The 230,686-nt window shown below is 47.9% G+C and carries 208 protein-coding genes and 1 pseudogene (2 of these 209 running past the window's edge); 148 read left to right on the top strand and 61 right to left on the bottom strand.

Annotation, left to right across the window (positions count from 1 at the left end; translation table 11 throughout):
- The 3 genes from MKY87_RS14915 to MKY87_RS14905 all read left to right on the top strand — a co-directional run.
- Positions 1 to 115, top strand: partial view of a class I SAM-dependent methyltransferase gene (locus MKY87_RS14915; RefSeq protein WP_339787789.1) — the end only. The gene continues 698 nt to the left of window position 1, outside the view; 115 of the gene's 813 nt are visible here — the last part of the coding sequence; its start codon lies off the left edge, out of view; its stop codon occupies positions 113 to 115.
- Between the two features lie 109 nt (positions 116 to 224).
- Complete coding sequence (locus tag MKY87_RS14910; RefSeq protein WP_047840923.1) at positions 225 to 482, top strand: hypothetical protein; 258 nt, start codon at positions 225 to 227, stop codon at positions 480 to 482.
- A gap of 192 nt (positions 483 to 674) precedes the next feature.
- Complete coding sequence (locus MKY87_RS14905) at positions 675 to 1,736, top strand: LLM class flavin-dependent oxidoreductase (RefSeq protein ID WP_036612299.1); 1,062 nt, start codon at positions 675 to 677, stop codon at positions 1,734 to 1,736.
- Between the two features lie 132 nt (positions 1,737 to 1,868).
- Here the strand turns inward: MKY87_RS14905 and MKY87_RS14900 are convergent, their stop codons facing one another.
- Positions 1,869 to 2,528: a TetR/AcrR family transcriptional regulator gene (locus MKY87_RS14900; protein WP_340965246.1), complete on the bottom strand. Its 660-nt coding sequence runs from the start codon at positions 2,526 to 2,528 to the stop codon at positions 1,869 to 1,871.
- 249 nt (positions 2,529 to 2,777) lie between these two features.
- On the opposite strand from MKY87_RS14900, the gene MKY87_RS14895 reads away from it, so the two are divergent.
- Positions 2,778 to 3,593 carry an SDR family NAD(P)-dependent oxidoreductase gene (locus MKY87_RS14895; protein WP_340911776.1) on the top strand — a complete coding sequence of 272 codons (816 nt, stop codon included), beginning with the start codon at positions 2,778 to 2,780 and terminating at the stop codon, positions 3,591 to 3,593.
- Positions 3,594 to 3,615: 22 nt separating this feature from the next.
- Here MKY87_RS14895 and MKY87_RS14890 read toward each other — a convergent pair whose 3' ends face one another.
- Positions 3,616 to 4,923: a VWA domain-containing protein gene (locus MKY87_RS14890; protein ID WP_340965245.1), complete on the bottom strand. Its 1,308-nt coding sequence runs from the start codon at positions 4,921 to 4,923 to the stop codon at positions 3,616 to 3,618.
- 104 nt (positions 4,924 to 5,027) lie between these two features.
- Positions 5,028 to 5,492, bottom strand: a complete 465-nt coding sequence (locus MKY87_RS14885; protein ID WP_047840920.1) for a DUF4385 domain-containing protein — start codon at positions 5,490 to 5,492, stop codon at positions 5,028 to 5,030.
- A gap of 96 nt (positions 5,493 to 5,588) precedes the next feature.
- Between MKY87_RS14885 and MKY87_RS14880 the strand changes: the two genes are divergently transcribed.
- From MKY87_RS14880 to MKY87_RS14860, 5 genes are all read left to right on the top strand, one after another.
- Complete coding sequence (locus MKY87_RS14880) at positions 5,589 to 6,056, top strand: YfbM family protein (RefSeq protein WP_340965244.1); 468 nt, start codon at positions 5,589 to 5,591, stop codon at positions 6,054 to 6,056.
- A gap of 136 nt (positions 6,057 to 6,192) precedes the next feature.
- A complete protein-coding gene (locus MKY87_RS14875) occupies positions 6,193 to 6,321 on the top strand; it encodes a hypothetical protein (protein ID WP_017691584.1) in 129 nt (42 codons plus the stop codon).
- Positions 6,322 to 6,528: 207 nt separating this feature from the next.
- Complete coding sequence (locus MKY87_RS14870) at positions 6,529 to 8,037, top strand: copper amine oxidase N-terminal domain-containing protein (RefSeq protein WP_339787804.1); 1,509 nt, start codon at positions 6,529 to 6,531, stop codon at positions 8,035 to 8,037.
- Between the two features lie 243 nt (positions 8,038 to 8,280).
- A complete protein-coding gene (locus tag MKY87_RS14865) occupies positions 8,281 to 9,744 on the top strand; it encodes a GNAT family N-acetyltransferase (protein ID WP_340965242.1) in 1,464 nt (487 codons plus the stop codon).
- A 144-nt stretch (positions 9,745 to 9,888) separates the two neighbouring features.
- Positions 9,889 to 10,674 carry a glucose 1-dehydrogenase gene (locus MKY87_RS14860; protein ID WP_340967454.1) on the top strand — a complete coding sequence of 262 codons (786 nt, stop codon included), beginning with the start codon at positions 9,889 to 9,891 and terminating at the stop codon, positions 10,672 to 10,674.
- A 132-nt stretch (positions 10,675 to 10,806) separates the two neighbouring features.
- Here the strand turns inward: MKY87_RS14860 and MKY87_RS14855 are convergent, their stop codons facing one another.
- The 3 genes from MKY87_RS14855 to pdxR are packed head-to-tail and all read right to left on the bottom strand — an operon-like array spanning position 10,807 to position 13,646.
- Positions 10,807 to 11,265, bottom strand: coding sequence for a GNAT family N-acetyltransferase (locus tag MKY87_RS14855; protein WP_340965241.1), 459 nt, complete (start codon positions 11,263 to 11,265; stop codon positions 10,807 to 10,809).
- Positions 11,262 to 12,182, bottom strand: coding sequence for a D-alanine--D-alanine ligase (locus MKY87_RS14850; protein ID WP_340965240.1), 921 nt, complete (start codon positions 12,180 to 12,182; stop codon positions 11,262 to 11,264). Before MKY87_RS14850 ends, MKY87_RS14855 begins: the two co-directional genes overlap by 4 nt.
- A 12-nt stretch (positions 12,183 to 12,194) precedes the next feature.
- The gene (gene pdxR / locus MKY87_RS14845) at positions 12,195 to 13,646 is read right to left on the bottom strand and encodes a MocR-like pyridoxine biosynthesis transcription factor PdxR (RefSeq protein ID WP_340965239.1); all 1,452 of its coding nucleotides are present in this window, start codon (positions 13,644 to 13,646) and stop codon (positions 12,195 to 12,197) included.
- Positions 13,647 to 14,319: 673 nt separating this feature from the next.
- Between pdxR and MKY87_RS14840 the strand changes: the two genes are divergently transcribed.
- Positions 14,320 to 14,676, top strand: coding sequence for a nucleotide excision repair endonuclease (locus MKY87_RS14840; RefSeq protein WP_036612270.1), 357 nt, complete (start codon positions 14,320 to 14,322; stop codon positions 14,674 to 14,676).
- A 207-nt stretch (positions 14,677 to 14,883) separates the two neighbouring features.
- Positions 14,884 to 15,630 (top strand): Bax inhibitor-1/YccA family protein, encoded by a 747-nt coding sequence (locus MKY87_RS14835; protein WP_036612268.1) that lies wholly within the window; start codon positions 14,884 to 14,886, stop codon positions 15,628 to 15,630.
- 175 nt (positions 15,631 to 15,805) lie between these two features.
- Here the strand turns inward: MKY87_RS14835 and MKY87_RS14830 are convergent, their stop codons facing one another.
- Positions 15,806 to 16,492: a 4'-phosphopantetheinyl transferase family protein gene (locus MKY87_RS14830; RefSeq protein WP_340965237.1), complete on the bottom strand. Its 687-nt coding sequence runs from the start codon at positions 16,490 to 16,492 to the stop codon at positions 15,806 to 15,808.
- 159 nt (positions 16,493 to 16,651) lie between these two features.
- Entirely contained in the window at positions 16,652 to 17,521 is an 870-nt protein-coding gene (locus tag MKY87_RS14825) for an arylamine N-acetyltransferase family protein (protein ID WP_445669459.1), read from the bottom strand.
- A gap of 294 nt (positions 17,522 to 17,815) precedes the next feature.
- Between MKY87_RS14825 and greA the strand changes: the two genes are divergently transcribed.
- The 3 genes from greA (at position 17,816) to rlmN (ending at position 21,203) form a co-directional block, all read left to right on the top strand.
- A complete protein-coding gene (gene greA, locus MKY87_RS14820; RefSeq protein ID WP_062836673.1) occupies positions 17,816 to 18,292 on the top strand; it encodes a transcription elongation factor GreA in 477 nt (158 codons plus the stop codon).
- Positions 18,293 to 18,573: 281 nt separating this feature from the next.
- The gene (locus MKY87_RS14815) at positions 18,574 to 19,929 is read left to right on the top strand and encodes a sodium-dependent transporter (RefSeq protein ID WP_091035609.1); all 1,356 of its coding nucleotides are present in this window, start codon (positions 18,574 to 18,576) and stop codon (positions 19,927 to 19,929) included.
- A 179-nt stretch (positions 19,930 to 20,108) separates the two neighbouring features.
- Positions 20,109 to 21,203, top strand: coding sequence for a 23S rRNA (adenine(2503)-C(2))-methyltransferase RlmN (gene rlmN / locus MKY87_RS14810; protein ID WP_339238704.1), 1,095 nt, complete (start codon positions 20,109 to 20,111; stop codon positions 21,201 to 21,203).
- Between the two features lie 167 nt (positions 21,204 to 21,370).
- Here the strand turns inward: rlmN and MKY87_RS14805 are convergent, their stop codons facing one another.
- Entirely contained in the window at positions 21,371 to 21,811 is a 441-nt protein-coding gene (locus tag MKY87_RS14805) for a GNAT family N-acetyltransferase (protein ID WP_340965234.1), read from the bottom strand.
- A gap of 212 nt (positions 21,812 to 22,023) precedes the next feature.
- Here MKY87_RS14805 and MKY87_RS14800 point away from each other — a divergent pair, with 212 nt between their 5' ends.
- The 5 genes from MKY87_RS14800 to MKY87_RS14780 all read left to right on the top strand — a co-directional run bounded on the left by MKY87_RS14800 (position 22,024) and on the right by MKY87_RS14780 (position 26,994).
- Positions 22,024 to 22,464, top strand: a complete 441-nt coding sequence (locus MKY87_RS14800) for a MarR family winged helix-turn-helix transcriptional regulator (protein ID WP_340967452.1) — start codon at positions 22,024 to 22,026, stop codon at positions 22,462 to 22,464.
- A gap of 101 nt (positions 22,465 to 22,565) precedes the next feature.
- On the top strand, positions 22,566 to 23,675 hold the full coding sequence (locus MKY87_RS14795; RefSeq protein WP_340965232.1) for a glycosyl hydrolase family 8: 1,110 nt from the start codon (positions 22,566 to 22,568) through the stop codon (positions 23,673 to 23,675).
- A gap of 112 nt (positions 23,676 to 23,787) precedes the next feature.
- Positions 23,788 to 24,663, top strand: coding sequence for a diguanylate cyclase domain-containing protein (locus MKY87_RS14790; protein ID WP_338589329.1), 876 nt, complete (start codon positions 23,788 to 23,790; stop codon positions 24,661 to 24,663).
- 160 nt (positions 24,664 to 24,823) lie between these two features.
- Positions 24,824 to 26,119: a glycosyltransferase family 2 protein gene (locus MKY87_RS14785; protein WP_339787837.1), complete on the top strand. Its 1,296-nt coding sequence runs from the start codon at positions 24,824 to 24,826 to the stop codon at positions 26,117 to 26,119.
- 146 nt (positions 26,120 to 26,265) lie between these two features.
- Positions 26,266 to 26,994, top strand: coding sequence for a class I SAM-dependent DNA methyltransferase (locus tag MKY87_RS14780; RefSeq protein ID WP_340965230.1), 729 nt, complete (start codon positions 26,266 to 26,268; stop codon positions 26,992 to 26,994).
- A gap of 199 nt (positions 26,995 to 27,193) precedes the next feature.
- Here the strand turns inward: MKY87_RS14780 and MKY87_RS14775 are convergent, their stop codons facing one another.
- Together MKY87_RS14775 and MKY87_RS14770 are read right to left on the bottom strand one after the other, a co-directional pair.
- Complete coding sequence (locus MKY87_RS14775) at positions 27,194 to 27,976, bottom strand: ABC transporter ATP-binding protein (protein WP_340911813.1); 783 nt, start codon at positions 27,974 to 27,976, stop codon at positions 27,194 to 27,196.
- 78 nt (positions 27,977 to 28,054) lie between these two features.
- Positions 28,055 to 29,278: an MFS transporter gene (locus tag MKY87_RS14770; protein ID WP_340965228.1), complete on the bottom strand. Its 1,224-nt coding sequence runs from the start codon at positions 29,276 to 29,278 to the stop codon at positions 28,055 to 28,057.
- Between the two features lie 117 nt (positions 29,279 to 29,395).
- Here MKY87_RS14770 and MKY87_RS14765 point away from each other — a divergent pair, with 117 nt between their 5' ends.
- From MKY87_RS14765 to MKY87_RS14725, 9 genes are all read left to right on the top strand, one after another.
- Entirely contained in the window at positions 29,396 to 30,199 is an 804-nt protein-coding gene (locus tag MKY87_RS14765) for an AraC family transcriptional regulator (RefSeq protein ID WP_340965225.1), read from the top strand.
- 356 nt (positions 30,200 to 30,555) lie between these two features.
- Positions 30,556 to 31,473, top strand: coding sequence for an ABC transporter permease (locus MKY87_RS14760; RefSeq protein ID WP_240768206.1), 918 nt, complete (start codon positions 30,556 to 30,558; stop codon positions 31,471 to 31,473).
- A gap of 29 nt (positions 31,474 to 31,502) precedes the next feature.
- Complete coding sequence (locus tag MKY87_RS14755) at positions 31,503 to 32,384, top strand: carbohydrate ABC transporter permease (protein ID WP_091035631.1); 882 nt, start codon at positions 31,503 to 31,505, stop codon at positions 32,382 to 32,384.
- Positions 32,385 to 32,453: 69 nt separating this feature from the next.
- Entirely contained in the window at positions 32,454 to 34,049 is a 1,596-nt protein-coding gene (locus MKY87_RS14750; protein WP_340965223.1) for an extracellular solute-binding protein, read from the top strand.
- A 39-nt stretch (positions 34,050 to 34,088) separates the two neighbouring features.
- Positions 34,089 to 35,066, top strand: coding sequence for a LacI family DNA-binding transcriptional regulator (locus MKY87_RS14745; protein ID WP_340965221.1), 978 nt, complete (start codon positions 34,089 to 34,091; stop codon positions 35,064 to 35,066).
- Between the two features lie 26 nt (positions 35,067 to 35,092).
- A complete protein-coding gene (locus tag MKY87_RS14740; RefSeq protein ID WP_340965218.1) occupies positions 35,093 to 36,205 on the top strand; it encodes a glycoside hydrolase family 88/105 protein in 1,113 nt (370 codons plus the stop codon).
- Entirely contained in the window at positions 36,202 to 37,257 is a 1,056-nt protein-coding gene (locus MKY87_RS14735) for a pectinesterase family protein (RefSeq protein ID WP_340965216.1), read from the top strand. The genes MKY87_RS14740 and MKY87_RS14735 overlap by 4 nt, the downstream gene beginning before the upstream one ends.
- Positions 37,258 to 37,640: 383 nt before the next feature.
- A complete protein-coding gene (locus tag MKY87_RS14730) occupies positions 37,641 to 39,212 on the top strand; it encodes a chitinase (protein ID WP_445669421.1) in 1,572 nt (523 codons plus the stop codon).
- Positions 39,213 to 41,312 carry a glycosyl hydrolase family 18 protein gene (locus MKY87_RS14725; RefSeq protein WP_340965214.1) on the top strand — a complete coding sequence of 700 codons (2,100 nt, stop codon included), beginning with the start codon at positions 39,213 to 39,215 and terminating at the stop codon, positions 41,310 to 41,312.
- A 160-nt stretch (positions 41,313 to 41,472) separates the two neighbouring features.
- On the opposite strand, the gene MKY87_RS14720 is transcribed toward MKY87_RS14725, so the two are convergent.
- Both MKY87_RS14720 and MKY87_RS14715 read right to left on the bottom strand, forming a co-directional pair.
- A complete protein-coding gene (locus MKY87_RS14720) occupies positions 41,473 to 42,330 on the bottom strand; it encodes an aldo/keto reductase (protein WP_340965212.1) in 858 nt (285 codons plus the stop codon).
- A gap of 196 nt (positions 42,331 to 42,526) precedes the next feature.
- Complete coding sequence (locus MKY87_RS14715) at positions 42,527 to 43,741, bottom strand: MFS transporter (RefSeq protein ID WP_340965210.1); 1,215 nt, start codon at positions 43,739 to 43,741, stop codon at positions 42,527 to 42,529.
- 164 nt (positions 43,742 to 43,905) lie between these two features.
- Here MKY87_RS14715 and MKY87_RS14710 point away from each other — a divergent pair, with 164 nt between their 5' ends.
- From MKY87_RS14710 to MKY87_RS14700, 3 genes are all read left to right on the top strand, one after another.
- Positions 43,906 to 44,301, top strand: a complete 396-nt coding sequence (locus MKY87_RS14710) for a winged helix-turn-helix transcriptional regulator (protein ID WP_017691613.1) — start codon at positions 43,906 to 43,908, stop codon at positions 44,299 to 44,301.
- Positions 44,298 to 44,975: a TIGR00266 family protein gene (locus MKY87_RS14705; RefSeq protein ID WP_017691614.1), complete on the top strand. Its 678-nt coding sequence runs from the start codon at positions 44,298 to 44,300 to the stop codon at positions 44,973 to 44,975. Before MKY87_RS14710 ends, MKY87_RS14705 begins: the two co-directional genes overlap by 4 nt.
- A gap of 133 nt (positions 44,976 to 45,108) precedes the next feature.
- Positions 45,109 to 45,570, top strand: a complete 462-nt coding sequence (locus MKY87_RS14700) for a MarR family winged helix-turn-helix transcriptional regulator (RefSeq protein WP_338589296.1) — start codon at positions 45,109 to 45,111, stop codon at positions 45,568 to 45,570.
- 144 nt (positions 45,571 to 45,714) lie between these two features.
- On the opposite strand, the gene MKY87_RS14695 is transcribed toward MKY87_RS14700, so the two are convergent.
- Positions 45,715 to 46,689 (bottom strand): aldo/keto reductase, encoded by a 975-nt coding sequence (locus tag MKY87_RS14695; protein ID WP_339787886.1) that lies wholly within the window; start codon positions 46,687 to 46,689, stop codon positions 45,715 to 45,717.
- A 112-nt stretch (positions 46,690 to 46,801) separates the two neighbouring features.
- Here MKY87_RS14695 and MKY87_RS14690 point away from each other — a divergent pair, with 112 nt between their 5' ends.
- Both MKY87_RS14690 and MKY87_RS14685 read left to right on the top strand, forming a co-directional pair.
- Positions 46,802 to 47,845 (top strand): LCP family protein, encoded by a 1,044-nt coding sequence (locus tag MKY87_RS14690; RefSeq protein WP_340965208.1) that lies wholly within the window; start codon positions 46,802 to 46,804, stop codon positions 47,843 to 47,845.
- A 188-nt stretch (positions 47,846 to 48,033) separates the two neighbouring features.
- On the top strand, positions 48,034 to 50,622 hold the full coding sequence (locus tag MKY87_RS14685) for a DUF2339 domain-containing protein (protein ID WP_340965206.1): 2,589 nt from the start codon (positions 48,034 to 48,036) through the stop codon (positions 50,620 to 50,622).
- Between the two features lie 410 nt (positions 50,623 to 51,032).
- Here the strand turns inward: MKY87_RS14685 and MKY87_RS14680 are convergent, their stop codons facing one another.
- A complete protein-coding gene (locus MKY87_RS14680) occupies positions 51,033 to 51,188 on the bottom strand; it encodes a hypothetical protein (protein WP_340965204.1) in 156 nt (51 codons plus the stop codon).
- Between the two features lie 233 nt (positions 51,189 to 51,421).
- Between MKY87_RS14680 and MKY87_RS14675 the strand changes: the two genes are divergently transcribed.
- The 4 genes from MKY87_RS14675 (at position 51,422) to MKY87_RS14660 (ending at position 54,831) form a co-directional block, all read left to right on the top strand.
- Entirely contained in the window at positions 51,422 to 52,093 is a 672-nt protein-coding gene (locus MKY87_RS14675; RefSeq protein WP_340911835.1) for an FHA domain-containing protein, read from the top strand.
- 26 nt (positions 52,094 to 52,119) lie between these two features.
- Positions 52,120 to 52,698 (top strand): class I SAM-dependent methyltransferase, encoded by a 579-nt coding sequence (locus MKY87_RS14670; RefSeq protein WP_340965201.1) that lies wholly within the window; start codon positions 52,120 to 52,122, stop codon positions 52,696 to 52,698.
- 104 nt (positions 52,699 to 52,802) lie between these two features.
- The gene (locus MKY87_RS14665) at positions 52,803 to 53,267 is read left to right on the top strand and encodes a MarR family transcriptional regulator (RefSeq protein ID WP_133386280.1); all 465 of its coding nucleotides are present in this window, start codon (positions 52,803 to 52,805) and stop codon (positions 53,265 to 53,267) included.
- Between the two features lie 154 nt (positions 53,268 to 53,421).
- The gene (locus MKY87_RS14660) at positions 53,422 to 54,831 is read left to right on the top strand and encodes an MDR family MFS transporter (protein WP_340965200.1); all 1,410 of its coding nucleotides are present in this window, start codon (positions 53,422 to 53,424) and stop codon (positions 54,829 to 54,831) included.
- Between the two features lie 110 nt (positions 54,832 to 54,941).
- On the opposite strand, the gene MKY87_RS14655 is transcribed toward MKY87_RS14660, so the two are convergent.
- From MKY87_RS14655 to MKY87_RS14645, 3 genes are read right to left on the bottom strand one after another with little or no spacing between them, the layout of a single operon-like run.
- A complete protein-coding gene (locus MKY87_RS14655; RefSeq protein ID WP_340965198.1) occupies positions 54,942 to 57,254 on the bottom strand; it encodes a carbohydrate-binding domain-containing protein in 2,313 nt (770 codons plus the stop codon).
- A 27-nt stretch (positions 57,255 to 57,281) separates the two neighbouring features.
- A complete protein-coding gene (locus MKY87_RS14650; protein ID WP_076332062.1) occupies positions 57,282 to 57,962 on the bottom strand; it encodes a DUF4956 domain-containing protein in 681 nt (226 codons plus the stop codon).
- Complete coding sequence (locus tag MKY87_RS14645) at positions 57,955 to 58,773, bottom strand: polyphosphate polymerase domain-containing protein (RefSeq protein ID WP_340965196.1); 819 nt, start codon at positions 58,771 to 58,773, stop codon at positions 57,955 to 57,957. The genes MKY87_RS14650 and MKY87_RS14645 overlap by 8 nt, the downstream gene beginning before the upstream one ends.
- A gap of 253 nt (positions 58,774 to 59,026) precedes the next feature.
- Here MKY87_RS14645 and MKY87_RS14640 point away from each other — a divergent pair, with 253 nt between their 5' ends.
- The 3 genes from MKY87_RS14640 to MKY87_RS14630 all read left to right on the top strand — a co-directional run bounded on the left by MKY87_RS14640 (position 59,027) and on the right by MKY87_RS14630 (position 61,508).
- Entirely contained in the window at positions 59,027 to 59,704 is a 678-nt protein-coding gene (locus MKY87_RS14640; RefSeq protein ID WP_036612327.1) for a response regulator transcription factor, read from the top strand.
- Positions 59,704 to 61,053: a sensor histidine kinase gene (locus MKY87_RS14635; protein ID WP_340965193.1), complete on the top strand. Its 1,350-nt coding sequence runs from the start codon at positions 59,704 to 59,706 to the stop codon at positions 61,051 to 61,053. The genes MKY87_RS14640 and MKY87_RS14635 overlap by 1 nt, the downstream gene beginning before the upstream one ends.
- A gap of 167 nt (positions 61,054 to 61,220) precedes the next feature.
- Positions 61,221 to 61,508, top strand: a complete 288-nt coding sequence (locus tag MKY87_RS14630; RefSeq protein WP_390925617.1) for a hypothetical protein — start codon at positions 61,221 to 61,223, stop codon at positions 61,506 to 61,508.
- Positions 61,509 to 62,095: 587 nt separating this feature from the next.
- Here MKY87_RS14630 and MKY87_RS14625 read toward each other — a convergent pair.
- The gene (locus MKY87_RS14625; RefSeq protein ID WP_340965191.1) at positions 62,096 to 62,863 is read right to left on the bottom strand and encodes an SDR family NAD(P)-dependent oxidoreductase; all 768 of its coding nucleotides are present in this window, start codon (positions 62,861 to 62,863) and stop codon (positions 62,096 to 62,098) included.
- 195 nt (positions 62,864 to 63,058) lie between these two features.
- Here MKY87_RS14625 and MKY87_RS14620 point away from each other — a divergent pair, with 195 nt between their 5' ends.
- Positions 63,059 to 63,697: a TetR/AcrR family transcriptional regulator gene (locus MKY87_RS14620; RefSeq protein ID WP_340965188.1), complete on the top strand. Its 639-nt coding sequence runs from the start codon at positions 63,059 to 63,061 to the stop codon at positions 63,695 to 63,697.
- Between the two features lie 233 nt (positions 63,698 to 63,930).
- Here MKY87_RS14620 and cobA read toward each other — a convergent pair whose 3' ends face one another.
- Genes cobA through nirB form a run of 4 tightly spaced genes read right to left on the bottom strand, consistent with a single transcriptional unit; the run spans position 63,931 to position 68,392 of the window.
- The gene (gene cobA, locus MKY87_RS14615; RefSeq protein ID WP_340965186.1) at positions 63,931 to 64,701 is read right to left on the bottom strand and encodes a uroporphyrinogen-III C-methyltransferase; all 771 of its coding nucleotides are present in this window, start codon (positions 64,699 to 64,701) and stop codon (positions 63,931 to 63,933) included.
- The gene (locus tag MKY87_RS14610; RefSeq protein WP_340965184.1) at positions 64,698 to 65,579 is read right to left on the bottom strand and encodes a formate/nitrite transporter family protein; all 882 of its coding nucleotides are present in this window, start codon (positions 65,577 to 65,579) and stop codon (positions 64,698 to 64,700) included. The genes cobA and MKY87_RS14610 overlap by 4 nt, the downstream gene beginning before the upstream one ends.
- A gap of 37 nt (positions 65,580 to 65,616) precedes the next feature.
- The gene (gene nirD / locus MKY87_RS14605) at positions 65,617 to 65,934 is read right to left on the bottom strand and encodes a nitrite reductase small subunit NirD (protein ID WP_315938666.1); all 318 of its coding nucleotides are present in this window, start codon (positions 65,932 to 65,934) and stop codon (positions 65,617 to 65,619) included.
- Between the two features lie 16 nt (positions 65,935 to 65,950).
- Complete coding sequence (gene nirB / locus MKY87_RS14600; RefSeq protein WP_340965178.1) at positions 65,951 to 68,392, bottom strand: nitrite reductase large subunit NirB; 2,442 nt, start codon at positions 68,390 to 68,392, stop codon at positions 65,951 to 65,953.
- Between the two features lie 610 nt (positions 68,393 to 69,002).
- Here nirB and MKY87_RS14595 point away from each other — a divergent pair.
- Both MKY87_RS14595 and MKY87_RS14590 read left to right on the top strand, forming a co-directional pair.
- Positions 69,003 to 69,596, top strand: coding sequence for an ANTAR domain-containing response regulator (locus tag MKY87_RS14595; RefSeq protein WP_338589262.1), 594 nt, complete (start codon positions 69,003 to 69,005; stop codon positions 69,594 to 69,596).
- An 18-nt stretch (positions 69,597 to 69,614) separates the two neighbouring features.
- Positions 69,615 to 70,691, top strand: a complete 1,077-nt coding sequence (locus MKY87_RS14590) for an anthranilate phosphoribosyltransferase (RefSeq protein ID WP_340965176.1) — start codon at positions 69,615 to 69,617, stop codon at positions 70,689 to 70,691.
- 41 nt (positions 70,692 to 70,732) lie between these two features.
- On the opposite strand, the gene MKY87_RS14585 is transcribed toward MKY87_RS14590, so the two are convergent.
- A complete protein-coding gene (locus MKY87_RS14585; protein ID WP_026081401.1) occupies positions 70,733 to 71,245 on the bottom strand; it encodes an acyl-CoA thioesterase in 513 nt (170 codons plus the stop codon).
- A gap of 205 nt (positions 71,246 to 71,450) precedes the next feature.
- Positions 71,451 to 72,074: an acetate uptake transporter gene (locus MKY87_RS14580; protein ID WP_091012490.1), complete on the bottom strand. Its 624-nt coding sequence runs from the start codon at positions 72,072 to 72,074 to the stop codon at positions 71,451 to 71,453.
- A gap of 434 nt (positions 72,075 to 72,508) precedes the next feature.
- Between MKY87_RS14580 and MKY87_RS14575 the strand changes: the two genes are divergently transcribed.
- Positions 72,509 to 72,685 (top strand): aspartyl-phosphate phosphatase Spo0E family protein, encoded by a 177-nt coding sequence (locus MKY87_RS14575; RefSeq protein WP_338589257.1) that lies wholly within the window; start codon positions 72,509 to 72,511, stop codon positions 72,683 to 72,685.
- Between the two features lie 173 nt (positions 72,686 to 72,858).
- On the opposite strand, the gene MKY87_RS14570 is transcribed toward MKY87_RS14575, so the two are convergent.
- The gene (locus tag MKY87_RS14570; protein WP_340967448.1) at positions 72,859 to 73,788 is read right to left on the bottom strand and encodes a response regulator; all 930 of its coding nucleotides are present in this window, start codon (positions 73,786 to 73,788) and stop codon (positions 72,859 to 72,861) included.
- A gap of 329 nt (positions 73,789 to 74,117) precedes the next feature.
- Here MKY87_RS14570 and MKY87_RS14565 point away from each other — a divergent pair, with 329 nt between their 5' ends.
- Entirely contained in the window at positions 74,118 to 75,554 is a 1,437-nt protein-coding gene (locus MKY87_RS14565; protein WP_340911865.1) for an alanine/glycine:cation symporter family protein, read from the top strand.
- Between the two features lie 104 nt (positions 75,555 to 75,658).
- Here MKY87_RS14565 and MKY87_RS14560 read toward each other — a convergent pair whose 3' ends face one another.
- Positions 75,659 to 76,498: a methyl-accepting chemotaxis protein gene (locus MKY87_RS14560; protein WP_340965173.1), complete on the bottom strand. Its 840-nt coding sequence runs from the start codon at positions 76,496 to 76,498 to the stop codon at positions 75,659 to 75,661.
- Positions 76,499 to 76,781: 283 nt separating this feature from the next.
- Between MKY87_RS14560 and MKY87_RS14555 the strand changes: the two genes are divergently transcribed.
- Complete coding sequence (locus MKY87_RS14555) at positions 76,782 to 77,474, top strand: Crp/Fnr family transcriptional regulator (RefSeq protein ID WP_339787927.1); 693 nt, start codon at positions 76,782 to 76,784, stop codon at positions 77,472 to 77,474.
- A 136-nt stretch (positions 77,475 to 77,610) separates the two neighbouring features.
- Here the strand turns inward: MKY87_RS14555 and pepT are convergent, their stop codons facing one another.
- Complete coding sequence (gene pepT, locus MKY87_RS14550) at positions 77,611 to 78,849, bottom strand: peptidase T (protein ID WP_036671635.1); 1,239 nt, start codon at positions 78,847 to 78,849, stop codon at positions 77,611 to 77,613.
- A gap of 488 nt (positions 78,850 to 79,337) precedes the next feature.
- Between pepT and MKY87_RS14545 the strand changes: the two genes are divergently transcribed.
- Positions 79,338 to 79,529: a tautomerase family protein gene (locus MKY87_RS14545; RefSeq protein WP_017691642.1), complete on the top strand. Its 192-nt coding sequence runs from the start codon at positions 79,338 to 79,340 to the stop codon at positions 79,527 to 79,529.
- Between the two features lie 48 nt (positions 79,530 to 79,577).
- Positions 79,578 to 80,612 carry an NADH:flavin oxidoreductase/NADH oxidase gene (locus MKY87_RS14540; RefSeq protein ID WP_340965170.1) on the top strand — a complete coding sequence of 345 codons (1,035 nt, stop codon included), beginning with the start codon at positions 79,578 to 79,580 and terminating at the stop codon, positions 80,610 to 80,612.
- Positions 80,613 to 80,882: 270 nt separating this feature from the next.
- Here the strand turns inward: MKY87_RS14540 and MKY87_RS14535 are convergent, their stop codons facing one another.
- Positions 80,883 to 81,650, bottom strand: a complete 768-nt coding sequence (locus tag MKY87_RS14535) for a class I SAM-dependent methyltransferase (protein ID WP_340965167.1) — start codon at positions 81,648 to 81,650, stop codon at positions 80,883 to 80,885.
- 226 nt (positions 81,651 to 81,876) lie between these two features.
- Here MKY87_RS14535 and MKY87_RS14530 point away from each other — a divergent pair, with 226 nt between their 5' ends.
- The 13 genes and pseudogenes from MKY87_RS14530 to MKY87_RS14470 all read left to right on the top strand — a co-directional run bounded on the left by MKY87_RS14530 (position 81,877) and on the right by MKY87_RS14470 (position 97,507).
- A complete protein-coding gene (locus MKY87_RS14530) occupies positions 81,877 to 82,305 on the top strand; it encodes an SRPBCC family protein (protein WP_340965164.1) in 429 nt (142 codons plus the stop codon).
- Positions 82,306 to 82,545: 240 nt separating this feature from the next.
- A complete protein-coding gene (locus tag MKY87_RS14525) occupies positions 82,546 to 85,641 on the top strand; it encodes an ATP-binding protein (protein ID WP_340965162.1) in 3,096 nt (1,031 codons plus the stop codon).
- A 99-nt stretch (positions 85,642 to 85,740) separates the two neighbouring features.
- A complete protein-coding gene (locus MKY87_RS14520; RefSeq protein WP_339787942.1) occupies positions 85,741 to 86,904 on the top strand; it encodes a response regulator in 1,164 nt (387 codons plus the stop codon).
- Between the two features lie 27 nt (positions 86,905 to 86,931).
- On the top strand, positions 86,932 to 88,278 hold the full coding sequence (locus tag MKY87_RS14515; protein WP_338589239.1) for a cryptochrome/photolyase family protein: 1,347 nt from the start codon (positions 86,932 to 86,934) through the stop codon (positions 88,276 to 88,278).
- Positions 88,279 to 88,559: 281 nt separating this feature from the next.
- Positions 88,560 to 89,735: an acyltransferase gene (locus MKY87_RS14510; protein ID WP_221819908.1), complete on the top strand. Its 1,176-nt coding sequence runs from the start codon at positions 88,560 to 88,562 to the stop codon at positions 89,733 to 89,735.
- 186 nt (positions 89,736 to 89,921) lie between these two features.
- Entirely contained in the window at positions 89,922 to 90,071 is a 150-nt protein-coding gene (locus MKY87_RS14505) for a hypothetical protein (RefSeq protein ID WP_340965159.1), read from the top strand.
- A gap of 189 nt (positions 90,072 to 90,260) precedes the next feature.
- A complete protein-coding gene (locus MKY87_RS14500; RefSeq protein WP_340965156.1) occupies positions 90,261 to 90,503 on the top strand; it encodes a hypothetical protein in 243 nt (80 codons plus the stop codon).
- 815 nt (positions 90,504 to 91,318) lie between these two features.
- A pseudogene (locus MKY87_RS14495) lies at positions 91,319 to 91,762 on the top strand (HNH endonuclease); the annotation flags it as partial.
- A gap of 293 nt (positions 91,763 to 92,055) precedes the next feature.
- Positions 92,056 to 92,691, top strand: coding sequence for a TVP38/TMEM64 family protein (locus tag MKY87_RS14490; RefSeq protein WP_340965154.1), 636 nt, complete (start codon positions 92,056 to 92,058; stop codon positions 92,689 to 92,691).
- 41 nt (positions 92,692 to 92,732) lie between these two features.
- On the top strand, positions 92,733 to 94,181 hold the full coding sequence (locus MKY87_RS14485) for a sensor histidine kinase (RefSeq protein ID WP_340965152.1): 1,449 nt from the start codon (positions 92,733 to 92,735) through the stop codon (positions 94,179 to 94,181).
- Positions 94,174 to 94,857 (top strand): response regulator transcription factor, encoded by a 684-nt coding sequence (locus MKY87_RS14480; protein ID WP_340965150.1) that lies wholly within the window; start codon positions 94,174 to 94,176, stop codon positions 94,855 to 94,857. The genes MKY87_RS14485 and MKY87_RS14480 overlap by 8 nt, the downstream gene beginning before the upstream one ends.
- A gap of 197 nt (positions 94,858 to 95,054) precedes the next feature.
- Positions 95,055 to 96,401, top strand: a complete 1,347-nt coding sequence (locus tag MKY87_RS14475) for a DJ-1/PfpI family protein (RefSeq protein WP_340965147.1) — start codon at positions 95,055 to 95,057, stop codon at positions 96,399 to 96,401.
- Between the two features lie 26 nt (positions 96,402 to 96,427).
- A complete protein-coding gene (locus MKY87_RS14470) occupies positions 96,428 to 97,507 on the top strand; it encodes a DUF1835 domain-containing protein (RefSeq protein ID WP_340965144.1) in 1,080 nt (359 codons plus the stop codon).
- A gap of 273 nt (positions 97,508 to 97,780) precedes the next feature.
- Here MKY87_RS14470 and MKY87_RS14465 read toward each other — a convergent pair whose 3' ends face one another.
- The gene (locus tag MKY87_RS14465) at positions 97,781 to 98,299 is read right to left on the bottom strand and encodes a cupin domain-containing protein (protein WP_340965142.1); all 519 of its coding nucleotides are present in this window, start codon (positions 98,297 to 98,299) and stop codon (positions 97,781 to 97,783) included.
- A 152-nt stretch (positions 98,300 to 98,451) separates the two neighbouring features.
- Here MKY87_RS14465 and MKY87_RS14460 point away from each other — a divergent pair, with 152 nt between their 5' ends.
- Positions 98,452 to 99,453, top strand: coding sequence for an NAD-dependent epimerase/dehydratase family protein (locus MKY87_RS14460; RefSeq protein WP_206105799.1), 1,002 nt, complete (start codon positions 98,452 to 98,454; stop codon positions 99,451 to 99,453).
- Between the two features lie 166 nt (positions 99,454 to 99,619).
- Here the strand turns inward: MKY87_RS14460 and MKY87_RS14455 are convergent, their stop codons facing one another.
- Positions 99,620 to 99,796, bottom strand: coding sequence for a CsbD family protein (locus MKY87_RS14455; protein ID WP_074092719.1), 177 nt, complete (start codon positions 99,794 to 99,796; stop codon positions 99,620 to 99,622).
- 190 nt (positions 99,797 to 99,986) lie between these two features.
- Between MKY87_RS14455 and MKY87_RS14450 the strand changes: the two genes are divergently transcribed.
- The 13 genes from MKY87_RS14450 to MKY87_RS14390 all read left to right on the top strand — a co-directional run bounded on the left by MKY87_RS14450 (position 99,987) and on the right by MKY87_RS14390 (position 114,432).
- Positions 99,987 to 100,919 (top strand): hypothetical protein, encoded by a 933-nt coding sequence (locus MKY87_RS14450; RefSeq protein ID WP_051447001.1) that lies wholly within the window; start codon positions 99,987 to 99,989, stop codon positions 100,917 to 100,919.
- 37 nt (positions 100,920 to 100,956) lie between these two features.
- Positions 100,957 to 102,654 carry an RNA polymerase sigma factor gene (locus tag MKY87_RS14445; protein ID WP_340965138.1) on the top strand — a complete coding sequence of 566 codons (1,698 nt, stop codon included), beginning with the start codon at positions 100,957 to 100,959 and terminating at the stop codon, positions 102,652 to 102,654.
- 682 nt (positions 102,655 to 103,336) lie between these two features.
- A complete protein-coding gene (locus MKY87_RS14440; RefSeq protein ID WP_017691658.1) occupies positions 103,337 to 103,783 on the top strand; it encodes a DUF1641 domain-containing protein in 447 nt (148 codons plus the stop codon).
- A 24-nt stretch (positions 103,784 to 103,807) separates the two neighbouring features.
- The gene (locus tag MKY87_RS14435; protein WP_036606574.1) at positions 103,808 to 104,989 is read left to right on the top strand and encodes an NAD(P)/FAD-dependent oxidoreductase; all 1,182 of its coding nucleotides are present in this window, start codon (positions 103,808 to 103,810) and stop codon (positions 104,987 to 104,989) included.
- A gap of 317 nt (positions 104,990 to 105,306) precedes the next feature.
- Positions 105,307 to 105,951 carry an SDR family oxidoreductase gene (locus MKY87_RS14430; protein ID WP_340965136.1) on the top strand — a complete coding sequence of 215 codons (645 nt, stop codon included), beginning with the start codon at positions 105,307 to 105,309 and terminating at the stop codon, positions 105,949 to 105,951.
- 55 nt (positions 105,952 to 106,006) lie between these two features.
- On the top strand, positions 106,007 to 106,759 hold the full coding sequence (locus tag MKY87_RS14425) for a response regulator transcription factor (RefSeq protein ID WP_340965134.1): 753 nt from the start codon (positions 106,007 to 106,009) through the stop codon (positions 106,757 to 106,759).
- Complete coding sequence (locus MKY87_RS14420) at positions 106,756 to 108,132, top strand: sensor histidine kinase (RefSeq protein WP_340965132.1); 1,377 nt, start codon at positions 106,756 to 106,758, stop codon at positions 108,130 to 108,132. Before MKY87_RS14425 ends, MKY87_RS14420 begins: the two co-directional genes overlap by 4 nt.
- Before the next feature lie 78 nt (positions 108,133 to 108,210).
- Positions 108,211 to 109,011 carry a PepSY domain-containing protein gene (locus MKY87_RS14415; protein ID WP_340965130.1) on the top strand — a complete coding sequence of 267 codons (801 nt, stop codon included), beginning with the start codon at positions 108,211 to 108,213 and terminating at the stop codon, positions 109,009 to 109,011.
- 232 nt (positions 109,012 to 109,243) lie between these two features.
- Complete coding sequence (locus MKY87_RS14410; RefSeq protein WP_340965128.1) at positions 109,244 to 109,873, top strand: PepSY domain-containing protein; 630 nt, start codon at positions 109,244 to 109,246, stop codon at positions 109,871 to 109,873.
- 99 nt (positions 109,874 to 109,972) lie between these two features.
- Positions 109,973 to 110,200: a hypothetical protein gene (locus MKY87_RS14405; RefSeq protein WP_340965125.1), complete on the top strand. Its 228-nt coding sequence runs from the start codon at positions 109,973 to 109,975 to the stop codon at positions 110,198 to 110,200.
- Positions 110,201 to 110,234: 34 nt separating this feature from the next.
- Positions 110,235 to 111,743, top strand: coding sequence for an RICIN domain-containing protein (locus MKY87_RS14400; protein ID WP_340965124.1), 1,509 nt, complete (start codon positions 110,235 to 110,237; stop codon positions 111,741 to 111,743).
- Between the two features lie 234 nt (positions 111,744 to 111,977).
- Positions 111,978 to 112,763, top strand: a complete 786-nt coding sequence (locus MKY87_RS14395) for an ABC transporter ATP-binding protein (protein WP_047840868.1) — start codon at positions 111,978 to 111,980, stop codon at positions 112,761 to 112,763.
- A 1-nt stretch (position 112,764) separates the two neighbouring features.
- Positions 112,765 to 114,432 (top strand): hypothetical protein, encoded by a 1,668-nt coding sequence (locus tag MKY87_RS14390; RefSeq protein ID WP_340965122.1) that lies wholly within the window; start codon positions 112,765 to 112,767, stop codon positions 114,430 to 114,432.
- Positions 114,433 to 115,205: 773 nt separating this feature from the next.
- Here the strand turns inward: MKY87_RS14390 and MKY87_RS14385 are convergent.
- Entirely contained in the window at positions 115,206 to 116,420 is a 1,215-nt protein-coding gene (locus MKY87_RS14385; RefSeq protein WP_340965120.1) for a Leu/Phe/Val dehydrogenase, read from the bottom strand.
- A gap of 346 nt (positions 116,421 to 116,766) precedes the next feature.
- Here MKY87_RS14385 and MKY87_RS14380 point away from each other — a divergent pair, with 346 nt between their 5' ends.
- The 3 genes from MKY87_RS14380 (at position 116,767) to MKY87_RS14370 (ending at position 119,996) form a co-directional block, all read left to right on the top strand.
- Positions 116,767 to 117,282: a DUF2179 domain-containing protein gene (locus MKY87_RS14380; protein WP_036671622.1), complete on the top strand. Its 516-nt coding sequence runs from the start codon at positions 116,767 to 116,769 to the stop codon at positions 117,280 to 117,282.
- Between the two features lie 289 nt (positions 117,283 to 117,571).
- Positions 117,572 to 118,999, top strand: a complete 1,428-nt coding sequence (locus MKY87_RS14375) for a pectate lyase family protein (protein WP_340965118.1) — start codon at positions 117,572 to 117,574, stop codon at positions 118,997 to 118,999.
- Positions 119,000 to 119,507: 508 nt separating this feature from the next.
- The gene (locus MKY87_RS14370) at positions 119,508 to 119,996 is read left to right on the top strand and encodes a hypothetical protein (protein ID WP_340965116.1); all 489 of its coding nucleotides are present in this window, start codon (positions 119,508 to 119,510) and stop codon (positions 119,994 to 119,996) included.
- A 75-nt stretch (positions 119,997 to 120,071) separates the two neighbouring features.
- Here the strand turns inward: MKY87_RS14370 and MKY87_RS14365 are convergent, their stop codons facing one another.
- From MKY87_RS14365 to MKY87_RS14355, 3 genes are all read right to left on the bottom strand, one after another.
- A complete protein-coding gene (locus tag MKY87_RS14365; RefSeq protein WP_339787984.1) occupies positions 120,072 to 121,148 on the bottom strand; it encodes a substrate-binding domain-containing protein in 1,077 nt (358 codons plus the stop codon).
- Positions 121,149 to 121,288: 140 nt separating this feature from the next.
- Positions 121,289 to 122,473, bottom strand: a complete 1,185-nt coding sequence (locus tag MKY87_RS14360; RefSeq protein ID WP_340965114.1) for a glycoside hydrolase family 130 protein — start codon at positions 122,471 to 122,473, stop codon at positions 121,289 to 121,291.
- Positions 122,470 to 123,660 (bottom strand): AGE family epimerase/isomerase, encoded by a 1,191-nt coding sequence (locus tag MKY87_RS14355; RefSeq protein ID WP_340965112.1) that lies wholly within the window; start codon positions 123,658 to 123,660, stop codon positions 122,470 to 122,472. Before MKY87_RS14355 ends, MKY87_RS14360 begins: the two co-directional genes overlap by 4 nt.
- A 450-nt stretch (positions 123,661 to 124,110) precedes the next feature.
- Here MKY87_RS14355 and MKY87_RS14350 point away from each other — a divergent pair, with 450 nt between their 5' ends.
- From MKY87_RS14350 to nikE, 10 genes are all read left to right on the top strand, one after another.
- Positions 124,111 to 125,424: an ABC transporter substrate-binding protein gene (locus MKY87_RS14350; RefSeq protein WP_340965108.1), complete on the top strand. Its 1,314-nt coding sequence runs from the start codon at positions 124,111 to 124,113 to the stop codon at positions 125,422 to 125,424.
- Positions 125,425 to 125,620: 196 nt separating this feature from the next.
- Positions 125,621 to 126,508, top strand: a complete 888-nt coding sequence (locus MKY87_RS14345; protein ID WP_340965105.1) for a carbohydrate ABC transporter permease — start codon at positions 125,621 to 125,623, stop codon at positions 126,506 to 126,508.
- A gap of 2 nt (positions 126,509 to 126,510) precedes the next feature.
- Positions 126,511 to 127,344, top strand: coding sequence for a carbohydrate ABC transporter permease (locus tag MKY87_RS14340; RefSeq protein ID WP_340965103.1), 834 nt, complete (start codon positions 126,511 to 126,513; stop codon positions 127,342 to 127,344).
- Positions 127,345 to 127,572: 228 nt separating this feature from the next.
- Complete coding sequence (locus MKY87_RS14335) at positions 127,573 to 128,610, top strand: glycoside hydrolase family 130 protein (protein WP_340965100.1); 1,038 nt, start codon at positions 127,573 to 127,575, stop codon at positions 128,608 to 128,610.
- 72 nt (positions 128,611 to 128,682) lie between these two features.
- Positions 128,683 to 129,624, top strand: a complete 942-nt coding sequence (locus MKY87_RS14330; RefSeq protein ID WP_340965097.1) for a glycoside hydrolase family 113 — start codon at positions 128,683 to 128,685, stop codon at positions 129,622 to 129,624.
- Positions 129,625 to 129,918: 294 nt separating this feature from the next.
- A complete protein-coding gene (gene nikA, locus MKY87_RS14325) occupies positions 129,919 to 131,553 on the top strand; it encodes a nickel ABC transporter substrate-binding protein (protein ID WP_340965094.1) in 1,635 nt (544 codons plus the stop codon).
- 248 nt (positions 131,554 to 131,801) lie between these two features.
- The gene (nikB, locus tag MKY87_RS14320; RefSeq protein ID WP_091035776.1) at positions 131,802 to 132,746 is read left to right on the top strand and encodes a nickel ABC transporter permease subunit NikB; all 945 of its coding nucleotides are present in this window, start codon (positions 131,802 to 131,804) and stop codon (positions 132,744 to 132,746) included.
- The gene (gene nikC, locus MKY87_RS14315) at positions 132,743 to 133,573 is read left to right on the top strand and encodes a nickel ABC transporter permease subunit NikC (RefSeq protein ID WP_036606611.1); all 831 of its coding nucleotides are present in this window, start codon (positions 132,743 to 132,745) and stop codon (positions 133,571 to 133,573) included. The genes nikB and nikC overlap by 4 nt, the downstream gene beginning before the upstream one ends.
- Before the next feature lie 38 nt (positions 133,574 to 133,611).
- Positions 133,612 to 134,418: an ABC transporter ATP-binding protein gene (locus tag MKY87_RS14310; RefSeq protein WP_339790417.1), complete on the top strand. Its 807-nt coding sequence runs from the start codon at positions 133,612 to 133,614 to the stop codon at positions 134,416 to 134,418.
- A gap of 138 nt (positions 134,419 to 134,556) precedes the next feature.
- Positions 134,557 to 135,357, top strand: a complete 801-nt coding sequence (nikE, locus tag MKY87_RS14305; RefSeq protein ID WP_340965089.1) for a nickel import ATP-binding protein NikE — start codon at positions 134,557 to 134,559, stop codon at positions 135,355 to 135,357.
- 464 nt (positions 135,358 to 135,821) lie between these two features.
- Here the strand turns inward: nikE and MKY87_RS14300 are convergent, their stop codons facing one another.
- Both MKY87_RS14300 and MKY87_RS14295 read right to left on the bottom strand, forming a co-directional pair.
- Positions 135,822 to 136,400, bottom strand: coding sequence for an NAD(P)H-dependent oxidoreductase (locus MKY87_RS14300; RefSeq protein ID WP_339788006.1), 579 nt, complete (start codon positions 136,398 to 136,400; stop codon positions 135,822 to 135,824).
- A 371-nt stretch (positions 136,401 to 136,771) separates the two neighbouring features.
- A complete protein-coding gene (locus MKY87_RS14295; protein ID WP_340965086.1) occupies positions 136,772 to 137,362 on the bottom strand; it encodes a TetR/AcrR family transcriptional regulator in 591 nt (196 codons plus the stop codon).
- A gap of 161 nt (positions 137,363 to 137,523) precedes the next feature.
- Here MKY87_RS14295 and MKY87_RS14290 point away from each other — a divergent pair, with 161 nt between their 5' ends.
- From MKY87_RS14290 to MKY87_RS14235, 12 genes are all read left to right on the top strand, one after another.
- Entirely contained in the window at positions 137,524 to 138,507 is a 984-nt protein-coding gene (locus tag MKY87_RS14290) for a phosphotransferase family protein (protein WP_340965084.1), read from the top strand.
- Positions 138,508 to 138,525: 18 nt separating this feature from the next.
- Complete coding sequence (locus MKY87_RS14285) at positions 138,526 to 139,524, top strand: glycosyltransferase (RefSeq protein WP_340965081.1); 999 nt, start codon at positions 138,526 to 138,528, stop codon at positions 139,522 to 139,524.
- A gap of 53 nt (positions 139,525 to 139,577) precedes the next feature.
- Positions 139,578 to 139,862, top strand: coding sequence for a hypothetical protein (locus tag MKY87_RS14280; protein ID WP_340965078.1), 285 nt, complete (start codon positions 139,578 to 139,580; stop codon positions 139,860 to 139,862).
- 114 nt (positions 139,863 to 139,976) lie between these two features.
- On the top strand, positions 139,977 to 140,138 hold the full coding sequence (locus MKY87_RS14275; RefSeq protein WP_017691697.1) for a hypothetical protein: 162 nt from the start codon (positions 139,977 to 139,979) through the stop codon (positions 140,136 to 140,138).
- A 98-nt stretch (positions 140,139 to 140,236) separates the two neighbouring features.
- Entirely contained in the window at positions 140,237 to 142,318 is a 2,082-nt protein-coding gene (gene abc-f / locus MKY87_RS14270) for a ribosomal protection-like ABC-F family protein (protein ID WP_340965075.1), read from the top strand.
- Between the two features lie 267 nt (positions 142,319 to 142,585).
- Positions 142,586 to 143,053: a hypothetical protein gene (locus tag MKY87_RS14265; RefSeq protein WP_340965072.1), complete on the top strand. Its 468-nt coding sequence runs from the start codon at positions 142,586 to 142,588 to the stop codon at positions 143,051 to 143,053.
- The gene (locus tag MKY87_RS14260) at positions 143,053 to 143,337 is read left to right on the top strand and encodes a hypothetical protein (protein ID WP_036671603.1); all 285 of its coding nucleotides are present in this window, start codon (positions 143,053 to 143,055) and stop codon (positions 143,335 to 143,337) included. The genes MKY87_RS14265 and MKY87_RS14260 overlap by 1 nt, the downstream gene beginning before the upstream one ends.
- 4 nt (positions 143,338 to 143,341) lie before the next feature.
- The gene (locus tag MKY87_RS14255; protein ID WP_340965069.1) at positions 143,342 to 144,742 is read left to right on the top strand and encodes a glutathionylspermidine synthase family protein; all 1,401 of its coding nucleotides are present in this window, start codon (positions 143,342 to 143,344) and stop codon (positions 144,740 to 144,742) included.
- Positions 144,724 to 145,128 carry a DUF350 domain-containing protein gene (locus MKY87_RS14250; RefSeq protein WP_017691702.1) on the top strand — a complete coding sequence of 135 codons (405 nt, stop codon included), beginning with the start codon at positions 144,724 to 144,726 and terminating at the stop codon, positions 145,126 to 145,128. The genes MKY87_RS14255 and MKY87_RS14250 overlap by 19 nt, the downstream gene beginning before the upstream one ends.
- A gap of 56 nt (positions 145,129 to 145,184) precedes the next feature.
- Positions 145,185 to 146,132, top strand: a complete 948-nt coding sequence (locus MKY87_RS14245) for a nucleoside hydrolase (RefSeq protein WP_289390622.1) — start codon at positions 145,185 to 145,187, stop codon at positions 146,130 to 146,132.
- Positions 146,133 to 146,359: 227 nt separating this feature from the next.
- Positions 146,360 to 146,689 carry a PadR family transcriptional regulator gene (locus tag MKY87_RS14240; protein ID WP_133386233.1) on the top strand — a complete coding sequence of 110 codons (330 nt, stop codon included), beginning with the start codon at positions 146,360 to 146,362 and terminating at the stop codon, positions 146,687 to 146,689.
- Between the two features lie 6 nt (positions 146,690 to 146,695).
- A complete protein-coding gene (locus MKY87_RS14235; RefSeq protein ID WP_340965066.1) occupies positions 146,696 to 147,673 on the top strand; it encodes a permease prefix domain 1-containing protein in 978 nt (325 codons plus the stop codon).
- A gap of 71 nt (positions 147,674 to 147,744) precedes the next feature.
- Here MKY87_RS14235 and MKY87_RS14230 read toward each other — a convergent pair whose 3' ends face one another.
- Positions 147,745 to 148,212, bottom strand: coding sequence for a heme-degrading domain-containing protein (locus MKY87_RS14230; RefSeq protein WP_340965063.1), 468 nt, complete (start codon positions 148,210 to 148,212; stop codon positions 147,745 to 147,747).
- Between the two features lie 239 nt (positions 148,213 to 148,451).
- On the opposite strand from MKY87_RS14230, the gene lspA reads away from it, so the two are divergent.
- From lspA to MKY87_RS14120, 22 genes are all read left to right on the top strand, one after another.
- On the top strand, positions 148,452 to 148,943 hold the full coding sequence (lspA, locus tag MKY87_RS14225) for a signal peptidase II (protein WP_307541401.1): 492 nt from the start codon (positions 148,452 to 148,454) through the stop codon (positions 148,941 to 148,943).
- A 310-nt stretch (positions 148,944 to 149,253) separates the two neighbouring features.
- A complete protein-coding gene (locus MKY87_RS14220) occupies positions 149,254 to 150,444 on the top strand; it encodes an ABC transporter substrate-binding protein (RefSeq protein WP_445669458.1) in 1,191 nt (396 codons plus the stop codon).
- Positions 150,445 to 150,468: 24 nt separating this feature from the next.
- Complete coding sequence (locus tag MKY87_RS14215) at positions 150,469 to 151,335, top strand: carbohydrate ABC transporter permease (protein WP_036606633.1); 867 nt, start codon at positions 150,469 to 150,471, stop codon at positions 151,333 to 151,335.
- A complete protein-coding gene (locus MKY87_RS14210) occupies positions 151,335 to 152,162 on the top strand; it encodes a carbohydrate ABC transporter permease (protein ID WP_249913754.1) in 828 nt (275 codons plus the stop codon). The genes MKY87_RS14215 and MKY87_RS14210 overlap by 1 nt, the downstream gene beginning before the upstream one ends.
- A gap of 550 nt (positions 152,163 to 152,712) precedes the next feature.
- A complete protein-coding gene (locus tag MKY87_RS14205; RefSeq protein WP_340965055.1) occupies positions 152,713 to 154,476 on the top strand; it encodes a cache domain-containing sensor histidine kinase in 1,764 nt (587 codons plus the stop codon).
- Positions 154,466 to 155,260 carry a response regulator transcription factor gene (locus MKY87_RS14200; RefSeq protein WP_339788041.1) on the top strand — a complete coding sequence of 265 codons (795 nt, stop codon included), beginning with the start codon at positions 154,466 to 154,468 and terminating at the stop codon, positions 155,258 to 155,260. Before MKY87_RS14205 ends, MKY87_RS14200 begins: the two co-directional genes overlap by 11 nt.
- 114 nt (positions 155,261 to 155,374) lie before the next feature.
- Positions 155,375 to 156,694 (top strand): extracellular solute-binding protein, encoded by a 1,320-nt coding sequence (locus MKY87_RS14195; RefSeq protein ID WP_340965053.1) that lies wholly within the window; start codon positions 155,375 to 155,377, stop codon positions 156,692 to 156,694.
- 38 nt (positions 156,695 to 156,732) lie between these two features.
- A complete protein-coding gene (locus tag MKY87_RS14190) occupies positions 156,733 to 157,614 on the top strand; it encodes a carbohydrate ABC transporter permease (RefSeq protein ID WP_340965050.1) in 882 nt (293 codons plus the stop codon).
- Between the two features lie 192 nt (positions 157,615 to 157,806).
- A complete protein-coding gene (locus MKY87_RS14185; RefSeq protein WP_340965048.1) occupies positions 157,807 to 158,694 on the top strand; it encodes a carbohydrate ABC transporter permease in 888 nt (295 codons plus the stop codon).
- Between the two features lie 236 nt (positions 158,695 to 158,930).
- Positions 158,931 to 160,340 carry an MATE family efflux transporter gene (locus tag MKY87_RS14180; protein ID WP_340965044.1) on the top strand — a complete coding sequence of 470 codons (1,410 nt, stop codon included), beginning with the start codon at positions 158,931 to 158,933 and terminating at the stop codon, positions 160,338 to 160,340.
- 249 nt (positions 160,341 to 160,589) lie between these two features.
- The gene (locus tag MKY87_RS14175; protein ID WP_084650287.1) at positions 160,590 to 161,486 is read left to right on the top strand and encodes a helix-turn-helix transcriptional regulator; all 897 of its coding nucleotides are present in this window, start codon (positions 160,590 to 160,592) and stop codon (positions 161,484 to 161,486) included.
- 251 nt (positions 161,487 to 161,737) lie between these two features.
- A complete protein-coding gene (locus MKY87_RS14170) occupies positions 161,738 to 162,448 on the top strand; it encodes a response regulator transcription factor (protein WP_338589125.1) in 711 nt (236 codons plus the stop codon).
- Positions 162,445 to 163,950, top strand: a complete 1,506-nt coding sequence (locus MKY87_RS14165) for a sensor histidine kinase (protein ID WP_338589123.1) — start codon at positions 162,445 to 162,447, stop codon at positions 163,948 to 163,950. The genes MKY87_RS14170 and MKY87_RS14165 overlap by 4 nt, the downstream gene beginning before the upstream one ends.
- A 57-nt stretch (positions 163,951 to 164,007) precedes the next feature.
- Positions 164,008 to 165,117 (top strand): hypothetical protein, encoded by a 1,110-nt coding sequence (locus MKY87_RS14160; protein WP_339788050.1) that lies wholly within the window; start codon positions 164,008 to 164,010, stop codon positions 165,115 to 165,117.
- A 239-nt stretch (positions 165,118 to 165,356) separates the two neighbouring features.
- Complete coding sequence (gene trhO / locus MKY87_RS14155) at positions 165,357 to 166,244, top strand: oxygen-dependent tRNA uridine(34) hydroxylase TrhO (protein WP_062836769.1); 888 nt, start codon at positions 165,357 to 165,359, stop codon at positions 166,242 to 166,244.
- 12 nt (positions 166,245 to 166,256) lie between these two features.
- Positions 166,257 to 166,904, top strand: a complete 648-nt coding sequence (locus MKY87_RS14150; RefSeq protein ID WP_338589118.1) for a helix-turn-helix transcriptional regulator — start codon at positions 166,257 to 166,259, stop codon at positions 166,902 to 166,904.
- 162 nt (positions 166,905 to 167,066) lie between these two features.
- Positions 167,067 to 167,408 carry a hypothetical protein gene (locus tag MKY87_RS14145; RefSeq protein ID WP_340965040.1) on the top strand — a complete coding sequence of 114 codons (342 nt, stop codon included), beginning with the start codon at positions 167,067 to 167,069 and terminating at the stop codon, positions 167,406 to 167,408.
- A gap of 326 nt (positions 167,409 to 167,734) precedes the next feature.
- The gene (locus tag MKY87_RS14140) at positions 167,735 to 168,784 is read left to right on the top strand and encodes an ABC transporter substrate-binding protein (RefSeq protein ID WP_340965037.1); all 1,050 of its coding nucleotides are present in this window, start codon (positions 167,735 to 167,737) and stop codon (positions 168,782 to 168,784) included.
- A gap of 171 nt (positions 168,785 to 168,955) precedes the next feature.
- Positions 168,956 to 169,816, top strand: coding sequence for an ABC transporter permease (locus MKY87_RS14135; RefSeq protein WP_445669457.1), 861 nt, complete (start codon positions 168,956 to 168,958; stop codon positions 169,814 to 169,816).
- 2 nt (positions 169,817 to 169,818) lie between these two features.
- The gene (locus MKY87_RS14130) at positions 169,819 to 170,613 is read left to right on the top strand and encodes an ABC transporter ATP-binding protein (RefSeq protein WP_100528246.1); all 795 of its coding nucleotides are present in this window, start codon (positions 169,819 to 169,821) and stop codon (positions 170,611 to 170,613) included.
- Positions 170,614 to 170,805: 192 nt separating this feature from the next.
- Positions 170,806 to 171,984 carry a winged helix-turn-helix domain-containing protein gene (locus MKY87_RS14125; protein ID WP_340965031.1) on the top strand — a complete coding sequence of 393 codons (1,179 nt, stop codon included), beginning with the start codon at positions 170,806 to 170,808 and terminating at the stop codon, positions 171,982 to 171,984.
- Between the two features lie 69 nt (positions 171,985 to 172,053).
- Positions 172,054 to 173,400 (top strand): MFS transporter, encoded by a 1,347-nt coding sequence (locus tag MKY87_RS14120; RefSeq protein ID WP_340965028.1) that lies wholly within the window; start codon positions 172,054 to 172,056, stop codon positions 173,398 to 173,400.
- Positions 173,401 to 173,517: 117 nt separating this feature from the next.
- Here the strand turns inward: MKY87_RS14120 and MKY87_RS14115 are convergent, their stop codons facing one another.
- Entirely contained in the window at positions 173,518 to 174,099 is a 582-nt protein-coding gene (locus MKY87_RS14115; protein ID WP_133386209.1) for a hypothetical protein, read from the bottom strand.
- Positions 174,100 to 174,129: 30 nt separating this feature from the next.
- Complete coding sequence (locus MKY87_RS14110; protein ID WP_340912019.1) at positions 174,130 to 174,663, bottom strand: hypothetical protein; 534 nt, start codon at positions 174,661 to 174,663, stop codon at positions 174,130 to 174,132.
- A 198-nt stretch (positions 174,664 to 174,861) separates the two neighbouring features.
- Here MKY87_RS14110 and MKY87_RS14105 point away from each other — a divergent pair, with 198 nt between their 5' ends.
- The 5 genes from MKY87_RS14105 (at position 174,862) to MKY87_RS14085 (ending at position 183,276) form a co-directional block, all read left to right on the top strand.
- Entirely contained in the window at positions 174,862 to 175,359 is a 498-nt protein-coding gene (locus tag MKY87_RS14105; RefSeq protein ID WP_133386207.1) for a DUF6385 domain-containing protein, read from the top strand.
- 46 nt (positions 175,360 to 175,405) lie between these two features.
- Positions 175,406 to 176,875, top strand: a complete 1,470-nt coding sequence (locus tag MKY87_RS14100) for a DUF6385 domain-containing protein (RefSeq protein ID WP_340912022.1) — start codon at positions 175,406 to 175,408, stop codon at positions 176,873 to 176,875.
- Between the two features lie 78 nt (positions 176,876 to 176,953).
- A complete protein-coding gene (locus MKY87_RS14095) occupies positions 176,954 to 179,236 on the top strand; it encodes a glycosyltransferase (protein WP_340965025.1) in 2,283 nt (760 codons plus the stop codon).
- Positions 179,220 to 181,145: a glycosyltransferase gene (locus MKY87_RS14090; RefSeq protein WP_340965022.1), complete on the top strand. Its 1,926-nt coding sequence runs from the start codon at positions 179,220 to 179,222 to the stop codon at positions 181,143 to 181,145. The genes MKY87_RS14095 and MKY87_RS14090 overlap by 17 nt, the downstream gene beginning before the upstream one ends.
- 109 nt (positions 181,146 to 181,254) lie before the next feature.
- The gene (locus MKY87_RS14085; protein WP_340965019.1) at positions 181,255 to 183,276 is read left to right on the top strand and encodes a glycosyltransferase family 2 protein; all 2,022 of its coding nucleotides are present in this window, start codon (positions 181,255 to 181,257) and stop codon (positions 183,274 to 183,276) included.
- A 240-nt stretch (positions 183,277 to 183,516) separates the two neighbouring features.
- Here the strand turns inward: MKY87_RS14085 and MKY87_RS14080 are convergent, their stop codons facing one another.
- The 4 genes from MKY87_RS14080 to MKY87_RS14065 are packed head-to-tail and all read right to left on the bottom strand — an operon-like array spanning position 183,517 to position 188,012.
- Positions 183,517 to 184,188: a class I SAM-dependent methyltransferase gene (locus tag MKY87_RS14080; RefSeq protein WP_340965016.1), complete on the bottom strand. Its 672-nt coding sequence runs from the start codon at positions 184,186 to 184,188 to the stop codon at positions 183,517 to 183,519.
- Positions 184,185 to 185,726 (bottom strand): glycosyltransferase family 4 protein, encoded by a 1,542-nt coding sequence (locus MKY87_RS14075; RefSeq protein WP_340965014.1) that lies wholly within the window; start codon positions 185,724 to 185,726, stop codon positions 184,185 to 184,187. The genes MKY87_RS14080 and MKY87_RS14075 overlap by 4 nt, the downstream gene beginning before the upstream one ends.
- A gap of 1 nt (position 185,727) precedes the next feature.
- A complete protein-coding gene (locus MKY87_RS14070; RefSeq protein ID WP_340965011.1) occupies positions 185,728 to 186,723 on the bottom strand; it encodes a glycosyltransferase in 996 nt (331 codons plus the stop codon).
- Positions 186,720 to 188,012: a tetratricopeptide repeat protein gene (locus MKY87_RS14065; protein ID WP_340965008.1), complete on the bottom strand. Its 1,293-nt coding sequence runs from the start codon at positions 188,010 to 188,012 to the stop codon at positions 186,720 to 186,722. Before MKY87_RS14065 ends, MKY87_RS14070 begins: the two co-directional genes overlap by 4 nt.
- 383 nt (positions 188,013 to 188,395) lie before the next feature.
- Between MKY87_RS14065 and MKY87_RS14060 the strand changes: the two genes are divergently transcribed.
- From MKY87_RS14060 to cydC, 4 genes are read left to right on the top strand one after another with little or no spacing between them, the layout of a single operon-like run.
- Positions 188,396 to 189,811 carry a cytochrome ubiquinol oxidase subunit I gene (locus MKY87_RS14060; protein WP_340965005.1) on the top strand — a complete coding sequence of 472 codons (1,416 nt, stop codon included), beginning with the start codon at positions 188,396 to 188,398 and terminating at the stop codon, positions 189,809 to 189,811.
- Positions 189,756 to 190,811: a cytochrome d ubiquinol oxidase subunit II gene (cydB, locus tag MKY87_RS14055; RefSeq protein WP_340965002.1), complete on the top strand. Its 1,056-nt coding sequence runs from the start codon at positions 189,756 to 189,758 to the stop codon at positions 190,809 to 190,811. The genes MKY87_RS14060 and cydB overlap by 56 nt, the downstream gene beginning before the upstream one ends.
- Before the next feature lies 1 nt (position 190,812).
- Entirely contained in the window at positions 190,813 to 192,741 is a 1,929-nt protein-coding gene (gene cydD / locus MKY87_RS14050; RefSeq protein WP_340964999.1) for a thiol reductant ABC exporter subunit CydD, read from the top strand.
- 1 nt (position 192,742) lies between these two features.
- Positions 192,743 to 194,680 (top strand): thiol reductant ABC exporter subunit CydC, encoded by a 1,938-nt coding sequence (gene cydC / locus MKY87_RS14045; protein ID WP_340964996.1) that lies wholly within the window; start codon positions 192,743 to 192,745, stop codon positions 194,678 to 194,680.
- Positions 194,681 to 194,890: 210 nt separating this feature from the next.
- On the opposite strand, the gene MKY87_RS14040 is transcribed toward cydC, so the two are convergent.
- From MKY87_RS14040 to MKY87_RS14030, 3 genes are all read right to left on the bottom strand, one after another.
- A complete protein-coding gene (locus MKY87_RS14040; protein ID WP_340964993.1) occupies positions 194,891 to 195,850 on the bottom strand; it encodes an MraY family glycosyltransferase in 960 nt (319 codons plus the stop codon).
- A gap of 121 nt (positions 195,851 to 195,971) precedes the next feature.
- Positions 195,972 to 196,784 carry a hypothetical protein gene (locus MKY87_RS14035; protein ID WP_340964991.1) on the bottom strand — a complete coding sequence of 271 codons (813 nt, stop codon included), beginning with the start codon at positions 196,782 to 196,784 and terminating at the stop codon, positions 195,972 to 195,974.
- A gap of 72 nt (positions 196,785 to 196,856) precedes the next feature.
- The gene (locus tag MKY87_RS14030; protein WP_340964989.1) at positions 196,857 to 197,174 is read right to left on the bottom strand and encodes an ArsR/SmtB family transcription factor; all 318 of its coding nucleotides are present in this window, start codon (positions 197,172 to 197,174) and stop codon (positions 196,857 to 196,859) included.
- A gap of 163 nt (positions 197,175 to 197,337) precedes the next feature.
- On the opposite strand from MKY87_RS14030, the gene MKY87_RS14025 reads away from it, so the two are divergent.
- Positions 197,338 to 197,727: a nuclear transport factor 2 family protein gene (locus MKY87_RS14025; RefSeq protein ID WP_340964986.1), complete on the top strand. Its 390-nt coding sequence runs from the start codon at positions 197,338 to 197,340 to the stop codon at positions 197,725 to 197,727.
- Between the two features lie 578 nt (positions 197,728 to 198,305).
- Here the strand turns inward: MKY87_RS14025 and gntK are convergent.
- From gntK to MKY87_RS14005, 4 genes are all read right to left on the bottom strand, one after another.
- A complete protein-coding gene (gntK, locus tag MKY87_RS14020) occupies positions 198,306 to 199,856 on the bottom strand; it encodes a gluconokinase (protein ID WP_340964983.1) in 1,551 nt (516 codons plus the stop codon).
- 266 nt (positions 199,857 to 200,122) lie between these two features.
- Positions 200,123 to 200,950, bottom strand: a complete 828-nt coding sequence (locus tag MKY87_RS14015; protein ID WP_036612996.1) for a carbohydrate ABC transporter permease — start codon at positions 200,948 to 200,950, stop codon at positions 200,123 to 200,125.
- Between the two features lie 20 nt (positions 200,951 to 200,970).
- Entirely contained in the window at positions 200,971 to 201,837 is an 867-nt protein-coding gene (locus MKY87_RS14010; RefSeq protein WP_036613110.1) for a carbohydrate ABC transporter permease, read from the bottom strand.
- Positions 201,838 to 201,965: 128 nt separating this feature from the next.
- Positions 201,966 to 203,240: an ABC transporter substrate-binding protein gene (locus tag MKY87_RS14005; protein WP_445669420.1), complete on the bottom strand. Its 1,275-nt coding sequence runs from the start codon at positions 203,238 to 203,240 to the stop codon at positions 201,966 to 201,968.
- 323 nt (positions 203,241 to 203,563) lie between these two features.
- On the opposite strand from MKY87_RS14005, the gene MKY87_RS14000 reads away from it, so the two are divergent.
- The 5 genes from MKY87_RS14000 (at position 203,564) to MKY87_RS13980 (ending at position 209,742) form a co-directional block, all read left to right on the top strand.
- Complete coding sequence (locus MKY87_RS14000) at positions 203,564 to 204,331, top strand: GTP cyclohydrolase II (RefSeq protein WP_339788129.1); 768 nt, start codon at positions 203,564 to 203,566, stop codon at positions 204,329 to 204,331.
- A 193-nt stretch (positions 204,332 to 204,524) separates the two neighbouring features.
- Complete coding sequence (locus MKY87_RS13995) at positions 204,525 to 205,094, top strand: glycerol-3-phosphate responsive antiterminator (protein WP_339788132.1); 570 nt, start codon at positions 204,525 to 204,527, stop codon at positions 205,092 to 205,094.
- 28 nt (positions 205,095 to 205,122) lie between these two features.
- A complete protein-coding gene (glpK, locus tag MKY87_RS13990) occupies positions 205,123 to 206,610 on the top strand; it encodes a glycerol kinase GlpK (RefSeq protein WP_338589055.1) in 1,488 nt (495 codons plus the stop codon).
- 400 nt (positions 206,611 to 207,010) lie between these two features.
- Positions 207,011 to 208,669 carry a glycerol-3-phosphate dehydrogenase/oxidase gene (locus MKY87_RS13985; protein ID WP_339788135.1) on the top strand — a complete coding sequence of 553 codons (1,659 nt, stop codon included), beginning with the start codon at positions 207,011 to 207,013 and terminating at the stop codon, positions 208,667 to 208,669.
- A 68-nt stretch (positions 208,670 to 208,737) separates the two neighbouring features.
- Complete coding sequence (locus MKY87_RS13980; RefSeq protein ID WP_339788137.1) at positions 208,738 to 209,742, top strand: Gfo/Idh/MocA family protein; 1,005 nt, start codon at positions 208,738 to 208,740, stop codon at positions 209,740 to 209,742.
- A gap of 104 nt (positions 209,743 to 209,846) precedes the next feature.
- Here the strand turns inward: MKY87_RS13980 and MKY87_RS13975 are convergent, their stop codons facing one another.
- Positions 209,847 to 210,146, bottom strand: coding sequence for a winged helix-turn-helix transcriptional regulator (locus MKY87_RS13975; RefSeq protein ID WP_026081419.1), 300 nt, complete (start codon positions 210,144 to 210,146; stop codon positions 209,847 to 209,849).
- A gap of 424 nt (positions 210,147 to 210,570) precedes the next feature.
- On the opposite strand from MKY87_RS13975, the gene MKY87_RS13970 reads away from it, so the two are divergent.
- Positions 210,571 to 210,951: a DoxX family protein gene (locus MKY87_RS13970; protein WP_340964978.1), complete on the top strand. Its 381-nt coding sequence runs from the start codon at positions 210,571 to 210,573 to the stop codon at positions 210,949 to 210,951.
- Between the two features lie 124 nt (positions 210,952 to 211,075).
- On the opposite strand, the gene MKY87_RS13965 is transcribed toward MKY87_RS13970, so the two are convergent.
- From MKY87_RS13965 to MKY87_RS13945, 5 genes are all read right to left on the bottom strand, one after another.
- Positions 211,076 to 211,915: a DNA alkylation repair protein gene (locus MKY87_RS13965; RefSeq protein WP_340964975.1), complete on the bottom strand. Its 840-nt coding sequence runs from the start codon at positions 211,913 to 211,915 to the stop codon at positions 211,076 to 211,078.
- A 77-nt stretch (positions 211,916 to 211,992) separates the two neighbouring features.
- A complete protein-coding gene (locus MKY87_RS13960; RefSeq protein WP_340964972.1) occupies positions 211,993 to 212,688 on the bottom strand; it encodes a Crp/Fnr family transcriptional regulator in 696 nt (231 codons plus the stop codon).
- A 126-nt stretch (positions 212,689 to 212,814) separates the two neighbouring features.
- The gene (locus MKY87_RS13955; RefSeq protein ID WP_076209663.1) at positions 212,815 to 213,333 is read right to left on the bottom strand and encodes an AbrB/MazE/SpoVT family DNA-binding domain-containing protein; all 519 of its coding nucleotides are present in this window, start codon (positions 213,331 to 213,333) and stop codon (positions 212,815 to 212,817) included.
- Between the two features lie 105 nt (positions 213,334 to 213,438).
- Positions 213,439 to 214,119 carry an LrgB family protein gene (locus tag MKY87_RS13950; protein WP_339788148.1) on the bottom strand — a complete coding sequence of 227 codons (681 nt, stop codon included), beginning with the start codon at positions 214,117 to 214,119 and terminating at the stop codon, positions 213,439 to 213,441.
- Positions 214,116 to 214,487: a CidA/LrgA family protein gene (locus MKY87_RS13945; RefSeq protein ID WP_017691758.1), complete on the bottom strand. Its 372-nt coding sequence runs from the start codon at positions 214,485 to 214,487 to the stop codon at positions 214,116 to 214,118. The genes MKY87_RS13950 and MKY87_RS13945 overlap by 4 nt, the downstream gene beginning before the upstream one ends.
- 155 nt (positions 214,488 to 214,642) lie before the next feature.
- Between MKY87_RS13945 and cidR the strand changes: the two genes are divergently transcribed.
- The 4 genes from cidR (at position 214,643) to MKY87_RS13925 (ending at position 217,960) form a co-directional block, all read left to right on the top strand.
- Positions 214,643 to 215,527, top strand: coding sequence for a cidABC operon transcriptional activator CidR (gene cidR, locus MKY87_RS13940; protein WP_074092657.1), 885 nt, complete (start codon positions 214,643 to 214,645; stop codon positions 215,525 to 215,527).
- Positions 215,528 to 215,638: 111 nt separating this feature from the next.
- Positions 215,639 to 216,496, top strand: coding sequence for a carbon-nitrogen hydrolase family protein (locus tag MKY87_RS13935; protein WP_340964964.1), 858 nt, complete (start codon positions 215,639 to 215,641; stop codon positions 216,494 to 216,496).
- Between the two features lie 72 nt (positions 216,497 to 216,568).
- Positions 216,569 to 217,243: a GNAT family N-acetyltransferase gene (locus MKY87_RS13930; RefSeq protein WP_340964961.1), complete on the top strand. Its 675-nt coding sequence runs from the start codon at positions 216,569 to 216,571 to the stop codon at positions 217,241 to 217,243.
- Positions 217,244 to 217,288: 45 nt separating this feature from the next.
- Positions 217,289 to 217,960 carry a hypothetical protein gene (locus tag MKY87_RS13925; protein ID WP_047840815.1) on the top strand — a complete coding sequence of 224 codons (672 nt, stop codon included), beginning with the start codon at positions 217,289 to 217,291 and terminating at the stop codon, positions 217,958 to 217,960.
- A gap of 566 nt (positions 217,961 to 218,526) precedes the next feature.
- On the opposite strand, the gene MKY87_RS13920 is transcribed toward MKY87_RS13925, so the two are convergent.
- Positions 218,527 to 220,449, bottom strand: a complete 1,923-nt coding sequence (locus MKY87_RS13920; RefSeq protein WP_445669456.1) for an LTA synthase family protein — start codon at positions 220,447 to 220,449, stop codon at positions 218,527 to 218,529.
- A gap of 231 nt (positions 220,450 to 220,680) precedes the next feature.
- On the bottom strand, positions 220,681 to 221,178 hold the full coding sequence (locus MKY87_RS13915; protein ID WP_036612926.1) for an antibiotic biosynthesis monooxygenase family protein: 498 nt from the start codon (positions 221,176 to 221,178) through the stop codon (positions 220,681 to 220,683).
- Between the two features lie 136 nt (positions 221,179 to 221,314).
- On the opposite strand from MKY87_RS13915, the gene MKY87_RS13910 reads away from it, so the two are divergent.
- The 3 genes from MKY87_RS13910 (at position 221,315) to MKY87_RS13900 (ending at position 226,647) form a co-directional block, all read left to right on the top strand.
- Complete coding sequence (locus MKY87_RS13910; protein ID WP_340964956.1) at positions 221,315 to 223,627, top strand: ATP-dependent DNA helicase; 2,313 nt, start codon at positions 221,315 to 221,317, stop codon at positions 223,625 to 223,627.
- A gap of 365 nt (positions 223,628 to 223,992) precedes the next feature.
- A complete protein-coding gene (locus MKY87_RS13905) occupies positions 223,993 to 225,474 on the top strand; it encodes an alpha-amylase (RefSeq protein WP_340964954.1) in 1,482 nt (493 codons plus the stop codon).
- A 540-nt stretch (positions 225,475 to 226,014) separates the two neighbouring features.
- Positions 226,015 to 226,647 (top strand): hypothetical protein, encoded by a 633-nt coding sequence (locus MKY87_RS13900; protein WP_340912103.1) that lies wholly within the window; start codon positions 226,015 to 226,017, stop codon positions 226,645 to 226,647.
- A gap of 79 nt (positions 226,648 to 226,726) precedes the next feature.
- On the opposite strand, the gene MKY87_RS13895 is transcribed toward MKY87_RS13900, so the two are convergent.
- Both MKY87_RS13895 and MKY87_RS13890 read right to left on the bottom strand, forming a co-directional pair.
- Positions 226,727 to 227,005, bottom strand: a complete 279-nt coding sequence (locus MKY87_RS13895) for a hypothetical protein (RefSeq protein WP_340964951.1) — start codon at positions 227,003 to 227,005, stop codon at positions 226,727 to 226,729.
- A 72-nt stretch (positions 227,006 to 227,077) separates the two neighbouring features.
- The gene (locus MKY87_RS13890; protein ID WP_340964949.1) at positions 227,078 to 227,821 is read right to left on the bottom strand and encodes an MBL fold metallo-hydrolase; all 744 of its coding nucleotides are present in this window, start codon (positions 227,819 to 227,821) and stop codon (positions 227,078 to 227,080) included.
- A gap of 203 nt (positions 227,822 to 228,024) precedes the next feature.
- On the opposite strand from MKY87_RS13890, the gene uxaC reads away from it, so the two are divergent.
- From uxaC to MKY87_RS13875, 3 genes are all read left to right on the top strand, one after another.
- On the top strand, positions 228,025 to 229,467 hold the full coding sequence (gene uxaC, locus MKY87_RS13885) for a glucuronate isomerase (protein WP_340964948.1): 1,443 nt from the start codon (positions 228,025 to 228,027) through the stop codon (positions 229,465 to 229,467).
- Between the two features lie 401 nt (positions 229,468 to 229,868).
- Entirely contained in the window at positions 229,869 to 230,411 is a 543-nt protein-coding gene (locus MKY87_RS13880) for a MarR family winged helix-turn-helix transcriptional regulator (protein ID WP_017691772.1), read from the top strand.
- A protein-coding gene (locus tag MKY87_RS13875; RefSeq protein ID WP_340912110.1) for an ABC transporter ATP-binding protein crosses the window boundary here: on the top strand, positions 230,408 to 230,686 show its 5' portion. It continues 1,449 nt past the right edge of the window; only the first 279 of its 1,728 coding nucleotides appear in the window; it begins with the start codon at positions 230,408 to 230,410; its stop codon lies beyond the right edge, outside the window. Before MKY87_RS13880 ends, MKY87_RS13875 begins: the two co-directional genes overlap by 4 nt.

Below are 230,686 nucleotides of genomic sequence, written 5' to 3'. Positions count from 1 at the left end.
TTGGAAAGAGCGTGGCGAGTACGATGAACTCATGCAATATATGATCGAAGCCGCCAAAGACCCTTCCATATTGGGAATCTCGTCGCATCTGCTGTACATTGGGAGAAAGAAATAATAGACTTACAGGCAATGTTCTAAAAATCTATGTATTTTAGAATGTCAGCCCGTGGAATACTGTTTCCACATGATATAATATCTCTATCTAATGGTCTGGAGGTGTCACTATGCAATGGAAGGAAGTTCAGGAGCGATTCCCTAATGAGTGGGTCGTTTTTGAGGCAACCAAGGCGCATTCTAGAGAAGGCCAGCGTTATATTGAAGAGATGGCAGTGATTGATTCATTTGATGATTCTACAAAGGCACTAAAACGTTATGGTGAATTGCATCAGGAAGATCCCAGACGGGAATACTGCTTTTTTCACACTTCACGTCCAGAAGTTGTGGCAAGAGAACGATATGTTGGCATGAGAGGTCCTCGATGAAAATTTCAGAGGTTTATGGAATTTGATCAAGCCATAATCGATAGAAAATAAACATAAATGTGCCCTCTGGAAACAGAGGGTACTTGTGTTTTTTATCAAAATAGTTCAATATTAAGATACATAACAAAAGGTGATCTACTTACAATAGGTTAGATGAACAACGGATCGCTTCATACCAGGGAGGAACAGACAATGGAAATCGGAATTAGTACATTTGTGGAGACAAATCCGGATGTAAAAACAGGAGAACTTATCAGTCATGCGCAGCGTATTCGGGATGTTGTTGAAGAGATTGTTTTGGCAGATCAGGTGGGTCTGGATGTATATGGCGTGGGAGAACATCATCGTGCTGACTACGCCGCTTCATCACCAGCTGTCATTCTTGCAGCCGCAGCTTCACAGACCAAGAATATTCGCTTGACGAGTGCGGTAACCGTGCTGTCATCGCATGATCCGGTACGTGTATATCAAGATTTTGCGACACTGGACGGCATTTCGAACGGACGTGCAGAGATTATGGCAGGGCGTGGATCATTTATCGAATCGTTCCCACTGTTCGGCTATGATCTGAACGACTACGATGAGTTATTCGACGAGAAACTCGATTTGCTGCTCAAACTGCGTGATTCGGAAAAAGTAACCTGGGAAGGCAAACACCGTCCTTCCTTTAACAATCTGGGCATCTACCCACGCCCGGTACAGGAAAAACTTCCGGTATGGATTGGCAGTGGTGGTAATCAGGAATCCGTTGTTCGTGCAGGATTGCTCGGTTTGCCATTGGTGCTTGCCATTATCGGTGGCCGTCCGGTGCAATTCGCACCGCTGGTGGAACTGTACAAGAAAGCAGCTGCACATGCAGGACATGATGCTTCCAAGCTGACCGTTGCTTCTCACTCTCACGGCTTCATTGCCGATACAACAGACGAAGCCGTGGAGAAATTCTTCCCGCCAGCGCAAGCGGTCATGAACATACTGGGCCGTGAACGTGGATGGGGACACTACAGCCGTGCAACATTTGATGCAGCGCGTAGCCTAGAGGGTGCTTTGTACGTAGGTGATGTGGAGACGGTAGCTCAGAAAATTATTTACCTGCGCAAAGAAGTCGGGATTACCCGCTTCATGTTGCACACCCCCCTCGGCACAATGCCGCACAACGAGGTTATGAGAGCAATCGAGCTGCTTGGTAAAGAAGTTGCTCCAATCGTGCGCAAAGAAATTGCACGTTGGGAAGCTGAGAACGAAGAGGCACGTTAATCGACTGAAACCGTTACGGAACTAGATAGAGTCAACCAAATAAAGGAGCAAACCCTAGGCGTATTACGCCAATGGGTCTGCTCCTTTTTCGTTTATCTTCTAAAAGTATCTAAAACAGCACAGATTTAATGCTTATCCATTCGCAGATGTACTCACAAGGGAGTGTATAACCATGGATAACGTATGATCATAGAGGGTTTTGGCAGCTTCTTCGCTCTCAATATGGCCTCCCAAATACAGATGAATAACACCGTGTAAGGGAGCCCAGATCATCCGAACTGCAAGCATGGGATCTTGTACCTGAAGCATTCCCTGTTCAATGGCTAACTCCACTAAGACAGACACTTGCTTCAGTGCAGTCGCTGTTCCCTGTAAGGTTTCTCCATCTGGTTTGAATTCGGAAAAAGATCCTCCAAACATCAGCTGATAGAAGCTGGATTGAGAAATGCCGAAGTCCCAGTAGACGTAGGCCAGATCACGGAAATACTGTTCGAACGATGCCTGCCGGGGTATAGTTTCAAATCGCTGGGCCATGAGGGAGCAGCCCTCTAAATACAGATGTTTGGCTAACCCTTCTTTTTTGCCAAAAAGGTTATATATGATTTTGGTGGAGCACTCCATGCGTTCAGCTACACGGCGTACCGTGACAGCTTCTGGTCCATGCTCTTGCAGTAAAGCAGCAGCAGCATGCACAATATTTTGCCGCAGATTATCTGAGTGCTGGAGTCTGGCTTCCTGAAAGGTTGTTACCGTATGTGCAGATTCCGTGGAACCCGAATTATGATCCTTCATTGATTTCATCCTCGTAACCGTATTGTTGTTGAACAGAAACTACGTTTCCTTCGCTTATCGTCATTCTACTGTTTTACGCCGGATAACGTCAATTTAATCCGAGTTTAATAAGCAAGCACCACGTTCTAGGTCCAAATTTAACAAATGCATTTGACAGCGTCATGCAATTTGGTTACGATGGTTCTATAAAGAAACAGTGTTTCCAAATGAAAACAAGTGTTTAAATTATGCATAGAGGATGGATGAGAGATGATAAAGGAACAGCATCAATGGGTACTTATTACAGGTGCTTCTTCAGGTATTGGGGAAATTTTTGCACTCGAAATGGCTTCTAAGGGTAAAAATATTGTGCTGGTGGCCAGAACAGAATCCAAACTGAATCAATTGGCAGAGCGAATAGAACGTACATATCAAGTAAGGGCTGAGGTAATCGTATCGGATCTTTCCGAAGTAGAGGCACCTCAGAATGTATATGAGGAATGTCAAAATCGGGGAATACACATCGATATGCTGATCAACAATGCTGGATTTGCTACCCATGGATGTTTTGAACAGGTGGATGGTTCAAGGCAACAGGACGAGATTATGTTGAACGTGCTCGCCTTAACGAACATGACACATCTTTTCTTGCCAGGCATGTTACAGAAGAAAAATGGTGCTGTCATTAATGTGTCTTCGACGGCTGCCTTTCAACCTGATCCGTATATGGCTGTGTATGGAGCAACGAAGGCATTTGTACTTTCTTTTACAGAGGCGTTATACGAAGAAAACAGGAAGCGTGGCGTACAGTTTTTGGCACTATGCCCAGGCTCAACCGAGACCTCGTTCTTTGATGTAGTAGGTGCTGATGAAGCCTCGGTGGGTAAACGTGATACCCCTGAGCATGTCGTGGCGGTGGCCATGAGAGCACTCGAGTCAGGCAAACCTTATGCTGTGCCGGGGGCTGGTAATTACTGGACAGCGCAGTTCACCCGCCTCGTGCCACGCAAGTTGATGTTGCGAATCGTAGGAAGTATGCTCCGTCCACGTTCCAAGGATGGTAAACCAGAAAAAGTACAAGCCTGATTAGTGGTATAGGGTAAAAGCTTTAGGCCAAAATGCCTTTGGCCCGAGCTTCCTTTATCCAGTCTGGAAATTCAGTAAGGAGACGATCGTACAATTCTTCATCGCTGATCTTGGAGATGTCGTCGAGAGCAAAAAAGTCAGCATTATCGATGAAACGTCCAGTCATGTCATCGAGTTTCTCGAGAATACCGTAATTGGCTTGGCCTAGGCCAACGAATTGCCAGAACAGGTTTTTGGTTGAGCTTTCGGTAATAAGCCGCATGATTTTCCCTTTTTGACTGACTCCACCATCGCTAAAAAAGATAATATACGTTGGAATCTTCACTTCGGGTTCCTCGATCGTATATTTGCGAATGACATCCTGCATCACAGGAGGTTCGTTATTGGTACCGCCTTTGCTTCCCAGCGTATATGTGCGTTCAATATAATTCTCGAAATCCCTGGCGGTGACGCTAGGTGCACGCAAGAAGTCTTTGGCGAAGAACCAGACGTCCAACTCTCCGTTATCATCAAACGCTGATGCAATCGCCAGGATACGCTCGAAGGCCTCTTGCACGATGCCTTTGCGATACAGATGGTACATGGAGCCTGATGCGTCAAATACAACGGCAACACGTGCCTGTATAGGTTCAATCTTTTTCTTTTGCAGAGACAGGGTTACTTTACGCTTGAGGAGATCGATTTTGGTCAGGTTAAGCGGCGGATGATTCGTGTTTGGTGCAGCAACAGGTGCCAAGGCTTCTGGAGAGGCGGCTGCTACTTCAGCTTGTGCCGTGAGAAGAACCTGTTCGGCTTCCGAGGTGTCGTTACTCTCAATTTCAACACCGAATGACTCTGCCAGCGGCTGCAATCCACCAAAGAAACCTCGTCCAATCGCACGAACTTTGAACCCGTCACGATACTTGTAGATTTCAATGAGAATAAGCGCTGTTTCCGCAGTGACCTGTGTGATCTCGTAGGTGATCTGCTGGGAACCCGCTTGTACAATCGCCTGACATGCCTGAACATTGGCGAATGTGCCTTCCGCATCCAGAGTAGCCGTAAACACACATTTTTCTACAGAAGCTTGCCGTAATTGATTCGTATCCAGTACAAAAGAGGATTGCAGTTCATCTGCCTGTTGCAGAAGTACACTGTGGTGGGGATCAGCCTTCTGATTATAAAATACAAAATAGTCGTCAGATGGGACCTTTCCCTCTTCGTTTACCATAAAGCAGCTAACATCCAAGGGAGAGGGAGATGATGTACATTGAATGGTTACCTGAAGTTGAGCGCATTCGTTGATGCTAATATTCTGGCCTGTGTTTAAGTGAACGAGCGAATCTGTCATAATCGGATGCGCCTCTTTTCTCCAATATAATGGTTGAAAATGTACAGTAACAAGATCGATTCTGAGACAAATGTTTCCATAAGTCAATCTTTTCACCGTTGATCCTACGCTTCATCAGACTCGTACTTTTCTCGATGCTCCTTCTTCATCTTTACATAGTCTGGATCGGTCTTCGCAATCTCCCATTGTGCTTTGAATATAGCGGCGGCTTCTGCCTTCACCTTATCATTCTGATAGGGCAGGATCGAGCCATCCTCCTTCGAGTATTTGCGTCCTCCTTTGTGATTCGTATAACGTCTGGCCCGTGTATAGCCCATCTGGAGAAATTTACGAGCCATATCCATACCCACGAAATCTCCCTTTTTCTTATACTCCAAAAATAGCTCATAGATCTTCTCTGATGACTCTGTCGCAATCTCGGGTGTTTTGAATCGCCAGTGTGGCAGAATCTCGCCCTTGTACGGCTCAACCATCAGCACACCCTGCTCTCCCCGGCCTACGGTGTACAGCTCAGGATGTTTGCGCAGATCCAACTCATCATAATTGAGACTGTAATCAAATTTTTTCATGTATACGCCCTCCTTGATAGGGATTACCCCGATTCTGAACCAACAAGCACGGTTAATGGGGAACAATAGAAGGAATTACACAGGAGGGGTAGCGGTATGGGAATGTCCGGCAGATATCTTGTAGTAACTAAGGAGTTAGTTGAATCCATCAAGTCAGGTGAAATCAGTGTGCATGATTGTGCAGTTGATCTGGATATTGATAAAACGTGGCAGATGCTTCAATTCACGCTGAACGGTAACTTGTTAGAAGGGGAGCCGCCCCTGGGCTATGTGGTGCCTCTAGCAGGTGAGCAATACTTGGGAAACTATTCGGACATGGATCTCTTCTTGCTCAGTAATGAGCAGGTGCTGGAAGCCTACATGGCATTGGAGCAGCTCACACCGGAAGAATTAAAGCAGCGGTATAGTCTGGACCAGATGATCGCTGAGGGCGTCTATCCTGTCATGGAAGATTGGGATGCGGAAGAGACATTTCAGGAGATCGTTCAGACTGTGGATGGTGTCCAGGCCTTGTTTCAGGCCACGGCTGCAAGTGGGAACGGCATCATCTTTTATGTTTTCTAAATGAGCACTAAAATTATGATGGGAATTCTATGGCCGACACTGAGGCAGGTTTGAACTGTGCCTATTCGGGTTATTGATAGACACAAGGCTCAGGCCTTGATGACATGACAATCCGGTAGAAGAGAGGGAATGCGATATGACACAGGATCAGAACGAAGAGAACAAAGCGATTCAAGAGGACGAGCCGGATCAATTCGAGACTCCCGCAACTGCGGAAGATGAAGAAACGGATGAGAAACTCGCAGAAGATCAGGAGCAAGAATAACTCCCAGCATTGCATAATGAAGCAGGATGTTTTATCGAAACATACGATATGCTGAAATATAGATAGACCAGAGGTCGGACATGTTCCGGCCTTTTGGTTTATTTTTTGCGTATCCGTTTACAAGAATTACCTATACCTTCATAATGGAAATGAACCATATTTTTCTAAGGAGGAGTTCATATTACGAATCGGAAGTTAGTCCAATGGATGGCAGTGCCACTAGTACTTTTAATGGTTGTTCTTACAGGATGTCAGGCTGTGGGTGGAGTAGACGTTGGCAAAGCAATGGCCAATGGCGCGAGTATCAAGTCCGGTGAATCCAGACAATCCATGAATATAAACATAGAACCGGCTAAGGAATTTGCTACAGAGAAAGACCTTGAAATGATCGAACTTATTAACTCCATATCCCTGGATATTGATCAAGCCAAAATGAAAGATGCGAAGACAGCATCGATCAAAGGTACACTGAGCATGGAGGGAACAAAGTTACCTTTCCACGTGTCCATGAATGAGTCCCAATTGGTCATTGATCTGGACGGAGCCCAGAAACCGCTGTACATGTCTCTGGATACGTTCCAGGATGCACAGGCGCTTCCGATGGTAGATACGAAGGCTCTGGAGAAACAACTCGAGGAAATTTCCCCGAAACTGTTCTCTTTTGTCCTGAAGCATCTGTCCAATCCGAAGAACATCTCCGTAACACCGGTACAGGAATCCGTGAATGGCGAAGCACTTAGCCTCTCCAAGCTGCATCTGGAAGTTAGTGGTGAAGAGATGCTTGCCATGGTTAAACCATTCCTGACGAGTATTTCGAAGGATGAGCAAGGACTGAAAGACCTGATTGGCGATCTGTACGATGTGTTCTACCCTGTACTGGAAGCAGTGAATGAGGTAGAAGGTGGGGGAGACGATACGCTGAATTCGATCGTTCCTGAATCGAAAGATGAAGCCGTTGCGTCACTATATGCCATTATCAAAGTAGGACTGGACAGCATGCTGGTCAATTATGATCAGGAGCTGAACAACCTGTTGAATGAGACACCTGAATTCAAAACGGTATTTGGCACAGGTACCACACTGAAATTGGATTTCTATCTCGACAGCAAGCTGGATATTCGCAAGCAAAACTTTGAACTGAAAGTAGCGTTGCCGGCTTCCGAAGATCTGCCGGTGAACTCCGTAACCGTAAGTGGAGACAGTGAACAGTGGAATATCGGTGGAACGGTTGCAGTGGATGAAGTGGATGTATCAGGCGGCGTTATGGATCTGATGAAGGATGATATTACGCCTGGACAGATGCTGCGCAATTTTGATTCCAATTCACTGGCATACCAATTGCTGAAAGATGAAGCTGGAATCACGAGTAAAAGTGTAGTGCTCTTCCCGGATGATGAATACGCTGGGGCGATCACCGTTAAGAATACAACATTTGTTCCGCTTCGCTACGTGTCTGAGGAATTGGATGCTGAAGTGAAATGGACCAAAGGTTCAAACCAAATCGTTGTCATTGACGACATCACTGGTGACGAGATTGTCCTGACCGTAGGTTCCAAGAAGGCAACCGTTGCTGGTAAAGAAGTAACCATGGTGGAATCCGCCTATGTGGGCAAGGACGGCAAGACTTATGTGCCGCTGCGCTTTATGGCTGAATCCCTTGGAGCTACTGTAGATAAGGAACAAGAAACAGGCTGGATTTATATTGACCGTCCTTAAGTGAGACGTTGAAGTAGTCCTTAGCATGAGAGGGGATTTCAGAGTATGCCAGATTTCTCGTAATGATCGTGAAAAGAACACCGCAAAAATTCCGTTAGACCATGAACGGGATACGTGTGTCCTTTTAACCCATTACGAGGAGCTTCGGCGTTTCTGAAATGATGAAACGGATCGGGGAGTGCCTCTATTGGAGGTGCTCCTCTTTGTTGTGTCATCCTAAATAAATCCCCAGAGGTGTTGTATATGAAAAGTCAATTGTTCATCCATTCAAACTCCGTTACGTTGCGTCCATTTACGCTTGAAGATCAGGCTACCGTGTATGCATTAACCCAACAACCTGAAATCACCAATATGCTACCCGATTGGAAGATGACCGAGGAGCAGTTGCGTGAATTCTTACAGTTTGTCGTTGGCAGTTACCAACAGTTCAGCCCGGAAGATGTACGCATCCTGCTTGCCGTTGTACACAATAAAGATCAGCGTATCATTGGTTGGTGTGGTGTGTTTCCCAATGACATGCTGGATCGGGCTGACCGTGAAGTGGCTTACGCCATCTCACGGGATTACCGGAATAAAGGATACATCACAGAGGCTGTGCAGGCGCTAACAGCATATGTATTTGAGCATACCTTGCTGGATCGAATCGTGGGCATTGTGAAGCCGCACAACCAGCCGTCACGCAAAGTTCTGGAGCATACAGGTTTTCATTATATCTCTCGCAGAATGCTTATGGACCAGGAGTGCTATGATTATTTTGAACTGCTCAAAGTAAAGTCCGAACCAGCGCAATTGAAGCAGATGCATTGCACAGTTCGCTTAAGACGAGCACAGCAGGAAGATGCTGTTGTGCTTACAGAGATTTGCACTCGTGCTTTTGATCATGTCATAAAAGTCTGGGCGGATAATGAGAAGGATATCGATAGCAATCTATGCCCGCCTGATTATTCGTCAGTTCGCATGCATCGTTACGTGATCCGTGAATGGGATTATTATGTTGTAGAATCAGATGGATGCGCTATTGGCGGAGTGAGTGTTAACGTGCTTGGACGAAAACATGCCAGGATCGATAAGATCTATATTGACCCTGTATGCCAGGGCCGTGGCGTGGGAACTCAAGTCATGAGGCTTATTAAGGCTGAATTTCCACAGTTTGAAACCTGGAAGCTGGAGACCTCAGGTCGGCAGCTGGATAATCATCATTTTTACGAAAAAATGGGATATGTTTGTATCTATGCATCTGAGGATGAGTTTGTATATGAGAAGAACATGTCCGTTGATTCTTTTGATCCAACATGTGATGAGACATTAGCCAAGGACTCGGGTGAGTCGGTGGTTGAATATGTTAAAGCTAATCTGGACTCGGTTCGTTACAGTACCAGTAATCTGACCAATAGTCGGATCACTGACTGCAACCTGAGTGGAAGCAAATTTACCAATTTAAATATGACGAATATATTGCTAGCTGATTTGCGCCTAACCGACAGCAAGATTGAATTCTGTGCTTTGGATGGCGTTCAATTCCAGGACACACACCTTGGATCTGACCGTGTACCTATGCAGTGGGCGCATTGTGATCTTGGGGGAAGTCGTTTTATCGATTGCGATCTATCTGGAGTTCAGTTGGAACAATGTCAAGTGACCGGGATGAAGATCAACGGAGTAGAAGTAGAGGAATTACTTGCAGCCTATGAGGCTATGAAGTCCTGAGGACGAATGCCAGGGCGAATACGGAAGCATACTAATCCGGTTGAGATGCTGGCTGTAACAGATTCTCGTTTGATTAGAATAATTGAGGAAACGGGTATTTATCTATGGAAGATGTCCAAAACAGCAAAGGGAGGTCTATGAATGATGACTGAACGATTTGCGGGTAAAGTGGTCCTGATTACAGGCGGCGGTTCCGGCCTCGGGCGATCAGCTGCTGTGGAAGTAGCACGTGAAGGGGCGAAGCTTGCCTTGGTGGATGTGAACATGAAGGCGCTGGAAGAGACCAAACGTGTAATCTCCGAAGAGATACAGCATGCCGAGTTTCTGTTAATTGAAGGTGACGTAGCCAACGAAGAAGCTGTGAAGAAGTATGTTAGTGATACGGTCAATGAATTTGGGCGTATCGATGCATTTTTCAACAATGCAGGCATTGAAGGCAAGCAAAACCTGATCGAGAACTACGAGACAGAAATGTTTGATAAAGTTATCGATATCAATCTGAAGGGTGTATTTTTCGGGTTGAAGCACGTCCTGCCTGTGATGAAAAAACAGGGCGAAGGATATATTGTGAACTCGTCGTCTGTCGGTGGCATCCGCGCCGTGCCAAACCAGATTGCCTACGGAGCGAGCAAACATGCCGTAGCCGGCATGACCAAAGATGCAGCGATTGAATACGCCGAGCATGGGATCAGCGTTAATGCAATTGCACCCGGAGCCATTCTGACAGATATGGTTATCGGCTCGTTCAAACAGATCAATCCGAATGACTGGGAGTCAGCATCCAAAGAGTTCGTGAAGGACAACCCGGCGAAACGCTTGGGTGAACCGAAGGAAGTAGGGCGCCTCGTTGCCTTCCTGCTGTCCGGCGAAGCACCATTTATCAATGGAGCCATTATTCCGATTGATGGTGCGCAGTCAGCCAAATATTGATCCCATAATCATCAACAGCACATCAATGCGACATAGATATATACTGAAGAACGCCCTTTTTCGCCAAGTTGCGGATTGGGGCGTTCTTTTTTGGGTTTGATATTCAAGGGGGCGTATCCCGTATCCGGCAGGTTAAGTGTGCTGTAGAATCTGCGGCTTTTTGCTAAACCCGGTACTCCCGGCTATAAAGCCCATCTGGCGATAGAATTCATGTGCGGCTTCACGTTCTGGGCGATTGCCACTGTTCAGAGACAAGGAATCCACGTTATGCGTGACTGCCCATTGCTCAGCTTCAAGAATGAGCTGACGGCCGATGCCTGAGCCTCTGAATTGGTCGTGCACAACCAATGCCAAGATGCGGCAGTGTCTTCCGTTCTTTTCATACAGATAAGACGTCTGTAATCCGATCAGTCCAACTACGCGTCCGCGTGCTTCAGCAACCAGTGTAGTAAAGTTTGCGTCCGCAGAGATATGGGTATAGCGCTCTTCCATCTCGGCGTACGTGGTGGGATAACCAAGTTGGTCCATCAGAATGACCATATCCTGCAGATCTGTAGTGGAGCTATGTCTAATCGTCACATCCAGGCTCATAATGTTGTATCCTCCTTGGGTCTTTCCTTCAATGAAAGTTCAATAATGGTATCCAGCAGCTCTGCAAAAGAAATGCCTGCCGCGGCTGCACTTTTGGGCAGCAGACTGTTACGGGTAAGACCCGGCAGCGTGTTCACTTCAAGCACATACGGCAAGCCTTCCCGAATCATCATATCCACGCGAGCGTAGACACTGCATTTGAGCACCTGATAACAGGCCAAGGCCGCGGCTTCAACGCGATGGTGAAGGTCCAAAGGCAATTGCACAACCTGCTCATCGGCTCCGTGGTCATCGTATTTGGACGAATAATCGAAAAACTCCGCGTTCGAACGAATGGAGATCACCGGCAGCATCTTACCATCCAGAATGGCACAGGTAATCTCTTCACCTTCGATATACTGTTCAATCATGACCGTGTCATCCCAGGCAAGGGCAGCCTCTACAGCAGCGGACAGGGCGGAAGCTTCCTTCACCACTTGGGTACCGATGCTGGAACCGCCTGAATTGGGTTTGACCACCACGGGGTACGTTAATTGTTGAACAGCAATAGAGGACAGTTCCTCGATATGACTCACTCGCAGCCATTCTCCGGTAAGCACACCTGCATGCTGCATGAGTTGTTTGGACATGTCTTTATCCATGCATACACTGCTCGCAAGCACGCCACAACCTGTGTAGGGAATACCCAGGGATTCCAGTGTGCCTTGAACCGTACCGTCTTCGCCGTATTTGCCATGCAGGGCAAGCAGTGCCACATCGATCCCCGCTGACTTGTCGATTAGATCGCGCTTGGTATTCAGCTCAATGGGTACAACCTCGTATTTGTCTCTATTCAGGTTTGCAATCATCTCCTGTCCGGTGAGCAGGGAAATATCCCGCTCTGAAGATGTACCGCCCATAATCACGCCAACTTTCATGTGAAATCCTCCTTATCTCATTTGAGCTGCTGTCTCGCCAATGATGCGAATGCCTTTACGTATATTTTCATCGCTGACTCTGGAGAAACCCAGACGCATCGTGTTTACACCCTGACCGGTTTCCAGATAAAAGGTATCCCCAGGTGTGAACGTTACACCTTTCACTTTACAGGCGGCCAGCAGTTCACGGGTTCTGTATTCGGACGGGAACTGCACGAACAGATGCAGACCACCCGCACCGGAAATCCGGCACATTGGCAGATGCTGCTTCAGGCAACGCACAACCAATTCATATTTTCGCTTATACTCCGTACGAGCTCGCTTCAAATATTTCTCGAAATTACCGTTGCTCAGATATTGATACAATAACGATTGGTCCAGCGTGGAGGTATGGATGCTGCGTGCCCGTTTCATACTCTCCAGATAATCAATCAGCGCCGCATCCGCAATAATCCAACCTACCCGCAGACCTGGGAACAGTACTTTGGAGAAGCTGCCCAGATACACCAGTCCATTGCCTTTCCCCATGCTGGCGATCAGGGGAGATACGTGGGAACCGGAATAGCGCAATTCTTCGTTGAATCCATCTTCAATGATGGGAACCTGATACTTGTTCATCAACCGGATGATCTCTACCCGTTTCGCAGGGGACGTCACAATCCCGGTTGGATTGTGATAGGAGGGCACGAGATATGCCAGATCATATGGACTTGCCTCAAGTTCATTTTCCAGTTGCTTCAAGTCCAAGCCATCCGGCTCCATATTCACACCGGTCAGGTGGAACTGGTGTAATTTTAGATTTTTGATCGCCGTGTGGTGCGTTGGATTCTCACAGAGCGCTTTTCCGCTTTTTTTACGCAACGCTCCAAGCACCAGATCGAAACCTTCCGTGAATCCGTTGGTGATCAGAATGTCCTTGCCACGGAGGTCGACCCCTTTGTTCTCCATATAACGTAGTAAATAGTTCATCAGCGGTCTGTATCCTTGCGCATATCCGTAATTCAGCAGTACTTCGCCTTCAAGTGACATGCGATCCAGAAAAGCCCGTTTCACGTTGTGCAGATCAAACAGCTTTTCATCCGGTGCTATGCTGGTAAACGATATTTCACCGCGCTCTGCTCCGGAGCCATGCTTCATCAGATCGTACTGCTCTGCCTGAATGGCATACTCGCTTACCTCTGTCGTCCAGTCCAGTTTCCAGCTTGCTGCTGCCTCAGGTGTTTCGATGGAGGCACTGACGTAATTGCCCTTGCCTTTGACTGCATAGATCAGTCCCTCATCTTCAAGCTCGGCATAAGCGAGCAGGACCGTGCTGCGACTAACCTTCATGAGTGTGCTGAGTTCACGGGTCGAGGGCAGTTTTTGTTTGGCTTGCAGGCCGCCTTTGAGCATCAATCGCTTCATATAATCTTTGACTTGTATATATACAGGGCGGTCCTCCGTCAGTTGCAGATCGGAATACATCCCATCACTCCCTCTATTGGTATCTTGCCATATTATAAACCCAGCAGAAAGAACCACGATACCTCTGTTTCCCTGAGCGTGTGGTTGGTTGTTCGCACAAACGCAAAAAAGCCCTGGCAGTATGCCGGGGCCTGGTGGTGAAACTTGATCCATTTTCTATAGTACTGCTGCTATAATTTCTACAGTTGCATTGCATGACTAGTCTCTCTAGGATCGATAGCTATCTGACCTTCTACGTGTGTCTATTAACTTCAGTACGACTATAATTGCAGGCTTTCTAGGTGATACTTAAAATCTACAGTGAATCATGAATCTAGGTCTTTCTAAGTTTGCTTGCTGCAAGGGTCGAGTAGATGATGAATCCACAATCTATAAGCTAGGGTTCTTGCTAACTGTACTCTTGTCGTGATCACGTAACAGAATTCAGCATGAAAAAGATATTCAATCATAGGGTACAATAGACGGAGGTAGATATAAAGACGTATGTCTCAGTGCCCAATTTCTTCCTCATACCCCTATAGTACCACTTTGAATCAGGGAAGTTAACCTTTTTTTTGAAATATTTGTCGTAATAGCGAAAATTGCGTGAATTGTACTTCATATAGATTGAAATGGTGTCCCTTTATAATATGTGATAGGATGTAAACCTATAGATAATGAGGAAGTGAGCCTATTGATTAATATTACCGTGCCAACACCGGATGTAACCATCACAAAGCAGGCTGATCCACAGCTTAGCCACATTTATGGATTTACTGATTTTCACCTGATTACCCGGGAACTAGGCGGGATTTTCATGTTTTACAATGCCGCTGGAGAGTTGTTATTTGTCGGGAAAGCACGTAAATTAAGACCACGTATCAAAAAGCATTTTGAAGACACGGTATCACCAATTAAGAATCACCGGGAAGAAGTAACGAAGATTGAAGTATGCCTGGTTGAAGATCCGGTAGATCGTGAAATTTACGAGACGTATATCATCAACACGATGCGTGCGAAATACAATGTAGATAAAGTCTTGTACAAATAAGACACTTAAAAAGCACATGAACATGCAATGTCTGGGACATATGTCCTAATTGTTTCGCCAGTGGTTACGGATGTAATCGAAGGATTGCATCCGATTCCTGCTGGTGCCATCCCGATCTTTTCGAGGGAGTAGCTTGTAGAATTGAACCGTAGTACGCCCAAACTTAGTATCACAGATATATCAAATACATATGAAGAGGTGATTGTGTTGATCGGTCGTAGCGGTAACCCTACACTTAAAGACAGCACGTTTGAAAACAGAGGATATGGAGAAGATCGGTATCAGAATTACATGACGATCAACGGTACGGTTAACAAAGCGTTTATTACGCTTGTGATCCTGCTGGGCAGTGCGTTTGCAACATGGATGATGTTTTTTAACGGACAACAAGTGATGCCGCTCGCTTATGGCGGATTGATCGTTGGTTTCATTCTGGCACTTGTGATTTCGTTTAAACCCGTAGCGGCACCATATCTGGTACCCGTCTATGCTGTGGCAGAAGGCCTTTTCCTTGGAGCACTCTCTGCAACCTATGAGTCCCTGTATAACGGAATTACCTTACAGGCGGCTCTGTTGACCATGGCTGTATTCATCGCTCTGCTGGTGGCATACAAAACCAGATTGATCAAAGCTACGGAGAATTTCAAGCTTGGGGTTGTGGCTGCAACCGGCGGTATCATGATCATGTATCTGCTGAGCTTTGTACTTGGTTTCTTCGGAATTTCGATTCCTTACCTGCATGATAACAGCTTAATCGGCATTGGTATTTCGGTCGTTATTGTCATTGTTGCTGCCCTCAATCTAGTCCTTGATTTCGACTTCATCGAGGGTGGTGCTGAACGTGGTGCGCCCAAGTACATGGAGTGGTACGGTGCGTTTGGATTGATGGTTACCCTGGTATGGCTGTACATTGAGATCATCCGTCTGCTTGGCAAATTGCGGAGCCGGGATTAGTTCTATTCAATTCGTACGAGACGTAAACGTAGTGTGAATGTAAAGTTAAAAAGCCAAAAAGCTAACGCGTGATACTCACGTCGTTAGCTTTTTTTAATTAACCTTAGCCAGGGCTTCTTGATGCCAGCCTCTTACAAAACTCAACTGATCCCAACTAGTTCAGCCCAGCACCGCTCTATACCAACTCTGTATATAGATCCTCCAAGGTAATGATCTCGGGCTGGCTTGGCAGCTCTCCACCAGCCGAACATGCCGCAAGCATATGTCCTTCATCCAGTCGCTGACTGAGAAAGAGATAAGTCTCGGCCTGTTTGCAATGCCAATCTTCCCGCTCATCAGGTAGGATGGCGAAGGAGTCCAGTGGTATGGACAAGCCCATACCGACTGCCTTGATATAACTTTCCTTCAGCGTCCATAGACGGTAGAAGGTTTCCAGCCACCGATCGTCAGGCTCGGCAGCCAAGAACTGGCTCTCCTTAGGAGAGAAGAAACGCTCTGCAATCTGCATGTCAATTGGAGCTATTTTTTCCACATCTACGCCCAGTTCATCTGTACTGCCAGAGATCAGAGCAATCCAATCACCAGAATGGGAGACGTTGAATTGTACATCCGAATGGTGATTGAGCGAAGGTTTGCCGTAGGAATTACGGGAAAAAGAAAGCTCAGCAGGTCTCAGTCCAGTTAATTTGCTCAAAGATACGCGAGTCAATATCTCGCCCAGCACGGAGCGATACGCGTCAGCCTGACGCACAAAACGCGAAGCCTGAGCACGTCGATTGGCAGAAACTTGCGACAAAAAGTGGTTCCAGTACGCCTCGGGCAATACTTCTGGAACTTGGAGCACACGAATAGTTATCATCATTTATCACCTGAATACGTATTCGGCGCAGTTCAGTAACTTCCCTTTATATGGAACGTCCCCTCAACTCTTCCTCCCAAATCATCACTATACGGATGCCCTAACAAGCAAGCCGGTTGTCTCGCTTTTCATGTTAAGGCCTCAGGTTCTGCATCTTCCTCTTCATGCTTCCTGTACTTGTTTCCATTCTGTATGCGCAGACTGCACTCGCTCCCACATCTCTTGGCATTCCAGTTCGCTGTAATTCACCAAGGATTCATGGAATATTTCAGTTAATACGTTGCGCCACTCGGTATAATTCCTGATCTCCGTTTTCCGGATTCCTTCGATATCATGAGTTCGGAGCATACATCCACGTAATTCATGACTGCGATTCTTATCCCGCTGACGAAGCAAAAATGCGTTATGCCAAGGTGATTCGGCCGCCCGACTGTAGAATTCATGTTTGGGGATGAACTCCTCCAGATCGTGGACTACCTCGGGAGCATAGTCGACGCCTTCACTTGGCCCATTCGGTTCGTACTCAAGCCGCCATCCCCTAGGAGCAACAGATGAAGGCATCAATTGGTATGTGAACGGATCTGAACCATAGGTTCCATAACGAAGTGGCAGAGGTTCAAAGGGCATTCCGCCCAGACCTACATCTACAATCCAGCGTTCAACTGTTGGGTCAGCATCCGGCAGAAGGACAGACAGACCGAGATGGAATGAGTTCACACGGGGTTGTTCCCCATGAGGCTGTACTCCCCCGCGATGCCAATCAACCGAATAACCCAGCGAGCGGAGAAGAACACTAAATGCACCATTTAGATGAAAGCAGTAGCCGCTGCGTCCCTGTAATATAAGTTGAATTGAATCTTGAAGACGGATTCCCGCAGGATGACCTGCAAAAATATCGACCGTTTGCCAAGAAAGATATTGTACATGTGCTCGCTGGAGTTCAAATAAGAATTCCAGTGTAGGTTGCTTTATATCTTCAATGCCGATCCGTTTCAGATAGGTCTGTATTTCAGCTGTATTCAATAGTTCAATCATTCAGAGTCACCTCACGTCATATGGTGGGCTACAGCCCAAATTTTTGTAAAACTTCTGCTGCCCTGAGTTCATTGTAAAATTCAACGGGTGAAAACAACATCATCAATTGAGTTGATTGTAACGGTACAATTCATAGGATAGACTTTAAAATCATCTCAATAGATGGACATGGTTTTGATGTCATTGAAATACAATATATGGATGAGCAATTTCTTTTTCTGGGGTATGCTAACCCTTTGGAGTGGATATAGGTTAGAATATAGATAGATAGCAGGATTAGGAGATGGAAAAATGGCTAATGATGAAGTGATTTTGACACAGGAAGGCTTGGAAAAGCTGGAGGACGAACTGAGGGATTTGAAGACGGTGAAGCGTAAGGAACTGGCTGAGCGTCTGAAACTCGCCATCAGTTACGGTGACCTGAAGGAAAATAGTGAGTATCATTCAGCCAAAGATGATCAGGCCTTTATGGAGACCCGGATTTTAATCTTGGAGAAGATGTTAACGAAAGCAAGAGTCATCTCTTCAGACAATATAGACTCCAACAAAGTGAGCATTGGATCGACGGTGTTGCTTAATGACATTGAGTTCGCCGAGAAGATTGAATATAAAGTGGTTGGTCCTGCCGAGGCCGATGTTGCGGATAATAAAATTTCGTACGAGAGCCCGCTGGGCAAGGAATTGATGGGCAAAGAAGTGGGCAGCGTCATTCATGTCAATGCTCCGATGGGCGTTATCAAGTACGAGTTACTTCAAATCAAAGTGTAATCAAAATAAGAGGTGTTCCGCAGTCATCCAAGTGGCTGAGGGGACACCTCTTTTGATTTTACTGGGCTTTGAACGTTTGGAAATATGGATTTGTTGAAACTTCATACGGTTGGACTAACGGACTTTATCACATACTGTGTTTAAGGAACTTATGAGATGAAGATTTCCGTGTGTTTTATATGTAAAAAAATAACATTTCGACAAATTTCGAATTTCGAATGACCTGACAAGGTGAGTAGTATATAATTACGGGAAAACTTTAAAGTGATGGAGTAGATACGATGAATTTTAGTAAGCCTAATCTAGATCAAGACAACGCTGGCAAAGGAGAACGTTTCTCCCAAGCTGGATTTATCCTGGCGGCCATTGGTAGTTCGGTTGGTCTGGGCAACATGTGGAAATTCCCGTACATTACGGGTGAGAACGGAGGGGCTGCGTTTTTCCTGCTCTTCATCGTCTGTTTGCTGCTCATCGGTCTGCCAGTGCTCTTGGCTGAACTTGCGATTGGTCGCAGTGGCAGAGGTAGTGCAGCTACTGCTTTTATCAAAGCAGGTGGACATAAGGGCTGGCTCGCAGCCGGATTGCTGCAAGTACTGACGCCGTTTATCATCCTGTCTTTTTATGTCATTATTGCAGGCTGGACCTTGCAATATGCAATTACGTCATTCAGTGGAACATTGTTCAACAATCCGGATTATGCCGGACAGTTCAATTCCTTCATAGGCGGTTATATGCCGATTGTATGGCAACTGGTTTCGGTTCTGATCACAGGCTGGATTGTTGCCAAAGGGGTATCTAACGGAATCGAGAAGTTTAACAAGGTGCTGATTCCAGCGATGTTGGTACTGCTCATTATCCTGATGATTCGTGCAGTTACATTGCCGGGTGCAGGAGCTGGGGTTTCCTTCTTCCTGAATCCGGACTTCTCACAACTTACAACGGAATCCGCACTGGTGGCGCTTGGACATGCCTTCTTCTCCCTGTCACTGGGGATGGGTATTCTTGTAACCTACGGTTCGTATGTGGATAAAAATCAATCCCTCGGTGCGGCAACCGTCGCCGTTGGTGCAGGTGACCTGATCTATGCATTCATTGCGGGTCTGATCATCTTCCCAACAACATTCTCGTTTGGTATTGCACCGGACCAAGGACCGTCATTGATCTTTGTGGCACTTCCGGCGGCCTTCTCGGCGATGCCACTTGGTTTCTTGTTTGGCGGACTGTTCTTCATCCTGTTGGCTATTGCGGCATTGACGTCAGCAGTATCCTTGCTGGAAGTTCCGGTGAAATATTTCATGGAACGTTTGTCCTGGAGCCGCAGTCGTGCCGTATGGGTGATATCGCTAGCGGTCTTCATCGTGGGACTTCCTTCGGTATTGTCGCTCGGCTTGCAGCCTGAATGGACGATTGGATCGAAGAGTGTGTTCGACTGGATGGACTTTGTAGCATCCAACATCCTGCTGCCTGTCGGTGGATTGCTTGTGACGATTTTTGCCGGATACTTCTGGAAAACGGCTGCGGAAGCTTCCGGCCTGCGTTCCGGATGGTTCCGGGTGTGGCTGTTCATGCTGCGTTACGTAGCTCCGATCCTGGTTCTGCTGGTTCTACTGCACACATCCGGTATCATTCACTTCTAATGGTGAAGGCCCGATAGGGTGAAATATGGTCTGTTGTGCAGATTTACCATGGATAAAACCTCTTGGAAGAAATGCAAAAGCCCTTGTTTTCCCTCGTCAATTTTGGGACAATACGGAGTAGAGGTTTTTTGGGTAGGACCGATAAGCCATATGCTTTTTTGCGAAAAGAGGATTATACAATGAACAAATCATCCATATATGGATTAACATTAGAGCAATTACGTTCCTGGCTGCCGGAGCATGGGCAGAAAAAATCCCGTGCATCCCGGATCTGGGAATGGTTATATCAAGAGCGTGTACACGATTTCCCGGCGATGTCCGATGTCCGTCAAGAATGTCTGGATGTACTTTCCGAGCATTTCACAATGAACTCGTTGAGCGAGCATGTGAAGCAGGAATCGGCAGATGGTACCGTGAAGTTTCTGCTTCGGATGCAGGACGGCAACCTGATTGAGACAGTATTGATGCGGCAAAAATACGGACTTACCGTCTGTGTGACCACACAAGTGGGCTGTAACATTGGTTGCAGCTTCTGTGCGAGCGGTCTGATCAAGAAGAGCCGAGACCTGACCGCTGGAGAGATTGTGGAACAGATTATGCATGTGCAGCGACATCTGGATGCAGCGGGTCAAGACGAGCGGGTAACCAACGTCGTTGTGATGGGGATTGGCGAACCATTCGACAACTTCCAACACATGAGTGATTTCATCGAAGTCATCAAGGATCGCAAAGGATTGGCGCTGGCGGCGAAACGGATAACTGTATCCACGAGCGGCCTTCCGGACAAAATCAAGGAATTTGCAGACAGCAGTCTGCAGGTTAACCTGGCAATCTCTCTGCATGCACCTAATAATGAACTGCGTACGCACATCATGAAGATCAACCGGGCTTTCCCGATTGAGCAATTGATGGATGCGGTGGATTATTATCTGGCTACAACGAACAAACGCATCATGTTTGAGTACATCCTGTTACGTGATGTTAACGATCAACGTGAGCATGCCGCGGAGCTCGCTGAACTGTTGTCCAGTCGCAGAAGTATGGTCAGTGTGAATCTGATCCCATACAACCCGGTGGATGAGCACAGTCAGTATCAACGGAGTACAGAAGAATCGATTCTGGGTTTCTATGATACGCTCAAAAAGAACAACATTAACTCCACTGTACGTATGGAACATGGTACGGATATCGATGCTGCTTGCGGACAGCTGCGCAGTAAACAAATGAAGAACAACACTGCCGAATCTGAGCCAGACCGTCTGGCATTGGGATAAGACACAACGCGGAGCTGGCAAGTAAAGTTAGGATACTTGGTTGCTCTAATGGGTGCCTCTACGTGCCATTTACCGTTGTTGGGTTGCGAATGCGTTGCCTGGTCTTAATGCAAAACGCCTCTGTATATCACTGAGAAGTGATAACGGAGGCGTTTTTTGGAGTTTCATTATTTCAGTTTTTTGGTCATCAGCAGATGAGGAATGCCGTCTTCCATAAATACTTCCGACGCGGATGCATATCCGAGACGTTCGTAGAACCCGGAAGCTTGTACCTGTGAATGCAGCTTGGCTTTCTCAAGACCATCAGCAATAGCCATTTGCTCCAGCTTGTCGATCAGCACACGGCCCAGACCGTGTTTGCGGTAATCGAGCATGACACAGATTCGTTCCAATTTGGCGACCTGTTCCACATTGCGCAGTCTGGAGGAAGCAGCAGGCACACCGTCTACGTAGAGCAGAATGTGGCGTGCCTCCGCGTCTAATGTATCATAAGCATCGAATTCATCCGCTGCGGGTACGCCTTGTTCTTCGACAAAAATAGCAGTTCGAATGGCGAAGCAGGCATCGAGCAATTCCTGATTATTAACTTCAACAATCGTTGTATTCATGAATGTTTCTCCTTTGGACGATAGTAATCATATCCGGGCATGATAAACTGGTATATAGCATAATCATTGCAGCCGTTCCATGTGAGTATCTTGGTTAAAATTTAATCCAATTTAACTGTAGTTATATCACTATTTATGTTGTGAATGCAACAATTTTATAAAAGGGCGTGAGCGCATTGACTGATAAAAAAGAAGTGTTGCGTGAAATTGGCATGATTGCCCGCTGTCTGGATTCGATCAGCAATGTCGAATTTCAACATCTGAACTTGTCCCGAGGCCAATATCTGTATCTTTATCGCATATGTGAGAATCCGGGCATTATTCCCAACCAGCTGGCTGAACTAATCAAAGTAGATCGAACGACAGCGGCCAGAGCGATTAGCAAACTCGAATCCGATGGATTTATTGTCAAACAGTCGGCAATAGACAATAAGAAGAACAAGTTGTTATATCCGACAGAAGCTGGCCTGAAAGCATGGGAATTCATTCGTAAAGAGGGCGAGCATTCCGACCAGGTGACGCTGGACGGCTTTACGGATGAAGATATAGAGACCGCGGTTAAGCTTCTCCGCCGAATGCGCCACAACATCGAGGTAGACTGGAAATTTGTCAAAAAGGGCGGACGGCGGTCCTACATGGATATCTCAGAATGAACAATGCCTCTATCCTTGACCCCTACATCCCAGACCCTAGCCGAACCGATCTCAAGGAGCAGAGTCATTATCTCACAATAGCAAAAGTACAGGAGGGAATCATGAAGAGAGTGAACCGGAAAACAGTAACGTGGTTGGTCATATTGGTGGTCAGTATTGCAGCAGCGTTCATTATTTTCATGAAGGAGCGGTTCGTGATGAATGAATTATCCCCTACAGTATCCTTTGTCCAAGATCATATGACCAATCCCAATGGTTTACTTGCGTCCTATTTGCAGGATGCCACATCCGAAAAAGCGGATATCGTAGCAGGCAGAGAGGTTTTATCTGAATCACTTGGTCTTTGGATGCAATATGCTGTAGCCAAGAACGATCAGGCGTTATTTGAGCAAAGCTATGAGCTGCTGACGACCTATTTCCTCATGCCGCAAAAATATATTGCCTGGAAGCTGGATGCTGAGGGAAAATCTCACGTGACCACCAACGCGCTCGGTGATGATTTCCGAATTGTAGGTGCCTTATTAAAGGCAGCAGATCAATGGCAACAGGGAAGAGAAGCCAAACTGGCAACGGCCTCGGATATTTCCCGTACACTGACGCAGTCGGTTCAGAATAAAGGATATTATGTTGATTTTCACGATTTTGGCAACGGTTACTCCGCGGATATGTTAAGCCTGGTTTATGTGGATCTACCGTCTCTCCAATTAATGGAGAAGCATGAAATGCTGGAGCCGGGCACATATGCCAAGTACGAATCCATGTTGAAGAGTATGCCGGATGACGGGATATTTTATCCGAAAACATTCAATGTGGGGACGAAAGAGTATACATATGATGACACAGTGAATCTGATTGATCAGCTGATCGTAGCGAACCATCTAACTGCGACCAGCCGCAAACCGGACAAGCTCATTGCTTTTTTGAAAAAAGAATTCAATACCCGTCATCAGCTGCCGGGACAATATAAGCGTAGTACTCGCACACCTGCGGTATCTTACCAATCTCCATCCGTATATGGACTCGCGATACTGCTTGCGGTTCAATCAGGTGATCCAAAATGGGCGAAACAGCTGTATAAGCATATGATCAGCATGCGTAGTCTGGATGCCAGTTATCCAGGCGGATATGTATTTAGTGGAAACACACATATGTTTGATAACCTGTTTCCTTTGCTTGGGGAGACTGAATTACAAAAGTTACTTAAAAAGTAATAAAAATGTCGTTTAATATATTCAACTATGTGTTAACATAATGTTTGTCTATTCATGTCATATATTGTTTACTCGAAATATCACTAACCAATCTACTGGAGAGAAGAAACCTATGAGGAATAAAGCACCCATCCTTCGTATTGCATGGGGATATGCGAGTTTGATTGGATTAGCCGTAATCCAGCAGCTCGTTGTCTATCTTAAGATTTATATGAATCAGAGTTATACTACACTGGATGTGGTGTTTAGCATTGTGTCGCTTGCAGCGCTGATCCTGGGTTTTGTGATACCTGTCGGGGTATCTGTCGTCGCCGGATTTATCTATCTGGTCTCTTATTTTGTATGGCTTGTTACCTACGCGGATGTAAGTGTACTTACGTTCTCTTGGTGGCTGCTCATTCCAGCCAACGTTGCCGTGGCTGCGTTCATCAAGGCAAGTCTTGTGCGCAATGCGCGTGTCATGGAGCGTCTGCAGGAGCTTCAGGAGCGTAATCCGGAGATTGATCTGGATACCTCTCTGGGCAATAAGGATGCACTTGCGGATACGCTTGTTAAGCAAAGTAATCTAGCCAGACGTTATTCGGAGCAATATGGATTCAGCATGGCGATGTTCAAGATCGAGTTTTTGCCGTTGGTACTGGAATCACTCGGTTCCGTACGTTATGCACAGTTCCTTCTTGAACTATCCACTACCATACAGAAGCAGATTCGGTTTGAGGATTATAAATTTTTTGTGGATCGAGGACGTTTTGTGATTATCTGTCCAATGACCAATGTGGAGTACTTGCCCATCCTGACACAACGGATCAAAAAAGCCATGATGGATCTGCAAATCATCGATAAAAAGGGAAATGAGTTGCAGACGGTTATTCGATCGGGTGCACTGGTATTCCAGAAGGAACAATTCAGTAAGTATGAGGATATCGATGCTGTTATTGCGGCACTGGAACGGAACACAGAGACAGATCTCATTGGTGAATACATCTAGATGCTATGGGGGAGGAGTATTTCTTTGAATTATTTAACATGGTTTGTTCCATTATGTATTGTAGTTAGCAGTTTCTTTGCCATTACGATTCTTATATTAACCTTTGCGACTCTTCGTTTTCGAGGGAAAATTAACAGGAAATATGATCGGAGGAAATTGAATGGCTGATTTCCTGCTGTTGATGTCCATCCTCAGTATTTGGATATCCGTCACCGAGTCGATTGTCATTATGGCTGGAGCTATTCGTTTCATTAACAAACAAGAAAAAAAGGGAATTCAAATTCCTGAAAGTATGGATGATTACCCCACTGTGACTGTCATGGTGCCTGCGCATAATGAAGGGGTAGTTATCGTGTCTACCGTTGAGCATATATTGCGTCTGAACTACCCTGAGCATAAAGTTCAAGTTATTGTTATTGCAGATAATTGTACAGATAATACAGCAGAGCGCCTGAAGGAACTCAAGGCCAAGACGAGTTATGCAGATCGTGACTTTACCATTCTGGAGCGTACCGGTACAGGTGGGAAGTCGGGAGCATTGAATGATGGCCTTGAACTGGCGTGGGGAGAATGGATATGTATCTATGACGCAGATGCGGCGCCTGAGCGGAATGCATTGATGTTTTTGACACAAAAAGCATTGGAAAACCCGGAGAAGTATGGTGCTGTATTTGGTCGAAACAAAGCTCGTAATCGGGGTCAGAATTTTCTCTCCCGTTGCATTAATCTGGAACTTATAACGGTCCAACGTGTTCATCATACGGGGCTATGGGAGTTATTCAAACTGGGCACGATTCCTGGTACGAACTATATTATCAAGGCAGCACTGATCCGTGAGATTGGTGGATGGGACCCTGATGCGATCACGGAAGATACGGCCGTGTCGTTTGATATTCTTACTCGGGGTCAGCTTATTGCATTAGCGCCACAAGCAGAGGCTTACCAGCAGGAACCTGAGCAATTATCGGTATATATGAAACAGCGCCAGCGCTGGTCCAAGGGAAATTACCAGGTTGTTATCGACAATGTGAAGCATTTATTTGACCGTACTAGCTGGAGAATTAAACTGCATGTTCTGTACTATGCTGCAAGTTATTTCTGGTTTATGATCGCTATTATTGTATCGGATATTATTTTTGTCTCGAATCTAGTGTATCAGGTTATTGCATTATTTAATCCGAATGTCATTTCTCCCTTCCAGTTCTCAGGGGATGTTTACGTGTATCTCGTAATAGCATGGGCATTAATGTACTACATTTATGTACTACAAATTAATCTCGCACTCTCAGCAGATATTGGGCAAAGCAATACGCAGAATTTTATTGTGGCCTGCCTCTCCTATTTCACATATGCCCAGTTATTTCTGGTCATATCCGTCAAAGCATTTATCTCGCTTATTGGAGATAAGCTATTCCGGAGAGAAACCAAATGGTACAAAACGCAGCGTTTTGGCTGAGAAACATCAACTTATAAATGAAGGGCTGTTTTCTGGATTCGTTCAGAAGGCAGTCTTTTTTACTATGGAAAGATTGGTTGGCATTATGTATACTCTTTCAGGCTGTACATATTGAACGTTGCATAAAGGAAACGGAGGCGTGTGGAATGGGCTACAGGGGACCTGAGTTTTACGATAATGAGGAGAACTTTGAGAAGTATATGGAACGCCGCCAGTGGCAGGAGAATGCCAATGATACGTTAGAGAAACCCGTTATGCTAGAGCTGATCGGAGACGTTGCGGGCAAGAGCATACTGGATCTTGGCTGCGGGGATGCGAGGTTTGGCGTAGAATTGCTCCGTTCTGGTCAAGAGGGTACAACTTACACGGGAGTTGAAGGTTCACTGAATATGGTGCGGGCAGCTAACGAATCGGTTAAAGACACGAATGCACAGATTGAACAGGCATTCATGGAAGACTGGATCTATCCGGCAGGTACATACGATCTGGTTATATCCCGACTGGCTGTTCACTACATCGAGGATGTGGAGAGCCTATTCCACAAGATATATAACACGTTAAATGAAAATGGCACATTCATATTTTCGGTAGAACATCCTGTGATCACGTCCACACTGCAACCTTCCGGGACGCGAACGGATTGGGTGGTTGATCAGTATTTTGAGGAAGGATTCCGTGAGCAGCAGTGGCTGGGCGGTTCTGTGAAAAAGATGCATCGTTCCATTGAATCATACTTTATGGCATTGCAGCGGGCAGGATTCCGTGTAGAACATTTGCGCGAGTCAGCACCACAACGTGCTTATTTTGTAAACGAGGAAACCTATCTGCGCAGGCAGCGTATTCCATTGTTTCTGTTCCTGGCAGCCCGGAAATAGATCGTGGAGAAGAATATAGATAAATAGAAGGACATAACTAAGTTATACTCATAAATTAGAAAGTTCTACACAGAAAACGGTGGATAACACTAGATATAGCAGTTAAAAGCCCGAAATCTATCCACATGTGGATAAGATATTGGGCTTTTACTGTTAAGTTTCTTCACCTATGTTACGTTTGCTGTGTATAACCATGCGATTATGAATCCGCCGCTGCTCTGACATAGACACGATCCCCGTGCCGATCCACTTCCACAGGTGCCTCGAAGAAGTTGCTCAGCACTTCGGTGTTCATCAGCTCGCTAGTTAATCCGCTATTCACGATTTCACCCCTGCGTAGCAAGAGACTGTGACTAAACACGGGCAATATTTCCTCGGTATGATGGGTGACGTAGATGAGCGAAGGGGTATCTGGACGCTGTGATAGTTCACGGATGCTGTCCAGCAGTCGCTCCCTTGAGAACAGATCCAGTCCATTGCAAGGCTCGTCCAGAATGAGTACGCGTGGATTGGCCATGAGTGCTCGGGCAATAAGGAGTTTCTGTTTCTCGCCTTGAGAACAGGTACGATATTCCCGATCCCACAGGTGCTGACAGCCCAGCGTTTGCATTAATTGTTTTGCTTGATCCAGATCATCATCTGACAGCTTGTCATACAGGCCAATGGTGGCATGTTTGCCGCTGATCACGACATACTGTGTGCGATCCGTGCCGTACAATTTCTCTTGAAGAGATGAACTGACCCAGCCGATGGATTTGCGAAGCTGCCTCAGATCCACATCTCCATATTCATGGCCTAACACGGATATCTTGCCTTCGGTCGGCCACAGATACCCGGTGATCATGTTCAGGAGTGTTGTTTTGCCGGAGCCATTCAGGCCAAGCAACGCCCAGTGTTCACCGTCTTTAACCTGCCAGCTTACATCATTCAGCAGGGTAAGAGGTCCCCTTTTCCAAGTGACATGCTGTACATCAATTATCATGGGTTATTCCTTCCTCCTGTTATCCTCGAGTGTCCTAGGTGTATTGTAGTCACAAAATCAGTGAGGTTTCAACGGTTATCACGCTGTTCTTGGTTGGTCCTTGCGTAGAAATACGGCACACACACCAAGCAGTGGCAAAAACGAACATAACTTGATAACAAACGAAATGCTGGTCACGTCAATTAAGGAACCTAAAACAACCGAACCAAGTCCAGCCATTCCGAACGACAGGCCAAAAAATAACCCGGATACCGTACCAATATGACGAGGAAGCAGTTCCTGCGCATAAACAATGATGACGCTGAAACCGGACATCAGGATGAGTCCAATCATTCCACACAACACCATGGACAAGACGGGCCCTGCATAAGGTAGCAACAGGGAAAACGGTGCAGTACCTGCAATGGAGAACCAGATCATCGGCTTGCGTCCGTATCGGTCAGCGAGTGGTCCACCAAGCAAGGTTCCGACCATGCCTGCAAATTGCAAAATAAACAGACAGATCTGTGCCTGGGAGAGAGGCAAGTCATATGCATCGGCATAATAGAAGGCGTAGTACCCGGTCATGCCTGCAATATATACGAATTTGGAGAACAGCAGCAGGATGAGGATACCCATGGTAAAAGCGATGAATCCCCTGCTCACAGGCCGAGGTGCTGGCTCTGCGCCGCTTGATTTTAGAGGCTGTTGCTGACGAATGCGAGTCTCGGCAAGTTTGTCTCTGTACCAGCGACTGACCATAGACTGAATGAAGATGCCGATCAGGGCAAAGCCCATCAGCCATAGAAAACTACGCTGCCCATGTGGCAGCAGGATGAAGGCGACCAGTAATGGAGCAATAGCCTGTCCTGTGTTGCCTCCCACCTGAAAGATCGACTGCGCCATTCCGCGTCCACGGCCGGCTGCCATATGAGCCACGCGTGATGACTCGGGGTGCAGGATGGATGAGCCTATGCCAATCAATGCTGCCGAAACAAGCAGCATCCATAACTCGGAAGACAAGGCTAAGCCGAGAACACCGATCAGGGAGAATAACATGCCTCCGGGAAGCAGGATCGGCATGGGCTTGCGGTCTGACATATAACCGACCAGTGGCTGAAGGACGGATGCGGTAATATTCAGGGTGAAGGCAATCCAGCCCATCTGGGCGAAACTGAGCTGCATGGTCTGCTGGAATAGCGGGAAAGCAGATGGAACCACCGTCTGCATCGCATCATTCAGCAGGTGGGCGAAGCTGACTCCGGCAAGTGCCCAATTGGCGGAGGAGTTGATTTGCATTTTGCTTAAAGTGGCCTGAGCCATGGGAGATCACCTCGAATTATTTTTTTCTATGATAAAAGATGGGAGCAGATCATGTCTTTGTGAAAAGTGCTTGGAAAGTGAGCACGATTTGCTATAATGTCTGCAGGTGAGCAAACGATGGAATTAAACATGACGCTAAATGGGTTGGAATTATGGAAAGCTACCGGAGGGTTCGCAAATGAACCTCATGTGCATGATGACTGGTATCAGCTAACGCTGCCGGTCAGAGGCCAATGTTATCTGGTGCAGGAACGGTATGATTATCCTCTGAAGGCAGGCATGGGGATTATTGCCCATCCCCAGACTGAGCATTATTTTGAGATAGGGTCGGATTCGGCTGTCATTGTGATCAAGTTCCGCAAACCGCCATTAGGCAGTTTTGAAGGTGCGGAGTTAAATGGGGGACGAGCTGAATTTCGACCTACCCAGACATTTGATCCTGCTGAGATAAACAGTCTGTTTCGTGGCTGGAATTCCATTTTGTTAGATGATGTGCCCGAAATGCTGCAAGTGCAGGAAACAGAATTGGCGATCGAGACGTATCTAAGACGTATGTTGACGGGGCAGGAAAATGGAAAAAGGACTGTAAATCCCGGTACATTCATTGATCCTCATCTCCAACGAGTGCTGGATTACATTCACAGTGCCTACACAGGTCCAATGGATATTGATTCGATGGCGATGGTCGCGCATCAGAGCCGGTATCATTTTATGCGTTCTTTCAAAGCTCTTACGGGAACAACACCGTATCAATATTTGCTGAAATTGCGCGTAGAAGAAGCGTCCAAGAGGCTTCGCCATACAACAGATTCAGTGACCACAATCAGTTATGAACTGGGGTTTTCCAGCGTCAGTCAGTTTTACAGAGCCTTTCAGCGAGTGTATGATATGACACCGATGGAATATCGGAATCACATTTAGATTTTAACGGGCAGTCTCGCATATGCGAGACTGTATTTTAGTACGTTATAACATGACACTGATTTTTGTTGTTGCCAAACATTGAAGACTTTGCTAAGATGGGAAAAAGTTTATGTAAGCGTATACATTTAAGTTAAAATTACAACGTTGTAATTATGTTTATGGCAAGTGTTGAAAAGAAAGAAATATGGTGTGAGGAGGACTATTTCAAGTAATTATCTCGTTAGTACGTATAATGAGATAGGTTATTACAAAATGTGAATGAGATGAATAACAAATACGTCAGTGAAATGACAGTTCCTTTTTAATCAAAAATTCAAACGTTGTAATTATGTAGCGAAGGGGAGTGCTTTACGTTGAAAAAACGCATGTCCACGCTGTTCAGCCTGATCAGACGGGATAAATATTTGCTACTGATGTTTTCGCCTATCTTTCTGTATTACCTCATCTTCATGTACCTTCCGATGCCTGGCGTGCTGTTGGCATTTCGTAATTTCTTGCCGGGGCAGGGCATGCTCAGCGGGGAGTGGGTGGGACTGCGCTGGTTCGAACAGTTCGTGAATTCCATTTACTTCTGGCGACTGCTACGTAACACATTTTTGCTCGCCTTCCTGCCGCTCCTGTTTGGTTTCTCCATTCCGATTTTATTCGCTGTCTGCATCGTGGAGATCAAGAACCGGACATTCAAGCGATTTGCCCAGACCGTTACGTACCTTCCTCACTTCATCTCCACTGTCGTTGTAGCCGGCATGATTATTAACTTCCTGTCACCAACAGACGGTATTGTGAACACCCTCATCGCAAGTCTTGGCATGGAAAAAGTGAACTTCATGATGGATGCCAGCTGGTTCCGTACCATCTTCACAAGTTCCGACATCTGGCAGAGCTTTGGCTTCAGCTCCATCATCTACATTGCAGCCATTATGGGGATCGACCCCGAGATGTATGATTCCGGCAAAATTGACGGCGTCAACAAATTCCAGGAGTTATGGCACCTGACCCTTCCCAGTATCAAACCAACCATTGTCATTCTTCTGCTTCTGTCGCTTGGCGGCATTATGAGTGTAGGTTTCGAGAAAGTATATCTGCTCTACAATGGAGCCACCTACGAAACGGCAGATGTCCTGTCCACTTATGTATACCGGATGGGGATTGAGGGCCAGAATTACGGCTTCGCCACAGCGGTCGGCCTGTTCAACTCCGTTATCACCTTTGTCCTTGTGTTTGCTGCCAATTCCATGACCCGCCGCCTGACCAAGATGTCACTCTGGTAAGACTATAACCCGGACCAAAGGAGACCTGTATGCAAAAATCGAGAAGTGACCGTTTATTCTACGGATGTGTCTACCTGCTGACCATACTGGCGGTTGTTGTCACGTTGTATCCCTTTCTGTACGTCATTAGTATTTCATTCAGCTCGGTGGATGCCATCGACAAACAAAAAGTGGTATTGTGGCCCGTTGGATTTACCCTGTCGGGTTACCAAATGGTACTGCAATACAAGGAGTTATGGGTTTCGTTCTACAACACCCTCTGGTACACCGTGGTAGGCACACTGTTAAACATTGTGGCAACATGTCTTGCCGCGTTTCCATTATCCAGACAGCAGTTTTTCTTGCGTCGCAAGCTGAATTTTTTCATTGCTTTCACCATGTATTTCTCGGGTGGACTCATTCCGGTCTACATGTTGATTACTTCGCTTGGGCTGTACAATACCCGCTGGGTCATGGTGCTGCCTGTGCTGGTGATTACGTTTAACGTCATGATCTGCCGCTCAGCGTTCGAAGGCATTCCAAATGAAATATTCGAAAGTGCCAGTATAGACGGGGCCAACGAGATGACGATGCTATATCGTCTGGCGGTTCCGATCATCAAGCCAACACTGGCTGTGCTCACGCTGTACTATGCGGTATTCCACTGGAACAACTTTTTCACGGCCCTATTATATCTAGGCAAACAGGATATGCAGCCCTTACAGATGTTCCTGCGAAGAGTGCTGATCATGGCTTCGCCGGAAGTGATGCAAAAGATGGGCGGTACGATGACATCCGGTGCGCTTGCGGTATCAACGCTTCAGGTCCGTTATGTATCCATTGTGGTCAGCATTCTGCCTATTGTTACGATCTACCCGTTTATCCAACGGTACTTCGTTAAGGGGATTACCCTCGGAGCCGTGAAAGGATAGCTTTACTTACTTAAGTGTCATGTCATTCAAGGGAGTTCAAAATGGTTCATACCTAAGGAGGAATGATGGATGAGATTTAAAGGGGCAGGAAGAAAAAGTGTAATGGCAGCGATACTGGCAATCAGCCTGGCGGGATGCAGCGGTGGAACAGGGGCGGGAACCGATGCGGGGAGCACCCCGTCCAGTTCGGAGCCAGCCTTCAATTATACTGGGGCAGGGCCGGTAACGGATCAACCAGATGCCAAGCTGTCTATTCTCGGCACCAACGCCTGGACGACGAACGTGGATCTGTCCACCGCAGCGATCGTTAAGAAAATCGAGGGCAACGCCGGTGTTACGGTGGATTGGGATCTAATTCCGCCGCAGAACTATGCGGATGCCGTAAATCCGAGGCTGGCTGCCGGTACGGGCTTGCCCGATATCGTGTACCTGCCGGATCAGGATCAATTGATGAAGTACATCAATAGTGGCCTGTTTATCCCGATTGACGAGCTGGTAGAGAAGTACGGCGTGAATCTCAAAAAAATATATGAAAAGTCCCCTTCGGTTAAAGCCAGTTTAACGACGCCAGATGGTAAAATGTATTATATTCCGCAGCAGACGTTAACCCGCAACTACATGCCGGTATTTATGGTCAATGTGCGCTGGCTTGATAAGCTGGGATTAAGCGAGCCGACCACGCTGGATGAATTTACGGCGATGCTGCGCAAGTTCAAGACAGATGACCCGAACGGCAACGGAAAAGCCGATGAGATTCCGCTGTCCATGGAAGCCAAATTTGTGTCCATGGCCTTTGGCCCGGCATTTGGACTTGATCTGTCCAATCAGTTTTATGCAGACGATCAGGGCAAGGTACATTTCAGCTACTATGAGCCGGCGTACAAGGAGTACCTGACCTATCTGAACGGACTGTACAAGGAAGGTCTGCTTGGGGTGGATTATGCGAGTACCACGAGTGATCAGGTCACATCGCGCATCTCTCAGGATGTGACGGGAGCAACGTTTAATTTTAGCTGGTATATGTCGATGGTCTACAGCCCGTTGTTCAAGGATTACAATCCGGAAGAGCCAATCATCAAAGGCATTCTGCCACTGAAAGGACCGCATGGGGATCAGTTCTACGTAGGACGTACACCAGTGAGTGGCATCTTCGGCATCACGCGGGACAGTAAAAATCCGGAGCTGGCTTTCCGTTTCCTGGATTATGCGGTAAGTGAAGAGGCACAGACGTATTATACGTGGGGCATCAAGGATGACACGTATACGGAAGAGAATGGCGTGAAGACATTCACGGACAAAGGCAAGGACAATGAATACATTCAGAAGCTCGGCATTGGTCCGGTGAATCTGCCGAACATCCAATCCACCGATTCTGCTGATTCCGTCGTAGCCCCTTGGCATGCAAAGATGGATAAGGAACTGGAGCCTTATGTGCGCGAACCGTTCCCGTTTGTCTATGCCCTGCCGGATGAAGCGAGCGTGGAGAGCATGGCGATGCCTGACATCACCACATATGTGGAAGAGATGAACTTCAAGTTTATTAGCGGTGACGCCAGTCTGGACCAGTTTGACAGTTATATTGAGACGTTGAAGAAGATGAATATAGAGCAGGTTATTGCGGGCAGACAGGCACAATATGATCGTTATAAGGCTGCACAGAAATAGGAAATAGGGTTTCAGGCGTATGAGAGGTGTTGATTGATTTTGATAACCATTAAAGACATTGCCAAACTGGCGGGGGTGAGCTATAGCACGGTATCGAAGGCACTGAATGATGATCCCCGAATCAAACCGGCAACAAAGCAGAAGGTGCTTGCGGTCGCGGAGAAACACCAGTATCGGAAAAACATGCTGGCCCGGCAACTCTCCACCGGCAGGAGCAACATCATCGGTTTTGTGCTGGATGAGCTGAGCAATCCGTTATTCTCCAACATCTCCGGCCGTCTGCACACCGAGTTGAAAAAGCGGGGATATCAGATGATTCTGGTTGTGGCGGACGATGGTGTGGATGTATTCAGCCAGCTGCGCGTGGACGGATGTATTCTGTGGGACTATGCATTGGACAATCGTGATGTATTTTGGAAAAAGTTCGCAACACTCAACATGCCATGTTTTGTGCTGGGTACAGATGAAGCGCCGAACTCTCCTTACATCAAGATTGATCGCAAAGAAGGGCTGTTCAAAGCAGTGGAGCATCTGAAATCGCTGGGCCACAGCCGAATCGGATTCATCGGCAACTCCCAGCATGTCAAGCTGGAGGGATACAGGGAAGCATTGCAGCGCACGGGTCTGGCTTTTAACGAAGACCATGTGCTGCCAGCGTATTCCTCCTGGGAAGACGGGTATTTTGCCATACGTAATCATACGTTTGGGCCGGAGTCGCCGACAGCTTTTATTGGGCTGAACAACCTGGTCACCCGAGGGGCGCTCCGGGCTTTGCTTGAGGCAGGTTACAGCGTTCCGCGCGATATCTCGTTAATTGGGTATGATGATCTGCCGGATATGCAGTATGCCGAAGTGGCCTTGACGACGATTGGCCCGTCTCTGGATGAACTGGCCGTGCAGGCAGCAGAGCTGATTGTATCGTTAATCCGTGATGAACAGGTCGATGTTCCGGTAGTCATTCAGCCCAAGCTGAACCTTCGCAATTCAACAGCCGTTAGTCATACATGTATTAGGTGAGTACAACAATCAAGGAGGAATTGCTTATGCAGGTACAGACACAGTTATCCTGGTCTGAGCGAATTGCAGCAACGATCATCCAGCAATGTGACGGGGACGGTTATCATGCGTTCCCTTCGGGACGATGGGCTTACGTGGAAGGCATGACCTTGATGGCAATGGCACGAACCGGGCAGTATTATGGTAAGCAAGAGTATGTTGATTTTATGAAAAAACATATGGACTTGTATATCCAGCCGGACGGCTCTATTGGCACCTATACTTTGGAAGAATATAATCTGGATCAGATTAATCAGGGGAAAAACCTGTTTGCATTACTGGATGGTGCTGAAGATCAGCGTTACGCAGAAGCGGCGCATCTCTTGGCCGCACAGCTCGCGGGGCAACCCCGAACGTCGGAGGGTGGTTTCTGGCACAAAAAAATCTATCCATTCCAGATGTGGCTGGACGGACTGTATATGTCCTCTCCCTTTTTGTCCGAGTATGCGAAGACATTTCATCAACCCGAGTTATGGGATGAAGTGGCACATCAGATTCTACTGATCGAACGCCAGACCCGTGATCCGCGGACCGGACTGCTCTATCATGGCTGGGATGAATCGAAGGAGCAGGTCTGGGCAGATTCATCGACAGGGTGCTCGCCACACTTCTGGAGCCGGGCGATGGGCTGGTATGCCATGGCGATTGTAGACAGCGTGGAGCATTTCCCTGTGAATCATCCAAAACGCGGCACCATCATCGGCATCTTCGAACGGATGTGCCACGCTTTGGTACGCGTGCAGGAGCAGGAGAGCGGGTTATGGTTCCAGGTGCTGGATCAGGGCTTCCGCAAAGGCAACTATCTGGAAGCATCCGGGTCAAGCATGTTTATATATGCACTTGCCAAGGGTGTGAGGCTGAGGTATCTGGAGCCGAATTTCAGAGCTGCGGCGGAGAAAGGATGGCAGGGACTTTCCTCCAGATTGGTGGAGGAGACGCCTGAGGGAGTTCGGTTGAACGGGATCTGTCATGGCGCAGGACTAAGTCTGGACCGGGATGGCTCGTACAACTACTATGTAAGCGAAGCAGTTGTAAGCGATTCCTTTATGGGCATGGCTCCTCTCCTGCTGGCAGCACTGGAAATGGAGCGATTGCCATGACACAGCAGAGATTGCCGAATACAGCATTGGAATCATCGGCTCCCTGTCTGACTGTTTCTTCAGATGGGACGGGGGATTATGTTACGATCCAGGCTGCAGTTGATGCGCTGCCGGAGAATGGCATGGGAAACATCCCGATTCGGGTGAAGGCTGGTGTATATCATGAGAAGTTGCATATGGAGAAGCCGGGCATCCACCTTATTGGAGAGGGAGCGGAGCAGACCATCATTACGTATGATGATCATGCACTCAAGAAGTTCCCGGACGGGTCGCCATATCATACGTTTCATTCCTATACAGCTTTCATCGGTGCTGATGATTTCACGGCAGAGGGCATTTCCTTCGTCAATGCTGCCGGACCGGGCAAGCAGGTTGGTCAGGCGCTGGCCGTTTACGTAGATGGAGACCGGGCGGCCTTTCGCCGCTGTCGTCTGATCGGTCACCAGGATACGATCTTCACCGGACCACTGCCGGAGCAGCCCATGGATCGCAGTTACTTTGGCGGGCCACGCGATGGTGCCGAACGGCGCAAACTGCGGCAGTATTTCGAAGACTGTTACATCGAAGGTGATATCGATTTTATTTTTGGTTCGGCTACCGTGGTGTTTAAGGGTTGCGAGATCTTTACGAAGAATCGCCTGACTGAGGCAGAGGCTGCGGATGGACAAGTGAACGGTTGGATTACCGCAGCATCTACGCCGGAGGATGTGCGTTACGGCTATGTGTTTCTGGATTGTGATCTGACCAGCAATGCTCCGCCGCAGTCGGTGTATCTAGGCAGACCGTGGCGTCATCATGCCAAAGTCTGTTTTCTGAACTGCTGGATCGGCGCTCATGTGAAGCGGGAGGGATGGCACAACTGGAACAAGACAGATGCAGAGCAGACCGTTCAGTATGCGGAATATAACAGCGCCGGGCCTGGTGCTGGATGTGCTGCTGATCGTGTGCCTTGGGCCAAAATACTGACTGAACAGGAAGCGGCGGAGTACTCCATAACCCGTGTGCTATCCGGGAGTGATGGATGGCAGCCTTTTGAAGGGAGAGGGGAGTAGTTGCAGTAATATACGCCCTCTTCTCTGCGCAATATCTAACACAGGTTTTCTTTCAAGTCTCCTAAGGACTTGGCGGAAAACCTTTTTTGTGCGCTATATTACATTTTTCGCCCCCAATAGAACTATTTTATCCCTTATCTCTTTTGCATTTTACTGATTAAATACAGGGTGAGGATCTGTAAATTCCCTGTAAAATATGGATGATGTCTTCTGAAAAAGAAAACGAGAGGGAAGGTCCATTTTGGTAGGGAAGGGAGTGAAGTGACACGCAACATCAGATGGCTGAATGAGGCTGGCTCTTATCGATCACAGATCAGATGCAGGTGGACGATTGATGCTTTGTTTGCAAGGTGAACGTATCCTTAGTACAGGAGGGATTTTGCTTGAATCAAGCTGTTCGATTCCGCCCGGTCATTACATTTGCTTTGACATTTCTTCTCCTTATTTTGTGGTTTGCACCGAGAGCTGACGCCGCCGCCCAGTGGCAGGCAGGCATCGCATACAAGAAAGGAGACCTCGTAACATATCAAAATAAAGATTATGAGTGTATTCAGGCCCACACGGCGTTGAACGGATGGGAGCCCTCTGTTGTGCCCGCGTTGTGGAAATACGTCGGGGAAGGTTCGGGAGGTGAAACGCCAACGCCAGATACGGCACCACCTTCTACTCCTGCCGGTCTGACCTCATCCTCCATCACGGACACCTCCGTTAGTCTTTCCTGGAATGCATCCACGGATAATGTGGGCGTAGCGGGATACGAGGTTTACCGGAACGGTGTTCTTGTGACAAGTACTTCAACTACAACAGCTGTAGTCACGGGACTGACAGCCAGCACAACCTATGCTTTTACGGTAAAAGCCAAAGATGCCGCAGGCAATATATCCGCTGCGAGCAACTCCCTCAGTGTAACAACTTCCAACGGATCTTCTAACCCTGGGCCAACCGGCAGCAAATGGCTGATCGGCTACTGGCACAACTTCGATAATGGTTCAACGAATATCAGACTTCGTAACGTATCAACAGCCTATGACGTCATTAATGTCTCCTTTGCCGAACCGATTTCACATGGCAGCGGAACGCTTGCTTTTACTCCATACAATGCAACGATAGCCGAATTCAAATCCGATATTGCCTATCTTCAAAGTCAGGGGAAAAAAGTACTGCTTTCCATGGGGGGAGCCAACGGTACCATTGAACTTACCGACACGACCAAGAGACAGCAATTCGAAGAATCGTTAAAATCAATCATTTCCACCTATGGTTTCAACGGTCTTGATATCGATCTGGAAGGAAGCTCTCTGTCTCTGAATGCAGGGGATACCGATTTCCGTAGTCCAACTACACCGAAAATTATTAACCTCATCCAAGGCGTGAAAGCGGTTAAGTCACACTTCGGCACCAATTTCATCCTGACGGCTGCGCCGGAGACGGCCTATGTACAGGGAGGATATTTGAGCTACGGCGGCCCTTGGGGAGCATACCTGCCAGTCATCCATGCCTTGCGTAATGACCTGACCCTGCTTCATGTGCAGCACTATAACACGGGCTCCATGGTGGGGCTGGATGGGCGCTCTTACGCTCAAGGAACAGCTGATTTCCATGTGGCCATGGCGGAGATGCTGCTTCAAGGCTTTCATGTAGGCGGCAGCACAGGCCCTTTCTTTAGTCCCTTGCGACCGGACCAGATTGCAATCGGCGTACCGGCTTCCCAGCAGGCTGCCGGAGGCGGATATACAACGCCAGCCGATCTGCAGAAGGCGTTGAATTATTTGATCAAAGGTGTGTCATACGGCGGTTCCTATACCTTGCTCCAGCCTGCGGGCTATGGGGGGATAAAAGGGATTATGACCTGGTCAATCAACTGGGACGCATATACGAATAACCAGTTTTCGAGCGCACATCGTCCGTTCCTGAACGGGCTGAGTACGCAAACGACAAAGGAGGTTGTGTATTAGATGATACATTTAAATAAACACACTGCTTTCAAGAAGGCTGCAACGTTTTTACTGGGTCTATCCCTGCTCTTATCTGTCATTGTTCCTTCTTTTGTGCTCCAACCCGCTACGGCAGCAGCAGCTGATTCTTATAAAATTGTTGGTTACTACCCGTCCTGGGCTGCGTATGGGAGAAATTATAATGTAACGGATATCGACCCGACCAAAGTCACGCATATCAACTATGCTTTTGCCGATATTTGCTGGAATGGTATTCATGGAAATCCGGACCCTTCGGGCCCCAATCCGGTGACCTGGACGTGCCAGAATGAAAAGAGCCAGACGATCAATGTACCAAATGGAACAATTGTGCTTGGCGATCCATGGATTGATACCGGCAAGACATTTGCAGGGGATACGTGGGATCAGCCCATTGCAGGCAATATCAATCAGCTTAACAAGCTGAAACAGATCAATCCTAATCTGAAGACAATCATCTCCGTCGGAGGATGGACATGGTCCAACCGCTTCTCTGATGTAGCTGCGACTGCGGCAACGCGAGAGGTGTTTGCAAACTCTGCCGTCGACTTCCTGCGAAAATACAATTTTGACGGGGTAGACCTGGACTGGGAGTACCCGGTATCAGGCGGGCTTGATGGTAACAGCAAACGTCCTGAGGATAAGCAGAACTATACCCTGCTTCTGAGCAAAATCCGTGAGAAGCTGGATGCTGCCGGAGTTGTGGACGGCAAGAAGTATCTGCTTACAATTGCAAGCGGTGCATCGACGACTTATGCTGCGAATACTGAGCTTGCCAATATAGCTGCCATCGTCGACTGGATTAATATTATGACATACGATTTTAACGGGGCCTGGCAACAAATCAGCGCGCATAACGCGCCGTTGAACTATGACCCTGCGGCTTCAGCCGCTGGTGTGCCAGATGCCAATACATTTAACGTAGCTGCCGGAGCACAAGGACATTTGAATGCTGGCGTGCCTGCCGCCAAACTTGTGCTTGGTGTTCCATTCTATGGCCGCGGCTGGGATGGATGCGCACAGGCGAGCAATGGCCAGTATCAGACCTGTGCGGGAGGTTCTTCGGTTGGAACATGGGAAGCAGGCTCCTTTGATTTCTATGATCTGGAGACCAATTACATTAACAAAAACGGGTACACGCGTTACTGGAATGATACGGCCAAGGTGCCATATCTCTATAACGCGACCAACAAGCGATTTATTAGCTATGACGATGCGGAGTCTATTGGATATAAAACCGCTTATATCAAAAGCAAAGGACTCGGCGGAGCGATGTTCTGGGAACTTAGCGGTGACCGGAACAAAACACTTCAAAATAAACTGAAAGCCGATCTGCCTACCGGAGGTCCAGTGCCTCCAGCAGATACGACGGCTCCAAGCGTACCCGGTAATGCCCGTTCGACAGGCGTGACGGCAAACTCGGTGACACTGGCTTGGAATGCTTCAACGGATAATGTAGGGGTTACCGGTTATAACGTCTATAATGGCAATAATCTTGCAACATCCGCCACCGGAACAACAGCAACAATTAGCGGACTTACCGCAGGGACTTCTTATACCTTCACGATCAAAGCAAAGGATGCGGCCGGCAATCTGTCTGCAGCCAGTAATGCTGTAACCGTAAGCACTGCCACTCAGCCGGGAGGGGATACGCAAGCGCCAACTGCACCGACGAACCTGACATCGACAGCGCAAACGACATCCAGTATAACGCTGAGCTGGGCGGCATCCACGGATAACGTGGGTGTAACGGGTTATGATGTGTACAACGGAACGACACTTGCGACATCTGTGACCGGAACGACAGCAACGATCAGCGGGCTTGCTGCGGATACCTCGTATACTTTTACGGTGAAAGCAAAGGATGCAGCGGGGAATGGTTCTGCTGCGAGCAATGCGGTGACCGTGAAAACAACAGCAGGAACGACGAACCCGGGCGTTTCCGCCTGGCAGGCGAATACAGCCTATTCTGTCGGACAGCTGGTCACGTATAGCGGCAAGACATATAAATGTTTGCAGGCCCACACTTCCTTGCCTGGGTGGGAACCATCCAATGTCCCTGCATTGTGGCAGGTTCAATAGTTAAAAAATGGACTACAACATTTTGAATTGAAGCGTGCAGTTTTAGCAAGGCTTGGCTATAGGGAAGAGAATATAACGAAAAAACACCGGCTCCTGGTCCGGTGTTTTTTCGCTATGCTATGTCAATGTCAAATAAAGCAGGCTCCAAAAAGGTTATTCATTAGAAATCGAAGTTGTCCGGATCAGGTCCAACGCGTACATCTTCGTTCAGAGCACTGATCTGATCCATCTCTTCATTTGAAAGTTCAAAGTCGAAGATGGAGGCGTTCTCGATAATCCGGTTTTCCTTGGTGGACTTCGGAATGGTAATGACTCCATTTTGCAGATCCCAACGCAGGATGACTTGTGCAACCGATTTGCCTTTGGCTGAAGCAATCGCCGTGAGCACCGGATTGTCCAAAAGCTGACCTTGCATCAGAGGTGACCAAGCTTCAAGCTGGATACCATGTTTTTCACAGAAAGCCTTAAGCTCAACCTGAGTCAGGCGAGGGTGGTATTCCACCTGATTAATCATCGGTTTCACTTTGGCATCCTGCATCAGGTCTTCGAGATGATGAATCTGGAAGTTGCTTACGCCAATAGCCTTAATGCGGCCGGCTGCGTACAGTTCCTCGATTGCTTTCCAGGCTGCTTTGTATTTGCCGGCCTTAGGCCAGTGAATCAGATACAGGTCAAGGTATTCCAGTCCCAGTTTGTTCAATGTGGTATCGAAAGCCGCAAGTGTCTCTTCATATCCGAGGTCCGCATTCCATACTTTAGATGTAACAAACAGTTCTTCGCGTTTCAGGTTGTTTTCTTGCAAAGCTTCGGCTATAGCTTGGCCAACACCGGCTTCATTGCCGTATATTGCAGCAGTATCAATGCTGCGGTAGCCATGTTTAATCGCATTTTTCACGGCTTCAATCAGTTCAGATCCTTCTTCTACCTTAAATACACCAAGACCGAACCAAGGCATAGAAACACCGTTATGCAGAGTTACTGTGGATTGTAAATGTTGTGCGGTTTGAGCTGTTGTCATGAAATTTCCTCCTTAAAGTGTGTAAAAATCAGTGATTTTAAGCTGAGTTTTCGTTTTTTCATCATACAAAATTAAATCATAGTAGATCAAATTGGGTTCAACGTATTATAGTATAATAAAATACCATGTGAAACCGGTTCCCCTCGAAGACTGGAACTGATATATATAAGAGTGAGACCTATGGTCGGAATGGAAATTAGAACGAAGCTTTCTCCATTTCGACTGATGCATGTTGATCCTTGCTTTCCAGCATTTTAGCCCATGCTGTCAGGATTACAGCAACGAGAACCATCAAGGCTCCGACCCATGTCGTGTGAATCAAACCAATGGAGTCATTGATCACTCCACCCAAATAGGCACCTATAGCGATCCCTGCATTAAATGCGGCGATGTTAAAGGCTGAGGCTACATCCTTGGCCTGTGGTGCATATCGTTCAGCCAAGGTTACAACGTACATCTGAAGACCGGGCACATTCATGAAGGCGAGCAGACCCATACCCATAATGGTGAGCAGTGCTGCCAACTTAAACGGGACGGTGAAGTACATCACGCCGAGAATGATGGTCTGAATGATGAACATGTAGAAGAGCGCCTTGAGCGGGTTGCGATTGGCTGCTCTGCCGCCGATGATGTTGCCAACAGCAATGGCGATTCCGTACAACAACAGAATGAACGCTACCGTTTTCTCGGAATATCGGCTGATATCATGCAACAACGGGGACAGATACGTAAAGACTACAAATGTTCCTCCGTACCCAACGGCAGTGATGGCAAAAGCAAGCAGTAAGCGTCCACCTGTAACGAGCTTCAGCTGATCCCGAATTGCCGTTCTTGTTCCTCGCTTCAACGTGGATGGCACGAGTATCAGGTTTCCGATCATTGCAATAATGCCAACCACAACAATCAGGATAAAGGCAGCACGCCAGCCCCAATGTTGACCAATGAGTGTACCGAGAGGTACACCGGTTACTGTGGCAATGGTAAGACCGGAGAACATGATGGCAATGGCACTTGCCCTACGGTTGGCAGGCACCAGATCGGCTGCAATCGTGGAGCCAATGGACATGAACACCCCGTGTGCCAGAGCGGATACTACTCTTGCAATGAGTAACATGGTGATGCCCGTCGATAGTGCAGCCATCGTGTTACCCGCAATGAAGACAATCATGATGGCAAGCAATAGCGTTTTGCGTGATATGGTAGACGTCAGTGAGGTCAGCACAGGAGCCCCAAAGGTAACGCCTAATGCATATAAAGTAACGGTCAGTCCCGCTGAAGTTACGGAAATGCCCAGGTCATCTGCAATGAGGGGCAGTAGCCCAACGCTGATAAATTCTGTGGTACCGATCGCGAATGCACTAATGGCCAGCGCAAGCAATGCCCACGTGCTGCGCTTTGAATCTTGTAACATTTCTTGCTCAACTCCCCCGAATGTAGATTTACGTACCGGCAAATGCTATTATGAGTTATTCGGTATAGATTGAATAGTACGTACTTTTTAGTACCCTACGTACTTTTTGGTGCCTGTACAGCATGCGACGGATGTAATCCAATTCATCAGGGAGGAAGCAAGTTATGGTCAGAAAAAAATATAACATCTCGGTTGAAGCTACCCTAGAAGTGATCGGTGGCAAGTGGAAATGCGTTATTCTCTGTCATCTGACACATGGGAAAAGACGAACCAGTGATCTTAAGCGTATTATGCCCGCAATTACACAGAAAATGTTAACACAGCAACTGAGAGAGCTTGAAAACGACGGAATCGTAAACCGAATCGTATATAATCAGGTCCCTCCCAAAGTAGAATACGAATTGAGTGATTACGGGAGAAGTCTTGAACCAATTCTCAATGCGCTCTGTAATTGGGGAGATCAACATATTGTGAAGGAATACGGAGACAAATCAGCAGTTCTGGAAGATAATGGACTCAATGATTTTAACTCTGACAATAGGGAGCTGGTGCAACCGTGAACTATGAGATTTTATATGATGGTGCTTTTGCGATGCTCAAGGTACATTTGCAGCGGGGAGAGCGGTTCAAGGCCGAGAGTGGTGCGATGGTATCCATGACTCCTACGGTTGAATTGAAGGGTTCAGCAGAAGGTGGGATGTTTGCCGGGTTCGGTCGGATGCTGAGCGGTGAGAAGTTTTTCTTTCAGGAACTGACGGCTGCGGGTGGGTCGGCAGAGATCCTGCTCTCACCTTCAAGCATGGGCGATGTAGAAGCTGTTGAATTGGACGGTTCCTATTCACTCTATGTGCAGAAAGACGGATTTCTGGCAGGAACCGAGGGCATTCAGGTGAATACCAAAATGCAGAACCTGAAGAAAGGTCTCTTTTCCGGAGAAGGTTTCTTCATTATTGAGATCAGCGGACGTGGAACCGTATTTCTGTCTTCCTATGGTGCAATCCATGCGATTAATCTGGCAGCAGGTGAAGAAATGATCGTGGATAACGCCCATTTGGTGGCATGGCCTCATTATGTAGATTACCGTATTGAGAAGGCTTCACAGGGCTGGTTATCCAGTGTTACAAGTGGAGAAGGATTGGTATGTCGGTTCCGGGGAGAAGGAACCATTCTTATACAGAGCCGCAATCCGCAAGGATTCGGACAATGGGTGAAGCAGTTTATCCCTGCCCGCTAATTATTTTTTTGAGAAAGAACACACAGAGTTGCAACGGATATGTTTCCATCATCGTTATATGAATAATGGATTTACTTCATTAACTGGTGGGTACATAATCTGTTGCATAAGTCGCACATCATGGAGGTATGAGATGACAAGCTCACGGTATAAAAATGCACAAGAAAGTCCGGGATATCTGTTATGGCAGGTTACATCCATGTGGCAAAAGGAAATACGCAGGGTGCTGGAGCCCCTCGAACTGACACAACCTCAATTTGTATTGTTGCACGCATGTCTGTGGCTCAATGAACATGACGAGGAAGGCAAAGGAGTAACTCAGGTTCAAATTGCTCAGTTTGCCAAGGTGGATGTTAACGTGACTTCTCAGGTGCTGCGTGCTCTTGAAAAAAGGGGATTAATTACCCGCGCTCGTCATCAGACAGATACGCGTGCCAATATTATCACAACAACGGAAGAAGGAACCCGATTGGCTATTGAAGGGATTCATCTGTGTGAGGAGTCGGACAAGGCATTTTTTGAAACTTTGGATGATCGCAAGGAAGAGTACATGGAGATCATGCAGGAGTTTCTTCGTCAAAAAACAGAGGGCTAATCCATAATATACATTTTTTTATTTTATTAAACTACAGATTGTAGTGGGATTGGAAAATTTTCTGAATACTAATGATAATAATATTTATGCAAAATACAAATAGACCTCCTGACTTCATCTTGTCGGGAGGTCTATTTCGGTTGCTCAATCGATTCGGTAGGATGCAAACGGCTCGCGGCGACGGAAAGAGTCACTGATCTGATCCAGTTCGACCAACAGATCAACGGGTAGAGACATGTCCAGACTAGCCAGATTATGTTCCAACTGATCGGTGTGTGTGGCGCCAACAATGACTGTGGATACAGCCGGACGTGTCAGCAGCCATGCGAGTGACAGCACACTTGGGGAGCAGCCATATGAGGCAGCTTTAGCACTCACTTGTTCACTCAGTTGGATATTATGCTCCAGCAGGAAACGGTTGAAAGATGGATCGGTGTCTGCTCTGGACCCGGAAGGTACGCTAGTCTGTCCGTTATATTTACCTGTCAGAATACCACCTGCCAGCGGGAAATACGGGATAATGCCTACACCCTGATCAAGACACATCGGTACCAGTTCCAACTCAGGCGTACGGTCTGCCAGGGAGTAGCTGGTTTGGGTGGAGATGTAGCGCATATAACCTTTCTGTTCACTGATCCCCAGAGCTTTCATCAGCTCCCAGGCTGCGTAGTTGGAGGCTCCGATATAACGGACTTTGCCGGAAGTGACCATATCATCCAGTGTGCGCAGTGTCTCATCCAGCGGTGTATGCGGATCAAAGGTATGGATCTGGTACAGATCCACATAATCCGTTTGCAGACGCCGCAGGCTATGTTCCAGCTCTTGTTGCAAATGGTAGCGGGAGGAACCACGCCCATGAGGACCATCATGCCGGGGTAATCCGGCTTTGGTGGCAAGCACCGCGTTTTCCCGTCGACCTGTAAGAGCCTGTCCAATGATGCGTTCCGATTCCGTGCCTGCGTAGATATTGGCGGTATCGATAAAGTTGATGCCCTGATCCATCGCTGCATGAATAATGCGGGTAGAAGCTGCTTCATCCGCGCGTTTGCCAAACGCATTGGTGCCGAGCCCCAGCGCTGAAACACGCAAACCACTATTGCCTAAACGTCGATAATCCATCTTTCATCGCTCCTTCTCTGTCAGTATTTGTATAGCAGATTATAACGTAATCTATTGAAAACGTGTTATTAATATAGTTAAATGATTCTAAGAACCCGTTATTAAAGGAGATATGATGGAAAACAGTGCCGCACATTTAACAAGACGGAAACCGAAGAAACCGAAGAAGAAATGGAAGAAGCCATTGATCATCACCCTAAGTGTGCTGCTTGTGTTGGGAGGACTCGGATTTATTTATCAAAAGCAACTCGTCGTGTTTGCCTTTAATTTGTTCGCTTCAGCTACGGTGAAGGAAGCCTTGGATGACTCCTTTGTACCAGCTGGCGATAAGGATGCCCCTGTTGTGGAACATACCGACCCATTCTCGCTGTTGCTGCTGGGGATTGACCAGCGGGATAACGAACCAAGCCGTTCGGATACCATCATCTATTCCGTCGTGCGTCCAGAAGACAATAAAGTGCTGCTGCTGTCCATTCCACGTGATTCCTATACCGAGATTGTTGGCCGGGATGTGAAGTCAAAGATCAACTCAGCGTATGCCCACGGTGAAGCCAAGATGGCGATGGATACGGTGGAGAATTTGCTGGGGAACAAAGTGGATTTCTATGCCGCGATTAATTTTAACGGGCTCAAGGATATTGTTGATGCGGTGGGTGGCGTTGAACTGCCGATCAAGAAAAATATTGAGAACAAGCTCAAAATTCATGAGAAGCTGTTTGTTGAAGCGAATAAACCGATCTATAGCGGTGAAGAAGCGCTTGGTTATGTGCGTTACCGGGAAGATTCCGATTTCAATCGGACGATGCGTCACCGGATTTTCCTAAGTGCCTTCATGAATCGTGCGCTGGAAGTCAAAAATCTGACCAAGATCCCGGACGTAATCCAGATTGCCGGATCGAATTTTACAACCAACATGACCTCGGACTTTATCGTGAAATTTGCCGAGTCCTTATATATGAAAGATAGCATACCAACGATCAGCAATTACATGCTGAAGGGTGAGGGTGCAACGCGCAGTGGCACATGGTATTACGATCTGTCGGAGGACGATCTGCAATATGTGCGTGGCATGATCGCCAGTTGGCTGGACCCGGATGCGACCGAAATTATTGAACCGGAGTCAGCGGATCATGCAGATACACCAGATGCAGCATAAGCATCCATTCTTGTGCAAAGCTCATATGAATATAAGTCCGGAGAAGCGGTTGCTTCCCGGCTTTTTTGCGTTTGAGATCCTGCGGATGAAATATTGCACAGATATATCTAATGTTTAAACCTCTTTTTATGGCATACATATAGTAAAATATAGGGAAAAGATTAAACATCAACCAACGGAGGAAGCTCATGAAGGAGTTTAAGGAACGGCTTGGGCAGGTTCAGGAGCAGCAGAAACAGCTGGCGAAGGAGTATCACGCCTTGCTCCAGGAATACCAGTCCGATGACCTGATCGTTAAGAATGAACAGTTACAGGAACAGTATGAAGCTCACAAACTCAAGCTGCAACAGCTCGAACTTCGCTCGCGCAAGATGGAAGAAGAGAATGCACGTCTTCGCATGGCGTTATCCGAGCAGATGCTGGATGAGAAGCTGAATCTGATCCGGGTATCCCGGGAGAAGATGGAGACCTATTTTCAAGGGAAAACAGCAGTACATAATGATCGAATTGCATTCCATGAACATCGAACCAAATCCAATCTGAACGCGCTGTACAACCAGGCCGCACAGGAGTTGCAAGAGGATTCCGATGAGGTGAAGGAGAGGATTGCTTACCTTGCTGCAGAGGTGAATGAGCGCATTGAATCGCACAAGCGGGCCGTACGGGAGCGAGAAGAGGCTCTGCGTGGGCACATGGAGCGTGGATATGAGCATATGGCGGAGGAAGGGTTGAGCGAAGAGACCATTCAGCGCCGGATCAGGCAGAATCGCATGGAGATGAAGATTGGACTCAGCTGGATCAACAAAGTAGCCATCTTGCTCCTCATTCTGGGGGTTGGAGCAGCGTTTCAATACTCGTACTCGACCTGGTTCAATGACGAGATGAAGAGCGGGGCCTTTTTCCTGCTCGGTGCACTGATGCTCGCTGGAGGAGAGTTGCTGTTCCGCCGCAAAAAGCAGACGTTTGCAATGGGGCTGCTCGGCGGTGGGATCTCCGTGTTGTTCGGGTCCATCTTCTATAGTTATTTTTTACTGCATATTATCGGGTTATATACGGGACTTGCCCTGTCTGTATTGGTATCGGCAATCTCCGTGTTGTTGTCCCTAAGGTATCAGTCGAAGACCATCTGTTCATTGGGTCTGGTAGGCGGATATCTTCCGCTATTCTCGTATATGTTCTCGTTCGGGCTTGAGGGCACTGCTGTCTATGTAGCCATGATCTATCTGCTGCTCTTAAACGGCATTATTGTGTTCATTTCGTTTGGCAAACGGTGGCCGGTGGTGCACTATATCAGTTTCCTTTTCAACACACCATCCATGCTCATCCTCTTATGGCTGTCACCAAGTGAGAAGATTGGCATGTTGTATTCCATTGTGACGTTTGCATTATATCTGGGCATTACACTGGCGTATCCGTTCAAACACCGGATGAAGTTAACCTGGTGGGATTTCGCTCTGCTCGCTATGAATACAAGCATCAGCTGTCTGATGTTATACGTGTTATTTGATGTGGCAGGTTGGAATGATGCTCAGGGCTTGCTGGCGTTAATCTTCTGCGTGGTGTATCTGGGCCTCGCACGATTCGTTCAGCGCCATATGGCTCAGGAGAAACAGACGATTCTGCTCTTCTATGTCACTTCCCTGACCTTTGCCATTCTGATTATCCCGTTCCAGTTCGGGGCCAAGTGGTTATCCATGGGTTGGTTAATTGAAGGCGTTCTGCTGGTCACACTCGGACATCTGAAACGGTTCAAATCGGTTGAACGTGCCGGATGGGGCATCGTGCTTCTATGTCTATTCACTTTTGTGTACTATGACCTGCTGGCGCTATTCTTCATCGGGGAACGTTCTTACTTTATGTTAAAATACTCCAGCATTACGCTGGGTACCCTGCTGATTACACTGTATTATGCTTGGGCAGTTCACAACAGCTCATCGTCCAGGGAGAGATTCAACTACAGCCCGCTGGAGCAGGGCTTCCTGAACGGATTCAAGTATGTAGCACTTGCGAATCTGTGGTTATACGTACTGTATGAGTCAAATGAATTGTATACCAGAGCTGTGGATGAGACGTTCCTGTTATACATGTTCTACAAGTTACTCATGTTCGCAGCGTTCACCATTGCATTGGCGTATGGACTAGGCAAAGTGAAGCTGCTGCGCGACCAATTCGTGCAGGTGTACACCACCTTCCTTCATGCCGTTGGCTGCTGTATTGCACTGGCTGTAACCTTCACCATGCCGGCGCTTCAGCCGGAAGTTCAGCAGCATACAGCGGCAGAGATTGTTGGTTTACTGGTGTTAATTATCTTTAACGTAGGGGTATTCTTTGCAGGAAGGGATCTGCTAATTGCAGGCATCCGCGGACAGTTCAAAAGCATTGAATGGTACCCGGTTATCGCAGGGGTGTATCTGCTGGGTGTCATCACCGTCTTCCTGACGATCCAGTTCCATTGGGGTGATGTGGGGCTGATGTTCAGCCTAATCTATCTGCTGCTCGCGATTCTCTATATTGCCTATGGATTCAGAAGAAAATATGTCATGATTCGGCGTCTGGGCCTGGGTCTCACGTTGTTCGCTACGGGGAAGATGGTGTTCTATGATGTGGGGATGCTTACCTCGGGCAGCAAAATCTTTGCTTACTTCAGCTTTGGCGTATTGTTGCTTGGGATCTCTTACCTGTATCAGAAGGTGTCCAGCCGGATGGAGGAAATACAGTCAAGAGAGACAGTGAAGCCTGCCGACGAGCCAACTGTGCCGGAGGAGGAACAAGACTGACTTTGATTCTGAACGACCGAAGTTGCATTTGCGGTTATATGGGGAGGGATTCTTGAAATGGGATTCGACCTGAAAATCATGCTTTGGCAACTGTTATGGCTTGCTGGCCCTGTAGCTCTTATCGTGTATGCGTGGAGGAAATTCGGTGTGAGAAAGAAGCGGCGTTAATTTGAGTGCGGATAGTGGGAGTGTCCACTGTCTACTTCACTTGGCTTAGGCAAATAAGTCGTTATCTGTGTTGTTCAAACGGATAGACGCTCTTTTGTGTAATATAGATTCTTTGTATTAAAATGAGGCTCCGGGCTGCTGTGAACAGCAACCTGGGGCCTTATTGATTTGAGTCTATGGCTTAGCCTAATATGACATTCGTGAAACGTTTTGCGCGGAGATCGCGTTATAATAGAGTAGACTTAGGGTTGGATCTTCATTTGTATCCATGAGGTTTCGGCAGCCGAGGTGCCTTTCAGTGATTCTCCGCGATCATCGTTCATACGGGAGAGCACGGTTAATGTCATGGACAGGGCGAAGGCGAGCAACACGTATATGAAAATGTTTTTTTTATTCATAGGAAGGTACCTTTCTTGTTGAATGAGCTAAAATAGACATCCGGCCGTCATGAGAAAAAAAGCACAACGTCTGGTATAGTAGAGTGAGTAGAACCAAACATAAATCGTTCCTGTATATCACTATATTGAACTATAGCGGTGTAAACAATGGAACAAATCTGATGATCTTATCATTATTGTTATGAAATGTTTATAGAGATCGAGTGAGTGATCATTGAAGGTGGGAGAATAACATGCGGGAGACGGCAAAAATCGTCATTCGTACGCCAGGACAGGAAAGTGACGGCTCATTCGCTTATGTAAGCCAGGGTCGCTCCATTACGGTGGGACGTTATACAGGCGGTAGTGAATTGGACTTGTCTGTCTATAATCAGATGATATCGAAGCGGCATTGCCGCATTCATTATGATTCACAGCAACAGCTATGGATCGAGGATCTGGATAGTAAAAATGGAACCGAACTGAACGGGCAGCGCCTCGTTCCTTATGAGAAATATCCGTTTGGCGAAGGAGACAGCCTGACATTGGTCAACGGCTTGATTCAGCTTCGCGCTGAAGGAGATCTTGGAGAGACCAGGGAATATCGGGTGTCGGATCTGCTGGGTGAGGGCGTACGCTTGCAGGATCACCTGCAAACGGTACAGATCGGCGAAGTGGAGATTCCGCTGTCCAAGAAGGAATACCAGCTGTTCAAGCTGCTGTACAGTCAACTGGACCACTTTGTGACCCGAGAGCAGATTGTGGCTCAGGTGTGGCCGGAGCGGAGCATGCTGGAGAGTGAAGCGGTAGGGATCGACGAGATTAACTCGCTTATCTATCGGACGAATCGTAAGCTGGGTGTACACTTTACCATTAAGTCCGTTTATAAAAAGGGTGTATATATGAAGTCTCATGTGCCTGAATGAATGAGTGATAACAAAGGGATGAGTTCATGTTTATCATTTACCTGATTCCATGGCTGATTGCCGTGGTGACATTAATAGGTGTCATATCCATCGTACTTGTCAGTTGGAAAAACGGGATTTCCCCGATGCCCACATCCAGTCGCGTCAGGCAGGTGGTCATTCAAGAGGTAAACCGTATTCCGGGGTACGGCGATGTGCTTGAAGCGGGTTCCGGATGGGGCACATTGGGACTGGATATTGTAAGGCATTGTCCTGGTAAACGGCTGACCGGGATTGAGAATTCGAGAATCCCCTTATGGTCTTCCCAGATCATTGCCTATCTCAGTGTTCGCTTACGTCGAGCCAAGGGAAACAAGCACTCTCTCAAGGGCAGATTGCGCTTCATGCGCGGGGATATCTACACCAGTTCCTATGAACATGCGGATTGTGTGATCTGTTATCTGTTTCCGGGAGCGATGACCCGACTTCTGGACAAGTTCAGTCGGGAGCTTCCGCCGGGTGCCAAGGTGATTAGTATCTGTTTTGCCCTGCCGGGCAAAGAACCACTACGTACGATTACATGCCGGGATGCCTTGCGAACCAAGGTGTATGTGTATGCTTTTTGATGAAGAAGCTTATGATTGGAGACAGGAGAAACCGGAGGAATGAGACCCTCATGTTTCTGCTTTCGTTCAATGCATGTTATAACTCACGTGGGGTGTATATAGCTATGAATAAACAAGAACAAGTGACTGATCATTTCAGAGAATTATTTAATAAAATGGTCTGGATTAACAAGTCGAAGATGGAAGCCAGTCTTCGTGGTTATAAGTCTTCCGAAGTTCATTGTATTGAATATATTGGAAAGAATATCGATCCCAATGTGACAAAGCTTGCAGAGTCGCTGTATATGACCAAGGGTGCCATAAGTAAATTGACGAAGAAACTTATCGAAAAAAAACTGATCGAAGTCTACCAGAAGCCGGAGAACAAGAAAGAAGTCTATTTCAGACTGACCGAGAAAGGGAACGTTGTATTCGGTATTCACGAGGAACTTCACCAAGAATTTCAAAAGCGGGATCAGGCTGTGTTTGAGCAGGTAACCGAAGCGCAATTGGAGGGCATGCTCAGGTTTATGGAGCAATACAGCAAACATTTGGACGCAGAGATAAAGAAACAGGGTTTGGACATTTAGATAAATGTGTGTAATGAAGGGTAACACAAAAAAGCAACTTACTCTAATCGAGGGTAGGTTGCTTTTTTATTTGAATAATTATTGTTGACAAGGAAACTAAAAAGAGTTACATTTTTTGTTGAATAGGAAACAATAATACAAAGAGGAGACACATATGACTAAAGAAAACGTCAAAACCACTGATTTACCCAAAGAGGTGCTCATTGCAGCCTGGGCTATAGCTCTTGGAGCCATTGCACCTTTGCTTGATTCTACCATGGTGAATATTTCCATAGATCAATTAACACATGATTTCAATACAAACTTGACCATTATTCAATGGGCCATTACAGGCTATATTCTCGCTCTTGCCATGGCAGTTCCCATCTCCGGTTGGCTTATGAACAAGTTTAATAGCAAGAAGATTTTCATTGGTGCTGTTATCCTCTTTGGAGTGATTTCTATTTTAGTAGGTGTTAGCTGGAACATTTCGAGTTTTATCTTCTTACGTTTACTTCAAGGGTTCAGCGCAGGGGTGATTACGACCCTCATGTTTACCCTCTTGGTGAAAACGGCAGGGAAAGATCACTTGGGAAAAGTGATGGCCATCGTAAGTACGCCTATGATCTTCGGCCCTATTCTGGGTCCAGTCCTTGGAGGATTCATCGTTCAGGTGGCATCCTGGCAATGGATTTTCTTCATTAACGTGTTTATCGTGTTGATTGCTGCGCCAGTAATGATGAAAACAATTCCTGACTTTGAACCTTTCAACAAAGAGAATAAGCTTGATCTGTTTGGCATTATTAATTTATCTTCCATGAGCGGGGCTTTAATCTACGGGATAACGAGAGCTGCGGAACATGCTACGTTTAACAATAATGAAACGATCTTATGGGTGGGTATTGGTGTGGGTTTGGCTGTCATATATATGGTTTATAATCTCATTCGCAAGAATCAAACGGTCCTGCCCATGAGTTTGTTTACTTATAAAAGTTTTGCTGCTTCAAGCGCCGGCTTGTTCATGGCAAATATTGCTCTTATGGGCCCGATGTTAATCCTCCCGCTATTCTTTCAAAACTTTCGCCATTTTACGGCGATTGAAACAGCAGTTGCTCTTATCCCCCAAGGGGTTGGGATGCTTGTTACTCGGCCTTTACTTGGAAAAATGATTGATAAAATTGGACCCAAATATGTAGTGATCGTCAGTTTATTTCTTTCTCTCATTGGATCAATTCCGCTTATTTTCATCTCTGATAAAACAAGTATGATCTGGATCTCCGTTATATTGTTAATTCGTGGTGCGAGTATTGGAGGGATTAGTCTGCCGTTAACAAGTGAAGCATACACTGGGCTTGATAGCACACAGCTCCCTGAAGCGAGTGTGGGCATTAATATGATTGAGAATCTTGGTTCAAGCTTTGGCTCAGCTATTATCGCGACGGTTGTTGCAACGGTCATACAAGGGTTGCAACCAACGGTCATAAATGAGTTGAAGGGGTACCATGCCGGATTTCTATTATCCAGCGTTATTCTTGTAATTATTCTAATCCCTAGTTTGTATCTTACAAATAAGAGGAACGCATGAACAGTTACTCATGTTCTTCCTGAAAAATAAAAGCACTAGGCCCCGAATTCACTGTTATCGTGATTTCGGGACCTAGTGTTTCTTATTATACACTTAACTACAAATCATGATTATTTTGCAGAATCGGTAGTGCCTGTGCTGTCGGAGATTGTACCGGATTGCGATCTGTTTCTGCCGCCTCCGAATCCACCTTGTCCACCGCCACCACCAGGACCGGCCATACCTGTATTGGCAGTGGTTACACCTGATTCATTGACCCAAGTTACATTGCTAGTCGATTGGAAGGCAACCACTTGAGTTCCGCCACTGTAGGTACCGTCTGTGTAGAGTCCATCCACCGCTTTACCTGTAGACGTACCACCGGAGTAGATTACGTATGAACCATCTTTCGCAAGATCCGATGAGCTGACAACCACGGTTTGATAATCTTTTGCCGGAGCGAATGTCAGAATGTTGTTGCCTTTGCTATCTTGTACATGTACAAGTGTTCCAGCTTTTTGCGTTGCAGGGAATGTCATCACAATGGTATTTTGCGTAGACGTATCGGATGTTCCTTGTGCCATACCAGAGCTTCCAGCAGCCACGAGGTATCCACCGCTGATTACAAATGTACCGTCATAATCCAATGCTCCGTTGCCGCTATCCGTTGGTCCGTTCACAATAACTGTTCCGCCAGTCATATTGATGGAACCATTGGAATCCAGTCCGTCACCACCTGCGTTCACGGTGAGTGTACCGCCGTTAATGTGGAACTCGTTATTGCTCGCTGCTGCTCCCATACCGCCCGGTCCACGTCCTTGTTGAGTAGCAGTTGTACCTTGAGATGCCTGGTTAGTGGTTGATGTTGTGCCCGTCGTTTCGGTTACAGAGATGTTGGAAGTCGTTGTTGCATCGGTTGCTGTAGTAGCGCTATCTGTACTTGCCGCTGTATTCGCAGCTGTTTCCGTCTCGCCACCTGCAGCATTTACGCCATCATCGGATGCCGTTACATCTACATCCCCATCGTTCAGGGTGATGATTGCACCTTCAAGTCCTTCATAACTCTTCGCAATCGTGATGGTTCCGCCGTTAATCGTCAGGGCCTGATCGGCATGGATGCCGTCATCACCGGATTCGATGTTGAATGTTCCGTCATTGACTGTCACGTTATTGTTGCTGTGCAGGGAATCATCCATGGAATCAATGGTATACGTACCACCATTAACCGTAAGGTCTGTACCTGCTTTGAGTGCTTTGGCACTTGTGGACTCTGTTGCTGTTGTTGCTGTGTCCGCATCGACATTGTTATCCGTTGTTGTTGTTGTTGTTGTTGTGTTGGCAGAGTTGGATGCTGTTGCGCCGTTCGTGTTAGTTCCGGCATTCGTACCGCTGTTAGTAGGCATCTCTGGCATATCCGCAGGAGGTTCTCCATCTGGAGGTGTGCCCATATCCGTTGGAGGTGTGCCGCCACCCCATCCACCGCCACCGCCGCCAAATGGACCTTCTTCTACTTTGGCTGGTGCATTGGCGCTACCACCGGCAGTCACAATGTTGTATGTGCCGCCATCCGTAACGAGTGCGGTTTCGGCTTGAATACCGTCATTGCCACTCTGAATATCGAAGGTACCTCCTGCGATGGCAACGAAGCCTTTGGTGGTATCCGTGTCATTGGTTGATTTAATACCGTCGCCTTCTGCTTCAATGGTAATGGTACCCGCTTGAATGGCAACCATATCCTTACCTTTGATACCGTCATCGGCTGCTTTGACACTGATGTTACCGCTAATGATCTTCAGATCATCCTTGCTTGTAATACCTTCATTATAGTTACCTGTGACGGTCAATTGACCTGCACCGTTGAACGTAAGATCCGCTTTGCTGAAGATCGCAGCATCCGGCTCGTCTGTCGCAGCATCGGCGTACACATACGTTTTACCATCGGAAACGGTATTCTTGGTTCCTTTTTCGAGCGTAATTACCGCTTTACCGGCTTTTTGAATATAGATCGCTGCACTGTCATTATCATGGATGGTAGCTCCGTTTAATACGAGATGAACGGTGCCTTTATCGGCAACATTGACCACGATCTGTCCGTCGGTTAGCTCACCGCTAAGTACATAAGTGCCTGCTTCGGAGATGGTTACCGAACCATTCGCTGCTTTGGCGCCCGAACCGGTCACCGTTGCAGTTGTTCCGTTCAGCTTAATCGCTGTGGAATCTGTCTCACTCCAGCTAATGTTGGTATCGTCAGCATCCAGAGAGACCAGATCTGCATATTTCACTGAAGTTTGCTCGCTGACAGATACCGTTTTGGTTGTTCCTGTCGTCGATGTTGCGGCATTGGCGGTTGTGCTTGTCGTTGCTGGTGCACTGCATGCTGCGAGTAGGCTGGTAATCATGGCGATGGACCAAAGTTTGCTACCTGTTATCATGTTTTTCTTCATATTAGATCGTTCCCTTCGAATTAAAAATTAATATTCCGTTGTTGGACTCATGGTTAACGAGATATCCAGGTTGCCGTTCCGGGTACGGATCGCATCGAGGAATTCCTTTTGGCTAACACTTTCGTGAATGGTTACACTGTAGACCAGCTCGTACAGACTACCGAGTTCGGTCGTTCTGATTTTTTTCAGATCAAAAGGTACGTTGAATTTATGGAACACTTCATTAAGGGCTTCTTCATAGCTTAAGTTTTCGGGAATGGTGACTTTCAGCGTTTTCAGCTGACTTTTCTTGCCGCCGAAGTTGAAGCGACTCAGGACAAACATCAGTACACACAGGATAATGGTGAAGAGCACCGCGTATCCAAAAGCGCCTACACCGCAGGCAAGACCGGAAGCCATCGTGAACAATACGTAAGCAATGTCTTTTGGATCACCAGGGGCACTTCGGAATCGGATGATCGAGAAGGCACCTGCCAAGCTGAAAGCTCGAGCGATGTTGCTACCGATGAGCAGGATGATGATGGCGACGATGACGGGCAGGACAACCATCGTTAAGGTAAAGCTCTGGGAGTATGTGCTTTGGTTAGTCTTCATGTAGGTGAGGCTGATGATTAACCCCAGAATGATGGCAAGACCAATGGTGATGACTGCGTTGTTAAACGTCAGGTTGGTATCGGTTAGGGCTGAGCTGAACAGTGAATCAAGCATATAGGACACTCTCTCTTTCTATAATCGTTTTATCTTGTTCTATGGATGGGTTGAAATCGGTACCTGGTACAAGAATGCGCTCTGTTTGGTAATTCAGGTTGGTTGTTCTCGCCAGATGTCTGAACTCGTTTCCGTATTTCGAAAATCCGGTGCGGTAGAGACCATGCTCACATAGCAGTTGCGACAGCCACAGCGGAACAGTTTTCTCGGCTTTTACTTCCATCAGCCATCGACCGTCCTTCACCAGCGGCTCACCGTAATCTCCCTGTTCCAGCTTCAGATCGTATCTGCGGCTGCGGATGTTAGTATCAAATGTAATGCGGAGATCGCGGCTGTTCTTGTCGAAGAGCGCTTTGCGTTCATACGCCAGATACACTTTCGGTTCCAAGTCGTATACCCGAAGGAAATATTTGATCTCTTCAACAACCTGTTTGTTCATGTAATCCGCCAGCTCTGGCGCCTGTCCCGAACGAACGAATTCGTAAGCTTCATCCAGCTTCAAGGCTGTTCTGCGCTTGTTCACCAAGCCGAAGATTTTCTTTTTAATCTCCAGATACACTTTGGCATTCTCTTCAGGGATTCCATATGCCCGCAGTCTCAGCTTCTCCTTGTATTTTGGTTTGGAGAGACTGGCGCGGATCAGCGAATCTTGCGGAGTGTCGAAGTACAGGTTGCTGATGGAGTAATACTCATGTTTCTTGTTGTAGGCATCCAGCTCCATGTATTTCAGCAGGTCATTGTAGAAATGTGCGTACTGCTCATCCGTCAGAAGGTACTTGCTCTCATATCGGTTGAATACTTCAATAGCCATGTGGGACTCATTCCTTTCGTGGGTGGGTTGTATGTTGTGTTGCATCGTGTATTGCTTCCATGTCTGTATCTTAGAGCCCCAACCTTGAATGAATCTTAAATGGTTTTACATTGCGTTAACATTTTTTTACCTTCCTATAATAGTGCGCATGCACAAAATGAATTAAGATTGATTCAAGGTTTAATTGATAGAATAAGAACATAAAAAACAAGTCCATTGAGAGAAATAATTCAAGCAGAGGAATGAATAGAGCATGAGAATATTAATTGCGGAAGATGAGGTTCATTTGGCAGAGGCTGTATCGCAGATTTTGAAAAAAAACAACTACTCCGTGGACATGGTCCACGACGGCAGATCAGGACTCGATTATGCGCAGAGCGGCATCTACGACCTGTTACTACTCGACATCATGATGCCGGAGATGGACGGGATCACCGTCCTGAAGAAACTTCGCAGTGAAGGGAATCATACGCCTGTCATTCTCCTTACTGCCAAGGGTGAACTATCGGACAAAGTCACAGGCCTTGATTATGGTGCCGATGATTATATCGCCAAGCCTTTTGCCACAGAGGAACTGCTGGCCCGGATTCGTGCAGCTTTACGGCGGAAGGGCGAAGTGGTTCCCGAGGATGGGCTGAAGTTTGGCGACATTGAGCTGAATACAACTCAGTTGAAGCTGAGTGTTCAGGGTAAGGAGATCAAGCTGAATCTGAAGGAGAATGAACTGCTAGAGCTGTTGATTGCCCGCAAACAGGCGATAACTTCCAAAGAGCAGATTATTGAGAAGTTATGGGGATTTGATTCGGAAGTGGAGTATAACAATGTGGAGGTGTACATCTCGTTTTTGCGCAAAAAATTAACCTTCCTGAACTCGGCTGTCCGCATTAACACGATTCGGGGTGTGGGGTATGTGCTTGAGGTGACGTCCTGATGTTCAAGAAACTCCGAAATCGATTCCTGATCGTGAATCTGGTGTCCATATCTATTATGATGCTGGTGGCATTTGCGACGATCTATACAATTACTTATCAGAATGTGCAGCGTGAGACCAATATGGAGTTGTACAAGGTGTCTGATTTCTATCACAGTCCTTATAATTCATCCAAGATGCCACGTGGGGAAGGGCAGGGTTCCGGTACAGGTGGTAGTACAGGCTCAGGTTCAAGTTCCGGTTCAGATTCGTTTCCCTCCGATGCCATGGGTGGTGATAATGGAGGCCCGGGAGGTGATCCCAACTCCCCACCGGCACGTTCTGTTTCATTTATGATCAAGACGGATGACCAGTGGAAGATTACGGATACGCATTCCCGATTTGATATGGAAGATACGTTCTACACTGAGGCGCTGCAAAAGGTTGACCAGAATAAGGTTGGTGATTCGGAACGGCAGACGGGACAATTTGCGCTGGATGGAACGGACTGGGCCTATGTGGTTGATCCGAGCGGTGACGGGCATATGATCGTATTCATTGATGTGACGGCACAACAGGGCATTCTTACGAATCTGATCTATACCTTTGCTGTTGTTGGATTAATCATGTTGATTGTGATTTACTTCTTGAGCCGTTATTTTGCGAATCGCTCCATTGCACCAGTCAGAGAAGCGTTTGAGAAGCAAAAACAATTCATCGGTGATGCTTCACATGAGTTGAAGACACCTCTGGCGATCATCAATACCAATGCGGACGTGCTGCTTGCCAATCAGGAGGATACCATAGCAAACCAGGCAAAATGGCTTCACTATATCAAGTCGGAAACCGAGCGCATGACCGGACTTACGAATGATCTGCTCTATCTGACCCAGATGGATGATTCGCGCTCCACGATGATTCATGCGAAGTTTAATATGAGCGATGCGGTAGAGAGTATTATTTTGCCGATGGAAGCCGTTATTTTTGAGAAAAATATCTCCCTCGATTACAACATTGAGCCGAATCTTACGGTTCATGGGAACAGTGAGCAGATCAAACAGGTCATTCTGATCCTGCTCGATAATGCTGTGAAGTACTCCGGTCCCAAAGGGTCCGTTAACGTTACACTCCAGAAACAGAATAATGATGTCATGCTGGCCGTATCCAATACAGGTGAAGGCATTGCACCCGAACATCTGGATCGGATCTTCGATCGATTCTATCGTACGGATTCGTCAAGAGCCCGCAAGCATGGTGGGCATGGTCTGGGGCTGGCGATTGCTCGTTCCATTGTGGATCAGCACAAAGGAGAGCTATACGCTCGAAGCGTGGTCGGAGAGGGCGCTACATTTTACGTGCGGTTGTCGTAGGGGCAGAGTGATGAGCCAGCGTATGAAAAAATGCTACCTACGTTTCGGCTCCACACTAACCTTCCCTCCCACTCTATAATTGTTCTTCAGGCATAAGTTCTGCCTGTAATGGGTTAACCTATGCTACAATGGCAACAGTATGTATGAATCAAGGAGATGAACTGAACGTGGCAGAAGCAAATGCAATTAATGAACAAGAAATGATGCAATACATTGCAGATAAAACGAAGGCAAGCCAGGAGAATATCGCCCTTGTGTTGAAGCATGAGCAAGCGTACATCAACAAGGCGCACGAAAATTCCAAAGGTAACGATGTGGATATTGACGGCGATGATCTGGCTGACTATATCCTTAGTCGTAAAGATGTGAAGCTGGATGAGTTGACCGTGGAAAGCATCCTGGATGCTGAAATGGACTACTTGATGGACAAGGGTCACGCAGGGTACGTAGATTAAGTTGAGCGTGGATATGGAGCTTGGACTGTGGCGTGAGGTTTAATGAGCTTCGTAATGATGGACGGCGGCATGAGGTGCTTGATTATCGGTGTTCGATGGTTGTTCAGTACGGCAACCAAGCATTTCTGTGGTCCGGGCAAAATCTAACGAACCTGATACGCGCTATCCAGGTATTTCTCGCTTGTTTGGAAATTTAACGAATCTGAGAAGCGTTATTCTCTGGATTTTAGGACTTTTCGGTGCAATGGCAGCATTTCCGCGGAACTAGCGTGTCTGAGATTCGTTATTTCGGGAAATAAGCGCTTTTAGCCGAAATAAGGTGCCCTAGGTTCGTTAGAGTAACTTAGAGTGATCACAAGGTGCAACGAGACGTTTAAATGGCGTTTCAAAAGTGAAATCTCACAGATGCAGCCTAATGCACAGCAAGCGTTGTAATGTAAAAAAGACCTCAACTCCACATTACTGTGGTGTTGAGGCCTTTTTTAGATTGTAGCGACCAGGCATCCCTTCGGGAATACCTGTCGGTATAACTTTTCTAAGGATGGACTTGAAGTTCTATCGGACCGGATCCTACAGTTTACAGCTTCTTATTGACCAACCATACCGCCATCTACAGTGTAGAGGGAAGCTGTTACATATGATGCTTCTTCGGACAACAGGAAGTTCATCACCGCAGCAACTTCTTCCGGTTCGCCATAACGGCCCATTGGAATGCTGGATACGGTTGCTGATTGATAATCTTCCACGTTACCGGAATTTGCTTCGATCTGGCGCATCATGCGTGTATTGATTGTACCTGGCAATACAGCGTTAACCCGAATATTATAAGGTGCCAGTTCATTGGCAGCGGTACGCGTGAGACCAACTACGGCATGTTTGGACATAATATATGGAGATACAGCAGGTGCACCCATCAGACCCGCGAGGGAAGAGGTATTTAGAATCGCTCCGGATTTTTGTTTTTTCATCACTGGAATGACATTTTGCAGACCCAGGAATACCCCACGAATGTTGACGTTATATACGGTGTCGAGTGCTTCAACACTCAGGTCTTCGATCAGCCCTGTTGGACCTTCAATTCCGGCATTGTTGGCAAAATAATCGATTCGACCAAAAGCATCCAATGCTTTTTGCACATAGTTTTTCACGTCTGCTTCTTGGGATACATTCGCTTTTACGGCGATGACGTGCTCGTTGTCCAGGTTCAGATCAGTAATTGTCTGCTGGATGGCTTCTTCATTCAGGTCCACCAGAACCAAATTGATTTTGCGCTCAGCAAGGCGGCGTGCCAATTCTTTACCAATGCCCCCAGCTGCTCCTGTAATAACGGCTGTATGTGTATAAGATGTACTCATGATATATCCGCTCCTTATTCATTATTGGCAGGTATTTCTCAAAAAAAGTTTCAACCTGTCGTCTATCTTTCCTGTCTCAATGTTAAGATATACATAGCGATGTGACAATAATCATTGACATCGCATATGTCAGCTATCGGACAGAGGTGTAAGCGGTGTTCATTTATATTACAATAATGAACAAAGGAGGCGAAAATGTTGATCATTGAACATCCTCAGGACCGGAGAGCACGAAGAACGCAGGATGCGATCATCGCTGCGGCGGTTTCTTTGATATTAGAGAAGGGAGCGGATGCCCTCACAATCCGGGATATTACGGAGCGGGCGGATTACAACCGCGGAACCTTTTATTTACATTTTCCCGGCAAACCGGAGTTGTTGCAGTTCATTCTGGATGATTTCATGCAGGGAGTGGGGCGAGCTTATGCAGAACCATACGCACAGCTTACAGAAGTGGACATGACTGCATTGCTACCATCCACGATGCCTGTATTCGAATATATTGAAGCCCATCAGGATATCTTTCGTGCATTAATAACGATGCATTCCGATATGAGTTCCCGGCTGTGCAATATGTTTAGAACGTATCTAACCGAAGATTTTGTATTGGTGACCGAAGATAGTGAGTGGACGATTAATTACGACATCATGTTAAGTTATCTGGTATCTGCAACGGTAGGCGTAATCATGCATTGGGCAGAGATTGGATTCAAGTATTCTGCGCATTATATGGGAGAGCAGCTTACGGCGCTGATTAACATCAAACCGACCCGTCTGCTGATTGAACCAGGGCAGAAGGGCCGGACTATTCACGAGCGTATGATGTTGGATTAAAGGTCGAATGAGAGTTTTGTTCTATATCAATTGAACTAAAGAATATTTACACTGCACACTCCGATGACAGAACAACCTTCCGATCGCTGTTATCCCCAGATTTTTTTGATTCCTTTTATAAAGGGTAAATCCGGGAATAAAGGCGAACGCTCCGCTTCTTCAGGTCGTTTCTGTCCTCTCCGTTTTTTGTAAATGTTTAGTTCAATTGATATAGATGAAGGAATCCAATTCGATTATCCGGTCATGGATTCATTAGCGGCCTGTTGCATCTGAAGCAGCTGTTCGCGGATCAGGACCGACTCGCCGATCATGATTAATGCGGGGCTATTCACTTGATGCGACTTGGCGAGGGAGTGCAGTTCGGCAAGTGTGCCGGTAACAATCCGTTCCTCCGAAGTGGTTCCTCGTTCGATTAAAGCCGCAGGGGTGTGTCCACTTTTGCCATGGTGAAGCAATTCATGTTGAATCTGGGGCAGTTGGCTAATACCCATGTAGATGACCAAAGTATCTACACTATGAGCGAGCAGGTCCCAGCGAACCGAAGATACACTTCCATCACTGCCGGTTCCTGTGACACATGCGAACGATGAAGCAACCCCGCGATGGGTTAACGGAATAAGGGAGGAAGCGGATGCACCTACAGCTGAAGTGATGCCAGGAATGATCTCAAATGCAATCCCTGCTTCCGCCAGCACAAGTGCTTCTTCACCACCACGGCCAAATATAAACGGATCGCCACCCTTGAGTCGTACGACTTGTTTGCCTTCCGCTGCATGTGCAGCCAGCATCCGTCCAATCATCTCCTGACTCATGGAGTGAAGGCCTGGAGCCTTGCCGCAGTAGATGCGGAGTGCTCCTTCACGAGCTTCGGCGAGCAATTGATCATTCACAAGCCGATCATACATAATGACATCTGCGGACTGAATACGTTTGAGGGCTTTAACCGTAATCAGATCCGGATCTCCAGGACCAGCGCCAACAATACTAACCAGGCCCCGGCTCATGATCGTGTCCCCAATTTCGGTGTAACATCGGAACTTGCCAATCCTGAACGACCACCCTGAATGGTTGCAAGTTTGGACGAGAGCTTCACTGGATTTCCCCAGTGGTGAGCGGCATACAGACCGAGGCCTGTAAATACAGCTCCGCCAATGAGATTGCCCACCAATACCGGGATCTGATTCCACAGCCACCAGTCAGCGATACTAACCTGTGCACCGAGCATCATACCTGCCGGGATGACGAACATGTTCACCACAGCGTGCTCAAATCCCTGAGCGAAAAATATGGTAATGGGCAGCCACATCGCTACGATTTTACCCAGTGTAGAAGTGGACGTCGTTGCCATCACTGCTCCGAGTGTGACCATCCAGTTACATAGAATGGCTTTGATGATGATAAGAACAATGCCTGCTCCACCGAGATGCTGATAGCCCAATGTTTTGGTTTCACTGGTCTGGATCAGCGTTTGAATCAGAGGGTTGCTCATATCCGTACCCATCTTGGTAATGGTCATGCCGTATAACAGAGCATAGAATGCACATCCGAGCAGATGACCTGTGATCACCCAGAAATAATTTCGGAGCATATCCATCAGTGTGATTTTACGTTTCATCATTGCGAGTGGAAGCATCGCAAAGTTTCCTGTCACCAATTCGAGACCCAACAGAATAATGATGACAAATCCCGCCGGGAATATCAGTGCACCTGTCAAACCAACGGAAGTTTGAGATACAGCGGTATATGCCATTGTGGTTGCAAAGGCAAGGATAGCTCCCGCCAGAAAACCGCGGATTAGCATCTGTACCCAGTTCATTCTGGCTTTGCTCTCACCAGCTTCGACCATCGATTGCAGCACTTCTGCAGGTTTAACAAAATCCATAGCGCACACCTCCTTGATGTCAGGGTATCTCTAGCCTTTAACCCGCAATTGTGATGTAGATTTCCCCGCTGTTGCCGTCCACTTCTGTTTTGTAGGTATTCAAGCAGCCTTCATCCGGCTCGTGTACCTTACCGTTACGCAGATCAATCTTCCAATCATGCAAAGGACAATGAACCGCTGTCCCGCACACCATACCTTCCGATAGCTTGCCGCCCTTGTGAGGGCAACGATTCTCGATGGCATGCAGACTTCCGTCGCTCAGTTTGAAGACTGCAATTTCGGTATCCTGTATCAGAAAGGTTCGTGCTCCCTTTTCATCAATATCTGCAAGGTGTCCAATCCGGAATTTGTTCATCGCTGTTCCTCCTCTTCTAGTGGGTTACCGGCTCGGCACCGGACAGTGGGGTGAAGTTTTTACGCAATTTCTCGTCTTGAATGATTTCTTTCCAAGGATCAACCGTGTGACCCAGAGTAACTTCCAGACGTTCAACCAGAGCGAGACGTACATCCCGATCCGCCAATGCTTCCTTCACATGATCCAGACCTACCCGTTCAATCCATGCCGCTGTTCTCTCATTCCATTTTGCGTTCTCTCTATAATATTGCAGGTAAGAGTAAGTCCACTCTTCCACTTCCGCATCAGTCTTCACCGTACAGAGCAGCTCGGCTGCACGAACCTTAACTCCAGCGTTACCGCCAACATGAATCTCCCAAGCACCATCGATTGCGACAACACCCAGATCCTTGATAGTCGCTTCAGCACAGTTCCGCGGACATCCAGATACGGCGAGTTTCACTTTGGCCGGAGCAACCATTTTGTCGAGTTTTTTCTCCAGTCGAATACCCATCTCAATGGAATCCTGTGTGCCGAATCGGCAGAACGTATTACCTACACAAGTCTTCACCGTACGCAGCGCCTTGCCATAACCGAAACCGGAAGGCATATCGAGTTCTTCCCAGATCTTCGGCAGGTTCTCCTTCTGTACACCAAGCAGATCGAGTCGTTGTCCACCCGTGAATTTCACCAACGGTACATCGTATTTCTCTGCGACCGTTGCAATCTTGATCAATTCCGCTGGAGAAGTGACACCACCATAGATTCGTGGAATAACGGAGTAGGTACCGTCCTTCTGGATGTTGGCGTGATAACGTTCATTGGTGAACTTGGATACACGCTCATCTGTGTATTCAGCCGGCCAGATCATACCGAGATAATAGTTAAGGGAAGGACGACACTTGGAGCAACCTTCCGGTTCATTCCAACCGAGAACGTTCATAACTTCCTTCACACTTTTGAGTCCCATTTCCTTGATCTGTGCAACAATTTCATCCCGATCATAGGATGTGCAACCACAGATACCTTCTTTGGTCTGTTCGCCTACATTATCGCCGGCATAATACGTGAGCAGGTTTTCGATAATCTGTTTGCATCCACCGCAAGAAGCGGAGGCTTTGGTGCAGGATTTGATTGCACCGAGGGTGTTACACCCTTTATTTAGAACAGCGTCTCCGATGGAAGCTTTGTTAACACCGTTACAACCACAGACGATCTCGTCATCCGGCATACTCGCCATACGTTCTGCGACAGATGGACCTGAGCCTGAACCACCGGAAGGTACGCCGAGCAAAATTTCTTTCTCACGACCGCTGATGTTCTCGCCACTCTTAATGAGGGAAAACAGGGATGCGCCATCCGTGGTATCCCCGAACAATACAGCTCCAATGAGCTGCCCATCCTTGATCACCATCTTTTTGTACACACCATCGACATCATCCTGAATACGAATGCTGCGCGTGTTCGCAGCGTCTTTGAATTGTCCGGCAGAGAATACGTCAACCCCGGATACTTTCAGCTTGGTAGAAGTGACCGAACCTTCGTATCCTTCAGTTGCTGCGCCAGCCAGACGTTTAGCGAGTACCATACCTTGTTCATATAATGGAGCAACCAGTCCGTAGGCAATACCGCGGTGTTCTGCACATTCACCTACGGCAGAGATGCCAGGGATGCTGGTATGCATATAATCATCTACGATGACACCACGATTCACATCGAGGCCGGTATTGCGAGCCAGCTCAATCTGAGGGCGAATCCCGACAGCCATGACAACCAGATCAGCTTCAAGTACCGTTTGATCAGTGAAACGAATAGCCTTCACTCGATGTTTGCCTGTAATTTCTTCGGTATGTTTATTCAAAAGGAACTTCATGCCCTGCTCTTCAAGCTCACGCTGGAGCATCAGGCCTGCCGGCAAATCCAAGTTCCGGTCCATCAGATGACCGTTAATATGGATGACCGTGACGTTCATGCCCAGATTGAGCAGCCCCCGCGCTGCTTCCAGCCCTAGCAATCCACCTCCAATGACGGCAGCTTTGCGATACTTTTGTGATGCTGCCATCATGGTTTCGCAATCTTTAATATCACGGAAACCGATAACGCCTTCCTTGTTAGCACCGGGAAGTGGCAGGATGAACGCCTGTGAACCGGTTGCCATAATCAGCTCATCATAGGCTGCGCGTACACCATTTTGAGATACAACTTCCTTGCGCTTGGTATCGATCTGAACGATCGGGTCACCCGGGTATACCTGAATGCCGTTATCTTCGTACCAGCTCCACTCATTGATTACGATATCTTCGATGGATGTTCCGCCAGCCAATACAGAGGATAACATGATCCTGTTGTAGTTGGGATGCGGCTCTGCGCCGAAGACTGTAATTTCATAAGCGTGCGGAGCAAGCTTAAGGATATGTTCGATTGTGCGGATTCCCGCCATGCCATTGCCGACCAGCACCAGTTTTTTCGTTGTACTCATTATGATTAGCCCCCTTAGGTCCATTCTGCAAACTGCCTCGAAACCTTGTCTCTAAAATCGAAAAAGCCTGTTATGCCTCGGAGGACTGCGTATATACATACGCATCCCTTGCTCCGAGATTGCAAAACAGGCTTCATTGCCGTTTCAACCAGCTACGCCGTTGTAACTGTGATCGATTTAAATATGGAGTTGTTATGGCTTAACTATAAAAGATCGATCTACACGTGTCAATATAGTTAACATAAAAAAGTATTTGAAATTTAAAGTTAATTATGTTTACATGAGTTTATTGGAATACCGAATGGACGACGAAGTTTTACGAGTATATCTTCTTAATTTGAAGGATTTAGATAACGTTAGCACGCTGGATATGATAAACACTGTAGAAAAGGTGCCATGTATAGTGTTTGACCCTTTTTTATTGCAACATGATGGGGCATAAAAAGATCATTTTGAGGCATGAAAAGATCATTTTAATGTTGAAAATAAGACGCATAATCGTCACTACTTAACTTTTGTTAGGTAATGTAACATATTTATCACTTTTGTGTATTAACGTCTTAAATGTTGTGGACTCTGACTATACGCCATAGGGAGGGATTGATCCATCATGCGATCTTTATTGGTCATCCGTGTTCAACCAACGATAGCTGCCTCATCCGATGCAATCCCTCTGACACCGGAGAGGCTGCTGGGAGCAAACGGGTACCATGTACAGGTGGCGGGCAGTGAAACGGAAGCGTTGAAGCTGGCTATTGCAGCGGAAGCGTCCATCTTGCATCTGTCGCTGGCCGATGTGGAGTACTGGGTGAACTGCCTGGGAAAGGGGAAGTCGGATTCCCCGCTGCTCTGGTGGTGTGCGCCAGATACGGCTTCTTCCTCCGCAGAATCCTGCGAGGTCGAAACTTCATTTGATGGAATACTTACACCATCCATGACCGGGCCCGAGATCCATTGGACTCTTCACTTTGCAGCTCGGCGCTACATGGAACGCAAACAGTGGGAGCAGGAACGGAAGCAGCTGCAATCCAGGCTGGAGGATCGGAAGTGGATTGATATGGCGAAGGCTATCCTTAGTGATCTGAAGCAGATCTCCGAGGCCGAAGCCTATGACCTGTTACGCAAGAAAGCGATGGATGAACGCAAACGGATGGTTGATGTAGCCACAGCGATTGTGAAGGCCCATCAACTGCTCCAGTCTTAATTGGAAGGAGGATTCTCCATGGATATGTCTCAGATACTCCGAGAAGTCGGACGTGGGAAACGAGGCTCGCGTGATCTGAATTATACAGAGGCACTGACCGTTGCAGAGAAAATCCTAAAACAGGAGGTTTCCCCTGCCCAGACGGCTGCGTTTCTAATGGCTGAACGAATGAAAATGGAAAACGTCGAGGAACTGGAAGCCTTTGTTCATGCATGCCGTAACAGTGCGGAACGTTTCTCCGTATTTCAGGACGGATTGGACTGTGCGGGTCCCTATGACGGGCGGACGAAGTCGTTCATGGCTACATTTCCGGTTGCGTTTGTACTCGCAGCGGCCGGGTTGCCGGTGACTTTGCACGGGAGTGATCCTTTACCGCCCAAGTGGGGCGTTACGCTGTCGGTTCTGTTAAAGGAAGCGGGAATTGATACACGTAAAATGGATCGGGAAGATGCCCAAGGCGCTGCGCTCAGTTCAGGTGTCATGTACGTATCCTCCGAGGAGTGGTGTGAGCCTCTTCGCAAGCTTCGTCCGTTACGGGAAGAGCTGGGATTCCGTACGGTGTTTAACACAGCAGAGAAACTGATTGATTATAACCATTCACCGTATTTGGTGTTTGGTGTGTTTCATAATACCTTTCTGGATCGGATTGCGAAGTTGCTAACCCGGTTTAACTATCGTCGTGCTTATGTTGTACAGGGGATGGAAGGTTCTGAGGATCTGTACATTGATCGGCCAACCCGCGTATACGCAGTGGAAGACGGCGATATGAAGCTGGAACTGGTTGATCCTGCAGCCTATGAACTGGATATGCCCGTGCCGGAACTGGTCTGGACGGCTGCGAAGCAGCTTGAAGTGGCGGAAAGTGTATTAAGCGGCGATGGTCATATTGCTTTTGTGAATCAGGTCTTGTTAAATGGAGGATTCCGCTTGTACGCCGCGGGGCGTGTCAATTCCATCGAAGAGGGCATATACACTTGTCAGGGATTGCTGGAGAGTGGTGCAGCATATCGCATCTATCAGCAGTGGTGTGTCTCCATGGGTGGCGAACTGCCGGATAACAGAGCGGTGTCCATCTATCCGGCATCGTCCAGATAATGTGATGCCAGTGTTCAATCTTGTTATGGTTTAGCGTGTTTTTATTCCCAAGGATAAGTAACGGTCAGGAAGTCAGCGAATTTCTTGCTCTCTTCCCGCCGTTGTTTCCGCATGGCCGCCCGATCCGGAGCGGTCTCGTATAGTTTCTTCTCTTCTTCCGTCTCCGGGATAATGCGGGGTACAATCAGTTTGCGATTATTTTCGTCCAGGGCCACAAAGGTCAGAAATGCCGTCGCCGCAATTTTCTTCTCTCCGGTCTTCAGATCCTCTCGAATCACCTTCACAAAAATCTCCATGGAACTTCGTCCTGTCCAGGAAGCGAACGATTCAAGCGTAACGGAATCCGTTGGATTAATCGGATACAGGAAATCGACAGAGTCGGTTGAAGCCGTTACAGTATTGACCCGGCATAGCTTGGAAGCGGCAATGGATGCAATATCATCGATGTAGGACATCAGCTTCCCACCGAATAGCGTATTATGATTGTTGACATCGGTTGGGAACACCCGTGCCGTCTTGAAACAACGTGTTTCGCGTACATATTTTTTCTCCACCTGATCCATCTCCGTAGGCTTTGGTATCTCTCTCATGTTTTTTCCTCCTGACAGTATGGCTGCTGTGACATTTCATGTGTTGCAGGGTCTTTTTTTGGTCTATTATCCCTAGTATAGGTGTCGGTCAGATACATATTCAAATGAAGTTGGACTGCAAAAAAACCGCCAGGCGCGGACCGGCGCGCTGGCGGTTTACTGCTGTATATTAAGCCTTGGGTTTGAAAATGCCGGACGGTTTGCCGATCGGCAAGAACGCATAACCGAAGTGAGCATTCAGTACCGAAGCACCTGTACCATACAGGGACACAATTCCGATCGCCATTTCAGCGTATGCTGCAATGGTGTGGAAAATGTGAGGAGCTACGCCGAAAGCGTCAAAAGTCAAGCCAAGGAACAGGAAGTCAATCAGAATGAAGATGATAAGCAATACTTTATTTGCTTCAATAGCACCGATTGTCATGAACAGGGTGAATACGAGGTATCCGGCAAAAGCAAATCCGAGCTGCTTGCCATCGGCCTGTTCAGCAAGCGTGGAGCCAAATACGCCCATTTTGATCATCCAGTTGGCCGCCATGGCAAACCAGAAGAATGCATACGCGCCAAAAGCTGTTGTGCCAAAGGTGTTGTTGCGTTTGGAATCTTGAATACATGCGAATAACTGGGCAAAGGCACCCAGGAAGATCGCCCAAGGAATAGCGTAGCTAAGTCCATCCGTAATGCCAAGCTTTTGGGAAGAAGCGACCAGGGTTACGATAGCCAACCCAAATAATCCCATTGCGCTGGGATCGGCGTTAACAATTTTGACTTTAGTCTGTGAATCGGTCTGCATGGTGATGATAAGCCTCCAATAATATCAAATCAGGATCCATGGCCGTCGTTGGCCGTCCTCTAAATTACATCATTTGTATCCGCCGGGTCCGGACACACACATCGCCCTATTGTACCTGAATGCCCCCATTATGGAAAGGGATTTTATTACCTTTTGAACCAATAGAGTTTTTGTTTTTTCAATATACACATTTACGACACAATCCATTCTGGCCGTGAATGGTGAGGCCAGACGTTAGAATAAAGGCCTCGTTATTACTGCTAAATTGCGTCATATCAGCCATTTTCGGATAAGCTCTTGTGTGATAAAATAATCTTTATCAAAAAATGGAGAAGAATACAAAACATCCTTGTCTCCTATGCCATATGTTAATCCAACTATAGATTGACAGGAAAAACTAAAATGGTTCACAGAATAAGGAGGTATCAGGGGTTATGGTTATGAGTTTGGATTTGAAAAATAAAATAGAGAAGGCCAGACATAACCTTTATGTGCTGGTAGAGCATAACAAAGGTGGTCTTGGACATCCCGATGTGATTCGGCAGTCTATGGCATTGGACGAATTGATTAATGAGTATAACCGAATTAGCCGAAACCATTCACGGGCCTGAACCCGAAGGGATTTTGATTTTAAATACAGAACGAATCACATAGATAAGTAACACTTGATCGTACAGACGGGCATGAATATGGCCGGAATGGATAGCCTCGGTTGAAGAGGCGGTACCATACCGGCATAGTATTCATGCCCGTTTGTTTTGCCAAATATCAATCATCTACCTGTTTAATGGAGCAATCGTTTGGCTTCTAAGTATAGAACCTGTACGAATTTTTTCGTATTAATGCGTGTCTGGGACAAGGAAGGCTCCACATTGTTTTGCAGCTCCAGCATTTTCTTGCGGATTTCGGTGAAATCAAAAAATTTGGATGCATAGTTCTCGAACTTGGGATGTGTATAATCCGTTAATCCCAGAGACACCACATGGCTCAGCGTCTGGAAGATGGCTCTGCGAACACGTTGTTCCGATGCCTTGATCTCCTTGTTAATCTCTGCGAGTGATGCGTTGTCTCCCAGCTTGCGTACCGCTACATTCTGGAAGATGTCCTTGAGGGATGGGAATGTATAGGGCGACAGCTTATGCTCATCTGTCTCTACTTGCTCCAGATATTCCAGCATGTCCAGCAGATCCCTGCTGCCCGCTTCGCCGATCATGCCCATCTCGGACAGGAGGAAATGTCCTGCAGTCGTGATTGTTTTGTCCGGAACCGGAGCCGCATTGCGTTCGGTAGAATTCAAACCGGACAGTCCCTGCAATGTCCGCTGAATATCTGCGATGGATTGCTGCATCCGAAGCCTTTCGCTTACCAGCCGCAGAACAGATAGAATCTCCAATCGGTTAATCGGCTTCGTAATATAATATTCAATGCCTAGTGAATAGGCTTCGCCAATCATATTTTTCGACTCGATCTGGGAGATCATGACGATCTTGCCCTCAAACCTTCCTTCAAGCGCTCGCACAGTCTGAATCCCGTCTCGTTGGGGCATCAGCAGATCAATCAGCAGGACATCCACCTTATGCAGTTCCAACAGTTCCGCGTGAATATGTGCTCCGTCCTCAGCTTCCCCGGCAATATCGCCAAGGCCTTCATCCTCAATAATATCCATTAACATGGAACGAACGCCAGGATCATCATCCACGATAAAATAACGCATGTCAGTCATTCCCTTTCTCTGCGAATGGTGTGATTGATAAATCTATGGTAAAGGCGGTTAACTCCGCCATGAACTCTCGTTCCAGTGTAATCGTTCCTTTCCTTCTTGCATAGAACCTGACATGTCAGGTTCTATGACAATGTTTGGGCAATCAAAGCCCAATTTTAAAATAAATGTAGGAATTGCATGTAGGTATTTGTCGATTTTCGTAGATGCCCTTGTAGTATAAGTAACATCCCGAAGTCTGGGGCTAGTGTTGTGCAGAATGGTACAAACTTTTCACGTGACCATCTCTGTGCTTGAAATACACCATAAAAAGGGGCATACCGATGGAGCAAACAATACAAGATATTGTCGTCATTTTCAATGATTTTCTATGGTCCAAAGTGTTAATTATACTATTGGTAGTATGTGGTATATACTTCACCACCAAGACCCGATTCATGCAATTCCGCATGATTGGAGATATGGTGAAGGTGCTTCTAGAGCCGAAAAGCAAGGAACCAGGCAAAATTTCACCTTTTCAGGCGTTCTGTATTAGTATGGCGGCCCGTGTAGGCACAGGCAATATTACCGGTATTGCACTGGCCATCGCACTGGGGGGACCCGGGGCTGTATTCTGGATGTGGGTTATTGCGATTATTGGTTCTGCCTCCAGTTTTGTGGAGAGCACGTTGGCTCAGATCTATAAAGTGAAGGATAAGGGTGGATTCCGCGGGGGTCCGGCGTATTATATGGAGCGTGGGCTAGGAAAGCGCTGGATGGGGATTTTATTTGCCATTCTCATCACACTTTCATTCGGTTTGGTCTTTAATGCGGTGCAGTCTAACACGATTACCGTTGCATTTGAGAACTCATTTGGAACGGATCGGTTAACGGTAGGGATCATTATGGCCGTGGTATTTGCAGGAATTATTATGGGCGGTGTCAAACGGATTGCCAAAGCGTCGGAATACATCGTCGTGGTGCTTGCCGTATTGTACATTGGGGTAGCGGCTTTTGTGGTGTTGGCGAACATTACCCAGCTTCCGGCCATGATTGCATTGATCGTCAAAAATGCCTTCGGCATTGAACAGGTGGCTGGCGGAACGTTGGGCGCTGCACTGATGAACGGTGTGAAACGCGGATTGTTCTCCAATGAGGCGGGGATGGGTAGTGCCCCGAATGCGGCTGCAACGGCGGATACAACACATCCAGTGAAACAGGGACTTATTCAGGCGTTTGGCGTGCTGACAGATACGTTAGTGATATGTACAAGCACAGCCATGATTATTTTGCTATCAGGAGTGTACAAAGGTTCCGATCTGGGTGGTATTGAGTTAACTCAGGCAGCATTAAGTGTACATATTGGTTCATGGGCATCGGGATTCCTGGCGGTTATGGTGTTCCTGTTTGCCTTCAGTACACTAATCGGAAATTATTACTACGGAGAAACCAACATTGAGTTTATCAAATCCAACAAAGTTTGGCTGTGGGTATACCGCATTTGCGTTATCGCGATGGTGGTGTTTGGTGCGGTAGCCAAAGTGCAGCTGGTATGGGATTTGGCTGACCTGTTCATGGGGCTCATGGTGGTGGTGAACCTGATTGCGATTCTGATGCTGTCCAAGGTGACGTTCGAAGCATTGAAGGACTACAAAAAACAGAAGGCTGAAGGACGTGATCCCGTCTTTACCCGGGACCGGATTCATATTCCGGGTGAAGTGGAATGCTGGGAGTCGGAAGAAGAAGTTATTGGAGATAAATCAATACATGTAGCCAATTAAGATTTCATCTGAACGTAGTTGGTTATATACAAATGGGCACAACAAACAACAGGACTTGGATTATCCATCATGGGCAACCCGAGTCCTGTTTGTTTTTATTTTGATTACTTTTTAACCGAATAACTGATCAGTTGTTCGGATAGAGTTTTCATTCGTGCCCCTGTTTCGTTAAGTTGCTCAATCACATCGGTAAAGGATGCTACAAGCGTTGCTTGTTCCTGTGAAGAGGCTGCAATCTGGGAGACTTCAACTTCCATCTGTTTGATGACCTGTTGTACATCTCTCAGGCTGGTATCGATGTCACTTGTAGCTTGTTTGGCATCCACAGAGAGTTTGCGTACTTCGGATGCCACCACGCCGAAGCCAGCGCCTGCCTCACCAACGCGAGCAGCTTCAATAGCGGCATTCAGGCCAAGCAAGTTGGTTTGTTCAGAGATTTCACGAATGAATCCGGCTACTTTGTTGATTTGGGAAGAGTTCTGAACAGCAATCCGTGTGTTCTGCAGGATCTGCTCACTGGTTGCTTGCAATTCTTCGGCATGAGCGGCGACATGCTGCACCATATCAACGAGGTTACCATTGATGGTTTGATTTTCTTGTATAATGTCTTCAAGTTGGTTCTGGTTGGATTGGTCATAAGATACACAGAAAACAGCAACAACGTTCTGGTTATCATCAAAGATCGGAATGTTCAAAACATCCAGTTCAATACCATAAACTTCCTTGGAGAGAGTAGCGAGAGTAGCTTCTCTTCCGTTTTTTAAGATGGCAAAGTTTTGATACGATTCCAGAAGTGTCATTCCTTTTTCAAAACCAAGATCAAATTTATCTGTCATAATGACCTCTAGTACTTTTTCGTGATCATAAAGAGTCAAACTGGCTGGTTCTCTGAGGATCAGGCTGATATAAGGCATTACTTTAAGCAGGGCATCTACAACGTTCATGGAAGAGGACCATCCTTTCAATATTTGAATGTATTATTTTTAACGATCTATGGAATGCTCTATCTTTCATCGGATAGAAATGGCTTTTCGTGAACGGTATTTTGTATGAAAGAATGAACATTTTATGATTAAATTTTTAAATATTTACCATGTGAACTGATTTATTGGATATAAGTGTTAGTTGTAACTATTTTTATATCAAGATATTTGTACGAGTGTATATCAATTATGGGACATATGTCCTTTTGCATATGTTATATACGACAACGGAGGGGAAGTCGGAATGAAGGAAATTATGGACTTTGGACTTGTGCGGCAACTTGCCCGTGAGAATGGGTTGGATAAGGTGCTGGACGAGTCTGCGCTCGCTGAGTTGCGACTGCTTGAGGCCGCGAAGGGCGAGATGATATGTGCCAAAGGTGAACGACCCGAGCGATTGTATTTTCTCGTGCAGGGCAAACTCAAGATCTATACCACCCTGCCTAACGGGAAGTCTCTGTTGCTTCGTTTCAGTACACCACTTGCGCTTGTGGGAGATTTGGAACTGGTGAATGGCAAGGAGGCTATGAATACGGTAGAGTCTGTGAGCAAAAGCCTGTTACTGGGTATCAGTTATCGCGCTCTCCAGAATACGTATGCAGAGAACCCTAAATTTCTCCACTTTATGCTGAGTCAAGTTACACACAAATTGTATACCTTCTCGAACCTGTCGAGTCTGAACATGTTATATCCGGTCGAGAGCCGATTTGCCAGCTATCTGTTGTCCACAATGGGCCAGGACGAGTCCTCTTCGGAAGAGATTCAGACCTCCAAGCTCACCGAACTGGCGGATATGCTGGGCACCAGCTATAGACATCTTAATAGAGTTGTTCAAGATCTGTGTAATCGAAATATTATTCGCAAAGTGCAACGAAAGCTTGTGATCTGTGATCTGGATCAGTTGCGTGTCATCGCGGGAGGCAATATATATGAGTGATGGCATTTTAAAATAAAGACCAAGCCTACATATCTATGCGACATGATGCGACACAATAAAATACAATATGGCATAACAAAGAGCACCCTCCCGAATATACCAAGGGGTGCTCTTTTTGCTCTGTACTTTAGGTGAATTAGATATCTCCGCGTTGCTCGAACAATTGAGCGATCTCTACAATGACACGGGTTGCCTTCACCATATTGTCTACCGATACATATTCGAATTTGCCATGGTAGTTTTCACCGCCAGTGAAGATATTTGGTGTTGGCATGCCCATATAGGATAGCTGGGAACCATCTGTTCCTCCCCGGATGGGGCGAATCACAGGTTCGATATCCAGTCGGGTCATGGCTTCATGGGCAATGTCGACGATCTGGCGTACGGGTTCAATTTTCTCGCGCATGTTATAGTACTGGTCATTCAATTCAACTGTGATGCTTTTCTCTCCATACTTGGTCTTCAGTTCGTTTGCGATATGGAGCAGATTTGTTTTGCGCTCTTCAAACTTCTCCCGGTCGAAATCACGGATGATATAGCTCATTTTCGTCAGCTCAACGTCACCCTCCAAAGACAACAGATGATAGAAACCATCGTAACCGTCCGTGAATTCAGGAGCTTCCTCCACAGGCAGGCGTCGATTCAATTCCATTGCAATTTTCAGAGAGTTCACCATTTTATCCTTCGCTGTTCCGGGATGCACATTGGTGCCTCGTACTGTAATTTTGGCGGCAGCTGCGTTAAAGCTCTCGTATTCCAGCTCGCCAAGCGGTCCACCATCAACCGTGTACGCATATTTGGCTCCAAAAGCAGCTACATCGAACTTGTGCGGTCCACGGCCAATCTCTTCATCCGGGGTAAAAGCAACCCGAATCTTACCGTGTTTCACTTCCGGGTGTTCAATCAGATAGGCCATCGCGGTCATGATCTCAGCAATGCCTGCCTTATTGTCTGCACCAAGCAATGTTGTACCATCGGTTGTGATCAGGGTGTGGCCTTTATACTCATGCAGCTCCGGGAAATCCTTGTTGGACAGTACTACGTCTAGCTCCGAGTTCAGCACAATGTCAGCACCGTCATAGTTATCGATAACCTGTGGTTTGACATTTTTGCCAGTAAAGTCGGTCGCTGTATCGAGGTGAGCCAGGAAACCGATTACGGGAACATCCTTGTCGGTATTGGATGGCAGTGTAGCCATGACATAACCGTTCTCATCCATCGTCACATCTTGCAGACCAATGGAGGTACACTCTTCAACGAGCAGTTTGCCCAAGGCCAGTTGGCCGGGTGTGGAAGGGCATGTCTCACTATTTTCATCGGATTGGGTATCCATCTGAACGTAAGTGCTCAGTCTTTGAATTAATATATCTTTCATCTATAATCTCTCCCTAGCTTGAGTAGTATATAAGTTGAGCTACTTGTTTTACACTGATCCACTACGAGGCCAGAATAACCTTCTGATCGCTGTTATCCCCAGATTTTTTGATCCACTTTTACAAAGGTGAAAATCTGAGGATAGCGTATGCTTTCGATGCAGCTTTCTTTCAGAAAGCTTTTAGGCGAAGTGTATGCTTTCGAAGTAGCTTTCTTGCAGAAAGCTTTTAGCTCCGCTTCTACAGGTTATTTCTGCCCTCTCCGTTATCGTGTAACCGTTAGTCACAACTTATGTAAATTGGGTATAGTAATTATTGTGGTTCTCTACGGTTATCATATCATGTTTTGCAGTCATTTCCAGAATGGGGCAGAACCGAAATGTGAGGATGATTAGGTATCAAAAAGGGTACTAGGTCACAAAAATGTACGTACTTGTATTTCTATAACCGAGGTTCATAATAAATGATGAAGAAAGGATGTGTTCAAGACATGCCATTTATCACGGTTAAGGTACTGGAAGGCAAGTCGGTCGAGCAGAAACGTCAGTTGATTGAACGTATGACTCAGGTGGCTTGTGAGACATTGGATGTTGATCCGAGCAAAGTCTTTATCTTCATTGAGGATTTGGAGAAGGACAATTACGGCAAGAACGGAAAACTGTTTTCGGACTTAGACAAATAAGTAAGGCTTCATATATATCATGATCATGGAACAGGAGATGCAACATCAATGACTGAACAATTATTTTCCCCTTATCAATTCAAGAGCCTGCAATTAAATAACCGTGTCGTCATGGCACCGATGTGCCAATATTCTGTCACTGCGAAGGATGGCATTCCGAACGATTGGCATCAGGTTCACTATGTGAGCCGTGCGGTTGGAGGAACAGGACTGATTGTAATCGAGATGACCGATGTAGATCCGGATGGACGTATTACCGATAATGACTTGGGTATATGGTCAGATGAGCATGTGCCTGCCTTCACCAAACTTGTAGACGGAATTCATGCCTACGGCTCCAAAGTAGCTATTCAGATCGCACACGCCGGACGAAAAGCAGAGGATGCACCGCAGCCGGTTGCCCCATCGGTAGTTACATTCCCGGGAGAAAAGTACAAGGAACCGCGTGCGTTAAGTACAGAAGAGGTAGAAGCCATGGTGCAGAAGTTCGCAGACGGTGTTCGCCGCGCAGTACAGGCTGGAGTGGATACCATTGAGCTGCACGGCGCACATGGATACCTGATCCACCAGTTCCATTCTCCGCTGATGAATTATCGTGAAGATGTATATGGGCAGGATCTGTCCCGTTTTGGCGTTGAAGTCATTCGGGCGGTGAAAAAAGAAATGCCAGCAGATATGCCGCTGATTTTGCGGATTTCGGCTGTAGAATACGCGGATGGTGGATACGACATCGACCACACGATCAATATCGCTCGTGCCTACCAAGATGCAGGCGTGGACATGTTCCATATCAGTTCAGGTGGCGAAGGACCTTCGGGACAGCGGAAACCGGGGAACTATCCGGGGTATCAAGTGCCATTTGCCCGTCGCTTCCGTGAAGAACTGAACGTTCCTGTAATCGCAGTGGGTATGCTGGAGGATGCAGCATTGGCTCAGGCGGTGATTGGCAACGGTGATGCGGATCTGGTTGCCGTTGGCAGAGGCATGCTACGTGATCCGTACTGGGCGAACCATGCCGCTCTGGAACTGGGTGTCAGCAAGGATCAAGCCGCCATTGCAGAGCAATATTCTCGTGGATACTAACTTGCAATAACATTTACACTTGCCATTCCGATGACAGAATAACTTTCCGATCGCTGTTATCCCAAGATTTTTTTGATTCACTTTTTCAAAGGTGAAAATCTGGAGGATAAAGGCGAACGCTCCGCTTCTTCAAGTTATTTCTGTCCTCTTCGTTTTCGTGTAAATGTTATTGCAAATTTTATATAGTAAAAAAAGGCCACAGCATGGGTTAAACCTTATGCTGTGGCCTTATCTGTATGATGAGAAGAAAGTACACTCAATTACGGATGATTACGCTCTTCGAGTTGCTTCGTATACGAATTTTTGATTGGACTGTGTAGGTGGCTGATTCGGGTTAAAGTCGGCGTATACTTTAATATCAGAGAAACCAATGTGTTCGAGAATTAGGCGTAACTCTTCTATGCCGTACCAGCGCAAGGTAAGCTGTTGCAGCTCCGTAGCAACAAGAGCACCCTGATGCCATTGTTCGTAGCGGATCAGACTCACTTTGTACTGTTGAAGAAGGTTTACTTCAATGGTTTTCACTTCTACCGTGATCGTATCACCATCGGGTAATGAAACGGTTGATGTTTCTACAGAAGAGGGTTGTGTCACATCGGGTAGAAAAAGATCAAACACGAGCCTGCCGCCAGGTTCTAAATGCTGAAATAGATTACGTAATGCGTTAATCGACGCCTGTCTGTCTTGGATGAGGAGCAGAGAACCACCGGGAATGATAATTGCCTCGTATCGATATGGAAGGTCAAGCTTCTCCAGATCGGCAACAAACAGCTCAGGCATGGGCAATGCCCGCTCGGTGCAACGAGAACGGCAAGAGTTGATCATATCCATTGAATAATCAATTCCATCCACCTTCAAGCCTGCTTCAAGCAAAGGAATGAGCACTCGGCCTGATCCCGACATGGCTTCAAGGATACGTCCTTTGCAGCGCTGAAGATAATGGAGATAGAATTCAATGTCTCCTCCCAAGGAGTGTCCCGCAGGTTTCGTTAGATCATAAACGGCGGTGCATAATGGACCGTAATAACTTAATGACATGGTATAGGTATCCCCCACATGTAAATGTATTAAAATGAAAACGTGGAAGGGGAATGAGCAGGATTATCCCTTCCGACAACGGTTGGAATTGGATTTTTCAGAGCAGACTATCATAGGAATCACGCACCTTTTATGGAATATGTTCCAATTATAGGGTGGGGATAAAGCGGAGGTCAACTTCTATTCGGGTAGTATACGAAATGAAATGTATAAGGAGGTGAGTCGAATGGATTCATCATTAAGTTCATCAAGTGCACTGCCAGATATCCGGCAGGAACTGGTGCTTCATGCACCTGTAGAGAAGGTGTGGGAAATGGTCTCGACCGAGCAGGGACTGAAAACCTGGTTCATGCCAGGCAATCTGGAACCCGTGGAAGGTCACGAGTTTATATTGGAAGCAGGCCCCTTCGGCCAATCACCCTGTCAGGTGACGGAAGTTCTTCCGCTGCAGAAGCTGTCATTCCGCTGGGGTAAGGACTGGACGTTGACGTTCCAACTGAATGAGCAGATGGAAGGTACGGATTTCACACTGATTCACAGCGGTTGGGATGCGGATAAACTGACCGAGTTTGGACAGGCCCACGCCATAGTGCGGGAACGTATGGAACAGGGATGGGCCGGAATCGTTCAGAAGCTTGCTCAAGTTGTTAAATAAATCTTCATTCAATCAACCCCAGGCCATTTCGCCCGTTCATTCCTGTGAAATTCGGCCTGGGGTTTCTTGGTGTACCAGGAGCTGGCGAAAACAGATAGAGATCCTTAAAATTACAAGGAAGTTGACCGATTATGAGACGGAAACTATTTCCGTGAGCACCAGAAACGTGTAACATGAATTATAGTGATAAATCGACAAAATTAGACGTCTCTCGCCATTGTGGATGGAAGGAATACATAGATGAGAAAACACTGGATTATGCTGACCATAAGCTTCATATGTATTGTCATTGTTCCACTGGGTTGGATCGCCCAGACGTTAATTAGCGAGCAGAGTAACCCTCAGGCCACAGATGGAAAAATTGACCTGACCCAATGGGACTTTGATCGCAAGGGTGCAGCGTCTCTAAAGGGTGTCTGGGATTTCTACCCTGGGCAGCTGCTGAGTCCGGCAGATATTGAAGCAAGTGTATCCGGTCGCAAGCCATTGCCGGCTTCGTCTGGTACTCAGGTTCCTGCCCGATGGAACAAATCTCTGGGGCAAGCGCATGGGTATGGAACTTATCACCTGCAAGTCCAGCTTACACCCCGGACGATGAAAAATGATTATGGTATACGCACACAGAATATACGCATGGCCCACCGGGTATTTATTGATGGTAAAGAGATTGGCGGCAAAGGCCTGCCAGGAAAGACCAAGGCGACAGATATACAATTAAATCTGCCCTTTACGGGATTCACGTCCATTGAGGGCAACACGGCTGACATTATCATTCAGGTATCGAACTATAGTTATTCTTCCGGGGGCATTGTAGCGCCCATTTTGTTTGGAGACGAGCATAGCATTCTGAAAAGCCAGCAACAAGATTGGCTCAAGGATCTGATGGCCTTATTTGGTTTTATCTTGCCAGCCGCCTTTTTCCTACTACTATTCAGATTACGACGTACGGAGAAGGAGCTTCGTTTTCTCGGATTATTCAGCCTTTCTGGTGCGATATACGCTCTGACACATGGGGAGAAGTTACTGGGGACGTTTGTACCGTTCCTGACCAATAATGAGATGCTTCGGATTCAGCTCCTTAGTTCAGCCTTTGCCTATTACTTTTTGCTTCGGTATATGGACGCCCGTGTGCCAGGAGCAGTTCATCAGTGGTTTGTTCGTCTGGCTGTAGTGTTGATCGTTACCCAGACCATTGTGGGTCTTACGCTCCCTCCCACGCTTTTCTCGTCTCTTGAGCTTCCCATGTTACTGATCTCCCTTGTTGTCATGTTCTATACGCTGAGAGCCATGTTTTATTGGTTGAAAGGACGGCCGAATGATAGCCACTTTGCACTGGTGAGCATGATGAGCATACTCATGGTTGTTGTGTTGCACACCCTTGGTGCGTTCACTACCCTAGACACAGCGTTCTTTGCGCTGATTGAACTTTTATTATTTGTATTTGCCCAGATGATTGTGACCGCAATCCGCTTTGCACAATCATTCCGAGACGTGGAAGCCCTGTCTGAGCGTTTGCTTGCCATCGACAGCCTGAAGGACGAGTTCATGGCTAACACGTCTCATGAGCTGCGAACTCCCCTGCATGGCATCATTAATATTGCGCAATCCATGCTGGAAGGGGCGGCCGGAGCAGTCACGCCCAAGCAAGCCAAAAATCTGTCCATGATTACTTCAACCGGAAAGCGCCTTTCACTGCTGGTTAACGATATTTTGGATTTTTCCAAATTAAAAAATAGTGAGATCGAGTTGAAACGGGTACCTGTTGATCTGGAATCCGTTGCTCGTACTGTGGTTGAAGTCTCGGGTTTCACGTTTGAGGATAAGCCAGTTATATTGATTCAGCAATGGCCCCAGTCGTTGCCACTTGTGGAGGCAGACGAAGATCGCCTAAGACAAGTTCTGTATAACTTGCTGGGTAACGCCTATAAGTACACTGAGCAGGGTGAGATTCGATTGTACGCTAGTGTTGAAGGGGATTGGGTGAAGGTATCGGTTGCTGATACAGGGGTAGGCATTGCCTTGGACAAACAGGAGGATATCTTCCAGGCGTATGAGCAGAGTAACGGCACGATCGAGCGATTGAATAATGGAACCGGACTGGGTCTCAGTATTACGCGAAAACTCGTTGAGCTTGGCGGTGGTGAGATCTGGGTTGAATCGGAGCCGGGGCAAGGTTCGACCTTTCATTTCACCCTGCCTGTTATGAAGTTGCCGCTGCTGCAATCTCATTCGAAACCAGCTGCCGCCCGATATGTTGCTGCACAGGGGGCAGGGACGAAGGAGCTTGTGACAAGAGAGTCAGATGAGCTGGATGAACTTACGGAAGCTGAGCATACGATTTTGATTGTGGACGATGACCCCGTGAATCGACAGGTATTGCTTAACCTTTTATCGACGGAACGATATCGGGTTATCGCAGCAGATAGCGGGTCCACCGCATTGAAACTTCGTGAAGAATTCCCGTCGATTGATCTTGTCATAACGGACTGGATGATGCCCAAAATGTCCGGACTTGAGTTATGTCGCAAACTGCGTGAGCACAGTTCCCTGTCAGAGTTACCGATTCTGATGCTGACCGCTCGCGGGTTGCCAGAGGATATCAAGCACGGATTCCAGGCGGGAGCCAATGACTTCCTGAGCAAACCGGTGGATGCCGGCGAATTGCGCGCCAGAGTTCGGACGTTAATTGAGATGCGGAGTTCTGTGCAGGAGGCTATTCGGACCGAAATGGCCTTTTTGCAGGCGCAAATCAAGCCGCATTTTCTATATAATGCACTCAATGTGATTATCGCGACCTGTGCAGTGAATCCGGACAAAGCAACCGATCTGCTGATTGAATTGAGTCATTACCTGCGTGGAAGTTTTGACTTCCAGAACAGGGAGCAGCTTGTTCCTTTGACCAAAGAGCTGGAATTGGTGGAGTCTTATGTGCATCTGGAACAGGCGAGATTTGAGGAAAGACTGGTGGTTGAGTATGAGGTGGAATCGGACGTGCATCTATATCTGCCACCTCTCAGTATTCAGCCACTTGTGGAGAATGCCATTCGCCACGGCGTGATGGAGAGGGCAGCCGGCGGGACAGTTCAGCTTAGAATTTTCAAAGAGAGCGAGCATGTGGTCGTTCAGGTTCAGGATGATGGTGTAGGTATCCCTCCTGAGCGTATGGCTCAGGTCATGTCAGGGCGCACCGAAGGTCCAGGAGGTGTCGGGCTGCAAAATATAAACCGTCGCATGATGTCTCTCTATGGTCAGGGACTCGAGATTCATAGCCATGTGGGTAAAGGCACGCAGATCCGATTCCGTATCCCTGTGCAAAAGGTGGATTATTCCAATTAATGTGCCGAGTTAAGCAATTATGGTTAACAGACTAATAAGCGGATGCCGATAAAATCGGTATTCCTATTGAATCTTTCATGGCAGGAGGCTGAAATAACGGTGAGAGCCATTGTGATCGATGATGAGAGGCCAGCGCAGCTTCATCTGGAGCGACTACTACGAGCGGACGGACGAATTACACCCGTGCAATGTTTTTCAACAGCTCGTGATGGTCTGCATTTTCTGGCAAACGAACGTGTAGATGTTGTATTTTTGGACATTGGAATGCCGGAGATGAATGGCCTGGAAGCGGCTGAATATATACAGCAATTGGATCAGAGTATTCGTATCATCTTTGTTACGGCTTATGCGGACCATGCAGTGGAAGCATTCGAGCTGCATGCACTGGATTATGTACTGAAACCGGTAAGCTCCGCCCGATTGACCAAAACCATTGATCGAATTGCGGGCATAATGTCGCATACTTCCCAAGTTGCAGCCACCGCCGAGATACAGGAATCGGCAAATGTATCTGTGGAGTTGGATACTGAAGTTCCGGGGCTGCTTACGTTCAAACATCTGGATATCTACAGAAGCTTGGATCAGGGTGCCAAGAAACATAAGTGGCGCACAACCAAATCACAGGAATTGTTTGCTTTTTTGTTTCATCACAGGGAAGAATGGGTAAGCAAGGAGATTCTGCTGGATAAGCTGTGGGGTGATGTTTCCCAGGAAAAGGGATTAACCCATCTACATACTTCCGTGTACCAGATTCGAAAGCTGTTTAAGGAATGGAACATGACAGGCAAGCTGGAGTACAATATGAACCGTTATCGCCTGTTATCAGGCAATCTGGTAAGTGATGTGGATCAATTCGAAAAATCCATGGTCTACAACGTCATCACATCAGACAATGTTGATGACTTGAGGCATATGATTCCGCTTTATCGTGCCGATTATTTGGAAGAGCATGATTATCACTGGGCACAGGCCAAAGCAAGGGAACTGAGACGGAAGTACACAGGGCTGGTTATGGATATTGCGAGATGGGACATGGAGCATGGTCGTGGCAAGGAAGCGATTGAGCAATTAACGATATTGCAGGAACGGGAGCCTTATTCGGAAGAGATCTGCCGACTCATGATGGAAGTGTATGCATCCATGGATGATCAGCAAGGCATACTTCGTTTATATCATTCATTTACATTGACATTAAATGAGGATCTGGGGTATCAGCCCGAGCCCGAAACAAGCAGGTTATATCAGAACCTGACGGACAAATAAACGTAAGTGCAGACAGGAGGGTGAGGCATGAAGTTATTCATACACCGCAAAGACTTGCGTACGGATGATCTGGCTGCATTCGATTATTTGCGGGAACACCAAGAAGAGAGTGTGCATGTTCTCATCTACGATGCATTTCTCCTGCGGCAAGGCCGAGAGAAGGAACACAGCGGTGTGAATTTCAGGCAGCATGCAGCGGAATTAGGCAGACGTTATCTTGAAGCCAAACGAAAACTGCATGTTGCTTATGGCAATCCAGCTGAAGTGGTTGAATTCATCTTGAACGAATTCAAAGGTGAGATTAACGAGATTGTGGTCCATCGGGATATGACGCCATATGCAATCGAGCGGGATAGGGCCATACGCAAAGTCAGTGAGGCACGCGAGGTTACGTTCACACAACTGACGGATCATCTGCTGATGGATCTGAATGGATTTGCCAATTTTACAGGCAAGTCGGAGCCTTATAAGGTATTTGCGGCTTTTCATCGGCGGTGGGTGGAATTCATGAATGAACATCCCAACCTTCCTTCGGCAACAACGGTTGCAGAGTTGAAGGTGAGTGATCGTCAGATTGAATGGCCGGATGCAATGCAGGTACCTCCGGAGTTGCTGGAGGGCAGTGGTTCGAATGACGAGGACCCGCATCTGCTGTTGGATCAATTTTTGTCAGATCGAATTGCTGAATATGGTGATCATCGGGATGAATATGAGGCGTACGAGCCGAGTCATCTCAGTTCTTACGTAGCTGTGGGAGCTGTATCCATTCGCAAAATGTATGATGCGGCGAGTCGCACGGCTGAGGCTGGGGAATGGATCAGGCAGTTGTGTTTCCGCGACTTCTATCTGTATCGAGCCGTCTATGAGAGTCACTATTTTACATATGAAAAGGTGTACGATCTCTCGGCTCTCCATGATGATCACTTTGAACGGTGGTGCAAGGCGGAGACTGGCATTCCGATTATTGATGCAGCGATGACGGAACTGAATGAAACCGGACATATGCCAAACCGGCTGCGGATTCTCACGGCGATGTTTCTCACCAAAAACCTGCAATGCCCATTCACCTTGGGTGAAGCTTATTTCAGGCGCAAGCTGAGTGACTATGATAACATTCAGAACCGAGGTAACTGGCTGTGGTGCGCCTCGCTTGGTGAGAACGCAGCTCCATATTTTCGGGTGAACAATCCGGTAACGCAATCGGAGAAGTACGATCCTCAAGGAGACTACATTCGAAAGTGGTTGCCAGATTTGAAGGATCTGCATAGCAAGGATATCCATCAGCCGCGCAAGGATGCCATTGTTGATCTGAAGGCATCCAGACAGGCGGCAATTGACGTGTATAAACAGATTCTGGCGAGTCGTGGGAAGTAGACTCAGTCAGGGGTGGATTCATGCCCAAACCCAAATTCACCATATTCATCCGGTTGATCCAATATTCATTTGGTTGAGAGCAGGATGTCCCACAGACCGCGTACTCGCGGTCTTTTTTACATATATAGACATGAAAATAGTGTGAAATGTGTTGAAAATTTAGGAATTGTTAAGAAAATGGACTATCCATCTTAAGCATTATGGCTTTTAATAGATAGAGAGCTTTATTGTATTAAGTCATATCTGACATATTGACGAACACATTAAGGAGAAACGTAAACATGAGTGAAACACTGAAAAGAGAGCGAATTCCAGAGCTGAATCTGGTGCGTGCCATGGCAATTATCGGCGTACTGTGCGTGCATTCCACGTCTTATGCGACGGTGGACATGACGGGCTCAGGCTACTACTGGCTGTACAACTTTATTAATATCTTTATGAAATATGGTACGCCAACCTTTATTTTTATGAGCAGTTTCGTACTGTTCTATAACTATTATTCCCGTCCGCTGGATAAGAAACTCGTGAGTAACTTTTACAAGAAAAGATTTGTGTATATTTTGCTTCCGTACTTCCTGTTTTCATTGATGTATTTTGTTTTGCTGCATTTCACGCATTATCAGGGCCGACCTTTCGGCGAATCGGCAGTAAGTTTCATCACGAAATTGTTTACAGGTAAGGCCTATACGCATCTTTACTTTGTGTTTATTAACATGCAATTTTATCTGTTATTCCCATTGGTGTTATGGCTGCTCAAGAAGTATCCTTCCGTGGTCAAATGGTCTGTACCGATTGGATTATTGATTCAATGGGCATTTATCGTAAGTAATAAATATGGATTCCAGGTACCCAACAAGGGAAGCTGGGCGTTCTCATACTTCTCCTATTTCATGCTGGGTGCTTTTATCGGGGTATATTTCCCTAAAATCAAGCAATGGTTTGTCATCAGTCGGGCCAATGCAACCAAAGGACGCGTAGCTTCATGGATTCTGCTCTGGGCGGTATGGATCATTGCCGGGCTTGGCCATGTGTATATCTATTACCTGCTGCGTCTGAAGATCGCAACCTATAACACACTGTGGTATGAATTCTTCTGGAATGTGCATACCTTTGCTTGTGCCCTGGTGCTTATCCAGATTGCCTATCTGCTCTATCGCAAAGGGCCTTCACTCATCGTCAAGCCGCTGAATCGGCTTGGGGCATTGTCCTTTGGCATCTATCTGATCCATCCCTTCTTCCTGCTGGTGTATCGTGAATTTCCACCGCAAACAGGTGTTTCCTGGTTAGTGCATCTGTGGTATGCCGGAGGATTCGGTGTAGCTCTAATCGCTTCGTGGATCGTCGTTGGATTGACGGCAAGGTTTGTTCCATATGCATGGGTCATCTTTGGCAATCTGCCGAAACCCAAACCACGTCTGGTCCCACAACAGAACTCGGGACAACTGGACGTTCGTTAAGATAGTTTTCCAACACAGGAATAATAAACCGTTTCTTGGTCGACCTTAGGGGAGAGCAGGGAGCGGTTTTTTTTGTCTATAAAGATATGTGTGATATGGGGAACGAGTGTTTCTTTTTCATGTATGAGGGGTAATCATAAGGCGGAACGATAATACATTATGGATAACAGGATTAAGGTGAATATAATGACAACATGCGAAAAATGCGGGAGACCGATGCAGGATATATTGGAATATGTGGAACACATTCTTCACGAATGCAGTGAACAGACTCAGGAGTACAATTCGAAAGATTATCAGGCTTTTGGCCATGAGGGTGTTCGCGAGCAGATGTGATACAATAGAAAGAAACCGGATTCATACGGAACCGAGGTGACAACATGGAGACGGGTCCAGCCCCTTTCCGGCAAGGAAAGACGGAACAAGAAGCGCGACTGAGCAAAACGTGTATGTATTGCGGACAACAGCGGCCGATGTCCGAATTCCGGCGCAGAACCGGAAAGCGGGCAGGTCCCGGAGCCAGGCGTGGAGCCTGCCGCAGCTGTCGCCAACTCGGTGGACAGGCTGACCACGATGCAGGTTCAAGCGTGGGCGGGCAAACGAATGAACGGATCGGACGTCAACGGGATGGCTTGGATACACGTGAGGTTACTGCCAGACCCTCTGCAACTGCAAGAAATGAGTCAGGTCGTACCTCTCATGTTATGGAGCAGGGAACTGCTAAGGTGTCTGAGTCTGACAGAAGTCTGGTGTCTCAACCGTCAGTAGAATCGTCATCTTTGAATGACGATGAACATGCTGACTTGGTGACTTCCTCACCCTCTTCTTCGGGTATTCGGAAGAAGAGGAGAAGACGGAGGAAGAGCAAGCGTTCAGAGAGCATAACGGGCAATGAGCTGAGAGAGACGAGTCTGGAGCAGGATGGTTTGGCGGGTGAGGTAGGAGATAAGCCACAGCCAGGTGAGCGCTGGCATGGGGAAGAAGGGCATTCGCAGGAGGGGCATGCTGCTGCGAATGATAAGGGCACTGCACAGCGGGCTGGCGCGCGAGCAGCCGCTGCTATGCAGGCCGCCGAGCAAGCTGCGGCGGCCCACCAAGTTCTGCTGCCGGCTGAGTCGCAAGGCCCGGCAGCAGAGCCCATGGCTGCGGATCAACCGACCGCAGCCAAACGCAAGCGCAAGCGGCGCCGCAAGCGTGCTGGCGCGCTCGCGCCCGGCGCAGGGCAGGCCCGCAGCGTAGCTGCTGAGGCCCATGCGCCGGCCCTGAGCGACCGTGGCGATGCCACCACGGTCGCTGCACCTACGGCGGCGGAGGCACAGCCTGCCGCCACCAGGCGCGAGCCCGGGCAAGCGCCGGGGGCTGCTGCGGAGGCAGGGCCTCCGCCGCCCGTGCGCCAGCCTGGCTCGCCAGGGTCCAAGCCGCGCCAGGCGCGCAAGGAGCGTGCGCCCAAGGCGAACGGCGAAGACGCTGCCCGCGTTGCATCCGGGCAGCGACCCGCGCATGCCAGCCGTAGCCACGGGGCTGGCACGGATGGCCGCCCCCGCCGCCAGACGCCGTCGGCCCCGGTAGCCATCGACCCGGAAGATCCGGCTTCGCTCCGGACCAACCGGCAAGGCATGGTACGGATGCGAGGCAAGACCGACAAGGGCAGACGCTGGCATCAGGAAGTGGACATGGAGCTTGCGGTCACGCTGGTGAAGGAAAAAGCCGCTGTGGTGGTCAATCGGTACACAATTCGCCGATTGTTCAGCAACAAGGATTTCAAGCGGTATATTCTGACCCGGGATCACTACACCTGTTACTTCTGTGGATCGTATGGAGATACGATTGATCATCTGCTGCCACGTGCCAAAGGTGGACACACCACCCCGCTCAACTGTGTCTGCGCTTGTAATCTGTGCAACCAGTCCAAAGCGGCGATGGATGCCGAAGAGTTCATGCGTTCCGGTATTCCCGAATGGAATGCTGCACATCAGGCAGAACTGATTGAACTGGCAATGCAGGAAGCGCAGTTGGAAGAAGGATAAATACCCCCAAAGAAGGATCGGGGTTCCGATATGAAGAGCACACCAAGACCACAAGAGGTCGAGGTGTGCTTTTTTGTATTTAATTTTGATTCCGGTGGAGAGTCAGTTCACTGTGCAATAATTTCTTCAAATTGACAACGGTGTTCATCGAAGATGTACGTTATACTGGGAGGGAGTTGCTAAAGAAGCTTCATCATCCATATGAATGATGAAATGTATAGTGAACATCAAGCCTGAGAACTTAGACTGTATAGATTGGATGGATGCAGATGACCCCGGCAGCATTGGACATTATGTCATATATTACGGAAGAAAATATTCGTTTCTGGCTGGAGAAGTTTCGCTCCCTTGGCCCGTTACCGGGAATTTTGCTTACGTTTATGAAATCATTTGTGCCGCCGCTTCCAACGCTATTAATTGTAGGCGTGAACGGTGCGGTATATGGTCTGTGGGCAGGATTTTTATATTCATGGATCGGCATGGTGCTCGGTTGTACCGTTACGTTCCTGATTGTGCGGGAGATTGGGAAATCCGCCTTTGTAGAGCGATGGGCACGCAAACCTCGTGTGCAACGCAGCATGGTATGGATTCGAAGGAATGCATTCAGTTATGTTTTTCTGCTGAGTATCTTCCCGGTAGGTCCATTCGTCATTATTAATGTGGCGGCAGGTATCGCGCGAATGCGATTGTTATCCTTCCTGCTTGCAGTGGGCTGTGGTAAAGCGATCATGATTTTCTCTGTTACGTACATCGGTTCCAATGTGGAACAATTTCTGGAGCACCCTGTACGCTGGGTAGGCGTATTACTGTTCATCGCGGTATCCCTGTGGGCAAGCCGCAAACTGGAGCGACACTTTACCCGTTCATCGTCAGATGGAGAAGATCTACATGATCTGAATCAACCCTCTGGAAAATCGATTTCCTCTTAAATATTTATGGTTTGATAAATTCAATGATATAGAGGGATGTCATGTCGATTCGTGCTCGTTTATTGTTATCTTATATTCTGATGTCTTTCCTACCCTTGATTCTTTTGGCGATTACGTTATACCTAATATTAAATGCCTTTGTTGGTGATTTTATAGGTCGCTATCATCTTGATTTTAGCGATAACAAAAATCCTTTTAAGGTCATTATGACCGAGCAAAAAGAGGTCTTCACTGATATGAAGTTGCAGGCCTCTACCGATCCGGATCAACTGCTTAATCCCTCTTTGCTCGATAGTTGGGAAAGCCAGCTTAATCCAATTAACATGAGCATCGTTTTGCAAAAAAACAATCAATTGGTATATGCATCGCCTTCCTTGGATCAAACAGAGGTTGCAAAAGCATTTGATTCCATTGAAATGCCCGGTAGCTTTGTTGATTATTTTTATATCTCGAATAACTATACATTTCAATACAAAGATCTGAGCGAAGGCCATCTATATATCGTGACCGATATAGGGCCTTTGTCTGAATATCTGGGAAAATATTTAGTGATTTCCCTCCTACTATTGATAGCTATCATCTTCCTCACCAACGGTGTACTTACCTATTTTGTATTTCGCAGCACAGTTACCCCGCTACAAAAATTGCGACGTGCTGTCGATCAGATCAAAGAGGGTGATCTTGATTCGACTGTACATTTTCAAAAAGATGAAATCGGCGGACTATTTCAAGCCTTCGAAGAGATGAGAGCACAACTGAAGCATTCCAAGGCAGTTCAACTGCAGTATGAGGAGAATCGGAAGGAACTGGTCTCTAACATATCGCATGACTTAAAAACGCCGATTGCCAGTATTAAAGGTTATGTTGAGGGCATTCTGGACGGTGTTGCGGATAACCCGGATAAGATGGATCGATACATCCGGACAATCTATGCCAAAACAAAAGACATGGACAAGTTAATCGATGAATTGTTTATGTTATCGAAGCTGGATATGGGGAAACTACCGTTTTATTTTGAAAAGGTGAACATTAACAAATTTCTCGAAGATTGTACCGAAGAGATGCAATTTGTCCTGAAGGAAAAAGGGATTAACCTTACACTCGAGCTGTCTACGAGTGAGCCTGTTTTGATTAAGGCGGACCGCGAAAAGCTCAAACGAGCCATCAGCAATATTCTGGATAATGCTGCGAAATATATGGATAAAGAGCAGGGAATCGTTCAAATCCGTTTACAAGATGAAGGCGAATGGGTTCATTTGCAGATCGAAGATAACGGACAGGGAATGCGAGAGGATGAGCTTCCTCATATATTTGAACGATTTTATCGTTCCGATCTGTCGAGAAACTCAGAGACGGGTGGTAGTGGATTAGGTTTGGCAATCGTCAAACAGATCATTGAAGAACATGGCGGCGAAGTTCAGGCTGCCAGTGAAGCTGGGGTTGGCACAAGGATATGGATCAGGCTGAGGATGGTGATGCCACATGAGTAGAATCTTGATTATAGAAGATGAGAAGAGCATTGCCGAACTGGAGCGTGACTATTTGGAGATAAACGGGTATCAAGTCGATGTGGAGTACAGTGGCGATAAGGGGTTAACCCGTGCCTTGAATGAGCTTTATGACTTAGTTATTCTGGATGTCATGCTTCCCAAAGTAGACGGATTCGAGATTTGCCGAAAGATTCGCAGTGAAAAAGAGATACCGATTATTCTGGTCTCCTCCAAAACGGAGGACATTGATAAAATTCGTGGATTGGGTCTGGGCGCTGACGACTATATTACGAAACCGTTTAGTCCCAGCGAAATGGTAGCCAGAGTGAAGGCACATCTTTCTCGATATGAGCGTTTTCTAGGTAAGCAGCAACATGAGGAAATAAGCCTCGGGGGTCTGCGGATTAATAAAACAGCGAGAAGAGTGTTCGTGAATGAAACAGAAGTCCAGTTTACGACAAAGGAATTTGATCTTCTGGCCTTTTTGGTAGCCAATCCAAACCGGGTGTATAGCAAAGAGCAATTGTTTGACCGGATATGGGGCTCTGAGTTGCTGGGGGATCATAACACCGTTGCGGTACATATTCGAAAATTACGAGAGAAAATTGAGGCTGATAGCTCCAATCCACAATACATAGAGACCATCTGGGGAGCGGGATATCGAGCCAAGCCCTGACAGATGTTAAATGTCTCAACAAGACTTTCAGCGAAACGAGCTGGGAGTCTTTTTTTTATTTTTCAATCAGTAAGTTTATCAAAATTTAAACTATGTTTATGTTTTGAAAATACCTTCTTTAATGCTGGATAATATGGCGCATTTAGAATTGGGAGTATAGAAATTTTCCAATGGGAATGGAAAAGGAGTCGTTAGACATGAAGAAGATGGTACGTATAGTTGTGTATTTCTTGGCCTTTATTCTTCCACCTGTTGTGGTGGGGTTAGTCAATATTAGCAGCTTGCCAAGGGCTGGCCAATTTACCGTACAGTCGTCAGCGGAACAGATCGCTAGAAATGCAGAGCCTCCTGCATATGATGCTCAAAAACCAACGGTGGCTGTCATGCTGGGTGCTGAGAAAACCGAGGCTATCGACTTTATGGCTCCATACCAATTGTTTGTAGCCTCAGAGGCTTTTAATGTGTATGCCATAGCCCCTGATAAACAGCCAACTACCCTAACGGGCGGGCTTAAAGTTATGCCTCATTATTCTTATGCAGAGCTTGATGAGATGCTGAAGAAGGAACCGGATGTGATTATCATTCCGTTTATCCCTCCAGGCTCAGACAAGGGAGATCAAGCGGTACGGGATTATCTATTAAAGCATTCAAGCGAGAAAACAATCATATTGTCCATCTGCAATGGAGCAGAAAATTTGGCGAGCACAGGTCTTTTGGACGGTTTATCTGCAACAACTCACTGGGGTGATATTAATGGGGTCGAAAAAAAATATCCTGAGGTGAACTGGGTTCGCGGAATGAGATATGTGGATTCGGGTCATATCGTTAACTCATCTGGTCTCAGCTCTGGTATAGATGCATCGTTTTATGTAATTAGCAAATTTGCTGGTGAAGACACGGCGAAGAATCTGGCTGCGAGCATCCACTATCCAACCTATCATTTCGTTGGCAACCCTGAAATGGAACAATATAAAATGCAGCTAAGTGATACCTATGTCTATTTAAACTATGCCTTTAAAAAGAAGGAAGAAACAGGTGTGCTTCTGTATCCAGGAATGGATGAGCTTTCCTTAATAACGGTATTTGATACTTATCCAGCGACCGGAACGACTCGTTTGATCACGATTGCTGATTCGTATGAGCCGATTCTAACGAAACATCATCTCTATCTCTTCTCTGAGTACGATGTTGCAAGTGCGCCCGAAGTGAACCGAATGCTGTTGGCAGGGGGGCAAGTGAAAGGATTAGCCAGCACCGTTATCGAACATTGGAATAAGAAAAGCGAAAATACTGAACTGGTTTATCTGAATGCCGATGCCCCAAATCGTTATGTTTTGGAGCCGATCCTGGAGGACTTGGCGAAACACACGGATGTTCTGACGGCGAAATATGCTGCCAGACGCTTGGAGTACAGGGGTGAAGACATGCATTTGACAGGAAGCCCTGTATCCCTAGGCAACATTTTTAAACCTATGCTTATCGGACTGTTGTCATTATTACTTGTGATGTTTATATTCCGATTGTTCAAATCTAAAACAAACTGAGTTATTCAGCTCGAAGGAGGATTAGTGTGATTAACGATATCTATGCATTCAGCCGAATGTTAAATCGTCTGAATGAGAATGAACTTCGCTCATTGCTGCGTGTGCTCTATATGAAATCAGCACTCGTGGTCAAACGGCAGGAAAAGCAAGGCGAAAAAGTGGATTTTGCGGACACCATGCAATCCCTGTTTCGGGATCTGGATACACCTTTGAATCTGGGGCAGCTGGAGCAACAGGCTTTGGGTGAGGTAGACAAGCCAAATGAAATTCATATCACGTTTGGAGATTCACCTCTAAGTAGTCTGAAAATGGGGATGAGTACATTACCTGATCAGGAAAAACGGAGTTTTTTCTCCATGGATGATGATTATGCTGTGGGTCCGTTAGGTGATCTGACCCATCGTGCAGCTTTGCAACGCAGGCATCTCTGGCTGACCGAACGAATGTGTCTCAACGACCGCGAGGCATATGCCTTGCATGAACTGGAATCATTATTTGAGTTCAACGCCACAATACAGTCCTTTGATTCCAAGACGTCGATCATTATCTGGTATGCGAATAATGCACGGGAGAAGACGGGACTGATCTACGCCATGTATCTATTGCGGAACAGCGAGAGCCCCATATATCTTATCGAAACGAGTGGCTTATATAAGCAATTATTTGATAGACCTGACGTTCAATACGATGTGCTCCACACAGGCGAGATCCTTCCGGAAAAGCTTCTGGCGATGTGGCACGTTTGCTCTGAGCAAGAGCCGTTGTCCAAGCAAGAGCGCCGCCAACTGGAACAGGATTGGCTGGAACTTTCGGTACAGCCTGGGCTATTACGTATGATGGAGAATGGCGTGATTCAGAGCTTAACTGAAGATGCGTTGGACGAGTACATTATGCAGAAGGTGAGGGAACTGACACCGAACTGGGAGCCAGGCAAGTATATCCGAGCAGCTCGTATTGTGGGTGAAGTGATTGGTACAAGTAGCCAGCATATAAATGATGCGTTCGTGGAGTACCGTCTACGACAACTGGTGCTGCAAGGCCAACTTGAGATGGATGGAAAGCCACTTGCAATGAGGTATTACAGTGTTCGGCTTGCTGAGCGCTGAAAGGGACTAAGGCTGAAACGCACAGATAGAAAACAAGCGACGAGATTTCCAAGTTTGAAATAAGATGGAAGATTTGAGCAGTTCCTTGCACAGACAGGAATATGATCACGAAGTATCTCTGTTACCAGCTGTTCAGATTTAACACTTAAATAGACTGTTCCCGATGAGTAACTCCTACTTGTCCGGGGAACAGTCTATTTTTCATCCTTGATTACTGAACCAGTTTCGCTTGTGCATTGTCCAATAACATTCGTCTTTATGATCATCATTGTATTAAGATTTCTTCCCATTCCAGATTTCTAGTAGCGGTCCGTGCTGCCCATAGACGGGATCGGTATCCGGGATCGAAACCTTTCGAATTTCCTGAAGAGCCTTGGCACGATCGTCTTCCTCACCTGTGCGTGTGTTGTAACTCATGCCGCCCGGATAAGCACCGGCAATACGAAAATCCGTGCTGGACTCCAGACGTTTATGCCCTGTTCCAGCGGGAAGCACGACAACGTCGCCTGTCTGAAGGTAAACTTTCTGTCCATTTTCTCCGCCTAAAATCAGTTCCACGAATCCACTCACCACAGCAAGAGCCTCATGAGCATTACTATGATAATGATGATAATTGAACACACCATTCAACCAGCTATTTCCCCATCCATTACGGTTCAGCAACGATTCTGCATGAAGAGCCTCTTCAGCCCATACATTCTTATACAGAAGCACAGGCAGGGTCGGATGATTGGGAATTACACCGTCATCCTGAAGGAATAACGTCTCTATGTCCTTTTTCCGTTCATTCATCTCACATCACCTCACTATAAATTACCCTATAAACTCAAAGACGAACAAAAAACAATTGTAAAATGATACAAAATGTATCATTTTAAGGTTATACTCAGTACATATACTCTCTTCAATGCACTCGTTGTATAAATCGCAAGGGGGAATCGTGTGTGAACATTGTGATTACAGGGGCTTCTGGATTTGTGGGATTTAATCTTTCGCAGTATTTGGCGCAAAAGGGGCATCAAATTACCCTTCTGGATCGGGATGATTATTGTCAGAGGCTTGTTCACATTTCTCCTCTGCATGAGATGCCGTTCATCTGTTGTGACCTTGCATCGGACCGGATTCATCTGCCTCCAGGAACAGATTACATTATTCATCTGGCAGCCATGCCACACGTGGATTATTCGTATCATCAGCCAGGAGAAGTTTTCCGCAATAATACACTCAGCACACAGGCTATTCTGCAATATGCGACCGAACATCACATTCCAGTCTTGCTGGCTTCATCCGTTGAAGTGTATGGCGGTGATTGGGGCAGAGTCTATCACGAATCAGATCCGTATGCACCTGTCTCACCTTATTCCGCATCCAAAGTCGCGTGTGAAATGCTTGCTCACTCCTACGCTCAATGTTACCAGCTTCCAGTCAAACTCTTTCGTTTGACCAACCTCTATGGTCCATGGCAATTGCCAGACCGTATTATTCCCCGAAACTTCGGTCGAATGCTGGATGGACTGCCTCTTGATATCCAGGGATCGGCAGTACGTGATTTCTTGTATGTAGATGATGCCCTCCGTGCCATTGAACAGATCATGCTGAAAGGCAAAGATGGACAGGTCTATAACATATCGACAGGGCTTGGAACAACCATGCAGGAAATCGGGGAATTGTTGAAACCGATGGATCGATCTATAGCTGCTGTAGAGATCCGGGAGCAAGAACCAACCCAGTCCAGGGGGTCCAGTCTGGTCGTACATTCAGGGAGATTGCGAGCGGAATTGGGGTGGTTACCTCAAACCACTTTGGAAAAAGGATTGGAAAGAACCTTCCGTTGGTACCGGGAACATCCCGAATGGGTCAGACAGTTCAGTCGTGAATACCATACAACAAGGGAAACGCGCAGTTTCATTATCGATATGGCAAGATACGCAGTTCCAGCAGTATAGAACGCACAAAAAAAGCCAGGGAAGGGTGTATTGAGTAACACCTTCCTTGGCTTTTTTGCGCCTCCGTCTCATTTTCGGATAGCTTCCGAACACGGACGGTCAGGCTATTTTAAAATAATCTATTGCACGAAATCATCGTGCTGTTGGACCTTCACATTAAAAGGATCTAGTGATGATCTTTTTTAATGTCGGCAATTTTATCCTGTACAGCACCTTTGGCTTTGTCTTTTTTACCCTCAGCCTGAAGGGATCTGTTGTTGGTTGCATTACCGATCTGATCCTTCACTTCGCCTTTGGCTTTATTTACGCCTGCTTTGATTTTATCGCCAGTTGAATTACTCATATCGAACATCTCCTTCGTTTCTGGTGTAGTCCTTATTAACCGGGATGTCCTTATTCTAAACGTTGCTATTGTGATGCAGGCAGAAATTGTTCTGGATATTCTGTCAGAAATGAACTGTATGGAGAGTCAGTATAAGTATAGGCATTGCATAGTCGCGTGCTTCATTAAAGGAATGAGAGGATGTTATGATATGAGCAATTATATTGGCAATGGTGCGTATTGTTACGCCAATTCAGCTTCAATGCTGCTGTCGTCCATCGGAGAAAAGGTTGACCCGAGTGTCCTTGAAGCTATAGGTGGCTTTTCCCTGGGAGCTTTCCGCACGCAGGAAGACCTTCTGTTTTTTGATGACTGTACATCTAGTCCTGATCTGGCCATCAGCAAGGCGATGAGCATTCTGGGATTTAGTGTGCGCGAAAGTGTGCAAGCACGGGGTACAGAGATGCCTGTAGATGAGCTAAGAGAGGCTTTGAAGCAGGGTCCTGTCATGATGGGTCCGCTGGATATGGGCAAACTCGTCTACAATCCCAACTCTCCCAACCTGGGTGGTTGCGATCATTATGTAGTGGCGTTGAGCATGGAGGGCGATGAAATATGCCTGCATGACCCAGCCGGATTCCCCAATGTCTTCCTGACACTGGATAAACTTGAGGAAGCATGGAAGTCTGAATTCCCATGGAGTAGCGGTGTGTATCGACGATGGTGGAGTCCTGAACGCATTGAACATCCTGATCTGGAGGAGATTAACCGTCGGGCTTTTACTTGGTTCAAATCAACCCTTACAGAACAGACCCATGATATTGCTGCACAGGAAGGACGAACCGGAGCTTCAGCCATTCTGCATAAGGCGGAACAGGTTCGTGCTGGAGCAATCGATGATAATGAGTGGGCTCATTATGTGTATTTTGCTCTGCCAGTAGGCGCGCGTCGTGCCCATGATTATGGTTTGTTTTTTAAAACAATCCATCCTGATCTATCTGCTTTGAAATACGCACAATCCCGCCAATTCGGGGAATGCCAATCCCGTCTTGTCTCTCGGAACTGGGAGGCTGCTGCGACAATCATGGTGGCACTCGCGGAGACGGAAGCCATGATCGAAGCTTCTATTTTGAAGATGGAGTAATGAAAGTGGAGCGGCGTTATAAGGAAGGGAGATATACATGGATGGATTAACTAATAATCGACATATCAGGCCAGGGGAAGATGAGATATTAGAGGATCGGCAAAATGAGCCGGATATAACGCTTATCCAACGAGCCCAAACGGGGGATACAGAGGCTTTTGGAGATTTGATTCACCGTCACCGTGGGCAATTGTTTCGTTATGTGCGAGCACTTACGTATGATTCTTATCTCGCAGAAGACATTTTACAGGATGGGCTTATTCGTGCGTTCATTCATATGGGACAGCTTCAGAATGCTGAGCGTTTTATGGCCTGGATGCAGCGTATTATACGTAATCAGGCGTACTCACATATGCAGCGCCAAAAGCAGCAGCGGGAACAACATTTTTCTTCGTTCGAGACAGACTATGATCCGTATCAAGCTGTTGCTCAGCAGGAAATGAGGAACAATCTCCACAGACTGTTGGGTTGTCTGAATGAAAGAGAACAACAGGTCTTCACATCATATTGGATGGAGCAGCTGTCACCGCAAGAAATGGCCTACAAATTCAACCTGACAATTGCCAATGTGTATCAAATTCTGTCCCGTTCACGTAAAAAAGTGTCTCAGTTTCATATTCATTTATCTGTAGAAGAAATGCTGGCAGAGTGGAATTCACTTGGGCAAAATCGAGTGACTCTGGAGGAGCCCCTTTCGTTTCGGGCTCCCCAAACCTGGAACTCGGCAGCAGCATCCATTCACGAGATGTTAGGTTATATCGGTCCATCTCCGTCTCTTCCCATGGTTATGGGGATGAGTGGACTTTCTTTTCGTCTGACCATCCTGCCTCAGGACATACATATTGCTGGACCTACCGCCTATAACTTCAAAGAGGTGCTTACAAGAGGATTGCAACATATGGGTTATCGTTCCCATGCGGTTGAGGCTTTGGCGAGCGAAGCGGGACTTAATGCCAATCTGGTCGATCCTTCGATGCTAGAGGAGAAAGCGAAGGGGAAAAGGTTGCTTAATCCAAGACTTGTTCAGGCCCTTTCCTTGATACGTTACTCCATTCATCGGGGAATTCCGGCCGTTGTGTGGGACCTGAATATTCCCGAATTCGGGTTGATCTATGGCTATGATGACGCAGCCCGGACCCTATACGGTACCGATTTCATTAAATCAGGAACAATTCCCTATGATCATGTAGGCCGGGGTGTGAATCAGGAAGTATTTGTGCTGGCAGCGGAATCAGATGGCATGATACGAGAAATGAACTTGCACGCGGCACTAACAGCTGTTTTGGCTCATTATCGTGGGGAGGACCCTTATACCTTGCCGAACACTGTCAGTGGTCTTGCTGTCTATGCAGTTTGGAGAGAAGCCCTAGAATATAGACGGGTAGAACCGAACGGTCACGCCTATAACATTGCGGTTTTGTGGGATGCAAGACGTTATGCAAGTGAGTTTTTCAAAGAACTTTCTCTACAGTGGGCGTCGACTGCCTGTTATTCCAGCTTGATTCCATTCTGTCTTCAGGCAGAAGAGTTATATCGAAACATGTCCCAAAAGTTAAATACACTCGCGGAACTATTTCCTTTTCCAGAAGGAGGACTGCCTGATGAGAAGCTTCATGCCGATCAGGCTATCTCGATACTTCTGGAAGTGGAGGAATTGGAGCGAGCCGCCGTCGTTGTAATAAAAGCGTTGCTTGAAGGAATGGCTCAGCATTCCCCAGGAATAGTTATGGGATGACCTGAATGATTCAATCGGGCGTATAGTAAAGCAAAATATCAGGAGGTATGACGATTCGTCAGGCCTTCTTGGTGTCTTTTTTGCTTTCATGCCAGAATAGGTTCATACTTGAACAAGAAATGATGTCATTTCAGGAATAAGGCTGTACCCCTAGCTGCATAATAACGACAGTGACCAATTTCGTTGCATGAAATTCATGATTTTGGAAAACAATTCCTGAATCATTCAGTTGAAAAAATCCTTCCTTGTGTACATATCGCACATATGGTCATATGGGATCTTGTCTTCATACCACATGTGGTAGTATGACGGATCTGGGACAGGAGAATAATCGATTTTAATCCGACCGCAATGCTTGACAAAAAAATCGATTTTGCTACAATGTTCACAATATCTTCACAAGTGTAAAAAATTTCTTTTTCATGTTCATGTGTAAGAGGTGTAATATAAGGGTATAGAGTTCGGTTTCGGCCTGCTTGTCGTTTTGTGCGTCAACACATGTTGTCCGCAATAGATCCAAGATACAATGCATGATATGGGAGTGGCCATGAGCTACGCTCATCCTATTGTGTGAAATTTGGTACATTTAGATGTATTCGATGTATTTTGTGGTTCGGCTCTGCTTGACAGGCATCATGAAAGTCGCGGACTTCTATCCCAAAGTAAAGGAGGACTTTCTCTTATGTCACAATCGCCTACTCAACAAGAGGTGCCAGTTACAGAAGGTGCCAACGTTTCCGAGCGCCAGTCCTTGGACGTTCTGGATCAACTGATGAAGCCTGAGGTACAGGAGTCTTTAACCGTTCTGGTGGAGAACCTGCCTAAATTGGCTGAAATGGTTACTGCTATGACAAAAGCTTATGACTTTGCACAAAGTGTAGCAACAGACAAAGTTCTGATCAGCGACACAATGAGCGCAATGGGCGAGTTCGCTAAGCCTGTTGTAGACAAAGCTAAAGGTGTAGCTTCTGCTGCTATCGAAGCCAATGACCGTGCGCAAACAGAGCAAACTTCAGTTGGCTTGTTCGCTATGCTGAAAATGCTTAAAGATCCAAACGTACAACAATCGCTTCGTTTTGCTCAATCTTTCTTGAGCATCTTGAACGAGCGTCAACAACCGAAACGTTAAGACTTAGAAGAACGGAGGATGGATATGTCGAAGCAAATTTTGATCTTGGGTGGAGGATACGGCGGTCTGTTGACTGCATTGACTGCACGTCAATACTTGTCTCCGGAAGAAGCGACAATTACTGTCGTGAACCGTTACCCTACACACCAAATTATCACAGAACTGCACCGTCTTGCAGCGGGAAGCATTGCTGAACAAGCAGTTGCTCTTCCACTTGAAAAATTGCTGCGTGGCAAAAACGTGAACTTGAAAATCGATACGGTGGATACAATCAAGCCGGACGAGAAAAAAGTTCTGATGACCAGCGGCTCCACATACTCTTACGATGCACTTGTCGTTGCCTTGGGCAGCGAAACGGCATTCTTCGGAATTCCAGGATTGCAAGAGTACAGCTTCACGCTCAAATCGGTTAGCGATGCAAACCGTATTCGTGCACACGTTGAAGCACGTCTTGATGCTTACAAACAGTCCGGCAACAAAGCAGACGCTACGTTTGTTATTGGTGGCGGCGGCTTGACAGGTATTGAGCTTGTTGGCGAATTCGCTGACCTGCTTCCTGCAGTATGTCAAGAAAAAGGCATCGACTTCAAAGAAGTATCCCTGTACACAGTTGAAGCAGGTCCTTCCATCCTGGCAGGATTCCCGCCAGAGCTGGTTGAACGTGCTAAATCAAGTCTTGAGAAACGTGGCGTTAACTTTATCGTTGGCGTAGCGATTACTGAGATGAAAGAAAACGAAGTTCTGCTGAAAGACGGCAGCTCCATCCCTACAAACACACTCGTATGGACAGGTGGCGTACAAGGCAACGCTGTTGTTGCTAACAGCGGAATTGAAGTGGATCGTGGCCGTGCGAAAGTTACGGAAGTTCTGCAATCTACTTCACACAAAGACGTGTTTGTTGCTGGTGACAGCGCAGTGGTCTTCCCTAGCGAAGGCGCTCGTCCTTACCCTCCAACAGCACAATTGGCTTGGCAAATGGGTGAGACTATTGGTCACAACTTGGGCGTTATGTTCAAAGGTGGCGCAATGGAATCCTTCACACCAGTATTCTCCGGTACGCTGGGAAGTCTGGGTCGTAAAGATGCTGTCGGCATGATCGGTGGCAACCAGACTCGTCTGAAAGGTCTGCCTGCAACCATGATGAAAGAAGCAAGTAACATCCGTTACCTGGCTCATATTCACGGTTTGTTCGCACTGGCTTACTAATCTTCATGCCATTCAAGGGCGCCCTTTTGGGCGTCCTTTTTGGTTGTAACCATTACAAAGGAAAACAGATATTCAGATGGGAAAAAGGTATGGCAGAAGTGGTCAATGTGAGGTGGCGTATAAACCACCTAGGGTATATGGCATATTAATGGGACAACGGAAGAATTCACATTTCATAGATGTACTGAACAGGCATGGACATGAAGCCGGCGCTTAGAAGCGCCGGCTTTCGTTTAAATTATAGGATGAGCATCTTTAAATAAAAGGAACGGTGAGCAACAACAAGAAGCCCGTTCAACTGAGAGGAGAAATGACGTATGAACGTTTTAGTTATAGGAGCAAATGGACAAATCGGTAAGTTTGTGGTGGAGCAGCTGGCACAGGAAGGCAAACATAAAGTAACGGCCATGATCCGCAAACCGGAGCAGGCGGACGCACTGAAGGAACTCGGTGCCGATGTGGTGATAGGTGATCTGGAGGGCAGTGTGGAGGACTTGGCTGAGGCCATGAAGGATCATAATGCCATTGTGTTTACGGCGGGTTCTGGCGGTTCTACCGGTCAGGACAAAACACTGCTGATTGATCTCGACGGTGCGGTGAAAACGATGGAAGCGGCAGAGCAGCAAGGAATCTCCAGATATATTCTGGTCAGTGCGTATGGCGCAGATCAACGGGAGAAATGGTCAGAGTCCATCAAGCCATATTACGTGGCGAAACATTATGCGGATCGTGCCTTGTTTGCAAGTGATCTGAATTACACAATTATTCGCCCGGGTGGTCTCAAGAATGAACCGGGCACAGGCAAGATCGCAGTTGGAACCGATCTGGAACCGGGGAGTATCCCGCGTGAAGATGTGGCCCGCGTCATCGTGGCTTCCTTGCAGGAAGAGAAGACGTACCGGATGGCCTTTGATCTGATTGCCGGGGAGCATCCGGTTGAAGATGCCTTGGGCGAATTGTAGATGTTATTGTAAGATAACGGGAGAATGAAATGATGGGGATGAGGGGGAGTGCTGCATGAACGAAGCCGTGCTGGTCATAGAGGATGAGCCCAAAATAGCACGTCTGCTGGAACTGGAGCTACAGTATGAGGGATATCAGGTAGGCAAGGCAGGCAGTGGAACAGAAGGACTGGAGAAGTATGCAGAAGGACAGTGGGATCTGATTCTGCTTGATGTGATGTTGCCTGGTCTGAGTGGAATTGAAGTGTTGCGGCGAGTTCGTGCCAAAGATGCTACGGTTCCGATCATTATGCTCACCGCCAAAGATTCGGTAGAAGACAAAGTATCTGGCCTGGATCTCGGAGCCAATGACTACATCACCAAGCCGTTCCAGATTGAAGAGCTGCTTGCCCGAGTTCGAGCTGCATTGCGGCTTAGTGCAGTGGCGTCTGTTGTATCTTCCGCTTCTTCTACAACTGCTGATACGGGGAATGACTCTTCTGGGCATCAGGATGAAGCTGAGGCGGGTTGGTTGACGGCTGCCGGGTTGAAACTGAATGAAGGTACGCGAGAGGTATCCCGAGATGGTGTGGCCATTGAGCTCACTCCACGTGAGTTCGACCTGCTCGTGTATCTGCTGCAGAATCAACGTCAGGTGCTCAGTCGTGACCAGATTGTGCAGGCCGTGTGGGGATACGATTATTATGGAGATACCAATGTGGTGGATGTGTACATCCGTTATGTGCGCAAAAAGGTGGATAACGGATTCACACCACCCTTAATACATACCGTACGGGGCGTAGGATACGTCCTGAAGGAACAGTTATGAGCCTGCGCAGTAAAATCTACGGGTATTCGTCTGTATTATTTGCTGTGCTGTTAATCGCGGTGAACCTGTCGGTCTACATCGTGTTTGAACGGATGTCGATTGATAACGAGGTTAATCGGGTGGAAGCGGAAGCGGAATCTATTGTCAAAGGAGTGCGTCAGTCTGCCGGCTCCATTCCGCCGGATGACTTGTTGCGGGCCTACGCGCCTGTGAACGGCATGCTTCGGATCGTTAATGAAGACGGCACCAGTTCCCCGGTGACAACAACAGCAGCTTCCGAGCAGCTGAGCAAGCTACCTTATAAGTACGAAAGTGAGAAGAAATCGGAGTATACCCAAGTTGAACAGATTGGTTATGTGTGGGTATCAGTCCCGGTCATCTGGCCTGACGGCGAGGTGGTGAATGTACAGGTCACTGAGAGCATTGCAGAGACGGAGAATCGTCTGTCTGTACTTCGGACTGTGCTTGTGGCGGTTACGATTATTGCTCTCATTCCAGCCATTATCTCCAGCCGGATTCTGGCGAATCGGATGACCAGACCGATTCAGCAGATGACACGCACGATGAGTGACATTCAGTCCAGCGGCCAATTCAAGCGTCTTCCATTGGAGGAAAGATCGAAAGATGAACTGAAAACGATGGGACAGACATTTAACCGGATGATGGACTTGCTCGAATCCAACTTTGAACGTCAGGAACGATTCGTATCCGATGCATCTCATGAGCTCAAAACACCGCTGACCATTATTGAAAGTTATGCCAGTCTGCTACAGCGGCGAGGGAAAGAGCGGCCCGAGGTATTTGATGAAGCGGTGGAAGCGATTCTGTCCGAATCGGTTCGCATGCGAGAGATGACCGAGCAACTGCTACTGCTCGCGAAGCAGCCAGAGCAGTGGAATGTACAGTTGGAGCGTGTGGATATTACGAGACTGGCAACAGACTCCACACGTGCGTTTCGCGAAGCCTATCACCGCGAAGTCCGCTGTGAAGATCCAGGTTCAATCTGGGCGATCAGCGATGAGAGCAAGCTGAAGCAACTATTGTTTATTTTGCTGGATAATGCCCGGAAGTATAGTGAAGATGCAATTGAAGTCAGGCTGGAAACCAAGGGGCAAGAGTGCCGTATTCGGATCGTGGATACCGGGATTGGTATGCGGGAGGACGAGCTGGAGAAGGTATTTGACCGATTCTACCGGGTTGATCCGGCCAGAACACGTAGCCTAGGCGCAAGCGGTTCAGGTCTGGGATTGTCACTTGCCAAAGAGCTTGCAGGAGCAGTTGGAGCACGGATCGAACTGACCAGCACCGAAGGTGAAGGCACCGAGGCTTCGATTATTTTGCCTTTATCGGTTCAGAACGGGCCGCTCTCATGAAATTCTCATTCTTCTCTTATATACTGATAAGCATCAGATCAACTGGGGATGATAAGAGAGTGCATAGGGGGAAACGTGATGACAGAGCATGAGCAGCGACCACCGGAGATGAAACGGCATGAACAGGGGAATAGCGGATGGGCGAAATCGCGAAGATCACTCTGGTGGGGGTCGGGGCTTCTCGTTGTGCTGATTGTGGCAGCAGTTGTGTGGTGGAAGCCGTGGCAATCGACTGGTGCGGTACTTACGGCAGATGCGGCGGCCCAATCGGTGCTGGATCAATATCCAGGGGAGATTGTGAATTCCACGTTGAAGGACGGGACGTATATCATGCAGCTCCGTTCGGAGACTGGCCTATATGATGTGCAAGTGGATGCCGTTACAGCTGCTGTGAATTCCATTAAACGGCTGGAGTCGAACCCGCAAGCGGAAGAGAAGACGTTATGGAGCCGCGAGCAGATCAAGACGGCGTTGTTAAAACAACAAACAGATAACCAATTGGTCTCGCTTGAACTTGTCGAGCAGCAAGGCAGTCCGGTATACACCGCGGTCGTGAAGGCGAAAGATAACAGCCGTGAAGAACTCACGATTGATCCATATACGGGAGAGACGATAGCTTCCAAAGTAATAGCAGCCCCGACAACTGAACCAACCAAGGATGATCCCAAACCTCAGTTTCTGAGCGAAAAGCAAGCGAAGCAGAAGGCACTTGCGGAGGTCCCGGGAGAAGTGGACGACATCGAACTGCGTGGAACCAACAGTGGGAATCCATATTATCTGGTTGAAATTGATCTGGAGGATGGCCGAGAGGCTATTGTGCAGGTGAATGCCATCTCAGGAGCGATTCGCTCGGTGACTTGGGATGAGGACGAGGATTAACCTTTTGCAAAGAACCCATTAAATATAGTTATCGTGTTAAACTGCTTTAGAGAGATGATTCCTAGTTTAGGGGTCATCTTTTTCAATTAGATGGACAATGAATACCTGTTAAATGAGCATTCTCTTCATTTTCTCATCAAATTCTAATCTAACTCTCGCTGATCTCTCATTCCTGCAGGTTATTCTATAAATGTAGACGAGAACGAAACAACAAACGAGGAGATGAATGATGATGATGAACAAACATAAACTTTGGATTGGTAGCTTGTCAGCAGCGGTATTACTTGGTGGATCGGCCGTAGCGGCTAGCGGGAATGTGAACGGACAATCGGTGCAAACTACACCAACGTCAACAACACAATCTGCAACACAGAATCAGAACAGCACAGGTAAAATGCTGAATGCATCACAAGCAAAAGCGTTGGCGTTAAAAGCAGCCGATGGTAAAGTGGATGACGTGGATCTGGAGCGTAGAAACGGCCAAACGTTCTATGAAGTTGAGATCGACAGAAAAGGAACCAATGATGTTGTCGTTCGTCTGGATGCTTATACAGGCAAAATTCTTGCGGTCGTGGATGATGAAGACTACGATGATGACGACGATTATAAAGGTACTGCAACAGGCAACACGTCTAATAACTCTGCTTCCAAGCAGGTCAAATTGACGGCATCCCAAGCTTCAAACATTGCGCTGAAACAAGTTACGGGTGGTAAAGTAACCAAAGTCGAGCTGGATCATGATGATGGTCGCTATGTGTATGAGATCGAGCTGAGAACCGCTCAAGGTGAAGCAGATGTAGATATCGATGCCAACACAGGTAAAGTGTTATCGTTTGACCAGGATTTTGACGACCAAGATTAAGCAATAAGGGCGAGTATACGCCGATAAAACATCATATAAAAACCTGCCTATGAACAGCCGCACACAGCTAGAGATCGTTACATCATGGAGGGGCAGGGCATGTATAGCAGAGGACGCTTCGGGGGAAGCGTCTTTTTGCTGTTTATGGAGAGAGCTGAGTATGAGATTGTACATTTTCCGCCGGATTGTTCACTATTCAAGCAGGAATGTGGCGGATACAATCGGAATCATGGAGGTGATCGCCCAGCCAGTATTGCCAGGAATTCTTTTGCTAAAATGCATCATCGATCGGAGGCAGATGAGACATATCGATTTTATTTTATGTAAGCGCTTCACAAAAAATATGGAGGTGCATTACGATATGGCTATGAACGATGGATGGTTGAAAAAGAATACACATTCACGTCGCTTTACCCGCCGCTTAAGTTATCTGCTTGCTTTGGTTTTGGCGCTGCAATCAATAGGTATGCTGCTCGCACCCGGACCGAATGCTTCAGCTGCTCCGCTCAGTGTAACGAACGGGATACAGTTCAAGGATACCAATGGCAATGTCGTTCATGCTCATGGGGGCGGGATGATCAAGGCAAATGGGTATTATTACTGGTTTGGGGAGAATCGTAATACGAATGGAACGTTCAAGGCGGTATCGGTGTATCTTTCATCGGATCTGAAGAACTGGGAGTATCGCAATGATGTGCTCACCAGCAGCTCGGCAGCCGAGTTAAATATCTCCAACATTGAACGCCCAAAAGTCATCTATAACAGTTCGACTGGCAAATATGTGCTGTGGATGCACAAGGAGAATGGTCTGGATTATGGCGAGGCCCGAGTAGCCGTAGCTACTTCGAATACGGTTGATGGCAACTACACGTATGTGGGCAGCTATCGTCCACTTGGGTATGATTCCAGAGACATGACGGTGTACAACGATAACGGAACCGCTTATCTGATCTCCGCGACCCGAGTGAATGCAGATCTGAATATATATAAGCTGACCCCGGATTTCCTCGGTGTGGAATCCCTTGTCACAACACTGTGGCCTGGACAATATCGAGAAGCACCTGCCCTATTCAAAAAAGACGGCGTCTACTTCCTGATCACCTCGGGTGCCACTGGCTGGAATCCGAATCAGGCGAAATATGCGACAGCCTCCAGCATTACAGGCACATGGAGCGGTCTCAGCAACTTTGGAGACAGTACAACGTATGGTTCCCAATCCACCTATGTCGTTCCGGTAGAAGGTTCCCAGACCACATCCTATCTCTACATGGGTGATCGATGGGCTGGAGCATGGAGCGGACCTGTGCAGGATTCCAAGTATGTCTGGCTGCCACTTTCATTCCCAAGCGCAACCAGTCTGGCGATGAACTGGGCCAGCAGTATTACGATTGATACAGCAACAGGTACCGTAACTGGAGTAAGTACACCAGATGTATGGGACCCGAATGCTTCATATCAGCTGATTAGTCGTAAAAGTAACAAGTTGCTTAATGTCATCGGGGGTTCTTCCGCCAACGGTGCGGATCTGGAGCAGCGAGCAGATGGGGGAACAACAAGTCAACAGTGGCAGATTACCGATGCGGGTGGTGGCTATGTCAAAATCATCAACCGTTCCAGTGGTAAGCTAATCGGTGTGGAAAATGGTGCCACGACCGATGGCGCTGTCATTGAACAGTGGAATGATGGCGGCTGGGCCAGCCAGCAATGGCAGCTCGTCCATGTAGGTGGTGGTTATTATAAACTGAAGAACCGCAGTACAGGCAAGGTCTTGGACATCTCCGGTCAATCCCTGGCAGATGGGGCTGCGGCCATCCAGTGGACGGATAATGGCGGCACGAATCAGCATTTTCAGATTGTTAAGGTGCAGTAAGATGTTTTAAATATTATAAAATAAGGTTCAACATAAAGTGGAAGCCCTTGTCTCTTACCGTAAGGTGGGACAGGGGCTTTGTGATGTGTTCACGCTTGTTACGTGATGCTCATACTCAAAGGGGATATCCAGACGATGGCTGAGATCGTGACCTATTTCCGGTCATTACCATCCCAATCTGTGGTAAACTAGTAGAATTGTAGAAAAAGATAGAGACAGGAGCTGGATAACGAAGTGAGTGAACAACAAGTGCTGTCAATTGAAAGCTTACGTATGAGATATAACGGGCGTTATGTGCTGAACGGCATCGATCTGGAAGTGAATCGCGGTGAGATGATTGGATATATTGGTCCGAATGGGGCTGGCAAAAGTACGACGGTTAAGATTTTACTCGGGCTGGTTGAAGGATATGTAGGCACGGTGCGAATCTTTGGTAAAGATATTGCGGATGGGGATGTGGAGTATAAACGCAGAATCGGCTATGTTCCGGAGGTCGCGGAATTGTACGAACAATTAACGCCTGCGGAGTATCTGACATTCACGGGGGAGTTATACGGCATGTCCTATGAAGATGCAGATTACAAAGCCAAGCTATTGATGGATTGTTTTGGACTGGAAAAATCATATCATTCCCGCATTGCATCCTTTTCTAAAGGTATGCGTCAGAAAGTGCTGTTAATCTCTGCGCTGCTGCATGACCCGGATCTGCTATTTCTGGATGAACCACTCAGCGGATTGGATGCCAATAGTGTGATGGTGGTCAAAGAGATTTTGTCACAATTGTCAGCCAAAGGCACAACGATCTTCTATTCGTCACACATCATGGATGTGGTGGAGAAGATCAGCAGTCGAATTGTACTGATCGCTGAAGGACGCGTGGTGGCAGACGGTACGTTCAAGCAGCTCCAACAGCAGTCCATGGAAGGGACGTTGGAGGAAGTATTTAATCAATTGACAGGCTTCAATGAGCACAAAGCCATTGCGGAGCGATTTGTATCGATTGTGCAGGAGGTGTACTGATATGGAGGAATCCTCCGACTTCCGCACACTCAAGATTCTGGATCGCTTTCGTCCGATCATCGCCAGAACAGGGGCGGATTATGATGTGCTTCGCCTGATTTTGCGGGTGAAATTCCAGATGGATCAACGCAGAGTACCTACCATTTTGTCCAACAATTCAGGGAAAAAAGAGCGCAAGGAAGGGAATCAGTTTCTTCGTTCCCTGTGGTTGTATGGATTAATGGGACTGATGATGGTCCCCTTCATCGTCTGGGATACGGGGCATTTCATGATTCAGATGGGTCTTGTGTTTGGTATCTTAATGTTTATGATCATGACGTCCATGATCTCGGATTTTTCCTCCGTACTGCTGGACATTCGGGATCGTAATATTATTATGACTAAGCCTGTTAATGGGCGAACGGTAGGTATGGCCCGAGCCATCCATGCAGGCGTTTATCTGCTATTGCTGACGGGTTCATTAACCGGTATACCGCTAATTGCCGCGTTAGTGACGCATGGGATCGGATTCTTTCTGATTTTCCTTGTAGAACTGATTCTGATCAATATGCTGATTCTGGTGACAACGTCTCTGATCTATCTGTTCATGATGAAGTTTCTGGATGGCGAGAAGCTGAAGGATATGATCAATATGGTACAGATTCTGCTTTCCGTGGGGATTGCAATCGGTTATCAGCTGGTCATCCGTTCGTTCAGTATTATTGACTTTGGTATGGTATTTACACCAGCTTGGTGGCAGTTGCTGTTGCCTCCGTTATGGTATGCGGCTGCATACGAATGGTTATTTGCAGGGGGCGGGAATGTGTGGATCTATACGTTCACAGCACTGGCAGTCTTGGTTCCTGTGTTGAGTATGATCATATATGTGAAGCTTATGCCTTCCTTTGAATTGTATTTGGAGAAAATGGCACATTCGGGTCAGTCCTCCGGACGCAGACGTGGAAGATGGGATCGGTTGATCTCCAAGGTGGTCAGTCGTTCCAGAGAGGAGCAGGCTTGCTTCCGTCTGTCAGCCAGCATGATGCGTAATGAACGGGAATTCAAGCTGAAGGTGTATCCATCGCTTGGTTTATCATTTGTCTTACCTTATGTATTTTGGTTTACCGAATTGCAGTCTTCTACCTGGGCGGAGTTTAGGCAAAGTTCGTTTGTATACACTTTTTATATCGTACTAATGCTGGTTGTAACGGTTGTGGTCATGCTGAAATTTTCAGGACAATATAAGGCATTCTGGACCTTTCGCGCTGTACCGATGGCGAATGATAGCGCGTTATACAAAGGCGCTCTGAAGGCGTTCCTGTGCAACATGTTCCTGCCTATATTTCTGGCAAATGCCGTTCTGTTTACCTGGACATTCGGATCACGGATACTGCCGGATATTGCGATTATTATGCTGACGGCGACAGCCCTTGTCCCACTGGCGGGCAAGTTGTTGCTGCGTAAGCCGCCGTTCTCCCAATCCTTCAGTATGGCGCAGCAAAGTGATGGTTGGTATGTATTCGCCGCCCTTCCTGTGCTCGCCATGTTATGGGGAGTCCATGTCTTTTTCCGTTCGGTATCGGGGGGCGTATGGATATATGGTGCGCTATTGATCGTAGCGAATGTGTTGCTGTGGACGCTGCTGTATCGAGAGAAGAAGATAGCGAAGAAGAGGCCGGTTGCAGTTTGAGAAGTTACAGCAGAACAGAAGAATAAAAGAAAAGCGATAAGGGATTAGAAAGTAGAAGGACGAAGTGATAAGAGCCTAGAAGAGTTAAGAGTGCTAAGAAGAACTAAGAAGAACTAAGAAGAACTAAGAAGAGCTAACCTGGACATGGATGTCGGGGTTAGCTCTTTTAGTTAGGTGATGCTACCCCCAAAGAAACTTCATCCGTAGCGCTAACGAACCTGAGACAACCTATTCACGGTCAAAATCTGAAATATAAATTCTAACGAACCTCAGGAACGCTATTCTTCGGAAAAGTAGTTATTTAGCTTGAAAAAGGACCAAACTAGGCACAATAGCGTCTCTGAGATTCGTTAGATATTAGATCCATGCTAAAAGGGGCTTATAACGTGTATCAGGTTCGTTAAAATGGAGTGAAGCAGTGGAGGCTCTCTTTCGGTACGTCGAAATATCTAAATCGAGTGAAGCCCATAATGAGTTCCAGGTAATACTATAACTTTGAATCAATAGGGAGACGGCCGATGTGTTGGCGGTGTGAATATACTTAGGTGGCAGGGTGTTTGTATATAGAAGCTGTAGTAATAAGGACTAGCAGTAACGTCGCGCCCAGCAAGCAAATATTAGGTTCAGGTATGTGGGGACACATGAGTACGCAATCACCCGCGTGAATTGTGGTAGAAGTGAGTAATCCAACGGATGGTTCTGGACTTGTTTACGGCTAGGGGTCTGCTATTGGAACGGTTCTTGATCTGTATCTTTGGGCAGAGTGGGGTTCCCTATTTCTTATAGCCTGATCGGAGAATGGATTCCGCTAGCCGATCGGCTGCATCCGCTGTGGAGATCGCAGATTGTGTAGCTTCTGCGTATACCTTGCTCAGCGTGCCTGCAATCCCCGCCACCTTTTGGCGGATCAGGTCAGGCCCCGCGCCTTCCAGCTCGTAGGCGGTGGAGATGATTCCGCCTGCGTTGAGCACATAATCAGGCGCGTACAGAATGCCGCGCGCCTGCATGCGGCCTGCAACCAGCTGTCGTTCACTCAGCTGGTTGTTGGCCGCCCCGGCAACGATGGAGCAGCGCAGCTCCTCCACCGTTGCCGGGGTCAGTACGCCCCCTAGGGCACAGGGGGCGAAGACCTTGCAGTCAGCGGCGTGAATATGGGCCGGATCGGCCGAGATGGCGCCGCTGAACTGCACAAGGGTACGTTGTACACGCTCCGGTACAACGTCTGCCACAATGAGCCGTGCCCCGGCTGCATGCAGGTAACGGCACAGGGCATACCCGACCTTGCCCAGTCCCTGTACGGCAACGGGAATGCCCTGCAAAGATGCAATGCCTTGCTGGCGCAGCGAGGTCACAATGCCGATGTGTACACCGTAGGCGGTCATCTCGGCAGTGAAGTCATCCTGCGCCCCAAGTGAACCCGTGGTGTCCGTCACATGTGCGGTCTCCAGTCGGATCTGGTCCATGTCTGTCGCCGTGGTACCCAGATCAAGACCGGTCACGTACCGTCCGTTCAGCCGCTCCAGACAACGACCCAATGCGCGAAAGCGCTGCGCCCGCTTGGATACGTCCGTATCCAGGCTTCTATTTTGTTGATGAGCAACCTGATCGGCAACGGCTTCCCGTTCCATGGCAGCGCCCCTTTGTCGCTCTACCCCTAGATCTCCAGCGACTTGCTCACCACTAACAGACCCGCAACCATCCACATCCGGTTTTGCATTTTTCGCAATAGGCACATTCCATATGACCACTTTCCCTCCACCATAAGGCAGTCCGGAGATTGCATTTTTGTACGTCATGCCTCTGGCAAGCTTCACAGCATCCCGAACAGCTTCTTCCTCGGACGCATACGTCCAGTAGCGACATCCGCCGAGCGCAGGTCCAAGGACCGTGTTATGAATGGCAATGACCGCCCTCAATCCACTATCTGCATCATGGCAAAAAATGAGTTCCTCCATGCCTTCCCGCTCCATCTCCTGCCATAGCTGCATGACGGCACCCCCTTTTTGTTTTGACCCATCCATCCTGGTTTTGACCTGATATCCTGTGCCAGCGTGCTTGGCTTTATGATGATACAGCATATTCAAAGACCCCCGTTTTCGACCCTGGGACCTCCGCCGGGTTGATAATCGGTACAAACGGTTCTATAATTGCAGTTCCGGCATGCCAGAGAGCAGAAAATGCCTACGGATTTACATTCAACCGTTTAGAATGAGGGCATAACGTCCAATGATGGAGATAGAGCGAACATATCGGAAGCATAGATGAAACGAAATCGTCGAGTATATGCAGCAAAGGGCCAATTCCGTTGCGAAGGCCAGGAAAGAGGGATTGTGATTGTTTAAAATATTGGTATTTATCTTTTTGATCCAGATTGTGTACGTATCGGCTTACACACTTCGGATGATTCTGACACTCAAAGGACAGAAATATATCGCCGCACTGATCAGCATGGGTGAGATTGTGATCTATGTGCTCGGTCTGAATCTGGTGTTAAACTATCTGAAACAACCGGAGGCCCTGATTGTATATGCGGTAGGTTACGGATTGGGTGTGCTGCTCGGAGCGTGGATTGAAGAAAAGATTGCGCTCGGTTATATCACCGTTAAAGTAATCTGTAATCAGCTGGATGGAAGCGTCGCGAATGCCCTGCGGGATAAGGGCTACGGCGTTACTGCATGGGTGGGCAGTGGACGTGATGGAGATCGGCTTGTGATGGAGATTCTGGCAAAACGTAAAAACCAGAAACTGCTCTATCAGACGATTCTCAGCCTGGACCCGAAAGCATTTGTCATTACCGTGGAGCCCAAACAGTTCCATGGCGGCTTCTGGACACGTTCCATCAAAAAGTAAAATCGAGCAGGTCTGCGGCAGATGCAGTCCTGCTTTTTAATTTCATTCCATCTGGAATGTTCTTGTTACCTCGATGTATCCCTGAAACCTCACTCCCCAAGTTAACTCGGTACGATTCAAGGTTGCTTACAGTACAAACCCTTACCATACGAGCCTTTCCTAACCACATGTGAGATACGGATTATTGTTGTAATCGCTTTCAACAATTACATTGAGAACATGTCCTTCGTAACTTGGCATGGCAGCGATGGACGAATGTCATCATCATATATTGGGAGGAATGGAATCGATGAAAAGCAAATTTCGAAGCTTGTGCAGCACAGCTCTGGCTCTAACGTTGGGGTTAACTTTATTGTCCGGCCCGGCAAGTGTGCAGGCAGCGGGTAACGCAGACTACAATCTTACAGGCTTCTCCCAAGGGAATGTGGGCGGCGGCATCATTAGCGAATCAAACACAGCCACGTATAAGAAAGTGTATAATGCGACCGATCTGGCATTGGCGCTGAAAAAGAACTCCGGTGTCAAAGTTGTTGAGATCATGAACGATCTGAATCTGGGATGGAATGAAATTCCGAGCGCAGCGCAGACTTCTCCTTTTGCCAAGCATAATGATGCGTTGACGCATCCCGTATTAAAACAGACCGGTGTTAGCAAGCTCACGATTGATGGTTTCAATGGACTCACGATTTTCTCCGCCAATGGCTCCAAGATCAAACACGCTGCGATCAGCGTGAAACGAAGCTCGAATGTCATCATTCGCAACCTGGAATTTGATGAGTTATGGGAATGGGATGAATCCACCAAAGGTGATTACGACAAGAATGACTGGGATTACATCACCCTGGAGGAGAACAGCAACGTATGGATTGATCACTGCACATTTAATAAAGCCTATGATGGACTCGTCGATTCGAAAAAAGGAACCAGCGGCGTGACCATCTCCTGGTCCCTCTTCAAAGGGGATGACGGCAGCTCGAACAGCTGGGTTACCCAGCAGATTAACGAATTGGAAGCAAACAAGGCTTCCTATCCCATGTACAACTACCTGCGCAGCAGTGCTGTAGGTCTTAGCAAAGCCGATATTATCGCTATCTCGGGACCCCAAAAGAAAGGACATCTGGTCGGTTCGACCAGCCTGGAATCAGCTAACGCCAACCTGTCCATGACGCTGCACCATAACTTGTACAAGGATATTCAGGACCGGATGCCACGCCTGCGTGGAGGCAACGCACATGCATACAACATCGTGATGGATGCGACAGGGGCACGTGCCGCTAAAGCCAAAATTACAACGGCGATGGCAACAGCGATTGCGTCCAAAGGTTATAAGTTCGATATCATTGGCAACGGAGCGATTTCTACGGAAAGCGGGGCCGTCTTGGTTGAGAAATCAGTCATTAAGGACGTGCTATATCCTGTTCGTAACAATCAGACCGATCCGGCAGATCCAACCTATACCGGCAAAATCAGAGTGACCGATACCATGTACTCCCTGGATGGCAGCTCATTCCGTGGAAGCAGTGATACGTCTGGCAGTCCACTGGCGCCAATCCCGGCAGTGGTAAAATCGTTCTCCTGGAACGGTTTCTCGACACTTCCTTACAGCTATACCACGGATGATCCATCTACGTTGAATGCTCGCCTCACGGCTTCCAATGGCGCGGGTTCGGGTAAACTGACCTGGTCCAAGGATAATTGGTTGAAGACAAGTTATTGATATCAGAGTAACCTGTTGCTTTTACGTTTTTCAAATAAGGAAAAGAGTGCTCCTGCAGCTACGATAGCCGGGAGTGCTCTTTTTATATGAATTAGCTCCATAAACAGTTTGGTGTTCTTTTAAAGAATGATTTCTTGTAAGGATGGATCATCTACAGTATGTTTTGGTCTTCCAGGTAAACGTTGTCTATCGATATTTATCTTCATTACCTTTGTGAGTAATTTATGACAAATTAACCATTTATACAGGTAAGCCTTGTAATTTTACTTACCGGTAAATATAATTTATTAGAATTGACCAATAAGGATGGTGAAGCAGCTTGGATGTATGGATATACTCCGTACTTACTCTTGTTTATTTGATACTTGTTGTTTGGATGGGCGTCGATTTAACCCAGAGGAAGCAATGGCTCGCGTATTCAAGTTTTCAGCTATTTGTAGCGTTCAGCTTGGCATATGATAATGGAATTATTGCTTTAGGTAATTTGATAGGGGAAGGGGAACCGCTAATGGTTCTCAGTAGCCTTCGATTTTGGCTACATGCCTTTGCTACCCCTACCCTTATTCTGGTTGGGTACCATATCTTGCGTAGCTCAGGTGCCAAGTTTGCAAATAGAAGTATAACCAATGTGGTAGCATGGCTGATAACTTTAGGTTTGGTTATCTACCAGATTGTAGGTTTTACTTTATCCGAGGTTCAAAATCTCAAGGTTATAGAAGAGTATGGAGTACTGAGATATATGGCAGAAGGTCATGGAGGTCCGCCGATGATGGTGATCATCGTGGGGCTTGTACTCTTATTTGTTAGTCTGATCGTTCTTTTCAAACATAAATGGGTATGGCTGTTTGTTGGGACTGCATTATTGTTTGTAGGACAGTTAATCTCCCTGCCATTGGAAACCGGAACTTTAACCAATGTGTATGAGTTAATCCTCATCCTCTCGATTTGGAGAACGACTACATTTTTGAAGAATTCAACAGATCGTCGCCCTCGTTAAGCTCCGATGCATCAGAAAAGACTGGCCAGTAAGATAAAGGCCAGTCATCTGTGTTCGTTTATTTAATTCTTTAATTCAGATATCCATAGTATCTGATGAGGCAGACACAGCACTCACCGAGTCACGATAGATGATGTTACCTTTCACGTGTACACGGCCGAAACTGCGGTTCGGGTTGTCGACCTTTTTGAGCATGGACTGAACTGCCGTGCGCGCCATCTGTTCCACATCCACTTCAACAGTTGTCAGCTTGGGATCGGAGAGCATCGCGTAGATATCATTATCAAAACCAACAACAGAGCATTGGCCAGGCACCTGAATATCCATGGAAGTCAGCTTCTGAACGAGCAGATGAGCGACCTGATCACAGTTGCATACAAAGGCCGTTGGCAGCTGCTCGGGCAGATCAATCTCAATAAACGTACCTCGTTCATCCCGATCATTCAGAACCAGATCTGGATTCATCGGCAACCGATGTTCCAGCAAGGATTTGTAATACCCGAGGAATCGGTCCTGGATACTGCTCGTGGAATACAGGTTTCCCACATAAGCAATGTCACGGTGGCCCTGCTGAACCAGATAGTTCGTTAGCTCATAGGCAGCGTAGAAGTTATCGGTAACGACGGAATCGATATCCGAATGTTCATCGTAGAAGTCGAGAAACATTTTGGGAACTTCCATTGATCTCACCAGTTCAATATACTCTTTACTGATCTGTCCGAGCACGATGAAACCATCGACCTTGTTGTCGCTGTACAGCTTGGGCAACGTTAATTCTTCCTCATCCTCCACATTCAGAATGTGCAGAATGCCGTAGTAGCCCTGTTCCTCCAGATGTTTGGTGATGCGCTGGAACACGCGTACATAGAACGACTGCGTAGGCCCGGTAAAACGCTCCGGGATAATTACGCCAATATTATGGGTTAAGCCTTCCTTCATGGAACGGGCAGCAGCATTATACCGATAGCCCATTTCAACAGCAAGCACTTTAATTTTTTCCTTTAATTCGCCACTCACGCCATCTTTATCATTCAATGCTTTCGAGACGGTCACACTGCTGACCCCGAGCCTGTCGGCGATATCCCGCATGGTGATATTATTCTTCAGTATGGTCGCCTCCTTCAAGCCGGTATAGGCACAATGTGCTGTCATTATGATGAGCGCTTTCCTCCAACATAATAACAATCCATATCAGTATACATCGTTACCCACTTGGAATAAAGCCATTCTGGCTGTTGTTTCGCTAATTTTCAGCACATTGCAGGTTTCCCTGAGAGGACGCTCTACCGATGTTATGTCAATTGTTTCTGTAGAAGCTTCTCATTCTGTTCAATCAGCTGACCCCGTTGGCTAGCACAGTCCAAGGAACGATATGGATCAGCCGGTGTATTGAACGTATAATCGACCAGTTTCTCCAACGTGGTTGTTGCCACATGACAGCGGGTATCACTGGATGCGTAATAGATAAAGACTTCTTCCTTCTCATTGACCACAGCACCATTGCAGAAAATAACATTGGATACATCGCCTACACGCTCCTCGTCATAAGGGGCAATGAAGTGGCCGCCCGGCTTGGCAATAATACGCGCCGGATCATTCAGATCCGTAGCGAATGTGTATAACACGTAACGCAGGCCTGCTGCGGTATTCCGAACCCCGTGAGCAATGTGAATCCAGCCACGATCCGTCTTGAGCGGAGCAGGGCCTTGGCCGTTTTTCACCTCATATACCGTATGATATTGCCGTTCATCAATAACCATCTCTTCATGAATGACCGGGTTCAAGATATCCTCACACAGTCCGAAGGCGATTCCGCCGCCGCTGCCAGTCGAGATGAATCCGTCCTGTGGACGGGTGTAGAAGGCATATTTTCCATCCACGAATTCCGGGTGCAATACGACATTGCGCTGTTGAGGGGAATTGGTTGTGATGTTGGGCAACCGTTCCCAGCTTGTGAGATCTCGTGTCCGAACCAGTCCTGCCTGTGCAACTGCGCTGGAGGTATCAAATGCAGGAGCCTCCGGGTCTTTGCGTTCCGAGCAATAGATGCCATAGATCCAGCCGTCTTCATGTTGAACGAGACGCATATCATACTGATTGGTTTCATCCGCATCGATATCATCCCAGACTAATGGTTTACCCGTGAAACGAAACCCGTCAATTCCATTGTCACTCTCCGCGAGCGCAAAGATCGATTTGCGATCCAATCCTTCGGTACGAATAACCATGACGTATTTGCCATTGAAATAGATGGCTCCTGGATTCAGTGTAGCGTTGATACCCAGTCGCTCCATAAAGTGTGGGTTCGTCGTCTCATCCAGATCGAATCTCCAATGCAGCGGTACATGATGTCGAGTGATTACCGGATATTGGTAGCGATCATATACGCCATTGTAGAAGGAAGAATTGATCTCATTGGGGCGAGTAAGCAACAGCTCCTGTTTCGCCAGTAACTCCTTGTATTTCGGGTGTATCATTCTGATCCCATCCTCTCGATTAGTTCAATACAAAATCTGCTATTGTGATACGGGCATTTCCACGGTCCGGCAATTTCGCTCTGATCCGGTGTGCCGTTCCCGTCCACCGACCAGTACCATTCCCCACCAGCACGCTGGTCAATGATGTTTTCTTGCGTATAGGTCCACAAGCGTTCCACTCTCTCCAGAAACAAGGGATCACCTGTGCGCTGATACGCGTTATAGAAACCGACCATCGCCTCAGCTTGAACCCACCAAATGCGCTTCTCATCGATATGTTCACCTTCTTGTTCATTGAGCAGGGAACCATCGGCATTCACTGCTACATTGGAGATGTTATAGGCAATATCCGTAACCATCGCCGCATACTCTGGATGTTGTTCCATCCCCAGAACTTTCAGTGCTTCGTCAATCAGCCAGCTGGCTTCAATGTCATGTCCGAACGAGCGCAGGTCAATGATGGATTCCCACTGTTTGTTGAAAAATACCCCGAGAAACTTGGTGTCTTGGTCATACACCCGTTCATATAGAATTCCGAGCAGGCGTTCCAGCGCCGCCTTCACTTGTTGATCCGGCCACACGCGATAGAGCGTGGTGTAGGCCTCCAGTACATGGATATGCGTATTCATTGTGTAATCCGCAATCACTCCATTTTCGCTCAGCATTTCATTGGGCTGTTCCTTCCATGTGCGATCAAATTGTTCCTTGTAAGCAGGTAGTCCGGCGTCCAGACCTTTGTCCTCGATAAGAGCAAAAAGCGTTTTCGCAAGTTCCAATGCAGAAGCATCCCCGGTAGCACGATAGTACTCACTGAGTGAATACACACCGAATGATTGCGTATACACATGTTTGCTCGTGTCCAGTGCTTCCCCTGTGTAATCTACCATCCAGTACATACCGCCATATTCGGTATCCATCACATGGTCAGCGAGAAAACGGTATGCATGTTCAGCATGCTCGCGCCATCTTTCGTTTCCGGTAATCCGATAGGCTGCTGCAAAAGACCAGAGTTGCCGTGCCGTGGCGATCCCGCCTTTGGCTGCCTGCGGATTCACCTGAAGATCATTGCCAACCCAGCCGTAGAATCCACCGTGGGTTGTATCTTTAAGGTTGGACCAGAAGGGTAAAATCTGCTTTTCCCAATGCGCCTTAATCTCAGATTGGAGTTCGGTTGTTTTTGTATTCATAAGTGAGCGCTCCTTCAACGTGTTACATAAATCTTAATTCATAAATGGACTAAAGAATATTTACACTGGTCACTCCGATGACAGAATAACCTTCCGATCGCTGTTACCCCCAGATTTTTTTGATTCCTTGTTATAAGGGGGAAATCCGGGGATAAAGGCGAAGCAGATGCTTCCGATGTAGCTTTCTTTCAGAAAGCTTTTAGCTCCGCTTCTTCAGGTTCTTTCTGTCCTCTACGTTTCGTGTAAATGTTTAATCAATTCATATAATTAAGTTAACGGTAACTTTATTAATCAATATTAGTGCTCTGAAAAACAGATGTCAACGAAATGCATCGCAATTTTTCTTGTTAGGTTATAAATAAATGAATTGACAGGTAAGCGTTACCATAATAGAATTCATTTTGTAACCTTAACGATAACTTAATCAACTTAAGAGAGGGGTCGAAACAATTGAGAAAAAACAAAGGTTGGATGATGTTGCTGACGATGCTGCTCATCACTTCACTACTTGCTGCATGTTCATCCGGAGGTGGATCTTCGCAGGCAGGGGAGGAGATCAGTACAGATCCGGCAGATATCAAGGGCGAAATTACCGTCCTTACACAACGTACAGATATTGTTGATACCGTATTCAAAGATTACGCTGCTGAGTTCAATAAGGAATACCCGGATGTCAAAGTGAACTTTCAGGCACTGGCCGACTATGAAGGACAAGTGAAAATTCGTATGAGCACCAAAGATTATGGTGACGTTCTGATGATCCCGACGAGCGTTCCGATCGCGGATATCCCGGACTTCTTCGAGCCGCTTGGCACGTACGATGAACTGAAAGACAAATACACCGCTATTGAGGAACGCATGGTGGATGGTCAGGTATACGGTATCCCTACGGTCATCACGTTCTCGGGAATTATCTATAACAAACAGGTCTTCAAAGAAGCCGGTATCAATGAAGTGCCTAAGACACCTGAACAATTCCAGGCTGCGCTTCAGTTGATCAAAGACAATACTGACGCGGTTCCGCTCTACACCAACTATGCATCCGGCTGGGCCCTGACACAATGGGAATCGGATCTGCCAACCGTTGCAGGTAGCGTAGATTACGTGAATGTGGACCAACCGAACACAGATGATAACTTTGTGCCTGGTCAGCCGCACTATGAACTATATAAAGTGCTCTATGATGCAGCCAAGAACGGTCTAATCGAGAAAGATCCAACAACTACCGACTGGGAAAGCTCCAAAGCGGATCTCGCCAAAGGCAAAATTGCTACGATGGCACTTGGATCTTGGGCCATCACACAGATCCAAGGCATGACGGATACACCGGACGACATCGGATTCCTTCCTTTCCCAACCAATGCAAGTGAGGTTGTGGTTCCGCTCTCCGCCGACTATAACATCGGTATGAACGTGAACAGTGAGAACAAACCTGCTGCCAAAGCCTGGATTGACTGGTTCCTGGCGAAATCAAACTACGCGGTTGAACAGGGCGGCGGTATGGATGCAGACAAAAACGCGGAATTACCACCCATTTTGGATCAATATAAAGACGTTAAATTCTCCACACTTACACCTGCCAAAGAAGGTCAGGAAGGTCTGGTTGACAAGATCGATAACGAAGGCGAAATCGGTCTCTGGCAGCCTGACTTCAAGAAACGAATTATCGAAGCAGGTATTGGGAACCGCAAGGAATCGTATGACGACATTATGAAAGATCTGAACGATAAGTGGGTCAAAGCAAGAGCAGAACTAACGAAATAATTGGATTAACGTAAGTGGATCAGGTGATGAATGGACTGCGGGGATATAGGAATCCATATATGAATGGAGCATGGAGTATGTGGTATTTGAAAGCGTGATACCCATGCTCTTCCCCCGGCAGTTATTACGCAGAAATTCCATTGGACGGGAGTCTTTCGATATATAGGCGGGAGAACCGCTTGGAGGTGTGGAGAGCATGAAGTACTTAAAACTTTCGAATTGGGGCTACTCAGCGCAACGCATATTTATCATCTGTGCCTTCTCAATTATTCCGCTGGCGTTGCTGTTTACATTTGCATACTTGCCAGTCATCAACATGTTCAAATACAGTTTCACCGATTGGAACGGATATAGTAAAAGGTTCGATTATGTTGGCTTTGAGAACTACACTCGCATATTCAGTGATCCCGAATACTTCAAAGTATTTATTGTCAGCTTGTATTACTTCGTGGCTACGTTCTTACAGATGGGCTTGGCGCTTTACTTTGCCACCATTCTGAGTTTCAAAGTTCGAGGCAAAAACTTCTTCAAAGGCATACTGTTTTTTCCTTATTTGCTGAATGGGGTAGCCATCGGTTTTATCTTCCTCTTTTTCTTCAAACCAGACGGTACACTCGATATGCTCATGCATGCTGTAGGGCTGGAACAATACACGCAGCTATGGCTCGGAAATCCGAATATTATCAACGTGTCACTCGCAGGTGCATCGGTATGGAGATACATGGGCTTCAACTTTATCATTTTCCTGGGTGCAATCTCCTCCATTCCGAAGGATGTGTATGAAGCATCCGATATTGATGGTGCCAATCGCTGGCAGCAATTCCGCCACATCATCCTGCCAAGCATTACACGCATCCTGCAGCTCAACCTGATCTTGGCGATTAGCGGCGCAATTAGTGCGTTCGATATTCCATATATCATGACCGATGGTTCCAACGGCAGTATGACATTTGTAATCCAGACGGTTCATTTGGCGTTTAAATACGGCAAGCTGGGACTGGCATCCGCCATGGCTGTGGTGCTGCTCTTGATCGTTATTCTTGTTACGCTGGTGCAGCGCATCACCATGAAAGGGGAGGAATAAACGTGACACAATTCAAATACACCCTTGCGAGCGTGGTTAAATATGCTTCCCTGGTGTTTGCGGCGTTTATCGCACTGTTACCTATCGTGGTCATCCTGTTTGCATCTCTCAAAACGAATGCGGAATACGCTACCAGCAGCCCGCTTGCCCCACCAGCCAACTGGCTGAACTTTGCGAACTATGCTAAGGCTTTTGTGGATGGCAACATGCTGGTCGGTTTCAAAAACACCATTATTATCTTGGTCATCTCCATTATAGGGGCGACCTTAACGGGTTCCATGATCGCATATGTGCTGGATCGGTTCAAATTCAAAGGCAAGAAAATCATGGTCGCGGCATTCCTGCTCGCTACCCTGATTCCAAGTGTTACGACACAGGTCGCCACATTCCAGATCATCAACGCTCTCGACCTGTTTAACACACGCTGGGCAGCCATCGTGATGTACCTGGGTACAGATATCATCGCGGTTTATATCTTCCTGCAGTTCCTTGGCTCAATCTCAAGTGCGCTGGATGAATCCGCCATGCTGGACGGTGCTTCGTACTTCACGATCTACTGGAAAATCATTCTGCCACTGCTGAAACCGGCTATTGTAACGGTCATTATCGTGAAGGGTGTGAACATCTATAACGACTTCTACACACCGTTCCTGTACATGCCAAAGACCGATCTACAGGTCATATCCACCGCCTTGTTCAAATTCAAGGGACCGTTCGGATCGCAGTGGGAGGTCATCAGCGCCGGCATCATGATCGCCATTATTCCAACCATGATCATCTTCCTGTTATTACAGAAATACATCTACAACGGCTTCGCGCAAGGTTCTGTTAAATAAAAAACGAGAGGCTATATGAAATGCATGTGAGAATGCACAGGAACGAAGAGGACAGAAAAAAGCTGGAGAAACGGAGTGGTCGCATTTATAACCGGATTTTCCCCTTTTATAAGGGAATCAAAAAAATCTGGGGATAACGGCGATCGGAAGGTTGTTCTGTCATCAAAGTGGTCTAGTGCAATTTTAATTATTCATTTCATAAAGCCTAACCGAAGGGAGAAATGAAAAATGTCAGTTGCCGAAACGAAAAACGTACACATTGTTGGGGACGCTTTGCCGAATATGCCATGGGAAGCCAAACCGGAGGGAACGGAAGGCCCGGTATGGAGACACTCGGCGAACCCCGTGGTTCCGCGTAACCCAGTCAAAGGCGTTGCCCGCATTTTCAACAGTGCCGTTGTACCCTATGAAGGAAAGTTTATTGGCGTATTCCGTGCTGAAACTGTTAATGGACGTCCGCACCTCCACATGGGAGCGAGTGAGGATGGTCTGGAGTGGACGATTGAAGAGGAACGTATTGCATTTGTAGATGAAAATGGCGATCCGTTTATGCCGAACTATGCGTATGACCCACGTCTGGTCAAAGTCGAGGATACGTATTACATCATCTGGTGTACTGATTTTTACGGCGCTGCATTGGGACTGGCGAAGACGGATGACTTCAAAACATTTGTCCGCCTCGAAAATCCAATGCTGCCATTCAACCGGAATGGCGTGTTGTTCCCACGCAAAATCAACGATAACTATGTGATGTTGTCCAGACCAAGTGACAGTGGACATACCCCATTCGGGGACATCTTCCTGAGTGAAAGCCCGGATCTCGTGTATTGGGGCAAGCATCGTCATGTGATGAGCAAGGGCGGCCAAGGTTGGTGGCAATCGGTCAAAATTGGAGGCGGGCCCGCTCCGATCGAAACGTCCGAAGGCTGGCTGATGTTCTACCATGGCGTAACTGGAACCTGTAACGGTTTTGTCTATAGCATGGGTGCGGTCATTCTGGATCTGGATGAACCGTCCAAAGTAAAATATCGTTCGTCCAACTTTGTGCTGACACCAGAGAAATGGTACGAGGAGCAAGGCTTTGTTGATAACGTCATCTTCCCTTGCGCAACACTGCATGATGCTGATACCGGACGTATCGCCATCTATTACGGCGCTGCCGACACGTATGTGGGCGTCGCTTACACGACCATCGAAGAGATCGTGAACTATGTGATCGAGACGGACGAAGTCATCGCTGGTGATCACGAGGAAGGCAAGCTGTAATTGAAGTGAAAGTGTATATATTAGGTCATTCTTTTTTCATTAAGTGAACAGAAACATTGGGGAGCAATGTATATGGAGTATATCAAGGGATTTACATTTGGCTGGATGAGTGGCAGGGGAGACTTCCGCAAGCCGGAAGCCAAAGAATCCTTGCGCCTGATGGCTGAACGTACAGGCAGTTCACATGTTATTTTTGCACTGGCGGCACATCAGGATCATCCGCAGGCAGTAGAAGTGAAGTATCGGGGTGCACATTTGGTGGAGGATAATGAACTGATCGATATGATTCGTTATGCTCGTACACTCGGGCTGCGTATCATTCTGAAACCAACCGTTAACTGCACCGACGGCACATGGCGTGCACACATTAACTTTTTTGATATCGATGTGCCTTGTGAGCCGAAGTGGAAGGATTGGTTCCGCAGCTACACGGCATTTCAGAAGCATTATGCAGCGATCGCAGAGCAGGAAAAGTGTGAGATGTTCATTGTAGGCTGTGAGATGGTGCAATCCGAGCGTCGGGATCAAGAGTGGCGCGAGGTGATCGCTGGTGTGCGTGAAGTGTACACTGGACTGGTGTCATACAACACGGACAAATATCAGGAAGGTCATGTGAACTGGTGGGATGCTGTGGACGTCATCTCTTCCAGTGGGTACTATCCCATCGGAGATTGGGAGGCACAGCTGGATCGAATTGAGCAGGCCATTGCTCCCTACGGCAAACCTTTCTTCTTCGCAGAAGCAGGCTGTCCCAGCCGCAGTGGATCAGCCCAGGTACCAAACGATTGGGGACTGGAAGGCGAAGTAAGTGCGGAGGAACAGGAGCGTTTCTATGAGGCCATGTTCCGGCATGTCAGTCAGCGTCATTGGGTACGCGGATTCGGTCTGTGGGATTGGAGCGCACATCTGCACGCGGAGAAGGATGCGCTGACCGATGACGGATATGGAGTTTACGGCAAGCCAGCGGAGCAGGCGATTCGACGTTTCTATGAGGGCATCACTGTAGAAGTTTAAACGAGAAACAAGAAGGCGCACGAAGATGGATTTCAGTAATATATCTGCATATGTACTTTCGTGATTACCTTGCTGTGAGCAAGGAATAGCAGATTATTGTGGAACTTATTTTTTCAGTTGTGATTCATATTCAGGTCGAGAGGCTCTTCCTCCTATAGGAAGGGCTTTTTTGGCATATTTAGTAGTGATGCATACTATGTCGAATTTTGTTGACAAAAGGAGGGCTCCTGCCTATTCTTAATGGATGAATATGATAATCATTATCATAAAATAGAGAAAAGGGGTTCAACATCCATGTCTGTTCAACATCGCAAATCTTCGGCCCTCACGCTGGCAACTATGCTCTTGTTGTTATTCGTTATTGTGGGTTGCAGCAATACAGGAAGTGGAGATGAATCCTCATCTGCTGCTTCGGATCAAACATCTACGAAGTCGATTACGATGTCATGGCCACGTGATATCGGTACAATGAATCCGCATACGTACAATCCTTCGCAATTATTTGCCCAATCCATGCTCTATGAGCCACTGATCAGTTACCAGAAGGACGGAAAACTGGAACCTGCGCTGGCAGAATCATGGACAATCTCCGATGACGGCAAAGTATATACATTCAAGCTTCGCCAAGGTGTGAAATTCTCAGATGGTACACCATTTAATGCTGAGATTGTGAAAAAGAACTTTGATGCTGTAATGAAAAATAAAGATACACATAGCTGGCTGGGCATTGTAGGTGTGCTCGACAAGACGGAGGTTGTGGACGATCAGACTTTCCGGTTGACACTCACAGAGCCGTATTATCCTGTTCTTCAGGACTTGTCGGTGGTTCGTCCTTTCCGCTTCCTGGGTGAAGCTGGATTTCCTGATGACGGAGATACTTCCCAAGGCATCAAAGAGCCGGTTGGAACGGGCCCGTGGATGCTGGCTGAATACAAGCAGGACGAATATGCTGTTTTCAAACGCAACCCGAATTATTGGGGAACAGCACCAAAGGTGGATCAGATTACGGTCAAAATCATTCCTGACGGTGAAACTCGTGTCCTTGCTTTTGAAAAAGGCGATCTCGATCTGATCTATGGTGAAGGTATGATCAGTCTGGATGCGTTCCAGGAGCTGCGTGACAATGATGAATATGTGACCCAATTATCTGATCCTGTAGGAACTCGCAGTCTGTTGCTGAACTCTTCCAATCCCAAGCTGTCCGATGTCAGAGTACGGAAGGCGCTTCAGCAAGGGTTTAATAAACAGGCGATGGTGGAAGGCGTGACTTCCGGATTGGAAGAACCAGCCGATACCGTATTGTCCAAAAACTATCCGTACACCAATGTAGACCTGGAACCAATCACGTATGACGTGGAGAAATCCAAAGCATTACTGGATGAAGCGGGCTGGAAGCTGCCGGCCGGTGGTACGGTTCGTGAAAAAGACGGTCAGCAGCTTGATTTCGAGATGATTTTTGACAAGACGGACCCGATTCAGAAAGCGATGGCTGAGACCATTCAGGCGGAATGGAGCGAGCTTGGGGTTAAAGTAAATCTCACTGGACTGGAACTGACGGTTCAGATCAAACGTCTGAAAGCCAATGATTTCGACCTGTATTTCTGGTACAACTATGGCGCTCCATATGATCCACATTCATTCATTAACGTTGTGGCGAGCCCTGGATTCGGGATTTCCGAGACCCTGAGTGCGTTGCCGATGAAAAAGGAACTGGACGATCAGGTGCATGCAGCACTGTCATCTACAGACGAGACGAAACGCCAGGAGTTATATGGCTCCATCCTGAAAACACTTCAGGAGCAATCGGCGATTGTACCGATCTCTTATATTAAGAAAACGGCTGTATATCAGAAGAAAATTTCCAACTTTATTTTCCCGGCGAATCGTGATGAAAATCCGTTTGTAGGCATTGAGTTGGGCAATCAATAATTTGTATAAGTTCAACTCAAGAATGTTTACACGTGCCACTCCGATGACAGAATAACCTTCCGATCGCTGTTATCCCCAGATTTTTTTGATTCCCTTTCTAAAGGGAAAATCCGGTGATAAAGGCGAACGCTACGCTTCTTCAGGTTTTTTCTGTCCTCTCCGTTCTCGTGTAAAAAAATTAGTTGAACTTATATAGTGATTTCAAGAGTAATAAGCTCATGTAGCTTGAGAACAGGGAGGAACGTTTGGTGATCAGTTATATCGGTAAACGAATGATCGCGATCATTCCTATCGTTTTTATCGCTACACTCGTTACCTTTGCGCTTATTCATATTTCACCGGTTGATCCAGCCGAGGCTTATCTGACAGCCGCTCATATCTATCCGACACCGGAGCTACTTGCGCAAAAGCGGCATGAGTTCGGTCTGGACCAGCCTTTATTAACCCAATATGCGCATACGATTCAGAAGATTGCCAAGCTCGACTTTGGCACTTCGTATCTCACCAATAAACCTGTATGGGATGAAGTGAAATTAAGGCTTCCGGCTACGGCTGAACTGGCTTTCTGGAGTATGTTGTTATCGGCTTTGGTGAGTATTCCTTTGGGAATACTGGCGGCGGTGTACAAGAATAGCTGGATTGACATGGTCAGCCGGGCGATTTCCTATTTTGGAGCATCTATTCCGCAATTCTGGCTCGGTTATCTGTTGATCTTCTTTTTCTCCGTAAAGCTGGACTGGCTGCCTGTGGAAGGACGTGGATCGTGGGAGAATCTGGTTCTGCCTACGATTACACTCTCCTTGATTCTTATTGCGATCTACACCCGATTACTGCGTTCCAGTGTACTGGAGCAATTGCAGGAGACATATGTACAATATGCAAGAACACGCGGGATTCGAGAACGAGTCATCATGCTGAAACATGTCCTGAAGATCGCTATATCGCCCCTCATCACGGGGATGGGGATGAGTATGGGCAAGCTGCTCACAGGCACCATTATTGTAGAGCAGGTGTTTTCCTGGCCTGGGTTCGGCCGTTATTTTGTCGATGCGATATTTAACCGGGATATTCCCGTGATTCAATGTTATGTCTTCCTGGCGGCATGCCTGTTCATCGTATGCAATCTGCTCGTTGATCTGGTGCAGCTCGTTATGGACCCACGGATTTCAGCGAAAGGACGGGCAGAACATTGATAAACAAATGGCGTGCGGTATTTAAAGGACAGAGAGCCATCCAGATCTGCTCGGTGATCATATTGCTTTTCTTCGTGATCGCGTTATTAGCCCCATGGATTGCTCCTCATGACCCTGTGAAGGTGAATCTGTTGCAGAAGCTGGCGAGTCCATCGCTTGAGCATTGGCTCGGAACGGATCATCTGGGACGCGACAATCTCACTAGGCTGATGTATGGAGCGAGAGTGTCGCTTGGATTTGCTACCCTGATCTTCCTGTCATCTTTGCTCATAGGTGTCATTGTAGGCTCGATCTCCGGTTACCTTGGTGGCTGGGTTGACAGTCTGCTGATGCGCTTGTGTGAAGGCATTATGGCATTTCCAAATCTGGTGTTGGTGCTGGGCATTGTAGGGATCTTTGGTCCAGGTCTGATGCAGGTGCTTCTAGCCCTTATGATGGTACAGTGGGTGTATTATGCACGCATCTGCCGGAACATGGTCGTTAGTCTGAAGGAACGGAACTTCATCGCGGCGGCGCGGATTAGCGGCTCCTCTTCGTGGACGATTATCCGCAAACATATCATCCCCAACGTGCAGCGTCCCATCGTTGTAATGGGCACGCTGGAGATGGGATGGGCGATTATGGATATATCCGCTCTGTCCTTCTTGGGACTCGGTATTCAACCACCGAATGCAGAGTGGGGAGCCATGATTCATGAAGGAACAGGTTACATTCGCAGTCATCCGGAGTTGATGATCTACCCAGGTGCATTGATTCTGCTGGTAGTCATTACGTTCAACATCTTGGGTGAAGCGTTATCCGAGCGTTATGGCATTGCAAAAAGGTAGTGGTTCGGAACCAAAGGCATATGGAGGTGAACGTAACGATGGATGATGCAGCGAAGGTACTCGAAGTTCGTGGTCTGCAAGTGAATCTTAGAACAGCGGAGGGTTCAGTCCCGTTACTTGCGCCTATTAATTTCGAATTAAAAAAAGGTCGTGTCTTCGGTCTGGTCGGCGAGAGTGGCAGTGGCAAGACCGTTACGTGTAACGCCTTGCTCCATCTGCTTGATTCACGCCGGATGGAAGTGTCGGGCAGCATCCGTCTGAATGGACGGGAGCTTGGCTCATTGTCAGGTGAGGAGATGCGACGCATCCGGGGCAAGGACATCGGATTTATTATGCAGAACCCGATGAATGCTTTTACACCCGTATATACGATTGGATCTCAATTCATTGAAACCTTGCGTACGCACACAGGTATGTCCAAAGCAGCGGCCGGGGAGCGGGCTATTGCTGCCTTGGCAGATATGAACCTGCCCGAGCCGGCCAAGCTGATGAAACGATACCCCTTCCAACTGAGCGGTGGAATGTTGCAGCGGGTGATGATTGCCATATCGATGTGCCTGCGACCAGCGCTGGTCATTGCAGATGAACCAACGACGGCACTGGATGTCGTGAATCAGTTCAAGGTGCTTCAGGAATTGGATCGTTTACGTACGGAATATGGCACATCCATTTTGCTCATCTCCCATGATCTGGGCGTGATCTCGCAAATGGCAGACGAAGTCGCGGTTATGCAGAAGGGACGTATTGTGGAGCAAGCAGATGTGTACCAACTGTTCGATCACCCGCAGCATGAGTATACACGGATGTTGTTAAATGCCAGACCCAGTATGTCTTTAGGACGATAGCGACTAATAAAGAGTGGAATCGTTCAGTGAGTGTATGTGTAGAGCGGGTAGTCGTAGAGGTGGAATGGGCATGGTGATGTGTAGATTCGGCCTCTTCGGAGATTGCTTCTGCCAAGTACAAGAGAGGGGGATGACCTGATGCTTCAGGTACGTGAAATAAGCCATAGCTATGGCAAACGCAACTGGCTGGATCGTTCGGGAGCGCGTCCTCCTGTGCTGGCAGACATCTCACTTACGATTGAAAAGGGTTTGTGTCTGGGGCTCCTGGGTACGAGCGGGGCAGGTAAAAGTACCTTGGGCAAAATCATTCTTGGTCTGGAGAAGCCCAGCCAGGGTCAGGTTTTGTTTCAAGGACAGGATATCTACCGATCCAGCAAACCAGTACTCAAGGGATTACGGCGTGATCTACAGGTCGTGTTCCAGGACTGTTATTCGGCGGTGAATCCGCTCATGACTGCCGCGCAGATCATTGGGGAGCCGCTGGATAATTACGAGCGATTTTCGGCAAAAGAACAACTTCGTGTGATTGGACAACTGCTCGAGCAGGTGGGACTTACACCAGAGGATGCTAACAAGCTTCCGCACCAGTTCAGCGGTGGGCAATTACAGCGAATTAACATCGCACGAGCCATCGCGCTCAAGCCAAAGTTAATCGTACTGGACGAATCGATCAGCAGCCTGGATATGGTGCACCAGACGCAAATCTTATCTCTATTGGCTGAGCTAAGAGCGTCCTACGGGTTATCGTATCTCTTTATCACACATGACATTCGGGCCGCCATGACGATCTGTGACCGCATTGCCGTGATGGATCAGGGCAGGATTGTCTATAACGGTGATGCCGGGGATTCGGTAATGCAGTCGGATCATCCGGCTGTGCAGCAGTTGGTTACAGCTATTTTGCCTGAGCATCCATCAGGTCGTATTTCGTTTGGGTAATACGTTGTTTGTATGGTTGTAGATGGGCAAGTCGCTAACGAACCGAGTGAGCGTTAATTGGCGATTTAGCAAGGAATGCAAAATGTAACGAACCTCAGTGAAGTTATTCCGGTGCAAACTAGTTTAAAACCGCCAAATGATACACAGATCGAGGAAATAACGCGTCTAAGATTCGTTAAACCTCAGACTTATCGGAAATGGCGTTAATAGCGTGTTTACGGTTCGTTAGATCATAATGAATGCTAAAAGGGTTGTCTCCTGCGTCTTGAACAAGACGTAGGGACAACCCTTTTTTTGTAACTGGGAATAGGCACATTTCCTGCTTTCTGATATAAGTTAAACTAAAATTACACTGCGCTACTCGCGAAAAACAGGACTACCTCTGAATTACGCCTATCCCCAGATCTTTGATTTAACTTACAAGGTGAACATATACTTCCGATGAAGTTTTTTGCAAAAATCTTTTACCCCATCTTCCGCCCAAGCTGCTCAATCTTATCAAGCCAATTCTTTCTCTGTTCATCTGACTTCTTACCAACTTGATCTACAGTTGTTATCCGCACAGGTTTGATGCCAGTCAGTGCAAATGTGGAGATTTTCATCATTTTATGTGCAGGCTCACCTTGGAACCATTTAAAGTACCAGCTCGGACCATCCATCGTGGTGATCATGCGGGCGGTGCGGCCTTTGAGCAGTTGATCCGGGAAAGGTTTTCCTTTTTGATACTTGAAGGCGTAACCTGGCATGAAGATTCGGTCAACGAAACCTTTCAGCAGGGCAGGCGGTCCTCCCCACCATATTGGGAATACCCATACAAGATGCTCGGCCCACTTGATTGCTTCTTGGGCCTCCAGCAAATCTGGTTCAAGTGGAAGTTTATTACGATATCCTCCTTCCAGATTCATGTTGAATGCCAACTCGTTCAGGGTAATCATGCGGACGTCGGCACCCGCTCGCACCGCACCTTTGCGGTACGCCTCGGCGATTGCACCGTTGTAACTGGGGGAGACGGGGTTGCCTTGAATAATTAATATTTTTTTCATGGAAGATGACACGTCCTGACTATTTTAGTTAATGAACACTAACCTCATGTGCAAAAAGAAAAGGTCACGTATGACCCGGTAATCCATCCGTATATCCTGATGGTATGTTGACGATTCTCTTTAGAAGTTATTCAACAAGTCCGCTTTTGATTCCAAATCATGCCTAGCGGCATCATCCGTATCGAAGATGGGATTCAGCTGAGATGTCCGTTGCTCACGTAGTTTTCTCTACGCTTCGCTACTCTATTTCTATCTTCATCCCATCTTCTCAGTACTGAAACCCAGACTTTTTGAACACGCACTTTTATTAACGTGCAACTCTGAACCTTTTTTGGAGTTCTGCATGGGCAAATGGCTTCCCATCTCCCTCGCTACTCTTGTGGTACCTGCCCCAACATCGATGCAAGACGGTGAACCGTCTCTCCAGTGTAGGGTACCAACAACTCGGGTAACTCACCTTGCATACTGGAGACCGCCATACGTGTGATTGCACCGATTACCAGAACGGCTGTGAGCCGTGAATCCTGCTGAGGCAGCTCACCCCGCATCATTCCCTGATCGATCAGATCCATTAACGCATCCAATGGCTGACGGTAATCCTCGCTGCTTCCGGCTTCAATGAATATTTCATGATTCTGTGAAATCAGCAGCAGCCCGTAGGGATCTTCATCATGAAGATGGAGAACCTTGGTAACCAGTTGCTTGAAGCGTTCCAGCACCGGACCTTCCTGTCGAACATACCCGTCAATTAGTGAAGTATAGTCGACACAGTATTGGGTGAAGGCTTCCAGGGCAACGGCATCTTTATTTTTAAAATGTTTGTAGATCGCCGCATCGGTTACTCCGGCGGCGTCACCGATCTCTTTGACGGATATGCCGTCAACGCCTTTGGTTGCGAACAAGCGCATCGCCGCTTGTAGGATATCTTTCTTTTTGCTATCCACATGAGATTTGTTCTTCATGATTGTATAGTAAGTGATTACTAACTAAAATGCAACAAGCAATTTTGAAACTCCAAATTGAGACGCTGAATAAGCGCTTACGAACAAAGCTTGCAGGCTTGTGAACGGCAACGTATGATGAATAGAAATCATAATTGGGAGCAGCAAGGAGAACGAAACGGATGGTGGATAGCGTGAAAGAAGAGATGGATGCATACAGTTGGGTGACACCCGAAGGAATGCTGAATGATCACTATATAACAAGCCGCGAACAGTTGTATAAAGGGATGAACGGACGATATGTGGAGCGATTCACTGTTCCTACCGGTAGCAGTTATATTTTTAAACCGCTGACGAATCCTGCACAGCACGGACGGGAACGATGGATGTACGAGCGTGTAATGTCAGGCTTACCACCAATTTATCCGCAGCTTATTGCAGCGTCGGATCTTACCACTGACCCGGCACAGAGCTGGATGATCTACGAGGATCTGGGACAACTGATGCATGATTCACAAGAAGAGACAATGCTTGGGGTAGCGGTACATATGGCAACGTGGCATGCGTTGTCTGTTACGGATTGGAGTGAGCTGCCTCGCGTGGGGCAGAAACCGTCTATTCGCACGATGTTGGATGAGTTACAAATGCACAGACTATCTACGGACGACCTGTTGTCCAAGCTGGATATACGGTTGTCTCCATCGGATTGGGACAAGATTGCCACGTTGATTCTCACAGCTGAGGAGCAACTTCCAACCGTTTTATGTCACGGAGACTTGCATCCAGGTAACATGGCGGAGGTGGACGGCAGACTGGTCATCTTGGATTGGGAGCATGCCCATCTGAATACGCCGCTGTGGGACGTAGTTCATCTAGTGGATCTCTCGCATCCGCTGTTTCCCAGAACGGTTACGCCTGCATTGCGAGAGCGGGTCATTGATGTTTATTTGGACAAACTGGGGAGCTTGGGTGTACAGATTGAACGGGTTTCTTTTGCAGAATGGTACGACGCCTATGCTATTGTATTTTCACTCTGGATGCTGCGTTTGATTGATGGTGACCTGAGAAGTGAGGCATGTGTGTGGCCGAAGGAACAACTGCGTAACCAGTGGCATGAGACGGCAGCAACGCTGGAACAGTGCATGAAGCACATGGGTGAGGAATAGAAATGAGGGGTGAGAAGCTTGCGTAAAGTCGGACTTGTTATGCGTAAAATTCAATTCACGGAAGCACAGGGGCCACGCGTATTTGCGGATCGGCTGAAGCAGATTGGTCTGGAGCTGGGTGTGGATATTGTGTTCATCTCGCCGGAGCGTCATGTCAGCGGATACGACTGGTTGCCGGGGTATGAGCATGAGAAAGGTGACCTGGTGAACTACGATATCGTGCTGGACCAGATTCATAGCCAAAATATAGAGCATGTCATCTACACCGTATCCGGGTTTACGTTTTTGAAGATGTTCTTACCAAAGAGTGTATTGTTCCCGCACAGTTTCCCCGATCCCGCACTAACGGGATATGAGATGATGAAGCCATTTTATACGATGGTGGATAAAGCGATTGTACAGACGGAGTTTTTGAAAACAGAACTGGGCCGCAATTTCGGCGTACATGACGTGAACGTCATCCCGATTGGCTTTAGCGAAGAGCTGGCGAACCGGCACTATGACCCGAGCCAGGTTGTGCATAATCGGGTGCTCTGGATCGGTAGGGATGAAGCGAACCGTCGCCCGGATCTAGTTCTGGAATATGCGCGGCAGAACCCGGACAAGGAAGTGTACATGGTGTTTGGCGGTGTTCGCTATAAGGAAACCATGAAGAAGTACGACATTCCTGCCAACGTGAAGCTGAAGTTTGCGCTTACGCAGGATGAGATATTTACGTTGATGAACTCATCCAAGGTGTATTGGAATTGTTCGGCCTTTGATACGTTTGCGATGCCTCTGACGGAAGCGATGGCGATGGGTAAAATGGTCGTGAAACCGGAGCATGCTTGCTACGGTCACATTCGATCCACGCATGCCTTTGCAGGCAACGAGGATAACTGGTTTGAACTGGTGAACATGGCTGCGGCTGCGCCGCGCAGTGTGTCAGAAGACAACCGTGAGTATGCGTTTGGTGCTTTTTCGCGCACGAAGATGAAAGAAGGGTACCAGAACTTTTTCTCGGATTGGTTGAAGTAACGTAAGGTCTGTAACAAAGGGCTTGATCCATCCAGCAACAGGAGGGGAACCTTATGGAAGTACTGATCTTGTGGACATTGGGAATGTGGGCGGTGCAGCTGCTGATTGAATGGCTTATCTACCGATTACAAGGACGGCGAATGACGTGGGTTCAATATATATTGCCATGTGTGGCCTTGCTCGGCGGTGCCGTTGTAATCATGATCAGCATCGATATTGGCGGGTGGAACGGCATCGGGTATGCCCTGCTTGGCGCATCACTGGGTACCTCGGGAATGTTAACACTCATTACGGTGGCGATCAGGGATGTAATGCTTCGGCGACGAGGCAGGCACTAAGCGGAATAATGAAACTACTGTACAGGTAAGGGTGAATTGGGCGATGGGCTGGTTGCAGGAACGCATCCGTCTGTGATATATTGACATTAATTATGACAAGGGAGGTGAAGACAGGTGAATCACGAGATGCTTAACAACCGTATTAGCCAGCTGCCGATTGCTATGGCTGGCATTGTTCATACTTTTCTGACCAACGGGAGAAGTCTGTCCAATTTTGAATATACGGAAGTTAACATTTGCGAGAAGATGCCTGCCTTGACCTCATTCGGACGATAAGCGATATTGCTTGAATTCTGAAGGGCCGCGGAGCTAACCTCCTGCGGCTCTTTTTGTGTTGCGGTCAGGATCTTCCATACCATAGGAGGAACCTTATTATGATGATAATTAGCGCGCAACAACTGACTCAATACCATGGAGCACATCTGGTGCTGGACGGCATTACGTTTGAAATTATGGAAGGTGACAAGGTCGCCCTGATCGGCCGCAACGGAAGCGGCAAGACCACACTTATGCGCCTGATGGCAAGACTGAACAAGCCGGATGAAGGGCAATTGATGTTCAAAAAAGATACACGAATGGGTTACGTGGCCCAAGTTCCAGAAGGACTGGATGACCATACCGTCCTGGATGTGCTGAGCCTTGGATTCAAGGAGCTTATGATATGTCGCACGCAAATGAAGGAAATGGAGCAAAAGATGTCCGATCCGGCATGTGCAGCAGACCCTAATCAATTGGAGCGCCTGTTGAAACGTTATGCAGCGCTGCAAGACCAGTTCGAGCGTGAGGGTGGATACGAAATGGATGCCCGCATCGATCAGGTGGCGGACGGTCTGGATATCGCCAAGGCGCATTATGAATGGCGCTTTGGTTCGCTGTCCGGTGGGGAACAGACCCGGGTGGTGCTGGCCTCGCAGCTGATCGTAAAACCTGATCTGTTATTGCTGGATGAGCCAACGAACCATCTCGATCTGGAGCGGGTCGAGTGGCTGGAGGGATTTCTACGAGAATACCCCGGCACCATTGTCCTGATCTCGCATGATCGCTATTTTCTGGATCGGGTGGTGAATCGAACACTGGAGCTGGAGGATGGAGAAGCGGAAACGTCTGCTGGCGGTTATACGGAATATATGAAAGTGAAGGAACAACGGCTGTTGCAGCAATTCGAAGAGTTCAAGGAGCAGCAGAAGGTTATCAAGAAAATGAAAGAAACAATTCGCCAACTGGAGGAATGGGGTCGTGTGGGCGGCAATGAAAAGTTCTTCAGACGGGCGGCTTCTATGCGTAAAGCCATCGAGCGGATGGAACAGGTGAAGCGTCCTGTGCTGGAGCGCCGCAATGCCGAATTCGATGTGCGTCCTACGGATCGAACGGGTAAACGGGTAGCGGTATTGGAACAGGTCGAAAAGAGTTATGGCGAGCGTGAAATCCTGCGCGGGGTTTCGGGTCTGCTGGAATATGGGGATAAAATTGCACTCATTGGCCGCAATGGTTCCGGCAAGACGACCCTGTTCAAGCTGTTGCTTGGTGACGAGCAGCCCAATGCGGGCAAGTTGGAGTGGGGGGCTCGTGTGGATGTGGGGTATCTGGCTCAACAGGAGGAACCCACGAATCCGAAGCTGAACGTACTTGAATACTTTCGTCTGGAAGCAGGCGTGGAGGAAGGAGAGGCTCGCGGAATTCTGGCCCGATATCTGTTCTATGGAGCGGATGTATTCCGCTCTGTCGGGCAATTATCTGGCGGGGAATGGACGCGCCTGCGTTTGGCTCTGCTGGTGCAGCGTAAACCCAATGTACTACTGCTCGATGAGCCAACTAACCATCTGGATATCGCATCCAGAGAAGCGCTGGAAGAGTCGCTGGTTGATTTTGAAGGGACCGTACTTGCCATCTCACATGATCGGTACTTCGTCAATCGCCTCGCTTCCCGTGTCTGGGAACTGGAGAGCGGGCAGATGACCGCTTATCTGGGAGACTATGAGGCGTATCGCGAGAAGAAGCTTGATTTGCAAGCTCGTTCGGCGGCGACAACTCAGGCTACAGCAGGAGTGGGAATTTCTTCTCGTGGGAACGCCAAGTCAGAGATGAAGTCAGGTTTAACGTCTGCGCCCGGCGGAACTACCAGATCAGGGAAGAAATCAGAAGCAATCTCGACATTGAACGGTTCCACTGTTGCGGCTATCGATGGAAGTCGTGATTATGAAGCTTCTACTGAATCAGGTAAGGCGTTAACTCCTTCAGCAACAGCTGTATCGAATCATAGAAACGGCAATGGCAACATACAGTCTGCGGAGAAGCTGGAACAAATTCTGGCTCGTCTTGAGGCACAGATTCAGGTGCTGGATCAACAGCTGGAAACGGTGCAGAACAATCCACTTGAACTGGAACAAATCTGGAATGAACGTGAGCAATTGTCCGCTGAATACAATGATCTATTGGCCCAGTGGGCTGAGTTATAAGTCTGAATGGCATGAGCATAAGATTGAACATACGAGGTCGGAGAATCTTCTCCGGCCTTTTTGGGCCGGAGTTACATACCAAACGCGGAATTACTTGTTTTTTCAAGCTTTGTTGATCCGAGATTGGGCGACAACCTGTTCTTATTTTTACATGTCATGGGGAATAGTGTAACTTTTTACCTCCACATGCGTTAAATACGTTTGTATGAATTGAAACGGCTCACCTAAGAGCTCGCAAAAAGGGAGGTTATCGGTATCTATTATTCATTGACGTATCGGAGTTGGTCGGATGATCGACAGGCGGAGACGGGAGTGCTGGAACAGACTTCAGTCACGCGAGATGAACTGTTTATGCGCAAACTGGTGGATGCCACTCTGGTGAAAAACAAACTCTGGGCGCATCTGTCCAATGAATGCCAGGATGGGCGGGAACATGCAGTATATGTAACGGCGTATGAGCAACAGATGCCGGATGAGTACGGTGCAGCCATTGCGGATGCTGCGCTGGCGATGTGCAAAATGTCTTCCATGTACAGTGCAGAGTATATGTTGTGGAATGGACGTTCATTTCAGGAGTTGGAACTCACAGCGTCATCCACCTATACGATGGAGCTTGCCGAGCAACTGCTGGACCATTACATGGTTCGCGATGGCAAGACGTATGAAATCCTGTATTCCGTGCTGGATGCGGATCGCAAGAAAGTGTTGTTTTATATGAAAGAGGTGGATCTGTAATGAGTGACCAAGAGCGGGGGCAAGCATCGAAACCCGGTTCAAAAGCAAAGCTGGTTGCGTTCTCCCTGATGCTGGCGGTACCTGCCGTGTTATCCGGTTGTGGCAGCAACAATGATGAATGTGACCCGGAGTATGATACCGGATGTGAATATGATTCCAGCAGTGGGCACTATTACTACGGTGGGTCGTCGTATCGAAGCAACAAGGACAGTAACAGCTCCTATAGCAAATCAAAGTCCAAATCAAGCGGCTTCGGTAGCTTCTTCCGCAGTTCGGGAGGATAACCGGATGAGGCAAGTGGTTCAACTGCCGTTTAGTCACGAAGAGGTGTTTCAGGGTGAAGCGGGAGAACAGATTCCATACCATCGAATGTACGGGAAGCAGTATTGTGTGCCTGCATTGACGGTCTATTCTCCCTCGGAGGTGCTGGAACTGCGTACCGCAGCGGAGGCGGTAGACGGCATTTATTGTAAAGTGATGCGATTTATCCAGCAATACATGCCGGATTCCTTTTTGGAGCATCAGTTGGGTATCCATCCCGGGCTTATTCCGGCAGCACGTATGGAGATGGTAACTGGAGGCATTACCCGTCAGGACTGGATTATCGGAGAAGCTGGGCCCAAGTGTATTGAAAATAATACGGACACTCCAACGGGCATACCGGAGGCTGCTGCATTGGAAAATATCCTGTTCGATCTTGCTGAGGATGCTACGCTAACTGCGCCATCTGCCGAGATGGATACACGTATTCGGGAGTGTTTCAGGATATGGCTGGAATTCTATGCAGAGCAGGGATTGCAGGGTCCGGTGACGTTCACTTCTTTTGGCGAACATGTCGAAGATCGAACAAATACGGAATACCTGATGAGACGTTGTCAGGAAGCGGGATACGAAGTTTTCTATGCTCCACTGGAGGAACTGGAGATTGTTCCGGGAGAGGCGCTTTACCATAAGGGGCGGGAGATTAACCTGTTGTACCGTCTCTATCCACTGGAGTATCTGATTGATGATCGGGATGAGACGACAGGAGTGGACATTGGTGCTGCACTGCTTGAACTTGTACGTGAAGGACGACTAGGCCTGATGAATCCGGTTCAGCATGTACTGATGCAGAGCAAAGGCTTCATGGCGGCGATCTGGTCGCTCTACGAGCGTAACGAGCAAACCCCGGAATATTGCGGATTTACCCTCTTTGATGGAGCAGAAATGGATGTGATTTCCCGATATCTGCTGCCCACCTATTTTTCGGCTGAGCCTTTCGAGCTGAATGCCATACCGTATGTATCCAAAAGTTATTGGGGACGCGAGGGCAGAGGTACTCTTTTGCTGGATGGAGGAACGAACAATGCCTTTGGAAAGCAGGATATGGAGCATCCTCTTAACGAGGCGCTGGAATCCAATCTTGCAACTGGGGCAACAGACGAGGATGAAGAGATTGCAGCTTATTACGAAAACCAACCCAAAATCTATCAGCAGCTGGTTCCGATGGAACAGGCCGTGATCGAGACGGAAGATGGAGCGTACAGCGGTTATCTGCTTACAGGGGTGTTTGTTATCGGTGGGCGTTTGGCTGGGGTGTTACCCAGGGTTGGGGAGAAAGTAACTGGAGATATGGCCTATTATTGTGCGGCTACAGTTCGTGAACGGATGAATGATGAGGAGGAGAAGGAATGGAGAACTTGGGATTAAACCTCGTGAATGTGGCGGTGGGTGTGGGCATTCTGCTGGTGGTATTGGTATGTGGATATTTCGCTTTTAGCAAATTGACCCGGTATAACGATAGTGAGGAAATCGCCAAAGGTAACGAGGCGGCAGGTATGTACATGGGCAGCAAATTGTTGGGACTGTGTATTATTGTGGGAATGGTATCTTTCTCAACGCACTCGTGGTTGGATATGCTGCTGTGGTCGGCGTTTGGAATTATTGTGCTGTGCCTGGTCTATATTATATTTGATTTCCTGATTCCAAAAATGCGGGTATGTGACGAAATCGCACGAGGCAATATGGCGGTAGCCCAGCTACTGCGTTCGATTATCATCGGCGTTTCCATCGTCATTGGTACATTTTTGATGTAAAATAAGACATAGTGTTTATAGAGTTTACTATCAAACGGTAGAAGGAGCGCGGCATCATGAGAAGAGTCATCATCGATACAGATACAGCAGGAGACGATACGATTGCGATCCTGACGGCATTGCACCACTTTCAGGTGGAAGGCATCACCATTACGGGCGGTAACGTACAATTCGACCAGGAGGTTGAAAATGCCCTGTACACGGTACAGGTTGCTGGACATGGCGGCAAGGTGCCTGTGTATAAAGGATGCGAGCGTCCGCTAATGGCCTACGGTAAAGCTCAGCACCGCACAGTGGAAGATGTGCATGGCGATGACGGCATGGGCGGCGCGCATTTCCCGAAGGCGGATCAGCGCCCCGAGAGCGGGCACGCGGTTGATTTTATTATTGAGAAGGTGCATGCACATCCGGGCGAAATTGAACTTCTGGCGATTGCCCCGCTGACCAATATTGCAATGGCGATCCAGAAAGACCCAACGATTATTCCGGAGATTGCTCACCTGTACATTATGGGCGGAACGAATAATGCACTGGGCAATATCACACCAGCGGCGGAGTATAACTTCTACGTGGACCCGGAAGCGGCGAAAATTGTACTGCATGCAGGCATTCCAATCACGATGGTTGGCTGGGAAATGTGTACGCAATATTCAGTCATGGACGATGACGATCATGCAGAGATTGCAGCTCTCGGAACATCGGGTGCCGATTTCTTCACCGCAATCAACAAAGTGGTTATGAAGTTCAACAAGTCGGTACATAAGCTGAATGGCACTACTCATCCCGATACGTTGTTGATGGCTGTTGCGGCAGATGAATCCATCATGACCAAGTCGGGTCAATATTATGTGGATGTAGAAGCAGCAGGAGAACTGACACGCGGATACAGTGTGGTGGATATCAACGGACGTTTTGGCAAAGAGCCGAATGTACGTGTATGTGAGGCCATTGATCGACCAAAATTCAAATCCATGCTGCTGGATGTTCTCTCAGCGATTCAGTAATCGGGCCAACGCTAACCGCAAAGCAGTGGAGCAATTTGGTGAAGCGACTCGGTAAATGTAATAACATACATCCCATGTTTAAAAGGATTTTACTTATCCAATCCGTACCTTCATCCAGGTACGGATTTTATTTTGCCTATTTTTATATAAACTACTTCATCTGTCGTAGTAACTATGCTATACTTCAACTACTACGACAGATGAAGTAATGAGGAGGAGTATCTTTTGTGATCAGCAGTGACGTTATACGTGGCTACAATGATACGCTGATCCTCTACATGCTGCTCGAAGGGGAGTCGTACGGCTACGAGATTTCCAAGAACATCAGGCAGCTGACAGAGGAAAAGTACGTCATGAAGGAGACGACGTTATACTCGGCCTTCACCCGATTGGAGAAGAACGGTTATATTGAATCGTTTTACCTGGATGAGAATAGTTTGGGAAAGCGTCGTACCTATTACCGGATTACGCCGTCCGGCCTCGACTATTACAGAGAAAAGTGTGAGGAATGGAAGGTTACGCAGGAGGTTGTTAATCTATTTATCAGGGAGTTGTGACGAAACATGGAGACAATTATGGTGTATCTGGAGAACATGTTTGCTGGTCTGCCGAAGACCCCCGAGGTGGAGCATCTGAAGCAGGAGCTTCTTTCGGGGATGGAAGATAAGTACCTGGAGTTGAAGCGGGAAGGCAAGTCGGAGAATGAAGCCATCGGCATTGTGATCTCGGAATTTGGTAATATCGAGGAGTTAACTGCAGAACTCGGTATTCAGCCAGTCAGTGCGGAAGAGGCAGTACCTGTGCTGACGGAAGAAGAAGCCTACGCATATACCACTGCCAAAAGAAATGCCGGATTTTGGATCGGGCTGGGTGTTTTATTGTGCGCGTTGGGTGTGGCGTTTCTGATTTTCATGGATACTTTATTTGAGAACTATGCCACTTCAGCTGCAAACCGTTCGGTGGAAACGGGGGCTGTACTGGGCCTGATCGGCATGTTCGTGTTCATTGCCATTGCGGTGGGCATGTTCATTCACAGTGGCATGAAGCTTGAACGCTTCAGTTATATGGAGAAGGGTTTCCAGCTTCCTTATACACTTAAAATGAGTATTCAGCATAGTCGGGAGAGCTTCGCTCTGACTTATCGAATAGCCATCATTACGGGTGTCTGCCTGTGCATTCTGTCTCCTGTGTTTATTTTCGCAGCCTCCTCTATCAATGATAACTACGCCTCTTATGGTGTATCTGCCTTTATGGTCATGGCTGGGGTAGGAGCATTCTTGTTTGTATATTACGGGAACATTCAGGGGGCTTACACGAACTTGCTGGAGAAGCACCAGTTGACGGTAGAGAAGAAGCAAGAGGTAAAGGTTGTGAGAGCCGTGGAAGCGATTGTATGGCCGCTGGCGACAGCCATCTTCTTGTTCACAGGCTTTGTATATCAACGGTGGGATATCAATTGGGCCATATTCCCGATTACAGGCATTCTCTCCGGCAGCTTTAGCAATGTGTACCATATTATGAAAAGTAAAAATCCGTCCTGAGCATGCTGCTTTAGCTAGTAAAGCCCACTTGATCTATATTGATCAGGTGGGCTTTTTTTGCTCCACTTAATCTAGTTTTGCTGCAACAAAAACGAGCGAATGCCGGTCGTGACCAGATCATGGTCTTCTTCATCGGGCAAACCTGATACTGTAATGGTGCCGACCTGTCCCTCATTTTCCAGAATCAGCGGGAAAGCGCCACCAGCCAGGACATAGTCCGATGAAGGCAGATTGAAGTCTTGCTCAAGCGTTTGGTTTTCGCTTCTTAACCTCAGAGCTGTATGCCAAGAGCTGGAGCCGAAGTGATTCACAACGTTGTTTTTACGGCGAATCCAGTTTTCATTGTCGGGGTGAGTGCCTTCCATGGCGTGCAAAAAGAGACGATGTCCCTTCAGGGTAATATCGATGGTTACGGCTTGGGAACGACGCTTCGCTTCTTCAACCAGATGCAGGCCAAGGCTAAGTGCTGTTTGAGAATCAAATGTGCCAAATATCAAGTCCATTTCTTCCTGCTGCACTTCCTTTAATTTTTCGATCATGGTCAGGTTCAAATTACAGGCAGCCCCTTTACATATATGATTGAAGTCTACATTCGACGTGGAACTGCATGGTACCTCCCCAATGCGGACTGGATGTGTTAGTGGATGTTATAGACGTGGTTGAAGACGGTCCATTTGGAGACCATACATCGGCTGTGTTAAAGTGAAAGGAACCTAATATACTCAAAACTCTTAAAGTTAAAATAAGTTATCGCTAAGTAGGCAGGAGGAGAAGCACGATGTTATTTTATTTTGTAGCACTGCTGGTGACTTTGGTGGATCAGGGAACCAAGATTGCAGTGAGGATGTATATGGAAGTTGGCGACGTCATGAGACTGGGTAACTCGGGCATGCAGTTACAGCATTATGAGAATAGTGGCATGGCGGGCAGCATGTTTCAGGGAAATGCGCGCCTGTTCGGTGTGATTGCTGTTCTGTTCATAGCGGGCATGCTGTATTACCGGAGTAAGGGTGAGATTCGCGGTTTCTGGATGCAAGCTGGCGCGGGTTTTATGGTCGGTGGGGCTTTAGGAAATGCAATCGATCGATTTATCTATGCGCGGGTAACGGATTTCCTCGTATTTCCGTCAGGACGCGGAATTTTGAATCTCGCTGATGTCGCAATTAACATCGGTGTGGTCATGATCATCATCGGCATGTTGATTCGTGCATATCAGAGTTATCGAGCCAAGCGTTTACGCAATGCTTTGCCGAAGGTTGAGCGTTCGTAATAGGTTGGATAAAAGCGTTACAGTGGCTGAATATAAGCTTATTGAATGAGGGACATTGGATATCATCCAGTGTCCTTTTTGTTATGCCCGATTCAGGTCATGGGAAGAAATGTCTTGATTCATTTTTATCGAAACCGTTTTAGGAATAATAAAGGCTTATATCATTCATTCAGATTGAAGTTAGTTTGGAAGGATTAACCAAATGGTTATTTCACCATTTGAATGGGTAAATCTTTACGTATAAAGCTGAGGGAGGTACAACATGAGAACAACGCTTACCAAGGCTCTCGGGACAATGTTGCTGTGTGGAATGATGGCTGTACTTTTATCTTCCTGTACCAGTGGAGATAACGCGAATGGCAAAGTGCAGATTGAGTTTTTCCAGAACAAGCCTGAAGCCAAAACAACCTTTGATGAATTGATCAAGACATTTAACGCGGAGCATGACGATATCCAAGTGACACAGGTGAATCCGCCCGATGCAGAGACAGTACTGAAGACGCGTGTCGTCAAAAATGATATACCGGATATTATGGCCATGGGTGCAACCGACACCTATTCCATTCTGGCCCAGAGTGATATTTTCACCGATCTGACGGATAGTTCATTACTCCAGACGATTGATCCAAACTACATACAAATGCTGAATGATCTCACAGGCATGGACGAAGTAACAGGTATTCCTTACGCGACTAATGCAAACGGCATCATGTACAACAAAACGCTGTTTAAGGAAATGGGATTGGACGTGCCCAAGACGTGGGATGAACTTATTGCGACCGCCCAAAAGATTAAAGATGCAGGTGAGATTCCATTTTACTTCACATACAAGGATGACTGGCAGACAAGTCTGCCGTTCAATGCACTGGCCTCCAATCTGGTCGGTATTGATTTCTACCAAGAGCGGCGCGATAACAAAGTGACGTTCAAGGAGAAGTACCGCGAGGTAGCTGAGAAGCAGCTGGAACTCATGAAATACGGTCACAGCGATAACTTTGGTAAAGCTTATTCGGACGGTAACCGTGCCTTTGCTAACGGTGAAGCTTTCATGTACATCCAGGGAACCTGGGCCATCTCGGAGATTCGCAAAGCGAACCCAAATGTTGACATCGGTTTCTTCCCGTTCCCAACGGGCAACGATGCAAGCGAGATCAAGCTGGTGAATGGGATCGACTCCCTGTTTACCATTGCGGCGGACACGCCTAACCGAGAGCAGGCAGAGACATTTATTGCGTTCCTGTTAAAGCCTGAAAATATCGGAAGATATATTGACGAACAGACGCTGTTCTCTGCGGTCGAAGATGTGAAGCAGGATGATCCTGCCGTACAGGAATTGATGCCATATATCGAGCAGGGCAAGGTTGTTGACTTTCCCGATCACTATATTCCGGCTGCGGTGCAGCTGAATTCCATCGTACAGTCCTTTTTGCAGAACCAAAACATCGACAACTATCTAGATACACTCGACAAAGAATGGGACAAGGTTGCCAATCGGCGTTAAGCCTTGTCTGAAGGAGGATGGAGTATGAACAAACGTATCGCACCTTATTACTGGATGACGGTTCCGGCGGTTGTATTGTTCTTTGTATTTATGACATTGCCGGCTCTCCAGGGCATCTATTATTCATTTACGAATTATAACGGATTCGGGAAAGAGTATGATTTTGTTGGTTTCAAAAACTATTTCAACTTATTCCAAGATGACAATGTAGGGAACGCCTACTGGTTTACGTTCAAATTTGCGATCGTGGTGACAATCCTGACCAATATCCTGAGCCTGCTCATTGCACTCGGGCTGAATGCCAAGATCAAGTTCCGTAACTTTTTCCGCGGCATCTACTTCCTGCCCAATATTCTGAGTGTACTGATCGTAGGTTACATATTTAACTACCTGTTCTCCAACGTATTCCCGATCTGGGGACAAAATCTGGGCATCAACGCGCTATCCACCAACATTCTTGGCAGCGAGAGTCTGGCTTGGATTGGTATCGTCATTGTTGCAGTATGGCAATCCGTGGCCCTGAATACGATTCTGTATTTGGCTGGTCTGCAAACGATACCAACGACACTATACGAGGCATCCAACCTCGACGGTGCAGGCAAATGGCGTGAATTCTGGAGTATTACATTCCCGCTGATTGCACCTTTCTTCACCATTAATATGGTGCTTGCGATGAAAAACTCACTTATGGTCTTCGACCAAATCGTAGCCTTGACCAACGGTGGTCCCGGACGGGCGACGCAGTCCATCTCCCATCTAATCTACACCGGAGGATTTGAAGGCGGCGAATATGCATATCAATCTGCGAACTCGGTTATTTACTTCATCGTTATTGCGGTGATTTCAATTCTGCAAATCCGGTTCCTGCAAAGAAGGGAGATGGATCTGTAATGAGAGGCCGTACACGAATCAATTGGCTTGTTATGCTGCTCGTTGTGCTGGGTACCCTGTTTATCCTGTTCCCCCTGTATATGACCGTTACGATTGCTTTGAAAAATCCGGAGCAGATGGCCCAATCGGTCTTTGCCATCCCGACAACGCTTCACTGGGAGAATTTCTCGAGGGCCATCGACATGACAAACTTTTTCCAATCGTTCCGTAACAGTGCGATTGTTACTGCATCAACCGTTCTTTTGACGTTGCTCAGTAACTCGATGGTGGCCTATGCGATTGCGCGGAATATGGAGAAACGCAAGTTTTTCAAAGGGCTCTATTATTACTTCGTCAGCGCGATGTTCATTCCGTTCCCAATCATCATGCTGCCAATTGTTAAGCTGACCGCATCCCTGGAGATGACAAATCTGGTAGGTCTGATCCTGCTGCACACGGTCTATGGTCTGGCATTTAACGTATTTGTATACGTTGGATACATCCGGTCCATTCCGGTAGCACTGGAGGAAGCGGCATTTGTGGATGGGGCGACAACCTGGGGCACGTTCTGGAAAATCATTTTCCCGCTCATGGCACCCATCAGTGCCACGGTTGGTATTCTGACCTGTCTGTCCACGTACAACGACTTCTTGCTGCCACTCATTATTATCAGTGATCCGGGACAGTACACGTTGCCGCTGGTACAGTATGTATTCCAAGGACAGTTTAATACCGAGTTTAACCTTGCATTTGCATCATACCTGCTCGCGTTACTGCCGATGATTATCATCTACCTGTTTGCACAGAAGTGGATCATCAACGGGGTTACACAAGGGTCTGTGAAATAACTGAAATTATGTAGGGAAGAAAAAGATAGATGTAAAAGGAATGGACATATGTAAAGGGAAGATGAGTAAAGAGAGGTGGACTGTAAAAGTCCCCTCTCTTTGTTTTTGATCCTTGTCATTTAACGTTTGGGAACTATTGAGAGGATTGATTAACCTGTAAAACTATGCTATTTTTTAGTCGTTAGTTTAATCGGTAAACAAAGATAGTGAGAAGAAGATTGAGGTTCAATTTTGCAAGCGCTTTAACTATATAAATTGAACTAAACATTTGCACGAGAACGGAGAGGGCAGAAATAACCTGAAAAAGCGGAGCGTTCGCCTTTATCCCCGGATTTTCCCCTTTAAAAAGGGAATCAAAAAATCTGGGGATAACAGCGATTGGAAGGTTATTCTGTCATCGTAGTGGCAAGTGTAAATATTCTTTCGTTCATTTTATATAGGGGAACTGAATACGTAGATAAATCCGGCATCGTTTGTACCCAGTCTTCAAGAGCACGGGCGTAAGGTGGTGGGTTCTTTTACATGCCAAAAAGAGAGGAGATTGGGGAAGTTGCACGGGAAAAAAGGACATTTTAACTCACTTCGCAATCAGATCTTCATTGGTTTTGTTATGGTGATGCTTGTTGTTCTGCTGCTCGCAGGCATATCGGCCTATGATCGGGTAGCTGCTCTGCTGAAAAGCAATGCAGAGAAACATATTCACCAAACCGCCGTTCAAGCCAGTGGCAGATTGGATGCACTCATTGCACAAGTGAATTCACTGACCGCCCAGGTGGCGGATGATTCATACGTGCAGCGTCTGCTTAGCGATGAGAAGCAAGGCAACCCTGCTACCTTTAATCAGCGCCAGGCTCTCTTGCAGATTGCAGGCAGTTATCAGTCTTTCATCAATGGTGCGCAGAGTATGGAGATATACACTACGGGTTATAACCGCATCTTTCCGATGGATGACCGATCCCTCGATCTCAGAGTAGAGCGCAACTGGATCAACCTGGCGGATGAAGGAAAAGGCAGACTGGTATGGGCAGGTGCTGACCCTGAAGATCCTGGTGTGCTCCTGGCTATTCGGCGGATTAACCTGCTGGATCATTCTTTTGAACATGGGGGATATGTGGTAGTGCGGATGCAGCGCAGCTTTTTTCAACTCAATGATTCGAACGGGGCAGATGGTTCGCAGGACTCGATCATGCTCTTGGATGGTGCAGGAGAAGTGGTGACTTCCGATCTGGAGATTAATCTCGATCCCAAAGCCATATTGGACAGCGGATCAGTCGTGCAGAACGGGGAGGAATCCTATATCGTCGTCCGGCAAAAATCGGAGTTAACGGGTTGGACACTTGCTGTCCTGACCCCGTTGCGGGAGACAACGGAAGGTGTATCCATCCTGAGAACGGCGTTGCTCGTCTCGGGAATGATTGGTGTTGTTCTGTTCCTCATCATGTCCTTCTTTCTGTCCACGATGATTACACGTCCGCTCATACGGCTGATGCGGGCTATGCGCAGTGCACAGCCAGGAGCAATGAGACCTAATCTAATGGTCAGCTCTACGATGGAGATCAATGAACTCAACGAAGTGTATAACCAGATGGTTTACAGGCAGAACGAATTGACCCGTGTGGTTCATGAGAAGGAAATCATGCAGTCCCGGGCCGAGCTGAAGGCGTTGCAGTCTCAGATTAATCCTCATTTTCTATTTAACACCCTGGAGGCGTTCTATTGGTCCCTTGAAGAAAAGGGAGACGAGGAGATGGCACGTATGGTCGTGGCAATGTCCCGATTATTTCGCTACATTATCTCCAGTTCGCAGCAGGATGAATGGGTTACGATTGCCGACGAGCTGGAACACGCCGAGCGTTATCTTCGTATTATGCAGATGCGGTTGGGAGACAGAATGCAATGGGAGATTCAGCTGGACGATGCGGTTCGTAAGGTCCCCATTCCGAAACTGCTTATACAGCCCTTGGTCGAAAATGCGATTCTCCACGGCATTGAAAGTAAACTGGGACCGGGAAAGATAAGCATCCATGTGGATGCTTTGACCGAGGAGAATCTGGTTCGCATTGAGGTTCGGGATGATGGTCCCGGTATGGATGAATTACGGCTTCAATCTGTCATTCATGCCTTACATGGTGGCCCCGCTGTATCTAACAAGGGGACAGGCGTAGGTCTAATCAACGTACATCGGCGACTGAAGCTTTACTTTGGCAGCCAACTTGGCGAACGTTGCAGGCTTTCCATAACAAGTAAGGTTGGGGAAGGAACTGTCATTTGCTTTGAGATTCCCATGGGAACGGAGGGTGCATATGATTCATGACAAAACGATTCTTATCGTGGATGATGAGCCGCGTACAAGAGAGGGTATTCGCAAGACACTGGAAGGATGGTCGGCAGGACGAAATCACATTCAGACTGCAGAAAGTGGCGTCGAGGCCGTGGAATGGCTCAAGAAAAAGCCGGCAGATCTGTTAATAACGGATGTTCGCATGCCAGAATTCTCTGGCTTGTCTCTGATTGAGGCCATTCAACATTTTTCCAACAAGCCTGTTGTCCTGATTATGTCAGGACATGCCGATTTTCAGTACGCCCAGCAGGCCATTAAGCTGGGTGTCGTGGAGTATATGTTGAAACCAATTGATAAAGAACAATTGCTGCAGACCGTCGAAAAAGCCTTGAAGTTCAGCGAACAACAGCGGCGTATTCAAACGATGCAGGAAATGGTTGACCCCAAGCTGCTGGATGTTAAGGAGCGCGGGGAACAGAGGCTCAATAGCCAGATCAGTGAAGCTTTGGCCTATGTGGATACTCATCTGGGTGAACATGTGACCATGCGTGAAATCGCTGAGTTACTCCATCTCAACTCCAGTTACTTCAGTGTATTGTTCAAGGAACAGATCGGCATCAATTTTAGTGAATACCTTACCCGCAAACGCATTCAGCGCGCGAAGGAGTTGCTTGTGCAGACAACGATGCCCATCTCGGAGATTGCCGAACAGGTGGGTTATCAGACGGATAAATATTTTATCACGGTATTTAAAAGTCTTGAGGGACTTAGTCCAAGCAAATATCGGCATTCCCTATCTGAACGAGATAACAAATAACCTCAAAAAAGTGGAGTTTTTCCAAATTATTCTGGTCTTATAGGGGTGATGGGCCCGTGCTACAATTTGGTTAAAGCGGTTACATTAACCGAAAAAACCAAGGGGGTTGGGATAATGAGCAAAAAGACGATGGCCATTCTTCTGTCATGGACGCTGGTTCTCTCCGTAATTTTATCCGGATGTAACAGTTCAAGTTCGGATCAAGAGGGTGAAACAGGCAGCAACGGCACAGATGGGAAAGTAACCCTCAAATTCATGCACCTCTGGCCAGCAGGCAGTTCCGCACAGCAAAACAAACTGGTCAACGATATCATCAAGCAGTATCAGACGGATCATCCCAATGTGACCATTAAGCAGGAAGTGCTGGAGAATGAACAATACAAGAACAAATTGAAAATCCTGTCGGCATCCAATGAACTTCCCGATGTTGGTGTAACTTGGGCTGCTGGATTTCTGGAGCCTTATGTGAAGGGGAATCTGTTTGCACCGGTCGATGATCTGCTGAGCGGCTCGCTGGGCGAGAAATTCATAGCCGGAACAACAGAAGCCTATGCCATAGACGGCAAAACGTATGCGTTACCAATCGAGTTGAATATCTCCCCCATTTATTATAACAAAGCCATTTTTGCGAAATATAACTTGCAGCCGCCAGCAACGTACGATGAATTCCTGAGTGTGCTGAAGACACTGACAGATAACGGTGAGGTTCCGATCGCACTGGGTAATAAAGACCGCTGGACCGGCTCACTCTGGTATATGTATCTGGCGAATCGGTTAGGTGGAGATGCACTGGAAAAGGCGATCAATGGCTCCGGCAAGTTTGACGATCCTGCGCTGACTCAAGCTGCTGCCGAGGTTCAAAAGTTGGTGGATATGAATGCCTTCAACAAAGGCTTCAACGGGTTGTCCAACGATGAGGGCAAATCCGAATTCATGAACGAAAAAGCTGCCATGTACCTGATGGGCACCTGGGAGCTGCCAAACTTCACGACTAACCCGGACATCCCGCAGGAATTCAAGGACAAGATCGGATTTTTCAAATTCCCAACGATGGAAGATGGCAAGAGTGATATTAACAGCTGGGTAGGTGGTCCAGGTGTAGGGTTGTTTGTGGCCCAGAACTCCAAAGTGAAGGAAGAAGCGGCGAAGTTCGTGCAATACTTTGTGGAAAAATGGGGTGAGAGTTCGGTGACTGAAGCAGGCGTCATCCCGGCAACCAAAGTGGATACGGCTGCAGTACAGCTGCCAAAGCTCTATATTGACCTGCTGAACGAATTGAATCAGGCCAGCAGTCTCACACTCTTTGCAGATGTACAGATGAAACCGGCAGCCGCTCAGGCACATCTGGACATGATTCAGGCGTTGTTTGGCAAAGCGGTAACACCGGAGGACTTTGTGAAGAATCATCAGGCTGCGATTGATAAAGGCAATTGACGTACACACGTTTGAACGCTTGAAGGGAGGATAATGTGATGGACAAAGTCATGTCCAACCGTCTCGTTGCTGCGTTGTACGTGCTTCCTGCACTGCTTCTGCTGCTGGTCTTGGTTTACATCCCGATTGTGCTCACCGGGTATTATGGGTTGATGCAATGGGACGGGATAGGTGCAATGACCTTTATTGGATTGGATAATTACGCCAGACTGCTTCAAGACGGAACATTCTGGCAGAGTGCGGGTCATACTTTTTTGCTTGCTTTGTTCTCCGCGCTGAGTCTGATCGGGTATCTGATAATCGCTTTGGTGCTGTCAGGCAAGATCAAGGGTGCCAATCTGTTCCGCAAAATATATTTGATCCCGATGCTGCTGTCTTCGGTCGCGATCGCCCAGTTATGGCTGAAGATCTATCATCCCAGCAATGGTGTGCTGAACACCTTTCTGGAAGCGATCGGCTTCAGCAATCCGCCAGCCTGGCTGGCGGAGCCATCTCTGGTGCTCTATGCACTGTTCGTACCGATTCTGTGGCAGTATGCAGGCTTCTATATTTTGATCTATTATGCGGCCCTCAAAAATATTCCGGAATCTCTGGTGGAAGCAGCCCGGATTGATGGGGCAAGCCCTTGGCAGATCGCTTTTCGAATCAAGCTGCCGCTTATTACTGAGGTGATCAAGGTGACCGTTGTACTGGCTGTGGTAGGTTCACTCAAGTATTTTGATCTCATCTACGTGATGACCGATGGCGGACCGAATGGCTCCAGCGAAGTGATGGCCTCCTATATGTATCGTCAGGCGTTTCGTAGCTTCGACTTTGGTTACGGCAGTGCTGTAGGCTTCTTCTTGCTCTTGATCTGTCTGCTGGTTACCTGGCTGCTTCGAAAAGCGACGGCATCCAAAGATACGATCCAGTATTCCTGACGCTAGTTCGTGTCTGAAAACTCGCTGAAGTGCATCTTTTACCGCCTTTTCGCCCCCTGCTGCGTCACTTTCCCTTGACGTGCCCCGGCACGCCTGCGGAAAATTTCCTTGCTTGGAACGAAAATTCGGCAAAATCTGCCACCTTCAGAGTTTCCAGACACGCCCTAGTGAAATGAAAGGAGGTCCATCCCGGTGAAGACGGATACGGCCGTTAGATTACCAACTTATCCGGGGACAGGCCGAGGTTCGGCATGGTTAAGGAGATTCGGATATGTTCTGCTGTATTTCCTATTGTCCCTGGTAGCTTTGCTGCAAATTTTGCCCTTGGTATGGTTGCTGTTGTTTTCGCTTAAAAATAATCAGGAAGTATTCGACATGGCGCCTTTTTCCCTTCCTGCTACTCCGCGTTGGGAAAACTATGTCAAGGTATGGACAGAGGGAAATATCAGCTTATACTTCTTCAACAGTGTATGGATTACGGTGGTTTCGGTTGTGTTCACCGTGCTGTTTGCCAGTCTGGTGACCTTTGCCATTACACGTATGCGCTGGAAGGGTCGCTCGTTGATATTGGGGTTATTCATGGTGGGTCTAATGATCCCTGTGCACTCCACATTGATCCCACTGTTCAGCTTGTTCCTGAAACTTAATCTCACCGATCATCCTTTGTCAGTCATCTTGTCTTACATTGCCTTTAATATGCCAATTACCATTATGATTCTACTGGGATTCTACTACGCGCTTCCCCGTGAAGTGGAAGAAGCCGCAGTGATGGATGGCTGCTCCGTGCATCGGATTTTCTTTCGGATTGTGCTGCCGATGACGTCTTCGGTCATTTCCACAACGGCGATCATCAACATGATCTATAACTGGAATGAATTTATCTTTGTTAATACGTTCATCAGTACAGATTCGTACAAGACCTTAACTGTTGGGGTACAGAACTTTATCGGTCAATATACAACAGATTGGGGAGCGATTGGTGCGACGCTGATGATTAGTATTTTGCCGATCCTGATTGCATTTCTCATCCTGAGTAATCGAATCGTGGAGGGAATTGCTGCGGGTTCTGTTAAAGGTTAAAAAGGCTGAGGATCTAGGTCCTTCCATTACTTGCTTAAAAGCGAGTCGGGAGGGGCCTTTTTTGTCTTCTAAAACCTCGGGCAGGCGTACGGAAACAGGGCTTGATGAAAACGCTGAAAATACCTATTTATGGAATTACAAAAAACTTTCAACTATTTTCGCAAAACTACTGCATTTTCAAACTACCTGTGCTAACATACCCTAAGAATTAAAGCCCACATGGGAAAGGTGAGAAAATGACAGCAATATCCTCAACCAAAGAGTCCCTTCGTTCTGATGCCAAGGATCTGAATCTGATTCGACTGACATGGCCTATTTTCCTGGAACTCTTCTTATTTATGTTGATGGGGAGCGTGGATACGCTCATGCTCAGCTCGGTATCCGATAATGCGGTCTCCGGCGTTGGAGCAGCCAATCAGATTATTTCTATCGCTATCCTTGTATTGGAAGTCATTGGACATGGTGCTGCGATTGTAGTCGCACAATATATCGGATCGAAAAAGCTAAGTGAAGCAGCACAAGTTACGGGTAATGCGATCACACTGAATCTTATCGTAGGTCTGGTCCTGAGCGGAATCTTCCTTCTGTTCGGAGGACATTTGTTATCACTCCTGAATATTCAAGGCGAAATTTATGATTTTGCCCGTTCGTATATAAATATCGTTGGTGGCGGTATCTTCCTTCAGGCGCTCATTAATGCGCTGGCAGCGACGATTCGTACACATGGTTACACCAAAGAAACGATGTATGTTGCTGTATTCATGAACGTGATTCACGTTGTTGGTAACTATGCATTGATCTTTGGACACTTCGGCCTGCCGAAGCTTGGGGTGGAAGGGGCAGCAATCTCCACGGTGGGAAGTCGGTTTATCTGCCTGCTGATCTTCTTCTGGTTGTTGTATCGTGTGAGCGAGGTACGGGTGGATTTCGAATACTACATTAAGTTGTCCAAGAAATTCATTGGCAAAATTCTGCGGATTGGCATTCCGTCTGCGATGGAATCGATGGTATATCATTCCTGCCAGCTCGTGTTCACGCTGTATGTGACCTATCTGGGTGCAGAAGCTATGGCAACCAAGCAGTATGCGGGTAACATCTCCAGCTATATCTACTTGTTCAGCATGGCGATTGGTATGGGGACATCGATCATTGTAGGTCGGCTTGTGGGTGCGCGGCGCAAAGACGATGCGTACAAACGTGTTTTTGACAGTGTAAAATGGGCACTTCTGGCCACGGTTATCATTGATGTAATCATCATTTTTTTCCGTGTGCCGCTGATGAGCATATTTACGGATAATCCGGAAATTATCAAGCTGGGGGCTCAAGTGATTCTACTCAGTCTTTTGCTCGAAACCGGGCGTACCTGCAATATTGTGATCATTGGTTCCCTGCGTGCGGCAGGGGATGCGAAGTTCCCGGTATACATGGGTCTGATCTCCATGGTCTGCATGAGTCTGCCACTGGGATACCTGCTCATATTCCAGCTTCATCTGGGGCTCGCTGGTGTGTGGCTTGCCATTGCGGCTGATGAGTGGACGCGTGCGGTCATTATGTACTTCCGCTGGAAGAGTAGAGCTTGGGAGAAACATGAATTGGTGGAGCATGATGATGAAGAGGTTGGTGCACAGCCGGTGCCAGCTGTCTGACGAAGAATGTTGTGCAAATAGATAAAGCAAATAGATAAATGAATCTGTTGTAGATCAATGAAGTGGCTCAACAGTAGCCACAGGGCAGCAGTTTCCCAGAAGAGTCAATTACGGAAAGGATTCCATCCGTGATTGGCTCTTTTTTGCGTTCGGGATAGAGGCCAAACGAAGTGAAGATAGCAAAAATGATCAAAACGACGATGACATCCTTCACGTATAGTAAGGATATGGAAGGGGGCTTTACCTCAGTTGAGCCGTTATCGTGCAATGATTCAGCAAAGTTTGTTCTATATTGAGACTCATCTGCATGAGCAGATTGGACTGGAAGAAGTGGCATCCGAAGCGTTGTTGTCGCCATATCACTACCATCGAATTTTCCGTAATGAGGTGGGCATGACGGTAGTGGATTATATCCGAAACCGTCGGATGAGTCTGGCGTCCACGACCCTGCGGTCGACGGATGCGGGCATTTTGGACATCGCGCTGGCATGTGGCTTTGAGAGTCAGGAAGCGTTCACCCGTGCATTTCGTAAATTATATGGCATGCCACCAGGACGTTTTCGCAAATTGTTCGATCTGAAATTATTCGAAGGAAGAACCAGAGGAGGGGAATTACAGATGAATCAGACGTCAACGATTACAGGTTGGATGTTAACCGGAAGTCATCCGCAAAATTATGAGATGGGCATTGATCCTGCCGAAGTGCATCAGGGAAAAGCTTCAGGATATTTGAAGGCAGTTACGCCGATGGAGCCCAACGAATTTGCAACTATGATGCAACAGTTCAGAGCAGACAAGTATGTGGGCAAGCGGATGAAGTTATCGGGATTCGTGAAGACCGAGCATGTGGATGCGTTCTGCGGATTATGGATGCGTGTGGATAATAACGTTCATGATGTACTCCAATTTGATAACATGCATGATCGGCCAATTACGGGTACGCAGCCATGGAATCAGTATAGTATTGTGCTTGATGTACCGGAGGGCAGCGCGGTCATTTCATTCGGGGTTATTTTGAACGGTAAAGGAAAAGTGTGGGTCGACAGCTTCCGCTTCGAAGAAGTGGATCTGAACACACCGCTGACACATATGGAGACAGAGTACGAGATGTCGGACGAGCCGCTCAATCTGTCATTTGAGGAGTAAATGCAGAAGGGGCCTTAAACGGCTGACTTAAACATTAACATGATTTGGAAATCTATAGATCAAGGGCTGATCCAATTATGGGTTGGCTCTTTTTGTTGCCTTTGGGGTATAAAGAAAGTAGAGCCAAGTCCAAGCTGAGAGGATGAAAGTCTCTCATACAAATTGCAAACTCATCCATAGCTAATTCCCACGGACCTTGCTAACATAGACCCATAAACTAACTCATGACATAGATAAAGAGGATGAATCCCATGAATAAAAAAGTGCTCGTGGTAGATGACGAATCAAGCATCGTCAGTGCCATTGCTTACGCGCTGCGGCGCGAAGGATATGAAGTAGAGACTGCGAGTGACGGCGAAGAGGCCTTGGTTAAGGTCGCATCGTTTCACCCGCAAGTCATGATTCTGGACGTCATGATGCCAAGACTTGATGGGTACGGTGTATGCCGGAGGCTGGAAGACCGGGAGGATATCGGCATTATTTTGCTAACTGTCAAAAATGATATCGTGGATAAAATCGTTGGCCTGGAAATGGGCGCCGATGATTATATGACCAAGCCATTCGAGATCCGTGAACTGCTCGCAAGGGTGAAAGCGCTCATGCGCCGTGTCGAGAAAAGCAGTCCACCACCTGACGATTCGAAGAATCAGGCCATCGTGAATGGCACACTGCGTATTCATGTTGCTCACCGCACCGTGACCGTGAATGAGGAGAAGCTGGATCTGACCCCAAAAGAGTTCGATCTGCTAACCATTCTCATGTCTAATCCTGAGCGTGTGTATACACGAGATGATCTTTTGGATCGGGTCTGGGGTATGGAATATGCGGGTGGGACACGGACCGTGGACATTCACATCCAGCGTTTGCGTAAGAAAATTGGAGATACAGATCAGCAAAAATTGCAGACCGTATACGGGATTGGTTACAAAGCATCTGCTCCTGAAACAGGCGGGGCCATATGAGAGTCAGCATCAAGCTGAAGTTCAGTGTTTTTCTGGCAGCCTTGCTTATCCTGACCGTGGTTGTACTTAGTTCACTGGTCCTGCGCGGTATTGAACGCAATCAGCAGTCACAGATTGAAGGTATTTTATCGCAGCAGACACGGTTGGTGAATCTGAATGTGAGACAGTCCTACTACACCGAGTCCGTTCATCTGGATCAGGACGTTTTTTTACAGCGAAATGGCCGCAGGCTGGCACAGGAACTGGCCAACTCTACCGGATTGCCAATAGCACTCTATAACATGACAGGCCAGCAGGTGGGAGCATCCTTCGCCTCCAGCGAGAGTGAACTTGTTCAGGAAACGCTAGACTATGCGCTGCAAAATAAAATAGCCTATCATGAGCAGGGTGAGACCCTGCTCTATGCCGCACCGCTGGATGGTCCGGATGGACAGATGGGCGCCGTATGGATACAATATCCTGTCCAGAGCTACCATGAATTTTATACTCGCATCCTTCAATTGTTCATCTGGGCCGGAATTACCGTTGTGGCGCTGAGCTTCATATTAGGTTATCTGTTCTACAATCGGTTTGCTGTCGCGATTACCCGGCTGAAGAGGTCCGCAGACTCCATTCGCGAAGGGAACTACATTACGGAGTCTCCTGTAAGGCGCAAGGATGAACTGGGGGAGCTGGGGCAGGGCATTTATTATATGAGTACATCCATTCAGCAAAACATCACAGCCATGCATGCGGAGCAGGAGAAGCTGCAACTGGCGATTAAGAAGCTTCAGGCGCTGGAACAGCAACAGAAACAATATATCGGTAACATCAGCCATGAGTTCAAGACACCGCTAACGTCGATCAAAGCTTATGTGGAGCTACTCGACATGTATAAGGATGATCCGCAACTGCTTGATGATGCCACAAGTAACATTGGCAAAGAAACGGAGCGGCTGTACGAGATGGTGGAGAAAGTATTACATTTATCTGCCCTGGAGAAGTATGACTTCGAGAACCAGGCCGAAGATGTAGAGGTCAGTGCTCTGCTGGAGGATGCCTGTGGCCGGATGCGTGGGAAAGCGGAGAAGTTTGCGCTGAACATGGAACTGGATCTTGAACCGGCGGTGATCCGCAGTGATCGGGAGAGTCTTATGCATATTTTCATCAACATGCTGGATAATGCGATCAAATATAACGTTCCGGATGGTGTGATCCGGGTGAAGAGTGAACTACGGATGCAGGGGCGTCAAGCGGTCATTCGCATCTACAACTCGGGTACACCGATTCCGGCAGAGGCACGGGAGAAGATTTTTGAACCCTTTTACACCGTGAACAAAGACAGGGCCAGAAAAACTGGCGGAACAGGACTGGGACTATCTCTCGTGAAGCAGTTTGTTGAAAAACAGGGCGGTACAATCACCCTGCTGTCGGGTGATCCAGAAGATGGGGAAGGTGTGGCATTCCAACTCGTATTTCCTTTGGCTGATGCAAGTTTACAAGTTCGAAACAAGTCTGAATAACTTTGGAAGTATGCCGTGTGTATGCTTGGTCTTATAGAAGAGAAACCAGGGGGGACCATGATGAATTGGAAACAAGCAGCTTTGGGCACGTTCGGGGCCATCGTCCTGTTAACAACAGCAGCATGCGGGGGAATAACAGAGCCGGGGGGCAACACACAAGGCGGGAAGACGGGAACCGATATTACGGTGAAAGATAACACCAACACATCCGTCTACCAGAGCTTTAAGCTGGAGAAAATAGATAAATTGCCAAATATGCGCGGGATTACCTGGCTCAGTGATGATTGGATTGTATCCGACAAGGAGAACAAGTCCTTGAAACCCGTCACCGTTGAAGGTCAGGAAAGGTACCCGCATAACTTATACATGTATGATCTAACCAAAGGTACAGATACGCCGCTCAAGGAAAGTGAAGCGAATCTTGGTGCACCGCTGGTGTCACCGGATGGTCAGTACCTATTCTATCGGGAGCCGGAGGAAAACACGGGAAAAGGCTATATTCTGAACCTGCATAACGGGGAAACAACCCCTGCTGGTAAGGAGGATGGATTTATCCAAGAGGGTGCGTGGCTCGATAATGACCATGTTGTTTTTCCCAATATGAAGGGTGATCTCATCTCGGCAAGTGTGGACGGTACAACGAAAGTGCTGGTGGAGACAGGCAATTTCAATGTTCGAAGCATCAAGGTTGCGAATGATACCATCTATTATATTACGGGCGAAGACGGCCAGTTGAATGCATATGACGTGAAGACGGGTGACGTGAAACAGGTGCTGAAAAGTGTGGAGTGGGTCATTCCTTCCAATGACGGAACAAGGCTTGCGATTGTGAAAAGAACAGCGGATACCAAACGGGCGCTGGTGCTCACCGATCTAGAAGGCAATGAGAAGGCCACTCTCGCCAGAGGCACGCAGATTTTCGGCACAAGCTGGTCGGGTGATGATTCCAAGATTGCATACACCATCAATTCTGAGAATGATAATGAGAAAGGGCTGTTTGTCTCCAACACGGAGTCGGCTGAGCAGTTCCAGATCTCGGCGGATATGGACAACGCCTCTGACCCGCTCGCCTGGAGTCCGAAAGGCAACAAGATTCTTTTATCGCAGGCCATATTGGAGAACGAGTCTTATCACTTTGTGACCTCGGTCATTACGATCTCGGAATAGGATGATTGTTGCGGATAGATATGTTCCATATCTTTCATCCCTTTCTATACATTTATATTGACTAAGCTATTCCGCTTCCGATAAACTAGAATGCAGGAATAAAAGTCGAATGTCAGGCAGCAGTTCGAGACGAAGTTTCGGGCGGCTGTTTCTTTTCTTTTTACAAGTAAGGGTGCAACGTAGTCGTCTTGCCGGATGATCCGGCTAATAACAACATGGAATAGGAACAGGTGATATACATGTGTAACAGCGCGTACCGCGTGCTTTTATATTATAAGTTCGTGAAGATTGAAGACCCTGAGACGTTTACACAAGAGCATCTGCAATACTGCAAGGACCTCGGTGTGAAAGGCCGTATTCTGATCGCATCCGAAGGTATTAACGGCACGGTATCCGGAACGCCAGAACAGACGGAACAGTATATGAAAGACATGCATGCGAACCCGCTGTTCAGCGATATGGTGTTCAAGATTGATGATGTGGAAGAGCATGCGTTCAAAAAAATCTTTGTTCGTCACAAAGCAGAGCTGGTTACGTTCCGCGTGGACGAAGACCTTGATCCAAATGTGATTAGCGGCAAACGCCTTTCACCGAAAGAGTTCCATGAGCATCTGCAACGTGATGATGTTATCGTTATCGATGGTCGCAATGATTACGAATACGAAATCGGCCATTTCCGCGGGGCTATCCGTCCAGATGTTGAGTCGTTCCGTGAGTTTCCGGAGTGGATTCGGGAGAACCTGGGTGACATGAAGGACAAAACGATTATTACCTACTGTACTGGCGGCATTCGCTGCGAGAAGCTGACTGGCTTCATGATCAATGAAGGATTCCAGGACGTGGCTCAATTGGATGGCGGTATTGTCACGTACGGTAAAGACCCTGAAGTACAAGGCCATCTGTTTGATGGCAAGTGTTACGTGTTTGATGAGCGAATCTCTGTGCCGATTAACCGGACAGACGAGGATATTGTCATTGCCAGCTGTTATCACTGTGGAACGACACATGACCGATATATTAATTGTCCAACCTGCAACCTGCAGCACGTAAGCTGTGAGGATTGCGAAGAGACGCATAACCGCTTTTGCTCGGATGCTTGCCGGGAGGCAGCACCGGTACACGCATAAGCAGGAGAGCAGGTGCTGATCGTGAAGCGTGAAGAGGAACGAACGACGCGTGAACGGATTTTGTTCATGCTGAAGCAGCAAGGCACATTGACCGCGAGGGAAATGACAGCTGATTTGGGTCTGACCGGCATGGCCATTCGCCGTCATCTGACGGCACTGGAGCAGGACGGCTGGATCGAGGTTCGGGAGGCGCGGGCTACGGCTGGACGTCCGTCCTCGGTGTACCAATTGACGGTACGTGGGGACAGCTTTTTCCCGAAATCATATTCGTCCCTTACGCTGGAGCTACTTGAAGAATTGTCTGACTCAGCCGGGAGCGGTGTGGTGGATGCATTGTTCGAGAGTCGACGGGACAAGCTGCTTCGTAGCGGATTGCCACAGATGGAGGGCCAGGATCTGGCCGGACGGGTGGAGGAACTCGCGCGAATCCAGAATGCCAACGGATATATGGCGGATGCATCCAGAGAAGAAGATGGAACCTACGTTATTACGGAAATGAACTGCCCGATTGTGCAAGTCGCGAGTGTATACAAGCAGGCTTGCCGCTGTGAACTCGATCTGTTCCGCTCGCTGCTTCAAGCTGAGGTGGAGCGTACCGAATGTTACGCCGATGGCGGCAAAAGGTGCAAGTATGAGATTCGCGAAGCGTCGGGGAATTAACTGGTTTATACAGAAGAGATTGTTTCGATTCGTCGAAATAGTCTCTTTTTTTGAATGAAAATGACGTAAATACGTTATTTATATGGTGAGATGCGTGATATAATCTGAAATAACATCCAGATGTTTTATACATAACTCAATATTAGATGGGAGGCGTTAACGATGCACGAACCCGAACCGGCTTTGAAAAAGGCCATGAATCTATTGAAGGAACTGAGCGAGGATCAAGAGTTCCGTCAACAATATGAAGCACGTCAAAAGTTTTTACGGGATCAAGTATCCATGATGGAAGGCGCACGAGAAGAGGGTCTCAAGAAAGGCATGGAGGAAGGAATTCAAAAAGGAATTAAAGAAGGGATCAAAGAGGGAATCAAAGAAGGTGAAGCTGAGAGCAAGCAGAAAATCGCAATGAATATGCTCAATTTAGGTCTTGATCAAGAGACTATTGTCAAAGCGACGGGACTAACCTCTGCTGAAGTGAAAGCAATCCAGCAAGAAAAATAAGCTATATATACTAGGCAACTCGCATAACTTGCGGGTTGCTTTTTTTTCGTTATGTAATGTTTTCTATCACAACCATACGATGAAACTAAATTGGAAGCGGTTCAACCATTGACGGATATCGGGACGCCCCTTAATATTAGGGGAACAATAAAACACCAACACGGGTCATGGACTTCAGTCGCATGAGAAAAGTCTATATTTGTCTGCTTTTGTCGATCAAAGCAACAATGCGTTGAAGCGTTCGTTTTGTCCCGCCCTATCGTGTCAATGGAATTCAGATCGATAAGGGTAACCACATTTTATAAGATGGAGAGGGGTTCTCACACATGAAAAAGAAATTTTGGATGTCACTGATGATGGTTGCTTCAATGATCGTTGCGGCAGGTTGCGGAAATAACAGCGGTACAGGCACGGAATCCGAAGGATCGGGCAGTACAACAGGTGGAGGCAGCGAGGAAAAATCATACCAGATTGCCATCTCCCAGATTGTTGAACATCCATCCCTGGATGCTACACGCGAAGGTTTCATCGCAGCCCTGAAGGATGCGGGTATTGAAGAGAACAAGAACCTCAAAATCGATTACAATAATGCGCAAGGTGATTCGACGAACAACCTGTCCATTGCACAGAAAATCTCGGGTGATTCCAAAAATGATCTCGTACTCGGAATCGCAACACCATCTGCGCTGGCTCTGGCTCAACAAGTGAAGGACAAGCCATTGTTGTTCGCAGCAGTGACAGATCCACTGGGTGCCAAACTGGTGACCGATATGGACAAGCCGGGCGGCAATGTTACAGGTGCATCCGACACGAATCCGGAGGCCATCGTACAATTGGCTGACTTTATCGCCAAAAATCTGCCGGATGTAAAAACGGTAGGCTTGGTCATTAACGAAGGTGAACCGAATGCAGTGGTTATGGCAGATAACGCTGAAAAGGCGCTGGCAACACATAATATCAAGCTGGTGAAAGCACCCGTTACGAATACATCTGAAGTAAAACAGGCAACGGATTCTCTGGTTGGGAAAGTAGATGCCTTCTACATTACACTTGATAATTCTGTCGTGAGTGCGGTTGATACGATCATCCAAACGGCAAACAGTAATAAAATTCCGTTCTTCTCCAGTGATCGGGATACCGTTGAAAAAGGAGCTTTTGCAACGGTTGGCTTCAAATATTATGACCATGGATATCAGGTGGGTGAGATGGCCGCGGACATTCTGAAAAATGGTACAAAACCGGGTGATATGAAAGTCACCGTTCCGGACAAACTGGATCTGATCCTGAACCTGAAAGCAGCTGAAGCCCAAGGCATCACGGTTACGGATGAGATGAAAGCCGAAGTAAAAGACCAGGAAAACAACATTATTCAATAGAATCTGAGATTGATTCAATAATCTGACCGAAGTGTAATCCGGCAGTATGGATGCGAGGCGAACGTGCAACGGGTTCGCCTCATTCTTTTCGATAGACAGGGAGGAAGTAGCGTGAGTATAAGCTGGAATTCAATTGAAGGAGCAATCGAGCTGGGGCTTTTATATGCACTGATGGCACTTGGTGTATATATTACTTTCCGCATACTCGATTTTCCTGACCTTACCGTAGACGGAAGTTTTACAACAGGAGGCGCAATCGCGGCGGTTATGATCTCCAATGACTTCTCTCCTTGGCTCGCCTGTTTGGCGGCAATGGCTGGCGGCATGGTGGCCGGGGTTTGTACAGGTCTGCTTCATACCAAAGGCAAAATCAACGGATTGTTATCCGGGATTTTGATGATGATCGCGCTTTACTCCATTAATATGCGTATTCTTGGCGCACCGAATAAATCCATTATGGGTATGGACAATCCGTTCTCAGGTGAGCATGTCATGGTACTTATTATAATCGTCGTGCTGGTGTTTAAAATCATGCTCGATCTGTTCATGAAAACAGATGTTGGACTGGCACTTCGCGCGACAGGTGATAACAAACGCATGATTCGCAGCTTTGGTGCGAATACCGATGTGACTACGATTGTAGGTGTCAGCTTATCCAATGGATTGGTTGCACTGTCTGGTGCATTCATTGCACAGCAATCAGGTTTTGCGGACATCACGATGGGCATCGGTATGATCGTTATCGGACTGGCTTCCGTGATTATCGGTGAGGCCATTCTTGGTGCAAGAACGGTATTCTGGGCTACACTTGCAGCGATCGTTGGTTCAATCATTTACCGGATTGTGGTCGCGCTTGCCCTTCAAGTCGAATGGTTCGATACATCTGATCTGAAGTTGATCACCGCGGTGATCGTCATTATTGCTCTTGTATTCCCAACGATGCAGCGCTCCATGAAGCAGCGAAGTCTGGCTCGCAAACGAACAGAAGAGTTGATGCGATCCGGGGGTCATCAGGCGAAGGGAGGTATGTGATCATGCTGGAGATTACGCAAGTAACCAAGCTGTTCAACCCAGGCACAACGGATGAGAAGACCGCGCTGGTTGGCGTGAATCTGACGATGAATCCGGGAGATTTTGTGACGGTGATTGGCAGTAACGGAGCCGGTAAATCCACGTTGATGAACATCATTTCGGGTGTGATGAAGCCAGATATGGGCGATGTACTGATCAATGACCGCTCCATTAAAAATCTGCCGGAGCATAAACGCAGCAGCTGGATTGGCCGGGTGTTTCAGGACCCGATGGCAGGTACAGCACCACATATGTCCATTGAAGAAAATATGGCGATGGCATATAAACGTGGCAAAGGACGCGGACTGGGCTTCGGAGTTACCCGTGCCAGACGTGAGATTTTCAACACGCAACTGGAGAAGCTGGGAATCGGACTGGAGAAGCGTCTCAATGCAAAAGTGGGGCTTTTGTCTGGCGGGGAGCGGCAGGCACTTAGCCTGTTGATGGCTACGTTTACCCAGCCGCAGATTTTGCTACTGGATGAGCATACGGCAGCTCTTGACCCTTCACGTGCCGAACTGATCACGGAACTGACGGAGACACTTGTGCGTGAGATGAGACTGACTACATTGATGGTGACGCACAATATGGAGCAGGCGATTCGTCTGGGGAACCGTCTGATTATGATGGACAAAGGACGAATTATTCTGGATGTCAGCGAAGAGCGCAAGCGTACGTTGACTGTCCCTGAGTTGCTTGGTGAATTCGAACGGATTAGCGGCAAAAAAATGGCAGATGATCGTGTCGTGCTGGGTTAAGACAAGGGAACACTTGTTGGAAGAACAGCTATACGTACCGTAATCCACAATCTAAGCCATCTATAAGTTAGACGATAAAAACCTTTTGCGTTCTCGCAAAGGGTTTTTATGGTATGTTGAACACGTTGAAAAAATGGAATGAATCTATACGATTTCGGATCAGCGAATTATACATAGTAGGAGGAACCAGGCATGTCTTTGCAATTGGATGAAGGGACATATACGGTCACGCGGCGTACAGAGTCCATTCGCCTGCTCGCCAAGGAATTTGCACTGCTGCATTTTCTGTATGAAAACAAGGAGAAAGCCTTCACCCGCAGTCAATTGCTGGATCGGGTATGGCCGCTTGAATATCCGGTTGAACGCACTGTGGACGATCATATCTATCGCCTGCGCAAGAAGCTGAAACGCTGGGATGAGATCCGTCTGGATACAGTACGGGGCTACGGATACCGGCTTGCTGTGCATGATAACAAGTCCGCTCTACCCGCTAGCCCTTCTGCTCAGGACCCAGAAATGCAGGAAGTCATTCACGGATTACTTCGTAAATATCACTTGTTTGGGCAGGGAAATGCCATACAGACCCTGGTTCAACAGCAGGAAGCACTTGGCATTCAGATTGCCCCTTATTATCAGTTGTATATCCGTTTTATACAGGGAGATCTGGAGTGGCTGATTACAACGAAAGAAATTGCTTTTGAAGAGCGCTTATACTGGTTATTGATCTTTGTTCATTCGCTAATTGAACCATCAGAAAGCTTACCTTTGTATGAACAGGCGCTGAATTCATCGGCATTGTCTGCCGATCAGCTTCGGGAACTCCGCATTCTAAACATCGTTGAAGTCTATGTAGAGGCGGGCCAATATCAACGTGCCAAAGAGCAGCTGGAAGAAACATATCGTGTAATAGAGACTGACGAGCTCAAGAATTTCAGACTGCCTGTAGCACTTGCAGCGTTGTATGTGGAACTGTGGGGTGGCAGCGGTGAAGCTATTGAGGCCCAGATGGCAGTCCTGCGAGCGGGATTGAAGGATGCCCCGTATCTGCGAGAGATCGGACGTTTTCAGGTGATGGAGGGGTTATGGTTACTTCGGCAAGGACGAGTTCGTGAGGCAGAGTTAAGAATGGATGACGGTCTGGATGTATTGAAAATGTCGCTGAACGCACCGCTATATCTGAATGCTGCATATCAGATTCTCCAGTTCATGGGTCAACATCGAATTGAAGGCAGAATTCGCAGTAAGTATCGTCAAGTGTATGCAGAGATCGGCAAAAGTTACGGTGTACCCGCATATGGACAACAAATTGTAGATGAAATACGTAACTTTTTATCCCCTATCTCCCCATCCTCTGATCTTCCTCTGATATAACTCCTTTATGATTACAGCCAAGGAACATACAGACCGCTAATGGCTGTAATCAAGGGAGGAAGTACACGTATGACCGTCATTTTAAATGAACCTGCCTCAAATGAACCCAACGAATCACCCGTTTCATCTGTGGAATCTTCCAAAAGCTTATGGACCAATCTCCAGTATGTCCGCATGTTTATCGCGTACTCACTGGCTACGTTTGGAGATTGGTTCGATGCACTCGCCATTCAGGTGATGGTGGCCTACCGATGGGGCGCCGATCCGCTGATTATTGCCCTTATTCCTGTATGTATGGCTGTCCCGGGCATACTTCTGGGCTCCTTTGCAGGTGCACTGGCTGATCGACTGCACAAAGTTAAAATCATGCTCCTGTGTGATGTAATCACGGTGGGATTAACCATTGCTATTTTATTCGCACCAAGCCCGATATGGTTGCTTCCACTGCTTGCCCTGCGGGCCATGATGGGAGTATTCCATGTTCCAGCCCAGCAGGCGTTAACCCGTCAGGTGGTGGCAGAGGAGCATCTGTTTCAGGCATCGTCCCTAAACGGATTTGTGAGCCAGTGCTCAAAAGTGGCGGGACCACTGCTAGGTGCAGTCATTTTGGCCTTCTTTTCACCACAGATCTGTATTGTCATTAATGCTTGTACCCGCCTGTTATCGGGTGCGGTTTTATGGCCCTTGCGTCGAATGGTGGAGAAGTTGGAGTCCGTTGTATCAGAAGAAAGTGCTGCTAGTGAAAAGGATGAATCGGAATCCTTGTTCTCCCAGTGGAAGCAAGGCTGGCGTTTTATACAGAGCAGTCGTACCGTGCTGAGTACGATTTGGTTCGGCTGTTTTGGACTCATGGCCATTCTCATGATTGATTATCAGTTTACGACCCTGTTTCGGGAGATCAAGCCAGGTAATGAATCACTGCTCGGCTGGTTGGGTTCATCTGCAGGCGCAGGGGCAGTAATCATCATTTTGTTGTTAAATCGCTTGCCGAGAATTGGGTATGGGTGGGGACTGGGTGGAGGATATCTGTTCGTAGGTGCTGGAATCGCTGCATTGGGGTGGATCGGCCCACAAACACCTGAAATTTGGGTCATTATCTGGGGTCTCTGTATCGGGATAGGTAATGGACTCTTTATGGTAACACTGAATTATTTGTTGCAAAAAGAGACCCCTCCTGCCTATGTAGGGCGCGTCTTCGGCATCCAAAATTCACTATCCAGTGTTGTACTGGTCGTAGCTCCACTTGCAGGTGGGGCGCTCATCCGAGTTGCAGGGCCGAGTCCTACCTTTCAATATATCGGTCTCGCTACGCTGGTGATTGGTCTTGCCGGCATACTGCTGCAACGCATTTTGTGGGAAGGGAAGCAGCCTCTCGTGTCTGAAGCCAAAGAGATCATTCCGCAGGAATCGGTCTGACAGCCTGTCCGGACATTTTTAATTATCATTACATCTACAATATAACGAACAGCCGCTTTCGGTACTCATCCGAAGGCGGCTGTTTGCACATTGCATTGTTAAGCACGATTGAACGAATCACACTTCCCACCAAGCAAAATAAGCAGTAGACGCCATCAGTCCACCAACCGAAAGTGATCCGCTGACAGAGAGGTTAATGGCTTGACCTGGAGGAACCACATAACGGCCAAATTCATTGGACAGAAACGGCCCTGCTTGAAGGGGCATAGCCATCAATGGGGTCGCTCCTGAAGGCGCAGCAGCAGAAAATCGTACGATGGCTACGCTGGTATTGCTGCTGGAAAGATTGCTGTTTACCGGCGTGAGTGTGGTGGGCGATGTCAGTGTTCCATTAGCGCTGAGACTCATGGAACCGCTGAAGGATGACAACAGATTCAGTGCAACCGTGATTCCGCCGGAGAGCCGTGATACGTATAGGGTCTTCCCACTCCCTGCTGGATTGGCCAATTGTACGGTGGCGATAACCGTTCCTCCCAGCAACCCCAGTGTTGTGGAGTTGGTGGAACCTGCGTTGTACAGATTGCCTGTACTGCCAGCATTATTCTCCGGAGGTGCAACAATGCCGGGAGAAATATACGTGTTGGTGTTGGATGTATAGACGGGCTGGCTTAACGGGTTGAATACATTATTGTTTGGCACAGTGTGCACCTCCTTTTATCAGGATCAAACTCAGAATTCCCACCAGAACAGATTAATGGCTGCGGTCTGATTCCCCGTGCCTACGCTAATGGATAATGTTTGTCCCGGTGGCACAATAATGGAGCCATTCAGATCCAGTGAAAAAATTCCTGCGGTGAGCGGAATACTTGCAATACTCGTGAAGGTTCCCCCCAGAGTACCAGTATTTTGCCTTGTGGTAACTACACTGGCATTGGTATTGCCCAGTAATGTATTGACGGGCACTGGTGTGCTACCAACAGTCACGGTTCCTCCTGAATAGATAACAAGAGTAGCCGCCGCTGTTGTGCCTCCTGTGAGGCTGGATATGCGTATTGTTCGGCCGCTGCCGGCCGCATTCAAGATCTGTAGAAGAAGATTCTGGTTGGAAGGAATTAAGGTATTGTTGGTCGTCAGGGCAAAAAAACTGCCTGCAGCAGCTGCGCCGCTGTCTGGTGACGCTTCAATGCCGGGGGCTGAGAAGGTATTGGTCAGTTGAGTAAACAGGGGACGATTGGATTGGTTGAATACATTATAGTTGGTCATCTCATCCACCTCCCATAGACCAGTTCATTTGAGCAACATTCCGATTGATTCGCATTTCATTGTACTTGCAGTGTATGTGAAAAGAAGCAAAATGGATTGGGGACTGAGCCGTATATCTGGAAATAACGGCAGATGCCGTGCCCGCATATACAAACCGGGCATACGATGCGTAAGCACATTTTTTAAGGGGAAATCGAGATGAGTCGAACAGCGAAGCGAAGCAAGAAGAGAACGAAGCAACCAACTAAATATGTCAGTCGCCGCCGCTCCCGTCATTCCTGCCGCGCTAAATTGCTGAAACCCCCTTGTTCCCGGATTACTCGTCCCCGGTTCAAGCAGGGTGCTTCCTCACGCACGAAACTCCCTGGTGCTATTCATTGTTTTACAGAGCATACGTATGTCGGAGCCGAAACCAGTAGCAGCATGGATTCACTCCCGGCACAAGACACCTCATCACTCAGCATGTATACCTATGGCGTTGTGAATCGGGGAAAACATCCGGCTCTTGTACAGATCCAGATCAGCCCCAATGCCGTAGATTATGCTGTGGACAGCCAGGAGGTGGTCGCGGGAGGCCAGACCAAAGCGCTGGTACCATTGCGATTTTTGCACTATACCCGGCTTGCAATTCGATCCGTTGAACCGGATCAACCGACCCGGCTCGATGTTTACTTTCAGGCACAGCGTATGCCGTAAGGGAGTTATGATCTCACAGATTTGACCAGGGAGGAGGACGAGGCACATGCCTAACTTTACAACGTTTAATACGAATCCGGACAATCTGAGAACGTTGATTTTTGGCCAGGATAGTACAGGCACAGCCCAGCCTGTCAGAACGGATACGAGCGGGAACGTGGTTGGTATTATTTTGGACGGAACCATCAGTAACATCTCAGGTCTGACCACGGTTACAATTAACGCCGGAACCATTACCAACATTCTGAACGGAACCATCACGAGTGTACTTGGAGCGACGATCACGGCAGGTACGATCAACAGTGTGCTTGGAGCCACAGTTACAGCGGGTACATTAACGAACTTGCTAAATGGTACGATCACCAGTGTATTGGGAGCAACGATCACGGCGGGAACGATTACAAGTGTACTCGGGGCAACCGTAACAGCAGGAACACTCACGAACTTGCTGAATGGTACCATCACGAGTGTACTCGGAGCCACGGTGACCGCAGGAACACTGACGAACTTACTGAATGGTACGATCACAAGTGTACTTGGGGCGACGATCACAGCTGGAACGATCACCAGTGTACTCGGAGCTACGGTGACCGCGGGAACACTGACGAACTTGCTGAATGGTACGATTACCAGTGTATTGGGAGCGACCATTACAGCCGGAACAATCACCAGTGTGCTCGGGGCCACGGTGACCGCGGGAACATTAACGAACTTGCTGAATGGTACGATCACAAGTGTATTAGGAGCGACGATTACCGCCGGAACGATCACAAGTGTGCTTGGAGCAACGATTACAGCGGGTACCATCACAGGTATACTCGGAGCGACCATAACAGCAGGAACACTGACGAACCTGTTGAACGGAACCATTACCAGTGTACTCGGTGCAACGGTAACAGCGGGTACGTTGACGAACTTACTGAATGGTACGATCACGAGTGTATTGGGAGCAACCATTACCGCAGGAACACTGACGAACTTATTGAATGGAACCATTACAAGCGTACTTGGCGCAACCGTAACTGCTGGTACATTGACGAACCTGCTGAATGGTACGATTACGAGTGTACTCGGGGCAACGATCACCGCCGGAACACTGACAAACTTGTTGAACGGAACGATTACCAGTGTGCTCGGAGCCACAATTACAGCGGGGACACTTAGCAGTGTGACGTCCATTTCACAGAAGAGTTTTCAGGAGTCTCAACTCATAAGCACCCCGACCGCCAACACCTTCACAGCGCTTCCAGCGGTTACGACCAGTGTATTTGGCACGTATTCTTTCTTTGTATATAACCGGGGGCCGGGTGTAAACCGGGTAGATGCTCTTGTTGAGATCAGCGCCAACGGAACAAACTGGTACACGGATGTGACGACGGTAACGGGCATTTTGTCCGGGTCAGTGGATGTATTGGTTCCGCAGCGTTTTCTCAAATATACGCGTCTTTCCTACCGCTCCAGCCTAATCGGCGCACCAAGTACGATTGATGTGTTCTTCAATGGACAAGGCACATAACCCATTTATTTGTCATATAGGTACATGGAGTTCCTTTGGTGGACTTCATGTACTTTTTTGTATTGGAGGTGGTTGCATTTGAAGAACCGTTTACTTGGAATTCATATGATTGTGCAAAATGAAGAACATCATCTGCCCCGCTGTCTCGACAGCTTGAAGCATATCGGCATGGAATGTTTTATCACCGATACGGGCTCAACGGATCGTACACCGGAGATCGCCAGAATGTACGGGGCAACGGTGTTGCACGCCCGCTGGCAAGATGACTTTGCCCATGCACGAAATATCAGTCTGCCTCTGGCGAGTACGGAATGGGTCCTGTGTTTGGATGCCGATGAGTACGTTACGCATGGATTGGAAGAACTGCTGAATTATTTGCCTAAAGTCCATAAAAGCATCTCAAGATTACGGATTACCATAGAGAATCGATACGGTGAAGGGGTGGAAGAGAGGGTAATCTCCCAACCAGTAAGACTATTCCGTGCTCATCAGGGATATCGATATGCGGGACGCGTCCATGAGCAATTGGTTCGTTGTATGCCAAGCAAGCTTGTCCTGGATGAGGCTGCTGATATGAATAAGAGCGAGACCTATACAGATGAACAAAGCCAATTGATCGAGACTGAACCGCTTGCTCCACTATGTCTGGTTCATGATGGATATCTGGCCTCAACGATTGCGCAAGAGCATAAGCCAAGACGTAATTTGAAACTGATTGAGCGGGAACTCGCAGATGAGCCTGCACAGCCTTTTCACCTGTACAATCTGGGAGTAACGTATTGCCAGCTTGGTCAGGTCGAAAAGGCAATTGAAGCGTTCCGTGAATCATTGCGCCTGACAGAGTCGCTCGCGCCATATCGTTCTACACTGGTTAGAGATTATGCAAAGACCCTTGTAGGATCGGAACATTACGACGAGGCGCATGCAATTCTGGCTGTGGAAAGACAGCGTTATCCATCCTATGCTGATCTGCATCTGTTGTATGGGGAGACGTTGGAGCAGCAAGGTTTGGAGGAGCGTGCATATCAATCGTATGCCCGAGCAACGAACTGCCGGGAGGGAATAGACCGTGTTGGACACAGTGATGGCGGTAGCGCTTTAGACGCGTTATATGTAACGGAAGCAGGTTCTGACAGTTACAGAGCTTATACCGCCATGGCAAGACTTGCACAGAAACGAGGATTCCTGAATGAATCTGCACATCTGTACGGGCTGGCTCTGGACAGCATGTTCACATATGCCCCGGCATGGGCAGGGTTGGCAGATGTGCTGCAACAATCCGGTGAAACGGATGCGAACATAGCAGAAACATTGCTTGCCAGATGCCGGGGATTCGAGGAATCGGGTCACGGTAATTCGATTCGTGGTGAAATGCTCCATTCATATGCAGTGACAAATGAGGACCATCTGGTGAAGGTGATTTATGTTCTAGCAGGCTGTGGGGCATATGAACAGGCATTGAAAATGCTGGATACTGATGTGCGTACCGCTCGTATCCATGTAGCGGATCGAATACATTGGATGTTGTGTGCGAATAGGGTTTCCGAAGCGCTGCAACTGGCAGAAGAACACTGGAGCGCAGGGTGTGTAGATGAAGTCAATCTGCCGGCTGAGCACAGAATGGATTGGGCACTGGCTTGTTGGACCAACGGATTACGATTATCCGAGGCGTTCCTCGCAACTACGCTTCCACAAGAAAAGAACGTTTGGAAGGTCATGGATCGACTGCTGAATCAGTTAACCAAAGAGCCGCGAAGCATGAAACCTGCTTCACAAGAACAAAAGCTTATGCAATGGGGTCCGCAGGCAGAGATGGTAGCAGAAAAGGTTGTGCAGCAAGCCGTAAAGACAGGACAGCTTATACTTGCTGAGCAACTGCATGAGTTGCGGGCAATGATGATGTGTGATCATTGGGGAACGGCTGTAACTTTACGACGGGAGTTTGCAAGTCTGCTGTATCGTCAGGGGTATACCATGGTAGCCGCGAACATCCTGATTCAGTGCATGACCGAGAGTGAGCTGGATGCAGAAGGGTTATTCTGGCTGGGTGAAACGCTGTATGCCAAAGGCCACAATGATCAAGCGCTGTCTCTGTTCGAGCAAGCTCTGGAGCGGGAGCCTGATATGCGGCAGGCCCGAGCTGGAGCAGCTGTATGTTACATGCGGCTGGCAATGGAGGCCATCCAGCAGGAGATGGTTCGTTCTTCGTCTTCAGGTGTACTCTCTGCACAATTTACTACACTGGAACAAAGGCTGCGAACGACCGAAGGCATCCCATGGCGTACGCTTTTCCATGCAAAGGAAAGGAGGAATCAGCTTGCGAGCGGAACGAATTTCCCTATGCATGATCGTGAAGGATGAAGAAGAGTTGCTGCCTCATTGTCTTGCCAGTGTCCAGGGAGCGGTGGACGAAATGATTGTAGTGGACACCGGTTCGTCGGACCGCAGCGCGGAGATTGCGAAGCAATATGGAGCGGTGGTTGTGGCATTTGAGTGGTGCGAAGATTTTGCCGCAGCACGGAATGCTGGCCTGGAGCGGGCTTCCGGCGACTGGATTCTCTTTCTTGATGCGGACGAGGCGCTCGATAGGGCTGCGCGTGAGCAGATCAGGAGCTGGACGGCGGTCAGCGGATGTGACGGATTGTTTTTAAACATTCATAACTATACAGGTACGGGTCAGCAGGGAGTTACCGTGAATCCAGTTTTGCGTCTCTTCCGTAATGCCTCGGAGCATCGGTTCGAAGGTCGAATTCATGAGCAGATTGCGGCGGCGATTTGCCGTAGGAATCCAGAGGCTGCTTTTCATGTGACGGACATGGTCATCCATCATTATGGGTATCAGACGGCGATTGTGGAGCGCAAAGATAAGGTGAACCGCAATGTCCGCCTGCTGCAACAGGCAGTGGAGGAAGAACCGGATCAGCCGTTCCATCACTATAATCTGGGTGTCGAGTATCTGCGTGTGGGGGAAGCGGAGCGGGCGTTGGAGACGTTTGGTGTGGCTCGGATGGGGATTGATCCTGCGATGACCAGTTACGCGCATTTGCTGTTCAAATATGAAGTTCGTTGTCTCCAGCATCTGAATCGCTGGCAGGAGGCATTAGATCGCATTGATGCTGCGCTTGAACTCTTTCCAGAGTACACGGATCTGATGCACTATCGCGGGATATGTGCAGAGGCATTGGGTGATGCAGATCGGGCAGAGTATTCGCTCCGTGAAGCTATTCGCATGGGTCCACCTCCTCCCATATACCATACGGAAGAAGGCATCGGCACCTATCAGACGTGGTATACACTAGGGCGATTGCTGGAAGGAAGGGCAGATCTGGAGGGTGCGGTAGATGCTTATGTGGAAGCAGTGCGTGCCAAATCCAGTCTGTTACCGCCGCTCTATCGGATATTCCGAATTATGCGAGTCTCCGGGCAGGAACATCAGATTCCAGAGCTGGTGAGGGAGCGCTTTGCACTCGTTTCGGAAGAGGCAACACACAAAGTATTGGGCATTTTGGAGCAATCTCGTTGTTATGATGCGGCTCTGCAATTATTATCGGGTGTATCCTCACAACCCACCGGAGAGATGAGGGAGCGCTTATCGGTTGCTGAAGCGATGCTTCAAATTCAGCAGGGAAGATGGAACAAGGCGCGTCTGAAACTGGAACCTGTGAGGCGGAAAAAAGGGCTGCTTGCGATCTCGTCTGCCCGATGGCTCGAACGATTGGAGTGGGTCGAGGGGAAGGAAGTCAACGGAGATGATCCACTGACCTTGTGGTTGAAGCGTAGTTCGCAGGTGGGTGAAGGAACGAATGAGGAATCTGCTGTGCAGACAGGGAGAACGGTTGGTCTGAGAGCGACAAAGAAGAAGGACATGGACTCCAGCATAGACGGAATGGTCGCAGGAACAGAATATGACGGCTGGCAAGCCCTTGGACTGATGATGGAAGGATGTGTACAGTCAGGGAGATGGAAAGAGCTGCATAGTCTGATTCAGATGTGTCGACAGCAATTGGCGGGAGAGAGCAGTCGAGTGGAAGAGAAGGAGAAAGAGATGGAAGGGAAAAAGGAAAACGGGAAGGTGAGTGACATGGAGTCGTTCCCTGGGGCTTCGGATACCCTGACGGGAACAAGCTGGCTGGTGAAAGGATTGGTCAGTGCTGCGGATCATCATCTGGAGGTGTTCGCTCAGCATGCAGATGGACAGCGGCGCCGTTGTTGGCCTGTCGTTCAGCATATTCGGCTGGAGTTGCCGGGAGCGGACGGGTTTGAGAGCTGAGAGGGATCAGGCAGGTCCGGGAGTTCAACTTAATTCAGCGGGCTAATGGGTGGGGCTTGAACTCCGTTGGTGAGGGGGGACGAATATGGGTATAGGGATTAGTTTGTGTATGATCGTGAAGGATGAAGCCGGGTCACTCCAGCGGTGCTTGAATGCAGTCAGGGATGTTGTGGATGAGATCATCATTGTGGATACCGGATCGGTGGATAATACAATCGAAATTGCCCGCCTTCATGGTGCCGTTGTAATCCGAACGGAATGGAACGGAGATTTCAGTGAAGCCCGTAATCTGTCGCTGGCGGCTGCTACGAAACCGTGGATTCTGGTGCTTGATGCGGATGAGGTATGGGTACAGACCCCTCAGATGAAGACTGAACTCGTGCAGTTGTTAGCGGCAAGCAAGGACAACGTATGGGGGTACTGGATACAGGTCACGAGTCTGTTGGGTATGTCTGGTGAAGAGCGTGTGACAGATGCGGTGTGTCGTTTGTTCCGAAATGATCCCCGAATTGCCTTTCAGGGCAGAATTCATGAAGAGATTGCTTCGTCCATCATGGCACTGGCTCCGCAAGGTGTGCTGCATTCTGGACTTGAAGTCATTCATTACGGATATCTGGAGCAGGCGATTACCACCAAAAATAAAGGCGCACGGAATATGCAGTTGATTCGTTCCGCGTTGAATCAGGAGGGCGATCAACCGGAGTTGTTATATGCTCTGGCTGCCGAATGGTTTCAGCAAGCGAAGTATGATGAAGCACTCCGGTTGTTGCAGCCATTATTGGCACAGCTTACGCCGGAGTGTGGATATCACTCGGATCTGGTGCTGAAAACGGCTTACGCCTGGCGAGAGATTGGCAGTCCAGAACGGGCGCTTGCTGTAGTGGAAGCATGGGCGCCCGTGTATGAGGATTTCCCGGATTTGCTGGAGCTTGGTGCTGTACTAGAACTGGATCAAGGGAGAGAGGATGTGGCCTTGAACTGGTTAAAACAGGCTAAATCAGCTGCTTCTACAGCCAGCAGGTATACATCAGTCTCTGGTGCTGGAACCTACCGTAGCCTGACACTGGAAGGCATGGCATATGAGCGGGCTAGCCGCTGGGCAGAGGCAGAAGCCGCATACACGGCGGCGCTGGTCCTGCAACCCGGCAGCATGGCTACATGGCAGCGGCTATTGTTGCTGGCCGCAGCTACAGGGCGGCCGCAAGCCATCGCCAGCGCAGCCGCTGGGGTAAGCTTGCCGCCTGCGGCATGGCAAGCGTTGATCCCGACCGCGCTTGCCGCGCATCGGCCGGAGTGGCTGCTACGCCATGCGGCGGCGCTTGCTGGCCCGCTGCGGGCACAGCCGCTGGCCGCCGGGCTTGCGCTGGCCCAGCTGGGCGAGGACGCCGCAGCTCGGGCGGCTTTGCAGCCCTGGGCGGCGCATGCGCAGCACGGGCCAGAGGCGGCGCTCGCGCTGTGGGCGCTGGGCCACAAGCAGCCCGGCGGGCGCAACGCCCGAGCGGCGGCTCGCCAGCAGGCAGCGCTGCCTGCTGCGGCCCACGCCGCCGAGGCGCTGCTGCAGCGCGGGGCCTTGGCCGGCAGCAGCGGCCTGGCGGGCAACCCGCCCCGCGGCGCAACGCCCAGCGGCCCGGCCACGCCTGCGCCAGGCGACGTGCTCGCCGCTGCGCAAGCGCTCGCCGGCGTAGGCGCCTGGGCCGCATGGCTGCGCCTGCTGCAAGCCCTGCCGCCCCGCGGCGCGCTGGCGTTGCTCGCAGCGCTTCCGCCTGCGGCACGCTGCGGGCTGCTGCGCGCACCCGCGAGCGTCCGCGAAGGGCTGCTTGCGCTATGCTGCACGCCTGACGGCGCGCAGCAGCCCTACGCGGACGAAGTGCCCGCCTCGGAGCGCATCGCTCACACGCTCCTCGCTCACACGCTCCTCGCGGGCACGCTCGCGCTGCTCGCCGGGCGGCAGAACCAGGCACGTGAATGGGCCAAATCGGCCCAACTCACTGCGCGGCAATCTGCCGCCACAGGTCGCCCGGCGACGACAATCCCGCCGGGCCTGCACACCCTGCTGCGCCTGACATCACCCGGCGCAGCCTCTGCCAAAGAGTACACCAACCAGTGCAACATGTTACTGGTACACCTATAATTTCCTTTAATCTTTAATCTTTAATCTTTAATCTTTAATCACTAATCTCTTATTTCTAGTCTCTAGTCCCCAACCTCAATCCCCACATATTCCCGCAATAGCTCATCCCATTGAAAATGCAAAAGCAACGGAGCTACCGGTCATCGGAGCATTTCACGAACCGTGCATGCTTCCGTTGCCAATAGCTCGATCCCTCATCCCTTCGTTCCTTACTCTGTACTCAACGTAACCCAATTCGTCTCAACCTTTGCATATCACCGCTCGAAAACAGCGGATCGGCGTGCCGTACATATCAGACCAGATGGCATCGTCTGGCTCTTTCACGTTCAGCTTATCTTCAATGGTTAATCCGGTGACAGCCATGATTGTCTCCAGCAGATCAGGGCGCATCTCGGGGACATCGAAGGTAGCGATCAACTGTCCGTTTGGCTTCAGTACCCGGGCGAATTCCCGAAACGCCCGCAACATTGTGCCCGTATCCAGATGCTCCAGTACAGAGATACAGAACACCCGATCAAACTTACCAGACTCGTACGGAAGCTGGGCCAGATTAGCCTGTGCACGGTGCAATCGGACGAGAGTTGATTCCGGCAGATCCTGGGCGGCTTGCTCGCCAAAATCAGAAACAATATCCAGTCTTATCGCCTCTTCAGACAAAATACGTTCATCCCAGTCACAGGCATGAACCTCGCGGCAGTTCTCTGCAAGCCAGAATTTGAACGGATGGGAGATGCCGCAGGCTGCATCAAGGACCACATCGTCCGGACGTGCAAACCGCCGGGCCCATTCATATTCGTAGGGACGGCTCCACCATGCCGGATGCAGCGGGAAGACCAATGTGTCCGTTTTAGGGTCACTTTGCCGAATGTATCTTGATTCCATGAATTCCGTTGCCTTGGGCGTATCCATCATCCCCGAATTCCCTCCTTTAATCCTGTCTCTGCCAAAAAAGATTCCAACACCGTGCTCCACCGGCTCCGCCACCTGGCAAGATCATAGGACAGTGCAGTCTCGCGCGCATAGATTCCCAGTCGTTCTCTCTCGGCCCGGTCCTGTACAAGACGAACCAGTGCAGCGGTTAGTTCCTGCTCACCAGGAGGTACCAATAGCCCGTTAAACCCATCCTGAATCAGATCATTCAATCCGCCAACATTGGAGGCAATTACCGGAAGTCCACAGCTCATCGCTTCTAGACAGGCATAGGAGGTGCCCTCTGAGAAAACGGTTGGAATCACGGCGATATCTGCCTGATGGTAGGCCTCCCGAATATCCCGGAAATCATACGTGCGCTGATTAATTCGCTCCGCATGTGGATGAGTACGATGCCAATAACGAAAGGCTCTTCCGACCGTACTGCCTTCGACCAGTTCCCCGGCAAATTCAATCTCCAGATCCGGAAAGGCTCCAAGTAGTTTATCTGCCGCCAGCATCATTGGAATAATACCCCGTTCCATGCTGATGCGGCGTGGATAGATAATGCGAATTGGGCGGGGAGAGGTCACACGGGCCTCCACAGTTTTCTTTTCTCCCTGCCCTTGAATCGGACCATTAACCTGATGCTCAGCATTTGCTTCTGCTAGAATATCTGTAGCCCAATCCTTTGAATTTCGGTGGTTATGAGCAAACCTATACGATTCGCCATCTGCCTCGACTTCTTCCAGTTTCGATAACTGTAAATGGAGTTCTACCGTTCCTTTCCCCTCTCGTTCTTGACCGCTATCTGTATCCCCACCTCCATCTCTGTTAGCCTTACCACTGCTAGCTCCAGCACCACTTGTTACAGCCTTGCCTTCTACAGCTTGCACCCCTGATATAACTGCTCCAACATTTTCTTCATGACTCGCCAGATCATTCTTCCATGCGACAAGCCATTCGTCTTCCTGTTCTTGCTCGAAGGTCCGTGTTGGTGGGGCAGGTGTGAAATAGGACGTATCCACTGCATTGGGAATCAGGACAACCTGTTTTGGATCGGTATAGGTGCATGCAGCTCGGCAAAAGGTCTGGAAATGAGAATCCACCGATACAATGCGCACGAGTCCATCCAGAGCCAGCTGAATGTGTTCTGCTACTTGTTGTTTTGTCTCTAGTGGCAGTCCGGGACGATCCCAGTTAATGCCGTGACAGATGCCAAGACTGCCGGGTTTGTAGGTGATGGGTTGCCACAGACAGCTGGCATAGATCACTGGGCCGCGCGCTGCGGCTGCCATCCGGTCAAAGGCTTCCGGTACATTATCCATGTCGTACGAATAACCAAATACGTCAATCTGCTCCGTCCGAGTCTGGAATGCTTCAAAATAGGACAGCTGATGAACCTCGGGAATATGCCCGAGTCCTCGGATGACACTGCACAGATCCAGAATATAGCGTTCCAGTCCACCCCCAAATACACGACCGAATTCCCGGTTGTACCCGTCGGTGAAACTATGCGTCAGAATACTCACCACGCCCATCTCACGGTCCCTCCTTCCAGGGAATCAGCCGAGGTTCCGGATCAAGGATCGACTCGTAATGTGCAAGATTGCCCCACTCACCGCTAGGATCAATGCGCTTGTAACGCAAATATTTACGAACCCGGTCCTCCAGACTGCCGGCCCAGCCGAGATGCTGAACCTTCAGTTCCGTGCTGACCCCAGGCAATACAGTGCAGGACAAGGGAAGACGAGGAACGTGATGATTCTGTTGTGGATAAAAATAAGGATATCCAGGCATATACCGTACAAGTGAAGCGGTATGCCGTTTGTGCAGAGACCAGAGATCATCTTCCCGGTAGTGGGTCCGGCCACCCCACATGTCGTAGAATCGAAATGCAAACCAGTCCGCATACTCCTGATTAATCAGAGTGCGTATGGCTTTCTTGGTCTCTGAGCTGTACAGCTCATCCGCATCAACTGAAAGCAACCAGTCTGGATGTGTACCCGCCGCCGCTTGCCATAAGGTGTTGCGAAGGCGCCATTCCTCGGCGAACAGTGGTTTCTCCAATACCTCCAGACGGACCACCTTTGGATAGGCTTTACATATGTCCGGTGTTCCGTCTGTGCTGGCATCGTCCACAATCACGATCTCATCCACGAACTCACTCAGATCATGCAATACTTCTTCAAGGTATCGGCCGCGTTCATTGCGAACCTGGAGCATGGCGGTCAGCTTGTTGCCTTTGCTTTTGCGAACCCGACGAATGGAGAAGGGCTCTTTGAATACACTTGTTTCCTCTTGTGTTATAGCTGCACTCTGTTCTTCCTGACCTTGTGTGTCGCCCCAGTGATGCACTTGGCTTCGGATGTCCTGCGTTGGTTGTGCATGATCAGGGGTGTGATCTCCATTTTCCAATGCGTCTGTATGTGTTCGATCGGCTGTTTCGGTTGGCGTGTAAGTGGTTTCGGTTCGGATATTCCTGTGCACCATTGGCCCATTCAACTGTTGTCTACGCTTCTTTGGGTCCAGCATCATGGCACCTCCCCAAGCAATTGCTGTACAGCATGATCCAACAGCTCCAGCTCGACAATCCGGGCCAGCGCATCTTCATCCTCCAGTGCCGTTTCGAGATAATGTCGGACTGCCCCGTGCCGTTCCCCTCGCAGTGCCAGCGCACTGCCGGATAATTGCTGATAATCCCGGCGACTGGCATCATCCTGAATATCGACTGCATGCACCAGAGCGAGTGCCTCTTCCACACGTCCTGTCTCCTGATATATGCGGAATTTCCAATGTCTCGCGGTTTCTCCGCCAAGTTCGTCCAGGATGCGCAGCGCGGTTCCGTAATCATCGTTAATACGCAGCAATTCCGCTCGTACAAGTTGATCTTCTCCCGCCTCCAGCCAGCGACATAACTGTTCATAATGATGCCGTTCCTGTTCATCGGATGCGCTAATTCCGTACACTCGCAGGGCGTCCTCCAACTCTCCAGCCCGGGCATGAATGGCAGACAGGAATCGATAATGGGAGATCACACAATCACTGCGACCATTCATGACCGCATGGGTGAAGGCCTCTTGCAACGAATGGACGGCCCGCGGATCTTCAAGCAAGTACTCATAGGCTGCCAGCAAAAAGGATATCGTCTCATGTGGGCCTGCTTTGGCTCGGAGCTGTCGGTAGAAGTCGGCACGTACACTGCATTGAAGCAGGGTGACGCTATCCGGAGTGCCTGACAAGACCTGCCGCAGCGCATGCAGGAAGAACAGTTCGTAGTCCCGGAGAGGGACTTCGAGATCATCCTTTTGCATCGTACCCGCAGGTGCAGGGTCTTCGCCGCCCAGCCAGATAACACGTACGCCTTGGAATAACAGCTTCATATAACGTGTCTCGGAGGATGTGCCTACCAGATCGGCGATGCCGACCAGTTTGGAAATACTGCTCTCCCATAGGGGAGAAGATGATTCTTCCCCAGCGGGCTCAGGGAGCAGGGCGAAACATAGCTCCGGCTCCAGCGAGGCTGTAGCCATAAGCCAGTAGGGATGGGCGACTACGGCTACGGTGCTAGGTTCCAGCAATAGCTGCTCGGCTTCAGGGAGGGAGATGACAGTGATGACCGGAGGTACATCTTCTGTTTGCGTCAGGCTACTGACATAGAAGACCTCTCCCTCGATCGACAGCAGTGCAGCAATATCGGGATAGGGAAAGGATGACCAGCCACCTTTGCGAGGGAAGAGAACATATCGGACAGGGGACTGTGCTGTACTGACCTTATCCAGGCTGGCTTCGGTGTCTTCACCTGGTAGTGGTGCAGGTTTTTCCATGAATAGTTCACCTCACCTTGACTGTAATATGGAGCGTCATTCGCTCTGCATGTGTTTCATGCTTTCACTTCATATGTAAAGCCCTCACGGTACTTCGCATGATATGCCTGAGACTAACATATGGGCATTCCGTCCCAAACATGAGTATCTTCCATGAATAGATGCAGTTGGCAAGCTGTGATAATAGGCTGAATTTTATCTTTTGTGTGACTAGGATCACTTTTTTTTGCTCTAGAGACGAAGATTGTGATAATTCTCACATGTATAAAATAGGTAATCTGGCACAATACGTTCATCAACGTATTTGGCGGACAGACAGCGAAGGTGCAGCTTCAATGCCAAATACGCATACTGCGAAGTGAACAGAAAGAAGGGGTAACGGTATGGATCCGATTATGTTATCGCGTATCCAATATGCACTTACAACGATTTTCCATTTCTTTTTTGTCCCGCTATCCATCGGTCTTGTGCTGTTGGTTGCGATTATGGAGACGTTGTACGTTGTTAAGGGGAAGGAGATTTACAAAACGATGGCCAAGTTCTGGGGCAAGCTGTTCCTGATTAACTTTGCCGTCGGGGTAGTCACAGGTATTTTGCAAGAGTTCCAGTTCGGTATGAACTGGTCCGAGTACTCCCGATTTGTCGGGGATGTGTTCGGTGCGCCACTGGCTATTGAAGCGCTACTGGCGTTTTTTATGGAGTCTACATTTATTGGTTTGTGGATATTCGGATGGGATCGTTTGTCCAAAAAAGTGCATCTGGCCTGCATCTGGCTGGTGTTTGTCGGCACATTCCTGTCCGCGCTGTGGATTCTGGCAGCCAATTCATTTATGCAGCATCCTGTCGGGTTTGAGATTAACAACGGCCGAGCCGAGATGAATGATTTCTTTGCACTCATCACGAATGGTCAGCTTCTCGTCGAATTCCCACATACTATTTTTGGGGCATTGATGACAGGGGCTTTTGTCGTAACCGGGATCAGTGCTTACAAATTGATGAAAAAGCAGGATGTGGAGATCTTCCGCAAATCGTTTAATATCGCAATCATTATCGCTCTTGTTTCCTCGTTTGGTGTAGCTTTCTCCGGACACTTCCAGGCTCAATATCTCGTGGAGACACAGCCGATGAAGATGGCAGCCAGTGAAGGCACATGGACAACGACAGAAGATCCGGCACCATGGACAGTGGTCGCTTTTATCGATCCGGATAAACAGGAGAGTACGGGTGAGATCAAAATCCCTGGATTGCTCAGTTACCTGTCCTACAGCAAGTTCTCCGGTAGTGTCAAAGGCATGAAGGAGCTTCAAGCTGAGTATGAACAGACGTATGGACCGGGGGACTATATCCCGCCAGTACGGACAACGTTCTGGAGTTTCCGTATCATGATTGCAGCGGGTGGTTTGATGATTGCACTGGCGCTATACGGTACGTTCCTAGCCATGCGTAAGAAGCTGGAGGTCGCTGGAAAGTGGTTTATGCGTCTGATGGTATTCGCCATAACTTTGCCGTTTATCGCTAATACGTCTGGTTGGATCATGACCGAGGTTGGCAGGCAGCCGTGGACGGTATTTGGTTATATGACAACCGAAGCCGGGGTCTCACCGAATGTATCCGCAGGAATGATCCTGTTCTCGACCATTGCGTTCACAGCTGCGTATACGGTTCTCGGTATCGTGATGGTATACCTGTTCGTACGTGAGATCAAGGCAGGGCCGTTTGCGGTCGAGAAGCCAGAAGATCACGATGAATCGGCCGATCCGTTCGGCGTGGATGGAGGTTATTCCGTTGTCACTAAGTGAGTTGTGGTTTTTGCTGATTGCCGTATTGTTTGTTGGTTTCTTCTTTTTGGAAGGTTTTGATTTTGGTGTGGGGATGTCTACAGGTATTATCGCCAAAACAGATCGTGAACGCCGGACCCTGATCAACTCGATTGGTCCGTTCTGGGATGGTAATGAAGTATGGCTGATTACGGCAGGGGGCGCGATGTTTGCTGCCTTCCCGCACTGGTATGCCACATTGTTCAGTGGTTTTTACCTGCCACTTGTAGTGGTGTTACTCGCCTTGATTGGTCGCGGAGTTGCTTTCGAATTCCGCAGTAAAATGAAACAGCAGCGCTGGCGCAAAACGTGGGACATCATCATTGTTGTCTCCAGCGCGCTCTTGCCTTTCCTATTCGGCGTGGTCTTTGCCACATTGATGAAAGGTCTGCCCATTGATGGGGAGATGCAGCTGCGTGCAGGATTCCTCGATATTGTTAATCCGTACACCGTGATTGGTGGCTTGAGCGTAACCCTGCTGTGTCTGGTTCATGGATTGCTGTTTGCATCACTACGAACAGTAGGTGATCTCAGAGAGCGTGCCTTGAATACAGCGCAAAAATTAATGCTGCCGCTGGCTGCACTGCTCGCTGTTTACGCGTTAATGACGTATTTCATGACCGATGTGTTCGCCGTACGCGGCTGGGCTCTTTGGATTATGGTTGTACTCGGCGCAGTTTCGCTTGCACTTGCGGCATACTTTGTTCGTCAGAAGCGTGAAGGCTGGGCTTTTGGGATGACTGGGGCAGTGATTGCAATTGCCTTTGCCTCGGTCTTTATCGGACTTTTCCCAAGAGTGATGGTGAGTTCCTTTGGGGCGGCATATGATCTGACTGTATACAATGCCGCATCCGGCGCTTATTCATTGAAAGTAATGACAATTGTAGCTTGCACATTGCTGCCGTTTGTTCTTGGCTATCAGATCTGGAGTTATTATATCTTCCGCAAACGTCTGAACGAGCAGCACCACCTGGAGTACTGATATGGGACGGGGGCTAATGAAGCTGCCGGGCATCCGGCCGGTACTTGCGCTGGCATCAGCGCTGGTGCTGCTACAGGCGATGACGATCATTATGCAAGCCAAATGGCTGGCACAGGCCATCACTGCATTGTTTGAAGGTTCATCCGTAACGGAGCAGTACCCTGTACTGCTGCTGTTCCTGGCTGCTTTTGCCGCCCGCTACGCCCTATCCTTCTGGTTACAACTCGTGACTTCACGATATGCGGAGAGGACAGGGACCGATCTGCGCAGAAAGATGGTGGAGCAGTGGTTCAGACTCGGGCCGCGTTATGCCAAGACAGAGGGCACAGGCCATCTGGTTACACTGGCACGTGAGGGAACAGCTCAATACAAGACGTATCTCGAACTATTCATTCCTCGTATGCTGGGCATAGGATTCACACCTATCGTCATTTTGCTGTATGTATTTAAGCTGGATCTGATGTCCGGGGTTATTCTGATGCTGACTCTCCCAATACTGATCGTGTTCATGATTCTGATTGGCCTCGCTGCGCAGCGGAAGATAGATGGACAATTCCGATCCTACAAAGCGCTCGCTAACCATTTTGTTGATACCCTGCGGGGGCTGGAAACGCTGAAAACGTTGGGACAGAGCAAAACACACGAAGGGTCCATTCTGCGGGTCAGTCAGCGGTATCGGAAGGCAACGATGTCCACCCTGCGCATGGCTTTTCTTTCTTCGTTTGCACTCGACTTCTTCACGATGCTGTCCGTTGCTTCTGTGGCAGTTGGTCTGGGATTACGTCTGACGGAAGGGCATATGCTGCTTGGCCCTGCGCTGACGGTACTCATTCTCGCTCCCGAATATTTCCTGCCTGTACGTATGCTCGGCGCTGATTACCATGCCACATTGGACGGTAAGGAAGCCGGAGCGGCTATCAACCAAGTGATTGAACGGGGGAAAGTTGCCGAACAGAAACAAAAAGAAGCCTATGCAAATGTTGTTGCACATCCCGTTACGGCAGAGGATGAGGCTAGATCTACACCATCATTATCTTTGGGTAAAAGGAAAGCCGCTACTTCGACCATACGTGTCGTGTTGAATGATAAAACGGCTGCGGGGCATCTTGCTCCTGATTCTGCTCCTGATCCTGCTTCTGTTTCTACTACTCCTGAGCTTGTTTCTTCCTCTTCCTCAGTGTTCTCTTGGAATGAGAATAGTAGATTGGCTCTAACGGATGTACAGGTACGGCATGATGATGAAGGTCCTTATTCGCTAAAGGATGTCACATTTCAGATTACAGGTCTCGGCAAAATCGGTATTATTGGCGCCAGCGGAGCAGGCAAGTCCACGTTGATTGATGTGTTGGCTGGTTTCCAATTGCCTACGTCGGGTCAAGTTTTGGCTAACGGACAGCCAGTTACATCGGATATGCTCGAATCCTGGCGAAGACAGACGGCAGCTATCCCGCAGCATCCGTATATCTTTAGTGGAAGTCTGGCCGATAACGTTCGTTTCTACATGCCGGAGGCTTCGGATGCGGAGGTGGCTAAGGCCATTAGCGCAGCTGGATTAACCAAGCTGCTGTCCTCATTATCCGGTGGGTTGCATGAGCCTATTGGGGCTGGCGGCAGACAGCTCAGTGGTGGGCAGGAGCAACGGGTGGCGCTGGCAAGAGCCCTGCTTAGTAAACGGAACATCCTGCTGCTTGATGAACCGACAGCTCATCTGGATGTGGAAACAGAGTATGAATTGAAACAGACGATGATGCCACTGTTTGAAGGAAAACTTGTATTTTTGGCTACCCATCGCCTGCACTGGATGCCGCATATGGATCGAATTATTGTCATGGATGGCGGCACAGTGGCAGAGACGGGAACACATCAGGAATTACTGGCACGACAAGGTGTATATTATCAGATGATTCAGGCCCAGATGGAGGCGATATAAAATGAAGTCCGGATATGAACATATGGAGACCGTCCGTAACGGAAAAGAAAAAAATAGCTGGATTGCTCCGTATGTGGCACAGTACCAGTGGAGATTCATCGCAGTCATTGCGCTAGGCACTTGTGCTGCACTGTGTGCGGTACTGCTGCTGTTTACCTCCGGATTTCTGATCTCCAAGTCTGCACTGCGTCCTGAAAACATTTTGATGGTGTATGTACCTATTGTTGGGGTACGTGCATTTGGGATATTCCGTGCCGTCTTTCGATATATTGAACGATTGGCAGGACATGATGCCGTACTGCGTGTGTTGGCCGATCAACGGGTGAAGTTATATCGCATTCTGGAGCCACAGGCCCTGTTCCTGCGCTCTCGTATGCAGACCGGAGATGTACTCGGAGCACTCGCCGATGATGTGGAGCGGTTGCAGGATATCTATCTGCGCACCGTTTTTCCCGCCGTCACCGCGCTTGTGATGTACGGTGGGACTGTGATCGCCTTTGGCAGTGTTGATCTGGGATTTGCGGTGTGGATGGGCTTGTATATGTTATTTCTCGTTGCCGTGTTACCTGCGATTTCCCTGAAAGTGACGTGGAAATGGCGTGTACGGCTGAAAAAGGAAAATAGCAGGTTGTATACCCGTCTGACCGACGGTGTGCTTGGACTGGGGGATTGGCTTGCAAGTGGGCGAGCCGCGGAATTTGTTCAGCAGCAGGAAGAGGAGGAAGAACATGTCGACGCGGTTCGTCGCAAATTGCGGCGCTGGACACGCTGGCGTGATCTGATGGCTCAGTGTGTCATTGGCCTGATGGTATTATCGGTTACGTTATGGGCCGGAAATGCTGCTTCTATCGGGCAATTACCTGCCGTGATGATTGCTGCTTTTGTGCTGGTGTTATTTCCACTTACGGAATCACTTCTGCCTGTAGGGGATGCAGTGGAGCATCTTCCACAATATCGGGAATCGCTGGACCGCTTGAAACAGCTGGAAGGGAAAGAGCATCTTCCGGTGCAGCATGGAGCGGACGATGTTGACAGGACGGGCGAATCAATCTCTGTAGTAAAAAACGGCAACCTGATGGCTAGGCAGCCATCGGAGTCCTTACCAACTGCGAATGATACCCCGGACAGACGAATTCGTCTTCGCATTCCGCCCAAACTCAGAGCAGACATCGAGATCAATCACGTTAGTTACCGCTATGCATCTGATGATACTTATGCCGTACAGGATGTATCCCTTCATCTGCCACAAGGCAAACGTCTGGCTATTCTTGGACGAAGCGGCGGCGGCAAATCAACCTTGTTGAAGCTGATTCAGGGGGCTTTGCGTCCATCTGGGGGGAAAGTTCTGATCAATAATATGCCTGTGCAAACCTTGGGTGAGAGTGTCACTGATGTCATCGCGGTGCTGAATCAGAGCCCTCACCTGTTCGACACCACGGTGGCGAATAATTTGCGGATCGGGCGTCCGCATGCAACGGATGAGGAGATTCGTCAGGTGGCCGCGCAAGTAGGTTTATCTGGTCTGATTGAGTCTTTACCGCAGGGGTATGATACGCCGATGCTGGAGACAGGTCTGCGTTTCTCCGGTGGGGAAAGGCAACGAATTGCACTGGCACGGGTACTGCTCCGGGAGACACCTGTTATTATATTGGATGAACCAACCGTTGGGCTTGATCCTGTGACTGAACGCGAGTTGATGCGAACCATTCTGGATAGCTTGCAAGGCAAAACGATGATCTGGGTCACCCATCACCTGATTGGTGCGGAACAGATGGACGAACTTATTTTTATGGAAAATGGAAAGATTGCCATGCAGGGTTCTCACGAACAATTGCTGGCTGGGGAAGAGCGATACCGGCGTCTCATTGAACTTGATCGGCCGGGGTGGACAGGTCGGCAGCAACAAGAAAAACCGTTGCCACCCGTAGCTTCCAGATAAGTGTGAGACTTTGAGCGCCTGAGGTTTAAGATATGTGGATACTGCTTACCAGTCCAGATGGTTGAACCGAACTGTTATACATGAATTATCAATATAGCGAAATGACACCGAATGAGTGCGGAATGAGCACTTAACCATATAAGCATAACAAAGAGACGAGCCAAGAAATCTTGGACTCGTCTCTTTTTACATTCCTTATATTGCGGATACTTACATCTCTACCAGCATCAATATGATGGAGGAAAGGCACAGACATGTGCTGACGAGATAGAGCACAGCAACAACCTGTTTATGATTCAATCCGGCACGCAGCAGTCGATAGTGTGCTTGACTCGCATCAGCCTGGTAGATCGCTTTACCTTGAATGAAACGTTTGATAACGACAAAGATGTTGTCGAAGATCGGTACACCGAGCGCCAAAATCGGAATGAAGATGGACAACATGGTTGCTTGTTTGAATGCACCATCCAGAGCGATAACCGCCAAAATGAAGCCAAGGAACGTAGCACCTGCATCACCCATGAACACTTTGGCAGGAGCTTTGTTGTACTTCAGATAACCAATCGTCACACCGACCAGAATGATCGACATGAGTGCGGAATCCGTTTGACCTTTGGCAATGGCCACGATGAACAGGGTAATCGCCGAGATGGCCGATAATCCGCCAGCAAGTCCGTCCATGCCGTCCGAGAAGTTGATGACGGTTGTCACACCGAAGATCCACAGGATCGTGAGAATGAATTGCAGCCAGATCGGAAGCATGACATATTCCGCATTAAAAGGATTCACGAATCCGGTGAACGCAATGCCAGAAGCAAATACGAGTACTGCCGCAGAGACCTGTACGAGCATCTTGGGCAGGGCAGGAAAATCTTTGCCTTTTGTTTTGTACCAGTCGTCGACGGTACCAATCGTTAGCAGAAGCATACCACCAGCGACCAGAGCCGCTGTTTCCCATGTGATTTCTTTCGTCAGAGCAATGTATGTCAGGAAAAATCCAGTAAATATCGCGTAACTCGCCGTGAGCGGGATAGGTTGCCTGTGCAGCTTACGCTCCACATCTTCCCGGGGCTTGTCCACAAAATCGAGCCGGTGAGCCAGTCGACCAAGCGGCGGAATAAGCAGAACCACGACAGCAAAAGACACTATAAAAGCCAGTATGTATACCATAAACTCGCTTGTTTCACTCCCATCTACCAATTTCCCCTTATTATACGAGTTAAACAGGAAATCTGTCGATGTCATTATTGTAACCAGACACACGTCAAGGTGAGCAAAAGTTCAGGTTTTATCACATTTGAGGAAGATAGGAGCCAAAATAATGTTTTACGGCTTCTGCATGATATCCATCATCACCTTGCCAGGTTGCTGCAAAGACGAAATCGCTGGAACCACCTTTGCGTTTTCTCGGTTTATCTCCAGGAACCAGTATGCCGGCTGCCGCCCAAATTTCCAACAGGGCATCGCGCTCCTGTTTGCTCGAAGGGAAGAGATCCTTCCACTTTTTCTCAAGTGTGCGAGCACTGTCTTTGGGGTCTTCCGTCTGCGCTGTTTCAAGCAGGTTGACCAGGATGGTTTGGTCTTCAGGAGTTACTTCATAGTTTGCATCGTTGTCCTGAAGCAGTAATTCCAGATCCATCAGGCAATAGATAAGCCAGCCGTGACGCACGCCGCCCCACTTGATCCGTTCAAAGTTCAAGACGTTCAAGTCGACATTGGAATAATCCTTGTCTGACTGTAAGCGTAGGAAATTACAATCCCCACAGGCACTCGTATTAGGGTGAAGGGCAGGGCGTTCCGCATAGGTATGCAAAGGCATCTTCGACGTTAAAGCCCAGCTGGATAATGCGCTGCGTAGATAGATTTTTTTGGTGGACAGACTATGTAAAAAGGCCGAAATTACCCGTTCTTTAAACGAGTCATCCTGATGCATGTCGTACAGACGCTGGACAATCTCGTCATGCGTGATCGTAAGTGGATCGAACATAACACCTTTACTTTTGGCATATTCAAATTCCTCCCCGGAGAAGGGTAGAGAGGTAGTTTTCCAGCCCCCACCTCCCCAGAAGGTGCTCAGCAGTATCTTTGCTGCCTTTTTGTCCATACGGTTAGCCTCCTTTATGGAATTGCGATTATGATGAAAGTAGTTCTTCTATCGATCCCAGACCTGCTTACTTTAATGTACGTATTCCTCGGTTGTATTCAGAATCATCTCGACGAGGCCTGGAAAACGTGCGTTTAGTTCTTCCTTTCGTAGGGAATAAAAGTGCTGTTTACCTTCAATGCGCGGCTGAATCACGCCAGCTTCACGTAAAATTTTGATGTGATGGGACAACGTGGATTTGGAAATATGGTCTACTTCGAAGGCTGAACAGTTTTTCTCGCCAGAGCTGGCCAGACAGTGTGCAATTTTCATGCGGATCGGATCACCCAATGCATTGCAGACCGTGGTCAGCTTCAGTTCCGAAGCCATAGGTATTGTTGGAGTTCTCATATCTATGACGTTAGCATAATCGGCTTTCTCTTTCAATGTTTGAAATATTTCGAACTATCTCTTGCGGGGAGTATAAGAAGTATGTTACATTTCTTTTCAGTTAGTTCGAAAATATTCGAACTGAAAGATTGGAAAACGGCTTTTTATTCTAGGAGGAATATAAATGAGTACTACAAATACCACTACGATGTTGAACAACTATTTCCGTTTATTTGATGCTTCACGTACAGATGAGCGCGCCATGCAGGATTTATTGTCCCTGTTTACACCTGACGCAGAGATTGTGCTTAACGGCAGCAGTCGAACAGGATTCGACGGTTTCATGAAAGCTTTCTACGAGTATAATAAGGATGTAAAACATATGTGGGACGCGTGGGTGCAACAGCCCGACGGCAGCTACCAGACCAACTGGGCAGTATGCGGACAAGCGGCAGACGGAACGGTATATGCCAAAGCAGGCATTGATATCGCGCGTGTAAATGATGCGGGGCAGATTGTGTATCTGGAGAATGTACAAGCCGACCAGAATGCGTTCAGCAAGTATAATCAGTAATAGCGCAGTGTAAATAAGTAATAATGCAACGTTTTAGGAAACGAAGCTCTGCAGTTTTTCAGCTGTGGGGCTTTTTTTTTGGTGGAATATTTAGTGATTTGAAAGGCGCTGAGAACGAGGGCTTCATCACTCTGGTAGCACAGTTTCTACAGGTAGATTGGTACACAAAAACTGTACATGAAAAAGACCGTCCCGCATGTTTTAAACATGGCGGGACGGTCCTTATGAACGTGCATAAGATGTACTCGCTAGAGCCGCAGATTATTCTGAGCCAGACGCAGCTTAGCAGGGGGGACAACTACATGGTGGTGACGATGGTCGGTCAATTCTAACGAACCAGAGACGCGCTATTGGCCATAAATCAGCATAAGTCAGATTCTAACGAATCGCTGAGACGCTATTTTTCGGTTATTCTAACTTTGGGGCAGTTTTCCGCGGCTAAAATCGGATATAAGGTGTCTCAGGTTCGTTAGATTTTGAAAACATGCTAAAAGCTGCAAATAAGACGTTTACGATTCGTTAGCGTTATTACATGTTCGACTTTTTGAATCTCCAACGTGTAACATACCGCGCCTTCCCTACCCCTGCATCGTCTTATTCTGAAAAGCAGCGATATCCGCATACTCTTCTTCGAATTTGCGGGAGATGCGGATGAAGATTGGGAGGAGTTCCCGATAAACACGGACACTGTCCGGGTCCGGCTGGTGCCGATGTGTCGATCCGATCATGCCGGAGACGGCACTTAGGGAATCGATGCGGCCAAGGGCGTACAAGCCCAGTACGGCTGCACCGAGACAGGAGCTTTCGATACTTTCGGGGATGATGACATCCTGATCGAAAATATCAGCCATCATCTGGCGCCATAGCTCAGAGCGGGCGAAGCCGCCTGTCGCCTGAATTTTTTTCGGACGACCGATCTTTTCTTCAATCGCCAGCATGACCGTGTATAGGTTGAACAATACACCTTCGAGCGCAGCGCGAATCATATGTTCTTTCTTATGGTGTAGCGTCAGGCCGAAGAACGAGCCGCGGGCGTTCGGATTCCAGAGCGGAGCCCGCTCACCTGTCATGTACGGATGGAACAAGAGACCTTCCGAACCGGGAGGTACATTTTCCGCAACACGAGTGAGCACTTCATACGGATCAATGCCAAGCCGTTTCGCTGTCTCGACCTCGGAAGCTGCAAACTCGTCCCGAATCCAGCGGAAAATAACACCGCCGTTGTTCACTGGTCCGCCAATGACCCATGCATCCTCCGTGAGTGCATAACAGAAGAAGCGTCCTTTCGGATCGGTCACCGGTTTATCTACGACTGTACGAATCGCTCCACTGGTACCAATGGTCACGGCCACGACGCCCGGATCAATGGCGTTCACGCCCAGATTGGAAAGCACACCATCACTTGCACCGATCACAAACGGTGTGGTGACCGCAATGCCCATCTCCTTGGCGTACTCCGGGTGCAATCCATGTTTCAGCACATGTGTGGTTGGAACCAATCGGGACAGGTGTTCCGGCGTAATGCCCGCCACATGCAGCGCTTCTGCATCCCAGTCGAGTTTCTCCAGATTCATGAGTCCGGTGGCGGAGGCCATGGAGTGATCAATGACGTATTCAGAAAATAATTTATAGAAGACATATTCTTTCATGGATATGAATTTGTACGTCTGTCTGAAAAGTTCTGGTTGATCCCGGGTGAGCCACATGATCTTGGTGAGTGGGGACATCGGATGAATCGGCGTACCTGTTCTCAGATAGATTTCGTGACCATTCATCTCGGATTTGAGTACTTCGGTCCACTCGGCACTGCGATTATCTGCCCAAGTCATGGCCCGCATCAGCGGTTTGCCGTGTTGATCGACAGGCAGAATGCTGTGCATGGCCGAACTGAAGGATACAAACAGGATGTCCTCTGGCTTCACTCCCGCTTTGGAAGTGGCCTGTTTAACTGATGTAATGACTGCTTTGAAAATATCTTCCGCATCCTGCTCCGCAATCGCAGGTGTGGGGGTGTGCAGCGGATAATCGGCACTGCCTTGTGCCACAATGGTTCCGTTCTGTTCGAACAAGACGGCCTTGGTGGAGGTCGTGCCGATATCTACGCCGATCATATAGGGTGAAGAAGCCATTTTGTCATCCCTCTTTCTTGAATATATAAGTGAAATGAATGCTGTTACACGTTAACACTTCGGGTACAGAAAGCCTTCTGATCGCGTAAATGCGAAGCATATGCTTTCGAAGTAGCTTTCCTCTGGAAAGCTTTTAACTCCATTTCTTCAGGCCCTTTCTGTCCCCTTCGTGCACTTGGCGCTATTCATCCAACTTATATGGCATCTGTTATTTCATCTATAGATAAGAATATCAGACTTGAGGGATGGATCAAAATGCCACAATCTTAGTCTTTCACTGCTCCAGCGGCAATATCCGAAATAAACTGGCGGCTGATGAACAGGAACATAACGATGAGTGGAATGACGGCAAGCAACGTACCAGCGATAACCATTGCATAGTCTGTGTTATACAGTCCGTTCAATTGGGACAACGCAATCTGCAACGTATATTTACGTTCATCCGTCAGGACGATCAAAGGCCACAGATAATCATTCCATACACCAATAAAGGTGAACGCGCCGAGGAAAGCAAATGCAGGTCGCAAAATCGGCAACGCCACGTTCCAATAGAGTCGGAAGAAATTACAGCCGTCGATGCGGCCCGCATCCAGTAGATCGTTCGGAATCGACTCTGTTGCATACTGGCGAATCCAGAAAATGCCGAAGGCGTTTACCATGCCCGGTATGATGAGGGCTTTGAAGGAACCGACCCAGCCGAACGTTGCCATGAGTACGAAGGAAGGCACCAGCGACAGCTGGGAAGGTACCATCATGGTGGCGAGCAGCAGGATGAAGAGCCACTTTTTGCCGGGAAATTCAAACTTCGCAAACGCAAACCCCGCCAGTGAGTCAAAAAACAGTACAAGAATGGTCACGAGGCCCGACACAAACAACGTATTCAGAAAGGCACCCCAGAAGTCAATCTGCTGTAACACCCGCGTAATATTATTCCACAATTCGCCTCCGAACCAGAGCTGCGGTGGAAACTTGTAGATATCGGACGTTGTCCGGGTAGACATTACAATCAGCCAATAGAACGGGAACATGGATATGAGCATGCCCCCGATAAGACCGGTATACAACACCAGCGATTTGAGGTGTTTGGTCGCCATGTGCGCTCCCCCTTATCACATCAGGATGATTTGCCTTGAACAAGCTTCCAGTTCACAATCGAGAACAGGGCGATAATGAGGAACATGCCCCAACCAACGGCAGCGCCATATCCGAAGTAATTGTTAATGAAGGATTCACGGTAGAGGTACAATACAATCGTCATGCCTGCTGCACCTGCGCCACCATCATTACCTACCAATACTTGTGGCTCAGTGAACAGCTGCATACCGCCAATCGTTGATGTAATGACCGTAAACAGGATCACAGGACGCAGCATCGGAATTGTAATTCGGAAAAAGGACTGTATCGCTGATGCGCCGTCAATCTTGGCTGCTTCGTATAATGTCTGCGGAATACTCTGTAGTCCGGCCAGATAGATGACGGCATTATATCCGGTCCAGCGCCAGACCACCATGGAGGAGATTGCGACTTTAATGCCCCATGGTGCATTAAGCCACTCCACAACCGGTAGCCCGACCGACTGCAACAGATAATTGAGAAAGCCATAATTGTTGGCAAATAAAGCACCGAAGATAATGGCTACCGCCACGATGGATGTGACGTTTGGCAGGAAATAACCGACCCGAAACAGAGTACGGAACTTCACAAATGGTGCATGCAGCAAAAAGGCAATAATCAGGGCGAAGAAGAGCATCGGAATCGTCGAATAGATCCAGATCATGAACGTATTGCCCACGGCTTGCCAGAACTCGGCATCAGTCAGCATGTATTTAAAATTGTTGAGTCCGTTAAACGTCATGACACCGATGCCATCCCATTTATGAAAAGCCAGATAGAGTGAGAAACCGATTGGGAACAGCCCAAATACCGCAAACAGAATATAAAACGGCGATATCGCAACATAAAGTGCACGATGTTCCCACATTCTCGCCCATAGTGACTTCTGCCGATCCAGATCAGGTCTTGCATGTCCGGGATCGGGAGTAAGACGAGGTTCAGTTACAGCCATATGAATTCCTCCTTTGCGGATAACGAAACCACACGTTCTTCAGGTTAACGCTGCAATTCCCGCTCGACGCGGTGTACCGTATCCGTCCAGACCTGCTGTGGATCGGCATTTTGCTTCGCGACATCATTCAGCCGCCGGGTGATAATGTTGTGAACGGATGGGTATCTTTCGCCAAAGAAAGCATCCGGCACATCCTGTGCCGATTCGGCAAATACAGGCCCTGTCGCCTGTCCACCAAAGAAAGGTTCTTTTTCTTTCATGGCAGGATCATCAAACACACCTGGTGCAGAAGGGAAAAGGTTCAATGTCTGATATTGCTCCAGTTGATTTTCGGGACTTTGCAGCCAGCGAACCAGTTCAAAGGCTTCCTGAGGATGTTCACTCGACTTCAGGATGGACAGGAATGATCCTCCGTTGTTGCCATCTCCCCCCGGTGCCCGAGCGACCCGCCACTTCCCGGATGTATCCGGAGCGGCTTCCTGAAGAACTTGTTTCATCCAGACAGCACCTACAAAAGAAGCGATTTCGCCATTATTCATCGCGGCGTTCCAGCCTGGAGTCCAGCCATCTGCATTGGCTAGCAGTCCCTTCTCTTTGAAAGCAACGGCTGTATCCCAGCTCTTGCGCACAGTAGCGGAATCCATGCCGATAAAGGACCCGTCCGGCCGGAAATAACGCTCCGCAGACTGCGATATGACTTGATTGTAAACGGTTGCAATATTGTCGGTTAGAAAAACCTTGCCTCCGAATTTTTCCTTGAGCTGTTCTCCGGCAGCAGCATATGCATCCCAACTGTTGATCTGGCGTGTAACGTCTTCGGGATCAGATGGCAATCCGGCTTCCTTGAACAGATCTTCTCGGTAGAAGAGGGCTGTTGGGCCCGTATCCATCGGGAAACCAATCATCTGTCCGCTTGGCGTAACGCCTTGCTTCCATTTCCACGGCAGATATTGGTCTTCAATATCTCCTGCACCGAGATCATACAGATTATAGAAACGGTCCTCACTGGGGAATAGCTCCATGATCCAGTCGTTCAATGCCACAATGTCTGGTTCACCTGAGCGTGCAGCGAGTGTTGTTTTGAGTTTTGCTTTGAAATCACCGCCGATTTTCTGAGCTGTCAGTTCGATATTGGGGAACTTTTCCTTAGCCCTGGCAATCAACTTATCATCGATGGAACGATTCCAGTACCATAATGTAAGCGTTACCTTTTTGTTGTTCGCTGAATCGTCCTGTCCGGGCCAGATGGAGCATCCGCTTATGAGCAGGACGCAGACCATCAGTATGGCTGTCCAGCATGTTCTTTTCCGGCGGATCATGTGTATTACCCCCTCATCGTTAAGTTCGAGGCATGAAGTGCTTTGGACTACAACATTAGTGTATGAGCAGTTTATAAACTCATACCCAATATTCCTAAAATGAAACACATATTTGTGTCGATTGCGTAACATAAATTGGGTAGTTACTTTAAAAATAAAAGTTACTTGACACATTATAATTTTTATTCTAAACTAACTTACATAAAGTAACTAATGATGATGAGAATAATATAGATACGTACTATATAACATCCAAGTGATCCAATTTCGCTCTGGATGCGAATCAATCAACATACAAGTTGGCCTAAACAGGAGGAACGACAATGATCAATTCACATATTATTCAACTGCTTGCCCCCAAAATTCAGACTTTTCCGAGTGGAAAAGAGTTCATATACCTGGTGGGACCAATCAAGCTTCCGGTTAACCTCGATGGGGAGACCAAGACATTCCAGTGGTACAGCTGGATGAAATCGGACAAAGCGATGGAGAGCGGTGAGTTAATCGAATCTCTTGCTGCTGCTGAACTGGCAGAGCGTCAACAATCCAGTGTTCTGGTGTATGGTGACTTTGCTGAAGCGCAAGAAGCGCTGATCCGGATGCACAGCATCTGTCATACAGGCGACATCTTTGGTAGCAAACGCTGTGATTGTGGCTTCCAATTGGAGCAATCCATGAAAATGATTGCCGCTCACGGAGCAGGTGCACTGTTCTATCTTGCGAACCATGAGGGACGTGGCATCGGTCTGTTCAGCAAAGCCATGGCGTACATTTTGCAAGAAGAAGGTCTGGATACGGTAGATGCGAACTTGCAGCTCGGATTCACGGACGATGCTCGTAATTATGACGATGCTATTGCTGTGTTACGTGCGCTTCGTTCTGCTCCGGTTACATTGATCACCAACAATCCACGGAAGCTGGCTGCCTTGCAGGAAGCGGGATTGAATGTGGGCGGACGTGTTCCACTATGGGGAGATCGCTCTGCTTTTAACGAAAAGTACCTGCAAACGAAAGTGAACCGTTCTGGTCACTTGGCAGAAAGTGATGGATGGGCTGGGGCAGATACGCTGCTTCCGCATGCGCAGGCTTAATCATTATTAATAAACGTATTCGATTAGCTGAATAGTCGTTGTTGTACTCTCCGTTATGGAGAAGTGCAGCAGCGGCTTTTTTTGTATGGATGATAGGTTAGCGATCAGGTTTTCCTGATTCACGGAATGGCTTGCCGTTCTCACAGTACGGAATATACAATATAGTCATCTGATGAATGCGGGAGGAACGAAGGTGCCATTTGAGGGACAACGTATGTTGCCGGCTGCAAAGAGCATGAAGCAGTTTGAAGCGATGATTGAAGGCCCTTATACCTATGGGGTGATGCTGGAAACCCATATTGCACAGCTTATGAGTGTAATGGACGAGGCGCGGCGGTATGACAAAAAAATACTTTTGCATGCAGATTTGGTTCAGGGTTTAAAAAACGATGAGTATGCGGCAGAGTATCTGTGTCAGCACATTCGCCCGGCAGGACTGATCTCTACGCGAGCGAGCGTCATTCAGAAAGCAAAGCAGAAAGGCATTACAGCGATTCAACGTATTTTTCTGCTGGATACCCATGCACTGGAGAAGAGTTATCTCTTGCTGGCCAAAACTCAACCTGATTATATTGAAGTACTACCTGGCGTCATTCCGCATATTATTGCGGAAGTATCTGTGCGTACGGGGATACCCATTATTGCGGGGGGATTGATCCGTTCACCGGAAGAGGTTGAACTTGCGCTTGGCGTCGGGGCTACGGCAGTGACCACATCCAACGCAGATCTGATCCGACACTTCGAGAAATCGCTTACACCGTAAAAAGAACCCACAACAGGAGGTTGTCTGTATGGAAAAATATATATTGGCTCTGGATCAGGGAACAACAAGCTCTCGAGCTATTCTGTTTAACCGTGGCGGAGAGATTGTACACATTGCACAGCAGGAATTCCCTCAATATTTCCCCAAGCCGGGCTGGGTAGAGCAGAATGCCAACGAAATCTGGAGTTCCATTCTTGCCGTGATGGCTTCATGTCTGGCCGAGAGCGGGATCAAGCCTGTCCAGATTGCCGGGATTGGAATTACAAATCAGCGGGAAACCGTTGTGGTATGGGACAAAGAAACAGGCAGACCCATCTATAATGCAGTGGTATGGCAGTCCAGACAGACCGCAGACATCTGTGAAGATTTGAAGACACAGGGACTCGGGGACCTTTTTCGCCGCAAAACAGGATTATTGATCGATCCCTACTTCTCGGGAACAAAGATTAAGTGGATTCTGGATCATGTCCCTGGTGCCCGGGAGCGGGCAGAGAAGGGGGAAGTGCTGTTTGGCACGATTGATAGCTGGCTAATCTGGAAACTGAGCGGGGGTACACATGTCACGGATATATCCAATGCCTCACGTACCCTGATCTATAACATCTATGATCTGCAATGGGATGACGAATTGTTGGATATCCTCGACATTCCTAAGGCGATGCTGCCAGAGGTGCGAGGTTCATCCGAGGTGTATGCACACACAACAGACTATCATTTCTTCGGTCATCGGATTCCGATTGCGGGAGCGGCAGGAGATCAACAGGCAGCGATGTTTGGTCAGGGCTGTTACACCAAGGGCAGTATGAAAAATACATATGGTACGGGTTGTTTTATGCTTATGAATACGGGAGAGAGCCCGGTACAATCCAATCATGGACTGATTACAACGATTGCCTGGGGGATGAATGGCAAGGTTGAATATGCGCTCGAAGGCAGCATTTTTGTTGCAGGGTCTGCGGTTCAGTGGCTGCGTGACGGATTAAGAATGCTTCGCTCATCAAAAGATAGCGAGGATTACGCCTCACGTGTGCCTTCAACAGACGGTGTTTATATGGTACCTGCATTTGTGGGACTGGGCAGTCCGTATTGGGATAGTGAGGTTAAGGGTGCAGTGTTTGGCTTGACCCGAGGCACGACAAAGGAACACTTTATCCGTGCTACGCTTGAGGCGTTGGCGTATCAGACCAAAGATGTACTGGAGGCAATGGAATCCGACTCGGGTATTCCCGTGCATGCTCTGCGTGTAGATGGCGGGGCGGCGGCCAATGATTTCCTCATGCAATTCCAGAGTGATATTCTGGGCATTCCTGTCGAACGTCCAACGGTGAATGAAACAACAGCATTGGGTGCGGCTTATCTGGCAGGATTGGCGGTTGGATATTGGACGAGTGCGGATGAACTGACGGATCATGAAAATACGGAGCGTGTCTTCCAGCCTGTTATGGCTGAGCAACAACGAACAGAACTGTATGCAGGCTGGAAGCGTGCAGTGAACGCAGCAATGGCTTTTAAATAAAAGGAATGAAATGAATATTTCTTGGTGTGGGTATTTGTACTTTTTAACTAAACATATGTTATAAATGATATTTACTGGTGGAAAATGATGCATGATTTACAGGGTTATTCTTCCTGAAGAAGGCAAAATATATACCCACTATAAGGAAAAATACAAGGTTAGTGGATTCATTTGAAATTCCATCCTTTGGCAGAACAACTTTTTGAATTTTTTTTGAATAATGTGTCATTTCAGGACTTCACGCCGTCAAAAATCTGTGATAGGATAAAGGCACAAGTTAAAAAATGATGTCTGGAGATCGGGAGGGACCACGTGCCGCTCAGCAATTGCTGAGCGAATGACGTGGTCCTTTTTTTGTTTTTTTACGGAAACATAAAGGAAATTAATGGGAGGTTCAAGAATGACAGAAACGTTCTCGTCAGCACACCGGACCGAATATTTGCAAAACATGGCGAATGTACATTTTGACGTATTAGTTATTGGTGGTGGGATTACAGGCGCAGGGATTGCATTGGATGCGGCTTCCCGTGGATTGAAGACAGCGCTTGTAGAAATGCAGGATTTTGCAGCAGGTACATCCAGTCGATCGACCAAACTTGTCCATGGCGGATTGCGATATTTAAAGCAGTATGAAGTGAAGATGGTTGCTGAGGTAGGACGGGAGCGGGCTGTCGTTTATGAGAATGGGCCACATGTGACAACACCGGAACCGATGTTGTTACCGATCTACACGGCAGGTACGTTCGGCCGATTCAGCACATCCATTGGACTGATGGTGTATGATCGGCTCGCCGGGGTGAAGCGCAGTGAACGACGCCAAATGTTGAATGCTGGAGCGGTGTCAGATAGTGAACCTTTATTACGCAAACAGGGGTTGTTGGGTGGTGGACTCTATGTGGAGTACCGGACTGACGATGCCAGGCTCACCATAGAAGTTATGAAAGAAGCCGTCAAACGTGGGGCACAGGCAGTGAACTACGTTAAGGCGAAAGGTTTCCTGAAGGAGAATGGCAAGATTACAGGTATTGAAGCTATTGATCAGATCGATGGGCAGACCTATACGCTAAAAGCAAGCAAGATGATCAACGCTTCCGGTCCATGGGTGGACGGTCTGCGGGAATTGGATGGTTCGCGCCAGGGGAAAACGCTACAGATGACCAAAGGCATTCATTTGGTCTTTGATGGTAAACGATTCCCGCTAAGACAGGCGGTTTATTTTGATACACCAGATGGTCGAATGGTGTTTGCTGTCCCGCGTGATGGCAAAACTTATGTGGGGACAACCGACACCGTATATCAGGACGATCCTGCACACCCCCAAATTTCCGACTCCGACCGTGATTATGTCATTAATGCAGTTAATGGCATGTTTCCAGATGTACGGATTGGTACCGAGGATGTGGAATCCGGATGGGCGGGTGTACGTCCACTAATCCATGAGGAAGGCAAGAATCCTTCCGAAATTTCACGTAAAGATGAAGTCTGGGTATCCGAATCCAATCTGATTACGATTGCCGGGGGCAAATTAACCGGATACCGTAAAATGGCCGAGATGGTCGTTGATCTGGTCGCACGCCAGATGGAGCAGGAGAGCGGGCATTCCATAGGCCCTTGTGTAACGAAGAAGATGCCCATCTCCGGGGGTGATGTAGGGGGATCGGCTGGATTTGTATCGTATGCGGAACGCAAGATCAAGGATGGTGTTGCCTTGGGACTTGCTCGACCTGCTGCGGAGCGACTGGTCCGCACGTATGGTTCCAATGTGGAGGCACTATATGAGCGAATGCCCGATCCACGCACCAAGTCCGAGCTTCATGGCATGCCACAGGAGCTACTGTTGATGTTAAGTTACGCGATTGATGAAGAGATGGCTGTAACTCCGTCTGATTTTTTGGTACGAAGAACAGGTGATTTATTCTTCCGTATTGATGAAGTTCGTCGCTATAAAGCAGCGGTTATCTCGTATATGGCAGGTCGTTTGAACTGGTCTGAAGAGGAAGAGGTTAAACATACACAGGAACTGGATCAGCTGTTGCTGGAAGCATCCGGCAAAATCTAAGGCAGGATTTCAAGGTCGAGAGTCGAATGGAACATGTAAGCGTGTAACATAGAGAGGGGATTACATCCATGACATTACAGATCGGAATCATTGGAACAGGCTGGTTCAGTAAGGTACACGCGGATATTCTCGCACGGATGGAAGGTGTTCGTGTTGCGAGTGTCTGTGGAACATCGCTCGAAAAGGCAGAGGCTATGGCCTCGGTTTATGATGCTGTTGGTTACGGGGAACTTGAACATATGCTGGATGGTGAGAAGCTGGATGCGGTGTATATTTGTGTGCCTCCGATGTCTCACGGATCGATTGAGTCCGAATTAATTCGCCGCGGTATTCCATTCCTGGTGGAGAAACCTTTGAGCACCGGAATGGATGTTCCGCGTCAGGTGTTGGATCAGGTGCAAAAGAGCAGATTGTTAACCTCTGTAGGATACCATTTCCGTTATCAGGAGGCCGCGCAGGTCCTGCAGCAGTCGATGAAAGAACAGACGGTCGGCATGGCACTTGGCCGCTGGATGGGCGGAATGCCAGGGGTCGCCTGGTGGCGGCGTCAGGACGGTTCAGGAGGACAATTCGTCGAGCAGACTACACATATTGTAGACTTGCTTCGGTATTGTGCAGGAGAAGTTACGGAGGTATATGCTGTAGCAGCTCAGCGAAGCATGCATGAGAAGCATGAGCATGTGACCGTTGCTGATGTGGCGAATGTGACGCTCAAGCTGGAAAGTGGAGCGATTGCCAGTATCGCCAATACATGTCTGTTGCCAGACGGAGAGGGCGGCGCTGGGCTCCAGTTCTACACGGATGCAGGTGTGTGGGATTGGACGCCAGAACGTTTGCTTCTGCCAAGTGCCGCAAAACATGCGATGGCAGGTCTGGAGATTCCGGCAGGACATAATCCATACGAGCGTGAGAATGAAGCGTTCATTCATGCCCTGCGTACGGGAGACCGTTCACGAATTCTGTCCGATTATGCGGATGCCTGCCGTACACAGGAGATTACGACGGCGGCGCTGGCATCGGCAGATTCCGGTCTGCCTGTACAGCTTCAGCCTTCAAAACATCTCTCTCATTAAAAGGTTGAAGGTAATATAAATACGCCTGAATCAGGGAATGATCCGCAGATCAGCCTGATTCAGGCGTATTTGTGTTGAGTAGAGATTATTGAGCAGCAATTCAACTACTCGGATTTCTGCTGTTTCAACCAGTCGGATGACCAACTGTAGATCTGATCAATGACAGGTTCAATGGCTCTGCCTTTCGGTGTCAATTCATACTCTACACGGGGAGGTATCTCGGGAAACATGTGCCGGGTTACGATACCTTCCGTCTCCATTTCCTTCAATCGCTCCGATAAAAGTCGTCCACTGATCGCCATCTCTGCTTCAAGCTCCGTAAACCGCTTGGGTCCGGACAACAGTTGGTACATGATTAACAGTACCCACTTCTTGCCTATGATGTCTATGGCTTGAGTGATCATACAGGGACTTGGTGCTTTTACTTTTTTCAGCTTCAACGTGTTCACCTCGATTCATGATTATTTTCTTCGCAGGTTGTATATGAAAGGACATGGATTCTGCCGCTTTAAGAATATAGGACATCCAAGTAAATGAGGGTTACTACAAAATATACTGTAACATACCTTTTGTATGTATTATACATCATACAGTGAAAAATTACTTGAAGAAATTATATTATTATTATATACTAACTTCACAAAAGTAAGTTGGTGATAAATAATACGTATAATATGAACGCGTACTATTCTGAAAATTGAACTGGGCTGAACGGTTGAAAACAAAGTGACCTTTGGGAACTTTTACATAGATTCTTTTTTTACAATGTGCAGCAAAAATAATTATTACATAGTAGGAACATATAATTTGTTACAGGAGGATCTACATATGAACAAGATTTTGGGTTACGTTTTTCTGGTTGTGTTAGCAGGTGTCTTCGTCATGACGGGGTTTAACAAGATTAGTGGAGCAGACATGATGATTCAGACATTCGAGAGTTTCTCTTATCCAACATGGACCATGTATCTGCTCGGGGCTGCAGAGTTGCTTAGTGCCGTAGGGTTGCTGATTCCACGTACTCGCATCCTGGCTTCTGGCATACTGACATTTATTCTGATTGGGGCCGTGGGAAGTCATCTGATCTATGCACAATATGCCGCTGTTCCGTTCCCGGCTGTGTTATTAGTGGCTAACATTATTGTTCTGATTGTGGGCATGCGCAGATTGGAAGCGGAAGAAGAAGGTCAGATGGACGCAGTTCAGGCGTAAGTTAAAGATAAGAGGGAACGTTATTGGGCTGTTCACCGTGGAAAAAGTATTCCTGTCAAAAGGAATGTAAACGCGGGTGCCTATGCAGAAGATGACCACTGCCAGTGAGCGGTGGTCATCTTTTTTATGTAAGACTTCGCGTGGCACGTGTAACGATTCGCCGCGTATGTTGGGTATCCGACTGCTGAGTCCAAGTGGCACAGACCTGCCGCACCCACTCTGGATTCGTCTTGCTGGCATCGTTCAGCCAGTTACTTACCGAATCCTGCACATACTTATGGGCATCGGATTTCACCGCGTCAAGCAAGGGAAGGGCCATGGCCGGATTTTCTTTTAACTCCTGAATATGCTTGGCCCAGACGCCACGAGGTCTGATTGATTCTATGGCAAAGCGACGGATCAGTGGATCAGGGTCAACGCTCAATGGGAATAACTGTTGCAAGGCTGAGGATAATTCGGCAGAAATGGACTCCCGTACAGCCATCCAGGCAATTTCTCTTACACCAAAGTGATGATCTGCTGCAAAGGGCCGAATATGTTCCAACTTTTCAGTCAGGTTCAGACCGGAATCCAGCCCAATGATATAAGCCGCCCAGCAGCGAACGCTGTCTGAACGATGCTCTGCAATGGAGCGAAAGAGAATCGTTTGTTCATTTATTGTTAGACCTTTCAACAGATTAAGCCATTGCATGGCTATGGCCGGGATGATTTTCATGATCCGCTGCTCATCCATCTGTGTTAACTGCTCTGTAATTACTCTGGTTTCGGCATCCATTCCCCATTCATGGGTAACCTTCTGAAAAAGAGAAACATGATCTACAGCCAGCCATTCGGTCAGATTGACCGATTCGATATGTCCTGCTTGTAGCCAATTGCGGATATGCTCAGGGATTTCCGTTGCTTTACGGGCACCTTTGCGAAGAAAAATGTCTTCAGGGATAAATAGATCTGGCTTAGCATTCAACAGTATGTTCCTCCTTGGTTGTATAACATCATGCGTTATACAATACAACTTGCTGGAGAACAGGGATGTAAGGCATCTTACAAGTGGGCAGTGATTTTCCGGAGGTTAGCGATTTCGTCACGATGAAGGGAGACTGATTTGAATCCGGTACGAATACGACCTGCTTTTGCCAAGTCTTGCATGACAATCGTAACCGATTCCCGTGTGGCTCCCGCCATCCAGGCAATCTCCTGATGGGTAAGTGCGAGTTGAATATTGCAGAACTCATCTTCTTCGATCCATCCCATCTGTTCAGCCAGGCGGAAGAGATTATGTAGCACCTTTTCATGCAGGTTTCCGAGTGCGAGCGTCTGTGTCAATTCACTCATTTGCTTGATCCGCTCGCTTAGTACGTTCATCAGTCTCATCATAAATTCTGGATGTTCAATCAGAAACTGTTCAAAACGTTGTTTGTTCATCAGGCAAATATCACACTCCTCCATCGTTTCGATATAAACGGTGCGTGTTCCGAGTGAGATTCCGTTCATTTCTCCAAACACGTTACCTTCCGTCAAAATATCGAGAGTGAACTGCTTGCCCTCCGGATTTAATGTATATAAACGAACCTTTCCCCGTTTTACAAAATAGAAACCTTCTGTAAACGTATCGGGTGTCTGGATCTGTCTGTTTTTGGGTATGGTCGTAATAGAAGTCATCCCATCCATTTCAATCAGGTCCGCCTCGGACAAGGAGGACATGAGGTCGAATTGTGATAAATACAGAATTTTATCCATAGAACTCCTTTCCATTACGATATGAATATAAAAAAAGAAGAACCCACGAAAAACAACGGGTTCTCTTGCAGCGGGACTTCCTGATCGGAAGGTCTTCTGACTATAAATGATCGAATGCCATTTTGATTATAGTAACTTTTTTAATTGAGAGACGCGTCCTTGGCTGATGCCAAGCTTTTCCGCAATTTGCTGTTGAGCCAAACCGGGATTCTGTTCAACAATTTCTTTCATCTGTTGCAGCATGCGTGCCGTCTTCGGCCGCAGATCCGGGTATTCTTGGTTGTCAGCTGTGGTCCCTTCTTCCCTAGCGGGAGATGAGACTGAGGCGGATTTGGAAGCAGGACGCTCCACGGGTGCAGGAGCCTGTTTGTTCTGAGGTACGAACCAGTCGGGAGAGTCATCCGGGTGTTTTAATTGAATTGCACAAGTCCGGCAGATGAATTGTTCTTTGAAATACATTTCCGTATCTACATCACCGCAAAAAATACATAATGTTGATTTGTACTTTCGTAAAATCAACTCTTTCCCTTCAATGAAAAACTCAAGCGGATCGCCGATATGGATTTCCATCGTATCCCGCATTTCTTTGGGAAGGACAATTCGTCCAAGACGGTCCAGAGATCTCTTCATTCCGGTTCTTTTCATCGCATCTCCTCCGCAATATTCACAATTAAAACCTGTCCTTATTGTAAGGAAGAAAGGGCTTTAATACAACAATAATATTTCAAAAAAGTGGGATAATTCCATCTATTATGGGAAAATAAGTTTGGAAAGGATGGGGGCAACGGCTAAAGTGAATAATGCAGCGAGCACCATGGAGATGCTGGAGATGGTACCGGTTAGGGAACTCAGTTCAAACGCCTTGGATGTCCCTGTGCCATGGGCACCGGTTCCAAACAGTGTGCCTCGTGCAATCTCCCCATCGATGCGCAGCATTTTGACAATAGAAGGTCCCATAATCACTCCGAGCAGACCAGTCATAATAACAAAAACAGCTGTCACTGCGGGTATGCCACCGATGGTGGCGGATACGTTCATGGCAATTGGGGTGGTAATTGATCTTGGGATCAGACTATGAATGAGACCGGAATCCAGGCGCAACCATTTGGCGAGCAGGGCAGAAGAAAGTACTGCAACGACCGAGCCGGTCATGACACTGAAGACAATCTCGGAAATATGTTTTTTGAGTACATGGAAAAAGGTATAAAGCGGAACGGCAAAAGCCACCGTGGCCGGTTGAAGAAGCAGACTCAGCCATTTGCCGCCACTGCTATACGTGGCATAATCCGTTCCGGTTGCAAGTAATATGCCAACGACAAGAAGCGGTGTAATGAGCAACGGAGACAGATATACTTTTGGCAGATTACGATACATTCGTTTGGCGACTCCATAGATACCGACGGTTAACAGCAGACAGAGAAATCCAATCATCCGGTGTGACGCTCCTTTCGTTTGGCAATTCGTGTAGCAACCAGGCCTGTGCAGGACATAACCAGGAATGTGCTAAGTAGTACGATGAATAAAATCTGCAGTCCGTCATGCTCCAGCATGGGCATATAGTTCATAATGCCAACGGCTGACGGGATAAAAAATAACAATAGTTCACCGAGCAGCCAGGCAGCTCCAACTTCAATCCAACGCAGCTTCACGACACGAGTCTGAAGCAGAATGAATAACACAACCATACCGAGTATTGAACCCGGTACAGGAAGATGGAGAGTACGGGCCAGCAGGTCCATGAGCAGTGAAAAAACCATTAAGAGCGCAACCTGTGCAATACCAAGGCCCCACTTTTTCACTTCAATCCCTCCTTATATAATCAACGTAATCCTTTGAGTTATTATGAAAATGTTTCATTTGATATCACAAATTTTACATTGCATTCTTTCATGAGTAAAATGCATATTAAGAATGTTTACTATTCCATTTGTCTATGAAAGGTGGGGATCAACCGATGGATATCCGCCATTTGCAATATTTTCTGGAAGTTGCCCGGCAGCAGAGCTTCACAAAAGCCGCCGAGGTGCTGTATATCACCCAGCCCACGATCAGCAAGACGGTCAAGAGTCTTGAAGAGGAATTGGGGATCACGCTACTGGACCGTTATGGCAAAAAGGTGGAACTAACCGATGCAGGCCATGTGTTTTTTCGGCAGGCGCTTGAGATTGAAAAATCATTCCGCAGTCTGTCATCCGAATTGGACGATCTGATGAACTTGAAGAAAGGCCATCTGCGGATTGGGTTGCCGCCAATGGTGGGATCAAGCTTTTTCCCCATGATTATTGGTGAATTTCACAAAGCCTACCCGCAGGTGACCATTCAGCTATTCGAGGATGGTGCCAAAAAAGTGGAGGCCGATGTGATCAGTGGTGCACTGGATATTGGCGTTGCCGTACTGCCAACCGTGGATGAGCTGTTGGACCATTTTGTGTTTGTCAAAGAGAAGCTGAACCTGCTTGTACACCCTTCACATCCGCTTGCGGGGAAAGAAGCGGTTGCGCTGCATGAACTGGAAAACGACGCCTTCGTGCTGTTTCGGGAAGACTTTGCATTGCATGACCGGATTATTGTGGCCTGTCAACATGCCGGGTTCCAGCCCCGTGTGGTATATGAAAGCTCCCAGTGGGATCTGCTCAGTGCGATGGTTGCCGCCAATCTGGGTGTAGCTTTACTGCCGGAGACGATCTGTCGTGAGGTGGACCATATGCGCGTGCGCATCATACCGGTAGTGGAACCGGTGATTCCATGGCAGCTCGGCATGATCTGGCGGAAGGATCGTTATCTGTCTTTTGCCACGAGAGAGTGGATTGGATTCACACAGTCGATGCTGGGTGAGTAAGGAAGCGATTGGAAGGTTATTCTGTCATTGTAGTGCCTAGTGTAAATACTCTTTTGTTGACCCCGGATCGTTGTTACAATGGAAGCATAATAATGGTGGAGGTGTACGAACATGAAACTGCGGGTATCCGCTGTACAATACCAATTGCACACAATCAGCTCGTTTGAGCAGTTCGCCGCTCAGGCTGAGCATTACATACGGACAGCTAATGAATACGGAACCGAATTTGTGCTGTTCCCTGAATTTTTCACAACGCAATTAATGTCCATTGGGGACGAACAAGGCAATGCACTGACAATTGAGGATCTGCCAAACTTTACGGAGCAATATGAACAACTGTTCACGTCACTTGCTGCCAAGTACGGTATGCACGTCATCGGGGGAACCCACGTCATTCGCCGTGAAGGGAAGCTGTATAATACAGCCCACCTCTTCTACCCGGATGGTCGCATCGCGCGCCAGGACAAGATTCACATTACACCAACCGAAGTACAGGAATGGAATATGGCTCCCGGAGATGGACTTGAGGTGTTCGACACGGATAAAGGCCGCATTGCCATGCTGACCTGTTACGATATTGAGTTCCCGGAAATTGTGCGGATGGCTAAAGCCAAAGGCGCTGATGTGATTTTCTGTCCTTCCTGTACGGACGATCGTCACGGATTCTACCGTGTACGGTATACGAGTCATGCCCGCGCGGTGGAGAATCAGGTGTACGTTGTGTTAACCGGAACAGTGGGCAACCTGCCAACCGTTGATTTCATGCGTGCTAACTATGGACAGGCAGCGATTATTACACCAAATGATATTCCGTTCCCGCCACGTGGCATTCTGGCCGAGGGTGAGATTAACAACGATATGATCGTGACCGCCGATCTGGATCTGGACTTGTTGTATGAGGTACGCGAACGTGGATCGGTAACGACCTGGCGTGACCGCCGTACTGATCTGTATACCGATTGGGAGTAGCAAGTTGCTCTTAAAACCGAACGAAACGAGCAGGGAATTCATTTTGTCAGTGGAAAGGGGTGACCCGGCAACATGTATACCAAAGAAATGCTGATCACCGACCCGGAGCGAAGTGGCAAAAGGGTAAAGGCAATCGTCCGCAATTATGTTACTGCCGACTTTGAGGAGCTCATTCGTATTCAGGCGGAGAGTTTCCCTCCTCCTTATCCGGAAGAGCTGCTCTGGAGTCACGAGCAGCTCACCAGTCATGTGCAGCATTACCCGGAGGGTGCCATCTGTATTGAAGTGGATGGAGAATTGGCTGGCTCAATGACCTCGCTGCGGATGCAGTGGGACCCTGCACATCCAGCAAGTCATACCTGGGCCGAAGTAACGGATGACGGCTATATTCGTAACCACCAATCAGATGGGAACACGCTGTATATTGTTGATCTCTGTGTTCGTCCAAAGTACCGCAAATGGGGACTGGCTCAGCTTATGATGCAGGCGATGTACCACCTTGTCATCGCTCAGGGGATGGACCGGTTACTAGGTGCTGGTAGAATGCCCGGTTATCATATGGTTGCAGACCAACTGTCTGCGCAGGAATATCTGGATCAGGTAGCAGCGGGAGAGAGGCGTGACCCGGTGATATCGTTCTTGCTCCGCTGTGGCCGCATGCCTGTTGGTGTGACTGCAGACTATCTGGACGATGAGGAATCCTGTAATTATGCTGCCCTGATGGAGTGGCGGAACCCGTTCAAATAAAAAATATCTAATGAAATACATCATTGATCGAGGAGGCATTTAGTCATGGAATTCACGCGTATTACATCCATTAAAGATCCATTGTTTGCCCAAATGCACAAGTTGATGCAGGAGATCTTCCCGCGGGAAGAAGTGCTGGACTTTCCCCTGTGGGAAGAACCGCTGGAAGATCCGGGTATTCGGGTGTTCGTGGCTGTGCATGAGGGACAGGTTGTTGGAGCGACAGAGTACCGTTATTACGAGGACTGGAACGTAGCCATGACGGACTTCACGATTATTGGGCGCGAAGGTCTGGGAATTGGCAGTTTCCTGGCGAATCACCGCAAGCGTGATCTGCAGAAGCTGGCTGCGGCAAACGGGAAAGAATTGTTCGGCATGTTTGCCGAAATCTATAACCCTTATCTGAGTCAGGATCACGAGTTTGGCGGCATCAAGCCGATGGACCCGTATGTGCGTCGCGAAGTGCTGTCCCATCTGGGATATCAGCGTCTGGACTTCCCATATGTTCATCCATCCTGGCAAGGTGACGGCGAAGCGGTTGGCGGATTGGATCTGTGCTTCATGCCAGGTGATGAGTCGCTTGGTGAACTGCCAGCCAGCCTGGTGGCTGATTTCCTGAATCGATATTATGCTGTGCTTCCTAACAAACCACAAGAATGGCTTGCCATGGTAGAGCAATTGACTGCTCGCAAGTCGGTTGCACTACTGCCGTTGTAAACGGAAGCAGGGCTGTCACAGAGAATGGCGTTGTAATGTCCTAAGCCACAATAAAACCAGAAAAGGCCCGTTAATCAGACCGTGATCGTTCTGTTTAATGGGCTTTTTCGGTTTCATTAAGGATATTGGATGTAGATATATAATGATTGCTAAGCTTGAGGTTGAAGCAAGGGACAAAGCGAGTCCTAACGAATCTGAGGCACCTTATTCAGGGATTTGAAGCATCCGCAGAAATCTAAGGAACCTGAGACACGCTATATCCGAATAAACAGCCGTTTATAGCGTTTTTTTCGGGGGATTTTGAGAAATAACGTGCCTGATGTTCTTTATACATTGTATAAAGAGAACCTAAAGGTCAAATAAGACGTCCTGAGTTCCTTAGAAAATCGTCTACCCATTCGCCAGGATCCGGCCAGCAATCTGGGACCTCAAGATGGGGCTTAGAAACTTTATTTTCTGTATGCTGATATCTATCATCATATAGCTTACCTAATTTTGAAAACATACCCTAGATTATTATTGATTGTTAATGAAGCCTATTTAACCGTACATTTAACGATTAGTTTTTATTTAACGTCCTTTCGATCCGGTAGCTGGCTCAAATAACTGTTGGACAAGTGTGCAAGATCCAATGCTCGATCGTACTGTTCCTTCGTTATAAACCGTGAAGAAGACTGCCCACTGTTATTGGGTGTGGCTATAGCTGGAGATTTCTCATCTCCCGAAATCTTCGTCGTCTCGTCTGAAGGAACACCTGTCCGTTTTTGTCCGGCATCCTGTCTGCCCGCATCAGCTAGGGAATAATGCGTCCCATCCCCGTATCCTTTTGCCGGTATGAAGAGAGAAGCATCGTTTAGCACAGACCCGGAAGGAAGGTAATATCGTTCCGGTAGAAGATTTCCGCCTTCACGCAGCAAATCCTGTCCGAAATGTAATTGTTCCTCCAGTGATACTCCGGTGAGTCCGGCAATCGTTGGCAGAATGTCCACCTGGCCTCCAATCTGTTCCAGTTGAACACCCGGGGTAACGCCCGGTGCCGAGATAATGAGTGGAATATTAATCATATCTGCTGATGTATATTCCCGACCATACAACTCTTTCATAAGGACTTTGTCATCCCGATCCAGTGAGTAGATGGGGAGCCCCAGATGATCGCCATACAAGACGAGCAGGCTATTTTCCCATAATCCCCGTTCCTTTAATCCCGCAATCAACTGTCCAACCGCCTGATCTGCATAATTCTGTGATACCAGATAATCACCGGGCAACGTATCCTTGTAACGCTCAGGTAGCGTCAGCTTCACCTTGTTTTCAGGCAAAGTGTACGGGTGGTGGGCTGACATGGAGATGATATGGGCATAGAAGGGATCGCCCGAAGACTGCATGGATTCCAGCTTATCCAGTGTTTTGGAATACAGTATTTCATCTGAGGCCGAAAAGGCGATAGAATCCTGTGTGCCGAAATAATCAATATCATAATACTGGTCGAATCCAAGTGCCTTGTATAACTGATCCCGATTCCAGAATCGAACATCATTTGTATGGAATGTGGCTGTCTGATATCCGTTTGCTGACATCAACTTGGGTAGACTCGGCAGAGCTTTATCCGCATATACAGTTGTTGCTGCCCCGTTTGGCGGGGTGTAGAACGATGTGTTCACAACAAATTCTGCATCCGATGTATTTCCCTGTCCCACTTGCTGATAAAAGTTCGGAAAATACAGGCTCTGTCTAGCCAATTGATTCAGGTTGGGCGTGATCTCCTGTCCATCTACCTCTAATCCAATCAGAAAGTTCTGAAACGATTCCAACTGGAGCATAATCACATTGCGTCCACTCGCGGCACCCTGTTCCACAACCGCAGGAAGTTCGGTCGTTTGTTTCAGTTGGTCGATGTCAGCCTGATCAATGTGAGCGATGGGCACAAGTTCATCAGGTCGATCCAGGATGGTATACGCCTCGTAACCGAGGATGCCCATCTGTTCTGCTTGTGTAAGCTCACTCATGCTGGCCCGATTGGGATAGATGTTAAGCATGCACAGGATCATGGACAGGGTCAGAATGACCGAAGCAACACGTCTTCTGGCACGTCGTTCAAGCGGAATGCGGTTCGGGCGTTCTGTACTCCCGAGTTTGATCCGACGACGAATGAGTATCCCCCCAATGATCAGCACGTCTGCAAAAATAAACAAATAATAGGGATCAAGCAAAGAGAACATGCTGCTCTTGACCGAAGTCACCTGATTCACCTGTGCCAACGCATGATAGTTAACGATTACACCATAGTATTTGTAGTACATGATGGCTGCAAAGAAAATCCCTGAGAGCAGCAAATTCATGGCAAGGTATATCCACATCCGCCGCTTGGCAGCAAACCACTCAATTAGACAGAATCCGATCCAGATGAGCGGCAATTCGGTCAGCAGTGGTTTCCAGACAGGGATGTCATCGAAGATAACAATCCAGGCCAGTGAACTTTTGATCATCATGATAATGGTAAAGAATATAAACGGTCCGCTTAGAAATCGGGTGAGTGAACTGCGTGACAAGGTACCGCCTTCCCTTCCGAAGTTTCATTTAACAAGTATTATCCTATCTCAGCATGGCTGTGTCAAAAATGAGAGCCATCTACAATTGACGGCAAAAAAACCTCTTCCATGCAGGAAGAGGTTCGAAAAAACATGGGCTATTGCGATAAAAGCCAGATGTGACCCAATTCGTTATTCTATAGTGTACGTTGTGACGTAAGAAGGTCTGGGGAACATGGTGGGCTTCTGTGCGGTCAGGCCTTCGCTTGTACTGCGGTTACGGTGAGCGTGACTATATGCTTGGGATTCCTGCCAGCCTTTGAAATGTTCCTCCGACTGCCAGAGTGTAAGTACGACATATGTGTCATCCTTCAGAGGACGAAGCACACGAATACCGACAAAGCCAGGCTCGTCTTCTACCTTGCGGGCACGGTTCTTGAACCGTTCTTCGAAATCGTTACGACCATCCTCTGTAACAGGGATATTGTTGAGAACAGCGTAACCACCGCCAGTCCAGGAGCCTGCGGCATCGAAAGCTTCATATGCGGCTACTTTATCATCAGACTCAATATTCATCAGGCGTTCTGCGGATTCAATAGCCAGACGCACGTGCTCTTCGCTTCGCAAAGTCAGATGCGGGTATGCAGCAAGTGCATCTGGAATCGGTGAAGGAACCAAATAGATATACATAGAAGCTGCCTCCTTATTTAACTTATATATCTCAACATAGCATATGGGATTGTGTGAGTCCAATCAGCGATTCAACTGGTTTGAGTACGTCTTTTCATGATAAAGTATAATCACTACAAACAGAACGGGTGATCGTATGACAACAACAATTCGGATATCGGTTAGACCTTTAGTGGAGTATGTGTACCGCAGTGGCAGCATACGTCCAGGGTTCCGGACCAATGCATCGATGCAGGAGGGAACTCGAATTCACCAGCGGGTACAGAAGGAGTACACGGAAGAGGATTTAAAAGAGATTGTGCTCGAGGCTGAGATTCAACATGGGGAGCTGACCTATGTGGTGGAGGGACGATGTGACGGGTTAATTCGTCTGGAAGGTCAGTTGACGGTAGATGAGATCAAATCCACTGCGGGCAATCTGGATGATCTGGGAGAAGGTCTTCCAGTGCACTGGGCGCAGGCCATGATGTATGCCTACATGTACGCCGTTCAGCAAGATGAACTACGCATGCAAGTGCAGTTGACGTATGTGCATTCGGTAACCCATGAAGAAAGACGGTTTCGCCGAATGGCAGAACGGCAGGAACTGGAGCAGTTTGCGGCAGAAGTGATTGCCGGTTATGCGCCATATGCAGAGATGATCGCTGCATATGAAGAAAAGCGAGATATCAGTGTGAAAGAGCTGCCGTTTCCTTTTCGCAAATACAGGGAGGGACAGCGAAAGCTGGCAGGAGCCGTATACAAGACGATCCGTGAGGGTCAGGGATTGATGGCGAAAGCACCAACAGGCATTGGTAAAACGATGTCCGTGCTGTTCCCCACAGTCAAAGCGATTGGCGAAGGCGAAGCGAGCCGATTGTTCTATCTGACCGCAAGGACGACGACACGGGTGGCGGCAGAAGAAGCTTTTGCCCGGATGCAATCGGAAGGATTGAAGATGCATGTGATCAGTCTGACCGCGAAGGACAAGATATGTTTTAAGGAAGAGGAAGCTTGTGATAAGGGGCAGTGCGGCATGTGTGAAGGATATTATGACCGTATTAACGGGGCCGTGCTGGACATGCTGGAACATGAGACGTTGATGACACGTCCGGTCATCGAGCAGTATGCGCGCAAACATCGGGTGTGTCCGTTTGAGTTTTCACTGGATGCGGCGTATGCAGCCGATGCGGTGATCTGCGATTATAACTATATTTTTGATCCACGGATCTCTCTGAAAAGAATGTTGGAGGAGCAGAAACGCAAGACCGTGTTACTGGTGGACGAGGCCCATAATCTGGTCGATCGTGGCCGAATGATGTTTTCCGCCGAGCTGGAGAAGGCAGTGTTCCTGGATGTGAAAAGAGAGTTCCAGTCGCTGGACAGCAGTGTGCCTGCTGCCAAAGCCATTGTTGATTACACCGGGGCCATTGATAAGTATCTGATTACCCTTCGGAAAAACGGTGGAGAAGAAGGGAAGATCATCCAGCAGGAAGCACCGGAGGAACTGATTGAACGGCTGGAGCCTTTTGTCATGGTCGCGGAGCAATGCCTTGTGGAAGGTGGCTCGGGGAATGCCGAGACGGATCAGTTGCTGTTGGATGCCTACTTCACGGCACAGAATTTCCTGCGCATTGCCAAGCTGTATGATGAACGTTTTATTACGTATGCAGAGTGTGTTCGAAGTGAAGTGAGAGTGAAGTTATTCTGTCTTGATCCTTCCGTACTGCTTCGTCAGACGGCCAAAGGATTCCGCTCTCTCATTCATTTTTCGGCTACATTGTCACCCCTTCGCTATTATCGGGATATGCTGGGTGCAGAGGAAGAGGATTATACATTGCAGATTCCATCGCCGTTTCAGCGCGAACAATTGGATGTGAGACTCCTGCCCTTATCCGTGCGTTATAAGGATCGGGAACAGTCCCGGCGCCCCATTGCGGAGATGCTGCAACAGCTGGTAAGTGAATGGCCGCGCAGCAATTTAATGGTCTTTTTCCCTTCCTACCCTTATATGCGCGAGATATATGAGACCTACGCACAGCTTCCGATTGAAGCGGATACGGTCATACAAAAGCAAGGCATGAACGAACTGGAACGGGAGCAGTTTTTGGATGGATTTCAGCCGAATCCTGAACGAACACGCTTGGTATTTGCCGTCATGGGTGGCGTATTCTCAGAGGGTGTCGATCTGCCGGGAGATCGCTTGAATGGCGTGGTTGTGGTAGGTGCGGGGCTACCGCAGATTGGTCTGGAGAACAACGTATTACGTGATTACTATGATCGGACAGGACGCAACGGATTCAATTACGCCTATATTTTCCCGGGTATGAACAAGGTGCTGCAGGCGGGTGGACGGCTGATTCGGACGGAGGAAGACAGGGGTGTGCTGGTGCTGGTCGACGATCGTTTTATCCAGGAACCGTATCGTTCCCTGCTGCCCGAGGAGTGGCGGGACTACAAGCGAATTTGATGAAAGAACTATGAATGAAATGATGCATGTATATAAGTTGAACTAATCATTTACACGATAACGGAGAGGACAGAAAAAACCTGAAAAAGCGAAGCGTTCGCCTTTATCCTCGGATTTTCCCCTTCGAAAAAGGGGAATCAAAAAATCTGGGGATAACAGCGATTGGAAGGTTATTCTGTCATCGTAGTGTCAGTGTAAATAATCTTTGTTAAGCTTATACAGCATATATTTTTCGATTTTCTTTCCTTTATATGATTGAAGGGTAGGGTGAAAGGGTTATAACTTGGTTAGCAACGAACGAACAACGGCGATTACCCTATCCGTTCCGCGGTCCGCTTCGAAAGCAATCAAGGAGGTCGGTTATAATGAAGAGAAATCATACCATGATGCAGTTTTTTGAATGGCACCTGGCTGCAGACGGAGATCATTGGAAGCGACTGGCTGAAATGGCCCCGGAACTGAAAGCCAAAGGTATTGACTCGGTATGGGTACCACCCGTAACCAAGGCAGTGTCCGCAGAAGATACAGGTTATGGTGTATATGATCTGTACGATCTGGGCGAATTTGATCAAAAGGGTACCGTACGAACCAAATATGGCACTAAGCAGGAACTGGTGGAGGCCATTGCTGAATGTCAGAAGAACGGCATTGCCGTCTATGTGGATCTGGTTATGAATCACAAGGCCGGAGCAGATGAGACGGAAGTGTTCAAAGTGATCGAGGTTGATCCGAATGATCGAACGAAGGAAATTTCTGAGCCGTTCGAAATTGAGGGCTGGACCAAATTCACATTCCCGGGTCGCGGAGATCAATACTCCTCCTTCAAGTGGAGCTCTGAACATTTCAACGGTACAGACTTTGACGCCAAGGGAGAACGAACAGGTGTATTCCGCATCGCAGGAGAGAATAAAAAATGGAATGAGAATGTTGATGATGAGTTTGGCAACTATGACTATCTGATGTTCGCCAATATAGATTATAACCACCCGGATGTTCGGCGCGAGATGATCGATTGGGGGAAATGGCTGATCGATACCCTTCAGTGCGGTGGGTTCCGGCTGGATGCGATTAAGCATATCAACCACGAATTCATCAAGGAGTTCGCAGCAGAGATGATCCGCAAACGCGGTCAGGATTTCTACATCGTAGGTGAGTTCTGGAATTCGAACCTGGATGCATGTCGTGAGTTCCTTGATACGGTAGACTATCAGATCGACCTGTTTGATGTGTCTCTTCACTACAAGTTGCATGAGGCTTCGCTTGCAGGCAGAGACTTTGATCTCTCCAAAATTTTCGATGACACCCTGGTTCAGACGCATCCTACACATGCGGTAACTTTTGTAGATAATCATGACTCACAACCTCATGAAGCGTTGGAATCATGGATTGGAGATTGGTTTAAGCCGAGCGCTTATGCCTTGACGCTATTACGTCTTGATGGTTATCCGGTTGTATTTTACGGAGATTATTATGGCATTGGTGGACCTGAACCTGTGGATGGCAAAAAGGAGATTCTGGATATTCTGCTGTCTGCCCGATGCAACAAGGCGTATGGAGAGCAGGAAGATTACTTCGATCACGCGAATACGATTGGCTGGGTGCGTCGCGGCGTAGAGGAAATCGAAGGTTCCGGTTGTGCAGTGGTCATCTCCAACGGGGATGACGGCGAGAAGAGAATGTTTCTCGGAGAGCATCGTGCTGGTGAAGTCTGGGTGGATCTGACGAACAGCTGTGATGATCAGATTACCATTGAGGAAGACGGCTGGGCCACCTTCCATGTGTGCGGTGGAGGCGTCTCGGTATGGGCCCTTCCTGAACAGAATGAGGACTGTGCTGACGCTGAGTAACGGCATGTGCCAGGCAGGGTAAGAAAAGATACAACGATTGGATATGAAAACAGTATATAGATAGATTGTTATCGTTAAACCATCTGAACAGGAGGGCAAGTATACCTGTGTCCAGGTGGTTTTTTGCATTTTATAGGTACAACTATAACTCCATCCTAACGAACTCAGCACGCCTTATTTGCACTGAATTAGCATGATTGGAATTCTAACGAATCTCAATAACCTTATTACTCTCAAAAACGATTGGAATTCGCTAATTGGAGCAACATCACCAGATTAACGCGTCTGTGATTCGTTAGATTACTGGTAACTCGGATTTTAACGCATTAAGGCTTCTCAGATTCGTTAGCTTGATTTGGATTAACGCTCACCATAGGCAAACGAATCACTGCTACAAGTAAAAACATGAAATGAGAAAGAAACAGTTCGGTTTCACATCCTAATACATGGTACAATAATCCAAATATGGAGTTTTAGAAAAAATGAGAGATCGTAATAAGTGATATTCTTTACAGAGGATTGGAGAAAAGGAGGGATGGCATGGGTCCCAAAAGAGAGATGAACCGTTTCTCCCCGTTGATCATGTATCTATTTGTAATAGCCGTGTGCCTGGGGGCTTGCAGTTTGGGACCAAACCAGGGGCCAGCGGGCGAACCGAAGCGGAGCGATGAGTATACATTGAATTCGGAGCGGAGAGATTTGAATGAGCGGGTTACGAAGAGACCTGAGTCCTTCCAGAAGGATACGCCTGATGATTATACTTTGACAGCAATGGTGGATGTGAGTCATGAATCCGGAGTTGATCGGATTTCTTATGAGATTTTGGTGAATGAGGCTCGGGTGCCCATGGTTAATGTCATTCAGTCCTTCACCCTCGATCCCAACATGATAAATCGAATAGATGCCGGAGAGTTATTTCATTCCAATGTGAGCAATACACACGAGATTAGTTTAGAGTCTGACAAGGAACCGCTTGGATTGAGTTTGAGCAGAAGTTACGTCTTGAAGCCCAAGGCGGAGATCGACAGCAATATCCTCCAGCGTTATGCAGATATGTATATCAAAATTTCCTATGGCCCCAATGATCAGCGAACGGAAGATTATTTTTATATTCAGGCCGAGCCGTCTCCAAGGACGAATGAGTATATGAAGTCATGGGAGATAGAAAAATAGGAAAAAGCAGCGCATACCGGTTCCGTATGAGGAATTTCAGTAGACGCTGCCGGTTCATCTATTTGAGATAGTAAGGTTATTACTTTTTAAAATACTGATTCATCGTATCCCACATTCGATTGAACTCACTTCGTTCCATTGAAAATGCTCCAGGCTTCTCAGGTTTATGATGAGAAGTTGGCTCAAAGTTTAAGTATTCATGGTGTGTAGTACACTCATAGTTTTTGCTGTTAATAAGGAATTCAATTCTATCCTTAAAGGGTCTTTCCAGTAATTTAACCACCATGATGTCTCCACTACTGGTGCTTATTGCAGGAGAATATATCAGAAAGTAACCTTGTTCAAATCGATACTCCATAGCATTTACCTCCATTAGGATACAGAACGATTACGATACGAATCCATCACTTATCTAATACCCTCCGTTTACCTACTCCAGTTCAAATGATTCCAACGTGCCAACCATCCGCAGATCATGCATGCGGTTGAATTGTTCCCGTTTGTCCGCATCGGCGTATTCATCATGATAATGCATTAGTACGGTTTTCTGTCTCACTTCGGCAGGCAGTTGTTCCAAATCGTTCAGTGAAGTGTGGGATTTGATCACCAGATCGTGCATATGACATTCATGGAAAATCAGCTGCACATCAGCGGCAACTTGCTCCACCCGTTCCTGGTCGAGTGTACTGTCAGCGCTGTAATAGAAGTAAGGCTTGGCGAGTATCCCATTGCTGACCATACCGGGAACATGTTGCGTCCGAAAGGTCTCAAACGTCACGCCGCCCAGTTCAAATGTGCCTCCATCTGGCAGGGGAACGACATCATAGTAATCGCTCATGGTACGTTCACCATCTGTTGTGTAGCGCATGCCTGGGGATAGAATGTTCCAGAGCGGATCTACCAATTGTTCGTGGATGAACAGACGGGGTTTGCGGTCACCCACGATCTGTGCGTAATAACCAAGCATCTGTACACCATTAATATGATCTTCATGCAGATGCGTAATAAAAACATTGTGGATATCGGTCATGGCGAATCCATATTCCTTGAGTGCTTTGGCATTTGATTCCGGGAAATCAATGACCAGATGCGTGTCTCCGAATTCAGCCAACATACTATTGTGGTGCTGCTCCACGCTAAACATATCTCCTGTGCCGAGAAAAGTAATTTTCAATTCATTTCATCTCCTTGTGTGATCTTCAGATCAGCATCCTTGCGTTAAATCCAGTATACCGTGTTCCCGAATATATGCCTAAATCAACCTTTTTTGATAACGCTATCATTTTATATTGAACTTTGATGATAAACAGTGTAGCGTAAAGATGGGAAGTGAACCCATATGAACGTAAACTCACCTAAAGGGAGCGTGCGAGGCGAATGAAATCTTTTCTGGATGAACAATTTTTGCTGCACAATGAAACGGCGATCAAGTTATATGAGGATTATGCCAAAGACATGCCGATTATTGATTATCATTGCCACCTCAGTCCTCAGGAGATCTACGAGAACAAAACCTTTGGCAATCTTACAGAGGCTTGGTTATACGGTGATCACTATAAGTGGCGGCTCATGCGCGCAAACGGAATTGAAGAGCAATATGTGACCGGCGGCGAAGGAGTGACCGATTACGATCGTTTCCTGGCTTATGCCAAAACGGTCCCCATGATGATTGGTAATCCGCTGTACGCCTGGTCTCACTTGGAATTACAGCGATATTTCGGCGTTTATGAAGTATTGAATGAGACAAGCGCCCCAGCCATCTGGGAAAAAGTAAATGCCAAACTGAACAGTGACGGATTCGGTGCACGTGATCTGATTACCAAATCTAATGTCACTGTTGTGTGCACAACCGATGATCCAACGGATTCTCTGGAGTATCATCTGAAGATTCAGGAAATCGAAGGCTTTGACACGGCGGTATTGCCTTCTTTCCGCCCGGATAAAGGATTGGAATTGAACCGGGATACCTTCACCGAATGGGTAGGCAAGCTGTCGCAGGCATCTGGCACTGCGATTTCAGATTATGAATCCTTCCTTGCTGCGTTGGAGTCCCGAGTGAAATTCTTCCATTCCGTCGGCGGCAGAGTTTCTGACCATGCACTCGATTATGTTCCATACGGCGTGGCTACACGCGAAGAAGCTGGTGCCATCTTTGCAAAGGCACTTGCAGGTCAGAAGGTAACTCGTGAGGAAGAGGACAAGTACAAGACAGTGACGCTGACGTTCCTTGGCAAACTGTATGCAGAGCGAGGCTGGGTGATGCAGTTCCACATTAATGCAGCCCGTAACAACAATACGCGGATGTTTGCCAAGCTTGGGCCGGATACCGGTTACGATGCAGTCAATGATACGCCACTGTCATCGGCAATGATTGGATTGCTCGACGCGTTGGAGCAGCAACAAGCGCTGCCCAAAACAATTCTGTATTCTCTGAATCCAAGGGACAACGAGGTGCTCGCGGCGATCATCGGCAGCTTCCAGGGTGGGGGCATTCCGGGCAAAATCCAGCTTGGCGCAGCATGGTGGTTCAATGATACAAAGGACGGCATGCTCGCTCAGATGAAGGCACTAGCGAATGTGGGACTGCTCAGCCGATTTGTCGGCATGCTGACTGATTCACGCAGCTTCCTGTCCTACACCCGGCATGAGTATTTCCGTCGTCTCGTCTGCAACCTCATTGGTGAATGGGCCGAACAAGGGGAGGCACCGCAGGATCTGGAGTTGCTCGGTCAGATCGTACAGGGCATTGCCTACAACAATGCAAAAGAATATTTCCCGTTTGCCTCAGTACTTAAAACAGTCTATGCTTCACAGTCTTGATGATTAACAAGCGCATTTAATCATGCAAGTTATGCAATACAGGAGATCTCTAGTTTCTAATTTTCAATCGTAATAAAAATGCTCCCATTGCTTACCCAGGGTCATCATCCACTGGAGTATAGAATGGGAGCTTTTTTGTAAGTTGAATTCATGGAATGGTACATAATAAGTATAGCGGGCCCCAATGGAGGTCAAATGACAATACCCTAATCAAGCGCGTGTAGGCTCTTGGTTATGGGCTAATATTGGTCATTTTTAGATGTTTGACATTGGCTTCTTGCGGTAATATACTTAGTACACCTAATTAATTGTACATCTATTTAATTGTGCTGCTATTTAATAGATGTCCTATGATGTTGGATATCTATGGAATGATAAAGAGAAAGAAGGAGGGACCCATTATGACGGATATAGATCCGGTCGCTCAGAAGCTTTTGTACTCCATCATGCAGTTTAATAAAGGCAAATGGAGGCAACATAAACCTCATGGGCGCAATCACAATGAAATTATGGTGCTGGCTTGTTTGCTGCATGGTACGCATCCGGGAGAACGTCTGGATTGGCGGGATAATCCGCCAGATTTTGAGAGAGAGCTGAATGAGAGTCGCCCAGGGCTAAAAGTATCGGAAATCAGTGCGTTACTGCGGGTGAAATCACCAACGATAACCCCGGTTATTCGTGGGCTTGAGGACGAAGGGCTGGTGGAACGAACGATGGACCCGAAGGATCGCCGTGCTGTGCGTATCACCATTACGGAGGCAGGGCGAAACATTATTCGGGCGGCACATGAGGAGCGCATGCAAACATTCAACCAGCTCGTCGAGCATTTGGGTGAGGAAGAAAGCATTCATTTGACGGAGTTGTTGACCAAGGTTTATACCTTTTTTGATACAGTGGTTTTCCAACAGACGGAGACGTCCACACAAGGAGATGATACGCCATGATGAAATTGTTTCGCATGCTGAAGCCTTACCGAATACCGATTATCTTCATTCTGGTTTTGGTACTGTTTCAGTCGCTTGCTGAATTGTACCTGCCTACGCTAATGGCAGATATCGTGAACGACGGCATCATTAAAGGAGATATTCCGTATATCTGGCAGATTGGCGGATGGATGTTGGTCATCGCGATTGGCGGAACAGCGTGTTCGGTGATCGCCAGTTACCTCTCATCTCGAACAGCGGGTGGATTTGCCAAACAACTGCGCAGCAGAGTTTTC

The organism is Paenibacillus sp. FSL R7-0198 (genome assembly GCF_038000415.1).
GTDB lineage: Bacteria > Bacillota > Bacilli > Paenibacillales > Paenibacillaceae > Paenibacillus.
This window is presented reverse-complemented; position numbering and strand designations above follow the sequence as displayed.

Excerpts from the sequence above, each read along its gene's own strand:
- MKY87_RS14850 (WP_340965240.1), bottom strand. The coding sequence starts at position 12,182 with ATGAAAGTTGGCGTGATTATGGGCGGTACATCTTCAGAGCGGGATATT.
- MKY87_RS14580 (WP_091012490.1), bottom strand. The coding sequence starts at position 72,074 with ATGCAGACCGATTCACAGACTAAAGTCAAAATTGTTAACGCCGATCCC.
- MKY87_RS14530 (WP_340965164.1), top strand. The coding sequence starts at position 81,877 with ATGGATTCATCATTAAGTTCATCAAGTGCACTGCCAGATATCCGGCAG.
- MKY87_RS14575 (WP_338589257.1), top strand. The coding sequence starts at position 72,509 with ATGGTTATGAGTTTGGATTTGAAAAATAAAATAGAGAAGGCCAGACAT.
- MKY87_RS14675 (WP_340911835.1), top strand. The coding sequence starts at position 51,422 with ATGCGGGAGACGGCAAAAATCGTCATTCGTACGCCAGGACAGGAAAGT.
- MKY87_RS14620 (WP_340965188.1), top strand. The coding sequence starts at position 63,059 with ATGTTGATCATTGAACATCCTCAGGACCGGAGAGCACGAAGAACGCAG.
- MKY87_RS14875 (WP_017691584.1), top strand. The coding sequence starts at position 6,193 with ATGACACAGGATCAGAACGAAGAGAACAAAGCGATTCAAGAGGACGAG.
- MKY87_RS14135 (WP_445669457.1), top strand. The coding sequence starts at position 168,956 with ATGGCACTTGGTGTATATATTACTTTCCGCATACTCGATTTTCCTGAC.
- MKY87_RS14090 (WP_340965022.1), top strand. The coding sequence starts at position 179,220 with ATGATCGTGAAGGATGAAGAAGAGTTGCTGCCTCATTGTCTTGCCAGT.
- cydD (WP_340964999.1), top strand. The coding sequence starts at position 190,813 with ATGGGACGGGGGCTAATGAAGCTGCCGGGCATCCGGCCGGTACTTGCG.
- MKY87_RS14245 (WP_289390622.1), top strand. The coding sequence starts at position 145,185 with ATGAGAAGAGTCATCATCGATACAGATACAGCAGGAGACGATACGATT.
- MKY87_RS14140 (WP_340965037.1), top strand. The coding sequence starts at position 167,735 with ATGAAAAAGAAATTTTGGATGTCACTGATGATGGTTGCTTCAATGATC.
- MKY87_RS14015 (WP_036612996.1), bottom strand. The coding sequence starts at position 200,950 with ATGGCGACCAAACACCTCAAATCGCTGGTGTTGTATACCGGTCTTATC.
- cydC (WP_340964996.1), top strand. The coding sequence starts at position 192,743 with ATGAAGTCCGGATATGAACATATGGAGACCGTCCGTAACGGAAAAGAA.
- MKY87_RS14660 (WP_340965200.1), top strand. The coding sequence starts at position 53,422 with ATGACTAAAGAAAACGTCAAAACCACTGATTTACCCAAAGAGGTGCTC.
- MKY87_RS13985 (WP_339788135.1), top strand. The coding sequence starts at position 207,011 with ATGACAGAAACGTTCTCGTCAGCACACCGGACCGAATATTTGCAAAAC.
- MKY87_RS14725 (WP_340965214.1), top strand. The coding sequence starts at position 39,213 with ATGATACATTTAAATAAACACACTGCTTTCAAGAAGGCTGCAACGTTT.
- MKY87_RS14220 (WP_445669458.1), top strand. The coding sequence starts at position 149,254 with ATGATGGCTGTACTTTTATCTTCCTGTACCAGTGGAGATAACGCGAAT.
- MKY87_RS14545 (WP_017691642.1), top strand. The coding sequence starts at position 79,338 with ATGCCATTTATCACGGTTAAGGTACTGGAAGGCAAGTCGGTCGAGCAG.
- MKY87_RS14010 (WP_036613110.1), bottom strand. The coding sequence starts at position 201,837 with ATGTGGGAACATCGTGCACTTTATGTTGCGATATCGCCGTTTTATATT.
- nirB (WP_340965178.1), bottom strand. The coding sequence starts at position 68,392 with ATGAGTACAACGAAAAAACTGGTGCTGGTCGGCAATGGCATGGCGGGA.
- MKY87_RS14505 (WP_340965159.1), top strand. The coding sequence starts at position 89,922 with ATGACAACATGCGAAAAATGCGGGAGACCGATGCAGGATATATTGGAA.
- MKY87_RS14250 (WP_017691702.1), top strand. The coding sequence starts at position 144,724 with ATGGAGAACTTGGGATTAAACCTCGTGAATGTGGCGGTGGGTGTGGGC.
- MKY87_RS14905 (WP_036612299.1), top strand. The coding sequence starts at position 675 with ATGGAAATCGGAATTAGTACATTTGTGGAGACAAATCCGGATGTAAAA.
- lspA (WP_307541401.1), top strand. The coding sequence starts at position 148,452 with ATGTTATTTTATTTTGTAGCACTGCTGGTGACTTTGGTGGATCAGGGA.
- MKY87_RS14685 (WP_340965206.1), top strand. The coding sequence starts at position 48,034 with ATGAAGGAGTTTAAGGAACGGCTTGGGCAGGTTCAGGAGCAGCAGAAA.
- MKY87_RS14370 (WP_340965116.1), top strand. The coding sequence starts at position 119,508 with ATGGTTCTCAGTAGCCTTCGATTTTGGCTACATGCCTTTGCTACCCCT.
- MKY87_RS14310 (WP_339790417.1), top strand. The coding sequence starts at position 133,612 with ATGGATGATGCAGCGAAGGTACTCGAAGTTCGTGGTCTGCAAGTGAAT.
- MKY87_RS14415 (WP_340965130.1), top strand. The coding sequence starts at position 108,211 with ATGACAGAGCATGAGCAGCGACCACCGGAGATGAAACGGCATGAACAG.
- MKY87_RS14475 (WP_340965147.1), top strand. The coding sequence starts at position 95,055 with ATGAAGAAGATGGTACGTATAGTTGTGTATTTCTTGGCCTTTATTCTT.
- MKY87_RS14000 (WP_339788129.1), top strand. The coding sequence starts at position 203,564 with ATGATCAATTCACATATTATTCAACTGCTTGCCCCCAAAATTCAGACT.
- MKY87_RS14085 (WP_340965019.1), top strand. The coding sequence starts at position 181,255 with ATGATCGTGAAGGATGAAGCCGGGTCACTCCAGCGGTGCTTGAATGCA.
- MKY87_RS14465 (WP_340965142.1), bottom strand. The coding sequence starts at position 98,299 with ATGAATGAACGGAAAAAGGACATAGAGACGTTATTCCTTCAGGATGAC.
- MKY87_RS14445 (WP_340965138.1), top strand. The coding sequence starts at position 100,957 with ATGGATGGATTAACTAATAATCGACATATCAGGCCAGGGGAAGATGAG.
- MKY87_RS14480 (WP_340965150.1), top strand. The coding sequence starts at position 94,174 with ATGAGTAGAATCTTGATTATAGAAGATGAGAAGAGCATTGCCGAACTG.
- MKY87_RS14595 (WP_338589262.1), top strand. The coding sequence starts at position 69,003 with ATGCGATCTTTATTGGTCATCCGTGTTCAACCAACGATAGCTGCCTCA.
- MKY87_RS14330 (WP_340965097.1), top strand. The coding sequence starts at position 128,683 with ATGGAGTATATCAAGGGATTTACATTTGGCTGGATGAGTGGCAGGGGA.
- MKY87_RS14280 (WP_340965078.1), top strand. The coding sequence starts at position 139,578 with ATGGAAGTACTGATCTTGTGGACATTGGGAATGTGGGCGGTGCAGCTG.
- MKY87_RS14735 (WP_340965216.1), top strand. The coding sequence starts at position 36,202 with ATGACACAGCAGAGATTGCCGAATACAGCATTGGAATCATCGGCTCCC.
- MKY87_RS14740 (WP_340965218.1), top strand. The coding sequence starts at position 35,093 with ATGCAGGTACAGACACAGTTATCCTGGTCTGAGCGAATTGCAGCAACG.
- MKY87_RS14535 (WP_340965167.1), bottom strand. The coding sequence starts at position 81,650 with ATGTCATTAAGTTATTACGGTCCATTATGCACCGCCGTTTATGATCTA.
- glpK (WP_338589055.1), top strand. The coding sequence starts at position 205,123 with ATGGAAAAATATATATTGGCTCTGGATCAGGGAACAACAAGCTCTCGA.
- MKY87_RS14690 (WP_340965208.1), top strand. The coding sequence starts at position 46,802 with ATGATGGAAAACAGTGCCGCACATTTAACAAGACGGAAACCGAAGAAA.
- MKY87_RS14125 (WP_340965031.1), top strand. The coding sequence starts at position 170,806 with ATGTCTTTGCAATTGGATGAAGGGACATATACGGTCACGCGGCGTACA.
- MKY87_RS14235 (WP_340965066.1), top strand. The coding sequence starts at position 146,696 with ATGGAGACAATTATGGTGTATCTGGAGAACATGTTTGCTGGTCTGCCG.
- greA (WP_062836673.1), top strand. The coding sequence starts at position 17,816 with ATGGCTAATGATGAAGTGATTTTGACACAGGAAGGCTTGGAAAAGCTG.
- MKY87_RS14695 (WP_339787886.1), bottom strand. The coding sequence starts at position 46,689 with ATGGATTATCGACGTTTAGGCAATAGTGGTTTGCGTGTTTCAGCGCTG.
- MKY87_RS14025 (WP_340964986.1), top strand. The coding sequence starts at position 197,338 with ATGAGTACTACAAATACCACTACGATGTTGAACAACTATTTCCGTTTA.
- MKY87_RS14160 (WP_339788050.1), top strand. The coding sequence starts at position 164,008 with ATGATGAATTGGAAACAAGCAGCTTTGGGCACGTTCGGGGCCATCGTC.
- nikA (WP_340965094.1), top strand. The coding sequence starts at position 129,919 with ATGTCTGTTCAACATCGCAAATCTTCGGCCCTCACGCTGGCAACTATG.
- MKY87_RS13960 (WP_340964972.1), bottom strand. The coding sequence starts at position 212,688 with ATGGATAAAATTCTGTATTTATCACAATTCGACCTCATGTCCTCCTTG.
- MKY87_RS14765 (WP_340965225.1), top strand. The coding sequence starts at position 29,396 with ATGGAATTAAACATGACGCTAAATGGGTTGGAATTATGGAAAGCTACC.
- MKY87_RS14180 (WP_340965044.1), top strand. The coding sequence starts at position 158,931 with ATGACAGCAATATCCTCAACCAAAGAGTCCCTTCGTTCTGATGCCAAG.
- MKY87_RS13880 (WP_017691772.1), top strand. The coding sequence starts at position 229,869 with ATGACGGATATAGATCCGGTCGCTCAGAAGCTTTTGTACTCCATCATG.
- abc-f (WP_340965075.1), top strand. The coding sequence starts at position 140,237 with ATGATGATAATTAGCGCGCAACAACTGACTCAATACCATGGAGCACAT.
- cydB (WP_340965002.1), top strand. The coding sequence starts at position 189,756 with ATGAATCGGCCGATCCGTTCGGCGTGGATGGAGGTTATTCCGTTGTCA.
- MKY87_RS14345 (WP_340965105.1), top strand. The coding sequence starts at position 125,621 with ATGAAGTACTTAAAACTTTCGAATTGGGGCTACTCAGCGCAACGCATA.
- MKY87_RS13900 (WP_340912103.1), top strand. The coding sequence starts at position 226,015 with ATGGGTCCCAAAAGAGAGATGAACCGTTTCTCCCCGTTGATCATGTAT.
- MKY87_RS14035 (WP_340964991.1), bottom strand. The coding sequence starts at position 196,784 with ATGGACAAAAAGGCAGCAAAGATACTGCTGAGCACCTTCTGGGGAGGT.
- cobA (WP_340965186.1), bottom strand. The coding sequence starts at position 64,701 with ATGAGCCGGGGCCTGGTTAGTATTGTTGGCGCTGGTCCTGGAGATCCG.
- nirD (WP_315938666.1), bottom strand. The coding sequence starts at position 65,934 with ATGAACAAATTCCGGATTGGACACCTTGCAGATATTGATGAAAAGGGA.
- MKY87_RS14295 (WP_340965086.1), bottom strand. The coding sequence starts at position 137,362 with ATGAAGAACAAATCTCATGTGGATAGCAAAAAGAAAGATATCCTACAA.
- MKY87_RS14195 (WP_340965053.1), top strand. The coding sequence starts at position 155,375 with ATGAGCAAAAAGACGATGGCCATTCTTCTGTCATGGACGCTGGTTCTC.
- MKY87_RS13970 (WP_340964978.1), top strand. The coding sequence starts at position 210,571 with ATGAACAAGATTTTGGGTTACGTTTTTCTGGTTGTGTTAGCAGGTGTC.
- MKY87_RS14360 (WP_340965114.1), bottom strand. The coding sequence starts at position 122,473 with ATGATACACCCGAAATACAAGGAGTTACTGGCGAAACAGGAGCTGTTG.
- MKY87_RS14335 (WP_340965100.1), top strand. The coding sequence starts at position 127,573 with ATGTCAGTTGCCGAAACGAAAAACGTACACATTGTTGGGGACGCTTTG.
- MKY87_RS13935 (WP_340964964.1), top strand. The coding sequence starts at position 215,639 with ATGAAACTGCGGGTATCCGCTGTACAATACCAATTGCACACAATCAGC.
- MKY87_RS14390 (WP_340965122.1), top strand. The coding sequence starts at position 112,765 with ATGGAGGAATCCTCCGACTTCCGCACACTCAAGATTCTGGATCGCTTT.
- MKY87_RS13915 (WP_036612926.1), bottom strand. The coding sequence starts at position 221,178 with ATGTATATCTATTTGGTTCCTTCACCGATTCCAGATGCACTTGCTGCA.
- trhO (WP_062836769.1), top strand. The coding sequence starts at position 165,357 with ATGTGTAACAGCGCGTACCGCGTGCTTTTATATTATAAGTTCGTGAAG.
- MKY87_RS14910 (WP_047840923.1), top strand. The coding sequence starts at position 225 with ATGCAATGGAAGGAAGTTCAGGAGCGATTCCCTAATGAGTGGGTCGTT.
- MKY87_RS14710 (WP_017691613.1), top strand. The coding sequence starts at position 43,906 with ATGGTCAGAAAAAAATATAACATCTCGGTTGAAGCTACCCTAGAAGTG.
- MKY87_RS14590 (WP_340965176.1), top strand. The coding sequence starts at position 69,615 with ATGGATATGTCTCAGATACTCCGAGAAGTCGGACGTGGGAAACGAGGC.
- MKY87_RS14780 (WP_340965230.1), top strand. The coding sequence starts at position 26,266 with ATGGGCTACAGGGGACCTGAGTTTTACGATAATGAGGAGAACTTTGAG.
- MKY87_RS13910 (WP_340964956.1), top strand. The coding sequence starts at position 221,315 with ATGACAACAACAATTCGGATATCGGTTAGACCTTTAGTGGAGTATGTG.
- cidR (WP_074092657.1), top strand. The coding sequence starts at position 214,643 with ATGGATATCCGCCATTTGCAATATTTTCTGGAAGTTGCCCGGCAGCAG.
- MKY87_RS14145 (WP_340965040.1), top strand. The coding sequence starts at position 167,067 with ATGCACGAACCCGAACCGGCTTTGAAAAAGGCCATGAATCTATTGAAG.
- MKY87_RS14855 (WP_340965241.1), bottom strand. The coding sequence starts at position 11,265 with ATGAGCCTGGATGTGACGATTAGACATAGCTCCACTACAGATCTGCAG.
- MKY87_RS14555 (WP_339787927.1), top strand. The coding sequence starts at position 76,782 with ATGAAGGAAATTATGGACTTTGGACTTGTGCGGCAACTTGCCCGTGAG.
- MKY87_RS14645 (WP_340965196.1), bottom strand. The coding sequence starts at position 58,773 with ATGGCTATTGAAGTATTCAACCGATATGAGAGCAAGTACCTTCTGACG.
- uxaC (WP_340964948.1), top strand. The coding sequence starts at position 228,025 with ATGAAATCTTTTCTGGATGAACAATTTTTGCTGCACAATGAAACGGCG.
- MKY87_RS13950 (WP_339788148.1), bottom strand. The coding sequence starts at position 214,119 with ATGATTGGATTTCTCTGTCTGCTGTTAACCGTCGGTATCTATGGAGTC.
- MKY87_RS14560 (WP_340965173.1), bottom strand. The coding sequence starts at position 76,498 with ATGAACGTTGTAGATGCCCTGCTTAAAGTAATGCCTTATATCAGCCTG.
- MKY87_RS13925 (WP_047840815.1), top strand. The coding sequence starts at position 217,289 with ATGGAATTCACGCGTATTACATCCATTAAAGATCCATTGTTTGCCCAA.
- MKY87_RS14750 (WP_340965223.1), top strand. The coding sequence starts at position 32,454 with ATGAGATTTAAAGGGGCAGGAAGAAAAAGTGTAATGGCAGCGATACTG.
- MKY87_RS14100 (WP_340912022.1), top strand. The coding sequence starts at position 175,406 with ATGCCTAACTTTACAACGTTTAATACGAATCCGGACAATCTGAGAACG.
- MKY87_RS13930 (WP_340964961.1), top strand. The coding sequence starts at position 216,569 with ATGTATACCAAAGAAATGCTGATCACCGACCCGGAGCGAAGTGGCAAA.
- MKY87_RS14650 (WP_076332062.1), bottom strand. The coding sequence starts at position 57,962 with ATGCTTGATTCACTGTTCAGCTCAGCCCTAACCGATACCAACCTGACG.
- MKY87_RS14080 (WP_340965016.1), bottom strand. The coding sequence starts at position 184,188 with ATGATGGATACGCCCAAGGCAACGGAATTCATGGAATCAAGATACATT.
- MKY87_RS14455 (WP_074092719.1), bottom strand. The coding sequence starts at position 99,796 with ATGAGTAATTCAACTGGCGATAAAATCAAAGCAGGCGTAAATAAAGCC.
- pdxR (WP_340965239.1), bottom strand. The coding sequence starts at position 13,646 with ATGTATTCCGATCTGCAACTGACGGAGGACCGCCCTGTATATATACAA.
- MKY87_RS14430 (WP_340965136.1), top strand. The coding sequence starts at position 105,307 with ATGAACGTTTTAGTTATAGGAGCAAATGGACAAATCGGTAAGTTTGTG.
- MKY87_RS14075 (WP_340965014.1), bottom strand. The coding sequence starts at position 185,726 with ATGGGCGTGGTGAGTATTCTGACGCATAGTTTCACCGACGGGTACAAC.
- MKY87_RS14795 (WP_340965232.1), top strand. The coding sequence starts at position 22,566 with ATGAAGAGAGTGAACCGGAAAACAGTAACGTGGTTGGTCATATTGGTG.
- MKY87_RS14900 (WP_340965246.1), bottom strand. The coding sequence starts at position 2,528 with ATGAAGGATCATAATTCGGGTTCCACGGAATCTGCACATACGGTAACA.
- MKY87_RS14680 (WP_340965204.1), bottom strand. The coding sequence starts at position 51,188 with ATGAATAAAAAAAACATTTTCATATACGTGTTGCTCGCCTTCGCCCTG.
- MKY87_RS14420 (WP_340965132.1), top strand. The coding sequence starts at position 106,756 with ATGAGCCTGCGCAGTAAAATCTACGGGTATTCGTCTGTATTATTTGCT.
- MKY87_RS14700 (WP_338589296.1), top strand. The coding sequence starts at position 45,109 with ATGACAAGCTCACGGTATAAAAATGCACAAGAAAGTCCGGGATATCTG.
- MKY87_RS14130 (WP_100528246.1), top strand. The coding sequence starts at position 169,819 with ATGCTGGAGATTACGCAAGTAACCAAGCTGTTCAACCCAGGCACAACG.
- MKY87_RS14895 (WP_340911776.1), top strand. The coding sequence starts at position 2,778 with ATGATAAAGGAACAGCATCAATGGGTACTTATTACAGGTGCTTCTTCA.
- MKY87_RS14060 (WP_340965005.1), top strand. The coding sequence starts at position 188,396 with ATGGATCCGATTATGTTATCGCGTATCCAATATGCACTTACAACGATT.
- MKY87_RS14450 (WP_051447001.1), top strand. The coding sequence starts at position 99,987 with ATGAGCAATTATATTGGCAATGGTGCGTATTGTTACGCCAATTCAGCT.
- MKY87_RS14715 (WP_340965210.1), bottom strand. The coding sequence starts at position 43,741 with ATGTTACAAGATTCAAAGCGCAGCACGTGGGCATTGCTTGCGCTGGCC.
- MKY87_RS14830 (WP_340965237.1), bottom strand. The coding sequence starts at position 16,492 with ATGATGATAACTATTCGTGTGCTCCAAGTTCCAGAAGTATTGCCCGAG.
- MKY87_RS14215 (WP_036606633.1), top strand. The coding sequence starts at position 150,469 with ATGAACAAACGTATCGCACCTTATTACTGGATGACGGTTCCGGCGGTT.
- MKY87_RS14785 (WP_339787837.1), top strand. The coding sequence starts at position 24,824 with ATGGCTGATTTCCTGCTGTTGATGTCCATCCTCAGTATTTGGATATCC.
- MKY87_RS14655 (WP_340965198.1), bottom strand. The coding sequence starts at position 57,254 with ATGAAGAAAAACATGATAACAGGTAGCAAACTTTGGTCCATCGCCATG.
- gntK (WP_340964983.1), bottom strand. The coding sequence starts at position 199,856 with ATGGCTTCTTCACCCTATATGATCGGCGTAGATATCGGCACGACCTCC.
- MKY87_RS13905 (WP_340964954.1), top strand. The coding sequence starts at position 223,993 with ATGAAGAGAAATCATACCATGATGCAGTTTTTTGAATGGCACCTGGCT.
- MKY87_RS14880 (WP_340965244.1), top strand. The coding sequence starts at position 5,589 with ATGGGAATGTCCGGCAGATATCTTGTAGTAACTAAGGAGTTAGTTGAA.
- MKY87_RS14490 (WP_340965154.1), top strand. The coding sequence starts at position 92,056 with ATGTCATATATTACGGAAGAAAATATTCGTTTCTGGCTGGAGAAGTTT.
- MKY87_RS14255 (WP_340965069.1), top strand. The coding sequence starts at position 143,342 with ATGAGGCAAGTGGTTCAACTGCCGTTTAGTCACGAAGAGGTGTTTCAG.
- rlmN (WP_339238704.1), top strand. The coding sequence starts at position 20,109 with ATGAACAAATCATCCATATATGGATTAACATTAGAGCAATTACGTTCC.
- MKY87_RS14210 (WP_249913754.1), top strand. The coding sequence starts at position 151,335 with ATGAGAGGCCGTACACGAATCAATTGGCTTGTTATGCTGCTCGTTGTG.
- MKY87_RS14065 (WP_340965008.1), bottom strand. The coding sequence starts at position 188,012 with ATGGAAAAACCTGCACCACTACCAGGTGAAGACACCGAAGCCAGCCTG.
- MKY87_RS14770 (WP_340965228.1), bottom strand. The coding sequence starts at position 29,278 with ATGGCTCAGGCCACTTTAAGCAAAATGCAAATCAACTCCTCCGCCAAT.
- MKY87_RS13980 (WP_339788137.1), top strand. The coding sequence starts at position 208,738 with ATGACATTACAGATCGGAATCATTGGAACAGGCTGGTTCAGTAAGGTA.
- MKY87_RS14405 (WP_340965125.1), top strand. The coding sequence starts at position 109,973 with ATGTATAGCAGAGGACGCTTCGGGGGAAGCGTCTTTTTGCTGTTTATG.
- MKY87_RS14720 (WP_340965212.1), bottom strand. The coding sequence starts at position 42,330 with ATGACAACAGCTCAAACCGCACAACATTTACAATCCACAGTAACTCTG.
- MKY87_RS14775 (WP_340911813.1), bottom strand. The coding sequence starts at position 27,976 with ATGATAATTGATGTACAGCATGTCACTTGGAAAAGGGGACCTCTTACC.
- MKY87_RS14635 (WP_340965193.1), top strand. The coding sequence starts at position 59,704 with ATGTTCAAGAAACTCCGAAATCGATTCCTGATCGTGAATCTGGTGTCC.
- MKY87_RS13975 (WP_026081419.1), bottom strand. The coding sequence starts at position 210,146 with ATGATCACTCAAGCCATAGACATCATAGGCAAGAAGTGGGTACTGTTA.
- MKY87_RS14485 (WP_340965152.1), top strand. The coding sequence starts at position 92,733 with ATGTCGATTCGTGCTCGTTTATTGTTATCTTATATTCTGATGTCTTTC.
- MKY87_RS14815 (WP_091035609.1), top strand. The coding sequence starts at position 18,574 with ATGAATTTTAGTAAGCCTAATCTAGATCAAGACAACGCTGGCAAAGGA.
- MKY87_RS14070 (WP_340965011.1), bottom strand. The coding sequence starts at position 186,723 with ATGATGCTGGACCCAAAGAAGCGTAGACAACAGTTGAATGGGCCAATG.
- MKY87_RS14190 (WP_340965050.1), top strand. The coding sequence starts at position 156,733 with ATGGACAAAGTCATGTCCAACCGTCTCGTTGCTGCGTTGTACGTGCTT.
- MKY87_RS14800 (WP_340967452.1), top strand. The coding sequence starts at position 22,024 with ATGATTGCCCGCTGTCTGGATTCGATCAGCAATGTCGAATTTCAACAT.
- MKY87_RS14375 (WP_340965118.1), top strand. The coding sequence starts at position 117,572 with ATGAAAAGCAAATTTCGAAGCTTGTGCAGCACAGCTCTGGCTCTAACG.
- MKY87_RS14120 (WP_340965028.1), top strand. The coding sequence starts at position 172,054 with ATGACCGTCATTTTAAATGAACCTGCCTCAAATGAACCCAACGAATCA.
- MKY87_RS14515 (WP_338589239.1), top strand. The coding sequence starts at position 86,932 with ATGAAGTTATTCATACACCGCAAAGACTTGCGTACGGATGATCTGGCT.
- MKY87_RS14440 (WP_017691658.1), top strand. The coding sequence starts at position 103,337 with ATGTCACAATCGCCTACTCAACAAGAGGTGCCAGTTACAGAAGGTGCC.
- MKY87_RS14670 (WP_340965201.1), top strand. The coding sequence starts at position 52,120 with ATGTTTATCATTTACCTGATTCCATGGCTGATTGCCGTGGTGACATTA.
- MKY87_RS14105 (WP_133386207.1), top strand. The coding sequence starts at position 174,862 with ATGAGTCGAACAGCGAAGCGAAGCAAGAAGAGAACGAAGCAACCAACT.
- MKY87_RS14230 (WP_340965063.1), bottom strand. The coding sequence starts at position 148,212 with ATGATCGAAAAATTAAAGGAAGTGCAGCAGGAAGAAATGGACTTGATA.
- MKY87_RS14870 (WP_339787804.1), top strand. The coding sequence starts at position 6,529 with ATGGCAGTGCCACTAGTACTTTTAATGGTTGTTCTTACAGGATGTCAG.
- MKY87_RS14040 (WP_340964993.1), bottom strand. The coding sequence starts at position 195,850 with ATGGTATACATACTGGCTTTTATAGTGTCTTTTGCTGTCGTGGTTCTG.
- MKY87_RS14385 (WP_340965120.1), bottom strand. The coding sequence starts at position 116,420 with ATGCAGCTATGGCAGGAGATGGAGCGGGAAGGCATGGAGGAACTCATT.
- MKY87_RS14300 (WP_339788006.1), bottom strand. The coding sequence starts at position 136,400 with ATGAAAAAAATATTAATTATTCAAGGCAACCCCGTCTCCCCCAGTTAC.
- MKY87_RS14525 (WP_340965162.1), top strand. The coding sequence starts at position 82,546 with ATGAGAAAACACTGGATTATGCTGACCATAAGCTTCATATGTATTGTC.
- MKY87_RS14565 (WP_340911865.1), top strand. The coding sequence starts at position 74,118 with ATGGAGCAAACAATACAAGATATTGTCGTCATTTTCAATGATTTTCTA.
- MKY87_RS14540 (WP_340965170.1), top strand. The coding sequence starts at position 79,578 with ATGACTGAACAATTATTTTCCCCTTATCAATTCAAGAGCCTGCAATTA.
- MKY87_RS14290 (WP_340965084.1), top strand. The coding sequence starts at position 137,524 with ATGGTGGATAGCGTGAAAGAAGAGATGGATGCATACAGTTGGGTGACA.
- MKY87_RS14260 (WP_036671603.1), top strand. The coding sequence starts at position 143,053 with ATGAGTGACCAAGAGCGGGGGCAAGCATCGAAACCCGGTTCAAAAGCA.
- MKY87_RS14030 (WP_340964989.1), bottom strand. The coding sequence starts at position 197,174 with ATGAGAACTCCAACAATACCTATGGCTTCGGAACTGAAGCTGACCACG.
- MKY87_RS13955 (WP_076209663.1), bottom strand. The coding sequence starts at position 213,333 with ATGAAAAGAACCGGAATGAAGAGATCTCTGGACCGTCTTGGACGAATT.
- MKY87_RS14005 (WP_445669420.1), bottom strand. The coding sequence starts at position 203,240 with ATGATCCGCCGGAAAAGAACATGCTGGACAGCCATACTGATGGTCTGC.
- MKY87_RS14665 (WP_133386280.1), top strand. The coding sequence starts at position 52,803 with ATGAATAAACAAGAACAAGTGACTGATCATTTCAGAGAATTATTTAAT.
- MKY87_RS14890 (WP_340965245.1), bottom strand. The coding sequence starts at position 4,923 with ATGACAGATTCGCTCGTTCACTTAAACACAGGCCAGAATATTAGCATC.
- MKY87_RS14865 (WP_340965242.1), top strand. The coding sequence starts at position 8,281 with ATGAAAAGTCAATTGTTCATCCATTCAAACTCCGTTACGTTGCGTCCA.
- MKY87_RS14110 (WP_340912019.1), bottom strand. The coding sequence starts at position 174,663 with ATGACCAACTATAATGTATTCAACCAATCCAATCGTCCCCTGTTTACT.
- MKY87_RS14410 (WP_340965128.1), top strand. The coding sequence starts at position 109,244 with ATGATGAACAAACATAAACTTTGGATTGGTAGCTTGTCAGCAGCGGTA.
- MKY87_RS14805 (WP_340965234.1), bottom strand. The coding sequence starts at position 21,811 with ATGAATACAACGATTGTTGAAGTTAATAATCAGGAATTGCTCGATGCC.
- MKY87_RS14885 (WP_047840920.1), bottom strand. The coding sequence starts at position 5,492 with ATGAAAAAATTTGATTACAGTCTCAATTATGATGAGTTGGATCTGCGC.
- MKY87_RS14860 (WP_340967454.1), top strand. The coding sequence starts at position 9,889 with ATGACTGAACGATTTGCGGGTAAAGTGGTCCTGATTACAGGCGGCGGT.
- MKY87_RS14790 (WP_338589329.1), top strand. The coding sequence starts at position 23,788 with ATGAGGAATAAAGCACCCATCCTTCGTATTGCATGGGGATATGCGAGT.
- MKY87_RS13920 (WP_445669456.1), bottom strand. The coding sequence starts at position 220,449 with ATGATGATCAAAAGTTCACTGGCCTGGATTGTTATCTTCGATGACATC.
- MKY87_RS14365 (WP_339787984.1), bottom strand. The coding sequence starts at position 121,148 with ATGACAGCACATTGTGCCTATACCGGCTTGAAGGAGGCGACCATACTG.
- MKY87_RS14755 (WP_091035631.1), top strand. The coding sequence starts at position 31,503 with ATGCAAAAATCGAGAAGTGACCGTTTATTCTACGGATGTGTCTACCTG.
- MKY87_RS13895 (WP_340964951.1), bottom strand. The coding sequence starts at position 227,005 with ATGGAGTATCGATTTGAACAAGGTTACTTTCTGATATATTCTCCTGCA.
- MKY87_RS14570 (WP_340967448.1), bottom strand. The coding sequence starts at position 73,788 with ATGCGTTATTTTATCGTGGATGATGATCCTGGCGTTCGTTCCATGTTA.
- MKY87_RS14425 (WP_340965134.1), top strand. The coding sequence starts at position 106,007 with ATGAACGAAGCCGTGCTGGTCATAGAGGATGAGCCCAAAATAGCACGT.
- MKY87_RS14355 (WP_340965112.1), bottom strand. The coding sequence starts at position 123,660 with ATGAATACAAAAACAACCGAACTCCAATCTGAGATTAAGGCGCATTGG.
- nikE (WP_340965089.1), top strand. The coding sequence starts at position 134,557 with ATGCTTCAGGTACGTGAAATAAGCCATAGCTATGGCAAACGCAACTGG.
- MKY87_RS14170 (WP_338589125.1), top strand. The coding sequence starts at position 161,738 with ATGAATAAAAAAGTGCTCGTGGTAGATGACGAATCAAGCATCGTCAGT.
- MKY87_RS14435 (WP_036606574.1), top strand. The coding sequence starts at position 103,808 with ATGTCGAAGCAAATTTTGATCTTGGGTGGAGGATACGGCGGTCTGTTG.
- MKY87_RS14640 (WP_036612327.1), top strand. The coding sequence starts at position 59,027 with ATGAGAATATTAATTGCGGAAGATGAGGTTCATTTGGCAGAGGCTGTA.
- pepT (WP_036671635.1), bottom strand. The coding sequence starts at position 78,849 with ATGAAAGATATATTAATTCAAAGACTGAGCACTTACGTTCAGATGGAT.
- MKY87_RS14165 (WP_338589123.1), top strand. The coding sequence starts at position 162,445 with ATGAGAGTCAGCATCAAGCTGAAGTTCAGTGTTTTTCTGGCAGCCTTG.
- MKY87_RS14400 (WP_340965124.1), top strand. The coding sequence starts at position 110,235 with ATGGCTATGAACGATGGATGGTTGAAAAAGAATACACATTCACGTCGC.
- MKY87_RS14200 (WP_339788041.1), top strand. The coding sequence starts at position 154,466 with ATGATTCATGACAAAACGATTCTTATCGTGGATGATGAGCCGCGTACA.
- MKY87_RS14610 (WP_340965184.1), bottom strand. The coding sequence starts at position 65,579 with ATGGATTTTGTTAAACCTGCAGAAGTGCTGCAATCGATGGTCGAAGCT.
- MKY87_RS14625 (WP_340965191.1), bottom strand. The coding sequence starts at position 62,863 with ATGAGTACATCTTATACACATACAGCCGTTATTACAGGAGCAGCTGGG.
- MKY87_RS14510 (WP_221819908.1), top strand. The coding sequence starts at position 88,560 with ATGAGTGAAACACTGAAAAGAGAGCGAATTCCAGAGCTGAATCTGGTG.